A 230,686-nucleotide genomic window follows, 5' to 3' on the forward strand; every position below is an offset into this window, starting at 1 on the left:
TGTTTGCTTTCAACGGTATTCTTTTATTTTTCCTGCGTTTCAGAGTTCTGTATTACTTCGCCTTTTCAATCCATTTTTTCCACACTTCCGGGGCAACTCCCAATTGTGCTTCCTGCCCGAAGCGTGATATTGGTGTGCGCAGAAGCAACGGATCGGCAAGCAGTTCTTCCCAAATATCAAACACTTTGTATTCAAGCTGGCGTTGCTTGAATTGCTTGCCTTCTCTATCGATAAGTTCCTCGATAGGTATTTTGCGGGCAATGCTTTCGAGTTCCCCTTTGCTTGGTCCTTTTTCGGCAAGGTCAATAAATTGTATTTTCACGCCGCGTTCCTTGAAAAACCTGATTGCTTTAGCTGTTCCCCTGCACTTTTTTGTGCCGAAGATTTGAATAACGGTAGCCATTTTTCACTCAATAATATTCTGAATTAAAATAATAATTTAAGAATTTATCTTTGTTTTTTATTCAATAAATTTAATAGTCCGGTGTTTACAAAATCAAGATATGCTTGTATTAATGCGGATTTTTAATGTTTTTTCTGTTTTTATACTTACGGAGTTTCGCTCAATTCTTCATAAAATTTTATTTACTTGCTATTTTTAATTTCATCACTTTTTCGAAATCAACAAGTATTTCCTTTGTTCTTATCTCAAATATGCACGGTTTGGATTTACCGACATTTTTTGTATTAACGATTTTCTCTTTTGTATTGTCCGAAATATCAAGTGCCAGCACTGCATCTAAATATTTGAGCGGAAAATATACTGTTGCTTGCATATAGCCTTTACGAGCAGACATCCATACTATTGTCTTGTTCTTTTTCTGTACCTTGCACAACCACGCTTTGCCATCTTTGTAATATCGCCATTCATAATTCAACTGTTCTCTTTGAAACAGATTGAGCGCCTCTCGATATGCTTCGTATGATTGACCCAGCGCGTTTCTTAGCACCGTTTCGTCTGGAAAGACACTCTCATCTCTTAGTTCTATATTATTGATTGTATCCATATTATTTTCTCAAAAGTATCCTTTCGGGTATTCTTCCCAATGCTGATTTTCAGGTTACTTTCTCTCTAATTTTTTGCCGGGATTGCATTGCATAAACAGTCGGTCTAAAGTCAGATTTACCGAACTATTATGGCGTGCCGAATCGTCTGCTGTTGGTGGCAGGTAGCTTGTTTTTCCTTTATAGGATTTAAATATTCCAGTTGAATACCAGACAGTTTTGTCCAATTGTGAATAGCGGAAACGTATTTGGTCTGCAACAATCTCACGGTCGTTTGCAGAACCTTTGATTGTAAGATTTTTCTGCAAAACAAGCAAGCAATTGTTGTTGTTTGTATCCAACTCGGCAACAAAAAAACCTTCGAGTTGCGACAACCCGTTTATTTTTTCAAGAAAAACTATCGGTGGCAGTTCGCAACCAAAAGAACGCATTTGCGGTGCCCTTTCGTATATACTTTTGCAACCAAATGCTAACAAAAAGACAAGTACTATTGTAATTTTTTTCATACCTGAAAACCCATTTATTTGTTTTTCAAATTGTTCACAATATCGAATAATCTGATGAAATCCTTCAAGCTAAGTTGCTCGGCTCGCTTCGATAAATACTCTAAATTGCTTGCTTTCAATTCGTCTTCAAGTGCTTTCATAGGAATGTTGCAGGCTTTCAGATAATTTTCGAGCGAGTTGCGTAGCATTTTCCTGCGTTGCGAAAAAGCACTTCTCACAAGCTGCATTATTTCAGCAAAAGCGTCTGTGTATTTTTGCTCTTCGTAGAAATCAAGCACAAGAACCGACGAAGTTACTTTCGGAGCCGGGAAGAACGAACCCGCCGCAATATCAAATGCAATTTTTGGAGTGCAAACTAAATTGGCAGCAACCGAAGTTATCCCATATTGACGGCTTCCGTGCCCGCTGCTTACCCGCAAAGCAACTTCTTTCTGCACTGTCAGCACAGCTTTCGAGATATATTTTGCATTTTCAAACAGCAAAAAGAAAATTTCTGTCGAAATATTATAAGGTATATTCCCAATTACGAATAATTTTTCGTTGCACTCCTCGAAATGCCGCTTAATATCGAAATTTAATATATCTGAATGGATAATTTTCAAATTATTGCTGAATTTTTCGTGAAGGTAATCAATTGCCCTCGCGTCCAATTCAACAAGAGTAAGCAATGGCTTTTGCCCGACTAAAAATTCCGTCAGCACGCCCATTCCCGGACCAATTTCCAGAACAGGCTTGCCGGAAATATCCCCGAGCAAAGCAACAATCCGCGATGCTACGCTTTTGTTCTTCAGAAAGTTCTGACCTAATGATTTTCGTGGTGCAATGTCTTTCATTTTGAACTGAGAATTTTGCTCAAATCGTTGTAAGTCTCTTCGATGCCGATAGACACAACTTTTGTATCTGAAATTGTAGAAATAAAGCTTGTATCGCCAGACCAACGGGGCACAACGTGAAAATGCAGGTGGTCGGGCAATCCGGCGCCGGAAGTCCTGCCAAGGTTTGCGCCTAAATTAAATCCGTGCGGAGCGTATATTTCCTTCAATGCAGCAACACACTCCTGCATCAAAACACACATTTCGCTCAATTCCTCTTGCTTCAGCTCGGTCAAATCTCCTATATGTCTGTATGGAGCAATAAGCGTGTGTCCGTTGTTGTATGGATATAAATTCAGAACAGCGAAGCAATACTTGCGGCGAGCAACAACATAAGTTTCATTATCCGGCTTTTTGCCGCTTGCTGCAACACACAGAAAACACTCTTCCTTGCTTTTCTCCTGTTCGTCTTTGAATGTGCCTATATATTTGCTTCGCCAGGGTGACCAAAGAGTTTCCATAGTTTGAACCTTTTTAGTGCAAAAATATCTAAAATTTTGGAATAAAGAAAATAAAGAAACAACGGCAAATCAATATTCACAATTATTCTTTCCAGTCGTCCGAAACTATTTGCTATCGTTCTGCAATCTCAATTTCCGACTGAATTAATTCAAATAAAAAAAGCGGGCAACCGGTGCCCGCCAAATTATCCAAAACACAGATTATTTTTATATTTTTTCGGCTACCGATTTGCCTTGCAAGAACAAAGCTAAGTAGTCGCGGCTACCAGCCTTCGAATCGGTTCCGCTCATATTAAATCCGCCAAACGGGTGAACATCGACAATTGCACCGGTACATTTACGGTTCAGATAGAGATTTCCTACGTGGAATTCACGGGTTGCGCGATTGAGTTTTTCGCGGTTCATTGAATAAACTGCACCAGTGAGCCCGTAAATTGTGTTGTTTGCAATTTCCAAAGCGTTATCAAAATCGCGGGCTTTAATTACTGCAAGCACCGGACCGAAGATTTCTTCCTGCGAAATACGAGCCATTGGATCCACATCAATGATGATTGTCGGCTCGATGAAGAAACCGGGTCTGTCTAATTTATTCCCGCCATGTAGCAGTTTACCTTCTTTCTTGCCAATTTCTATATAGTTGAGAATTGATTTTTCTGCACTTGCACTGATAACCGGACCCATCTGGTAATTTTCTTCAGGCATTCCCTGCTTGATTTTTTCAACACCAGCCTTCAGTTTTTGAACAAATTCATCATACACTTTTTCATCTACAACTGCACGCGAGCAAGCCGAGCATTTTTGTCCCTGGAAGCCGAATGCAGAAGCAAGAACGCCTGCAACAGCATCATCAACATTCGCTTCGCTATCGACAACGATTGTGTCTTTGCCGCCCATTTCTGCAACAACGCGTTTTATCCAGATTTGTCCCGGGTTAGTCTTTGCTGCGCGTTCAATAATACGCAAACCAACTTCCATCGAACCTGTAAATGAAATGAAGCGTGTTTTTGGATGATCCACAAGATAATCACCGGCTTCTGCGCCCGAAGCGACAAAATAATTAAGCACGCCGGCAGGCAAACCAACTTTGTGCATAATATCCTGGAACAACCAAGCCATCATCGGTGTTTCGCTCGAAGGCTTCAAAATCACTGTATTGCCAGTTACAATTGCAGCGGATGTGATTCCAACCATTATTGCAAACGGGAAGTTCCATGGTGGGATGCAAATACCAACTCCAAGCGGAATGTAGAAGTATTTATTCATTTCGCCGGGATAAGGTGTTAATGGCTGGTCCTGCCCGTAGCGAAGAGCTTCGCGTCCGTAGAGTTCAAGAAAATCGATTGCTTCGCAGGTATCGGCATCGGCTTCGGCAAAGTTTTTGCCAGCTTCCAAAATCATCCACGCATTGATTTCAAAACGGCGCTGACGCACCACTTCGGCTGCTTTGAATAAATATGCCGCTCTTTCTTCCGGTGATGTATATTTCCAGGTTTCGAATGCTTTCAGAGCTGCTTGCATAGCGTCTTCGGCTTCTTTCTGTCCGGCTTTCTGGAATGTTCCTATCAGTTCTTCGTGATTTGCAGGATTAATCGATTTTGTTTTGCGTTCGGTGAATACTTCTTTTCCACCAACAATATTTGGATATTCTTTGCCTAATTGTTTACGAACATATTCAATTGCTTCTTTTTGCTTGCGAACGTTTTCTTCCAATGTGAAATCGAATGGAACTTGATTTGCAAAAGGCTTGATTACCATAGAAACTCCATAAATATTCATAAAAAAAAGAAATTACAATGCTAATCTACAAATATACAAAGTAATAAATTTATTAACAAACATAATAAAGTGAGTTTAACAAAATCGATGTTATTTTGCAAATTTCAGGAAATACTATTGCGAAAATAATTTAGTCCGGAATTCCCCGACCTGCAAGCAACGCGTCTTTAAACTTTTGTCATTTTACATACCATTCAAATGCATTAATATTTTTTAATCGTTTTATGTTTTTTAATTCACTATAAAACTAATATATTTACAATGTAAAATTTTCAAAAAGGGGAAAAATGGCATTTATTAACTGGAACGACAGCCTGAAAGTTAATGTCGATTCAATCGACTCGCAGCACCAGAAGCTTATCGATATTGTAAACACTCTCTTCGATGCAATGAGCGACGGCAAAGGCAACGAAGTGCTTAACGATGTGTTCAACGATCTGCTCAATTACACTGTCGAACATTTTTCGCACGAAGAAAAATTAATGGGACAGTATAATTATCCTAAAGCAGAATTCCATAAAGTTGAGCATTCAGACCTTACACGTCAGGCAAAAGACCTTTACGAAAAGTTCAAATCCGGTCAGGCAACAATTAGCGTTCCTACTCTCAACTTCCTACGTTCGTGGTTGAATAATCATATTCTCTCGTCAGACAGGCAATTCGGTGATTATTTAAACAGCGTTGGTGTAAAATAATTCCGGCTCAAGAAACAGAAAAGGCTGCCTCCGATGTTGTGGCAGCCTTTTTTGTTAGTGTAAGTTCTTTCTTATTACTCTACAACAACAGTTTTTATATTAACAAACTCTTTAATACCTTCTTCGGAAAGTTCTCTGCCGTAGCCAGATTCTTTGATACCGCCAAACGGCAAACGTGGGTCGCTTTTCACTTGCCCGTTTACATAAACTGTGCCGGCATTTAGCACATTTTTAGCTAAATACTCAGCTTTTTCCATATCTTCGGTAAATACAGCAGCTCCCAAACCAAAATTTGTAAAGTTGCATAGAGAAATAGCTAAATCTTCTCGTTCTGCACGCGTTACTGCCGCAACCGGTCCGAATGTTTCCTGGTCGAAAATTGGCATTCCCGGCATTGCACCTGTAACAATAGTTGCAGGATAATAGAAACCTTCGCCTTCTGGAATTTCGCCTCCAAGATGCAGCTTCGCCCCAAAATCAAGGGTTTTTGTTACCAAGGAATGCAATTCATCGCGTAAGTCTGCTCTTGCTTGCGGACCAATCTCTGTATCTTTGTCGAGCGGATTGCCCATTTTGTATGATTGCATTTCGCGGGTGAACTTCTCCAGAAATTCGTCGTAAACTTCTGCTTCGACGATAAATCTTTTTGCAGCGATACAGCTTTGCCCGCTATTTACAAGGCGAGCAGCAGCACAAATCTTTGCCGCTTTGTCGATATTTGCATCTTTTAGCACTAAATACGGGTCGCTACCGCCAAGTTCCATTACGCACTTTTTCATATATTTCCCGGCAACAGCCGTTACTCTCCGCCCAACTTCCGTGCTGCCTGTCAGCGATACTGCCGCAACATTAATATTGCCAATCAGTTCTTCTGCTTCGTCGCCGGAAATAACAAGCGATGTGAACACATTTTCCGGAATTCCTGCATCAAGCAACAGATACTCTATCGCAAGCGAACATCCCATCACATTGCTTGAATGTTTCAGAAGAACTGCATTGCCTGCCATCAAGGTCGGAACAGCAAATCTAAACACTTGCCAGAATGGAAAGTTCCACGGCATTATCCCCAATATTATCCCAAGTGGGTTATAAGTTACATATGATTTTTTTGCTTCTGTCTCGATTTTCTTGTCCGAAAGGAAGCGTTCGGAATTTTCTACGTAATATTTACACACTTTCGCACATTTTTCGATTTCAGCAAGCCCCTGCGAAATTGGCTTGCCCATTTCCTCAGCCATCAATTTAGCATATTGCTCCTTGCGTTTTAGCAATAAATCGGCAACAGCAAGAAACATTTCAGCACGTGCCGAAAACGGGCGGCGAGCCCATTCTATCTGACGCTTCGTCGCTGTAGAAATAATCCGCTCGATTTCATTACGTGTGTGCTTGCTGTAATCTTTGATGACTTCACCATTGTGAGGATTTACAGTTGTAATTTTGTCGCTGCTCATATTATTTCCTTATATTATTTTAATATATTTGTTTTAATTACGTTTTGCTTTTGTAATAATTTTATTTGTAAAATTATGAAAATAATCATTACAAAAATACTCGATTCAAAATTATTTTCATTAATTGCGGCACTCCTTATTATCTCTTTCGGCTTATATAAGTGGGGCAGCTTTTCCCGGAATGTCGATGAAATTGCAGCTAACGCCCTACGCAAAAAAACAGTTAAATCTGTTTCAATTCAGACTGATTTTTCTTCCAACGATTTTCAAAATTTTCAATCGAATTATTATAACGAAAATGTCTATGAATTCAAGAAATATCCGGGCTATTACCAGTCGCGGGAATTCGCCGAAACCGACAGCCTCTCCTATTTTTTCTCGGTTCCAGCCGACCAGAGCAAATTTGTTACTTTAAAAATTCATTATACAAAATTGCCCGACAGTTTCGATCTGAACCGTCATTCTGCAAATTGCCTGTCGGCTTTGGAAAAAATAATCTTCAACAAATAAAAACTGCTTGCAAAAGCTTGCAAGCAGTTAGCAACAAAATCTATCTGATAGTTTATTATTTTACTAACTTATGTTTTTTCAGAGCTTTTTGCAATAGTTTCTTGTTCTCGGGACGCATTGGAATTAACGGCAATCTGTAATATTCCTCTATCATTCCCATTAGCACAAGCGCGGCTTTCACCGGAATTGGATTTGTTTCGACAAAGTTCAAAGCAAACAAATCAAGCAAATCATAGTGTATATTCATCGCACTCTGATAGTCGCCATCGAGAGCTAAATTTACCATTTGCGAGAAAATTTTCGGTGCATAGTTCGAAATCACCGAAACAACGCCTTTCCCACCAAACAAAATTGTTGGCACTGCAAGCGAATCATCGCCGGCAAGCACTGTAAACTTGCCCGGTGCATATTTTATTATTTCAGAAATTTGGTCTAAATCGCCCGATGCTTCTTTTGTGGCAACTATGTTTTTGTAGCTTTTAGCAAGTTTAATTTGAGTTTCAGCAGAAATATTCACACCCGAACGCGACGGCACATTGTAGATAATCAAAGGCATATCGACATTTTCAGCAATTGCTGCATAATGTTGAAACAGTCCTTCCTGGCTTGGCTTGTTGTAGTATGGTGCAACAAGCAAGGCTGCATCGGCTCCTGATTCCTTAGCCAAAATCGTCAGGTCAATTGTCGCACGAGTATCATTGCTGCCGGTTCCAGCAATAATTGTTGCGTCTTTGCCAACGTGCTCAACTGCTGCAACAATCAAAGACAACTTTTCTTTTGCCGTCATTGTTGCAGATTCGCCCGTCGAACCGCAAACGCAAATGTTTTTCACCCCATTTTCCAACTGAAAATCGAGCAACCTCTTAAATCTGTCGTAATCAATCGATAAATCGCTTTTGAATGGAGTTACTATTGCCGTTGTTGTGCCAATTAGGAAATTTTTTTCCATACACTTTCCTTTATTTATTTGCTGGTTGTTTATATATTTGCTAACTTGTAATTATTAATAATACTTTGACTATTACAAAATAAAACATAAATTTTGAAAATAAAAAGCATTTTTTATGAAATACAAGCAAAATTTTGACGAACAGAAAAAAGAATACATCAGAAAAAGCAAAACTTTCAGAAAAACTCTTCTCAAAGATGCTCCTAAAAACGTTGATAATTTCCTGCAAGGGCGTGTCGTCGAGGTCAAACCCAAATACTACGTTGTCGAAGAACTTCACACTCAAACTCTTTATTCGTGTTTTGCTGCCGGACGAATTTCCTCGCCACATAAATTTTCTAACCTTATCGCTTGCGGCGATTATGTTAGTTTCACCATCGACGATAGCTCATCGAACGAGCAAAGCGGACTTATTTTTCAGGTTGAGGAGCGCAAAACAAAACTTTCCCGTCGCGACCCGGCAAACCCAAACCGTGAACACGTTATTTCCTCCAATAATTCACATCTGCTTATTTTTATGTCTATTGATGAACCATTAATTAATTTGCGTCTCATCGATAGAATTCTTGTAGCAGCCGAGCTTGGCAAATTAGAACCCATCATTTGCATAAACAAAATTGATTTAGTTGATTTCGACGAAGTAGCCGATATGTTCGACCCATACAGAGCATTGCAAATTCCATTGTTTCCGATTTCGGTTTCTGAAAATTTTGCATTGGACGAGCTCTATTCATTCATCAAAGGCAAAGACACTGTAATTGTTGGGATGAGCGGCGTCGGCAAATCTTCGTTAATCAATAATATTTTCGGTAGCGAGGTGCAACGCATCGCTGATGTTAGCGAATGGAGCGGCAAAGGTCGCCACACAACAAGTATTGTCCGACGATTTGAGCTTCCTTTCGGTGGCTACTTAACCGATACCCCCGGACTTCGGGAGTATGCATTGTGGGATGTTTCCAAAGATGAACTTTGTTTGCTCTTTCCGGACTTCCGCCAGTATATCAATGATTGCAAATTCGCCGCATGCACGCACACACACGAACCCGGCTGCAGTGTAAAATTGGCTGTCGATAAAAATAAAATTAGCTTTGAACGTTATCAAAGCTATCTGAATATTTACGATTCTTTGGATGATTAGCTGCCCCGCCAGGGCTCGAACCTGGACTTTTCTGATCCAGAGTCAGACGTGTTGCCAATTACACCACAGGGCAAATACTTTACAAAACTAATAATTAATTCTTGAACTTGCAAGTATTTTTTAAACAGATCGCATAATTCTTTTGACAACGCCAAAAATTTCGAATGTGTAGCCTTCGCTCACTTTTATTGGTTCGAACGCAGGATTGTCCGAATGCAACCAGACGCTTCCGTTTTCCTGCACGAAACGCTTCACAAGCAGATTCCCGTCAATATTGACAACCACAATTTTGTTGTTTGCCGGCTTTTCTGCCGTATCTACAAAGATTATATCGCCCGGCTCGATCACGCCTGTCATCGATGCGCCATCGACTGAACATATAATTAAGTTTTCGCTCGAAATTCCAACAATATCAAGCAATGTTCGCTTCTCAACAAGTTCATCCGAAACAACCGGCTGCTTGCGCGCTGCTCCGATTTTCTGAATTAGTTCATTGATTTCTTCGGCAGTCATCAAATCTATACGTTTGATGTCTGCTACAAACAATTCTCTCATACCGTATCTCACCGAATTAATTGTAAGCATTGCGTCTTTCAAAGCAAACGAAACAATTCGCTTGTCGCGTTCAGTAGCAGTGTCGATAATCAGGTCGCGGTTTTTGTATGGCTTCTTTTTAAAATATTCATAAACAGTGCATTTGCGAACAAGCAAATACAACTCGTAGTTGCTAAGTGCCTCTATTTTTGATTTTTCCTGCTGCAACTTTTAGCACCTTCACTTCTTTATGTTCTTCGAACTCAACTTTTGCCAATTCTTTGATTTCGCTCATGTCAATCCCGCGTTCTTTCATTAGCTTGCGTCTTTGTTTGCCCTGCAAGTTATTTGTAAACACATCACCATCGCCCGTAAGCACCCAAGTTGGATTAATACCTCGCTTGTACAGCTCGATTAGCACTCTTGCGGGAACAGACGCCCGGGCGTGTTCGTAGTTGGCAATATTGTCGCGGCTTTCCCCAAGCAAATGAGCAAACTGCTCAGTGCTAAGCTTCTTCCCTTCGTTGAAAATGCTTCTTACAAACCGAAGACGCTGTCCGATATTTTTCAGGTAATCGTTTTCCATCGAATTAATTTATAAAATTATACGCATTTTAGCAATTTCTTTTCGGCTCGCCTCTCTTCGGTTATCTTTTTTCGCATTCGCCGAACGTGAACTAACGAAACATTCAAATCCTTTGCCAGGCAACTGTTCGGTTTCTCCCAATTTTCCTTAATATATCTCTCTACGAACTTATCAAGATGAGAGATACGCGGAATATAGAACATTCCTCCATTGAGATTGAGCAGCATTTTTTGAACTGCATCGAGCCCGCAATATTCTGCAAGCATACTCAAATTATCCGGAAGTTCTTCCATGCGAATTTGTCGGACTACCTCTTCTTTCATTTTATCCTCCAAAAAAGACTAATCTTTGCAATCCAAAATAAGTAATATTTACATATTTTTCAAGTAAAATTTACATATTTTTTTAATTTTTATAAATCATTTTGATACCTGTTTGCACCTGATTTTGTGCAGATAATTATATTTCTTCTCTCATCTGAAAATGAAAAGCAATTCAGGAATTAGGCTCTTTCTATCCCCAAGATGCATTCACCGAAAAAGAAATAACTCTTAATAATTTCTTAACTTATTCGTTTCTGAAAATAAAACGGACTTTATTATGTTTGAATATTCTGAAAATAGATTTCAAATAAAACCTGCCAGAAAAAAACAAATTAAAAGCCTTGCATACGACGAACTCGTCGATTATCTCCAAGCCGCCGGCGAAGGAAAATATCGTGCCGACCAAATTCTCCACGAGATTTTCGTTAATCGGGCAGCGGATTTCAGCCAAATGACCCAGCTCCCGAAACATTTGCGAAAAATGCTTGCCGAAGTATTCGATATTTCTTCAATCTCGTTGGAAGAAAAACGCGTCTCAGCCGACGGTTCGGTTAAATTTCTGTTTTCGCTTGCCGACCGCCAATTTATCGAAGCCGTCTATATGCCCTGGGCAAACGACGAAGGAGAAGTAGAGCGATCCACATTGTGCATATCCACAATGTCCGGCTGCCCCGTAGGATGTGCCTTCTGTGCTACCGGAACGCTCGGCTTCAAGAAAAACCTGACGCCATCAGAAATAATTGACCAAATTTTTATTGTCGAGCAGGAATTAGGCACAAAAATCAACAACATTGTGCTAATGGGAATGGGCGAACCCTTGCTAAATTACGAAAACGTCGTCCGTGCTATATCTTTGCTTGCCGACGAAAAAACAAAAGTGATAAGCCGACGAAAAATTACTTTATCAACTTCGGGAATTGCTCCTCGCATTCGCGAACTTGCCCACAGCAAGTTCCCTCCGAAGCTTGCAATTTCTCTGCACGCAACAACCAACGGCACACGAAACAAGATTATGCCAATTGCTCAATCTTTCGATTTATCTTCGCTTATGGACGCAGTGGAATATTACTACCGCCACACAAAAATGAAAATTACTTACGAATACATTCCATTCGACGGAATAAACGACTCCATAGAAGATGCCGAACGCCTTCGCAAAATTGCTCAAAGAGTGCCATCCAGAGTGAATTTCATACCGTTCAACGATATATCGTTCACCAAGCCGCAGGGAGTTTCCTTCGAGTTGAAACCATCACCACCAGAACGAGTTGCAAGAATTGCCGATTATCTGCGTTCGCACAAAATTGCTGTAATCGTCCGGGATTCATTCGGTCGCGACATCGAAGCCGCTTGCGGGCAACTCGCACTATCGCGTGAGAAGTAAGATGCGGAAAATTTTTCTCCTCATTCTTGTTTTTCTTCTGCCTCAGATTTCTTTTGCCGATTTTGGCCGGCTGGCTTATGTGAAAACTAAGTTCGACAGCCTTTACTACGGCGAACTCATTGCCGTCCGTGATAGTCTGCTTGTCCTGGCAACCACTCCATTTGCTGACAACAGAGAACTTTCTCGCAAATTCGATAGCCTGCTGATCCTCCGATGCAACCAGATTGATTACGTAAAATTATTGGAACAACCTGCAAAGTTCACCGAACGCATAAAATTTTCTGCAATTGGAGCTCTGTTAGGTGGTGGGCTGCTGGCTGCGCAATACAAACAAAACAATAAAATTACCACTACTGATTGGCTGATTTTCCCGCTGTCTGTTGCATTAGGTTATCTCTTAGGTGCTTATTTTGATATTTCAAACTACAAGCAAGAAATTCTCATATTTCCTGAATGCTCCAACCGCTTTTATTCTACATTTTCGGAACATTCCCGCTTCAAAAATTCAGAACCCAAAAGTTTCGCCCGAAAGCTGAACCAATTCATCGAAAGAAATAATTAAAAGAAATACGACTTATTTCTGTTGCCAATACAATCGTAATTTGACTTTTCTCACACTATTTACGCCCAAGTCGCGATTTGTGTTTCGGAACGAATTGATTTAATGTAGTGTAATTTTTTTATACAATTATTTCGTCGTTTGTTACAACAGGAGTAATGTTTCTGGGAATTTTAATATAAAAAGTAGTGCCTTTGCCAACCTGACTTTCCACCCAAATATCTCCATTGTGCAGATTGATGAACTCTTTGCATAGGATAAGCCCAAGCCCGGTGCCTTTCTCCTGGTTTGTTCCTAAGGTCGTAACCTGCGAATCTATGCGAAAGATCTTTTCAATATTTTCCTGTGGAATTCCAACTCCTGTGTCGGAAACAAAGAATGTAACGTGTTCGCTTGTTTCCTCTTTTATACCAACAGAAACAGAGCCACCTTCGGGAGTGAATTTTATAGCATTGGACATTAAGTTTCGCACAACTGTTGTTACAAGATTTGGGTCCAATACAACATAGTAATTTTCAGGAATTTCACAATTTAATGAAATATTTTTTACTGCTGCCTGATGTTTCAGCACAAAGCAAGTCATCTCGATAAGTTGTTTCATATCTGTTTCGACGGGGATCAAATTGATTTTCCCACGCTGCGCACGCGACCATTCGAGCAGATTCTCAAGCAAACTGAACAGACTATCCGATGATTCTTTAAGCATACCTACCATTTCTTTCGCTTCTTCCTGAGTGAGATCTTCAAAAGAATCCCGCAATAAATTTGTCGTCATCCGGAAGCTCCCCACAGGGTTTTTCAAATCGTGGGCAACGATCGAAAAGAACTTGTCTTTCTCTGCATTTGCAATTTCTAATTGATCTTTCTGTTCCTTTACGATAATATTGTTTTCAATTAGTATGTTATTAAGCTTCGAAATTTCTCTGTTTCTCCGAGCCAATGCAATCAATGAGATTACGATAATAGAAAGTATCAAAATAAATGAAACGACAATAACTATTGTTATTTTCTTACTACTTCGTAGCTCCTGCTCTTTTCTGGCTAAGTTATGTTGATATTCAATAACACGCAAGCGAGCGTCTAATTGGTTGCTTGTATGTTTGCTAATATAACCTTGATATTCGTGCAGATAAGCAATTGCAGTTTTATAGTCGCCCATTAATGAATAAATTGAATAAAAAGAATTTGCCGCCATAGCTTTGTAAATCAGTATATTTGTTTTGTCGCTGATTTCTTTTTCTAATTTGGAGTATTCGAGAGCCTTGGCGTAGTCTTTTTCGTCAGTGTATGCAGCTGCAAGCGAAGCATAAAGCAAAGGCAGATACATTTTATAATCTTCCTTTTTCGCTACTTCCAGAGCTTTATTCAACAGTTCAATTGCCTGTCTCCGATTACCTATAATAACAAACAAAGCACTTTCGATTTGCGAAGTGTTTACAAATAATGCCTTTGATTTAGAAAATTTCGCATAATGATACGCCAGATCGATATATTTTATCAACGAATCATAAGCCATTTTCACTTCTTTGTCTTTCGCAATAGTTTTATAAAATTTATCCGGTGATCTTTCTCCTGTCCCGTCTCCTCTGAACAAACCGAATTTATGACTAGAATAACTGTATTTATTATTTAATTTTTCAAACATTATTGCAGCCAGACGGTTATACGTTTGCGCCAATCCTAATGTATCGTTTAGCTTCAAAAATATTTCTTCGGCTTTGAGAGCACTCTGCACAGCCAAATCATGAAAACTCAGCGAACGATATGTTTCAGCTATGGTTCGCATAGTTTCGGCATAATTCCGCTTATCGTTCAGCTCTTCGTAAATTTTCAGAGCCGAGAAAGAATACTCTAAGGACTTATTCGCATCGCTCCAGATTCGCCAGACTATTCCCCTGTAATATAATGCTTTTGCGTATAGATGTGGTATTTTAAGAGAATCTGCTAATTTATAAGCAATTTCAGTGTTCAGCAAAATGTCTGAATTCACTAAATCCATTTGCTCCTGAATCAACTTAAAATATTTTTCAAGTCGTACTTTTGGATTTTTCTCGTTTTTTATCTGCGAAATCAAACTTTCTAAATCATTGTTGCAAAAGAGCAACTGGTTTCCTGCAATTAGAATTACAAATGTAAAGAAAACTAATCGGAGTAATTTCATATATTTTTTTGAGAATATTCAACTGTAATAAACGAATTATATTAATTATTATGGAAATAATAAAATTAATTTTTATTAAGCAACGTAATTTCACATAGTTTCGCTTGTTATTGTAAACAAAAGAGTTTTCAAATTTATTTGTTGAATTAGTAAAATAATAGTAATTTAATAAATTGTTAAATGCTTGTAAAGTATAAATTAAATTAGATTTCTCTATTGGATGGAAACATTAACTCTCATAGAGCTAACGAAGTTACTAAAGAATGAAGCAATAAACTACTCGTTTGGCAAAAACACTATTTTACGTAAAGTTCTTGCTACTATATTGTTTCTGCTGTCCGATATTTCGATGCTAACGTTTTCAATTCTCGCTTCATTTGCAGTATCGGCTTTAGCCGTTGATGAGTTCACTATTTCCTGGAATCACATCTATCTGCTTTGCCTTTCGCTTCCCTTTTTCCCGATTGCTTATGCTTTGCGAGGGCTTTATCCCGGATTTGGTATCGACATAATCGAAGAGCTTCGCTCAATCACATATAGCACGACTATAGCGTATATTATTTTCTTCCTCTTGAGCTATCTTGCCGAAGGAATTGATAGTCAGTTTCGTATTTCTGTATTTGCCTCGTATTTTGTAGCGTTGGCATTAGTCCCCGTTGGTCGCTCGATTGTTCGGAAATTGGCATCGAAGCGTTCCTGGTGGGGCATCCCGGTTGTTGTGATTGGTGCCGGACGCGCCGGCGAACGCGTTATTGGCTCGCTTATCAAACAAAAGCAACTCGGTTTGCGCCCGATTGTTGCAGTCGATGACGACGTGGACCGCTGGGGTTATATTCACGGCGTCCCAGTTATAGGTGGGCTGGATATTATACCCGACCTTTCCCAACGCCTCTGCAACGAGCACGCAATTATCGCTATGCCGCGTGTTAATGTTGAACGGCAGAAAGAAATTATAAATAAATATTCGAAATTCTTTGCCCATACAACGATTATCCCGGATTTGTTCGGGCTATCGAGCCTGTGGGTGTCTGTCCGTGATTTCGGTGGATTTTTGGGGCTGGAATTGCAACAAAAATTGCTTTCGTCTTCTGCACGATTTATGAAACGTATGTTTGATATTGTGCTCGGCTCTCTGTTGCTTCTGCTTTCGGCTCCTTTGATGCTCGTTATTGCTTTGCTTGTAAAAATTGATTCGCGCGGCAAAGTGCTTTTCAAACAAGAAAGAATGGGTATAAACGACACCCGTTTTAACATTATTAAATTCCGCACTATGCACAATGATGCAGAAGAACGCCTTTCAACTATTCTCAGCTCCAATCCAAAACTGCAAAAAGAATACGAAATTTACCACAAGCTCAAAGACGACCCCCGACTTACCCGCGTCGGAAAATTTCTCCGTAAATATTCTCTCGACGAGCTTCCCCAATTCTGGAACGTAATAAAAGGCGATATGAGTTTAATCGGTCCGCGAGCCTATATTCCTTGGGAAAAAATCAAAATGAACGGACACGATGAAATGATTTTGAAGGTGAAACCCGGCATCTCCGGGCTCTGGCAGGTTACCGACCGTAATAATTCGAGTTTCGAGGAACGCAACCAGATGGACGTTTATTATATTCGGAACTGGTCTATGTTTTTAGATATTTATATCGTTGCAAGAACCATTGCTGTTGTTCTGACTGGTAGGAGCGGCTGCTGATGCACTATATCGCTGTTTACTGTGGCTCGTCGAAAGGGAACAATCCGATTTATGAAACAGAAGCGAGAAAATTCGCCCGAAAATTAGCTCAAACCGGCTTCGGCTTAGTTTATGGAGGTGGTGCCGTTGGTATAATGGGCGCTGTTGCCGACGAAATGCTCGACTGCGGTGCTGAAGTTGTTGGAGTTATCCCCAATAAATTGCTTGAAATGGAAGTCGGACACAACAATTTAACTAAGCTTCACGTTGTCGAAACAATGCACCAACGCAAAGCTTTAATGAGCGAATATGCCTCGGGGTTTGTTGCTTTGCCCGGAGCAGTCGGCACAATGGAAGAATTCTTTGAAATCATTGTGCTTAATCAATTGAACTTTATAAATAAGCCACTTGCTTTCTACAACATTAATAACTTTTATAATAAATTAATCGATTTCCTTCGCCATACTTTCGACGAAGGCTTTCTTTGGGAAAACACTTATCGCAGTCTTTTTTTCTCTGATAATTCTGACGAAATTGTTAATTTTCTGAAAGAAAGAATTTTTTGATTGCTCTTTCGTTTGTTCTTTATGTAATTTTTTTTGAACAGATTATGAAATCAATTCTCGGAAACGAATATTTCATCTTCATTGCTCGATTGATCGTAGGAGCAATGTTCATCGTAGTTGGCGTTGGTAAAATCACCGACCCCAATCTATTTGCAAAGGAAATTGCAAACTATCGTATGCTACCTGAAATATTAATAAATTCAGTTGCAATTGTGCTCCCCTGGATTGAGCTGATTTGCGGAGTATTGCTTATTCTTGGTGTGCGTTTGCGGGCAAATGCAACTGTAATTTTTGTATTGCTGCTGCTCTTCAATATTATGGTTGCCACTGCTTGGGCAAGAGGACTGGATATTAATTGCGGATGCTACTCGCAAATTGCCAAGCAAACAGTTGGACTTCCAAAATTACTTGAAAACACTGGACTTATGTTTCTGTCGATATTAATTTACTTGTTTCCTCAAAATAGTTTATCTTTGGAAAGTTTAGTGTTGCAGGAAGCAAAAGGAAGAGAATAAAAAAAGACGAACGGTATATTGCTCGGGGATGAGGATGCTAATTCAAGCATCTTACGACAATGGTTAAGTTTGCCAATATACCGTTCGTCGTAATAAAAAATCTTAAATATCTATAATTCTTTCATTACTTTGCGAATAACTTCAAGCCCTTCTTTAATTTGCTCGCTTGTTATGTTCAGCGGCGTTCTGAACCGAACAGATTTTTCGCCACACGGCAAAATAATCAAGCCTTCGTCGAAACATTTGCGAGTAAACCGTGTTCTATTCTCTGCATTGTCGAAATCAAACGCAGCGAACAATCCACGATGACGGACATTTGATATATATTCAGGAAACTCATTTTTCAAATCTTGTAATTTATCAAAAAGTTCTGCGCCCCGTTCAGCAGCATTCTGAACTAATTTTTCGTCGTGAATTATTTCAAGGTAGCGTGTTGCACGAACCATATCGACAAGATTGCCACCCCAGGTTGAATTAATTCTGCTCGATACTTTGAAAAGGTTCGTATCGATTTCGTCCACTCTGTCTGTTACGACAATACCGCACACCTGCATTTTCTTGCCGAACGCCATAATATCGGGTTTGGCTCCCAGTTGCTCGTGAGCCCACATAGTGCCGGTTAGCCCGACTCCTGTCTGCACTTCGTCGAAAATAAGCAAAGCTTCGTTTTCGTCGGCAAGCACCCGCAATTGCTGCAAGAATTCCGGACGGAAGTGATTATCTCCGCCTTCGCCTTGGATTGGTTCTATAATAATTGCAGCTATATCGTCCGGATTATCTTTGAATGCCTTCTTTATTTCGTCGATAGACTGACGTTCCAATGCTATCACTTTTTCTAAATTTTCATCGTTAAGCGGAAAAGTGATTTTCGGATTTGTTACTCTGGGCCAATCGAACTTAGGAAAATACTTTATCTTGACCGGGTCTGTATTCGTAAGCGACATTGTGTATCCATCGCGTCCGTGGAATGCTTCCTTGAAATGAAGAACCTTTGTTCCAACTTCCCTCTGATAACCTTTACGGAAATTTTTCTGCACTTTCCAGTCGAATGCAACTTTCAATGCGTTTGTTACCGCAAGAGCTCCGCCTTCGATAAAAAACGAATATTTGAAATAATCCGGAACCGCATATTCAAAGAATGTTTTGACAAAGGTTGCCATTGCGTCTGTATAAATATCTGAATTTGCGATTTTGTTTACAGCAATTCTGCCGATATAATTAATAAAGCCTTCCTCCATCATTTTTGGGTGGTTCATCCCAATCGGCATAGACGCAAAGCAAGTGAAAAAGTCAATAAATGGTTTGCCTGTGCGGGCTTCCAGAAGCAATGTGCCACGGCTTTTTTCCAAATCAAGTATAAAATCAAAACCGTCCGCTAAAATATAGTTTCTTAATTCTTCTAATGCCTTTGTAGGTTCAACGTAAATTTGTGGAAAATACCCCATATAAAAATACTCCTGAATATTAAAGAACACGTGATATAAGCAAAAATAATAAAAAATAAGAAATAATCTTATTTTTCTGTTGTTCTTTAATTATAAGGGTATTCCGGCGGAAAGTTTTATGGTGAGCATAAGGTCTCTTTTGAAGCGACAAAGAGAAAGGAAAGAACCTCCGCGAATTGTTCCGCGGCAGGTAATGTTTGCATTCGCTATTAATGTTGTCGCCCTCATAGTTCTAAAATTAATATATTCTCATTAATATTTCAAATATTTTTTTTCAGTAGCATTATTTAGCGATAAAAAAAAACCGTAAGTTCAGTTGAAACTCACGGCTTATGGACTCCTTCAAAAACCACTGTCCTATTTTTGTCTGCTATCTGAATATTAAAATTTGTTTAGTTTTTAAACTACCTTTGCTTGTTGCCACTCTCAAAGAATATACACCCGAAGGCAAATTCGAAACATCAACGGCTTTGTTTAGTTTCATTGCGTCTATTCCAATGAGTTTGTTCCCAAGCAAATCAATTATCTCTATGTTAGAGACATCCCCATCAGCACTAACATAAATATAGTTGCTTGCTGGGTTCGGATATACATCTAAGTTAATATTTTCGTCCACAACAGATGAATTAGAAACTCCTATCCCGCGTAAGTTTATTGTATAGTTGCCAAAATCAGCATTTGTTGTCAATACTAAGTTCCCGGCATAACTTGTAGCATATCTTGGTGTGAAATTAATCAATAATTCTGCTGAACTGCCAGCTTCCACAGTTATCGGAAGTTGAGTTGCAAGTTCGTATGATTGAGGCACAGTTGCAGCTGTAACAGTAAATGGCTTGCTCCCCAAATTATTCACATAGAGCGTCTTCTGAACTTTCACTCCGACAGGTGATTGGTCGAAATTTGCGTTCCCCGAAATTGTTATGATAGAACTATTGTCCTTGATTGGTTGCATTCCGTATAATATTTCCTGATTTTCATTGAATGTGCCCGAACCGCTTCCAATACCGCCTGTTCCGGGGCTTAATGCAGAAAGCAGATAATAGCCATTATATGCACCGCCCCAACCCCAGTTCATCGAGAAATAATTGTCTTCGCGATAGCCATCGCACACCCACGCGTGCCCGCCTTCCTGACCTGCACCGGTGTAAATAACCGGTCTGCCGCTATTAAGTTCTCTCTTTATTATATTAGTCCATTCAGCATCTGTCGTATCGCTTTTGCGAATTCCCACAATTAAATTTGGGTCGTATTTCCAGTAAGTTTTCATTGCGTATTCTGAACAATGCGTTTTTGGAGATGATTTCGAAATCACATACGCACCGCTTGCGTCAACTCCGTAACGCATTTCCACACTTACTCCAATCAAAAATATTGCATATGCCAGCTCTTCGTTCTTTGTATATACCTGATTTGGAAACGACTTCCAGTTAATTTCCATTTCATCGAAACTTGCCGAGATAGTCCCCAACTTATAGTGATTGTATGAATGCGAACCTCTTCCCGATGTAGGATAATCCCAGTATTTCATAACTTGTGCCATTGCAATCGCTACGCACCCAGCCACTGTTCGGGCTTGACGGCTATCGTCGTATGGGCAAAAATCATTATAAAACGGAGCCTGATTCCACTTTGTTCTTGTAAGCGAAGATACTGCATCCGGTGTGCCTGTTACAAAGTCGTAACCACCGGAAAGCACCTTTGCCCATTCTTTCGCAGTCGAAGCTGTCGTTTGTATGTTATTTTCGCGTGCGTATCTTATTTGCTCTTTGTAATAATTCAGCCAATACTCTACATTTGGTGGAATAAAATTTGGGTCAAACTCTGAATCTAACGAGAACCCCAACACCGGAAGTGCTGCATCATCGCCTGAAACAATTACAAATGAATTTTTTTTCGATGAATAAACATAATAATACGGTTCTGCTGACACATCTTTGGTCGCTGCCGCCTCGTCCTTTGCAACATATACCAACTGTATCTGGTTAGCAGATTGTGTCGAGAGTTCTGCCCGTAAGAAAAAGTTTTCTGCTACCTGATTTGCAGTGTTTATCGTGATTGGTTTAGCCTGAAGTTGAATTGCGAAAAGCGTCAGTACCAGCGTTAGCTTGATAAAATAATTTTTCATAAAAATTAAATACAAAAATTATTAAACATTGAATTTAATATAATTACACATTGATTTATTCAATAGTTACAGTACTTTGAAAATTAATGTAAATAATCAGACATTTCTCTAATTAAAATATAAATCACAGTAAATAGTTAATAATACAAGTTATTAAATTAACTAAAAATTTATTAATTTTGTATTCTGAATTTTGATTTGGTTGAAGAAATGGAAAGAATATTCTTAAAATCAAAGATACACAGAGCAAAAATCACTCAGGCTGAACTTCACTACGAAGGCAGCCTAACAGTGGATACCGAACTACTAAAAGCAGCCGATATTGCTCTATTCGAAAAAGTCTCCGTTGTCAATATCAACAACGGCGAACGCTTCGAAACATATGTGATACCCGGCGAACCCGGCAGCGGCACAATTTGCCTGAACGGTGCGGCTGCACGCAAAGGGCAGGTTGGCGACCTTATCATCATCATCAGCTACTGCCATCTGACCAACGAGGAAATTCCAAACCACAAGCCAACTGTTGTGCTTGTCGATGAAGATAATAACATCAAAAGTATTACTAACCCAGGTATTATGTAGATGCCGAAATTTTCAGTTATTATACTTGCTGCCGGCAAAGGCACCCGAATGAACAACCCCGACACCCCAAAAGTTTTAGCACAAGCAAACCAAAAACCGCTTATTGCTTATGTTTTGGATACGGCTCTGCAACTTCATCCAGAGCAAATTTATTTAATCATCGGCTACAAAAAAGAACTCGTAATTCATTACGTTTCTGAGCAATATCGCAATTATGCCGATATAATTAAATTTGTTCATCAGGACGAGCAATTGGGCACCGGACACGCTGTTAAGCAAGTTGAGCCTTTCATCGGTGAGCATACCGATGTTCTTATCCTTGCCGGCGACGCTCCCGTTATCAAACCCAACACATTGCACAAATTCATCTCCGAACATAGCGCCGCAAGTGCTGATTTGTCTGTCCTTTCGGCAATTGCTCCAAATCCGGCTGGCTACGGACGAATTGTTCGCTCCGCCGTCGGTGAATTCATCCGCATCAAAGAAGAAAAAGACGCAACTTCACAGGAAAAAGCTATAAATGAAATCAACAGTGGAATTTATTTTCTCAATACCGGACTGCTTTTTCCTGCTCTCGATAACATCAAGCAAAACAATGCACAAAAAGAGTACTATCTGACTGACATTATTGAAATAATCAAGCAACAAGGCAAAAAAGTTGTTGCTTGCAATTGTGCTTCATTCGAGGAAATTCAAGGCGTAAATACTCTTGGGCAACTTCAGGAAGTAGAAAAAATTCTCGCAAATCGCTAATCTTTTCTGAAATAGAAATCGCTCTGGTCGTCGAATTTAATATTTATTATTACCCAACCGTTTTCAGGTGAATTGTAAAAAGTGAAAATCCACCTCATTGGGTATAGTGTGTGCAATCCTAAATAACGGCATTTTATCATAGAGTTCGAGGCAACTTCGCTATCGACAGCCTCGAAGGCACGCATAGCTCCGTAAATTTGCGTCGCCTTCTCTGTCTGCTCAATCAGTCTATTGATCTCTTTTTCTTTTCGCATAAGCGGGCTGCCTTGCAGCAATTGCCGGTATGCATCTTCGTAGCGAGTTTGAATTATCAGCTTCAAAAATTCAGAAATCCTTGTGTGCAGCTCTTTGGGAACATTTGGCTCGTAGTATTTAACTGTTGTTGAGGATTTAGGCAGGCTTTCGTCCTGCGAATATGCCTGAACACCAACAAATAAGAACAACAATATAGTATAAATTATATATTTCATAATTTGCACCAAATATTCCTAATCAACTTATTTAAAATAAATGAAAAGTTAAATAATTCCAACAAGTTTTTTCAGGTAAAGTACTTCTTTGCGGGTAAGATGACGGTAGCGACCTTTTTCGAGCCCTTTGTATGTGATGCCGGCATAAGATTTCCTATCTAATTGCTTCACTTCGTAGCCAACAAACTCAAATATTCTCTTAACTTCGTGGTTTTTGCCTTCTGTAAGAGTAATAAATACTTTCGCCCTATCCTGCTGACTAATAATAATACTGCTGGGAGCCATTTTTTCGCCATCAATTTCAAGTCCGTCGGCAATTTTTTGAGCATCGGCTGGTTTCAGGGCTTTGTCTAACTTCACAGCATATTCGCGTGGTATTTCGTAGCTTGGATGAGTAAGCCTGTGGGCAAGTTCGCCGTCGTTTGTCAGCAACAAAACTCCTGTGGTGTTTCGGTCCAGTCGCCCAATCGGGAAAATTCGCGTTTGCTTTCGGACAATATCGAGAACCGTTTTACGGCTCTTTTCGTCCGAAGTCGTTGTTATTACATCCTTCGGCTTGTTTAGCACAATGTAAATATTATGCTCTTTGATGCTTACTGGATCGCCTTTGATGGTAACCAAATCAGATGGATGCACCTTTGCCCCAAGTTCGGTTACAACGGCACCGTTTACTTTGACCACACCGGACGAAATGAGTTCATCAGCCTTGCGGCGACTGCAATAGCCAGAGTCTGCAATATATTTATTAAGCCGGATTAACTCACTTTCGCTCGAACTTTTCTTGCGAGTAGTTTTTTTAGGTTTATTTTCGTTCATTGAATTTCCGTGATGTGTTTTTGTGGTCTTTGTCGGGGTAGAGGGATTTGAACCCCCGACCCCCTGGTCCCAAACCAGGTGCGCTAGCCGGACTGCGCTATACCCCGAAAAAGGAATACAAAATTAATAAGATTTTTTTATATAAACAAGTGTAATTTTTACTGAATTTTTATTTTTTTGCTTTTGATATATACCACCTCTCCGTGCATTTGTTGCTTATGTTGTATTTATATTATGATTATTGCGAAATTCGTCTGCTTTCAGATAACATAGAGATATTTATTAATCTTTGTTTAATTACTGCGGATACTTCTTTGCTAAATATTTTAATTATATAGTTCTATTTACTTCTTTCACCACAGGCAAATCATTTTCTGCTCTTTACAAAAATATTTTCTAAAAAAGCAAAAAATCAATTATATTTGTAAGATATATTGTTTTCAACAAATTAAAGGAGAAAGAATGAACATTCTGGTATGTGTCTCACGTGTTCCGGATACAGCCACAAGGATAATTGTCGGCAGCGACGGCAAATCCATCGACAAAAACGGAGTAAAGTATATAGTGAATCCTTATGATGAATTCGCTCTGGAAGAAGGTTTGCGTTTGCGTGAAAAAAATGGTGGCACTGTTACAGCTATTACAGTAGGAACCGATGCAGCTACTGACGTTCTTCGCACTGCTTTAGCTATGGGCGTCGATAAAGCCGTCCTTGTCAAAGGCGACGAACCAGCCGACTCCTACTATGTAGCTTATAATATCGCAAAAGTTGCAAAAGAAATTAACCCCGATTTAATTTTATTAGGTCGTCAAAGCATAGATTTCGACTCTTTCCAATTGCCTTCGATGCTTGCCGAAATGCTCGGTATGCCTTCGGTTTCGGTTGTTTCCGCTCTCAAAATCGAAAACAACCAAGTCGAAGCCGATCGCGACGTCGAAGGTGGCAAAGAAACAGTTTCGTGCTCGCTCCCTTGCGTAATTTCTGCTCAAAAGGGACTTAACGATCCTCGCTACCCGAAACTTCCCGACATTATGAAAGCTAAATCTAAACCAATCGGTACACGTGATGCCGAAAAAACTGCTCCACGCACATCCATTATCGGTATGGAAATCCCGTCAAAAGCCCGTGCAGCAAAAGTGCTCGAAGCTACCGACGCAAACATCGATGAAATTGTTCGCCTTTTGAAAGAAGAAGCAAAAGTTATCTAAGGAGGAAGCAAATGAAAAATATATTAGTATATCTCGAAGTTGCAAACAATAATTTAAAACGCGTTTCCACTGAAATCGCTACCGCAGCTTGCAAAATTGCCAACGGTGCAAAAGTTTCCGGTATTTTGATCAACTCAAACAAAGAAATTGCCGAACAAGCATCCAAATATGGAGTTTCGGAAGTAATTCTCGCTTCTGCTCCAAAAATTCAACTTCATTCTTCCACTGCCGTTGCAAAAATCGTTGCCGATGTTGCTAAAGAAATTGGTGCCGACTGCATCATTTTCCCGGCAAATTCCACTGGTCTCGAAGTTGCTCCACGCGTTGCTGTTAAATTAGACGCCGGCTATATTGCTGATTGCGTCGAGCTTGCTGCTGACGGCGACAACATAATTGCCAAAAAACCTGTTTATGCCGGCAAAGCAGTTGTTAAAACCAAGTGCGATACACCTATTGGCGTATTCTCGCTTCGTCCAAATGTTTTTGTTGCATCCGAAAACAAAACCAATATCGAAATTAAAGAAAAATCCTTCGAACTTAGCGATGCCGATTTGTCTGCAAAAGTTACAAATATTGCTAAAAACGAAGGAAAATTGGACGTACTCGAAGCTGATATTGTTGTTTCCGGCGGTCGTGGCATTAAAGGACCGGAAAATTATCACTTGATAGAAAATTTGGCAAAAACTCTTGGCGGTGCAGTTGGAGCTTCCCGCGCTGTTGTTGATGCCGGTTGGCGTCCTCACAGCGAGCAGGTCGGGCAAACCGGTAAAACTGTTTCCCCTACTCTGTATGTTGCCTGCGGTATTTCTGGTGCAATCCAGCACCTTGCCGGTATGAACGCTTCGAAATACATTTTAGCTATCAACAAAGACAAAGACGCACCTATTTTCAAAAATTGCGATTACGGTCTTGTCGGCGATATGTTCGATATTTTACCAAAATTGACCGAGAAAATCCAAAAAGCAAAAATGTAATCCGTCGCTTTCCTATATACAATTATGGGACACAATTCTGTGTCCCATTTTTTTATAAAAAAAAGTTGCCTGACTATTCAGACAACTTTTTTAAGAATGTATGCAGTGAGTTACTATCTCAATTTGAATCTGATCGGAATAGATACCCAGCAAGCAATTGGCTGACCATTCTGAATAGCAGGTGTAAAGCGTCCGTATTTGCGGATAGCATCTTCGGCAGCCTGATCGAGCAACTTATTGTCTGAATATTCAATAAGCATACGGCTAACAGTACCGTCTTTCGATACAAGCACGCGTACAATCACTGTTCCCTCGACACCTGCGCGGCGAGCCAACTCAGGATAAGAAACAAGCGATTGAAGTTTTGCTAAATCCACACCGGGTTCTTTTTCGACTGCAATAAATTCGTCTGGTTCTGGTTCTTTTTCTTTAATATCAACTTTCACAGGAGTTTTCGAAGCATCGAAATCAATATTAGCGGCAAAACCTCCCATATCCACACCATCGCCACCAGCAGCAGAAGCACGTGCAATATCCTTAACCGTTGCGAAATCTTTCAAATCAGGAGAGATTTGAGCATCAGGCACAGGCACAGGAGTTCCCGCACGAGCAGCCGGACCGGTATTCAACATAGTTTGTGTCGGCGGAGGAGGAGCATCCATAGCTGTCTCGTCCGACGGCGGAGGCAGGTTTTCGAGGTTTAGCTTCACCATCGGCGCCAACTTCGGAGCTTTGTTTCTTTGCTCTTCGATTTTCTGGAAAATAAAGAAAGTAATTAAGAATATAGCAAGCAGAGCTATAGATACCAACAATCCGCGAATTGTATAGCGACGGATAAACGCTTTGAGTTCCGCCGCACCATACGGACACGGAAGTGGTATTTCATCAATTGGAACATTTGCAACTTTCGCTTCCATAACTACAACTCCGCTAATTTTTTAATGTCTTCTTCAAGCATTGGAGCGATAGTAAATCTACGCTCACGTTTTTTAGGCTGCCCGTTCTCATCAAGTTCTTTTCCGATTTCTTCGGTAATTTTTACCTCTGCAAGATTTAATTCATCAAGAACTTTGATAACCATATCATAAGTAGCATCGTCGGAGATTTTCAATGAAGTAATAAGACGATTGCGAACATTCGGCATAAGGTTTTCGCGTTCGGCTAAGGCACGCAACTCTTTGAGTTCGATCGGTTGCGGATCGTCGCTACCTTTAGCATAGAACAATTTATCGTCGTCGCGAATAAAAATTTGCAGGAGTTCAGATTCGCGCACTTCTACTTGTTTGACAATCTCCGGTGGGATAGACATCTCCATTACTTGTGGAGCAGCCAAAGTGGTTGCAAACATAAAGAACGTCAAAAGAAGGAAGGTAATATCTACCAGAGGCGTCATATCGATATGAAAGCCTACGCGCTTCATCTTTTTTCTTTTAGACGCTTTTCCTCTTTTGGCACGTTCCGCTTTTAATTGACCACCACCACCAGCCATTTATTTTCTCCTTAGTATTCTAATTAATATAACAATTTGTTAGTTAAATTAGTTACTGTTTTTTATCAGTAACGTAATTGAACATTGTAGCACGGTTGCGACGAAGAATATCCATCGCATCGGCTATCCATTTAAATCTCAGTTTCTTATCAGCATCGATAGCAAACTTTGTCGCTGGGCGAACCACACGAGTTGCGAGCACCAGTTCGTTTAGCATATCTTTGTCCACTGGCAATTGGTGCTTAGAGAGCAATTCAGGTGTGAAATTTGGCATCTTCTGCCAGACAGCCTGACGGTCTGCCTCGTTGAGCACTTCGTAATAATACATTGTGTCGCTTGTTGCACTGTCAATGGCAACCTTGATTACTGCTAAATCTTTGTCTGGTATCGTTGCTGTATCGACAGGAGTCGAAGCTGGTCTTTTGATTACAAATTTCTGCTCGCTTTCTGCCTGTGTCTTGAACTTTGCTGTAAACATAAAGAAAGTTAGCAGAAGGAATGTAATATCGACCAGTGGGGTCATGTCTATTACAAAACCTACTCTTTTCTTTTTAACTTTAGCCACTTGCAGACTCCTTTTCTGCTAATTAGAAAAATTATTTTTTAGTTTTAATAGTGAAAATTTGTGTAATGTTCAAAATTGCTTCGTCTATCATATAAACGAAATTATCAACTTTTGTTGTGAAGAAGTTATATGCAACGATTGAAATAATAGCTGCTGCAAGCCCGCCAGCTGTATTATACAATGCTTCCGAGATACCAATCGACAACTGGATTGCCGAAACTGTTCCGCTTTGTGCAAGTGCTGCGAATGCACGAATCATACCGATTGTTGTTCCCAAAAGACCAACCATTGTTGCGATTGATGCAAGTGTGGAGAGAATTACAAGGTTCTTTTCAAGTAGTGGTGTTTCGAGGTTCATTGCTTCGTCGATTGAACGTTGAACTTCGGAGATTTTCTTTTCTGGACCGTAATTTTCGTCGTCTTTTACTTCTTTGAAGCGAGAAATTGCTGCACGAAGAACGTTAGCAATAGAGCCACGTTGTTTATCGCATTCAGCCAATGCTGCATCTAAATTGTCGTTTTCAAGATTTTTGATTACTGTGCGAATAAATGCAACAGGGTTGCCTTTGCCCTTTGCTTTGTTGATCGATAAGAAACGTTCTACTGTAAAAGTAACAGCCAAAATAAGGAATGAAATAAGTAATGCTACAAGTGGACCACCTGTGTAAACCATCCCAAGTACGTTTACTGGTTCATGTTTTGCAGCGTCCGCAAAGTTTGCTGGATTCCCCATTACAATAAAGTAAAATGCAAACGCAATTGCAATTGCTATCGAAATGGCAATTACATTAAACAGATTTTTCATAAAAAAACTCCATAATTTGTTAAAAGTTAATAAATATTATTACAACATTTTTATTGCTGATTGCAAATCATCTGCAACATTAAATACAGTTATCAGTTTTGTTATGATAAATATATTTTCGAGTGATTTATCTAAGTTGCATAAAATTATTTCGCCACCGCGTTTTGCAAAATTCGAGTGCGCAGCTATCAACACACCCAAAGCCGTTGAATTCAGATAAGTTGCTTTCTCAAAATCAATTATCAGTTTGTTTTTCTTCTCTTCGGCATATTTTTTCAATATATCGCGAAGCGCATCGGTTTCCTCGCCACCGATGAATTGCCCACGCAAATGGACTATCACTCCGCCTATCTGTTCTTCTACTTTTACCTGCGACATCTATTAACTCCTTTTATTATACGTAATTTCAAAAATAATAAAAAAAACATACTTATTATAATATTTTGTTTATCTTTGCTAATATTAAACAAAAATTAATCATTCATTATCGAATTTATTTATTCTTAATAATACCTTAATATTTATCTCACAATTAATGATACAACAATTTAACGCCTTATTTAGTTACTTGCCCAAGCAAAATTCTTGCGTGTCCGTTGAAATCTTTAATAAATTCTATCCTGAAAGCACCAAAAATCTCCCTCAGTTCCGTTTCCCTGTTCGCAGGAAGTTCGAGCAAAAAAGCCCCGCCACTACTTAATGCCGAAGGGAAAATTTCGGCAAAACGTCGGTAAAACGTAAGCCCATCGGCATCGTCTGTTAGTGCTTCTTTCGGTTCGTGGTAGAGCTCGCGTTCAAGCTGATTGTATTCCTCGAGCGAAACGTAGGGCGGATTTGACACTATCAGGTCGTATCTCTGTTTTGGTGCTACCTTCAGAATATCCGACTGGTAAAAAGTAATATTCCCTGCTTTGTTCAACTCAGCATTTTGCTTGGATGTTGCAATAGCCTTCGGGCTTTTATCTATTGCGACAATTTCAGCTTCGGGGAAGCATTTTGCCAGATAGATAGCAATACAACCCGAGCCAGTGCCAATATCCAATATCCTTTTGTAAGAACGCTGACGTATTAATTCTTCGGCTTTTTTTGCAAGAAGTTCGGTTTCCGGTCGCGGAATAAGCACCGAATTATTGAGCACCACTTCGATATTGAGAAATTGCTCTTTGTTTAGCAAATATTGCAAAGGTTCGCCAGACGCACGTTTTCGTAGCAATTGACGCATATGCTCGAGTTCGGTCTCTCCGAGCGGCATATCGTGCTTCAGATAAAGCTGCAACCTTTGTAAATTGAGAGTTTTCGATAGCAGTAGTTCTACATTTAATCTTGCACTTTCTACGTTGTGTTTTGTCAGATATTCCGAACCATTATTGATAATATCTAATATAGTTGTTCTTTTCATAACAGCTTGGATAGTAAAAGCGGAAAATGGAGTATAGACAGGTGGTGCACCTGCCTATACTGCAACGAATTTGGAAAGAAGCGACAGCAATGCCATACGAATAAAAACGCCGTGAGTAACCTGCGTTTGTATAAGGCAATTTGGATATGAACTAACTCTGTAATCAAGCTCAATTCCATAATTGACGGGTCCCGGATGCATTAGTACAAGGTCTGGCTTGCGAGAAAATTGCTCCAAAGAAACTCCATAATACTTGGAAAACTCGCGAATAGACGGAAGAATGCCACTTTCCATCCTTTCTCTTTGCAAACGAAGCATAAGCAGAACATCTGCCCACTCGATTGCGTCGTCAACGCTTTCAATTAATTTCACATCCCAGGGATTGAGGTATCTTGGCAGCAATGTGCCCGGCGAGCAAAGCGCCACCTCAGCCCCAAGAGTTTTCAATACGTTAATGTTCGAGCGTGCAACACGGCTGTGCAAAATATCACCTGCAATACACACCTTCAACCCTTCTACTCGCCCAAAATGACGCCACAAGGTGAAGCTATCGAGCAACGCCTGTGTGGGATGCTCGTGCTTGCCATCGCCGGCATTGAGGATTACACCGCGTGTGTTCTCCTGCAAAAATTTCGGAACGCCGCTATTCGAGTGGCGAACGACATACATCTGGACATCCATTGCTTCAATTGTCCGAAGCGTATCTATCAAAGATTCGCCTTTGGTCAGGCTCGACGACGACGATGCAAAAGAAATTGTGTCGGCAGAAAGTCTCTTCGCTGCAAGTTCGAACGAAAGTTTTGTGCGTGTCGATGGCTCGAAAAACGCAAGAGCAACAGTTATTCCTTTCAAATCTGTAAATTTTCTCTCTTTCGGATAATTTTCCAAAAAGAACTGTGCTTTCCCGAAAATTGCTGCGATATCTTCTGCGGTCAAATCTTCTGAGTTGATTAAGTATGGCTTGCTTAGTAAATAGTCATTATTCATAATTTTTTAAAAATTGAATAAAACAAATTAGGCAAAAATATAAAAAAAGCCGTTCATAATGAACGGCAATTTTTACAAACTTAAAAATTATTTTTTCTTCTTATTTTTAGCTGTCGAAGCAACTTCTTCTTTCAAAGTTTTGCCTGGCTTGAATCTTGCAACTTTTGTAGCAGGAATTTTAATTGTGTCGCCAGTACGTGGATTTTTGCCAGTGCGAGCTTTGCGGTCTGCAACTTCGAATGTGCCGAAGCCAACCAAAGTGAGTTTCTCGCCTTTTACGAGAATTCCTTTGATTGAATCAAATGTTGCATTGATAGCTTTTTCTGCATCAACCTTTGTCATACCAGCGGTTTCTGCTACTGCTTTGATTAAGTCTGTTTTGTTCATAAAACACCTTTAATTAATGAAAAAAAGAGAACTAATTAAAATTAGTTAAAAAAATGTTGCCTTTCTCTATAACGTTATTTTTCAAGGATTTCACGACACTTTGCAAATATCACGTTGTAAATATATAAAGTTTTTCAACAACTTACAACATTTTTTTTCTAAACAAGTAATTTTTTTTCATTTTTTATTTTTTTTGATTTTTCTGTGTAGAGACGCAATGCATTGCGTCTCTACCGTTGTTTCTTTTGCGTCTCTACATACGGTAATTGCATTGTGTCTCTCAGCATACAAAAAAAGGGCGAGAATTACTCTCGCCCCTTGCTTTTTGCTTTATTTATTCGCTATCTGACTGATATTTTTTGTCTCAATTTTCACAGGGAATTGCTTTCGTAGGCGGCTAAGCCATTCTTCGGTAAGTCTTTTCTGAATTAAATCCTGAATTTTTGGTGCAATATCCGGGATTGCCTCTTCGAACGACTTTTTGCGTGCATCCTCGATTGCATTCACTTTGATAATTGAATAGCCTTGCTCATAAGCTACTGGCTCGGACATATCGCCCGGGCGGAGTTTCTTTTCGGAAGCAAGTTTTGCAAGCTGGTTGCGGTCAAGCGGAAGAAGTCCGTGATGACCTTTTTTTGCACGCATTCCTATTCTCTGGGTGTGTTTGTTTGCAGCATCATCGAAACTAATTGCACCGGAACGTAGTTGCTTATAGACGCTATCGGCATCCGCTTTTTGCAAAAAGTAAATCTCGCTTATATCATACATAACCGGACGCGTCAAATCCATTGATGTTGTGTCGTAATAAACTTTTGCTAACGCAGAATCGAACTTCATTTTGTCCCATACTTCGAGAGCCTCGACTTTGAAAAGCAATATGCCATCGCGAAACTCTTTCACCAAATCGTGAAATTCCTCGTATTCCTTTTCTAAATTGCTTGTTGCATAATCAACGACACGCGATTCAACTATTTTCTTGATTGCATTGCTTAGCCCATCGCGATTGAGCGGAGTGCCACGAAGCTCTTTCGAAGTAGAAACCTCACCAATGAATCTGCCAACAGTTGTGTTTTCGCCACGCAAAGTAAACAAATTCTGTTTCCTGACCGGTTCAGTTACCGACGCCTCCCAACCTTGCTCAAGGCTTGTTTTGGTAGTGTCGAGCTGATTAACCAATGCATCAAGAGCCTGGTCGTTCTTTTTGAACCCGTATTCTTGTTCAAGCTTTTCTATGTATTTCATCTTATCTTCTGAAAAATAGAGACGTTTGTATGTAGCCCTGAGTTCATCGAGTTCGGCTGCAGTGTTTACTGGCAATATAGAATCAACTTTGAAAATATGGTAATAGTTTTGGGTAAAAACAGGGTCTGAAATTTCCCCGGCTTTTAGCTTATAAATTGCTTCTTCGATTTCCGGGATATAAGTTTCCTGCGTGTTGTTCAAACCGGTAGAACGGCTATAATATCCATCGACTGCCCCACCTTGCGGTGCAGTGCGTGTATCGATGCTATGCTCTTTTGCAATTGCGGCAAAAGAAGCTTTGCCCTGACGCATTAATTGAACTAAACTATCGGCTTTTTGCCTGAATTCTTCATCGCTGAACTTATTATTTTTGTTTTCGAGAACTATCGAACGCATTTTCAGATAGTTACGGGGCGATTCGTCCAAAGCCTTTATTAGAAAATATCCGAAATTAGTTCTTACTGGTTGCTTTGTATATTCGCCTTTTTTCAATTTATATATTTCTTCTTCCAGAATTCTATTGACACGCCCAACCGTTATATAGCTCCGCACAACACCACCGTTCCGGGATGTTTCCGGGTCGTCTGAATATTTTTTGGCAACTTCTTCGAACGGAACGCCTTGCTGCAATTCATTCAACGCATTTTTGATTTTTTCGTATGCTGCGGTAGTATCGTTGTTAGCCCCAACTATAGCAATAATAATCGCAACTTTGTATTCTTTTTCACGCATTTTTTGCCATCTCTCAAGAGTAGGTTCGGTTAGTTTCTTTTCGAAGAAGAAAGATTCGGCAAGCAACTTCCGGTTTTGGCTGATGTCTTCGACAACCGCAGAATCTTTGTCGAAACCACGAGCAATAGCGTCCTGAACTTTCAGTCTATAATTTACATAAAGATTAACAAAATCGATGATGCTATCTTTTGGCAAATCGGTTAGCTTTTGATGCTTGCGGTTCATATTTTTCTGGAATGCGCGCTCGACTTGCTTATAAGTAATGTTTTCCTTGCCAACTGTTGCCAGAACAATGTTTGAATTGTCAGTTGGTTTCTTCTTCTGGGCAAAAGAAACAAAACTAATTCCAAATAATAGAATCGCAACGATAATCCATTGCTTCATAATTCCTTACCTCTATGAGAATTAACAATTTGTATGCAAAATATTAAGTAAATTACCATTTTTTTTCCGAATTACAAAGAAATCGAACGGCTAAGTGTTGTATTTTCAATTGACCTGTTCATTGCCTTCTGCTTAATCGTAATTATTGGGAATTTGCATTCCGTGTAAAAAGAAAGGGCTACCTTCGGGGGTAGCCCTTCCTTGCTTGTCTAAACCAAGATTATTTCACAATAACGAGTTTCTCACGTGCCTGGAACGGACCGCTAACCATATTGATAAAGTAAACGCCCGAGCCAAGTTCGCTTGTGATGATTGTTGCTTTGTAGTCGCCAGCACGCATTTCGCCGTCCTGAAGCACCCGAACAACCTCACCTTGTGCATTTATAAGCTCGATACGGGTATATACGTTATCCAAACCAACACTGAAATCAAGCGTTACCGAACCACCGGAAACCGGATTTGGCTTAATCGGTATCATCTTGAACTGGTTCTTGTTAATGATAACGTTGCGTAAGTCTTGCACGCAATGTTGCAATGAAATACGTCCGGGAACATTCACCGAGCTTACACATTCGTCGCGGTCGTGGAATGTAATTTGCCCAAACGATGGAGTAAACGAACTGCTATCGGAAAGCAGAATTAAGAAGTTTGGATTGAAGAGTTTTCCATCCTTGTCGATTGGCAATCCACCTTTACCGTGAACAAACAACGAAGCAGATGTTTCGCTATGAAGCACTTCATTGGCAGTAAGAACCCAGTTTTTCAATACTTCGCCCGGAGTAACAGAGCCGTTGTATTTCATCCATTTTGGATTGTATTTTATTTCAACAGTAAACTCAGTAATTTGAACTTCAGCCCAAGTGCCCATATGTCCTGCATCAGGAACAAGCTTAATAGAAACAGGGAATTCTTTGTATTTACTGGTAGTAGTCATTCCAGCAGTCATCTGGTCAATGCGAGGCAGTGAAAGCTCAACATTGCTGAGAACGCTCATAGCTGAAAGTTCTGCTTCATAAGTGCCAATTGAAGTTTCAACGTATAATTTTGCTTTAATTTTGTTGCCATTGTCGTGAATTTGACCAGTGCGAGCATCCGGTTTGAAACGAACGTTGTAAACTTTGGTGCTTTGTGGGTCAACCTGGTCGCCCGGTGTAAATCCAAGCACTTCGAAAATATCAGAGTAAGCATCTTCCACTTGAATATTGTTAATCTCAAATGATCGGGTTGTGCCGGTATTACGAACCTCGAAGCTCAATTGAGGATCGTCGCAACGTGTTCTGCGTTGGAAATCTATGTTAGTAACTTCCAATCCGCGGTCAAATGCATTACCAACTACATTGATTGTTGTAATTTGCAAGCTATCGTAAGCAGGGAATGCATCGTTGTAAATATCCAATGCAATTTCTCTGCGAAGTGTGCGAGTTGGAGTGAATGTAACTGGTATTTCGAGTTCCTGACCACGAGCCAATACAAAGTCTGTCGGCAGTGGCTGCAAGAAATTGAAGTCCTGGTTCGAATTTGGAGTAACAGGGCGTATGCGAATTTCTTTGATAAACAGGTCTGCTGTATTGCTTAACGAGCGAATTTTAATGCTGCCTGTTACAGGATGAAGTTCGCCAACTTCCACTTCCGGAGTGAATTCAAAACCAATTGCTTCGATTTGCGGCAGATATGCTGAACCTTCAAGTACACCATAAAGACTACCACGAGGTATATTATCGCTCGAAGCAAATATTGGATATATTTTTACATTAGTTCTAACATTATCAGTAATCGGTTTAAATCTCAAAAGAACGCGAACGACTTTAGTTTTGTTCGGGTCAGTTTCGGTTTGAGGCCAGATTTCTATTTGGTTCTGTCCGGTTGCGATAAAGTTTGGCTCATAACCAACAACTTCGTAGCTACCATCGTTGTCGTTTTCATCAATTTCGGCACGAATGAATTTAAGTGGTGAAGTCCCGATATTAGATACTTCAACATAACCCTGATATGCATCTATCATCTTAACATTTGCATCTAATACACGGCGGGCTCCCCAATTGAAGCTGGTAATCTGTGGTCCTGGCTTAATACCAATACCACGGATATCCGACCAGTATTTACCGCTGGCTGCGTTGGAATTAAAGTCTATTCTTGCAGTATAATCGCCGTTGTCTGCTGGAGTAAAGCATATAGTTCTAAATAAAACGCTCTGTCCCGGTGTAATTATAACAGGGAATGCCGGCTCGATCGGATCTTCCAAAGTAAATGCCAGATTACCCGGATTCCAGGTAAATCCATCAATTACTAAATTCATACTTCCCGTGTTGCGAACGACTATGCCGCTTGTATGGCACTTCTTATCGCCAACAACTACCGCACCAAAGTTATAGTCTGTTACGTCAATCTTTGGAATTACACCGCGACCAGTAACCGGGAAGGAAAATTTTAAACACTCAGTTTCAATAAGCACAGAGTCAATATCCAAATTAAATTCATTCGGCGATTCATTAACCGGCGAATAACGAACGTTTATAGGTATTTCTGACTTCTTTGGAATTACTGTTGGGATTGCTGGCAAATCCACTAATTGATAATATTGCCCTCTATATAATTTTATTGACTTTATTGTTACGTCATTTCCGCCCTTGTTTTGTATGATATATGTCAAATCAGACGATTTGCCTACCTGAACAGCTCCGAATTGGAGTATATCTGGATTGCTTGCAATTTTGTCAGCGAAATATTCTATTTTAGTTTTGGATTCATTTCCTGCACGGTCAACTATCGATAAATAAGCAACAGCGTCTTTTGTTATATCATCAACTTGCAACTCGAACGTAAAGTCGGTCTTCGGTGGGAACGGTGTAAATGGTGTTGTAAATATCGGGTCTTTGAAATTCTCTGTTCCATCAAGTAGTCTTGGCTGGTCGGAGACACCTAAATCTTGTTGAAATGGGTCGTCCCCTTCTTTGCCATTGCGAATTTCAGTAAATCTAACGGTGTATTTGCCACAATTGCCTTCTACATACACTTCCGGAGCCAATGTATCAACTACATCGGTTACTTTAAACTGCATCGCAGCAGGCCACCCGTAGGAATCCACACTTGTAAATCCATACACATATCCACCAAATGGTGTTTCGCCTGTTACGTAGTGCGCCCCCGGTCCCACTCTTACTCTTGCAAAATATAAGTCAGTATCTGGTATTCTGTTCATCTTGAATTGCGGAACTGTCTGATAAATTGGTTTCCCGTCAAGTTTTATAGATTCAATTAATTGCACATGTCTCATTGGGTCTAATGTATCACCTATTGCAATAATATTGAACCAGTTGTCGTCAAATTGCCCTGATGGTGTCTGGAAAATTGTAAGGTTTGTAAATTGCTCCACAGCTGTTGTTACTATCATAAACGGGTCGTAGTCATTATTGCCGTCCCAACTCGATGAATATGAGTAGTGCAAAACTAATATTGGTTTATTTGCAGAGAAAATTGATACACCACGTATTGATTTAACTTCGGGACCAGGTGCCCCCAACACTTCACTAAATTCCACAAAATCACCCGAACGTTTTAATGTCCCGACTCGTCTTTCAATTAGTTCTTGTGTGTTTTCGTCATACCAGCGTACTTCATAATTAGTCATATTTTCCGCCGCTACTATCCGGAAAAGGTCTCCTTTAAACGGCGGTCTTTGCAACTGTATTGTAGCATACCTTTTGCCCCAGGCGCTTACAGGCGGCAGCATCTCTACCAAGTGGTCACGAGATGATGAAATAAGCGCCGGCAGGTCGGCTCTCTGGTGATACGAGAGCAGCCCTATTGGTTTGTCGCTCTTTATTCTTGAACCTGTTAAATCAAAATCACCATCCTGATTTGCCGCACCACGAACGCAATAGACCTGACCACGGTTCAGAGTTACAGACCATTTGTCACCGATCTTGCGTCCTCCCGTAGTTGCGTCGGACTGTGCCCCGCGTCCTTTGAGCTCTATGTTTACTGTTGTATTGTTCTCCGATGCCATAATTACAAAGCCGCTACCCATATATGGGAACCCCTGGTCGTTTGATCCTTCGTTATTATCATAGTAGCAGGCGTGTATGTAGTCAGTCCCCCACGAAGCAACCGGAATAGCCATATAGCCGTCCGATGTTGTTGATTTTGTGTTCAGGCAGTAAACAGAAATCGGGCTGGAACTCGATACTATTCGGAACGCTTTATTGTCCTGCGGAGTTTCGTATGGAACGCGTACTTCGTCGCGAGCCATATTCAGCTCCATCGGAGTTCTGAATTGAATTACGCTGTAAGGCTTTGAAATAGTTTTCCTTGCGATAGTTCCGTTTGTGCGGGCATTCTGAAGCTCTACCACTGTTGGCTTTGCAGACGAAACAAAGATGAACAAATCGCCACTTGTCCACGAAGCAACTTCATTTTGTGGAAAGGCAACAATAAATTCGTAGCCCTGAGAATTTGCACCCGCAGTTAGCACCTGATTGCTCAGGTTCTGCTTGATTTTTTCGATGCGTGTATTCTGGGCATTTGCAGCCATCGCTAAGGCTACTATGCACAGCATAAAAGTCAATGTGAACAGTTTTTTCATTTTAACCCCTTGTTTAATAACAATTTATATAAAATATTTCTATTCCTTATCTGTAATAACAAATAATATTAAAAAAAATCACAAAAATAATTGAATAATAATTAATATTATTCGCTATAACTTTCAAAATACAAAAAATCTTAATAAAAAACTAAATAATTGTTTTATTTGTATATTACATTGCTTAATTTAACTTTATTGAACCGAAATAATTGACTATGCGAATTTGTGTTACTATATTTTTATTCTTGCTATCATTAGAGTGTTCTCTCGCTCAAATCTTCCTGACCGACAAGGGCTCGTCGCCATCAAACTTCTTTCAATTCAGTAGCAACATCGAAAGAAACTCCCCACCTAACTTCTACAACACCAAAGGATACAAGCCTATCGAACGTCTTAGGCACAGACTTTCGGTGCGAACCGACTCTGCCGGACATCTTCCTGCCACTATCGGCATTTTTGATGAATACAAAAAACTGTTACGCAACAAAGCTCAACAGTTCAACCAAAATACAAACCTCTGGCAGGAACTTGGTCCGCGTCTTCCGCAAGAAGGCTCCGATAAACGCCTCTCGGGCAGTGGTCGTGTCAATGTAGTTGCCTTCGACCCGCTCGATAGCAATTTAATCTGGCTCGGCTCGGCTTCGGGCGGACTTTGGAAAAGCACAAACCGCGGTCGTAGCTGGGAAGTTGTGCCTTTTACTGAGTTCCTGTCTATGGGAGTTTCCGATATAGCCATTCCGGCGCAAAACCCCAACACAATTTACGTTGCAACCGGCGATGCCGATGGAAGCAGTTTCTTTGGTTGCTTCTCGCTCGGTATTATTAAATCCACCGACAAGGGAAACACTTGGGAAATATTACCAACAGGAATTGAATATAGCAGCGGTCAGTTTATTTCAAAATTGCTCGTTCATCCCGAAAATCCTCAAATCCTTTATGCTGCAACAAGCACTTCCATAATAAAATCTACCGACGCTGGCAAATCCTGGCAAACTCTCACCGATGGCTTCAATTTTCGCGACCTTTGCTTCAAAGAAGGCACGCCCGACGTCCTGTTTGCAACAACTTACAGTCTTGCCGATGGTGCTTTCCTGCTCATCTCCGAAGATGCCGGCGAAAACTGGTTCTTTGCTAATTACTGGCGCGATGCCTCCCGTGTGAAGCTTGCCACCACTCCGATTGATCCCTCGCGTCTGCTTGCTTTGTGCGTCTCGAAGCACACCAACTCGTTCGGCGGGCTTTATCTATCTGATAGTGACGGGTATTTCTGGCAAGCATTATTTCCCGATACTGCTAAATACTCCGAATTAGTTCAGGCACAAGGCTTTTTCAATCTTGTGCTTTCGTTTCTGCCAAATAGCAAAGATGAGTTCTATGTTGGTGGTGTGTGGCTCTATCGCGGTAGTCTTCGCTCAGACGAATTTACTCCAATCAGCAACGAAGTTCACGTTGATATGCACGACATTAAATATAACCGGTTTGACGGCAAAATCTATCTTGCAAACGACGGCGGAATTTACAGATTTAATCCCGATTTTTCCAAAATCGAAAATATCAGTTCCAATCTCGGTATTACTCAATTCTACCGTATCGGGCTAAGTCCGTATAATCCCCGGTTGTTCTATGGCGGTTCGCAGGACAATAACGTTTACGAATATTTTTATGATAAATGGAAGTTCTTCTGGGCTGGCGACGGTATGGAATGCTTTGTCGCTCCCGACAACCCTTCGCTTGTGTATTTCTCCACTCAGCGGGGCAATCTGTTCAATACCGAAACCGGCAAAATGGAAATTCCTTCAAACGAAAAACGCCCTTGGGTCGCTTCTTTTGGCTACCACTTCGCAAATCCCAAAATCGTCTATTGCGGATACGAAAATCTCTGGACTACTACCGATAAAGGTCTCACCTGGCAGAAAATTTCGGATTTTGCCGACAGTTCCACTATTAATGCAATTGCTTCTTCTTATTCAGATGAAAATGTGTTTGCCGTAGCCAAATCAAACAATTTGTATTATACCGCAAATTCCGGAAAGAACTGGACTGCTCTCTTGCAGCTAAAAAGCCCGATTTCAGCAATTCAGTTCGACATTTACAGTAACCTATGGATTGCTTGCGGCGGTTTTGCTACTTCGCTAAAACTCTTTCGATGGAATAATTCTAATTTAGAAAATCACTCGTATAATTTACCTAACATTCCTGTTAATTGTATCGTCATCGACAGCACGACCGACATCATCTACGTTGGAACCGATATTGGCGTATTCCGTAAACGGCTACGCGATACCGTCTGGCTTCCTGCCGGAGACGGCTTGCCAGCTGTTATTATTAACGAGTTGGAAATTCACTACGGAACCGGAACTCTATTTGCGGCAACTTTCGGGCGCGGAGTGTGGGCTTTGCAGCTCTGGGAGTGTCCGGCAGAAAAACCAATTGTTGCCGTTCCGGAACGCGTTGTCTTCTGCCCGGACGAGGAAGTAACTTTAGAGGTGCTCAATCCTGTTTCAGATTATACTTACATCTGGAATAACGGCAGCAGAGGCTCGTCGCTCAAAGTTTCGCAATCAGGCAATTACTACGTTTCGGCTGTACGGAATAATGGTTGCCTTGCCGTAAGCGACACAGTTTACCTATGGAAACCCGCAAGCCCCGAAATCAACTTGATTTTGCTCACCTCGAACCCAATTTGCGAAGGCGATACAGCTATGATACTTGCAAAAATCCAAAGCTCTCAGAAAGTGTTGCATAGTGGCTGGTCTAACGGCAGAATTGGCTTGATCGGACAATTTACTCAGGCAGGAAAATACTTCTTCTGGCTAACCGACGAATACAACTGCCGCTACACCTCTTCCCTCTTCGAAATCTTTGTAAATCCATTGCCACCCAAGCCAACTATACGCAAAAACGGCAATTGGCTCGAAACTGACGCAACAGGCACACTCTACTGGTATGCAAACGACACTTTGATTGCAGACGCTTCCGACAACCGTTGCTATGCTTTTGCTCCCGGTCGATATTACGTCATAGTGCAAGACGCAAACTACTGCAAAAACTCGTCCGACACATTAGAAATCCGGTTTGAAAGCTCTCCTGTTGCAAATATGCAGGTGCGGCTCGCCCCAAACCCAACAAACGAATTATTGACGCTCGAACTTAATCTGCTCGAAGAAAGCCAGTTCGAGATTACAATTTACAACACACTTGGGCAAGAAGTGTTCTTACGCCGCTACCCCTCGCGTCGAGGATACGTGTTCGAACAAATTGATTTGCGGCAGTTTGCCCCATCGGCGTATTTCGTAAGCATTCGCAACGAGTTTGGCAGTCTCTCCAAAACCTTCGTTGTTGTGCGGTAAAAGCTTTCTTTATAGTTTTTCCAAAGTAATTAGGAAGTAGATGGATTATATTAATTTTGCTTCTAAAATCATTTTTTTTGAATTCACTCAAAACGAGTTCAAAGAAAATTGCTTCAGCTCCGTAGAGTACGAAGATGAGATTAATCTATTGAAGATCACCTAAAATCAATCAAACAATAGATTTGCTCGCCTTGTGTCGAAAACTCTTCTTTGCACAATATTTTTTTCTTTCATATTTTTGCTAAAAAAACAGAGGATTTCAATGATAAAGCACAATTTTTGGTCTTCGGTTCTGCTGACTGTGGCTTTGATTGGTTTTGCAGCCTGGTTTGGAGGTAATCTATCCCGCACTGCAATTGGCTACGATATTTTCAAGCCCGAAGCAGTGCTTTCGCTCAAAGAGAACTACAACGATGCAATCAGAATGCAAAATATATATTTATTCGCCGATTTAGCTATTTATACCGACGTCGGTTACGGACTGTTCGCCATTTCTTTGATAATCTACGCTTTACGTAACAGAAAATCGTGGAAGCAAAACGGCTGGCTACTGATGTCGCTTATTCTGCTCTTGCTTGCTCTTCCGGTGCAAGCATATCTGTTCTATATGGACTGGCGACTGGCTAACTCGGTTGTTCTCCAAAACGTTCGCGATTTTTACGATTGGGAAGTGCAGGAATTTTTCTACAACAGATTTGTCGGCAACAACTGGACCGTTGCAAGCAGTCTCAGCTTTCTTACAACTTCGGCAGCAGCTGCCTGCTTTGCCTGGCTGCCACTTATAAGAAAGGAGAATGCCAATGACAACTAAGGAATTGCTTAAAGAACTCGAATATATCGCTCAAAATTCCGGCGTTGTTGTTCGCCGCGAAAAAGGAAACTTCAAAAGTGGTGCCGCTGTGCTAAAAGAGCGAAAACTCGTTTTAATAAATAAAAATGCTACCCCTGAAATTGCCGCCCGGGCTATCGCTCGCGGCTTGCCCGAGGACGTGCTTCAGCATAGCTTCATCAAGCCATACGTTCGCGAATTTATCGAATCGGAAGCCGCTCTCGAAAAACCCAAATTCGAAATTGTTGTAAAATACTGATTATTATCTGACACTGTCTTTGATTAATGGCTTTTTCTGTATTGGTTCCGAAGGCTGTATCAGTTTTATTTGCTCATCCTTCTTTTGATTGTAGCGTCGAATATTTTTCGGAACATTCTCAATCGCATCTACGCGGCTGGTGGGATCTTCTGCCCAGGGATTTGCGTTTAGCACTTCGCTGGCAGTTATTCTCACGTTCTTCACTACTGTGCCGCGTTTGCCGGGTATTTCCAGCAATTCATCATTTCGATAAAAGCGTATTGCCCCAAAGTTCCCCTGATGAACAATTGCAAATTCGCCCACATTCCAGCTGCGCTCCATTCCCGGATACATCAGCAATTCCTCGCTTCGGGCTCCGTCTATTTCTATTCGCATCCACGCAGTATCGCGGGCTACTGCTTTTATCACTATCGAATCGCTTTTATTGAAAAACTCTGTTAATTTGTTCTCTATGTTATTTTCCGTTTTCTCTGCGGCTGTGTCCTGCGCATATCGCTGTTCCTCGAAGAACTTTTTCGTATCGAAAAAGAAAACAAAATATATTACAAGCAACAGAAAAATCGCAATTGCTGAAATAATAATATAATTTATAAATACCGGATTTACGCTGAAACGCACTCTTCGCTTCCGGAATATTTCCGTATAGTCCTTGCTTTGCGAAACTTCTGTGGAAGTAACTATTTTTTTAGGTTTTTCCTTTTTCTTTTTGATGGGTTTTGTGGCAGGTTTTTCTACTTCCAAATCAGCATTTTCTGTCGTTGCTTCATCTGGTTCTGCAGTCGCAATCGGTTCCGCTGCCTCTTGCTTGCGCTCGGCTGGCGGCACTTCCTGCTGAGCACTTAAATCAGAAATTTCATATAAATTGCATAATTTCCTGATAAAAGACTTAATATACACTTCGGGCAAAACGTTGTATTCCCCATTTTCGATTGCTTCGATTATATGCGTCCGAATACTCGTCGCCTTGCTCACCTCTTCGATTGAAAGGTTGCGTCTCAGACGCTCCGATTTGAGTATTTTGCCCGTTTCATTCATAAATTTCTTTTCTCTAATTTAATATTTGTTTTGAATTTATGAAAATTTTTTTATTTAGAGTTATCAATTAATATGCCAAATAATTTAATAATTTATTCTGTTATCTTTCGTTTAATAAGTATTTACAAATAATCCGGAAATATATGGCATTTATAATATTAATAGCAACTGCTGCAATTTCGCTATATGCAATGTATCGCAACCAAAGCATATATTACCGCTGGATGTTTTCGCCCTGGCGGGTGCGTCGCGAAGGTGCGTGGTACACTTTCATCACAAGCGGTTTCCTGCACGCCGATCTTACTCATCTTGCTTTCAATATGATTACTTTCTACTTTTTTGCATTTAGATTTGAAGAAATTGTCGGGGCAACAAACTTTCTTATAATTTACTTCGGAAGTATGATTATCGCAGATTTGGGCTCGTTTTTCAAACACGCAAACAATCCCAATTTCCGTTCGCTCGGGGCTTCGGGAGCAGTCTCAGGTATCGTTTTCGGTTCGATTTTATACTTCCCCACAAGCAAAATGATAATTTTCCCGTTGCCAATCCCAATTCCCGCTTATATTTTTGGTGTGCTCTATCTTGCGTGGTGCTTCTATGCCGAACGTCAGGCACGCGACAACATCAATCATTCGGCTCATCTCTTCGGAGCAATTGCCGGAATTGTGCTGACCGTTCTGCTCGAACCCAATGTAGTTCAGCATTTTCTGAATCATTTTTGATTAATCTTGCTTTTTCCCGTAATCTATTAATTTATGGACGGCTTCGATAAATTGCTTCATCTCTTCTTCGGTTGTAAAATAGCCGGGGCTTACTCGTATTGTGCCGTGCGGTTCGCTTCCTAAATACTTATGAATAAGCGGGGCGCAATGCAACCCACCACGAACAAGTATTGAAAACGAATTTGCTAAAATAAAGGCTGCTTCTTCGGCTTCGATATTCTCTATGTTGAACGAAATCAAACTGAAACTGCTCTTTGTCTCGCTGTGATACAACTTTATTGTCGGGTTGCCTTTGAACTCATCAAGAAACATCGAAACAAGCTTCTTTTTGTGTTCCTGAATTTTTTCTAAAGTTTCTTTTTTGATAAAATCCACTCCTGCCGCCATAGATGCAATACCGGTATAGTTCTGGGTGCCTGCTTCGTAGATGTGTGGCTCTTCTCTCGGATATTCGAGTTCGCGGCTTTTGTAACCTGTTCCACCGGTTTTAAGCGGAATCACAGAAATATCTTCCTTTATATATATTCCGCCTGTGCCGGTTGTGCCAAACAAGGACTTATGCCCTGTGAAAGCGAGCATATCAATGCCATCTTTATCAATATTTATTTTCACATTTCCAACCGATTGCGAAGCATCCACCAGCAATTTCACGCCATATTCACGGGCAATTGCCGCAATTTCAGCTATATCCTGCACTGTGCCTGTAACATTCGAACAATGATTTACAACTATTAGAGCTGTCTGCGGCTGTATTGCTTTGCGGATGTCGTCGGGCGACACATATCCGGTTGCGTCGCAAGGAACAATTGTGGCATCGCTCATATGAATTCGCAATCGATGGTGAAGTGGTCGCAGCACTGAATTATGTTCCGTTGCCGTTGCAACTATATGCCGGCGACACAAATCGTAACCTTTCATTATCAGGTTTATTGCTTCGGTGCTCCCCGACGTAAAAAACAACCGCTTGTGGTTTCGCACTCCCAAAAATTTCGCAATGCTCTTGCGATAATCAACCATCTTATCCTGAAAAAATAGTCCTCCGCGGTGGACATTTTGCGGCATTTCTTTGATGCTTTTCAATACTGCCTGCTCAACAGCCTCTGGCTTTGGGTACGACGTTGCAGCATTGTTCAAATAAACATAACGTTTTTTCATTTTCAATTTAAATTTATAAACAAATTAATTAAAAAATTGTTAATTTAATTTTTTGTTTAACTTACTTGCTCTGATATGTTAAAAAGAATATCATTCATTATTATTTTATACATTTGTATTGCAGGCAATACTTTTTCGCAAGGATTGCTTGTTCCGTATAATTTAAACTTCGAACTTGGTGCCGTGGGCTACGAACCACCGCAATGGGATGCCAGCAACTCGGCACAAAAGCAAGGCTACGTTATTATTACAACCGATTCGCTCTCGCACTCGGGACGCAAATCGCTTGTGATTAATTCGCCCGACACTAAGGACACCTCTACTATCGCATTCGTCAGGCAATCGATTAACGCCCGTAATTATCGTGCCAACAAAGTTAATTTTGGTGCCTACCTGCTTGCTTTTTTGGACAATGAACAGTCTTTCGCATTTCTCTGGGCTAATGTGCGGGACAAAGACGGCAATATTATTGCTTCTTTCAGTTCGCAGGATAATCCTATCACCTCCGGCAACTGGTCCCGCTTCTCTATTATGCTCGATATTCCCCAGAACGCCGAAACGATTAATTACGGTTTCGCTCTCAAGGGCAGCGGCACTGTTTTCATCGACAACGCCAATTTCGATATAATCCAGTCAGACCCCAAATATTATGCAAAGCAATCAAATCTGTCCGCTTCCGAACTCGATAATTTAGTTGCTTTCGCTGAAATTTTCGGGCTTATAAAGTATTTTTACCCAAATTTCTATTCCGACAAAATTGATTGGAATAACTTCCTGATTGCCGGAATCGAAAAAGCCGAATCTGCAAAAAATTCTGATGAATTTGTGAAATTACTGAGCCCGCTTGTTAATTCTGTTGCTCCGGAAGCTAAATTTAATAATAAATTAAACCTCACGCCCAACGACAAATTACCCGCTTACGCCTGGTTGCACACCGGAGTGCCTTCTAACTACGCCAACGCTGTTTCGAACAGCAAAATGATTAATCTTGCCCTATCCCAACGCACAAGCACCGCTCTTGCAATGCAACGCACACCTATTAGCGTAGGCAAAATCCACCCGACAGGAATTGAACTTTCCGCTGAATGCTCACTCGCAGCTGAAAACAGTTCCGCTTTCGGCAATATTTTAGTTCGCTTCGAAGACGAAAACAACCGCATAATCAGCTTTACATCTTTCGAGCCACCCTTTGTAAAATCTACTGATCAAAACACTTACTCGCTCAAAACTAAAGTTCCCGACAATACAAAATTCATTCGTCTGGCTACAAATTTAGACGGCGAAGGCACTTTCTCGGTTCGTAAAATCGAGTTGAAAATTTATGCAAAAACTCTCAACAACCCACGCCGCATAATTATCGATTTCGAGAGCGAACCCTTGGTGAACTGGAATTTACTGGACGAATCCGCCCGCGCCGGCTACCAGTTTTCTGCTGAAAACGGCTTCCTGAAATTGTTCTCCACTCAGCACAATAAAATCTTACGCCCAAATAATACTTATTCTCTCACTTTGCAAAACTCAGTCGAGTATTCCCAACCACTCGTTCTCAATATTGATAGCGTTGCAAATGCAAATTATAACGTAAATTTCCGTACCCGGTTGCTAACAAAACCAGCGGACTTTGTCCCTGCCACAGCCGACCGCCACAGCAGAATTGCCCTTGTGATAGACCTTTGGAACTATCTTGTTCATTTCGCTGCTTCGGAAAATGATCGCCCCAAAATGCTGAACTTGCTTCGCTCGGCAATTACAAAGGTTGCGGCTCAATCGGATAGCCTTGAATTAGAAAAATCCCTGAACGAACTTCTGGCTTCCATAAAAGATAATAACGCATTAATAGAAAAATACAGCCCCGGCTTGTCCAAATACTTGCCCTTTTTGCTCAAATATTTTGACGGCAAACTAATTGTGGTGAAAAATCATAAATCTTCGGCTTTGCAGCCGGGCGATGAAATTACAGAAATTGAAGGCATTCCTGCCTCGCAGGCGTTGGAGCAAACCGAGCAACTTATTGCTGTTCCCAACCCTGCATTCAGAAGGATTATTGCAATAAACAAACTCACGAAAGGTGCACCCGATAGCAAAGTTCAAATAACTGCCCTTCGCAACGGCAAACCTGTTAAAGTGGTAGAAACCCGCACCCTGCTTGTTGGCGAACTTATCGAAGAACGTCCCGAACGCTACGAAATTTTTGGCGACAGCACAATTTATTGCGACCTTACTCGCACCACCGACAAGGAACTGAACGAAATAGCTAAATTTATGGAGAAATTTCCTTGCTTGATTTTTGATTTGCGCGGGAAATCTCAGGTTTCGGAGTATTTCTTAGGATTGCTTGCCGATAATGCTGTGCAATCCTTCCCAATCGTTACTTCAACCAATACAGAGCCTTACGGCAAAAGCCGTAATTCATATTCAATCTATACAAATATCAAACCATACCGTCGTCTTGCCAATAAGCAGATATTTTTCTTGTGCGACGAACGTTCTGTAGGTCTTTCGGAAGCTATTCTGGCAATTGCCAAGCACAACAAACTCGGCACAATTATCGGACGCCCCACTTCCGGCTCTGCTGGTGAAATTTGCACTATCGCTCTGCCCTGCGGGTACTACCTGACTGCAACTACTGCAAAAGTCGTCTCGCCCGATGGCGGAGAAATTTCCGGCAGCCCGATTTCGCCCATTATTACAGTCAATTATGATATAAGCTTTATCAAAAATAATATTGACGATATTTTATTCAAGACACTTGAAATTATTAAAAATTCAAGGAATAAATAAATGATTATCAAGAAAATTGAACTTTCCAACTTCAAAAGTTTCAAAGAACTTAAACTGGAACTTGGCAAGTTCAATGTGATGATTGGTCCGAACTCTGCCGGAAAATCGAACCTTATCTCTATTTTCCGCTTTCTTCGCGATATTGTGCAATCGGGGCTGGACAACGCTATCTCAATGCAAGGAGGAGTGGAATACTTACGCAATCTGAGCTTGGGCAACAGCGAAAAATTTATGTCTCTGAAAATTGAAGTCGAACCATTCAAAAAAATTCGCCCAATCAAAAATATGCCCCACGGTACTATCGGTATCAAGCCAAGCTGGTTCGAACACGAGTTTGTGCTCGAATTCTTCGACGACAACGAGCAGTATCGCGTTGTGCATAATGTGCTCAAACAAAATTTCGACTTCTATCTGATGCGCGATAGTTCCAACACAGAGCATATTATCGGGCATAGCGAACTTACCATCTCGAACAACAATGGAAATTTTGCAATCGACTACACCAAAGACGGCGAAATCCCATTGTCCAAAGAAGATTTGCTACCCTCGATTTATCTCGATATTAATTCATATTCCGAGCAATCAAAACTGAACGAAACTTTATTTATCGAAAACCAATATTATATGCCTCATCCCGATAGCGTCCGCAAAGCTATCGGCGATATTTCAATTTACGACTTAGACCCAAACCAACCCAAAAGCGTTACCTCTATCGCCGGCAAAGCCGAACTCGAAGAAAACGGCGAAAATCTCGCTATCGTGCTTAAGCGTATTCTCTCCAATCCCGATAAAGCCCGCACCCTCTTCAATTTGTTGCAATATCTCCTGCCTTTCATCGAAGAATTCGAAGTAGATAAATTTTTAGACAGATATTTGCAACTGAAGGTGAAAGAATCTTACGTCAAAGATAAATTTCTGCCTGCTTCTCTTATGTCCAGCGGCTCGCTTTTCATTATTGCAATTGTGATTGTTCTCTATTTCGAGCATAAAAAATTTGTAATTTTCGAGGAACCAGCCCGCCGCATTCACCCTTACCTTATTTCTAAAGTTATCGAAATGATGAAGGAATGCTCCCAACACAAGCAAATTTTGCTCAGCACTCACAATCCCGAAATTGTTAAATACGCCGGCATTGAAAACATTCACTTCGTTTCCCGCGACGAACACGGTTTTTCTTCCGTTATCAAACCACACGAACGAAACGAAATCAAAACTTTTCTGCAAAATGAAATCGGAATAGAGGAACTCTATATTCAAAATTTGCTTAAATAACTATGGCTCTGCGTAAATTATATATTTTTGTTGAAGGAACAGACGACGCCTTGTTTTTCAACAAGGTTTTCCTGCACCGTTTCAAAAAGCTTTACGACGATGTCGAAATTATTCAGTATGCCCAGATGAAAAAATCTAAAGTCGATTTGTTTATTCTCAGCATTAATACTTTGAATTTCGACTATATTATGCTTGCCGATATGGACGAAATCGAAACTGTTGCCGAAAAAAAACGAATAATTAAACATAAATTCGAACTGATTGATATTGAAAAAATTCTAATTGTAATCAAAGAAATTGAAAGCTGGTATCTGGCTGGTATGCCCGATGAATTCGCTCAATCGCTCGGGCTCGAACCAATTCCAACAACCAACACTATTACCAAAGAAGATTTCAATCTTTATTACATTCGCACTTATCGCTCGCGAATTGATTTTATGCAGGAAGTGCTAAAGCATTTTTCGGTGGAAATCGCCTGCCGCAAAAATCGCTCTTTCGATTATTTTTACAAAAAATTTTTTTTAAATAAACAGAATTAATATTTTTGGTATAATTTTTTCTATCTTCAATTGAACTTATAAAGTAATAAAATGAAAAATCGGCGACAATTTATAAAGCAATTTGCTTCAGGTGTTTTTGCTTTCGGTGCGGCAAGCAGTTTGATGGCTCGGACTCTTGACTTCGTTCCTTTCAAAGGTTCTGAACTTGAATTTAACAACATTGAGCAAACAAAAGATAAAATATTACCTCCGGCACTACAAAAAGGTTCACTTATCGCTATTGCTTCTCCTGCAAGTCCTGTGAGTGCGTGGAATATATCCGGCACTGTAAACTTGCTCAAAAATCAGGGATATTCAGTTGAAATCGGACGAATTGCAAAAAACCAGAAAAATGATAATAATTATTTTGCTGCAAGCGATCAGGAGCGTGCCGAAGAACTTATGAAGTTTTTCGAGCGTCCCGACGTTTCTGCTATTATGTGTGCCCGCGGCGGTTATGGAGTTATGCGTATTTTAGACAAACTCGATTACGACGTAATCAGGAAAAATCCAAAAATTGTCGTCGGATTCAGCGATATTACAGCCTTGCTCAATGCTATTTATGCAAAATCCTCTCTTGTTACTTTTCACGGTCCCGTTGCCGTTAGCAGCTGGCAGGATTTCACTTTGAACAGTTTCAAAAAAACTCTCTCGCTCGACGAACTTTTTTCTGCTAAAATTGACGATATGCAGGTGATAAACGATGGTGTTGCCGAAGGATTCGTTCAAGGTGGCAATCTGAGAATTATCTCGAGCACTCTTGGCACTCCGTACGAAATTCAAACCGACGACTCTGTTTTGTTTCTGGAAGATGTATCCGAACACGCCTACGAAATTGACAGAATGCTCACTCAACTTGTGCTTGCCGGAAAAATGAAGAACGTTAAAGGAATTGTTTTCGGAAAATTTAAGAACCTGCACGCACGCAAATCATTCTATCCTAACCGGGGCATAACTATTTTCGAGGTAATCAACGAAATTTGCAAGCCTCTCGGCGTTCCGCTTGTTTATGATTTTCCTTTCGGACATATAGTTAATAAAATCACTCTTCCCATTGGAATTAAAGCACGCATAGACACCAGAGCCAAAACTTTTTCCCTGCTGGAACCCGCAGTCTGCTAAATCATATTGCTAAGGCAACTGATTCCTACTGGCTCAACCGATAAATACGCTTCTGCATAGCGAACCCCGATTAAGCTCCCGAAATACTTTGCACGGGCTACTAGCTCTTCTTTGAATTCCGGACTTGATAGCTTTGTTTGCGGTTCGTTTGTATTTTCGTTGCCTGTAACATACACCTGCGAAGCAAATGCTTCAATTGCCTTCATCTTTATTTCCTGAAAATCAGAAATATCTATATAAAAGTCCGGCTTTCGTTCGAACTGGTAGCTTTGCATAAAACAGAAAATTTTTCGGGTTCGGTAAATTTCCTGCTCTTCTCCGTTCAGCTCGGTATGAATTTTTGTTAGTCCGCTTTTGAACAGAGCATTTCTCACAAGCCGATGAACAGCCTCGTGGTCCGGGTGGCGTTCAAACGGCGGATGTGTAAGAATAATTTTTGGCTTAAACCGACGAATTATGGAAATCACCCGATAGAGCGACTCCGGACTTTCGTCTATGAAGCCGTCCATCATTCCTAAATTTATTCTGTGCGACACTTTGAGTATTTTCGTTGCTACCAGCGATTCCTGCAAACGAAGGTCGGGATTGCCGCGAGTGCCCATTTCCCCGCGGGTGCAATCCACTATTGCAACTTTTTTTCCTGCTGCTGTAAGTTTTGCAATAGCTCCGCCAGATGATATTTCGGCATCGTCCGGATGGGCATCAATAACCAGCATATCAACTGTTTTTACTTCCGCATCCTCATAAATAATCCGCGTTTCCATTTAATTACCCGTGATAGAATGAATTTTTTCAATTCTTATCATATGGCGGCCGCCTTCGAATTCTGTAAAAAGAAACGTTTTCACAATTTCCTTTGCAAGCGACAAATCTGTAATTCTTGCCCCAAGAGTAAGCACATTTGCATTATTATGACGGCGTGCCATTTCTGCCATTTCTACTGATGTGCAGTTTGCCGCGCGAATTCCCACTATCTTGTTTGCAGTAATTGCCATTCCTATGCCTGTTCCGCAAATCAATATTCCAAAATCTGCTATGTTTCCTGCAACCGCTTCCGCAGCCGGAAAAGCAAAATCGGGATAATCTACTGATTCTTCCGAAAATGTTCCAAAATCCAGCACTTGCTGTTCCAACTCTTTCAGAAAAACTGACAACTCTCTTTTATAATTATACCCGGCGTGGTCCGATGCTATTGCTATTTTCATAAATTCCCTATTCCTTTACTATTATAATTTTTCTCACTTTTTTTAATAAAATTATCAACATTTTTTTAACAATCTACATTTTTTTATGTTAATAAAACGAACTTTTCCACCAATTTATTTAGTCCAAGTATTTTTTTTTCACACAACTATATTTTTTTGTGAATATTTTGTTAATAAGTTCGCAGGTTTTATACATTACCAACAATAATTTGCAAATTTCTAATTCTTATTATTTCAAAGTTTTAATCGCTTGTCAAGCATTTTTTTTTAACTTTTCCACACACATTATTATAATTATTAAAGATATACATAAATATATAATAATATTAATAGAAATCTTACCAACATTGTTTCTTTATAGTAAACAACAATTTCTGTCCGATTTGAATAATTAAAATTTCTGAAAATGAAGAGAGATTATAGTATCTATTTTTTTACAAATTCAACTTCGAAATAGCTGTTCCAATATTTACCTGTAAGAATAAATGTGCGGCTCGCCGGAATAAAAACTATTCCGTTAGATACTTCGGGCGAACCTCCACGAACAACTATTTCACGCAACGGAGAAATATCAATAATTCCCACAGCTTTGCCCGAAGCTGTGTCTATTTTTACGATTTTATCTTCCTGCCAGATATTTGCATAAAGGAAGCCCTGGTCGTCGAGCTCCAGCTCATTTATGTTATACACCTGACGCCCGTTCAAATAATGCACCTGTTTGGTGCTTATAGTCGAAAAATCTTGCGGATTAATGTATTTAAGCACGAAAGAACCGTCAGACATTATAAAACGTTCTCCATCGCAGGCAAGTCCCCAGCCCTCGCCGTTATATCGGTAAGCACGTTCTAATCTGAGAGACTTTGCGTCGTACACATAGCAAGTGTTTTCCTGCCAGGTAAGTTGATAAATTTTGTTTTTCCAGAGAGCAATTCCTTCCGCAAATTTATCATTTGGAACGGAAGTTTTGGCAATCACTTTTCCGCTCTGTGGGTCAATTTTGTAAAGTGCAGAATGTCCATACCCGCCTGTGCTTTCGTAGATAAAGCCATCGTAATAAAGAAGTCCTTGCGTGTAGAACTCCGGATTGTGAGGAAACTGACGAATAATTTTAACAGTGTAGTAAATTGTGCTGTCAGCTGTTTCTGCACTGTTTGCCTGATTAAGATATTGGAATTTCACATTTTCTTTAGTTTCTTGCTTGCAGGAAGCAAGAAATGCAATCATAATCAAAAAAAATGTATTAATTTTCATCGCCCGTTTTCATTTTATTAATAATATTTGTTGTAGATTTGCCTGCTACAAATTCAATAGTAGCAACACTCCCCCCGTAGCTTTCCACAAAGTCGGCTCCAACAATATTTTTACGCTCGTAGTCTGCCCCTTTCACAAGGAAATCCGGATGCACTTGCTTAATAAGTTCAATTGGTGTGTCCTCATCGAAAAGAACAACGTAATCAACAGGTTTCAAAGCATTTAGCACCACTGCCCTATCCTGCTCGCAGTTTATTGGTCGCGAATGTCCCTTCAGCCGACGCACCGAATCGTCTGTATTCAGCCCGACAATCAATACATCGCCTAATTTTTTAGCCTCTGTAAGATAATAAACGTGTCCGGCGTGAATAATATCGAAGCAACCATTAGTGAAAACAAGCTTTTTGCCTTCATTCCGCAATTGCTCGCAAAGCTCTGAAATTTGTTTTCTTTCAACTATCATATTATTCAGTAAAAATCTTTACAGCATTTATTAATTTATCAATTTGAACAGAAACAATTCCCGGCTCCTCGCACACAACACCAGCGGCAAAGTTTGCCATAGTGGCGGCTTCTTCAATAGTTGCCCCGGCAGAATAAGCAGCTGCAAGAGTTGCTATCACTGTATCGCCTGCACCAGAGACGTCGGCAACTTTCCGGGCACGCGTCGGAACTGATTTTATTTCGCCGTTACTTTTGAACAGCCGCATTCCCTCCGAGCCAAGAGTAATCAATAAGTTTTCTGCTTTTAGTTTTCCGAGCAAATAGTTTCCGGCTTCGTTGAGAGCCTCGTCGGACTTAATTTCGAGGTTTAGGGCTAATTCTGCTTCACGTTTGTTTGGCTTGAAAAGTGTAACTTCTTTATATTCAAAGAAGTTAGCGAATTTCGGGTCTACAAATACAGGTATTGATTTCGATTTTGCGAAGTTTATTACTGAATGAATAAGTTCAGCAGTTATAGCACCTTTGTTGTAGTCCTCGAATATGATTGCAGAAAAATCGTCTGTTTCTTCGAGTTTGTTAATTATGAAATTGATTGCAGATTTATCGATTGTAGAACGCTTTTCCAAATCCAAACGCAAAAGTTGCTGATTATTGCCTATGATACGGGTTTTGAGTGTGGTCGGGCGATCCTTGTCCTGAAATAGTCCCGAAGGATCAATACCGATTTTTTGGGAAATATCAATAAAGACATCAGCAAATTTGTCGCAACCAACTACACCAAATAGATAAGGCGACGCACCAAGCGACTTCAAGTTTGCAGCAACATTTGCGGCTCCTCCGAGATGATAGGTTTCGCTTTCCAGATCGACAACCGGAACAGGTGCTTCCGGCGAAATACGCGATACGCTTCCCCAGAAATATCTGTCGAGCATTACATCACCGATTACAGCTATTCTGCGGTTAGCTATATTTTGAATTATTTCCTTTGCTCTATCTACTGTTAAATTAAGCATATATTTTATATTCCAATATCAAATAGACATAATTCTGAAATTAGTATCCATATTGTATTTGATAACCAGCAAAGCATTTTCGTATTTTGTGAAATCAATTCTCAAATCAGTTTGTGCTTTGAGATTGATAAGCCCGAGTTTTTTAATTTCCGGTGCATTTTCTGCGTTAATATCGACGTCGCTTATTCCGAATACTTTGCTAATCAGGTTCACTTTATCTTCTTCTGTCAGGAAATCAGCACCACCTAAATTATATAATCCGAATTTTTTCCGCTCAAAAGCATTAATTACAGCTCGTGCAACATCATTATTCCAAACAGGGTTCGATAAAACCGTGTTTTGCACTTCCACATCAATTCCAGTTTGCAAATATACATAAATTTCGGATACTTCATCTAAATTATCATAACTTGAATAGCCGAATACTTTTGTAGTGCGAAAAAGTGTAATCTGGTTTAAGTCCTGCTTGCAGGAATTTTCTCTTGCCACAAGGCTTTTGGATAAATAATCGGTTGGGCAAACAAGGTCGTCCTCCGAATAAGGACCACGTTTGCCATCAAAGACAAGCTCGCTGGAAAATGTAATGTAGTGGATGTCTGCGATTTTTGCAGTAGTAATAAGAAAATCATTCAAATCTACATTAATATTCCAGATTTGCTCTTTTGTAAGATTGTCTTTGTTGTTAGTAATTATATATGGATTAATAATAATATCGGGCTTTTCCGAAAGTATTGTTTTCCGGAATAATTTTCTGTCAGAAAAATCAAGAGTGTATTCCCATTCTTCATTATAAGTAGGAGGCTGGGCAATATTTATACGGCACAGCTGAGCGTTTGTTTCGCGTGGGATTAGATTTTCGAGAGCCTCGCCGATTAAAGTGTCCGGTTGAATAAGAACAATTTTCATATATTTATCTTAAATAAATTGATAGAACTGAAACATCAGCAGCCGAAACACCAGCGATACGGGATGCCTGACCAAGCGAACGCGGACGAATTCGGCTGAGTTTTTCCTTTGCTTCGTTCGATAGCGAAGGAATTGAAAAATAATCAATGCTTTCAGGAATGTATTTGTTTTCGTTTTCCATAAAATATTCTATTTCGCGTTTTTGACGTTCAATATAGCCATCGTATTTAATTTCTGTGCGTAATTGCTCCAGCAATTTGTCTGATGAAAGCACTTTACGCACCACTGCGTCTTCGATTTTGGCAATTTGTGCTAATTGAACAATATCTGTGTTTTCTCTTTTTGCAAGTATAAATATAGATTGAGCATCATTTATTGGATTTTCTCCGTTCGAGATAAGATATTCATTCACTTCGTTAGGTTTCAGCTTGTTATTTTTGAAAAATTCAAAAGCATATTTCACCGCATTTTCCTGTCTCTGGAAACGTTCAAATGTTTCACGTGAAACAAGCCCGAACTGATAGCCGTATTTCATCAATCTGTATGCGGCATTATCCTGACGCAGAAGCAATCTGTATTCGGCAAGCGAAGTAAATAACCGATACGGCTCTTCTGTATTCTTGTTTATCAGGTCGTCTATAAGCACCCCGATATAGGCTTCTGAACGCCTCAAAATAAATTCGCCTTCTTCCCTTATTTTCAAAACAGCATTAATTCCGGCAACCAAGCCCTGTGCTGCTGCTTCCTCATAACCGGAAGTTCCGTTTATTTGCCCTGCAAAAAACAGCCCGTCAATTGCCTTTGTCTCTAAGGTGTATTTCAGCTGATAAGGATAGAAAAAGTCGTATTCTATGGCATAACCGTAGCGTAGTATTTCGCATTTTTCCAGACCGGGAATTGTTCGCAAACCTTTTTCCTGCACATCACGCGGCAAACTCGTAGAAAATCCGTTCACATACACACTCTCTGTCCGTAGCCCTTCGGGTTCAAGCAAAATTTTATGCGACAGACGTTCTGCGAAGCGGTCGATTTTATCCTCTATCGAGGGACAATATCGAGGTCCAACGCCTTCTATTCTGCCTGTAAACATAGGAGAACGCGAAAATCCCGTTCTAAGTATTTCGTGAGTGTGTTCATTTGTGGAAGTTGCGAAACACATCAGACGGTTTTTTACCTTATGAGTGCGATAAGAAAACGGTTCCGGAGGTTCGTCGCCACCGGCTAATTCAGTTTTGCTGAAATCAATTGATTTTGCGCGAACTCGTGGGGGTGTGCCTGTTTTTAATCGGCCTTTTTCTAATCCATACGCAGCCAGCAAATCAGACACACGGTCCGAAGCCGGTTCACCGTAGCGTCCGCCGTAAGTTACATCCAAACCGGTGAACATTTTGCCATTGAGAAATGTTCCGGCGCACAGAATAACGGCTTTTGCTCTGAGGTATTCATTAGATTTTGTTTTTATTCCGGCTATTTTATTATTCTCAACAATGATTTCATCAACAGTGTCTTTTATCAAAGTTAAATTCGGTTGCTTAATCAGCAATTCAAGAGCGTATTTTGGGTATAGGTCTTTGTCGATTTGAGTGCGGGGCGACCACACCGCCGGACCTTTCGAACGGTTCAGCATTTTAAAGAGAAGCCCGCCTCTGTCGGCAAGCACTCCCATTGCTCCGCCTAAGGCATCAATTTCCTTCACAAGGTGCCCTTTGGCAGTGCCACCGATGGACGGATTGCACGATGGGCGCCCGATTGTGTGCAGGTTCATTGTTACAAGTGCCACCGATGCACCCATATTGGCAGCAACAAACGAAGCCTCTATGCCTGCGTGCCCGCCACCAACTACGATTATATCAAATTTATTGTCTCTATGTTTCACGTGGAACATTATTTACCAATACAGAAATTAGAAAAAATTTGATTTAAAACGTCTTCGCTCCATTTCTTGCCTGTGATTTCGCCCAACTTTTCGGCTGCCTGACGAATATCAATTGCTATGGCAACGTTGTCGAAGCCGGATTTTATCGATTCGATTGAATTTTGCAGAATGCCTGCCGCTTCCGCAAGCAGTTTTGCTTGTCTTTGGTTTATCAAAGCGTCCTGCTCTCTCGGAAAAGATACTTTCGCCTTCCCGGCAATCAGTGATTTTAAATTTTCTATACCTAAATTGTGTTTTGCAGATATGCCCTCTACCCTGACACCCTCCAACAAATCAACTTTGTTCTGCACAACCACCACTTCTCTGTCGGGATGCTTCCGGCGTATTCCTTCGGCTAATTCATCAGAATGGTTTATGCCTTTCGTTGCGTCGTTTATCACCAGAATTAAATCCGACATCTGCAACACATTCTCTACAAGGCGAATACCTTCCACTTCAATTATATCATCGGAAGAACGAACTCCGGCTGTATCCACAAGCCTGACGTGAATATCGCCTATATAAAGCGATTCTTCAATATAGTCGCGCGTAGTGCCCGGTATTGGGCTCACAATCGCACGGTGCTTTTGCAATAATGTATTGAACAGAGTTGATTTCCCGGAATTCGGAAATCCGGCTATCCCAACATAAAATCCATTTCTCAATATTTCGGCACTCCGGTGGGACAATGCAAGCGAAGAGCAATATTGCACAACCTGCCCGATTCTTTCAATAATCTGGTGCTTTTCTACCAACTCTATTTCTTCTTCCGCAAAATCCAGTTCCAGTTCGAGCAAACCAGCAATATTCATCAGATTTTGAATAATTTCGTCAAGTCGCTTTTTGAAATTTCCAACGAGCTGCCGCGAGGCTGTTTGTGCCGCCAGCCGTGTAGTGGAATGAATAATATCGGCAACAGCCTCCACTTGCGATAGGTCTAACTTGCCGTTAATAAAAGCGCGTCTGGTGAATTCTCCCGGCTTTGCTATTTCGGCTCCGTTTTCTATGCATAGGTCGATTATTTCGTTTGCCACTATCATACCGCCGTGACAGCTGATTTCGGCTACATCTTCGCCCGTGTAGGAATTCGGCTTTCGAAAAACAGAAACGGTTACAGTATCCACGATTTCTTCGCCGCGGTAGATTTTGCCGTAATGTATCGTGTGGCTCCCGGCGTCCTGTGCCTTTGTGCGTCCGGAGAAAATTCTATCGACAATCTCAAATGATTTCTCACCTGAAATCCTGATTACAGCCAACCCGCCTATTCCCGGCGGTGTTGCAAGAGCTACAATTGTTGATGCCATTTCTCTTCTCAAATATAACTTTCTAAAGACGGTTAATTTCTTTATTTGTTTTATATTGATATACTTCTGTTCCTATATTGTTCTACACAACAAACAATATTATTTATCGGCTAAATCTATTATATTTCATTTAGATTTGAAAAAAATCGTTATTTTTGTTTTTTATATTTGTTAAATAAATAATATAATATTACTATGGCTGGTTATCCTTTTAAAGAAATTGAACAAAAATGGCAAAAATTCTGGCAGGAAAATAATGTAAATAAAGTTGTCGAAAACAAAAATAATCCCAAATACTATATCCTCGATATGTTCCCCTATCCGAGCGGTGCCGGGCTCCACATCGGGCACCCCGAAGGCTACACAGCCACCGACATTATCGCCCGCTACAAGCGTATGAAGGGATTTTCGGTGCTGCATCCGATGGGTTTCGATGCCTTTGGTTTGCCTACTGAACGCTATTCGATGACTACTGGCATCCACCCGGTTGTTGCAACTGAAAAAAACATAGAAAATTTCAAACGACAGCTTAATATGATTGGGCTCGGCTACGATTGGTCCAGATGTATCAATACTACCGACCCGAATTATTACAAATGGACGCAATGGATGTTTCTGCTTATCTACAACTCATACTTCGACAAAGAACTGAATAAAGCTCGCCCAATCTCTGAATTGCCTATTCCCGACAGCATCACCGACCCTCGCGAAATCGAAGAATACCGCGACCGTCATCGTCTTGCTTATATTGCAATGATTCCTGTTAATTGGTGTGCCGAGCTTGGCACTGTGCTTGCCAACGAAGAAGTGGACGAGTGGAAAGAAAAAGGCTACACTGTGGAACGCCGTCCTATGCGTCAATGGATGATTCGCATCACCGAATACGCCGAACGATTGCTTGCAGACTTAGAGCTTGTCGATTGGCCCCACTCAACAAAAGAAATGCAGAAAAACTGGATTGGCAAAAGCGAAGGTGCTTTGATTAACTTCAAAATAGATTCATCCGACAAACATATTACTGTGTTCACTACTCGTCCCGATACAATTTTCGGTGCTACCTATCTGGTGCTTGCTCCCGAACACGAGCTTGTCCCTGAGCTTACAACCGACGAATACCGCAACCAGGTCGAGCAATACATTAAGCAGGCCGCCGAGAAAAGCGACCTCGAACGCACTGAACTTTCCAAAGAAAAAACCGGCGTTCCAACCGGCGGCTATGCTGTTAATCCTGCCAACGGCAAACGTATTCCTATATGGATTGCTGATTATGTGCTTGCTCACTACGGAACCGGTGCAATAATGGCTGTGCCCGGACACGATACTCGCGACAACGAATTCGCCCGTCAATTCGGATTGCCTGTTGTTCAGGTAGTTGCCCCCGCTGATGGTTCACGAATCGATGTAGAAAAAGAAGCCTTTGTCTCTTACGATGGAATTGGGGTAAATTCCGAAAATCAGGAAGTATCGCTCAATGGCGTTCCGACTCGCGAAGCAATCGAACGAATAATAAATTGGATCGAAAATAAAGGAATCGGACAACGCAAAGTGCAATATAAATTGCGTGATTGGCTCTTCTCCCGGCAACGTTACTGGGGCGAACCTATCCCTATTATGTTTTTCGAAGATGGAACAAAGCGAGCCTTAGACCCCGACGAATTGCCATTGCTGCTGCCCGATGTAAAAGATTTCAAACCCGCCGGCACCGGCGAATCACCACTTGCCAACGTCCCCGAATGGGTTGATTTCGTGGACAAGAAAACCGGAAAACGCGCCCGCTACGAAACAAACACAATGCCTCAGTGGGCTGGCTCCTGCTGGTATTACCTGCGTTACATTGACCCAAACAACAATGAATTCTTCTGCTCGAAAGAAAAAGAACAATACTGGATGATGCCCGATGGAGTTGATCTTTATGTTGGTGGTGCCGAACACGCTGTGCTGCACTTGCTTTATGCACGGTTCTGGCACAAAGTCCTTTACGACTACGGCTATGTGTCCACTCCGGAACCATTCAAAAAGCTCTTCCACCAGGGATTAATCCTTGGCGAAGATGGTCGCAAAATGTCTAAATCGCTCGGCAACGTGATTAATCCGGATGAAGTAATTAACGAATACGGTGCCGATTCTCTCCGTTTGTTCGAAATGTTTCTCGGTCCGCTCGAAGCTTCCAAACCCTGGTCTTCCAAAGGTATCGAAGGTGTAAACCGCTTCCTTAATCGTGTCTGGAGAATGATTCTCGACGACGACGCCAACCTTTCGCCTAATGTGGTCGATGCTCCGCTCAACGACGAGCAGGAATACGTGCTGAACTACACTATCAAAAAAGTGCAGGAAGATATTGAAAACCTTAGTTTCAATACAGCTATCGCTCAAATGATGATATTTGTCAATGAATTCTACAAATACGAAACGAAACCAAAAGATGCTATGAAAAAATTCGTTCTTTGCCTTGCTCCGTTTGCTCCGCACATCTCCGAAGAATTATGGCAACGTCTGGGCGAAACCGAAAGCGTTGTCTTTGCCGGGTGGCCCGAGTTCGACGAAGCCAAAACCGTGCGTCAGACAATCGAGTTCGTTGTTCAGGTGTGCAGCAAAATTAGAGCTCGCCTGCAAATCAAACTCGACGCAACGGAAGAAGAAGTTAAGCAAATTGCTCTCGCAAACGAACAAGTGCAGAAATACGTTGATGGCAAGCCAATTCGTAAGGTTATTTTTGTTCCGAATAAGCTTATTAATATTATTGTCTAAGCTGCCGCTTAGCTTAACAAATATCTGATAAATAGTTGAAAATATGGGAAATTTGTGCAGGTTTAAACAAATTTCCCTTTTTAATTTTTAATAATTGAGAAATTTAAAAATATTAATTTTTAGGCTTTGCTAAATTAAAAGCATTTTTTAATTTTTCAAATGTATTTGAATTTTTTTCGAATTAAATATTGGAGAAAAGAATGAAAAAGATTGCTGTTCCTGTAACAAGCGATGACCAGATTGACGAACATTTTGGACATTGCGAGTTCTACAACGTTTACACTATTTCGGACAACAATGAAATTGTTGAAATTCAAAGAATTAAGTCAGAGCAAGTTTGCGGATGCAAATCAAACATTGCTGTTACATTAGCACAAAGCGGAGTTTCGGTTATGCTTGCCGGTGGAATTGGTAGCGGAGCAATTAACGTTCTCAATAGCGCCGGTATTGAAGTTGTTCGAGGTTGCTCCGGCAATTCATCGGAAATTGTTAAGCAATTTGTTGAAGGTCTGGTGCGTGATGATGGTTCGGTTTGTCAGAAACACGAACATCACCATAATGGCGGACATCATCACATTTGCAATAATTAATAATGCGATAATTAACAAAAAGGCTGCTCAGTGGAAAGCAGCCTCTTGTTTTTATGTATATTCGATAAATTTTAACTATCTTTTTTTCAATGGTTTAGGTTCAATCATATTTTCTGGGGAAAGAATTTCGTCGAGTTGCTCTTTTGTGAGTAAGTTTTTCTCTAAAACGAGTTCGTATATTCCCCGATTTGTTTCGAGTGCCTCTTTTGCAAGAGCAGAACTTGCCTCATACCCAATATAAGGATTAAGTGCGGTAACAAGTCCGATACTGTTTTCTACGTAAGCCCGGCATCTTTCCACATTTGCGGTAATGCCGTCAATACAACGTAATTTCAGTGTTTTTATACCATTTATAAGCATTTCCATTGATTCAAATATGCTCAAAGCAATTACAGGCTCCATAACGTTCAACTGCAACTGCCCGGCTTCGGCTGCCATAGTTACCGTCAGGTCGTTGCCTATCACTTTGAAGGCAATTTGATTGACAACTTCCGGAATAACAGGATTTACTTTGCCCGGCATAATTGACGAGCCCGGTTGCATTGGTGGCAGGTTGATTTCATTAAGTCCGGCACGTGGACCCGAGCTCAACAGACGCAAATCGTTGCAAATTTTCGATAATTTTATTGCAAGGCGTTTTACTGCTGAAGAGAAAATAACAAATGCACCGGTGTCCTGCGTTGCTTCTACTAAGTTTGATGCAGATTTCACCGGCAAACCTGTTATTTCCCACAGATATTGAATTACTGTCTCGCGGAATTTCGGGTCTGCATTTATACCTGTTCCAATTGCTGTTCCGCCCATATTCACTTCGAGTAGCAAACGGGCGTTTGCTTCGAGACGTTGAATTTCTTCTTCCAGAGTGTCAGCAAATGCTCCAAATTCTTGTCCGAGCGTCATTGGAACAGCATCCTGCAACTGAGTTCGTCCCATTTTGATTACTTGCGAAAACTCTTTCGACTTGTTTCGGAACGAAGCAATAAGCTCTTTGAGTGCTTCTACTAAATTTTGGCTTTCGTAAATAATAGCAATGTTCAATGCTGTTGGGTATGCGTCGTTTGTCGATTGCGAAAGATTAATATGGTTGTTCGGATGGCAATGCTCGTAGTCGCCTCGTTCATAGCCCATTATTTCAAGAGCACGGTTTGCAATTACTTCGTTGGCATTCATATTTGTTGAAGTTCCGGCACCACCCTGTATAACATCTACAATAAAATGAGTGTGCCATTTTCCATGAATAATTTCTTCGCAAGCTTCGAATATCGCTTCTGCCATACGTGGAGGGAGCAATCCAAGAGCAAAATTTGCTTTTGCAGCGGCAAGTTTCACTTGGGCAAGTGCCTTTATCAGCAATGGATAATGCGAAATAGCCACACCTGTAATATTGAAATTTTCGTATCCGCGAAGTGTTTGAATACCATAATAAAATTCATACGGCACTTCACGCCACCCAAGCAAGTCGTGTTCGCGGCGTGTGCGTCCGGAAATATACTGGGCAGCTGCATCTGCCACCTGGTTTGTAGTTTGACGCATACGGCGGGAAATCACTCTTGCTACTCGCGAGAGAATTTTCACTACTGCCTGAGCCTGCGACTGCATCAGCTCGTTTAGCTTCTCGCGGTGAAGCTGTATGATTACGCTATCCACCGAAGCTCTTGCCGATGTAGAATGCGGATAGTCGTCCATCAACGCTCCTTCGCCCAAAAAATCGTATTTTGTGAAAACTGTCAGGATTTTCTCACTTCCGAACGTTGTGCTTTTAACAAGCTCAATTTCTCCGTCGGCTATCATATACAAATGTGTGCGTGGTGCATTTTCCTCGAATAGCTTTTCGCCTTTTTTGATCTTTCTGATTTCGGCTTTTGCAGCTATCATTGATATTTCTTCGTCGCTGAGGTCTTTGAATAACTCTATGTCCTTGATATACTTCTGAATGTCTTCAACTTTCATAGCATTCTCCAATTAAACTGAAAATTTAGCAAATTTAAGTATTTATTGTTTTTTTTCAATAAATTTTCAATATATTTACGAAATTATTATTGATTGACGTTTATATTTATAATAATTTTTGATTATATTTGAATTTACCGATAAAAATTTATCGGATAAGAAATAGGTTTGAATTTTTACCAATAATTGTGTTGCCTGATTATGAATGAATTGACTAAAAGGGTTCTTGTCGCTGCAATTGGAATACCGTTTGCCTTATTTATCATTGTAACAGGAGGGTTCCCGTTTTTTATTACTATTTCGGTTGTTTCTTTGCTTTCGTTGTTAGAGTTCTATTCTCTTGCAGAAAAGAAAGGGTTTGCTCCACACAATATTAATGGTGCGATTTTCGGAATTATCATTCAGTCGGTGTTCTTTATTCAGTTTAGCCGTATTAGCAATCTCAGTCCGTTTATGTCGGCTATCTTGATTTACCTGATTTTTGTTATGATTACTCTGATTTGCGAAATGTATTCAAAGAACCCGAATAAAATTGCAAATGCAGCTGTAACAATTCTTGGAATGTCCTATATATCAATATTTTTTATAACATTCTACATTCTGCGGGAATTTAATTATTTCCTGTATTTGTTCGATACTCACGCAAAATCATACGCTTTTGGGCGTGATTTCACTCTTCTTTCGATGTTGCTGAAAATTCCGCCCGATAGATGGGCTTACCTTATTATTACTTTGCTCGGTTCTATCTGGGTGTGCGATAGTGCTGCATATTTTATTGGCAAAGCAATTGGCAAGCACAAACTTTTCGAGCGAATAAGCCCCAAAAAAACTATCGAGGGAGCTATCGCAGGTTTCGTGTTCGCAATTTTGTCGTTTATAGGACTTGGAAAATTGTTTTTGCCGGAAATCCCGGTAGTGCATTTTATTGCTGGGGGTGCTATTGTCGGGGTGTTAGGTCAGTATGGCGATTTAGCCGAATCTATGCTTAAACGCGACGCCGGAGTCAAGGATAGCTCAAACATTCTGCCCGGTCACGGTGGTGCGCTCGATAGGTTCGACAGTATTTTGTTTGTTTCTCCGTCTTACTTTATTTACTTGTGTTTTGTTATATTTTTTGATTTGGGAATATGAGTAGAACAGCATTAATAACTATAGCTCAGGGAACTGAAGAAATTGAAGCAATTGCCCCTGCAGATTTGTTGCGGCGTGCTAATTTCAACGTTAAAATTGCTGGTGAAAACGAGATTATTACTTGCTCGCGCGGTGTAAAAATTATTCCTGATTTACTGATAGAGCAACTCAATAGCGACGTAGAATTCGATATTATCATTCTTCCGGGCGGACGCACCGGCACTTTGAACCTGCTGAACAACGAAAAATTAGAAAAGCTCCTTCGCAAACATTATGAACGGGGCGGGTGGATTGGTGCTATTTGTGCCGCTCCTACCATACTAACCCAACACAAGCTGCTGCCAAAAGGTTCTCCTGTTGCTGCCCACCCTTCGGTGCGCGAAATGCTGGTCGAATATAATTACTCCCAGTCCGCGGTTGTTGTCCACGAGCGTTTCATCACAAGTCGCGGCGCCGGCACAAGTATTGACTTTGCTCTGAAAATAATCGAACTACTGCTCAGCAAGGATACCGCTGAACAAATAAAAAAAGATATTACCTACGATAATTAATTTGATTGTTTTTGAATAATCTGAATATTTAGAAACAAAATTTAATTAACAAGATTAATTTATGCGATTATGAATTTAGTAAATTGGAAAATCGTGAATAATATAAATAAAAAATATTCGATTCAACAACGCAATTTTTTTATAAAATTTTTTGCCTGGAATGCAAAAAAATCGACCTTCATATTTGCCCGCTATTGAATTTTTTCGGACGGTTTCGATGAATTTATCGTCCAGAGGGCAAAATTGCAATATAAACGATTTATGTGCGAAATTTGAATTTGACGGTTATGGATATTTCTGAAGCTTATAAATTTGGAACTGAACAACGGGTAAATAAAATTGCAGGCGTTCTAAGCCGCCGTCAGCTCGATTTGACTGTTGTTGCTGAAAATATTTCCGACCCCCACAATCTTTCGGCTATGATGCGCAGCTGCGATGCAGTCGGTATTGCGAGCGTATGCCTTGTGTATCATTCGGGACAGCCCTTTCCTACTCTCGGCGAAGCAAGCTCGGCAAGTGCCAGAAAATGGGTCGAAACACTTAAATTTCGCTCTATCGAGGAATGCTACAAATTCCTGCGTCAGCAAGGTTTTAAAATTTATACAACTCATCTTGCAAAAGATGCCGTTTCGCTCTACGAACTTGATTTGACGCAAAAGGTCGCTCTTGTATTTGGCAACGAGCACTCGGGCGTCTCCGACGAGGCTGTCGGGCTTGCCGACGGCAATTTTCTTATCCCGCAGGTTGGGATGATTCAGAGCCTCAATATTTCAGTTGCTTGTGCTGTGAGCATCTACGAAGCATTTCGCCAACGCTTGCTTGCCGGCAAATACGATCACTGCCAATTCGAAGAGCAGGCTTTCGTTGCGAAAATCAAAGAATGGTTGCTGCGTTAGGCAATACCATAGAAGTTCTCCGACGAGCTGAACTTTTGTTCAACCTGATTTTTCAAAAGGCTGTTTTCGCTTTTCGAAAGATTTGGGTCGTCCTCAATAATCTTTGCTGTAAAAGAACGAGCCGCTTCGAGTATCTCGCGGTCTTCGACTAAATCAGCATATTTAAATTCTGGCAATCCCGATTGCCGCTTGCCAAGAATATCGCCCGGACCACGCAGTTTCAAATCCACTTCCGCAATTTCAAAACCGTTGTTTGTCCTCTCCATTGTCCGCAAACGCACAAGCGCCGCAAGTCGCTCGTTTTCGTCTATATTTTTCATCTTACTTTTAAATTTATCTTTTGTTAGCAATATGCAGTAAGATTGCTCGCTACCGCGACCGACACGCCCACGCAACTGGTGCAATTGCGACAGTCCGAATCGCTCGGCATCCTCGATTAGCATAATAGTTGCGTTCGGAACATCAATTCCAACCTCGATTACTGTCGTTGCAACAAGTATCTGAAACTCCCCGCCAGCAAATTTTTGCATTGCTTCTTCCTTTTCATACCAGAACATCTGACCGTGAAGCAAACCACACGCGAATTCAGAAAAAACCTCTCTTTGGATAAATTCAAAATGTTCTGTTGCTGCCTTCAGTTCTAATTTCTCGGATTTCTCCACCAGTGGATAAACAATATACGCCTGACGTCCATTTTTGATTTCACTTCGGATGAATGAATAAATTTCATCCCGTGTGTCGTCGAAAGCAACTTTCGTTAAAATTGGTTTGCGATTCTTGGGCAGTTCGTTGATGATAGAAACATCAAGTTCTCCGTAGGCAGTCATAGTAAGAGTGCGAGGTATCGGAGTTGCCGACATAACAAGAATGTGCGGACTTAAGTTTTCGTCGCCAAGCGATTTTCTGGCAATTTCGATAAGTTCTGCTCGTTGGCTTACGCCAAATCGGTGCTGCTCGTCGATTATAACATACGCAAGTTTATTAAAAGGAATATCGTTCTGGAAAAGTGCGTGAGTGCCTACAATAATTTTTGCTCTCCCCGTAGCAATATCATCGAAAACTTTTCGCCGCAAAGACGCTTTCTGCCCGCTAACCACCTGAACTATTTCAATATCTAACTTAGCATTTTCAATAAATTTTTTGAACGAAAGAAAGTGCTGTTCTGCCAATATTTCAGTTGGTGCCATAATTGCCACCTGATAGCCGGCATCAATTGCAATAAGCATCGTAAGCAGTGCTACAATAGTTTTCCCCGAACCTACATCTCCCTGAAGCAAGCGATTCATCGGGCGAGCTGACCCGAAATCATCGCAAATCTCACGTATTACCCGCTTTTGTGCGTTTGTCAGACTAAACGGCAATGAGGCATAGAGCGTTCGCGCCAAATTGCTTTTCGCCGGAATTGTAACGCCTCGCTCCGTTGTTTGAATTTTCTTTTTGTTCAAAGTGAGCAGTAGCTGGTAGAAGAAAAATTCCTCGAATTTTATTCTGTAACGTGCAGCAGATAATTCATCTGGCGATTTTGGAAAATGCAAAGCCCGGATTGTGTCATATACCGAAGGGAATTTAAGCATATCTAAATACTTCTGTGGCAAACTTTCCTCAAACTCTTTGAAATTCGCAATTGCATTGCGTATAATTGAGCGTAACTGGTTCATCGTTATGCCTGCCCGCCGCATTGCATCCGATATTCTGTATTTTGGCAGTATTGCTCCTTTCTGAAAGTTTTCCATTTCGTCAGGTTCGATTATTTCAATCTCCGGGTGAGTAAACGTAAGCACAGAATAGTCGATTTCCGGAACTCCCGAAACCACAATATACTGTCCCGACTGATAAATTTTCTCGAAAAATTCTATTCTGTTCCAGAAATTTATTCTGCCATATCGGGAAGAACCGTCGTAGATTGTAAGTTGCAGGAGCTTTTTGCGGGAAAATTGCCGCACTTGCTTCATTGTTATTTTGCAAATCAAGGTGTATTCTTTTTGCAGGGTGAAATCGAAAATTTGTTGGGATTGGGAGTTCTGCGTTTCTGCAATTTCACGAAAAATCTGGTTTATCGTTTTCGCTTCGTCGCGTGCTATATACGAACGAGGGAAATAATAAACTAAATCCCTGATAGTTATTATTCCGCTTTCGTTTAGTGCTTTTGCCCGCTTCGGACCAACACCTTTGAGATATTGCAAATCTGAAATCTGCTCTTTTTTCATTTATAGCAAATGCTCAAACAAAATTTTAACTCCGAGCAAAATAAGAATAATTCCGCCAAAAATAAAGGCTTTTGTGTTGAATATTGAAGAAGTGCGTTCGCCAATCCTTATGCCAATCAGCGTCATTGCAGCAGCAACAATTCCGATAATCAGACTGACGAAAAATATATGCACATTCAGCAATGCAAGGCTGAAACCAATAGCGAGTGCATCCAAACTTGTTGCAATTGCAAGCGTAATTAAATAAAAACCTTTAGAAATATCTTTGCTGATTACTTCACTGCTTACCTTCCTGCCTTCCCAAATCATTTTAAGCCCAAGTGCAACGAGAATTGCACATACTACCCAATGGTCATATTTTTCGATAAATTTTAAAACGTTTATTCCGATTGCCCAGCCCACCAAAGGCATAATAAACTGGAAAAAACCGAAATGGAAAGAAAGGCGGAATTTTTGTCGCTTTGTGGCTTTGCGAAAAAACGCTCCCGCAGCAATAGCAACGCTAAACGCATCCAATCCCAGCACAAACGATAGAAAAAATATCTCGAGCAAAGTCATTGGCTACCACGGAAGATTGTCCAAATCAACATTTCCGCCAGAGAGAATAATCCCAATCCGAGAGCCGGCGAAGGGGTCTTTTTCTGCTATTACCGCCGCAAGAGCAGTAGCCGATGATGGTTCGACAATGATTTTCATCCTTTCCCAGATTAATCTCATCGAAGAAATAATTTTATCATCGTCTATAGTAATAATATCCTCCACGTTTTGCCTGATAATCGAAAACGTAAGTTCGGAAAGCGTTGTGCGAAGTCCGTCCGCAACAGTGTTTGGAACAATTTGCGTAACTCGCGCGCCTTCGCGCATCGAGCGAGCCGCGTCGTCGGCTCCCGAAGGCTCTGCACCATAAACCTTTGCCTTTGGCATCAGAGATTTCACAGCAATAGAAGTGCCCGATAGCAGTCCGCCACCTCCAACCGGGGCAATAACGGCATCGAGTGTCCCGACTTCGTCGATAAGCTCAAGTGCCGCAGTGCCTTGCCCGCAAATAATGTTGAAATTATCGTATGGATGCACAAAAAGTGCCCCGCTTTGGTTTACAAACTCCCGCAAGGTGCTCTCCCGGCTTTCGAGTGTGGGTTCACACAAAATAATGTCAGCACCGTAGCCCGCTACAGCATTTTTCTTTACGCTTGGGGAATTGTTCGGCATAATAATCGTCGCTTTTGTGCCGAGCATCTTAGCAGCCAGAGCCAGAGCCTGAGCGTGATTGCCGGACGAATGAGTAGCAACGCCGTTTCGGAGTTCCTCTGCCGTAGCCGAAAGCAAGGCATTGGTCGCCCCTCGGAATTTAAAGGCTCCAACCTTTTGAAAATTCTCGCACTTAAAGAATATTTCGCAACCAAGCAGCGTGTTCAAATAGCTTGAAGTTAGTACCGGCGTGCGGTGCACAAACGGCTTTATCCTTTCGTGTGCCTCTCTGATGTGATTTATTTGAGGAATTTCCATTTTTCACCTTTGTATTTTCTACAAATTTAAGAAAATTAAAGTGTTCAGATTAATATTTATTATCATACTATTTTGCTATTAATGATAATTTCAAAATAATCAACCGAAAGTGTGATTTCTTGGTATGGGCTTTCATCTGCAAATTTCTTTCTGTTTCGTAAGAAGCAACAAAACCTGTCTCCATATTCTCTCATTTTTTGTAAATTTGCATTTTTGCAAACTTAATTGTATATTAAAAGTTAATTTTTTTCAATAATTATTCAATTATTTTATTTAATATAGATATAGATTTTTATTTGGAGAGTTAATGGAATTAAATGAGATAAATCAAAATGGAAAAAACCACGCAAATAACGGAACAAATGGCGACAATAAAATCATCGAACATGTTCAGCATATTCAAGAAATTCTTGCAAATGAGGACATTGTAGAAGTTCTCTTCAAAGGCAACAGGCGTGGTTTTTATATTTCGACTAACTTCGATACTATTCAGCCCGACGACAAAGTGGTCGTGGAAGCCGAAAATGGTGTTGATTTAGGCATTGTTACTTATATTGGAGCTTCGGCTAAAGCACGCGTTAGATGCTGCCACAAAGCCCGCTCCATAAAGCATAAAGTGGTTCGCGAAGCAGACGACGAAGACCTCGAACGCTACTTTATCAATACTGCCGAAGAACCTTCCGTCGTGAAAAAAACCCGCGAACTTGTCGAGCAGTTCAAACTTGATATGAAGGTTACCGAAGCCGAATGGCAACTCGACCGCCAACGCTTAACTATTTATTTCACTGCACCGCAACGCATAGATTTTCGCGAGCTTGTCAAGGAACTTGCCCGTGTCTTCAAAACCCGAATTGAACTGCGACAGATTTCCACTCGCGAAGAAACTAAACGAATGGGTTCGGGCTTCGGTCCCTGTGGGCTGAACCTTTGTTGCACTTCTTTCTTAGCAGATTTCAATCACGTTACGCTCGAACACGCCCGTTTGCAGCAGCTTTCCAACAATGTTGCGAAGCTTAGCGGCTATTGCGGCAGATTAAAGTGCTGTCTCGTTTACGAAATTGATACTTACAGCGAAGCATTTAAGCACTATCCACAACTTCAATCACGAATCGAAACCGAAGAAGGTCTTGCAAAACTTATTAAAGTGGATATTTTCAAGCAGATTTCTACATTATATTTACCGGATGCCGGCAAATACAAGCAAATCACTTACGATGAACTGAAAAATTATATGAGTAGCAATAAAGTGCTACCACCAGCAGAAGAAGATTTACGCAACGCTCTTGGCGATGGCAATATTCAGGTGCGTCGCGACATTCACGGCGAAGAGTATATTGTAGAATAATGCTCATCGGGCATTTCGGATTCTTTGAGTTTTCTCTTTGTGATTATTTGTAGAAACATCGGGAATTATTATGGTGTCGTCTCAAATTAAATTTACTGTGTTCGGATTGGTGCAAGGCGTCGGGTTTCGCTATTTTGTGGCTCGGAACGCAATCTCGATGGGGTTGCGTGGTTATGTTCGCAATGAATACGATGGAACTGTCTCGGGTGTTGCCATTGGCAATCCCGCAAGTATAGATAAACTGAAATCTCTGCTGCAAGCCGGACCGTCGCGCAGCAAAGTTGAAAAAGTTATCTTCGAAGACTTTTCTGGTGAGGACAATTTTGTAACATTCGAAATTCACTAAGTGAACAACATTAAAAAAATATTCACGGCGTTTATTATCTTTCTGATTGCTCAATCAGGTGCTTTCGCAGAAATTACCAGAATAACATATCCATCCCTGAATGAAATCAGCCCGCGCGTTGCTTTGGTGCTTAGCGGCGGCGGAGCCCGCGGTGTGTCGCAGGTGGGTTCGCTCGAAGTGCTCGATGAGCATCGTATTCCTTATCATTGTATTGTCGGAACAAGTATTGGCTCAATCATTGGTGGGTTGCTTGCTTCGGGCTATTCTCCGTCCGAACTCGATTCCTTAATCAACTCAATCAATTGGAACGATATTTTTTCTCTCAAAGAGCAAAGTAGCCGCACAGACCTCTTCTTAGACCAAAAAATAATTGAAGACCGTTCGCTGATTACTTTTCGCTTCAAAAATTTTAAATTCATAGTTCCTGAGGCAATTTCCGCCGGCGACCAATTTAATATTACGCTCCAAAGAGTGTTCTGGAATAGCTTATATAAGCCTCACGGCAGCTTCGACAATCTGAAACTTCCTTTTCGTGCAGTTGCAACCGATATTATTTCCGGCGAATCCATTTCGCAAAAATCCGGGAATATTATTACTGCTATACGCGCAAGTGCAACTGTTCCTCTGCGATATACTCCAATCCGTTCCAATGGACTTATACTTGTCGATGGCGGCATCTTTGCAAACATTCCTGCCGAGCAGGCGCTTGAATTTTCTCCCGATTTGATTATTGCTATCAATACTGTTTCTCCAAAACTCAATTCGGAAGATTTGAACACACCCTGGAATATAGCCGACCAGGTGATTACTATTTCAATGGATAAATTTACCCGAAAGCAAAAAGAATTCGCCGATTTTATCATCACCCCAAATATCGGACGCCACAAAAACACCGACTTTTCTAATTTAGATACGCTTATCCGTGCCGGACGCTTTGCCACTAAACAATTAGTGCCTCAAATTCAGCAAAAATATCGTTCCAAATTCTATTCTAAAATCAACGAGTATCACAAAAATCTCTCAATTGAAATGCTAAAGGGCAAAGCAATCATCGCCGATGGCTTCGATAGCGACGAGCTTGCTTTTGTCCGGCAAACCTTGCCTTCAATTAACAGCATAGACCAATACAACGACTTGATTATTAAACTGCTCGAAACAAATAAATACAAGCAGATCTCGCTTAGCATATCGTCCGACTCTGTTGTGTTTTCCGCAACAAAGTTTCCGCTTCTTTCATCGATAAATTTAACCGGAGTTTCAAATCCGGCTGTGGCAGAGTTTGCTCAGGAGTATGTGCAAAATAATCCGTCAGTCCCATTATCACCACATGGTATAACCCGCATCAAAGAAGATTTGCTCCGAAAATACCGTTCCGAAGGATATTCGTATGCAATTATTACAAACGAAAGAGTGGATAATTTCGGCAATTTGTTCCTCACCATAGACGAAGGCACTATCGGCGAAATCGTTATTATCGGAAACGAGGAAACAAGCGATTTCCTTATCCAGCGCGAACTTAAATTCAAAGTCGGGCAAGTGCTTAATGCCGAAAAATTAGTTCGCGGATGGAATAATTTAGTTAAAACCGGGCTTTTCTCCAATGTTGAAATTGATGTAGAAGAAAATATTGAAAATGCAAAAAAAGTTGTCGTTGTAAAAGTTACTGAGGGTGGCACTCAAACCCTTCGCATTGGCGGGAAAGTCGATAGCGAACGCTACGGACAGGCTGCAATCGACGCAATCCAAGAAAACCTGTTCAATGCCGGAATTCGCCTTTCTGTACGTTCCACTATCGGTTCCCGCAACCAGGATTACACTTTACTGCTCGAAAATCCTCGCATTTTCAAAACAGACTTTTCGCTGTCGGCTTCAATGTATTATTCTAACCGCGATATAAATAATTATCTGTTTCAGAAAAAATCGCTCTACCACTTCGATTATCGCAAAATTGGCGAAAGCACTATCGAACGCTTCGGTGGAATTGCTAATTTCGGTCGCCAGTTAGACAAAAACGGCACGATTTCATTTGCTTACCGCTTAGAAAAACAACGCTATTTTGCTAAGAACATAAGCAAACCAAGCTTTTCCAACATTTCTACAGTCAAAGTGGCTGCTATCTTCGATAGTGAAGACCGTTCATTTCTTGCCCGAAGCGGGCAGCGAATTGAACTTTACCTCGAAACAGGTGCCGTGGCAATTGAACCATCAGTAAGTTTCTCAAAAGCATATTTTTATTATCACCATAATTTTACTATCGAGAATGTTACTTTTCGCCCGGCAGTTTCTTTCGGTGCCGCAGATAAATCGCTCCCGGCATCTGAATTTTTCTCGCTCGGCGGTCAGGCAAGCTTCTACGGTTTGCGTGAAGATGCCGAACGCGGACGACAAATTTTGCTCACATCGCTCGAAGCCCGCTATAAACTTCCTTTTCAAATATATTTCGATACTTATTTATCTGCAAGATACGATTTGGGAAATGTTTGGCTGCAGCCAGACGAAATTACTTTCAAAGATTTTCTGCACGGCGGCGGTATTGCCTTCGAACTCGACACACCTCTCGGTCCAGGTCGGTTTGCCGTAGGCAGAAGCTTTTATTTCAGAGAAAACGGGGAAATTGTATTTGGGCAACCTGCCTTGTATTTTAGCATCGGAATGAAACTGTAATTCGCTTACCCTATGCTTCGCCGGCAATTTCTGCTTTCTTCAATTGCCTTTTCTTGTAGATATAATTGACAAGCTCGCCCGAAAACAACAATATAAACGAGGAATAATAAATCCAGATAGCCATCGAAATTACAACTGCAAATGTTCCGTAGAACTTGCCATAATTGCTAATTCCGCTGATATACCAACCGAAAATATGTCGCGCAATTTCAATTAATACAACACATCCAACAGTGCTCCAGAATATCACGAAAAATGGCATCCTCTTAGTCGGTATAAATGTATAGATAAAGAAAAAAATCACAAACGAAGATACAAGCGAGATAAGCGTTACAAGCGCCCCGCTAATGATTTTATGAATAAAATCCGGGAAAAAACTTTCCAAAAACGAAATAACAAAATTGCCAATCGGCACCAGATAAGAATAAATCAGAATTAATATTGTAATGATTATAGTAAGCAAAATATCATACAAGCGGTAAATTATGAAAATTTTCTTCGCTGGTATGTGAAATATTGCATTCAGCCCCGACCGCAAGGACGACACAAGTATCGACGATATCCACAATAGCGAAACAAGCCCGATAATCCCGGCTGCGTTGCTGTGCAGGTTTATCTTCTTTACTTCTTCCAGAACTGTGTGGATAATTTCTTTTGATGATTTTGTCGGTGGCAGAAAATCCGAAAGCATTTTTTCTATTACTTCCGAGAGCTGATTAATATCTACAAAGGCATTTACAAGATAAATCGAGAGCAAAAATAGCGGAATTACATATAAGGCAATATTGAAGGCAATCCCGGCGGCAAGCATAAAAGTATGATTGTCGTCCAACTGGTCGGAAAAATCCATAACCTCTGTGTAAACAGTTTTTATTATATTTGATTTGCCTTTGCTCATCAATATTCTTGCTGGATAATTGCTGAATAACCTTTTTTCGAACTGCCGGCGAAAATTATTGTATATGTTTTGTTGTATGTTAAGAATAAATCATCAATTCGCGCTATTTGCTTCCCTGTTTCGGAATTCACAAAAGTTAAGCTGAATTTTCGTTCTTTGTATATTCGTTCGATTGGTGTGCGTTCGCCAAAACCAAGCCCGGGATAGATAAGCACATCATCGCCTATTTTTATATCAACTTTTGGTACGTCCGATACATTCACAAATCGCCTCACATAATGGTCTGCCGCAGCAAGAACGGGCTGTTCGATAAATGATACTAACTGTGGTGATTCCTTCGCACCGCAAGCAATTAGCAATGCCCGTAGCTCCGGGCTTGCCGAAAACGAAAACTGCTTGCCGGATATACTCAGATTGTCCTGCCCGTTCGGCAGAATAGTTGCGAGTGCTCCGCTATAATTTAGCCGTGCATCAGAAAATACTCCCGGCAGTGCGAAGCTTACAAAATCTGCATCCGCAATTGTATTTACAAGCTGTGCAAACACTCCTTCGCTTTCCGAAACTATTGGATTGGCTGACGCACTTTCTTCCACAAGCGAAATTTTTTGCTCACCCGATTGCGTTGAATAGACAACAATAAAATAAGATTTATTTGCTTCGAGCCATAATCGGGTTGTTGTTATCAGACGTGCTGGCTCTGTTGCTGTAAACACAGCTATTGGCAGTGTCCCCGCTTCCAGTAACTTCGGTTGCGATATTTCTCCAAACTTCAAGCCGCTTGCCAGATTGTCGCCCGAACGGAAGCCGCGGGATTTGTCTTCGCCGGTTGCGTTTGCGATTTCCCGAGCCCCTGCCGAAACAGAAATACCGCTTTGCAGATAATTGCCATTTACCACACGCACAACTGCCCTGTTTTTCAGTTCTTCTGTGAAATAGGCTGGTTCGGCAAACACTAATTTTTTTGCTTTCGATTGCGAGCTATCGAAAACAAATGCCGTATATTTTTGCAGAACATCAATTCCAACAACAAGTTTTGCCGTTGCCGAGCCATTCAGCTTGACGCTCAAAGTGTCCTTCGTGGTTGTGCCGCAGGCTTCTATTGTCTTTGCTCCATCGGCAAACATTGGAAAAACTGTTGCCACATCGCCCGAACCTTGCAAGTGAAGGCTTACCGTTTCGCTTGAAAAATTCGCTGTTTTCAAATATGCCTCGCGATTATTGATAGTCGCGGGTTCTCTAAGTGCCTGCACTGTCGATTGCTTTTCGTCCAATAGCAATACTTTTTCGGCATTTCCTTCGCGAATTATTACAATTGCATATTGTCCGAAATTTTCCAACGTTAAATCAAAAAGCCCGATAAGCTCGTCTCCGGAATGCTTATGCCGAACTATAGAAACTGCAAGTTCGCCCGAACGCACAACCGAATGGGATGTTGCCCGCCGGTATTGAATGTGGCTTGCAATTGCCTGACCGCTTGGGCAACCCAGCATCATCGAGTAGCTTACAGTTGAATCAGGATAGCCGTTAAAAAGCTTCAGATATGCTTCTTTCTGGCTTTGCGCAACTACCATCGAAGTCGAAAAAGTGATGATTGTATCAACATCGCGATAATGTGCCGCTCCGTCAGCCGATGGCAATACAACAAAAGTATAATTCATATTCCGTCCGAAGCGCACTTTGTTGCTCGGTTTAAGTTCGCTTGTGCCTTGCCGCCGGACTTCTAAAAATACGGAATCTGCTGGTGGACGCACAAACGCCGACACCATTCCATATGGCACATTTTCGATTTCAGTTTCTCCATTTAGCACTATCGTACGGCTTTGACCGTCCCCCGCAAGATTTAGCAGTCGCACATTTACTGTTTCGTATCGCGGCGGTGGATTAACAAGATATTCGTTTTCCGAAGCACACGACCCAAGCAGCAAAACGCTGATTATTATAAGTAACTTTTTCATTTTCTCATTTACATTTACAAGCATTAACAATATTAATAAAATTTACAATATAAATGAAATAATATAAACGATTGTAATATAAAAATGATATGCTTACAACTTGCAAAATCTGAACAAGTTAATACTGTGCGGGTATGGTATGCGGGAATTTCTGTATTGTTGCAATTAAATTCTTTTGGCAATAAGCAACACGATTAGCAATATTGCTTGCAGCAATATTATTACAGCTCCGCTCGGCAAATCCACGAAATATGATAATATTAGCCCTCCTATGCTGCTTATCACACCGAATATAATTGATAACATACTCATCTGAAAAAACGTTCGCGAAACTATTCGTGCAGTTGCTGCCGGAATTACTAAATATGCCCCAAGCAACAGCATTCCGACAACTTTTATCGAAACGACAATCAGCAACGAAATCAGCAAAGTCAGTATGTATTCATCTGTTTCCACAGGTAATTTGCTTGTGCGGGCAAGCTCCGTATCGAAAGTTGAATATGCCCAGCGTCCCCAATATATTTTGCCAATCACTGCAATAATCAACGAAAGAGCGGCAACTACCGCCAGATCAATTGCCGATACATTCAATATTGAACCGAACAGATAAGAATATGCATCTGCCGAATAATTTTCGTTCAGTGCTAAAAATATTATTCCAATTGCCATTGCTACCGAAAAAAGTATCCCAATTGATGTGTCTGCGGAAATATCGGCTTTCTTTTTCAGAAATACCATCAAAACTGCTATAAGCAATGTGAACGGAATTGCCAAAAACATTGGCTCGACACCTAAAAATATACCCATCGCAATTCCGCCAAATGCCGCGTGCGACAATCCGCTTCCCAAAAAACTTATCTTTCGCTGAACTACAAACACCCCAAGGAAACCACTCACTGCACCGAGCAAAATCCCTGCAATCATTGCCCGCTGCATAAATGCAAGGCTGAATATCTCACTCATAGCTTTTCAATCCAAAAGTAACTTTATGTTTGTGTCCAAGATGCGAGAACGTTTTCATTAAATTGAGTTCTGTAAATGCTTCGTTTTTATTGCCATAATATATTAATTGCTTGTTCAGGAGCATAACTTTATTTGTGTGGTGATAGGCGGCTGTCCAGTCGTGCGTTACCATAAGCACAGTAACGCCCCGCTTCTTGTTGAATTCTTCTATCAGTTCATTAATTGTAGCTTCGCAAACAAGATCTACGCCCGTTGCGGGCTCGTCTAAAAGAAGTAGTTTCGGGTTTGATGCAAAACATCTTGCTAAATACACTCGCTGAAGTTGTCCGCCCGATAGCTCCGAAATTTGCTTTTTTGCGTAATCTGCCGCTCCGACAAGTTCAAGTGCCTGAAGAGCCAATTTCTTATCTTCTCTGCTTTTTACTCCCAACCAACGATTTCTCACACCGCTCAGCACCAGCTCAATAGAATTTGCCGGAAACGAACGGTCTATTGTTTTAATTTGCGGGACATATCCAATCTCGCCGGGCTTGATTTTATCTAATTCCTTGCCGAAAATCTTTATTTCGCCTGATGTAGGCTTTACAATACTTAATAATGCTTTCAGGAATGTCGTTTTGCCGGAACCGTTCGGACCAACTATTGCGACAAAATCGCCATTTTCTATTTCAACATCGATATTATCCAGAATTATATTATTGCCAAACTCTACTGTCAGACCGCTTGTTTTAATCGCATAATCGGGCATCGTTAATCTCCTGCAAGTGCTTTCGCAAGAGTTCGTGCATTGAATAGAATTAAATCCTGATAGTTTTCTCTTCCGCTTGTGCCCCCCACCGGGTCGAGCAGGTAAACGCTCACTTTTGCTTCGTCTGCAATGCTTTTTACGGCTTTATCCGAAAGTTGCGGTTCGTTGAAAATGGCTTTTGCTCCGCTTTCTTTTATTTTCTGAATAAGCGAAGCAATATATTTCGGGCTTGGCTCTTTGCCCGGAGCTTCTTCAATAGAACCTCCGTAAAGCAACCCGTATCGTTGCAACATATACATAATAGAAGGATGATGCAGAAAAACTGTTTTTCCTTTCACATTGTGAAGGAGATTGTCCACCTGACGGTGCAACAAATCCAGTCTGTTCGAGAAAAGTTCGGCGTTTGTGCGGTATGTTGCCGCATTTTGCGGGTCGAGCTTCGCAAGTGTGTCTGCAATCGCCGGTAGCATTGCCTTAACTGTCAGTGGGTCCATCCAGAAATGAGTGTCGATATTCTTCGTTGTAATCGTTGTGTCGCTTGCCGAAACTCTTTCACCACGATAGTTTATCCAATATTCTCTGGGGATCAATTCCACTAACTGCAACAAACTTCTGCTGCCGGGAAGCTTTGCCGCCCAGCCATCGTTGTTGTCGGCTGCATATATTAGCACATTTGCCGCCTGCGATTTATATACATCCGAAGGCTTCGGCTGATATGTATGTGGTGATGCGCCCGGTGGTATAATATACCTTACATCTACTCTTGGACCGGCAATTTCTTTGATTATTGCGTATATTGGATTGCTTGTTGTAACGATGATTGTTTTAGTGTTCTGCGACCCGCAGCTTGCTATCGCAAATATTACCGAAAAAAATAATAATAACTTTTTCATATTAATTTCGAAAGATTGTTCGGTTTTTTGATAATAGACTATTTATTTCTCTATTTATTTGGAAAATTGATTAACTAATTTTTAGAATAATTCGTTTTAAATATAAATATATTCTTGGGGTAGGACTATGAAAAAAATCGGTCTGCTTTTCGGTATTGATACTAATTTCCCACTTGATGTTCAGCACTATATTAATTCAAAACAAAGTAGTCAATACGTTTGCGAAGAAATTAAAATTGGCATTCTGAAAAACAACGACTTCTACCAGTACGATGTGATTTTCGACCGCATCTCCGAATTTGTGCCATTTTACCGAACTTTTCTAAAAACGTTGAATTTGCAGGGGAAAAAAGTTATTTCAAATTGCCTTAATGCCTGCTATGATGATTATTTCTTTCAGGCTCATGTTGCTAACAATTTGGGACTTAAAACGCCAAAATCCTGCTTAATTCCTACTAAATGGCTACCGAAAAACACTACTCCCGAAGCTATGCGAAACTTGGAGTATCCTCTCGACTGGGACAAAATGTTCGACTACGTCGGGTTTCCTGCTGTGCTGAAATCCAATGCTTACGATGAAAAACGTTATGATTTCAAAGTTTATAACAAAACTGAGTTCTTCTCTGCTTACGAACTCACCGGCTCTAATCTGATGATTTTGCAGGAAGCCATCGAATATGATGAATACGTCCGTTGCTTTGTCGTCGGTGGTAAATATCTGAAAATTGTTAAATACAATCCTACCAATCCTCTGCATTTGCGATATTCACGAACCGCTCCGAGAATTGACGAAAAAACCGAGCAGAAAATCAACGATGCCTGCCTGAAACTGCTGAACAAAATAGAAAACCATTTCAATGCAGTCGAATTTGCTATCAAAGATGGCGAAATATACTGTATGGATTTCAACCGTCCGATTTCAAAACTTGAACGGTTTATCCTTGGCGACGAGCTCTACGACTGGCTTGTTGAAAAAATTGGCAACTACTTGATCGAGCTTGCATTAAGCAACTAACTTAGCGGTATTTTGAATTTAAAGGTTGTGCCTGTTCCTTTCTCGCTCTCAACGGAAATTTCACCGTTGTGAAGCAGAATTATGTGCTTTACAATGGATAGACCGAGACCTGTGCCCCCGCTTTTTTTCGAACGTGATTTGTCTGCAATATAGAACCGCTCAAAAATACGTTCGGCGTCTTCTTTGGATATGCCCATTCCGTTGTCTTTCACTGCAAAGTAGGCGTAACGTTCGTCGTATGAACAACTGATAAGAATTGTTCCGCCGTCTGAGTATTTTATTGCGTTATCTATAAGATTTATAAACACTTGTTCCATCCTGAACACATCAACGTTTATTTTGGGGAAATTCTCCTGATATTGCACTTCGATTGTCAGTCCTTTGTCTTTGAGCTTCGGTTCGAATATTTTCAATACGTTGTCGATGATAATCCGCCCGTCGAGCTGGCTTTTGATAAGCTTTGTGTTTGGGGCTTCCAGTTCGGATAGCATTAGCAAATCCTGCACTATGCTAATCAATCTGTTTGTGTTTCTCTTAATAATATCAATATAATGATGATATTGAGCATCGATTTCGTCTTCGAGTGTTTCTATAAATCCTTTTATCGCAGTAAGCGGTGTGCGGAGTTCGTGCGAGACGTTTGCAACAAAGTCTTTTTTCAACTGTTCCAGCTTTTTTATTTCTGTTATATCGTGGAAAAGCAGAACTACTTCCTTTTTTGCTTCGATAAAATTGGCACTGCAAAGATAGAATTTCTTCTCGTTAGATATTTCATTGATTGTGCTGCTCTTTTCATTCAATGTTTGATTGAAAAGATTTAAAATATCCTGATTTTGAGTTATTTCATTAATATTCTTATCTATTATGTCAGTATTAGAAATGATTTTGCAAAATCCGGCATTTGCTACCAGCACTTTCCCTGTTATATCGAGAGCAACAAGCCCGTCTTGTATTGCTTTGATAATAGTATTGAGTTCTTCTTTCTGCTTGGTAACTTCGGCAAATAGCGTTTTAATCTGGGCTGTCATATTATTGAAATTTGTTGCTAATTCGTAGATTTCGTCCCGTCCGCCGATATTAACTTTAATATCAAAATTGCCGGCAGCTACTTTGCGCGAAGCCTCCGAAATTTGATTTATCGGCTTGGTGAGCGACCTCACAAATATCAATGCCCCAATCAGAGTAATCAACACAACAATAGAAGCAATTTGCAGTATCTGCAGAATTAGCTGATTTATAAGCTCCTTTGCCTGATTTCTGAAAATACTTGTCCTAATCGCACCAAGAAACTGCCCGTTGCTACCTAAAAGTGCGTGAGCAATATAGAGCATTTCTTTATGCACTGTTGTGCTGAAACGTTCTGATTTCCCTACTTTTTCCCCTTTGAAAATTGGCTCGAGCTCGGGACGGCTCTTGTGGTTCTCCATTTTGGACGGGTCGCCTTCCGAATCGGCAAGCACCCGCCCGGTGCTATCTACAATGGTTAGCCTGATATGAATATCTTTCCCGGTCTTTTTTACGTAATTGTCTAATTCAGGAATTTGTCCGTTCTCTATAAAATGAATAATTTTAGCTTCGAGAATTGTATTGATTTTATTGAGGTTATCGGTAATTGTTATTACGTGTTGGTTGCTTACATTTCGATAGGTAAAAAACAGAATTAGCCCCGTAAGCAAAAAAATCACAAGGAAATATCCCGCAAAAATTTTCGATGATAAGCGTTTCATCAATGTTCTTCTATTTTGTAGCCAACGCCGCGAATGTTTTTAATAAATTTGCCGGCAATCCCTAATTTTTCACGCAAATTTTTAATATGAACATCTACTGTTCTATCGAGAACGCCTTTTTCCTGTGCCCCGAGATAATCAAGAATCTGCTCGCGGGAATACACCCAACCACGCCTGTCGCTTAACAACTTCAATATACGGAACTCAGTTGAAGTAAGTTCCACTTTTTCTCCATTAACTGTTACTTCGTATTTCTGATGGTCTATCTCCAGAATATCGCCAATGCGGGTTTTCTGCGTTTTCACAACCTTTTCGTCCCGACGAAGCACAGCTTTGACGCGCGCCACCAACTCACGCGTCGAAAACGGTTTGGTAACGTAATCGTCCGCCCCGAGCTCCAACCCTAACACTTTATCCATTTCTTCTGTGCGAGCTGTTAACATAATTACCGGAATGTGCGAAAACTTCTCGTCTTTTTTCAGATACTTGCAAATTTCGAAACCATCAGAATCCGGTAGCATCAAATCTAAAATTACAAGCTCCGGTGTGTTAGTTTTGAGATACTTAAACAGGCTTTCGCCATCCTCGAATGTTTTTACTTTGTAGCCTGCTTTTGTTAGTGCAAGCGATACAAGCTCGCAAATATCCGCTTCGTCGTCGACCACTACTATTGTTTTTGCGTTGCTGCTTTGCAGAGGGGGCAAATTTTCGCTGATTTGGCGATTTTCTTCTGACATTTTATTATGCCATTATACTGAAACAAAATATAAAAATACAAATTTTTTGTTAAGCAAATGTTAAATTTTGGCAAGGTATTGCTAAATATAGAAATATTTTTATTAATTTCCTATTAATGTTCGTTGCTTTACCAAAACAATTAAATGTTTTTCTAACCCATTGCTTCAACTTCGCTTATCCCGTCCATAGATTTAATAATCAATTTTTTGTTTGCAATTTCGTATTTTTGTAATTAAATAATTGAAAAAACACACTATGACAAACGAAGAATTAATTGCATATTGTCAGAATTCCATAGAACTGCGAAACTACATCCTTTTCGAAGAGCAGGTGTTTGCCGAAATTACTGCCGAGCAAGCCCAATTGCTTGCTAAACGTTATTCGAGCGACACTCTGATGATGCTTCCGAAATACGAAATAGACTTCTTCGAATGGCTTCGCTCCGAAGACGAAGCTATCTGGCTTGACCTCTGGGACGACGAACTTGTCGATCCATACCTTGTCGGAATGTATTTTCTGCCCCGACTGGTGGAACGCGACGGTCGCGGCTTTCCGATTTGCGACCTGCTCGATAACGACAACTATTTCTTTACTGCTGCCCAGATGCAGGACGAAGAAGGCAAAGCCTTTGTCGAATCTGCCCGCAATCGCTTCGAAAACAATGAACCTCTCACTGTGGCTCAACTGCTTGCTCTCGAAATCTCTGCTTCGCCTATCGACATCTGGCACTTTGCCTACAAGCACTCTATTCCTCTGCGGCAGGCAAAAGCTGCCGTCTCGCAGCTTGTCGACGACCACGCACTCGTCCATATCACCGATGCAGAACATTTAGCAAGGTTCATTAATGTATAAATTTCTGATTGTGTCGCTCCTTTTGCTTCCGATGAGTGTGTTTGCTCAGCCGCACAACTTACAAGTCGCTTCATCGCTTGCCGATAGCCTTGCTCTTAGGATGACTTTCCATAGCGACACAGCCCTCATAAGCACAAGTCCGACCGATGCTCAGATGATTATTTTGCAGGCAATTGCCCGCCGACTGCCGGTAAAAATTACTCCGCCGACTGCCGATGCTTCCGATTACTTACATCTTTCACCTGCAATCTTTACTGTTGATTATTCTCCAGTTTCTAAAAATGAGATAAAACGCACCGTTTCTGTTTCGCTTACCTTCCATAAATCTACCAGTCAGGTGCTTTCGCCGCCGGAAACTTTCTTGCTTTCCGCCTCCGATACTCTTTCTTATGCACAAGCCGAGCAGATAAATGCTTCGTCGCCCGACTTCCTGCGCAAGCAACTGCCAGCCCCGAAAGAAAGCTCGTGGGAGCAGTTCCTCCGTCCGGCAATTGTTGTTGCCACTCTTGCTGCTACTGTTTGGTTGTTCTTTTCGGTGCGTTCCCGATGAAAGATGTGTATATTTTCACAGATTTCGACGGCACAATCACTCTCGACGATCTCGGCGACAAACTTTTCGTCGATTTCGGGCAGTTCGAGCCATTCCATTCTCAGCTTCTTTCACACCAGTTGAATATTCGCCAATACTGGGAACTTCTTTTCGAAAGCTTGCCGGACTATATTGACGAGCAATTTATCAGAAACTGGACTGCCGCTCAGCAGGTGGATGCCTATTTCCCTGAATTTGCTGAATTTTGCAAAGGCAACAGCCTGCCTCTTGCAGTTGTTAGCGATGGATTTGACCTATATATTGAAACAGTTTTGTCTAATATTAACCAGAATCATCTCAAAGTTTATTCCAACAAAGCAAAAAAGACCAACGGCAGGTGGCAGCTTACCTACCCGCTCGCAACCGAAAGTTGCAGTTGCCTTGTTGCCTCGTGCAAACGCAATGCAATGCTCAAAGATGTGCCCGCAGACTCTTTCATCATCTACATTGGCGATGGATATTCGGATTTTTGTGCTGCTCAGTATGCCGATATAGTGTTTGCCAAAAAATCGCTTGCCCGATACTGCTTCGAACAGAAAATCCCACACCACAACTGGCGTTCATTCTTTGATGTGCTTGCTGTTCTGCGAAAAATTCTTCACTCAAAGACCGTTCGCCCTCGCCATCAGGCTCGCCTGCGGCGTATGGATGCCTTCAAATGTGAATAAGTTTGCCTATTACCCAAAACAATTTAACTTTGGTTAATATTAGTCATTTGATTAACCGAAATCTTACTTTATGATTAATTTATTTTCATTGGCATTATGTTTGTAAATATTTTGTCTGTTGAATATTTATGTCGAGCAATGAATATCTGGAATTTAGATTTTTTGATTGGTAGTTTGATAACAAAATTAAATCTAAAGTTTATTAGAAAACTGCCGAAAATGATAACTGAGTAAGTATACAAAATTAATAAAAGGTGTGTATGGTGTGGCTAAATTACGCTTCTAATTGCTAACTAAATATACAACTATTTAATTAACAAGTTAATATACATTATTTTTATGATTTATCTATGCCTTATGTAACACAATTTATGGAGAAACTTATGAGAAAAGGAATTTCTAATATCTCCGACACTTCTTAAATCGTCAGATGCAAGCATCCGCTTGCCCGATATTCGTTTTGCTATGCAGGAAATTCGACTCTAAACAAACTTAGTTTTATAAACTTTATAAAAGGTCAAAATATGAAAAAGAAAAACCGATTGCTAAGATTAAGTCTTATAGTCGCTATCTTAGCTTTTTTAAGCACGGGGCTGCTCCCCGCTGCTACCATAACATTTGTTGGAGGTACTAACGACTGGAATACAGCAAGCAACTGGTCTCCAGCAATAGTCCCAACAAGTGCGGATGATGCAATTATCCCAACCGGGTTCACAGTTACTACAAGCAGTGCAATTACTGCCCGCACTATAAGCATTTATGGTAACTCAACTTTAACAATTACACAAAATGCAGATATTGCAACAGCAAGCACAGGCGGCATTACTCTAAACGGCACTTCTTCGCTTGTTATCAATGCCGCAGTTGCCGTAAATATTGGTAATGCAACCTATCGTGGCGATATTGTCCAAAACGACACCTCAAATGTTACTTTCAGCACAGCTGCCGCAACAGTAGCACTAAGCGGTACCTGGACAAAATCATCCACCGCTACAATTACAAATACAACTCCTGCAAATTTATCATTAGTTGGTACAACTGCTGTTACTTTGCCCTCTACTTTGACTACTCTTAATTCATTAACCGTCAATAAACCCGGTTCAACCTGCACTTTATCAGATGATCTTACTACAACTACTACATTAGGTATTACAGCAGGTACATTAATTGTTGGTAATAATAACTTAACTGTTACAACTACTACTTCCATAGCTTTGGGCGCTACTCTCAACGCTGCCTCCACTGCAACAAATACACGCACATTCTCTGGTATAATCACTCTCAACGGTACTTTAATTTCTTCTGGTGGTAGTGTTACAAATATCTTTACGTCCGCTCTTAGCATTCCCGCAACTGGTGTTTTGACAATAAACAACTCAACTTCAGATTTTGGTGGAACAGTAGCCGGTGTTGCCTCAGGTGCAACAATTAATGCGTATGGCGCAACAGTTTCATTCACAGGTGCTGTAACATTCACAAACCTTACGCTCAACACAAACTCAAATACAAATTTAACATTTAATGCAGCACAAACTGCCGGCAATCAAATTCCCGCTCTCACAGTACACAACCTAACATTTGCCAACGACGCCGCTCTTGCAGGAAACGTTACTGTATATGGGAATTTCACTAATACTGCAACATACACTACAGATGTAAACGCTTTTACATTCACAGTTTACGGCACATTCAACAATCCTACTGGAGCTTTTTTTGATGCTGTTGGCTCCACAGTTAAACTGTATGGTCCAGTTACAAGCTGGGGTACAGACGAAACAGAATTTATTACCAATAATACAACAACATTAGAAATTCTCGGCAGCGGAAGTTTGCCTGCGAACTTCACTATTGCCGCAAATAATAACTTCGGTAATTTTACTTTGAACCGCCCCGGTGCTACTTTTACTGTATCAGGTAATTATGTTGTTGGATTTAACACTTTAACTATTACATCTGGCACAGTTGTATTGCCTGATGAAGCACATTCAGTTACAACTACAACAACAATAGGTGCTAATGGCGTATTAGATCTTTCAGCAGTTACAACTGCCAACAATGGTATCACTTTTACAACTGGCTTAGCAGGCAGTGGTCAAATCATCGCAAACGGTGGCAATGGTGCTGGTGAGCCTGTGATTACTATTGCAGCTGGTTGTAATTACACATTTACCGGCGATATTTTAACAAATCAATATACTATTCTAAGAATATCATCCACTCAAACATCAGATATAGAGCTTCCCTCAAGCATAACACAACTAAGTTCATTGATAATAAACCGAGGCAATGTTGCTCGCAAAGTTATTTTAAATAGCAACTTAACAATTACTGATAATATTTCAGCATTAGTATTTGCTTCGGGTAGATTTGAATTAAATGGTAAAACAATTACCTTCTCAGGTACTTACGTTCCTAATACGTCTGCAAACTTTATTATGGATGCAACTGAGGGATCTACTGTAGTATTTAACGGCGCTCCTACATTTGCTGCCAATGGTCTTATAACAGACGAAACAACAAACTTCCAAATGGGTGCAGCAGCAACAATACACTCAACTATTACAACACTGAATAACCTCACTATAACAACTGGAACAACTGCATTAGGTGGTGACCTCACTCTCTATGGCAATTTAAGTGTTGCAAGTGGTGCCACCTTAAATAAAGCAACATTTAATTTGACCGTTTATGGGGATGTATCGAACTTAGGAACATTAACATTAAGCGGTGCCAGTGGAACAATTACTCTATATGGTCAAATGATAGGAAGTGGAACATATACAACCGGAACATCAACTGTTCTCTCTATTCAAGGCACTTCCTCTCAGTTTATTTTGCCTGCTGGCATTACAACATTAGGTAGATTAACGCTAAATCGTCCCGCCGGTATGAAAATTATGGCTGGTTTAACTGTTGGCGATGGAGCTGGTGGTAACAACGACATAACTATTACTCTCGGCGATTTAGATCTCAATGGCTTCAATGTTACTCTTGCAAATGCTAATGCTCAAATTTCAGAAACAGCAGGCAACACCTTTATTAACACTGGTTTGAGCACTTCCGGAACTGGATATGTAACAACAGCCTCATCCACAGCTGCAGAAATTGCTTCTAGCGGTATTGGCGTTACATCTATAAGTGGTCCAACGGGTATTACCGTTCGCCGTTACCCAAGAACAGTTCCTATTGCCGGAGTAGGACTTGCTACTCATAGAATTTATTATATTACAGGAACCGGAAGCGTTACAGCCGTTACACTTGCATTCGACAACACTGAATTATACAGCAACGCTGCAGATTTGAAATTATATCATACAACTGACTATACCTTTGTAACCAGCCCGACAGAAGTTTCTGGAACTGTTACTGAAAATACTCCGGTTACTGGCGTAGGTCAATTAGCAGTAACAGGTGTAAGTATCGCTACTGCGAACTATTACGCACTTGCTGCTGCACCGGGTGCGGGTGGCGTCCTACGCACATTTGTTGGAACAAGTGGCAACTGGGGCGACCCAAATAGCTGGAGCCCGACTGGTGTACCAAGCAAAGTCGACCAAGTAGTAATCGGTCCAGCAACTGTTACTGTGAACGGTAATGGTGCTATTTATGAATGTAAAACTCTTGTTCTGAACCATCAAAATGCAACAGTTCAACCAGCCAACAATACAGTAAACGGCGACGTTGTTTCGTTGCGTGTTATGGGCAATATTACCCTTACAGCAGGTTCAGAAATTCTCGGTGCAAATGGCACAGGTCGCTTGAACTTAATCATTGGCGATGGCACAACCGCTGGCGTAAGCTCAACTATTTCGGTAAACAATGACTATACTACTGGCAGCGGTCTTTGGGTGCACAACCTTACTGTTAATGCAGCAGATGTTACCGGCTCGGCAAATAGAATCCGTGTCAGCGGCGATGTTGCTCTTCTTGCTAATAGTGCAGTGTCCGGTGTAAATGCAGAATTCTGGGGTGGCTACGACGCATTGCAAACAATCAGCGTTCCTGCTTCTGCATTCCTGAGCTTCTCTACAATTCGTACAGACAACAGTGCAAATGTTTCTACTCAAAGCAACATTACTGTTACAGATAAATTCGAAATCATCAGTGGTTCCACATTCAATGCAACTGGCGGAACAACTTATTTCACTACTCCTGTTTCAGGTAGTGGCGACCCATGGTCAGTTCAAGATGGTGGCACTTTGAAGCTCTTCAATGTCGAGTTGAATTCGTCTGGCGGTGCTCAAACATTTGTTCCATTAGGAACTGCTTATATTCAAGGTAACTTCTATCAATATGGAAGTGATGCCTTTGCACCTACCGAGGGTCGCGTGATATTCAGCAACCTCGGTCAGCGTGAAATAGTAAATACTCAAAATGATAACGATCTAGTGTTCTACGCACTCGAAGTTGCAAACTCATCTAAAGTTGTTACAAGCAGTAATTTCCAGGTTCAAAATGAAATAAATGTAGTAGGCAACGGCTCTTTGAAAGCAAACAACGGAACAATCACATTTACTGGCAATGGAAATATATATAATGCTTCTAACCAGACTCTTGAATTCAACGATTTGACAATTATCGGTTCGGTTAATACATCAGATAGCTGGAAGATAAAGGGTGATTTAGTTGTTTCCGGATCCTTGCTTGCAGACGGCGGAACAATCACATTCGAAAATATTCAGGAAAAATCAATCAACGCATCTGGTACTCTCCGCTTCTTTAAACTCAAAGTTGCAAATGGCTCTAAGCTCACAACTGCAACAAACCACAATTTCACAATCCGCAACAATGCAACAAATCCGCTTGGTGCTGGAATCGAAGTTGAAGGAAATGGTGAATTCTATGTTGGTTCAGCCGCTTCTGTAATCACATTCGACGTCGGAACTGGCGTTTCGGCTGGCAATCCAAAGACTATAGTTAAATCAGATGCAGGACGTCTGGAATTTGGCACTATTACAATCGCTGCAAATCCAAACAACGAAGTCGCTACTGCATCGGACTTCAAAATTACCGGAACTGGTGCAAGCACATTTGTGAACTCGGGCGCAGGTGGTAAATTCACTGCAACTGCCGGCACAATTACATTCACTGGTGCTGCACCACAAATTTCCAGCATTTCACCAGCCTCAACTCAGTTCTATAGCATCCGCACAGAAGGTGCAACTGCTCTTACTGTGCCAAACCAAGCACAAGAACTGTATGTAGCCGGCGATCTTTCTATCAACGGAACATCAAGTATGGACTTTACAGCTAATACTGCAAGCCGAATAATCTTCAACGGAAGCACTCTCCAAAAGATTACAGGCAATACAACCGCTATTACTCCAATTCAATTTGCAGATCTCACACTAAATAAATCTGGCAACTCCGAGCTACTGCTCGAATTAAATACAACAATAGCTTCAAATGCTGCCCACGAGCTCGTCCTTACAAACGGTATCTTGAACTTGGGTAGCCGCACATTTACAGTTGGCGCCGGTGCAATTAGCCGCCTCAATGGCGTTATCAACGGTGGAACAGGAACATATGTTGTTGCTACTAACCACGTATCTCCATTGCTCGAAGATACTTACTTCACTGTAAGCGGTGTGCCAACACTTTACAACTTAACAATAAATGCTGCTCATTCCACTGCAAACGACCTCACAGTAAACGGAACATTAGATCTTGCAACAGCAAACCTTACAATAGGTTCCGGTGCAAGTGCAGTCAATCCAATGAAGCTCATTTTGAATGGCAATTTAACAAGAACAACTGGTTTGCTTGGCGGTAGTTTAACTCTTTCCCGTCTTGTATTGCAAGGCTCTGGAACAGTTACAAATGGTTTGAGCAATTCATACTTTGTTGGTACTGCTGCAACAACAGCTCAACTTGAAGTAGCACGCCAAGAAACTCTCGGCGGCAACTTGAATATTGCCAATACTTCATATCTACGTATCAATACTGGTATTAATGATTTTGATCTTGGAACTTATACATTAACATTTAATACTACATTTAATGTTGTAATGATCTCTGGTGGAATAAAAGCAGGAACTGGCTCCACAGTTGTATTGCCAAGTATTGCAAACCTTACAATTCCTGCTACAATGTTCCGCAATAATGAAGTGGACAACTTAACAATTGTTAACTCTATTAACTTAGCAGGCGATTTGCGTATAAATGGAACATTATCTGGTGCCTACAGCATTACTACAAATGACAATGTATTGACATTTGGTCCAAATGCAACATTGCCGTCATTCTCATCAAGCGCTTATGTAATTGGCAATATGCGTCGCTATGTAACAAACACAAACACAAGATTCGATGTCGGAATAGGTGGTATATATATTCCTGTGGTAATGAGATTTGCTAAAGCATTAAGCCAGCAAGCTGTTGTCGTCAGACCAAACTATGTGAATCCAACAGTAGGCAAGGGTGGCGACCCAACTCGCGCATTGCTCGCATTGTGGAACATAACAGCAGAAGGCACTGCACTAAATGATAGTATCCGCGTAAACTTCGAATGGCCTAATACAATACATAACGGTTTGACTCCTGTAAATGGACAAACATTTGCTGCTAAGTGGCTTGGCTCGTCCTGGTCAGACTACCGCAACAATGCATCTTATAGCTCGCAATCACTAACTATGACAAGTTTCCCTGTAAAAGGCTCCTCAGCTTTAACAGGTGATTGGGCTATATTTGTTGCAACTGCCAACACCGATGCAGCAAAAGATGCAGCTATAAAAGTAACTGGCAATAAGCTTGTTATTACTAAGATAGAGCCACTACCAATTATTGTCAATCAGGCATTCAGCGTAACAGTTCAATTGCAAAACGAATACGGACAAGCAGTAACGGTTTCTACTCCGTTTAGTTTCGAAATCACTGAACAAATGGGTACTGGCGGTTTCACAACTGTATCTGGTGTTATCCCTGCTGGACAATCATACGTAACATTGAACGGTCTCTCGATAACCACTGCTGGTGGCAACTATCAGCTTCGTGTAGACTCTGCTGCTGCAAGTGCTGTGCTTTCGGGTGTAAGCCAACTCTTCGATGTTCTTCCAACTTTACCAACTTCGCAGGCAACAGCTCTTACATTTACAAATATAACTGCTACAACTGCTACTATTAGCTGGTCTAATGGTGGTGGTACAGCTCGAATTGTTCTTATTAAGCCAGATACATTGCTCAAACTTACTGAATATCCACAAAACGGCGAAACATACTACGGAAATTCAATCGTCGGCTTGGGTTCGAGCATTGGTGGTGCAACAGTTCTATACAATGGAACATCTAACAGTATAAATATAGTTGGTCTTGCACCAAACACTAAATATTACGTCTATGTATTTGAATACAACGGCACAGATGGCAACGAAAATTATCGCACAATAGCTGCTTCCGGCAATCCAAAATCATTCGAAACAACTGGTAGCTACGACGACGATGTAACATTCGGCACAAACAACACAAGAGCTCTCTCGAAAGGCATTGGCACAAACACACCAATCCGTGGAACTATCAAGAGCTCGACCGACGAAGACTGGTTCAACTTCAACGTTGCCAGCACAACCCCGAATGTAAGAGTAAAACTTACTAACCTCGCCGGCGACTATACATTAGAATTCTACGATACTACCGGACGCCGCATCAGACGTTCTACTTTGAGCGGAAAATCAAGTGAAGCGGCTGTAATAAACGGTCTGCCAGCTGGTACTTACACAGTTCGTATATTCAGCACCGATGGCACTTATTGGACTAAGTCTGGCGAAGAATATATACTGCAAGTATCAACTTATGGTAGCGAAATCTATTCGGTAACACCGTAAGGGCATTGGGTTTGTTTCCGGGAAGTGTGTCTCCCGCCTTTTGGGAGGCACACCCGAACCGGGAAAGAAAAGTTCTTTGTAATAACTAAATGGAATTACAATAAGTGCTTGGATGCTATGGCAACCCATAGCCCAAAGCCAAAGCAAAAAGAAATTGTGTTTATAAATATAAAAGGAACAAATTATGAAAAAAGTAAAATTCCTGAGTGCATTTTGGCTGGCGTTGTTACTCATTGCAGGAGCCGCCGAATCACTTGCTCAAACTTACAACTACCAGATGACGCTTACCCCCCGAAGAATGGGTAACCAACTGGGCGTTGAAATTTGGGTCCGCTCTCTGACGCCTAATGCGGGTCCGCTCGGAGCAATGAACATTGGTGTTTCTTATAATGGCTCTAAACTTCAAGCAGAAAACTTCTCGCTTGTTAATCAACCCTCATCGAAAACTGATGCTGTTCAGTTCGATGTTGATGCTCCAGAGCCTCTGCCATATTATATTATTGAATCTGAATTCCACAACAAGCCTGCTCGCGGTTTCGCAGCTCTCAGCGGAACAAGCATTTCAGGTTTGGTGGGCGGAACTATGCGTTATGTCGCTGTGCTCGATGTCAATCTTACAAGTTCTGCAGGTCCTGGTTTCACTCCTGCTTCCTCTGGGCGCGGGTCGTTTATCGGACTTCTTCGCTTCAATATTCTCAACGCAAACGCTTTAACTGACAGCGATTTAGCAGAATTTCAGTTCAATCCGTACACTTCGCTCAATACAACTGTTGTAATGAGTGGTGATGGTCTTACAAACGTTACAAACCAGGTTGAATTTGTAAACCCAGCTCCGTTTACAATTCGTGGTATTACGGTTCTCAATCCAAATCAACTTAATCAAACAGTAAACCGCTATCCCGAATCTCCATATCAATCAATGCGCACAAATCGCGGCTATCCGATTTACTTCGAACGTTCTGGTCTTGCTACTCCTTCGTTAGCAGAACCTTATGGAACACGCCGCTTCGCATATCGTCTTGAATATTCGCTCGATGGTGGTGCTACTTATACTGAATTTGGACGCGTTGCTGAAAGTCGCGACAAAGCTTCTCTTATCGCTGCTGCTGATTTGCCAACATACAGATTAGGCTGGATAGACTCTCTCGATGCAACAGACGACTACTTTGTTACAACCGGTACTGTTAAACCTTTACCAAATGATGTTGCTTCGAGTGCATTACAAGATGAACCCGATGGTCCAGGTCTCACTGGTTGGGGCTACGGTGGCGTTCTCCGTGTTATCTGGAAAGCAGACGACAACTTCCCGTTCAGAAGTGAAATTGCAAAAATTAGAATAACTCAACTTGAAGGCACAAGCGGCAGCCTCGCTGAAAGCAGCCGTCCTGCTTACACTAGTTCAACAAGAATGGACGAATCAGACCAAACTTTCATCCTTGGTCGTTTGTTCTTCGTTCAATTTGATGGTGCTTCCACTTATTTCCGCACAGTTAGAAACTTCTCCACTCCAAACTCATTTACTGTAGAAGCTTGGGTTAATCTGAACACTTCGAATGGTGCTGGCAGCACACCTGCTATAGTTGCTGCAAGCTCAGGTTCGGCATCGGATGCAGGTTTGGGCTGGATGCTTTATCTTCGCGATGGTATTTATCCGGCATTCCGTGTTTCTGCTGCTGATGGCAGTGTGCTTGGCGATGTTGTTTGCCCGGCTCCATTGCTTCCATACGGCAACAATCCTAATCTGACAGACCAGCATTCACTTTCCTGGACTCATCTTGCTGGCGTTGTTTCGAATAATACTGTTATATTATATGTTGATGGCGAAGAAGTTGCCCGCTACAAAAATACAAGCGCTCCGAATATTCGCCCGTTGAACGTTAAAATGCCTATCTGGGTTGGCGTCAATCCAAACAACGGTATGCGTTCGCAAGATTACTTCTATGGCGGTATCAAAGAAGTTAAAGTTTGGCGTCACGCTTTAGAACAAAGTCAATTGCGTCGCTATATCCCAGGCGTTTACGATCCAAATGGCACAATTACTCCTATCACTGATGGTCCAAACGATTGGCGCACCGGGCTCGAGCTCTACTTCCCATTGCAGGCTTCACGCCTTGATAAAGCTAACGAAAAAATCTATCAGCAAAGCAACAACGACTTGAACTTCTTTACTACTCCCGGATTGACTTCCACTCCAAACAATGATGCTATCCGCTACCGCCCGGACCGCTCTCACATCAAACTGACTTCTCCAAATGGTGGCGAAGGTGTAAGCAATTTGGTTGATAAAGTTTACGAAATTCGCTGGGTTTCCTATGGTATTGGCAGCTTAACTCCAAAACCAAGCGCAACTTACGGCGACGTTATGATCCAGATTAGCCGCGATGGTGGCAACACCTGGTTCGACGCTTTGGACAATCAAACTCCTGCTATGCCTATCGACAATGCAGAAGTTGAAGAATCTTATGCTTTGTGGGAACCTTACAACAACGTTACTTCTTCCGGTATGATGAACGACCTGCAAGGCGTTATCCCATTTGTTGGCAACTACGAAAAAGATGTCCTGATGAAAATAAGCGGTTCCGAAGCTCGCAATCAGCAAGATATTTATTATATTTCCCAACCTTTCAAAGTTGCTCCTTGGTTCGCTTACAAAAATGGTCAGAACTCCATTGTAAGCATTCCTCAGAATACTAAACTCAATATCACTGGCGAAACTTTCTTCCTTGAAACTTGGATCAAACCTTATAGCTTCCCTCAAAATACTGAAGGTAACTTCTATCCGATAGTTGCAAAGAAGAATCCAAACGCTGCAACAGAAGCTGCTGCACTCCACTATGCTTTGAGACTTCTCCCAACAGGTCAATTGCAGTTCGTTGTTTCATCACTCGACAACGGAACTCCAACTATTCGCACTGCTGTGAGCGATCCAATCTACAGAATACTCAATCCTAACAGAGTTGAATTCGATTCAGTTTGGGTTCACGTTGGTGTTTGGGTAAATATTCCATCAGTTGGTTCACAATCACAAATCCTGTTCTTTGTTGATGGTGTTCCTCAGCTTACCTGGACTCGTAACGATGCATTAGAAGCAACTAACCCGATTATGAGACAGCTCGGTTCTGGCATTACTGTTGATAAAACAAACACTTCACCTGTTTACATTGGCTACGAACCAACTATCGGAACAACTACCGGTCGTCGTTTCGATGGTGAATTCCGTGAATTACGCTTCTGGGGCGGCAATCCTGGTGGTGTACTCACTATCGACGATATGATTAAATTTGTTCAGGGTGCTGCTAACGTCCGCGCAAGTGAACTCGGTGTATTCGGCGGTGTTGACTACACTAAGAACCTCATTGCTGCTTACTCATTCAACGGTAATAGCTGGGTCAACTACGGCAAAGCTCGTGCATTCGAAATGACTCCTTACGATGCCGACCTTGTTGCTCGTATTAATCCAGACCCGACTGCAAACTACGAATCAACTACTCCATTTATTAAATTAGTTGAACCAGTTTATCTGCAATCAGTTAAAAACACTGAAACTGCTCTCAAAGTTCGTTGGATTGGTTTCGACTATAACCGTAATGATGGAACTACTTTCACTTATGGTTCTTCTTCGCAACAAGCTGACTTAGAATTCTCAACCGGCGGTGGCGCTGGCAACACTAACGTTCCTTATCAATTTGTTTCGAGCATTTACCAAAATGCTGGCTATACAAACGCACTTGCTCTTCCAACTGCTACTGCTGATTATGAATTTATGGGCGTTGCTTCAAAACCACAATATGCTGGTATCCTCAATTGCTCAATTGCAGATCCTGACGCTAACAAAGACGGTATCTACAACGACCAAAGCGTTATCGGCGCTGCAATGACTAACGGAAGATTAAGACTTCGCGCCCGCGCTAACATCAACACTCCTTATGCATTAGAATATGATAACGGCGCTGATGGCTTTATGCAAACTCTTATCAGCGAAAGTGCTCAATTCAACATTACTCCTCCGAGCAACTTCACTGTTCGCGTCCTTCTCGATGGCTACCACGGTGGATATGCTGGCGGTATTGTGAACAACATTGGTACTAACTTCTCCAACAAAGGTTTGAGAATTCGCCTGTTCGAAGATAATTCAGGCGTTCCTGGTGCCTATGTTCCTAATAGCACGGCTCTTTCAACTGATAGATACTACAACTTTACTCAATCGAAACTTATCACTAACAGAAATGCTGGCGCTAACAACTTCGCTAACGTTCCTTTCGTTCTTACAGAAGTTGCTGATGGTCGCTACTTCGTAGTTGTTGATCACCTGAACTACTTGCCTGTTATGTCGGCTTACGCTGCTCCGTTCTACTATGTTGGCGACGACCTCTCTACTTGGGGCGTTGAATCAGGTTGGGACTTCCAGGCTTGGGACGGTACCGACAATAACTTAATTACTTCAACAGAAGCTCGTCAGGAACCTCCTGCTTATGGCTCCCGCTATACTGCTTATGCCGATGAACAAAACTACACTCCTGACCGCTACAACTCGAAATGGGCTTCAACTGGCTTGAACTTCAACGATGGTGGTGCTGCAAACAACATTACTGGTCCTAACTCATTGCCAGCTATGGTTGGTGGCGACGTCTATCGCGATGGTCAAATCAATGCAGCTGACCGTGCTAAAGTTCGCGTCAATGCTCTTTCTACTGATCCTTCCAACGACGTAAACGGCGATAACGTTGCAAACGCTATCGATAGAACTATCGTTGATAACAATACAAACAAAGTTTCATCACTTCGCAACCTTGCTTTGAATACTGCTTACGTTTATCCACAAACTACTAATTCTATCGAAAGCAACCCATTTGCTTACATTTCCGATGCAGACCCAATGAGCGTTTACTATCCTCTTGCTCCTGAACTTTCGAAACGCCTCATTGCTGATGCTAAATCATATCTCAACGAAGGTGGCGAAATCCATCCTTCCACTACTATCAGCAAATACGACCAAACTCAGTCTGGTGGTTTGTCCTACCGTGTTATTGCAATGCCTCATCTTAACGGCAATTTCGTAGATGTTCCTATCTACATTCGCAATACCGGTGCTGATTTTGCTCTTGCAAATGCTACTTTTGCAATCAATTTCGACCCAACTGTTGTTCGTTTTGCTGAACTTGTTAAACTCAACGAAGTTATTTTCGACAACCGTTCTGATTTAGGCTACGGTCCGATCTACACTTCGCCAACTAATTTAACTGATATTCCGGTGCCAAACACACGTTCTATCGAAGTTGATTGGGATGCATATACACGTCGCCCGGGTCAAATTGTTCCAAGAGTTAATACTTATCTTGGCACTCTCAGATTTGAACTCTTACGCAAAGATCAGAGCATATTCTTCAACTGGAGCAATACTTGCGCTGTTCTCTCCACAGACGGCAAAATTATCACTGGCGTTGGCGTATTCGAAGACATTAAACCTATCATCATCACTAAGAACTTTGCTGTTGTTGCTCCTAACGGAGGCGAAGTTTGGGAAGGTGGTTCAATGTACACAATCAACTGGACTGCTCCGCTCGATGTAGAAGGCGTTTCATTGTATCTCGAATACTCAGCCGACAACGGTGCTTCCTGGGTTCGTATTAGTCAGGAACCTGTTGATGCTCTCAAATTAAGCTTCAACTGGGTTGCTCCTCGCCTCAATTCCGGCGAAATGCTTGTTCGCTTGCTCGACGCAGCTACTGGCAAAGAACTCGACAGAAGCGACGCTGTATTTACTATATTCTCTGTCCCAGCTGAAATTACTCGTCCTGCTTCCACTGATCCTATCTACACAAGCGGCAAGAAGGACTTTATCCGCTGGATTTCGAAAGACAACGCTAACGTTCGTTTCGAATTCTCCGCTAATGGCGTTGATGGCTGGACTGCTGTTACTGGATCGGTTAGCTCCAACAAAGAAGAAGTTGAATGGACTATCCCCGCTGCAAACACTAAGAACGCTGTTGTTCGTATGGTTGATGTTGCAACAGGTAAAGTGCTCGCAGTTTCCGAACCATTCAGAATTCTCTCTGGTACACTCGTTATTACTAATCCTCGTGCAAACGATAAACTTAACTTCGGCGAAAAACGTCCTGTTCGCTGGGTTCACGAAAACGTTAATACATTCACATTGCAATACTCTATCGATAACGGCGCTACTTGGAATACTCTTGCAAGCGAATTCAAAGCATCTCTCCGTTCATTCGACTGGATGGTGCCAAATGTTAATACTAAGAACGCTTGGATTCGTGCTATCTACGCTAACATTCCTGAACTCGAATACCACCGTTCAGGTCCGTTCGAAATCAAAGGTAGCGTAACTGGTATCGACGATCCAATCGCTCTTGGTTACAATGTTGAAGTTGTTCCTAACCCATTTGCAGACGAAGCAAAAGTTACATTCACTATCCCAACTGATGGTAATGTTTCTGTTAGCCTCTACAATACAATGGGTGTCAAGGTTGCTTCGCTTGTATCCGGCAAGTTCTATGCTGCTGGCAGCCATACTGTTAGCTTGAGCGGATTGAACCTCGCTTCCGGTATGTATATCGTTCGTATCGAAGCTGGTCCGTACGTAATCACTCGCGAAGTTGTAAGAGTTAAATAATACTCTACGTTCATAACAACACCGGAGCAGCCCCTTCCTCGAAGGGGCTGCTTTTTTTATGCGTAACCGCTGTTTCCGACACCTTGAAATAATTTATTTACTGCTATTCATTAATTTCTCTAATCTCTTCAATAATTAATCGTCTATATTTTTATATTAATTTTGAATCGCTACGAAATTTTCCGAAAGTATAAGAAGTGGAAATGAAAAAAATAATCATAAATATTTTGTTGCTACTGATTGCGATTCCGGCAAACGCTCAGGATGAAAAATTCGACCCTAAGCACGAGGCTTTGCTGCGAGGTGTTCGAATTTACGGCGACAACGAAACTATGCCACCTATCCTTGTTCTGAACAATAGTTCGGGCTATTCGACAAATATTGGTAGCGAAAAAATTACTGTGGAAATAGATATTTTTGCAAGCGTTCCTCCGAATTTATATGCCCGGTTTATCCATTGCACTGCTGACTGGAAAGAAACGGAAAATATTTTTTATCAGGAGCTCTACCACCGCCGGTTTAGCAACATTCGCTGGGATGCAGCCGGCTACACAAATCCGTATTTCTCGCACAGAGGCTATTTCTCGTTTCCTGATTTTAGCATCCCGATTAAATATTCGGGCAACTGGAAAGTGAAATTTTATAACTACGACAACGATAAAGAAGAATTTGCAGAAGCAAAATTCTTTGTGGTCGAGCCACGAGCCCAATCTGTAATGAGCATTTGGAATAGTATGTATTCGACTAAATACAATGTTTCATCAACAAGTTATAATCTCGACGTTCAGGTTTGGTCAAAATTGAACCTGCTGGATAATAATGTGCATACCTGCGTGCTTTATAAAAATAATCGCTGGGAAGAACCTCTCGTTGTTTCATCAAGAAACGATATAGATGACTATTCATATCTTTATAAATATCAATACCGCAGAAATGTTTCGGGTTTTATCGGAGCGCGAAAGTATTTTAGAATTGAAGGTGTTCCTGCCGAAAACGAATATAGGGTGCTGGATTTGAACAATCTTGGATATTTTCCCCGTGGAGTAACCGAGCAACGCCTTCCTCTTTCCGACTTACGCCGCAACGGCACTTTCAACGAATACGACAACGAAGGCGTTATGCTAACAAGCCGCGTTCCTAATTATGCAAACGACTATATCTATCTGGAATTTCTGCTTGAACCGGATGGAGTGATTACAAACGAAGATGTCTTTATTATCGGCTCTTTCAACAACTGGAAGCCCGACCACCGCTGGATTATGTATTTCGACGAAGCAGACCGCTACTACAAACTTCGGGCTTGGGTGCGTCGGGGTGTGCATAATTATTTATATGCTACCGGCGAATTCGACTTTTACCGAAACCGTGCGGTGCGGTATTCTACCGACCAATACGAAGGCAACACAAGCGTAAACGACCATTCATTCATCGCATTTGTCTATTATAAAGATGTTGCTTTCGGTGGCTACGACGCAATTATTGCGGCAACAAGGCAAAGTATTAGTAGAAGTTATTGAGGATAAAATGAAAAAGTTACTGTTTTTATTGATTATGCTTACTATTGTTGGATGTTCAGGCAAAGTTGAAAAACGAAAAATTATGCTTGGCAACTATATCGCGGGAAGAAACGTTGCAGTGGAGGATATTCCCGAAATAAAGGCAGACGCTGCTTTGTCGCTTGCGACAAGGCTTACTCTCAAATATGATTTCATCGAAAAGCCCGACCGCGACACAATCGCTCAAAATCTCTACAACGAAGGGAAAAAGCCTATCCTTCTCGATATTGCCAGAATAGCAGGTGCTGATGAAGTTGCTTTTATGCGTGCCGACAGATTTATCAATATGCTGCGGGTGGAATTGCTTCTGGTGGACGTTAGCGATACGACAAAACGTCAAAAAGGCGAAGGATTTGCCCATCTGAACTATCGTCAGGCAACCACCGAAAAAACTCTTTTCGACCCATCGTTGCTCACTGCCACCCAAAGAGCCTTTGCAGATGCCAAAAACAACAGCAAATTATATTCTAATCAAGTTGGGAATTTAAATGTGAAACCTGCACCAACGCTCGTTCTTACCGGAATTGGTTTTAGCCTGCCAATTGGGTTGCGACCCTGGAATTTATACGACGCAAGAATTACAACTTCCTTTGCTGCTCTCGAAGAAATTTTCGAAGTTGCAAAAAAATCCAAAGATTTCGTTGCTTACGACCTCGAAACACGGGATAGTTTGTACAGCTTGTTCAAGCTTTACGTAGTTGAAAATTATAACTTGCCTACTTTAAATGAGATAGACGCACTACGCAAATTCAACGTTGGATATTTTATTGCCGGAAGCTACGAGCAATTGCCCGAAGCCGCCGAAATTTCCCTTTCTCTTTATAAAATTAACGAAAAAGATGTTGAAAAAATCAAAACAGTTACCGATATATTATATGATGATAAATTAGAAGAAATGAACAAGCTTGTTGCAAAATTAGCAAAAAAATTGCTGAATGTGGACGAAAATTGATATTTCTGGCATATCAATTGCTTGTTATTTCGGGAATGAGAAAAATTATTTACATATTAACCTTATTTCTGGTAGCCTCGACTGCCTTGCACACGCAATCTCTCAACTTCGTGAGAAACGACGTCGATTCGTCCAGAAGCAAGTTCGTAACGGCTACTTATGTATTCAGCATAGATATTGTTGCCGAAAATATCCAAAAATGCACAAACGTGTCTTTCGAGCTTCGCTACAATAAAACTCAGTTTGTCCGCTTCTCCGAATGGAAACGCGGTGAATTTGGTTCCACTACCAAAACCCTTGTGCTTTCGCTGCCCGATGCCTCTAATGACATAGGCAGATTGGTCGTTAGCTCCGGTATGGACTACACCCGCGACACAAACGCACCCGACAATCCCAAAGTTGTTAATCTGAAATTTGTTGTGATACCAGCAGCTCCGCATTTCGACGTGGTTACTTTTAGTTTGATCAATCCGCGGATAACTGTTGTTGCCGACGGACAACTGAAACTTATTGATTTGCCAACATCAAGCATTAGCTACACAATCCATAGCTTCGTAAACGTATGGCCCGGCGATGCAAACAACGACGGAGTTGTTAACCACCTCGATTTTGCAACAGTTTCCTACTATTTAGGCTTCGGACCAAACACCAAGCAAATGCGTAGCTTCAAACGCGAGCCCGCAAGCACTCTTTGGGCTCCTCAGCCGGTGATTGCCTGGGACACCGCCTCTGCTACTTATGCTGATTGCGATGGCAACGGAGAAGTTAATATGATTGATAATTTAGTTATCTCTTACAACTACGACAAGCAGCATCCCACCGGCAGCATAATTAATAATACTAATCAGGAAATTGAACTGCCTGCAATAGTTGTTCAGAAGTCAAGCAGCAGCATCATTTATCCTATCTATGTAAGCACCTACCAGCCGTATCTGTCGCTTGCCGGAACAATTGAAATTCCTGATTTACAGGATTTTGAAGTTCAGGGAATTGAACCAACCGGACTTTTGGACGGAAACAAAGCTACTTTCTCTATGTGGAAATCAACCCAAAATTCAATTGAATTCTCTATCGGCACAGTCAGCAAAACAAACCTGATTAACAATTCAGGTGTAGTTGCTAATTTAGTTTTAGAGCCGAAAAATCCGAACTTCAAAACACCTGACGTTGCAATCAAAAATCTCAGAGGAATTTCATCTTTTGGGCATATTTTCGAACTATCTGCTTTCACTTCTGTTGCCGAAAAATCCGAAAATCAAGATATATTCTTTTCGAATAATACGTTTTATTTGAATAGTTGCTTCGGAAAATACGATAATTTAGAAATCTACAATCTATTGGGCGAACTTGTCTATAAAACAGATATTGGAAATTTATCCGCAATCGATCTTGCATCGAAAGTTCGGGTGAAAGGATTTCTTATCGCTAAATTTAGCAACTCAAATGAAACAAAAATACAAAAGATAATTCTTGAATAGGTTATTCTGCCGGATATTTATAATCTGTTACATACCACTGGCTATCAATTTTTGCAGCAACAAAGTTAATTTTCTCTAACCAGTTTAATTCCAAGCTCACAATTGAAATATCTTCTGCAACAGAATTTGCTTTATATTCTGTTACTTTTTTGTTTTGCAAAATACGGCGAACCCGCTGAATATCAGTAATTCTTTCGTAGCGTTGCTCAGCAAGATATTTTGTTTTTTCCGGCGACGCAATAAGCGACATTGCCCCAAAAACATTACTGCTGTCGAGTTCTGCTTTGAATAGCATCACAACGCTAAGCGGTGCCCGCTGGGATAGTTCCACACGTTGCTGGCGTTCCTTTGGTGGTGCTTTGATTACAATCAGCTCGCAGCTTGCAAGCAATATCAAAATCAGCAATATATACGGTTTTCCTCTCACTTCTCGTTAATGAAATTAACTACTTCAACAATAAGCTTCTCAAGCACCTGGTTTGTCCCATCAAATGGATGAGCCGAGTTGAAACCGTGTCCTGCCTTATCCAACAGCAGGAAGCGGAATTTTTCCTTGTTCTTCACGCTGTGGGCAAGCTCGTATGCTTCTTTCGGGGTAACAGTTAAATCCTGCTTGCCGTGAATAATCAAAATAGGTTGCTCAACATTGGCTATTGCCTTTGGCAAGTTGAATTTATCAGCATTGAGCAATATATCTTCAAGATATGAATAGTTGAGACGTAATTTCTGTTGCGAGTGAACAAGCTTGAACTCAACGTATCCGTTGCGTCGCCATAAATCTTTCTGACGGTCGGAATATCTGTCGAAAGTCGCAATAGGCGAAAGCAGAACAAGTTTTTTAATACGTTGCGATAGATTTGCTGTTAGAATTGCAATAGCTGCACCACGAGAATGCCCGCAAAGAACAATTTCCCCATTCCAGTTATTGTAGTCAATCGGTATTTCTTGCTTTTCCAAAGCTTCAAGAAAATCCTGAACATCCTGCACTTCTTTCGACACAGTGTTTTGTGCAAAAAGTTCGGAATTGTATATCAGGCGCTCACCATCGACAACAGCAGAAAGCGAGAAATCAAAGCGAACAGAAATTATATCGTTCTCGGCAACCTTTTCGCATAAATACGGATAAAAACCCCAGTTACGGAAAGCTTTGAACCCGTGAAGAAATAGAAACAGTGTCTTTTTCGTTCTATTGCTATTATCAACTATTTCTAAATTTATATCCAGCCCGACATTATTTTTGAACGAGCTAATAATTGTGCTCATTTTAACTAACAGTTTTTAAAATTCTATTCCAGCGAATATTCGATATTTTTTCAATTAAACTATATGGACGTTCATATGCATCTTTAATTTCCCACGACCAATAAATAATGAGTGGTTTGCCAAGCACATTGTCGTAAGGAATAAATCCCCAGTAGCGGCTATCAAGACTGAAATCGCGATTGTCGCCTATCCCAAAGCAGTAGTCCCGCTGAACAGTGTATTTATTAGCAGGCTTCCCGTTGATAATAATTTGATTGCCATCCACTTTCACGTCGTTTCCTTCGCGTTTGATGAAAATATCCCATTCTTCTAAATTATCGAGCGTCAGGTTTATAACATCGCCTTTCTTAGGTATGCGGATTGGTCCGTAATTGTCGTGTGTCCAGTTGCGTCCTTTGGGGAAAGTGCGGAGTGTTTCCATCGGGTCGCGAAAAGCGTTGTTTGCTATAACTGCATTTGGTGGCAGTTTTTGCTCAACCCGATTTACATAAAGCACATTGTTTATGATTTGCAAAGTATCGCCGGCGGTTGCAACGCATCGCTTCAAATAATACTGAAATTCAGATGCTTCCACTTCATCGCGATAACCGGGGAAAATGAACACAATTACATCGTTCTTTTCGGGTTTGCGAAGCCCGGGAAATTTATAGAAAGGCAAAGGTATATTCACAAACGGAATTATTTGTGGTGTCGAAGGTCCAAAAATCAATTTATTCACAAAGAGAAAATCGCCAGTGAGAACTGTCTTTTCCATCGAACCTGTTGGCACAACAAACGAAGCAATAAGCAACCCGTTGATTATCATCACAAAGATAATCGCTCCAACAATTGTTTTGATCCACGAAACAACATGTTCGGCAAAAGTTTGGGGCTTCTTTTTATTTGCTTTGTAGTCCTTGTATCTACGATAAGCAGAAACAATGAAGTTTTTCATAATTTATTCCAATTAATTATTCTTTATCAATACTTAGAACAGCAAGAAACGCTTCTTGCGGAATTTCTACATTCCCTACCTGTTTCATACGTTTTTTGCCTTCCTTTTGTTTCTCAAGTAGTTTGCGTTTACGCGAAATATCGCCTCCGTAACACTTTGCAAGAACGTTTTTGCGTAGTGCTTTGACATTCGTCCGGGCTATAACTTTCGAACCAATTGCTGCCTGAATCGCAACTTCGAACATTTGGCGAGGAATAAGGTCTTTCAGCTTTGTGCAAAGTTTTTTGCCCCATTCGTAAGCTTTCGAACGGTGAACAATCGAGGACAATGCATCCACCTGATCGCCATTTATTAATATATCGAGTTTTACAAGGTCGCCTGCCTTGTAATCGTGAAATTCGTAGTCGAGCGAAGCATAGCCACGCGAGGTTGATTTCAGTTTGTCGTAGAAATCGAAAACTACTTCCGCAAGCGGCAATTCCCAGCTCATATCAACTCTGTCGGCAGAAAGATAGTGTGTGTTGATAAGTGTGCCGCGTCTATCCATACACAGTTTCATTATGTTTCCGATATACTCGCTTGGAGTAATGATTTGTGCTTTGATGTATGGTTCCTGAATTTCTTCAATTTCTACCGGACTTGGCAATTGAGCAGGATTTTCTATAAATATCTCTTCGCAATTTGTCTTGATTACTTTGTAGCGAACGTTTGGAACAGTTGTAACAATGTTCTGATTGAACTCTCGCTCAAGCCGTTCCTGAACTATTTCCATATGCAGTAGCCCAAGGAAACCGCAACGGAAGCCAAATCCCAGAGCACTTGAAGTTTCCGGCTCGTATTGAATTGCTGAATCATTTAGCGACAATTTTGCCAGCGATTCGCGTAAATCTTCGAAATCATCCGAATCCGCCGGATAAATTCCACTAAACACCATTGGCTTCACATTTTTAAATCCGGCAATAGGCTCCGAACAGCGGTTTTTGAATAGTGTTACTGTGTCGCCTACTTTCGTATCGTGCAAATCGCGTATATTTGCAATAAAATATCCGACATTTCCCGCTGATAGTTCTCCTGTGCGGTGCCGTTTCATATATAGAATACCTACTTCTTCCACGTCGTAGGTCATATCGGTTGCCATAAAGTAGATTTTGTCGTTTTCGCGAAGCACACCATCAAATACACGAATATATACAATCACCCCGCGATAGGAATCAAACACCGAATCGAAAATCAGAGCCCGCAGCGGTGCCGTTGGGTCGCCTTTCGGTGCGGGAATGCGTTCGACTATCGCTTCCAGAATTTCGTCAATACCAATCGATTTCTTAGCCGAAGCGAGCAATATCTCTTCCTCTTTGCATCCGATAAGGTCAATTATCTGTTGCTTTACTTTGTCGATAGTAGTTTCGGCACTCGGCAGGTCAATTTTATTTATTACAGGAATAATTTCCAGATTGTGTTCAATTGCAAGATAAAGATTGCTGATTGTTTGTGCTTCGATGCCTTGAGTGGCATCAACCACCAATATAGCACCTTCGCAGGCTGCAAGCGAACGGGATACTTCGTAGGAAAAGTCCACGTGTCCCGGAGTATCGATTAAATTGAGAGTGTATTGTTTGCCATTGCGTGCAGTATAGTCCATTTGAATAGCGTGAAGTTTGATGGTAATACCGCGTTCCTGCTCGAGCGGATTGTCGTCGAGAATTTGATTTGTAACCATCTCACGCTCTGTTACTCTGCCGGTTCGCATCAAAAGGCAGTCGGCAAGAGTAGATTTTCCGTGATCTATATGAGCAATAATACAAAAGTTGCGAAAATTTTCCATTTTTCAAATTTAGCCATAATTACAAGCTACAAATATACTAAATTAACTTGTGAAATAATAATATATTATGGCTAATCAAAAATGGAACAGAAAAATACAAATATCTTTATTATTAACTAATTACGCTATTGTTGCATTTTGTGTTGAGATGCATCCCATCCCGACATAATAGACTGGCTGTTTCTGTTGAGTATGGAGAAATGGTGATTATGAAAAAAAGAAAAGAGGCACTTCAAGCGTGCCTCTTCCCTGATTTCGTAGCTTTATTGAAATGCTGATTTATTACATTTTGCCAAGTTTCAGAATCAAATCAACTATACGGCAGGAATAACCAAATTCATTGTCGTACCATCCAACTACTTTCACAAAATTGCCTTGCACATCAGTTAGCGATGAATCAAAAATACAGGAATGCGGATTGCCAACAATATCTGTGGAAACAAGCGGATCGGTTGAATATTCCATTATGCCTTTCAGGTAAGTTTCCGAAGCCTTTTTCATCGCTTCGTTTACTTCTTCGATAGTTACTTCACGCGAAAGCACTGCTGCAAAGTCAGTAATCGAACCATCTGGAACTGGCACTCTCACAGCGTACCCCTTCAATTTACCTTTCAGCTCCGGAATTACAAGCCCAACTGCTTTAGCTGCGCCGGTTGTTGTCGGGATAGAGTTTATTGCAGCGGAACGAGCGCGACGCAAATCTTTGTGAGGCAAGTCCAAAATTCTCTGGTCGTTTGTGTAAGCGTGAATTGTGCACATAAACCCGCTTTGAACACCGAAGTTGTCGTGTAGCACTTTTACCATCGGAGCAAGGCAGTTTGTTGTGCAGGAAGCATTGGAAATTGTCTTTTCATTGCCTGTCAGGATATTGTCGTTTACTCCTAATACAACTGTAGCATCGACATCGCCTTTGGCTGGTGCCGAAAGCACTACTTTCTTTGCACCACTTGCTGCAATATGGCGTTCAAGTGCTTCGCGGCTTGTATAAACACCTGTCGATTCGAGCACTATATCAACATCCTTCCAGGGGATGCTTTCTATTGTCTTTTCTGCCGAAATTAAAATACGTTTGCCGTTCACAATCAGTTCATTGCCTTCTACTGCAACTTCACCCTGAAAACGACCGTGAACTGAATCGTATTTAAGCAAATGAGCCAATGTTGCAGCGTCTGTCAAATCATTGATTCCAACAATTTCAACATCTGCATTTCTTTTTACAAACTCACGGAAAGCCAAACGGCCTATTCTTCCAAAACCATTAATTGCAAGTCTTAATGCCATTTTATTTTCCTTTTTTAATTTAAACACACTGTTAGTTTTCTAATAGACGCATTAATTTCTTATTATTTTCAAATATTTGTAATTTTTAATTATCGGACAATTATTATCTTTTTATAAATCACTTCATTTGATTGTGTTTGCAGAACTGCAAAATATGCTCCGCTCGTCAGGTTCGATAAATCCCAAATGTATTGATTCGTCCCGTTTTTTAGTGTAAATCTGTTTTCAGCAATTTTTTCGCCAATCGCCGAAATTACAGATATTTCTGCAGTTTGTTCGCCGAAATGCTCGTAATCAATTATTATTTCAGTTTTGCCGACATTCATCGAAATATTCTTTAAGTGCGGCAAATACTGGATAGTTGTGAAATTTCGGGCATTGCAATATCCGGAAATTGCCAGTGAACCGTCCTTTGTAACAGGTTTTGCTTGTTTGTCTGCTATTATTGATACATTTTCAAACTTAATGGGAGTTTCGGTCGGGGTTGCCAATAGTGCAATTCCTTTAATTTCAAACAAAGTGCCGGGCTTTTGGAAAATTTCCTGAGGCTGGCTCGCTTCGAAATTTAATACGTTATACTTATAGTCGAAGTTCAATTTCTGCTCGTCGCCGTATGTTGCTCTAAGTTCGAGTGGTTCAAACAAAAGTCGCGACAGACTAATCGCAAAATCCACTTTTTCGGGTCGCAATTTCAGTATCGCTGTATCAAGTCGGACGTTAATATTGAGAGTGTCGCCCGGTTTGGCAACGTAATCGTCTATTATTAACACTGGGAAATATTCTTCCGGAGGAACGCTTGCAATCAAATCAACACTCAGTGTGTCTAAACAATTTGTAATCTTTTCTATTAGCAAGCTCGCGGATTTGTTCCCAACTGCTTTTGCTGTAAATGTAATATCATTGCTGATTTTCTGATTCGGCTCTAACTTGTAAATCGTTGCGTCGTATGCAAATTCATCGCTCAGTGGAACAGTGCCAATTATTTTATAGTCCAATGGCTCGTCCGAAATATTTGTAGCTTCGAACGATAATATTTTGCTCTCGCCCATCCACACAGATGCAAAATCAAGCACCGCAGGGGCAATCGACAACTTAGGTTCGATTTTTCTGCATACCAGATTTATATCAAACGAAGTGTTGCAAGCTTTGCTTCTAATTGTAATGCTTGCCGAGTAAAATCCTTCATTCGGCATCGCAGAAATATCGAGCTCAATCGGTATCGTTGCCGTCGAGTTCGAAAGTATTGGCAATTCATTGGGCGACAACAACTTAATAAAGTTCGAAGTAGGCGGCGAAACAATGATTGTATCGTTAAGCAATCCATAGTTTGTTACAAGCAGAGTATCAAAAATATTCGAGAAGCACTTTTCGACCTTTCCGTAGTCAATAAATGCACGGTTTGATGTCAGAATGCTTTTGCGAAATTCAGCAATAAGCGGTATTTCTATAGTTTGCGGATTTATTCCTTTCGTAGTAATTAATAAAATATTTTCGAAACGCCCTTCCGCGGCTGGGAAGAAACCGATGTTCAACCTTAAAGTTTGATTTGGTGCTAATAGCAATGGCAAAGTTGGCGGGAAGATAATATAGAATGGTGTATTGACGCTTGCAAGCGAAATAGAAGCAATCGTGTCTATTATGGCAGCCTCATTTTTTAAGGAAATTTGCAGACGTTCTTCTCTCGGGTTGCAGGTCGTTAACCCAAAATTCAATGTGTCGGCATCAGTGGAAATAAAATTATAGAAGGACACAAACTCAACAGGAACACAAATATCAGTCGGGCACACTCCGTCGTTCGATAAGCAAACCGTGAAGTTCCATTTTCCTTCAATATCTGAACGAACCTTAATTGGCAGCGAAATTTCTTCGTTTTCTCCAATAACAAAGGGAACGCTCTGAGTAAATTCAACGTCTATTGGCAAATCCGGCGGAATAATTTGCACTCTGGTGATTTTTTCCGGTATGTTCGACAAAGATTTTATTGTAAAAATGCTTCCCGATTGCATTCCTACCAAGCTTGCCAAGCGAATTTCGTTCGGCGACACCTCAAATTGACTTTCAACTGCAAATCCTCTCACAATAAACGTAATTTCCTTTTCGCAAGGTTCGTATTTAACCGTAATTGTATCTGAGAAGTAGCCTTTTTGCTTTATGGTGGCATTGAGCACATAACTTTTCTGCTGCGATGGCAAAATTTCGAGAATTTCAGAAGATAAAGAAATATTCTTGCTCTCTATGGACATGCCTTCCAGTGTTGCCGGCAGATTGCCAAGATTATTCAACGTAAGAGCTTTTTGCAGAGAAACGCCAACGCAAACTGTATCGAAATCAATTTCAACAAAACCCGGAGCAATCAACGGGGAATTGTATCTCGCCCGCAAATCTATATAATATGGGCTCTTCTGCCCGAATTTACGTGTCCCGTCGTTGTTCAAAATTTCAATTCGGGCAGTGTTGCCTCCACCAGAATTTGCATCGTAAGCAACAAGCAAAGTGTCGCTCTGCCCAATAGATATTGTCGCAGGAATTGATTGACCGCTTGCAAATCCCTTGATTGAGAACGAAGGATTGTTCGCTGTCAGATTAACACTCGAAATCACAAGTTCAGAATTTCCGTTGTTCGAAATTGGTACCCGGAATAGAGTGCTTGTGGCACAATCGATAGACTGCACTGCTTCCAGCGGCGCATCAATTATTGGAGATACTGCATAAGCTCTTACGGTAACATATTTAATATTATCGCAAAGCTTCGTTCTAACCTCGAACGTTGCATTATACCAGCCTGTATCGGGCGGATTAATCAAAAAATTGGTAGCTACAGAAATTTGAGACAATCGAACCGGCAACTGCGTCGCGACTTGAATTGCCGGACTACCCGAAATTTGCTGTATTCGCTCTAATGTGTCGATTGAGGAACTTGTCCAGTAGAATGTCGCAATTGTCGGGTATCCGCAAGCAACCGGATTGAGCACGACTTCATACTTGTCTGCTTGCAATACGGATTCTACTGCATTGCCTTCCAAAGGAACAATAATGTTTTTACCATTAAGCTGTATGTTTAGCTGGGCGTACTTCATTCCCATTGAGCCCGGCTTGAATTGAATTATTATCGGCAATTTGTCGCAGCTGCTGAGCATCTCTTCTGTCGAATACGGCGATATTATTTCGAAATCAGTCGCATTAATACCAGAAATATAAAACTGAGCAACCGATGAATAAAATGATAGGTTTTTAACCCAAACAGTATCTAACGGAAAATGCCCTATGCAAACATTGCCAAACGAAATATTTTGAGGAGTGGCTTTTGCCGACGCAGGCGAGAGCTTATAAATTCCTTCGCCCACCACCCAGCCGTTAGTCGGTGAAATGAACCAGATATCATCAAGGTTTCCTTCGTCAATTCCGCAGTTGTATTCAGCCCACGTCAGCCCGCCATTGCTTGAATAATACACCTGACGGTCGTATCCGCAAGCCCAGCCGGTAGTTCCGGAAGTCAGAAAAGTGCCGAATAGCGGCGCACGAACAATTGTTCTGTTCCAGGAAGCTCCGTCATTGGTGGAAAAAAGTATTCCGCCTGTATTTCCTGCCCCCGAGCAGGTAGTGCCCGCCGCCGGAATAAGAAACGAGTTGCCCTCGCGGGTGATTTCTTCGTGCCACACTTTAGAACCTGTCCGTGAATGTATTTGCCAGGTTGTGCCCATATCGGTAGTTTTCCAGATTACCCCGCTACTTGCAGCGTATCCCGTGCCGTTGGGATAAACTATGAGGTCTGTCATACCCGAATTCGGTTCGTTTGCAAGGAATAGCGTCCAGGAAGCCCCGCCGTTTGTTGTTCTATAAAAACGCTGAAGGTCATCGGCGCAGCCTCCGCCCACCACCCAGCCGGTGTCTGCATTCATAAAGTAGCAACCCCAATACGACTGGAGTTGGTCCGGAGTAATATCATACCACGTAATCCCGCCATTTACAGTTTTGAAAATACCTTCCACACCCGAAGTGTAGCCAATTTGCAAGGTCGGAAAGTGTATATGTTCGAGATGATACGCCCAAGGCACAATCGAGCCGAGCCAGGTTGTCCCCCCATCAGTTGTCCGCACAACCATCCCATTAAAACCACAAGCCCAGCCGTATTGCGGATTATCGGGATGAAAATATATATCAAGCCAATAATTTGTGCTATACGGTGGTGGCAGATTCACCTTCTCCCAATATCCGAATGGAAGAATATCAGGAGTTGCCAAAATAAAAATTAATGCAAGTAATAGTTTTTTCATCGCAATCGAATAAATTATTAATTACTTTTAATATAGAAACATAAATCAAAAAAATATTTGATTTTTACCCGAATGTTAAATATATTTACAAATAAAAGCGTTTTTTGAAACGTCCTATTTAAACGCACACAAGCTAACTCAAAAATTTAAGCGAGGTCTTTATGAAAAAAGCAGTTATAATGGCAGGTGGTTTTGGCACAAGATTACGTCCCCTTACAATGAATATTCCAAAGCCGATGGTGCCAATTGTCAATATCCCGATGATGGAGCATATAATAAATCTACTAAAAAAGCACGGCATCAATAAAATCGTTTCGTTGCTGTATTTCCAGCCAGAGAAAATTACAAGCTACTTCGAAGATGGTAGCCGCTTCGATGTTGATATGGATTATGTCCAAGCCGCAGCTGACTATGGAACAGCCGGAAGTGTTAAAAACGCTTACGAATTTTTGGATGAGCGATTTATTATTATCAGTGGTGATGTCCTTACAGATTTTGATTTGACAAAAGCAATTGAATTTCACAAAAGCAAAAACGCAAAAGCTACAATTCTACTTACCCGCGTCGATACTCCACTTCAATTCGGAATTGTTATGACAGACGCCGAAGGGAAAATCACCCGCTTCCTTGAAAAACCTTCGTGGGGACAGGTCTTCTCCGATACTATCAATACCGGCATTTACATTTTGGAACCCGATGTGCTCGATATGATTCCATATCGCGAGGAATTCGATTTCAGCAAAGACCTCTTCCCGAAAATGCTCGAACTCGGTATGCCTCTCTATGGCTATATTGCCGATGGATACTGGCGCGATGTCGGCAATCTCGATGAATACATTATCGGGCAGTACGACGCTCTTACCGGCATAATCAAAGTTGAGAAAAAAGGTATCGAGCACGGCAACCTGATTCGCGGCAACAACTGCAACATTGCTCCTACTGCTAAATTTGGCGGCAAGGTGCTCGTCGGCGACAACGTTACCATCGGCGAATACTCCGAATTGATTGACTGCACTATCGGAGACAACTGCGTAATTGGCAACGGTGTTAAATTAATCAGGGCAACTCTCTGGAATAATTGCAAACTCGGCGATTTCGTCAAAATGACTGATGATGTAGTTTGCTCTAACGTCGAAATCGGCAACTCCGTTGTAGTCGGCGAGAATGTTTTTATATCTGATAATTGCAAAATCGAAGACAATGCAATTTTGAAATCCAACATAAAACTGTGGCCCGACAAACACGTTGAGGAAGGTGCTTCGGTTTCGTTCTCGTTAATTCAGGAAGAAAAATGGCAACGCGAGATTTTTACTGATGCTCGCATTTCTGGTGTCTCGAATATTGAAATACACCCCGATTTTGGAACGAAATTAGGTGCAGCGCTTGGGCTTGCTTTTGGTACAAAGGCTCGATTGCTTGCTTCCCGCGACCCGTCGAACATCTCGCGAATTATGAAACGCTCTATTACAGCCGGACTTGCATCTGTTGGAGTAAACATCAGCGACCTGCAGACCACTTCTATTCCCCAAACCCGTCAGGAATTGCGAACAGGACGCTACGATGGCGGACTTCACGTCAGGCGTTCGCCTCGCGACCCCGACCAAACTGATATTATCATCTTCAACAAAGATGGCAGAGACATCTCTATTAATATGGCAAAAAAGATAGAGCGTTTCTTCTTTGGCGAGGATATTAAACGCGTCCATTATTCGCAAATTGGCAAAATCTCTTATCCCGAAAGAACCAACGAAATTTATATTAATCGTTTCCTTGATTCGCTCGATGTCGATTTAATCAAAAATCGTAAATATAAATTATTGGTAGATTATTCCTACGGGCTTGCTTCTACTATTCTTCCGAGCTTGTTGGGCAAGCTTCGGGTGGAAGCTATTTCATTAAATAATTACGTAGATTCTACAATGTTTCATCCCGACCCGCTTTCCCAGCATTCCACTACAGACGAAACAGGCAAAATTATGCGTTCGCTCGGCTATGAACTCGGTTTTAGAATTGAATCCGGCGCAGAAAAAATCTCTATAATTGACGAAAGAGGAACCTGGTACCACCCGATGCGACTGCTTTCGATTGTTACCAAGCTCTTTCTCGAAACAAACCGTCACCGCGAACCTTACAAAATTGCTGTTTCTATTGTTGCCCCGCAGGAAATCGAACTAATTGCTAAAGATTACGATGTTGAGGTTATTCGCATCAAAAATTCACACTCAGCAATGATGGATGCTACTTTGGACGACGACTTATTGTTTGTAGGTGGCGTATGGGGTGGATTTATTTTCCGCGATTTCCTCTTTGCTTCCGATGGAATGTATTCGCTTGGAAAAATTCTCGAAATGCTTGCCCAAACTAATTGCAAAATATCCACTCTCGACGAAAAAATACCTCAACGGTTTGTCTATAGCAAAGATGTAAGCGTTCCCTGGAATGCCAAAGGCACTGTGATGCGGCACGCTATGGAACATTCAGAAGGAATGCAACGCCAGTTGGTTGAAGGTGTGAAAATTTTCGACGGAAATACCTGCGCTTTGCTCCTTCCATCGAAAGAGAGACCTGTTTTCACTGTTTACGGCGAAGCCGACGACTACGAAAATGCCGTCTCTTTGTGCAACAAATACGCTAATCTTGTAGAAAAATGGAAGGAAGAATAAATTCAGACTTTACACGGCTTGCACTGTGAAATATTTACTCAGAGCATTTCTCACAAAAATTAGGGGCGTCGAGCAATACGCCCCTAATTCGTATAATTTTTCGCCTGCTTTCCCTTGAAGCCATTTCCCAAAAATCAATCAATTCGTTGCTTGCAAAAATAATGGCTGCCCTTAGAATTATTGGGGCAGCCATTCAGTTTGTTTATGCTTTATGCCTGTTATTTGGAGTATATCATCTTGCCTTCTAATTTTTTGCCATCATCAAAAGATACAATGTAAAGATAGGTCCCCGGTTTCAGATTTTTCACTGAGCTTGACGAAAACGGAATTTCATTTTTGCCCTTATTCAATTTTCCTTTGTAGATTTCTCCTACAAACTCACCATTAATATCATATAGATTTATGTGAGCATTTTGTTCTTTTAAGCAGTTGATTGCAATTGTTGTTTGGTTCGAAAATGGATTTGGATAGTTCGAAACAGTGCCCAAATTAGCGTCCTGACGGAATTTTTCAGCTTGTTCAAAGAAGTTGCTTCCATCCCAAAGCATAAATCTTTCAATATCAAATCCTCTGTGCATTCTCATCCCATCTGGATTTGGTCCAAAGTCTGGAGCATTAGGACGGCGTTGCTTATTATTTTTGAAATTTGGTGGTTCTGGCTGTATTTTTTCTAATTTTGGTTCAATGTCCTGCAAAATCCAATTGTTGTTTTTGATGATTTTATCTACTTCATCGAATATTGCTTGCATTTTCTGGCGGTGTTCTTCCATTTCGGCACGGAATTTCTGGCGTTCTTCGTAGCTTGGTCTGCTATCGCGGTTTGCTTGAGGTCTTTCGGCACGTTTTTTCATTCCTTCCTCGCGAAGTTCAGCTGCACGCTTGCGAAGATTGTTGAGCTTTTCGAGTTCAGTTTTATTCAGGCGGCTGTCGAGATCTTTTTTGAGTTCTTCAAGTTTTGGGAGCATTTCATTTTGGCAATACTCACGCATTTGTTTGCGTTGCTCTGGATTTGGGCAGTTTGCTCCGCAGTTACCACCTTTGCCACGTCCGCCAAAACCACCGCGTTGAGCAAGCAAGTCCTGCATTGGGAAAATTACCGCTAATAATATTGCTGCCGCGATAATCAATGTTTTTGATTTCATTTTTTCTCCATTCTGTGTTTGTGAAACAAATTACATACATTTGACTTTAAATTTTTAAAAAGGTTTAATCAAAAAATTATTTTCTTAGTCCATCCTAATAATTCTTTATTTTGCAATAACTTAAATTTACTTTATTTTTGCTTTTTATGTTTTTGTCTAAAAAATTATTGTGAGAAGTATGGAGTTTGGTTTAAAAAATTTAATCTTTATTCTAATCTTTTTAGCAGCATTTGGTTTTTTCGCCAAAAATGTTGTTCGCCTGATAGGCTACCTCAGGCTCGGGCAACCGGAAAATAGAACAGACAACATTGCCAAACGTATTTGGCTTACTCTGAAAGTGGCTATTTTTCAGACTAAGATTTTGCGTGAATCAAGTGGTGGAACAATTCACGCTTGGATATTCTGGGGATTCCTTATTTTGCTGTTTGCCGCTTCGAATTCGGTTTTCACCGGATTTGGGATTCACCATTTCTACAATTTTCTCGGTCCGGTTTTTTCTGCAATTACATTCTTCATTGACTTGTTCTGTGTGCTGATAATTATTGCTGTGGTGTGGGCTTTGCTCCGCCGATATGTGATGAAAGTAAAGCGTTTACAGGTTGAAGGCGAGCAACTCGAAGCTGGCTTTATCCTGATGATGATTTTTGTTATCGTAAGCTCCCTGTTGATTGAAAATGCAACTGCAATACTTACAAGCACAGACGCAAGCAATGCTTTCCGTCCGATTTCTGCAGCTATTGCACCGCTTTTTTCACCAAATTCTGCTTCGACAATTCACGAAATTGCATTCTGGGTGCATATTCTTTTCATCTTTGCTTTTATGAATTATCTGCCCTATTCCAAGCATCTTCACGTTTTGACGTCAGTTCCGAACGTGTTTTTGGGTTCGCTCTCGCCTGTCAATAAACTAAAACCAATAAATTTTGAAGCCGAAGGTGTTGAAAAATTCGGTGTTGTCGATATTGAAGACCTTACCTGGAAACAGTTGTTAGACGGATATACCTGCACACACTGCGGGCGTTGCACAAGCGTTTGCCCTGCAAACACAACCGGCAAGAAATTAGACCCGCGCGAAATTATTATGCAAATACGTCATCGCACTTTCGATGTTGCTCCGATTTTGCTGAAAAAACAAAAAGAAAATGCAGAAATTTCGCCCGAAGAGCAAGCCGTTCTCGATAAAAAATTTGTTGGTGATTACGAAGACGTCGAAGCACTTTGGCAATGCACTTCTTGCGGTGCCTGCATGCAGGAATGCCCTGTGATGATCGAACACGTTCCCGCAATTATCGATATGCGTCGCTCGCTCGTTATGATGGAAGCTAATTTCCCATCTCTTCTCCAAAATGCTTTCGGCAACTTAGAAACTAATGCTACTCCCTGGGCATTCTCGCAATCCGAAAGAGCTCGCTGGGCAGAAGATCTTGGCATCCGTCAGGCAGCCGAACACCCCGAATTCGACATCCTTTTCTGGGTTGGTTGCGCCGGTAGCTACGACGACCGCGCTATTAAAATCTCCCGTGCTTTTGCTACTCTTATGCAAAAAGCCGGGATTAACTTTGCAATTTTAGGAACCGAAGAGCAGTGCACCGGCGATGTCGCTCGCCGCGCCGGCAATGAATATTTAGCCGATATGCTTGTAAAAGCTAATATCGAAACTTTGAACCGTTACAACGTTAAAAAGATTGTTACCATTTGCCCTCACTGCTTCAATACTTTGAAAAACGAATATCCTGATTTCGGTGGCAAATACGAAGTTGTTCATCATACCGAATTCTTACTGAATTTGATTAACGAAGGTAAATTGAAACTGAAACCAAACGGCAATGCAATACAAATTGCTTATCACGATTCTTGTTACTTGGGCAGGTACAACGAAATTTACGACAAACCCCGAACACTGCTCCAAAAAGCCGGATACGAAATCAGCGAAGTTGCTCGCAGTGGCGATCGTGGATTCTGTTGTGGTGCTGGCGGTGCTCAAATGTTTATGGAAGAAACCGAAGGCAAACGCGTAAATATCGAACGCACCGAAGAACTGCTCTCGACCGGTTGCTCGCAAATTGCTGTTAATTGCCCGTTCTGCACAACTATGATCACCGACGGAACTAAAGCCAAAGACGCAGAAAACGTTGCCGTTCGCGATATTGCAGAAATTTTGCTTGACTGCGTTGAATAATTCTTCTGAATATAAACTATAAAGGCTGGCATTTTTGCCAGCCTTTGTTATTTTAACAAGTTTAATTCTAAATTTATTTTGTTACTTCTACAAATTTCTTGCCGATTTCCCCGGTCTTTAAATCAAGTGTAAAATTATAATCGTCTGGATCAAGATCCTGAAACATTCCTTCCATAAGCATAAGCAACCCGGCAAGTTGCGGATTGGAACCCATAGCTGCTTTTGCCTGAGCGATTCTCATTTGAATATCTTGAGTATAAAATTGGTCTTCGTTCCCGTGTGAATACGCTTTGTATGCTTCTAAAACTATTGGCAGAAGCATTGAAACCGCCTCGTCTGGCAACCCCATTTGTTTCAAATACGATTGGATAATCATAGAAAGCCCGTCTGTAAAATTATGAAGTGCATATTCCTGAAAAGAACGTCCTTTCGTATCATAATTGATGCTTGTAATTTTCTCAGACGAAACCTGCATCACCCGATTATTATCTATGCTTACTCTTCGAATAGCACAGGGCCATGTAACTGATGAACTTGTTTGCAAATCAACCATAAAATTCCCTCCTGAACGGTAAATTCTGGCATCCTGTGCGTGATGATGTCCCGAAAAAATTACGCTTAATCCGTTCTCTGCAAATGTTTTTGCAACCTGTTCCCAGTTATCTATTACGTATTCGCCGAAAAGCATTTTCTGTCCGACAAAGTGCTCGACGACGTTATGGTGTATTGCACCTATCATTAATTTTTTCTTTTCTTTCCTTCCGTTAGCTTTTCCTTTATCCAGTTAAATGTTGCTGCGCTGAACACTCCGCCGGTAACCGAATGGGGCTTTCCAGCATTGTCTTTCCAGCGGCAAGCGTCTAAGCAAAACAGCCATACTCCATCAACCGGTTCAGCAATGTAGGAGAGCGAACCGTTTGGGTCTGTGGCAATTGCGTTCTTGTATCCATAATCGGCATATATGGATTTATACTGTTCTGCACTTACATTCGGCACTTTTACCGGTGCAGAACCAGTATAAGAATATGAGGCTGGATTTTCAATATCGTGGTTGCCCGGAACGACAAATATTTTTTTACCTTTGTCTTTCAGTTGTTTCAGATACGAAACGAAAAGTTGGTGACTTTTCAGCTCGCCATCTTTTGTCAGATCGCCCGTTACAATTACAATTTTAGAATCGTCCTTCGAAATCATATTGACAATTGATTTCATAATTGCTTCGCTCTCGGCAATCATTTTTCTGTCTGATGCTAAATAGTTTTCGAATGCCTCGCCGCTGGTTCCAAGCGAGTTGTCGTAGAAATGCGGGTCAGAAAATATTGAGATTTTAATTAGGTGTTCGTCTGTTGGTTCAGTTGTAGATTTTGCTTCGGTGCAGGAATTTAGGATAAAAGCGAATAATGCTAATGTAAGCATAAAATTGCGTTTAATAAATGTTCTCACACTCTCTTCCTCTAAAATTGAACAAATAGATATAGCAAAAATATTGTATATATATTAAGTTAATAGAAATTTGAAATGAATAATAAATAAAAATAGGCAGTTGCTGAAAAACATTGAACTAAGACGATAGCAACAGATTTTATGCTCCTTTTGTTAAAATAATTTTAATAATTTTAAACGCACTTTATTATATTTGTTTGATTTAAAACAATAAACTCTTTAATTTATCATTATTTTTTATTTCAGATGAAAAATTATGGCTAAGAAAAAACTTGTTATTGTTGAATCGGCTACCAAATCGAAAACTATAAATAAGTATTTGGGCAAAGACTTCATTGTCGAAGCATCAGTTGGTCATATCAAAGATTTGAGCAAATTTAATCTTGGAATTGACATTAAACAAGGCTTTGCTCCCAAATATGTTGTTATTTCCGGAAAGTCGAAAGTTATTAATAAAATAAAAGCTACTGCCGAAAAAGCTTCGGAAGTGCTTATTGCTACCGACCCCGACCGCGAAGGCGAAGCAATTGCCTGGCATATAGCCGAGGAAATCAAGCCCATAAATAATAATATTAAGCGTATTGTGTTTAATGAAATTACAAAATCCGGTATCGAAAAAGGTATTTCCCAGCCTCGCCAAATAGATGAACGTATGGTCGATTCGCAACAGGCTCGCCGTGTGATGGATAGGCTCATTGGTTTTCAGGTGTCGCCGTTTGTTTCCAAAGCGATGATTTCGAAAACTACCGATCCTTTGTCGGCTGGTCGTGTGCAATCGGTTGCACTACGCCTGATTTGCGAACGCGAGCAGGAAATCCAGTCTTTCAAGCCAATTGAATATTGGAATATTTTCGGCGATTTCTCTTTCGAAGGCTCTTCGCCATTTCAGGCAAAGCTTATTGCATTTCACAATAAATCAATCAAAAATCCTGAGGGCTCTGCCGAAGGCAAAACCGACGAAGAAACGAAAAAAATTCAGGCAAAGCTTTCCAAACTTCATTTTATTCGAAACAAAGAGCAAGCCGAACAACTAATTGCAGAAATAAAACAAAATCAGTTCGTTATTTCTGATATTAAGACAACTCAGGTTAGGAAAAAATCTTCTGCTCCGTTTACTACAAGCACACTGCAACAAGAAGCCTCACGCAAACTCGGTTTTGCCAACAAGAAAACAATGCAAATCGCTCAACAACTCTACGAAGGCGTTTCTTTCGGCGACGAAGGGCAAATCGGTTTGATTACCTATATGCGTACAGACTCCGTTCGGATAAGTCCTGAAGCAATTGCCTCGGTTCGTCAGTTCATCGAAAAATCTTACGGAAAACAATATTTGCCCGCTTCGCCAAATATTTTTTCGACTAAATCTGCAAATGTTCAGGATGCCCACGAAGCAATACGTCCGACCTCTGTCGAGATTACTCCTCAAATTGCCGAAAAACACCTGAGCAAAGACCAGGCAAAACTTTACAGATTAATATATAATAGGTTTATTGCGTCGCAGATGGAATCTGCTCTTTTGGAACAAACTGTTGTCTCGATCGAAGGTGGTAGTTTCCTCTTCCGTGCAACCGGCACAATAGTGAAATTCGATGGATTTATGACTGTATATCAGGATACTCAGGACAACTCAGACAAAGACGAAGAAAACGATGCCCTGCTTCCGAAAAATATTGCAAAAAATAAAAATGTGGAACTTCTTGAAACTGAAGCAAAGCAATCGTTTACTAAACCGCCCGCAAGATACAACGAAGCAAGTCTGGTGAAAGAACTCGACGAATTAGGCATAGGTCGTCCAAGCACTTATGCTCAAATTGTCTCGACTCTGCTCGAACGCAAGTATGTTGAAAAATCGGGTAAAGCTTTTTCTCCAACCGAATTGGGCAAAGATGTTAACGAAATATTAGTAAGCAATTTCCCCGATATTTTTAACGTAGAATTCACTGCAAAAATGGAAGAAGAGCTCGACACAATCGCCGAAGGCAAAAGCACTTACGTTCAGGTTCTGACCGAATTCTACGAACCATTTAGCAAAGCTCTCGCAGAGGCTGATCGTAACGAAACTGACGTCCTTTGCGATGAGTGCGGTGCCCCGATGGTGATAAAAGTTAGCAGACGTGGTCGCTTTTTGGCTTGCTCACGCTATCCCGATTGCACTTTCACCAAGTCCTTGAAGAAAGAAACAAAACCCGTTATTGCCGAAGGAGTTACTTGCGATAAATGTGGCAGTCCTATGGCAATCAGAAAAGGCAGGTATGGTAGTTTCTACGGTTGCACAAATTACCCGAAATGCGACGGAACAAAACCAATAAGCTCCAGCGTTGCTTGCCCCGCTTGCAAAGAAGGACATCTTGTTGAAAAATACAGCCCTAAATCTAAGAAAAAATTCTGGGGTTGCTCGACTTATCCCAAATGCAATTATATTACAAATTACGAACCGGTTGCCAAAGAATGCCCCGAGTGCGGCAACTACTATCTTGAAGTGCGTTACAAAAAAGTTGCTTCCGGCTTCGAAAAATACCTGCATTGCCCACATTGCAAGGCAAAGTTCGAAGAAAATGCAGATTAGCAATATTTTAGCTGCTTAATAGTCTTCAAAATTCAATAAAGTGAGTTGGGTATGGAAAATCAAGAAGTAAATGAATTAGAACTTACACAAGAAAAGTTAGAAAGCAAAATCGAGTCCAGCTGGTATCGCGCCGGCCGGAAACTTGTCGAAACTGCTCTTCAGCTTTTCTTTTCATTTCGTGATGGCGAAACTCCGAACTGGGCAAAAGCAGTAATTTTAGGTGCACTCGGTTATTTTATTACTCCTGTTGATGCAATACCAGACTTTGCTCCTATGCTCGGTTTTTCGGACGACCTTGCTATGATGCTCAGTGCTCTTGCTGTTGTTGCCATTCACGTAAAGGAAGAACACCGTCAGAAAGCTCGCGATATTGCTTCCAGAATTTTTAGGAGTTAGCACTGCGTTCTTTACTTGGTATATGCTTTTGGGGAAAAATGAAAAATAAATTTCTTTTGTTGCTGATTGCTGTCTCGATTGTTTCGGCGTGTCGCTCGTATCGCCCGACAGATTTCGATTTTATTAAATCTATAGACGACCCGCTCGATACAGCTCAAAAACCTATTTATATTACTTCCACTATCCCAATTGATTCGGCAAACTCCAACCAGATTATCTACGATATTTTCCGTATAGAAATTGATAAATATCCCGATACGGTGAAGCTCTATACCCGCGTCTATGATTCACTTGGACGGTTTATTACTCAGATGGCTAAGCCATACAAAAAGTCTGAGGAAAACTATTTTGTCCGTTTACGCGAAACTCTCGGCAAAGTCTATAATACAAGAGATGTTGAAGTCCCCGATTTTAACGTCCGTGAGTTCGGGGCACTCGATTCCATACCTTACAACATTGTTCTTACTGTTGATTATAGCGGTTCGATGGACCCGATTATGGGGGCAATTCATCAAGGTGCAGAAATATTTGTGAAACTTAAATTCCCGTTCGACCAAATTGCAATTGCTACTTTCAATAAAGATTTCGACGTAAAAGTGCCTTTCAGCCGTGATACCTCTACAATTTTGAACTTGTTCCGTGCTAAACGCAAGCAAGGCTTTGGTTTGTTTAGCGGCATTCGCGAAGCTGTATTCAATAGCATCGAGCTATTCGATGGCACAGACCGAACAACTCCGCGTGTGCTTGTCCTGTTCACCGATGGCGACGAAAACTACTCCAAAAAAGAAGTCGGCGAAATCATTAAAGCTGCAAAAGAACGCAACGTTAATATCTTTTGCGTTGCTTTCGGCTACACAAAAGATGAAGAAATGAAAATGCTCGCAGGCTACACCGGCGGAAAATTCTATAAAGTGTATTCCAGGGAACAAATGATTAATGTTTTCCGCGATATCTACAACAGCCTTCGCTATTATTACTTAGTTACATACAAGCCACCAAAATATTGGGGCTGGCACACTGTATTTAGCTACCTGAACCTGCCAAATCGCTCCGATAGCCTTATTGCTATGGGTGAATACGACACTTCTGATTTGTGGAAGGATGTCGGAGATGAATTCGTTCGCCCTATTCTGTTCGATTTCAATAAATGGGATTTAAAGCAGGACGCAATTCCTATCATCGAAGAAATAGTTGATGCAATGCTAACCCGTCCCCGATTGCGTCTGGAAATTCAGGGGCACACCGATAACGTCGGCACTCAGGAATATAATTTGCAACTTTCGGAAAACAGAGCAAAAGCCGTATATGATGCAATTGTTGCCCGTGGTGTGGAACCCAGCCGATTGCGTTATCGTGGATTTGGTTTTGCTAAGCCTGTTGCTTCCAATGCAACAGAAGAAGGACGTGCAAAAAACCGCAGAACACAATTTGTTGTATTAGCCCGGTAGTATTATGCAAACTGCACCAAAGGCTCTTCGCCTTCACATCGGAATTTTTGGCCGCACTAATGTCGGCAAATCAAGCGTGCTCAATATGCTCGCAAATCAAGATGTCGCAATCACTTCATCGGTTCCCGGCACAACCACCGACGTTGTCGAAAAATCAATGGAACTTCTGCCAATAGGTCCGGTTAATTTGCTCGATACTGCTGGCATCGATGATGTTTCGCTTCTGTCCGAGCAACGTATTGAACGCACTAAACGGGCTTTGGACCGCTCCGATGTCGTTCTGATTGTTATCGAACCAAACAATTTCACTCACTACGAAGAAGAATTAATCGATTTTGTCCATAATAGAAAATTGCCTTATATTGTAATAATCAACAAAACAGATAAAACCCCGATTTCAGATGAAGTTCTGGAAAAACTGCAGAATTACAAATCCACTTATGTTGCTGTTTCTTCGGTTGATTTAGCAAACCGCGACAAATACATTACAGATATTAAGCACGCAATTGTTGAAAAATTACCTGATGATTTCATCACTCCTCCACCACTGATTGGCGACCTTATCCCGCAGCAGGGACTGTGTGTTCTGATTGTTCCTATCGACCTGCAAGCTCCGAAAGGCAGACTTATTCTCCCACAAGTTCAGGCTGTTCGCGATATTCTCGATGCAAGCGGTATTTGCGTTGTAGTCAAAGAAAGCGAATATCCACTTGCGCTTGCTACTTTAAAGCGAGACCCTGACCTTGTTGTTTGCGACTCGCAGGTTGTGCACAAAATGATGGCAGACACTCCGCCACATATCAAAACAACTACCTTTTCGATACTTTTCTCCCGCTACAAAGGTGATTTGCTCGAAGAAGTCCGTGGCGCTGCTTCAATCAAACATATTAAGCCCGGCGACAAAATCCTCATCGCAGAAGCTTGCACACACCATCCGACTATCGACGATATTGGTCGCATAAAAATTCCTCGCTGGCTGAAAAACTATCTCGGGTTCGATCCCGATATCACTATCGTTGCAGGACGGGATTTTCCCGAAAACATAAAGGAGTATAAATTAATTATTCATTGCGGAAGCTGTATGCTCACTCGCAATGAAAAAATTGTTCGCATAATGAAAGCAAAAGAGGCTGGGGTTCCGATTACTAACTATGGCGTCGCTATTTCTATGACCCAAGGTGTATTGGAGCGAGCTCTTTCGCCATTTCCCGAAGCTTTGAAAATTTATTGTGAAATTGTGAACAATATTTCGTAAGTTATTTTCAAATCCTGTGCTTTTTTTATCTAATTTACTAATCTATTAATTATCATCTGGAGAAAAGATGAAAAAGTTTTTATTTTACTCGTTTATTATTGCCATCTTTTCAGCAGTTTTTGTAGTTAATTCCAATGCCGTTACCTTCTACGGCTGGGGCAATAATACTAATAACCAGTGCGGACAAATTGGGGTGTCCCAGTCTAATTTTCCTTTGCAGGCTGATAACGACAACATCTGGACAAAGCTTTCTGCTGGCAAAAATTATGCTCTCGGGATTAAAAGCGATGGTTCGCTCTGGGCTTGGGGATTGAACTGGTATGGACAATTGGGGTTCGGTAATACAAACCCGTATTCTACTCCTACCAAGCTTTCGGGCGCTACAAACTGGATCGATGTTTCAACAAAGTTTGATCATACCTTAGGTATTCGTTCCAACAAAACTTTATGGGCTTGGGGAAACAATGATAACGGACAGTTGGGCGATGGTGGTAACACTATGCGGAGACTTCCTTATGCTATAGGTTATGATATGGATTGGGAGCAGGTGTTTGCAGGTAAGGGCTTTTCTTACGCGATTAAAGAAAACGGAACACTTTGGGCTTGGGGCGACAACTGGTCCTACCAACTTGGCTTGGCAGACAAAGCCGATAGAAACGTCCCTACTCAGGTTGGGAATGCTAACGATTGGCTCACTATTTCTGCAGGCGATTATCACGTATTAGGTCTGAAGAAAGATGGTTCATTGTGGGTTTGGGGTGGAAATTCCTATGGCGAACTTGGCATCGGAGAAATTGAGCCGGTTGCCGTTCCGCGTTTGCTTAGCAATGATGAATGGGTTTCGATTGCTGCTGGTGCCTATCACAGCCTTGCAGTTAATATAGATGGAACACTTTGGGCTTGGGGATATAATTACTACGGTCAGTTAGGTACTGGTGATGAAGAAGACAAACTTGCACCTACAAAAATTGGTAACGATACCAACTGGGCAAAGGTTTTTGCCGGCAAAGATTTTTCTTTTGCTATCAAAAAAGATGGTTCGCTCTGGGCTTGGGGACTTAACGAAGATGGACAGCTCGGGCTTGGCGACAATGAAAACAGAAACACACCTCAAAGAATTAATCTCTTTTCCGATTGGGTGATGGTTTCCGGCGGAGATGCTTTTGCCATTGCGTTGAGAGGTCCTATTCTTGGCATCGATAATAGTATCCTTGCTTCTTCTGTCAATTTTGCTCCAAACCCTGCTTCTGATTTCTTAAACATTACTTCTCAAACTGAACTCGGCACTTGCACCATCCAGATTTTCGACTACCTTGGGCAGTTAGTTTATTCGGAAACTGCGAATATTGGCAATGCTCATTCCTGCGACATTACAAAACTTCCGGTTTCTACTTATTATTTAATTATTACTTCACAAAATGGATTTTCTTACAGAGAAACGTTTGTCAAAAGATAATAACTCTCGTTAATAGATAAAAAAAGCAGGGACACCATCAGTCCCTGCTCTTTTTTTGTATCCGCACTTCTACTTTTTCCTGAAAATAAATTTGCCGTCGCTTGTGCAATCAATTATAATTGTATCTCCTGCAGAAAATTCTCCCGAAAGCAATTTTACAGCAAGTGGGTCGGTTAGATGCTTCTGAATTGCTCGTTTCAACGGACGAGCTCCATATTGAATATCAAATCCAAGAGCAGCCAGCCAGTCAATTGCAGCATCAGTAATTTCAGCATTTATTCCGTTCTTATTTAATTTTCCTGTAAGCGATTTAAGTTGCAATTTCGCAATATTCTTTATATCGTCTCTTGTGAGCGGATTGAACATTACAATTTCATCAACGCGATTTAGAAACTCAGGACGAAGCGTTCGTTTCAGCAACTCAATAATCTTGATTTTAAGTTCTGCAGTAATTGCCTCGCGGTTGCCGTTTTCGAATTCACCAAGCTTGCTCTGAATAATTTCCGTTCCAAGGTTAGATGTCATAATAATAATAGTGTTTTTGAAATTGACTGTTCTGCCCTTGCTATCGGTTAGCCGTCCATCGTCGAGCACCTGCAGCAAAACATTGAATACGTCGCTGTGCGCCTTTTCGATTTCGTCAAGCAAAATTACCGAATACGGTCTCCGACGAACCGCTTCGGTAAGCTGTCCGCCTTCTTCGTATCCAACATAACCCGGAGGAGCACCAATCAATCGCGAAACGGAAAATTTTTCCATATATTCGCTCATATCAATCCGTATCATAGCGTTTTCATCATCAAAGAGAAACTCTGCCAATGCCCGTGCTGTTTCTGTTTTGCCAACACCGGTTGTCCCCAGAAAAATAAATGAACCAATTGGACGATTCGCATCTGCCAAACCCGAACGAGAACGCCGTATTGCATTTGCTATTGCTGTGATTGCCTCATCCTGACTAACAACGCGCTGCTTAATGCGTTCCTCCATCTTTATTAGCTTCGTTTTCTCAGTTTCAAGCATTTTTTGAACAGGTATGCCAGTAGATTTCGAAATTACTTCCGCAATGTCTTCCGAAGTAACTTCTTCTTTGAGTAGTTTTTTGTCTTTTTGCAGCTCGGCAAGCCTTTGGTTCGCATCATCAAGCTTTCGGCTAAGTTCATAGAGCTTGCCATAGCGGAGCTCTGCTACTTTCGATAGTTCGCCTTTGCGTTCGAGTTCTTCGGCTTGGTGCTTGACGTTCTCGATTTCTACTTTTATCGCCCTGATTTCAGAAATTAAAGTTTTCTCTGCTCTCCACCTTTCTTCAAGGTCGGCTTTCTGTTTTTTCAAAAGTTCGAGTTCTTGCTCAATTTCTTCGAGCCGTTTTTTCGTAACTTCTTTTGAATCCATAAAATAAATACCTCCATTTTTTTATATTGAGACGAAAATGGAGGTGAATTATTTAAAAAAATTCATTTTTTATTTCTGATTAAATGCCTATTTCTGTGTTAAATCTAAATAGCCAGTTTTTGGAAATTACAGACGTTTGCTTGTTTTCAAGTGTGTTGTGTGTGATTTCTAATTGAAATTTTGCGCGATGAGAATGCAAATAATAAGTTGAATTTAATGTAATATTTCTATTCCATTCAGCATCTTTCAGACCATAGATTTTGTCTTGCGGGGCGACAATTGCCAGTCGTGCCGCAAGTTCAATATGGTTGTGAAAAAGATATGACGCTTGCAAAAGATATCCGTCCCCAACATAAACATACTGAATGTTTCCGTTCTGGTCTCGAGTGATTGGGTCTTTTGAACGGCGGTTGGCATATTCTCCGTATAGTGCAAATCCTTTGTATTTAAATACAAAATCGGCAAAAGCACCTGTCATATCCCGAGGCTCATAGAGTTTTTTGCCGAGTTGTCCACGAGTGCGGCTTGATTTCTTATTGTCGGAATATGCAGCGGCAAGCGACAGTTTTGGAGTTTGTTCGTAAGCTAAATCCCCTTCGTAATAGTCACCGCCGTCAGTGAATTTACCAAAAGGAAGCAACTCAATTCTACCTGTGTAAGCAAAATTTGCTCCGTCCATTTTTGGTGCATAGCGGCCATCGCCGGTGGAAACAGCCGCCCGCAAATTGTAATTCATCCCTAATAACGTGTTTGAATAATTTGTCTGTATTCCAAAGTCCCTATCCAGAGTAAATCTTGAGTTTACTATCGAGCGTTCAGCAAATTGCAGGTCGCCGGAAGAAACAATACGCTGACGGTTGCCGGGCAGCTTTGTTTGTCCAACCCCAATTTGGAAATTCTTCGAGAATGCCCAGAAAGCCATTGCATCGCGAATGATATTGGGATATTGCGTATCCTCGTAGTCGAGGTCGCCTCGTGCAAACGAGAGTTGCAAATTGAACGTCAGTCGCGGGTCGTATAGAAATCCGCCAAAACGCAGACGCAATCGGCGAACACCCAGATCCGAACTTGCTATATCGAAATCTTCTTCCGATTTTGTAGTCAAAGTAATAGAATTTTGAATTCGAAATCGCATCATTACTTTCGTAGAGGTATCAGGAGCAATAAACTGCATGCCTTTCTCATCAAAATCGAAGCTTGCAGGCGAGCGGCGCGTTTCCTGCGAACTTAACCTGCAAGTAACCAATCCGATTAACACAAAACAAATGGTAATTAATTTAATTTTCATAAACCATACGAAAAATTAATTTTACAACTACAAAAAAATCAAAAATAATAAATTAAGCGAATTTTTTATCAATTATTATAGTTTAGAGATGCTCCGAGCATCAAAAAATGCAATTGATATGAATAGTTATGGAATAAAAAATTGCGTCTCAACCAAGATGTTCGCACGTGAACTATTGAGACGCAATTCGTTGCTGTTCCCCGACGATAAAATGTTTTATATTTTAATCAGCGGAACGGTAAAGTAAAATGTAGTGCCTTCGCCTTCGATGCTTTCCAACCAGAGATTGCCGCCGTTTTTCTCGACAAACTCTTTGCATAAGATTAGCCCCAGCCCGCTGCTTGGTTCGTCTTCTGTTCCTTTGCGTGAAGTTTTTACTCCTATATCGAATAGTTTATCAACTAAATCCTCTGGTATGCCAATCCCGTTGTCTTTTATTGATACTATAGCATTATTGCAGTCGGTCTTTGCACTTATGCATATTGAGCCCCCACGCGGAGTGAATTTCGACGCATTCGAAAGTAAATTTCGCACTACAGTATCTAACATCGGTCTATCTGCATAAACAAAAATATTGTCGGGAATGTCTATACTCAATTCTTGTTCTTTTTGTTCAATTGGTCCTTTTAGCATATAGGCGCAAATATCAACTACTTCTTTTAAGTATAGCTCCTCTGGCTTGAAATTAATTACACCTCGCTTCAGACGCGACCACGAAAGAAGGTTTTCGAGCAACTTAAATAAGTTCTCTGCCGAACTATTTAAATCTTTTGCATATTGCTGAACTTCCGACATCTTTATTTTGTTGAACTGCTCAGATAGAATTTTCGTAATCGACAAAAATGAATTAAACGGTGAACGCAAATCGTGCGAAATAATCGAAAAGAACTTGTCTTTCTCGCTGTTGGCTCTTTCGAGTTCTGCGTTTGTTCGGATAAGCTCTTGTTCCGCGCGTTTGCGTTCGGATATGTCGCGGGCAGAAACGATTATTCTGTCCTTGCCGAAATACTTCCCTTTGTTGATTGAAATTTCTTTTGGAAATATTTCACCGTTTTTGCGAATTCCCCAGAATTCTATGTGTTTTGGTTCTCCGGTTGTGAGCACTTCTAACCCGATTTTCTGTATAAGTTCCAAATCATTCATTCCGGGAGCCGACACCTCAAAATAGTTTTTGCCTAAGAGCTCTTCTCTTGTATATCCATACATTTTTTCGGCGCCAAGGTTCACGTCCACGAAATTACCGTTTTCATCAATAACATATATAGCTTCGGAAACAGAGTTGTAAATACTCATATATGTGTTTTTGGTGTCTTGAAGTAGTTTTTCGGCTTGCTTGCGTTCGGAAATATCGCGGGCAATGGCAATTATGCAGTCTTTGCCGAAATATTTCCCTTTGTTCATTGAAACATCTTTAGGGAATATTTCTCCATTTTTCCGTACGCCCCAGAATTCAAAGCTTCTCGAAACTCCATCTTTTTGCACTTGTTCGAAAATTCTTTGAACCTTTTCTAAATCGTTCATACCCGGCGCCGAAACATCAGCAGGACCTTTTCCAATTAGCTCATTTCGAGAGTAACCATACATTAATTGCGCGCCCAAATTCACTTCTATAAATGTACCGTTTTCATCCTGAATATATATCGCCTCTGCAACTGAATTGAAAATACTTTCATATGTTTCTTTTGCCATCAATAGTTCTTGTTCGGCTTGCTTGCGTTGAGTAATATCAGTATGCGACCCAGCCATACGAATAGCTTTGTTGTTGGCGTCCCGAATCGCTACTCCACGTGCTAAAACCCACCTCAAAGAACCGTCTTTATGCTTCATTCTGAACTCAATTTCGTAATCTTTTGTCCGTCCCTCCAAATAATCATTCAAATGCTTGGTAACTCGTGGCAAATCGCCTTCGTAAATCAAATTATGGAATGTCTCCTCATCGTCCGGTAACTCATTTTCAGCGTAGCCCAGCATAGCTTTCCATCTCGGCGAGCGATAATGTTTGTTTGCAACTATGTCCCAGTCCCAAATACCATCGTTTGTTCCTTTTATAGCAAGGTCGAACCTTTCATAAGATACTCTCAGCTCTTCCTCAATTTTTTTGCGTCGAGTAATATCACGAACAGATACGACAAAATGGTTTTTATCACCAACTGAAATGTAATGAGAACTTACCTCTACCCAGAATAGACTGCCATCTTTCCTCTTTGCTATCCATTCGAATGTTTGTGGACCTTCTTGCCGTGTTTTGGTAAGCCATCTAATTGCGTCTTCCTGCGAATAAGGTGGTTCACCGAGACTTAGATTTCCTATAGGAGTTTTAAGAAGCTCTTCGTAAGAATAGCCATATATTTCGCAAGTTGCTTTGTTGACGTCAATTATTTCTCCTGTGTCCGCGTCATCGACAAATATTGCATCAGTAATAGAATTGAAAATAGCGGTCAAATATTTTTTGCTTTCTCTTAGTTCTTCTTCAATGCGTTTTCTTTCTGTAATATCTATAATATATCCTTCGAGAGCTTCAAGCTCACCATTTTCATTAAATACTCCTTGTCCTTGTTCCCAAACCCATTTTTTTGTGCCATCTTTACAAGTGATTTGATATTCGAGAGTCATTTTTTCTTTTCTGCTTAGTTTGTCTTGCCAACCTTCCCAAATCCAGTCTCTATCTTCAGTATTAATCAAATCATTGAAGCTAATTACATTATTATTCAATAGTTCCTCTGGTTTATATCCGCAAAGTTCCTCGCACCCATCGCTCACAAATTCCATCGTCCAGTTCCTGTCGTTTTTGCATCGGTAAACCATACCCGGCAGGTTGTTCATCAATGTTTGCAGGCGGCGTTCGCTTTCTCTCAGTTCCTCCTCAATGCGTTTCCTTTCGGTAATATCTCTTAGAAAATTAATTGTAGTCGGTTTTTCGTCCCATTCAACAAGCGAAACATTTATCTCTACATTTCTAATTTCTCCATTGCTTCGCACAATTCTAAACTCATATGTCTCTTTTTCATCGATAAGTCTGTTTAAGCGTTTAATATGGCGTTCCAACACCATTTGTCTGTCGTCCGGATGAATAAATTCAATAAAAGGAGTATTTTGTATATGTTCCATCGAGTAACCGAGGAAATCAAGGACTTTTGGATTAGCCATTATTATTTTGCCGTCTCTTGCAAGAAATATCATCTCGCTAACATTTTCCATTATCAGGCGATACTGTTGCTCGCTTTTGCGAAGCGATTGCTCTAATCGCTTACGTTCAGTTAAATCAAGCATCGAGACGACACTGTGTTTTGTGTTTGGAATAACATTTGCAAAAAGCAGTACGTCTCGAACTTCACCTTTTTTGTTGATTAATTTCACCTCATATTTGTTAGGAACCAATTTTGGGTCGATCCGACGAAGTGTATGATATTTTAGCATCAAATCAAGCGATTCTTTTGCCACATAATTAGTCCATTTTGTGCCGACAAGTTCTTCGGGGCAATATCCAGTATCTTGAAGACATTGTAAATTTGCTTCAAGAATTGTACCGTGCTCATCTACTATTATTGTGGCTGTTCCAGTTGCTTCGAATACAGATTTATACATTGCCCGGCTATTCTGAACTTCCTGTTCGGTTTCTTTTCGTTCAGAAATATCGCGTATTGTAACAAGTGTTCCAAAAAATGAACAGGTTTGATATACTACACCATTAAGCTCACCATAAAATGTAGAACCATCCTTTCGCTTCATCAGCAATTCGAGGTTTTTCGTCCTGCCAAGAAATTCTATTGCTGCACGGAATTCACCAAGAGCCAGAGGAATAGATGAAGTATCAAGAAAATTAGTGAATTTTTTCCCAATCATTTCATTTGGCTCATATCCAAAAACTGCTTTGGAGGCAGGTGAAATATAAGTAATAATGCCCTGATTATCTGTTAGGGCAATCACATCGGTAGAGTTTTCAGCAATAGAGCGAAATCTTTCTTCGCTTTCTTTGATAAGCGCTTCTGCTTGCTTCCGTTCAGTAATATCTCGCACAGTTGCTTGAAAAGAAATCAGGTTCCCTTTCTCATCAAAATTCCTGCTAATTAGCTGTTCAACCCAGATTATAGAGCCGTCTTTTTTTCTCCATCTCTCTTCTATTTTCGATGGCAGGTATTGATTTTTTAAGACTGAGGCAAAATACTTGATGTTTTCCTTGTCAGCTGCTAATTTCAAGTAAAAATCTGGTTCTCTGTAAACCTCTTCTGGTTCATATCCTGTTAGCAACTTACACGATGGTGATAAATACTCAAAATGAGGTTCAGGCACAAAACTATAAACATAAATTAAATCTGTTGAATTTTCAGTTATCAATTTGTATTTCTTTTCGCTTTCTATTAATTCAATATTTAATTTCTTGAATTCCTGGAAAAATAATATCTGACGAAGCAATATTAATACAACAATCGCAATTATTGAAGTTCCTATAATATCAGGATTTAAGTATGTTTCTTTTCGGGCTACATAATAGAAAGCAAAAATCGATATTAATAGAAAAATGTAAGGACTATATGCCATCCATTGAATGTTTTCTGTTGCCTTTTCATCTGAGGCTTCTTTTTGCGTGTTTTCAACAAAAGCGACAGCTGAAAGTCCACAAAATACATATGCAATAAAATATGTAATATCCGATATGTGTCCAGTATAGTATAGATTATCTGCATTGAGAAACGAATAAATAATATCAGCAAAAACAAACATCAATAAACCAAGTGCAAGAAGAAATATTATCCTAGTATCATCTTTGCTGATTTTGCTGAAAAGTATGTAAATTACTGCCCATAGAACAAGAAAATCTCCTGCCGGATAAAATATTGATAATACTTTTTCCAAAAGGCTTTCATTATTATTAAGTATCGGACCAAACAAGAATTCAGTAAAAATCATTAGTGATGAAAGCAGTACTACAAGCATTTCAATAATAATAATGTATTTTCGATGTGTGCTATGTTTGCCCGATGGAAAAAGAAACATTGCAATAAGTATTATCGGGTAAAAAGCTAAATAAAAAGGATCTGCTATGGATGGAAAAGGCGTTTGGTGAGAAATAATTTCAAGATAATTATAAATTGCTTCCCCTGCTAAATTGAAAAGAAAAGCAAAAACAAGCAAAAGCCAGAACCTGTAATGATCAAATTTCTTTGCTGATGCTTTTAAAGCAAACAATATCATAAATATTGCAAAAATACTGCCACCAATTGTAGCTATGTTCGAGGATATTATTCTGGCAGTATGACTTGTAGAAAAAAGCAACAATAACAACTCAATTATTGTTGCTATTCCCGCCAAAATACTGATGTTTTTTAACGAGATTTTTTTTATGAATTCACCCATAGCTTTTTGCCAGATGATTATTTAAAATATGAAATTTTGAAAACTATATAGTTTTTCTTTAAATGTTGATTATAAATTTCGTCCAGTCCAAATTGCAAAGCAAAGTCCTCTGTAAAATTAACTGCTCGGGAAACCGAAATACCTGCGTTTGTTAATTAAAATTTATCCGTATTCACTCCATAATAAAAACTTTTTCCTTTCGCTGTCCCGACAAAAGCATTGAAAGATAGAGTGAGCAACTCAAACGGATAGCTTGCCTCGATGTATAATGAATTATCATTTGGAATATCATTCCACAGATTATTTGCAAGCAATAGCTTTATTGGGAATTCCTGCGTCGGCACATACGAAAACGCCGCTTCTATAGTGTGCGAGCCTTCTCCGTCGCCCTTAAAATCAAAAAACTTCTTCTTGGTATATGGGAAATGATAATCTGCAAAGGCAATTCCAAATTCGCCAAAATCAGTTGAAATGTTGTAAGACAAAGAAAAGTCAGTTTCAATATAGTTCTTTTTTAGTCCAAACGACGACCAAATCCCAAAGCTAAAAGAGCCAGCATTTTCAGTAGAATAAGTTAAATTAACTGCTGGTTGAAACTGTAGGTTGTTCTTACCAGCGAGTTCTCCACCACGCCAGATATAACGACTAACTAAATCAGCACCATAAGTAAATTCTAAACCTGTTGATTCTTCTTCCTGGGCTTTAATTATTGTGGTAGAAAAAATAATAATTGCCCAAAAGAAACTAAAAGCAATTAGTTTGTGAATAAGTTTCATGAATACCTCAAATTTTTTAACACAAAAAGACAACGATTTTTTTTAATTTAGTTAAGTTGAATACAATTAAAATCTTCCTGATTAACAATATTGGAAAATATGAAATATTAATAAAAATTCAAATTAATTTTGACTAATAATTCCGTTAAGATTTGTTAATATTCTTCGATTTTTTAGTTGCTTTAAAAAAATTGTATAATTACAGTAACATTATACAGCAATAAAAATAATGTTTCTCAATAATAACTCAAATTTTGTTTTTTCATATCGAAAATTTACATAAATTGCGTTACTATAATAAACAAATTTGTTAATTTATAATTAATAAACGGGATTACCCGATTATTTTAAAAAATTGTGAGGAATTTATGGCTACTGGTTCATTCAATCCGTTTCAAATGGCTCAGCAACAATTTGACCAAGTTGCAGAAAAATTAGGTTTAGATCAAGCAACTCGTGATTTGTTAAGAAATTCTAACCGCGAAATTCATTTCAATATCCCTGTTCGTATGGATGATGGTTCTTACAAAGTGTTCCGTGGTTTCCGTTGCCAGCACAACGATGCTCGCGGACCAGCAAAAGGCGGAATTCGCTTCCATCCACACGAAACAATTGATACAGTCCGCGCTCTTGCTATGTGGATGACTTGGAAAACAGCTGTTGTAGATATTCCTCTCGGTGGTGGAAAAGGTGGCGTTATCTGCGACCCACACAATTTATCAATGAGAGAACAAGAGCAAATTTGCCGCGGTTGGGTGCGTGCGGTTGCTCCACTTGTTGGTCCACTCCAGGATGTTCCTGCTCCTGACGTGATGACTACTGGTCAGCATATGATTTGGATGCTCGATGAATACGAAAAAATTACTGGCATCAAAGCTCCTGGCTTTATCACTGGCAAACCTCTCGGTGCTGGTGGTTCGCTCGGCAGAACAGAAGCTACTGGATTTGGCGTTATCTACACTGTTCGTGAAGCATTGAAAGAAATGAATATAGATATTACAAAAACTACAGCTGCTTTCCAGGGGTTCGGCAATGTTAGCCAATACGCATTGAAACTCTATACTGAACTCGGTGGCACTGCTATCTGCGTTTCCTGCTGGAACCATCACGAACAAAAATCATTCACTTACAAAAAAGCAAGCGGTATTAAATTCGATGAATTGATTTCTATTACTGACCGCTTCGGTGAAATCGACGTAAACAAAGCTCGCGAACTCGGCTACGAAATTCTTCCAGGCGAAGCTTGGATTGAACAAGAAGTTGATATTTTAGTCCCAGCTGCAATCGAAAACCAAATCAATGCTACTACTGCTCCTAAGATGGCTAAATCTGTTAAAATTATTGCAGAAGGTGCTAACGGTCCTACTACTCCTGAAGCAGACGCAATTATTAAAGAACGTAATATTTGGGTTATCCCAGACTTCTTGGCTAACGCTGGTGGCGTTACTTGCTCATATTTCGAACAAGTTCAATGCAATATGAACTACTTCTGGTCCAAAGAAGAAGTTCTTGAAAAATTAGACCGCAAGATGACCGAAGCTTACCACGCTGTTTCTAATCTTGCTCGCACTCGCAACATTTATATGCGTGATGCTGCTTATATGATTGCAATTTCTCGCGTTGCTGAAGCTTGCAAACTCCGTGGCTGGGTATAATAGATTAGTCTTTTAATAAAAAACCTGCGAAGCTCACTACTTCGCAGGTTTTCTTTTTTTATTGTAATGATTTATAGCAAAATTGTATCTTCATTCATGTTTTCGAGTATTCTGATTGCTTCGGCAAGCCACATACCTGCAAGCATCCCGTCAATTACCCGATGGTCGTATGTTATCGAAACATAAGCCATATCTCTTACTACTATTAAGTGCTCTCCGTCGAATTCTTTCACAACCGGACGCTTCTTAATAGCACCAATTCCCATTATTGCTACTTGCGGCTGATTTATCACGGGCGTTCCGAATAATGTTCCGAAAGTGCCGACATTTGTTATTGTTATGGTTCCGCCTTCTATTTCATTAGGAAGTAGTTTTTTGGTACGAGCCCGGGTTGATAAATCAGTTATCGCTTTCTGAAGCCCTGTTAAATTCAAACCTTCGGCATTTTTGATTACCGGAACAATCAAATTTCCGTCGTCGAGTGCTGTTGCAAAACTCAAATTAATTCGCTTGTGTCGAATAATATTTTTCCCATCTACCGAAACATTCACCATTGGGAATTTCTTTGTGGCTTCTATTGCCGCGAGTGCAAAGAAAGGAGTGTATGTAAGTTTTATACCTTCACGCTTTTCGAATTCCTGCTTAAATTTCTCACGGAAACGAACAATTCCGGTTACATCTGCTTCGCCTACACTTGTTACGTGTGCCGAAGTATGCTTCGAATGCACCATATGCTCTGCTATAAGCTGACGAACACGATCCATTGGGATAATTTCTACATCAGCATCATTATAGACAATCGGTTTTGCTGGTTGCTTGCTTTCTGTAATGGTAACAGTTTCGCGAACAGCTGGCGTAGCTGGTGCTTTCGGCTGTACTGCAACAGACGGCGCCGTTTGCGGTGCTGCCGGAGCTTTGCCTCTGTTTTCTATATATTTCAGTAAATCGTCTTTGGTAATTCTGCCTTCGCTACCAGTACCTTTGATAGTAAGCAATTCTTCGAGCGATACTTTGTTTTGCTTGGCGATCTCACGAACAAGCGGCGAAAAGAACTTTTCACCGTAGCGAGCCGGTATTTCAAAAGTTTTTGCCTCAACTGACGGAACGCTTGTTGTTGGCTGCGAAACAGTTTGCTGAACAACAGGAGTTTGCTCTGGTTTCGGTTCCGGAGCTTTAGCTACTGTGGCACTTGGAATTACTGCTCCGCTCGTTGCTATTCGAGCTATCACAGTTCCGACTTCAACAGTTGTTCCTTCGGGGACAACCACTTCGGCAAGCACACCGCCGACCGGTGCAGGAACTTCGGTATCAACTTTATCAGTAGAAATTTCTAAAATCATTTCATCCCGTTCAATTGCATCGCCTACTTTCTTGAACCAACGAATAATTGTGCCTTCCTGGAGCGATTCGCCCATCTTTGGCATTACAACATCAACAAGATTGCCACTTGCAGTTTGTCCCGACGCAGGTGCAGGTGCTGGTGCAGGGGAAGCCGGTGCAGGCGTCTCAGCCGCAGGCTTTGCTTCGGCAACTTGTTCCGGAATTGCTGAACCTTCTGTTTCTATCCGTGCTATCACAGTTCCGACTTCAACAGTTGTTCCTTCGGGGACAACCACTTCGGCAAGCACACCGCCGACCGGTGCAGGAACTTCGGTATCAACTTTATCAGTAGAAATTTCTAAAATCATTTCATCCCTTTCAATAGCGTCGCCAACTTTCTTGAACCAACGAATAATTGTGCCTTCTTGGAGCGATTCGCCCATCTTTGGCATTACAACATCAACTTTCATTTTATGATCCTTGAATTATTTGAGAATTTGTTTAATTGTAACTAATTATGATTTTTGACGAAACAAACACATAATTAATTTGAGCAAAATAAAAAATTTAAATTTTTTCATAATTCTTTTCGTCTATATAGAAAAATAATAGGAGGTATATATGAATTTACAAAAATTAACTTTAAAGGCGCAGGAAGCTGTTCAGGCGGCTCGCGAAATTGCCGAAAGCAATGGCAATCAAGCAATCGAGCCAATTCATCTGTTTGCTGCAATGGTGCAGGATGCAAGCGGAATTATTCCCGATATTCTTGCAAAGCTGGGTGTTAATCTCACTTTTCTGAAAGTAAAAATTACTGAATTGCTGGATAAAACCCCAAAAGTAAGCGGTGCGACAGGTAGCAACCAGTATGTTTCTCCGCAACTTAATCAAACTTTCGATATTGCCTTCAAAGTCGCAAATGAATTGAAAGACGAATACGTAAGCACAGAGCATATTCTGATTGCTTTGTCCGAGCAAAAGAACGAACTCGGTAGTCTGCTGAATCAGCAAGGCGTTTCAAGAGAAAATGTGCTTAAAGTGCTTCGCGAAGTGCGTGGCAACCAGCGTGTTACCGACCAAAACCCGGAAGACAAGTATCAAGCCCTGAAGCGATACGGACGACTGCTTAACGAAGAGGCAATGAAAGGCAAGCTCGACCCCGTTATCGGGCGCGAGGACGAAATACGGCGCGTTCTGCAGGTGCTCTCGCGTCGCACAAAAAATAATCCAGTGCTGATTGGCGACCCCGGCGTTGGCAAAACAGCTATTGTCGAGGGAATTGCTCAGCGTATCGTTGCCGGAGACGTCCCTGAAAACCTGAAAACAAAGCAAATTGTAGCCCTTGATATGGGTGCTTTGATTGCAGGAACAAGCTTCCGTGGACAATTCGAGGAGCGTCTCAAAGCCGTTATTCGCGAGGTAACAGCAAGCGAAGGCGAAATTATACTGTTTATCGATGAATTACACACTTTGATTGGTGCAGGAGCAACTTCCGGCGGAAGTATGGACGCAGCGAATATTTTAAAGCCAGCGCTTGCGCGTGGCGAATTGCACTGCATTGGTGCTACTACTTTGGATGAATATCAAAAATACATTGAAAAAGACGCTGCTTTGGAACGCCGTTTCCAGAAAGTGTTCGTCGATGAACCAGATGTCGAGGATACTATCTCTATTTTGCGCGGATTGAAAGAAAAATACGAAGTTCACCACGGAGTTCGTATTACAGACGGAGCAATTGTTGCTGCTGCAGAACTATCGAACCGCTACATCACCGATAGATTCTTGCCCGACAAAGCAATTGACCTTATCGACGAAGCTGCAAGCAAGCTGCGTCTGGAAATTGATTCTTTGCCAGAGGAACTCGATAATATTGATAGAAAAATCCGTCAGTTAGAAATTGAACGCCAAGCCCTTCTTCGTGAACTAAACGTATAAAAGAAAAGACGCATTATGAGCGTCTCAATTAAATTTGCCGAAGTTTTGTAGAGATGCAAGAAATTGCATCTCTACAAAATAACTTCCTATATCCTCTAATTCTTTGAAATATCTTGTATTGGAAGGGTGAAATAGAAAGTTGTTCCTTTGCCAATTTCACTTTCAGCCCAGATTTCTCCACCGTGCTTGTTTATGAATTCCTTGCAAACAATAAGCCCAAGCCCTGTGCTCATTTCGCCTTCCGTTCCGGGACGCGAAATCTTTTTATCTAAACTGAATAGTTTCGGTAAATTGTCCTCATCTATTCCAATGCCTGTGTCTTTCACAAACAAGCATATCTGCGATTTCTTTGCTGGCTTGCTTCCCAAAAGCACCCGTCCGCCACGATGCGTGAATTTTATCGCATTCGTTACAAGATTCCGATAAACAGTCCCAAGCATATTTTCGTCGGCAAACACCATTACGTCGTCTGGCACTTCAATATCAATTTCTATGTTCTTTGCAGTTGCCTGCGGCTGTGAAATCAACTTTACTTCTAAAAGTAAATTTTTCAGATTAAATTCGTACGGGGCAAATTCAATTGTGCCCATCTGCGAACGAGACCAAACAAGCAGGTTGTCCAGCAGGTGATAAGTGTTTTTAGAAGCATTCTTCAAGTTGTGAATAGCTTTTTTTCGTTCACTATCACTCATTTTTTCGTAGAATCTATCCAGAAGCTCTGCATTGTTGATTAAAGTAACAAACGGATTTCTCAAATCATGTGCAATTATTGAAAAGAACATATCTTTGGTTTCATTTGCATATCGTAATTTTTGCTCTGAGTCCATTAATTTTTCATTCAATTCAACCAATTTTTTCGATTCATTCGATAAATTTTCGTTCAGCATTTTGAGTTCATAATTAGATTCTTCGAGCTGCTGCAATGTATCATTCAGTTCTTTTGTCCGTTCTTTGATTATTTGTTCAAGATTTTTGTTGATTTCCTGAAGTTGTTGCTCCGCAATTTTTCTGCTGTGAATATCGCGGATTGTGCCAATAAAACCTATAACCTCTTTATCCTCATCATACAGCAATGAAATATTGAGCGAAACCCATATCTTTTCACCATCAGCCTTGAAATGCTCCACTTCAATAAATCTGTTCTTTCCGTTTCGCTCTTTCATCAACTCTTCGAACGCTTTCTCTATTTTCTGACAAGAATATTCAGTGAATAAATTACTAAATGATTTGCTTTTATACTCGCTGATTGTAAAGCCAAATGATTTAAAAACCGAAGGACTTACGTATGTAATTTGTTTATCTAAGTTTATTGTAATTACTACATCATTTATATTATTAGCTAAACGCCGGTATTTTTCCTCGTTTTCTTTAATTAAATTGGTGATTTTTGCCTGATTTTTCATGTTTCTGTAAAGGAACACAATAACGAAAATAAATACGACCGCTATTGGCAATGCACTGCTGCTGATTACATCAAAATACCAAGTGCTTGCGTCTATATCAACTCCAATTGCTCCGTCAATTTCGCCTGTATTGGGATTTACAATTGGCACCACCGCACTAACAAATGTTCCCCACTCATCGCTGTATGGTCCAACCACTACTGGTCTTTGCTCATCTAACACAGCAAAGAAACCTTCCGGGGCATCTTTATAGATGTCGCCCGGGGTTGCCTCTTTTTTGCGTAGTTTAAGATTGTTTCCGCAATCGAAATAAAAATAAATCTGACCTTCTTCGTTCCTGTTGAATCCGTAAATATATCGGTATTTTTTGTTTATCTTGAAAATTTCGTAAGCACGCGATTTGATTTGTCTGTAATAAGGATTATTTATATCGTCCTTTGTTCCGGAAAGTAAAAATTGGTCGCCATTTTGTATTATCTTAGAGATGAATAAGGCATTTGTAAGATGATTTTGCCGAAGCTTACTATCCTCGTATTTTAATAATTTATATACTGCAAATATTCCGATTATCGCAACTAAAATTATTGCAAAGTACCAAACAATAGACTCTTTCTTCTTTTTCATTTCAAGTCGTAATAGTTGAAAATTTAGATTATACGACTTCATAGAAAATATTGTGCCAAAAAAAATTACAATTGAATACTATTGTTGCTTCCTTTTTTGGGAAGCGTGAAATATATTACTGTGCCATTGTTTGGCTCGCTTTCAGCCCAAATTTGCCCGCCAGACATATCCACAAATTCTTTGCAAAGCAAAAGCCCTAATCCCGAACCTCGTTCGCCCGATGTTCCTTGTGTAGAACGAGCCATCGACATCTCAAAAAGCTTATCTAACCGCTCTTTGCTTATCCCAACACCACTGTCTTTCACAAACACAACAATATAGTTCTCGTCAAAATTTTCGTCTGCACCAATTAAAACTGTCCCATATTGCGGAGTGAATTTTATCGCATTGCTCAATAGATTTCTTATTACTGTATCAACCAAATTTGTATCAAAATACGCTAAGAGTTCGTTTGGAACTAAATTGTTTATTTGTATTTCTTTGTTTTTTGCTGTTTGCAGAAAAAGCTTTACATTTCTTTCAATCACTCCAAAAAGTGGTTGCATAAATGGTGTGAATTCAATCTTTCTCATCTGCGCTCTTGCCCATGAAAGCAAGTTTTCCAGCATGTCGTAGGTACGTTTAGAAGTATCATACATAACATTCAGCATATTTTTCAGTTCGTCGGGTTTCAGCTCATCATAATATAATAACAATGTCTCTAATATACTTCTCAACGAACCAATCGGATTGCGCAAGTCGTGGGCAACAATGGAAAAGAATTTATCCTTCGTGTCATTGATCTTTTTTAATTCTTCCTCTGAACGCAAAAGTTTATCGTTAAGTTCAGATAAACGCATTCCTTCGCGTGCAATTTCTTCGTTCAATGTCTTCAATTCATAATTCGATACTTCTAAACTTTCTAATGCTTGTTTTAATTCTAAAGTTCTTTGCTGCACCTTCTCTTCAAGGGTACGGTTTAGTTCAAGGATTTCCTCTTCTGCTTTTTTCCTATCAGTAATATCTTTGCAAATACCTTCGTGGAAAATAATATTGCCATTCTCATCTTTGATATATCGTGGATGGTCTTCTACCCAAATTATTGTCCCATCTTTCTTTCTTAATCGGTATACATCTACTGAACTGCTGAACATTGCGCCTCGTTGTATTATTGCTTCTCTTTCTTCTGGTGATACATACAACGCTTCTGGTATATATACTGATTTGAGTTCTTCTAGGCTATCGTATCCAAGCATCTTAATAAATGCTGGGTTTGCATCTATAAACCGTCCATCTGGGGTAGAACGGTAATACCCATTGGGCATTGTTTCAAACAAGTTGCGATATTTAGCTTCGCTTTTCATTATTTCCAAATTCAATTGCTTTTGCACTCTGTGGCTTCGTATAAGAATTGAAATTATTATCAGCAAAAGCAAAATCACTATAAACAAAAACCACACAATGGCTTTATTCATTTCGTAAAATGACTTCGGACTATTTATTATTATGCTATTGGGTGGCAACTCATTAAGATTAATATCATACTTCTCCAAATAATTATAATCGAACATATATCGGTTTAACCCATTGTGCCGAACAGGAAGTTTCTCGATTTTTTCACCTTCCAGTATTTTTATTGCCATTTCTCCTACAATCTGCCCTTGATAATATCCACTTGTCAAACACCCGCCAACTATTCCTTTCCCAAGATAAAAATCCCATACTCCGTAAATTGGCACAATCGTAGCTGCTGCAATTAACTCAACACTTTCATCGTATGATATTGCTTTGCCTGCCGCATCACGATTAAACGTCATTAAGAAAATCAAATCCTCATCAGAACGTATTTGCGATACTTCATACAGCAAGTCTTCTATTGTTAAATTATCTAAAAATCTAAATTCAACCTTGTTCGAATACTGCGGTATTACTTCGTTCAAGGCTCTTCTGTTCCCTTTGCCAGTAGCCGACATAGTGTCGTTTATTATGTATATTCGTTTAGTTTTGGGATGAAGTTTGAGCATTAAATCAAATGTTTTGCCAATATCAAAAGCTTCGGAAATGCCTGTAGCAATTCCTTTGATTTTTTCTAAAGTCTCTTTCTTTAAATGATTTACTCCGCAAAATACTATTGGCGAGCTCTTGAATATTGTGTCTTTGTAGTTCAATGCAAAATTAAATGCATCATCGTCGGTAGTTATTACTACATCAAATTTATCATCGGCAAGCTTATATAATAATTCCTTCTTTTTTATCTCTAAATACTCATCGCTAAAATGTCTTTTTGTATCTAAATATTCTGTGAATATTTCGGTGTATTTTAGTGATTTAAGCGCATAGCGAATGCCCCGGTCTTCTTCGTCTGTCCATTTCAATCCTCTGTGATACGAATGCAATATTAATATTTTTTTATTTTGGGAATAACCTACGTAAGCCTGACAAAATAAAGAAAATACTATAATTGCTATAGCAACTAACAACTTGTAATATGTACTAATCTGTTTGAGCATACACTTTTCAAAACGCAATCTATATGCCTATATTGTGTTAATTATTATAAATTAATATTTATTAACTTATAATTCATTTATTAATTATATTTTCTTAATAACTGATTTATTATTCTTAACTTGTTATTTATTAATTAAGTAATTTAGAATAATACTTTTGTTATATCGTTAATTTACATTAATCAAAGATGAATTTATGAAACAACTTAATGCTGAATTTATTATCGGTGCGAGCAACGTTGCTCAATTTCCGAAGCTTGCTCTTCCGGAGGTAGCTTTCTGCGGGCGTTCCAACGTTGGGAAATCGTCCCTGCTAAATAGCATTGTTCTGAATAATCGGCTTGCTAAAACAAGCTCCACACCCGGAAAAACAAAAGAAATCAACTTTTTCCTTGTTGATGAAAAATGGGTTTTCGCTGATTTGCCCGGCTTTGGCTATGCTGCTGTTGGCAAAGATTTGCGGCTTAAATGGACTGCTTTGAACTGGCACTATCTCGAAAATAGAGACAATCTTAAACTTGTTTGCGTCCTTGTCGATTCCAGACACGACCCAATGGAGCAAGATTTAGAAACAATTGAGCGACTCGAATTTGCTGGACGTAATTATCTTATCATCCTGACTAAGTGCGACAAAATCAGCAAAAAAGCCGTCGAAGAACGCAAACAGCAACTCGAACATCTTGTCTCGCAGTGCCACTTCGCTGTTGAAGTGCTTCCCTATTCCTCTGTGAAAATGCAAGGTAGGGATGAATTACTCGCAATCTTGAAACGTTATTTAGCTTAAAGGAGTTCCCTATGCTTGATTTCGAAAAAAAATTATTCCATAGCTTAAAAGAAACAATAGAAACAAAACAAAAAACTGCCGAATTATGTAGTTCTGAAATCGAGAAATCCGCTAATCTGCTCGTCGAAACATTACGCAACGGTGGCAAAATTCTAATCTGTGGCAATGGTGGCAGTGCCGCCGATAGCCAGCACATCGCAGCCGAGCTTGTTGTCCGACTGCGCAGTCATATCAATCGTCCTGCTCTTGCAGCAATTGCTCTTACTGTTGATTCTTCCATCCTCACCGCAGGCGGCAACGATATTGGTTTTGATAATATTTTTGCCCGGCAGGTGGAAGCTCTATCTCGCCCGGGCGACTGCCTTATCGCAATCTCTACAAGTGGCAATAGCGAAAATGTGCTTCGTGCTGCAATCGCTGCTCGCAAAATGGGCGTTCGCACTATTGGTCTGCTCGGCAAAGACGGCGGAACAATTAAAAATGAATGCGATTTATCAGTAATTGTCCCTTCTTCCAATACTGCAAGAATTCAGGAAACTCACATATTTATTGCACACTTGTGGTGCGAAGCTATCGAAGAACTTCTTTTTCCCGATTTTTTCCAAACAAAATAAAGGTGTCCTATGCCCATCACTCAAACTGACGAATGGAAAGCCCTTGAAAAACACTATGCTTCAATCAGCAAGCATCATATGCGGGACTTTTTCGCTTCCGATGGCAACCGCTTCGATAAGTATTCAATCAGGCTCAAAGACTTGCTTTTCGACTACTCAAAGAACATTATTACAGATGAAACTATTGAGCTATTGCTCAACCTTGCTTCAGGTGCAAAACTGAAAGACAAAATCGATGCAATGTTTCGCGGCGAAAAAATCAACTTTACTGAAAACCGGGCGGTTTTGCACGTTGCTTTGAGAAACTTCTCCGACGAACCTGTTTATGTTGATGGGCAGGACGTTATGCCGGGCGTCCGAAGTGTGCTTCACCACATTAAAGAATTTTCCGATGCGGTTCGCTCTGGCTCCTGGCTTGGGCTCACAGGAAAACGAATTTCCGACGTCGTCAATATTGGAATAGGTGGCTCAGACTTGGGTCCGGCTATGGTTTCAAATGCACTGAAACCATTCTCGGGAGACGTTCTTCGCGTTCATTATGTTTCTAATGTCGATAGCACCGATATTGTCGAAACATTAAAAAAATTAGATCCTGAAACTACTTTGTTTATTATTGCTTCTAAAACTTTTACAACTCAGGAGACTCTTACAAACGCCAATACAGCAAAAAATTGGTTCTTAAAGCATTGTGGTGCAAAAGAAAAAGACATCGAAAAGCACTTCGTTGCTCTCTCTACAAACGAAAAAGCCTGTGTCGAATTCGGGATTAATCCGAACAATATGTTCCACTTCTGGGACTGGGTTGGCGGTCGCTACTCTCTTTGGTCTGCCATCGGGCTTTCTTGTGCTCTATACGTCGGCTACGACAATTTCGAAAAACTACTTCGCGGAGCATACGAAATCGATTGTCATTTCCGCAACGAACCATTTGAAAAAAACATTCCTGTTTTGATGGCTTTGCTCGGCATCTGGTACAATAACTTTTTCGGTTCCGAAAGCTACGCAATTATTCCTTACGACCAGTATTTGGTTCGCTTCCCCGAATTTTTGCAGCAACTCGATATGGAAAGCAACGGCAAATATATCAATAGTAACGGGCAAAAAGTTTCTTATAAAACAGGTCCGATTATCTGGGGAACAATTGGCACAAACTCACAGCATTCGTTTTTCCAACTCCTGCATCAAGGCACTCGGATGGTGCCGGCAGATTTCATCGCCTCAGTTAATAGCCCAAACGAAATTGGCGAACACCGCCCGATTTTGCTTGCTAATTTCTTCGCTCAAACCGAAGCTTTGATGAAAGGAAAAACCAAAGATGAAGCACTGCTCGAACTACGTCAGCAATTCAATGATGAAAACTTAATTCAAATGCTTCTGCCCCACAAAGTATTCGAAGGTAACCGCCCGACTAACACTATTTTGCTCGATGAACTTAACCCTAATACTCTGGGCAAACTGATTGCTCTCTACGAACATAAAGTTTTTGTTCAAGGTGTTATCTGGAACATCAATTCTTTCGACCAGTGGGGTGTGGAACTCGGCAAGCAGCTTGCTAAAAGAATTTTGCCTGAACTTGCCGGCGATGGCTATGTTTCTTCTCACGATAGTTCCACAAACGGTCTGATAAACCATTATAAAAAAGTTCGCCGATAAATTTGGACGATTTGAAACATTACATAAAAAAACTTGCTAACGATTTCGGTTTCGGACATTGCGGGTTTGCTGCTGCTCGCCCGCTCGATATTGAATTTCAACACTATCTCCATTGGCTCGAGCTTGACTTCGAGGCTGATATGCATTATTTGACCAAGTATCTGGAAAAAAGGAAAAACCCGCTTGAAATTCTGCCAACTGCCAAAACCATAATTGTGCTTGCCCATAGCTACAAAACACCATTCGAATATCCGGCAGCAAGCGAACCTGTTGGATACATTGCCCGATATGCCTGGGGCGACGACTATCACGACGTCTTAAAGGAAAAAGCGTCCTTAATTATGCAAAAATTAAGCGAAAAAGAGGATTTCGAGTATAAAATTTATGTTGATACAGGTCCAGTTCTCGAACGTGCCTGGGCTGTCCGTAGCGGAGTTGGTTGGCAAGGGAAAAACGGCAATATCATTAATTCAGAATTAGGCTCTTATATTTTTCTGTGCGTTGTGCTTGTTTCGCTCGAACTTGAACCCGACACCCCAGCCAAAGACTATTGTGGAACTTGTCAGAGATGCCTGCTTGCCTGCCCAACCGGTGCTATTGTCCAACCTAAAGTTGTTGATGCTCGACGCTGTCTTGCATATTGGAATATCGAAGCAAAACCGGAAGTCACGCCTCCACAGGAAATTTCAGGCAAATTCGGTTCACGCCTTTTCGGTTGCGATATTTGTCAGGAAGTGTGCCCATACAATAAAAAGAATAATTACACACAAGAGACACGATTTTATCCCCGCAATGGAGAAACTGCCCTCAACCTGATTGAAATATTGAGTATGACGCAACAACAATTCTCCGAACGATTTCGCCGTAGCCCAATTAAAAGAAAAAAACTTCAAGGTTTGAAAAAAAATGCCGAAATTTTATTTAAGAATGTTTGATATTTTTGTAAATTTATTTCTCAATTATTCATTAACATTATTTTTTATATGAACAAAACAATCTCGGTTTTTTATAATATTGACAGGACTTACGTTACATTAGTCGAAATGAAAGACGACGGTCTCGAACTTGTCTATTTGAACGCAACCGATAATAGAATCGATTTGGAAAACATCGAATCAGATGAATCGATGCTCGGTATTCAGGAATTGTCCTCGATATTATATGAAATCGGCGATGATTATAACCGCGTCTCAATTACCTTGCCTGCCGATAACGTTTTTGTTAGCAAAATCCCCGGCGACGATGATTTATCTGTGCAGGACATAAAAAAACTCGTGAATTTTGAAATAAGGCAGAATTTCCCACAATTTACTTTCGACGACTTCGCTACTACTGTTGTTCCGCTTGCCCCGATGCTTAACGGAAAAAAAATGCTTCTCTGTGTTATCGTCCCGAACGATATTTTAAGCGCTGCCACTCAACTTCTTAAAGATTTAAATCTTCCGTTTGCCAATAGTATCGATATTAGTCAGATTAATGCTCACAACGCTTTCCGATATAATTATCCTGAACTGTGGGACAAAAACGTTGTGCTTGCAAGCATTCAGAATAAATTTATTGATATTAGTTTAAGCAAAAATGGTATTCCCGGCTACTACAACCTTGCTTCTTTTGCGAGCACCGACCAAATCAGTGAAATTATCGAGAAAGAACTGCAAAAAATCTTAACCGAGGCTGCTGCAACTATTGACGCTGTCTTTTTCTTCGGTGCTAACCTGACAAAAGACAATTTTATGATGTGCTGGGAAACTGCTATGATTTTAGGGCTCGAAGCTAAACGTTTGAACCCATTCCGTATGATGCGCACTCAGCTTTCCGAGCGCGATCGTCAGTATTGCTCCCGCACCTTCCAGATTTACCCGCCTTGCGTTGGCGGAGCGTTGCCTGTTTACCACCAAAGAGTTAAATTGTTCTGATGCGGATTATCAGCGGTATTTACAAAGGTAGAAATATTCCGGGAAAAGTTCCCCAAAATGTGCGTCCCACGCAAGACGCTATGCGCGAAACTATTTTCAACATTATTTCTAATTTTATTGGTTTCGAAGACCTTGTTGTGTGCGATTTGTGTTGTGGCACAGGAGCTATGGCTATCGAAGCATTGAGCCGTGGCGCTTCATTTGCTTATTTTGTAGATATTTCCAAGCAATCGCTCGATTTTGTAAAAAATGTTGTCGAAGCATTCAAAATTGAACGTCAAAAATACCAGATTTCACTTCACCGAGCCGAAAAATTCCTGCTTTCAGACAAAGTCAGTCAAAATATTGATTTGATTTTTGTCGATCCTCCATACAAAAATAATGTGATTAATGATATTGTTTCGAGCGTATCTACGAGCCGGTTTGTTCCTGTTGATGCAATTGTTTCTATCGAATACGGTATTGCAAACACCTTGATTATTCCGGATAATCTCGAAATTATTGCCGAACGACAATATTCCATAAGCAAAGTTACTTTGCTTAAAAAGTCCGCCCGAACGTAATTATGTCTAAAAAACGAATAGAATTATTATTTGTTTGACCTAAATTATTTTTACTAAACAGCAAAAAGTGTTTTTGAAAATAAAAAACGCAGGGTTCCCAATCATTCAAACCCTGCGTTTTAACAAAATCAATTTAATTTCTACCGCTTACTCTCGTATTTCATCAATGTTCCTTGTCTTTCTTTAGCTATTCTATCCCATTCCGGAACAACTGTTCGCAGAAAGTTTTCTTTGTCTTTCCGAGCCTTGTCCATATCGAGCCCAATATATTTCTGAGCTAATTCTTTTGTCGATACATCCGGCAGCTTCACCGGAATTGGCACATTATGCCGGACAAACACAACCTGCAACATTCCGCGGGCTTGTTCAGCACGCTGTATAGACGTACCAAGTATTCTCAAAGCTTCAACCGGGGCGTGAAATCCAACTCCGTTGGCTGCAGCCACCCAATCCCATCTCCATTGAGCACTACGAATTAATTTCAGGATTGGTTCCATTTCTTGCTCTGTCGCACCTGCTTCCCAAGCCTTTTGAGCTTCAATATGAGCTGCTGCAATAGACTTCTCAGCGAGCCGTCGCAACTCCATCACTTTATTTTGCCGCGAAACGACGTCCTCCATCAATTGCTTCTCGCTTTCTCTGTGGCACACCTGGCACGAATTAGCAATATTGGCAAGCGGGCTGCGAACGTGATGGTCTGTGAATTTCGAACCGCCTTCTACCTTGTATGGCATATGGCAGTCTGCACAAGCAACTCCGCGCTGTGCGTGAATACCTGTCATATAAAGTTCGTAATCAGGATGTTGAGCTTTGAGCATTTTTGCTTTGCTCAGCGGATGTATCCAGTCATAATAATTCATCTCGTCGTAATATGCTTCCATCTCTTCTGCCGAAAATCCCTTGTCCCAAGGGAAAGTAAGATAGTTCGTCGGTTTTTGGAAATAATACTCAACGTGGCATTGTGCACAAACAAGCGAACGCATCTCCTGATGTGTAGCATTCTTAATGTCGAATCCTCTGCGGGATAGTGCCTCTGTAAGTGCCGGACGCGTTATCCTTAAATTCATCGTTTTGGGGTCGTGGCAATCTTGGCATCCTATTGGATTTACTACTTCACTCCCGAAATCGGTGAACTTTTTGCTATAAAACTCAGCAACTCCTACTTTCTTCATTAGCCGCGGCACATCTGTGCTTTTGCAAGTCCAGCAAGTTGCCGGCTGCGGGCTCCATTCTATCCCGCCTGTTCTCAATATATTCCGAACGTCAGTTACTGCGTAAGCGTGCCCTCGCCCTTGATTATATTCGCGAGAAAAAGCATATCCCGCCCACATTACCACAAGTTCAGGATACTCTTCTAAGTAGTCTATGTGTGCCGACCCCATATACGGACTTCTGAATGATGTGTCGAGTGTTTTTAAATATGATTCATACTGTCTTGGAAAATTTTCTCCCCACACTTCGTTTCTTGGTTCGTATTCCGGTAGATTTCTTACTAAATCCACCCGTGCAACAGTCTCTGTTCGTCTTTCCATTATCGATGCTGTTAGCATTCCAATAATGAATACAACAATGAATGTGATTGCAAAAAGCAACCAATACACCCAAGGCTTCATTTTTTTTGTAGAATTTTCGCTCATTTGTTCCTCATCTATATTGTGAATTATTCTATTAGTTGCATTAACCAATCAGGTGCAGGTTTCGGCAACGATGGGACAATAGCATTAGGAGTCGATGCCTGGCTTGATACTCGCCCGTGCGGCACTTCCCTGTGGCAATCCCAACATAAATGCCCTTTTCCTTCTTTGTAATTTTTCCCGGTTACCTGCACAGCTGTAACGTGATTTATCTGATTTAAATGGCAACGTATGCAGTTCTCTTGAACAACAGCCTTGCCCGGCTCGTTAATTCTAATAACCTGCGGTTCCATTCTTAGTGTGAAAATCGTTGCGTGACGCCTTCCGTCCGATGCTTTGAAATAATACTTTCGAAGAAAATTATCGTGTGGCACATGGCAATCGTTACAATTTGCCCTTTCGCGATGACTGCTATGCTGCCAGGACGCATACTGCGGATACATTACATGGCAGTTTATACAGGCTCGCGGGTCGTCCGATAAATACGACGTTGCATTCGATATATGAAAAGCAGTTGCCGATAGTCCGGCAAGCACACCCAGACTTATTGCAACTGTAAGTTTCCAGCCTTTTGGAGGCATTAATCTCTTTATCAACTCGAAAAATTTATTCATACCTCACCTTAAATCAGACTTCAAATTCTTATTCCAAGTCTATATAAAAAATTTTTTCCAAAAAAACAAATTATTTTTACACGATTCGTTGACTTTTTTCTCTATATTTAATAATTATAATATTTTATTTTTTCAATTAGATTTTTTTCTGTAACTTTGTATTTTGTAATTGTTGCGGACGTGGCGGAATTGGCAGACGCACTAGACTTAGGATCTAGCGGGGCGACCCGTGAGAGTTCGAGTCTCTCCGTCCGCACTGTTTTTTATTAATAAATAAGGTTGCACAAATTGGAAACTAAATTCAACAAATTGAGCGATACCCTCTTCTCGTTCGAAGTGAGTTTTCCTAAAAGTGAAGTCGATGACAAAATTGAGCAAGAGCTGACCAATCTTCAACGTAACTATCAGATTGAAGGTTTTCGCAAAGGCAAAGTCCCGATGAATCTCATCAAACAACGCTTCGGAAACGAAGTCCTCTATAATATTTGCCTCGACCATACTCAGGACGTTTTCAGCAAATATGTCGAACAGGAAAAACTCGAACTTGTTTCCTCGCCTGTTCTGAAAGATTTCAAAATTGATGAGGAAAACGTTAGTGCTATCCTCGAATTTGAACAACATCCTAAACTCGATTTGATAGATTTCAAAGAATTGACCGTCGATCAGATCGTTTATGTTCCGGATGAACAAGATATTGACTACGTTTTGCATAAGCTTGAACTCGAACTCGGCAAAAAATCAGAAACCGATACAGTTGAAAACTACGATGTCATTATCTATGGCGATTTCCAGTCTGTTGAAAAAGAAACCGGAAAAGTGCTCCAAGATATGCCTAATAACGTGATTTATCTGTTCTCGTATGATTTCCCGGAACAATTCAAACAATTCTTTTTAAATAAAAAAGTTGGCGACCAATTCGAAATTGACTTTGCAGAAGTAGATCCACTTCGCCAAAATGAAATTTTCAAAATTAAAATTAACAAAATTGATAAAATTGAACCTGCTGAACTTACCGAAGATAAAATTGCTGAAATCAGCAACAACAGATTTAATTCTATTGAAGATCTACGCGAAGATATTTCTCTTTTCATTCAAAACCATCTCGACCATTACGAAAATGTAGATTTTGAAAATAACGTTTATAAAAAAATTGTCGAGCAATACAAAGATATTTCAATTCCTCAAAGTCTGCTCAACGAAAGTGTAAAAAATGCTATCGAAATGCACGCTAAAAAACACAACCTGAATCCGGACGAGCTTGCCCAGAACGAGGAATTTCTAACTCCACTCAAGGAAGAAATTCGTCGTCAATATGTCTTCGAAATTGTTTCAGCCGAAATAATCAAGAAAGAGCAGCTTAATTTGGAAGACGAAGACGTTGCCGATTACTTCGAGCAGGTTGGCTTGCCCCGCGAAATGGGTTCACTCGAAGTGCTCAAAAATCTTGATGAAAAACAACGCACTAACCTAATTAATAAGCTTCTTACCGATAAAGTCATCGGATACCTGAAATCAGTTGTTACCACCAACAACGTTGATGCCGACGAAAAAGTGAAGAAAATGATTGTTACTAACCTTTCTTATTATCAGGCTGTTGCTCATAATTTAGCTCATAAGCACGATCATCACCACGATCACGACCACGACCACGAGCACGACCACGAGCATACCGACGAAAAATAATGCAAGTTGAAAAATAAAAAAAGAGGCTGACACACTCAGCCTCTTTTTTATTTCGACCTATTCTTTCCCAAGTTTGCTTTCATAATCGTACGCAGCTTTTCGCAATCTTTCCATTATCGCTATCCCTATTCCCGTTTCGGGAACAGGTTCTGCCACAATGCACTCGACATCGCTTTCTTCTAAAAAGTGCATACCATAGAACAGGTTGACCGCACACTCTTTGAGCGATTTGCTTTCTGTTAATCTAAATACAACTTTATATTCATTATCGTATTGCCCGCTAAACGACAGCAGTCCGGCATTCGATTTGTCTATTGTCTTGCTCACTTTTTCTGATAAAATATAAATTGGCTTCGCAGGACTATAGTGCGATTTTAGCATTCCCGGTGCCGCCAATTTATTTTCGGCATATGTTTCGTCGTATGGTAATATTGATTCAAGGTCTTCGCGGGTAATAAATCCATTTCGCAAAATTACAAAACCTTTTTCGGTGAGCGTAATTATTGTTGATTCAATACCGACTTTCGTTTTCCCGCCGTCGAGAATAAAATCAACCTCGGGAAGATATTTCCTTACGTGCTGTGCAGTCGTGGGGCTGATACGTCCGAACTTGTTTGCACTTGGTGCTGCTATTGGGCAACCCGATTGCCTGATTAGTTCGAGTGCAATTTCTTCTTTGGGCATACGCAGCCCAACTGTGGTTAGCCCCGAAGTAACTATATCAGGAATAATTGATTGCTTCTTCAATACGATTGTAAGCGGTCCAGGCCAAAATTTATCAATAATTTTAAATATTCGTTCATCATCTGCATAAGCATATTTTGCAATATCCTGCTTATCGGCAATATGAACAATCAAAGGGTCGAATGTTGGTCTTTCTTTCAGCTCGAAAATTCGGGCAACAGCCATCGGATTCAAAGCATTCGCCCCAAGCCCATAAACTGTTTCGGTAGGGAAGGCTACAACTTTCCCCTCCCTTATAAATCTCGCCGCTATTTCAATTTCGTCGATTTTCATATCATTTAATCATTTTCAGTAATAACAGATTTATAATTAACGTATTAAAACACTTCTTTGTTTTCTTAAAACATAGTAAAGGCACGTCAATCCGTGCCTCTACAAAAAACAACTTTCTAATTTATCTAAATTTATACTTTTCCTAAGAAAATCACAATTACAGATTAACGGTTGCGTGTATATGACGTTTTGCCGTAGCGTACTCGCGGAGGCAAAATGTGGCGAAGCCAAAGCCGGTACTCCGGCGCAGCATATATACGCAGTGTTAGGTGATGTTGCCCCCCCATTTTATTTTGATATTTTCAATATCTTGATTGCACCTCTTAAAACAAAAATAAATACAAATAATCCGACTACTAAATCTGGAATTTTTGAATTTAGAAATAAGACTAAAACCCCAGCAATTATAACACCAATATTGGCTATTACATCATTTGATGTAAATATCTGACTTGATTTAATGTGTACTTCTTTACTTTTTGATTTATTTAGTATAATTAATGAAGTGGTGTTTGCAATCAAGGCAAGAAACGAAATTGATATCATTATTGTTGGATTGGGAATTTCTTCAAAACCGATGAACCTTCTTAGAACTTCAACAAAGCCCATTATTGCTAATGCTAATTGAAATAAACCACTAATCCGTGCAACTCTTTTTTTAATTAATATTGTACCTGAAATAGCATATAAGCTAAGTCCATAAACAAAAGCATCGGCAAGCATATCTAGTGAATCAGCTACTAATCCGATTGAATTTGCAATTAAGCCAAACAATATTTCTAAAATAAAAAATGATAAATTGATAATCAAAACTATCCATAATAATTTATTATCAACAGTATTGTTGTTCTGGAGTATTTCCCCATTGTATTTTGTTGTTTCAATAATACTTGCCCCAAAATTTAGTGAATCAATAGCAATTTTAATTTCAGTTAATTCACCATCATGTAATATTGTGAGATTCTTATTTGCAAGATCGAATGATAATTGTTTTATTGACAGATTATCTGCTAATTTCATTCTTATTATTTGCTCTTCTGATGGACAATCCATCTCTTTAATATGAAATATTGTTTTATACATAGTATTTTCTCCTTTCTTTTGTCTTTTGGGGGGGCAATTTCACCTAACGGTTTGCGGCTATGCGCCGTTTTAATGGCGTATAGCCGCTGTTAGCGGTAGTGTTATTTATTATTAATCTGCTGCCCATCTATACTCAAAGTCTTCCTGTCCAATTTGTAAGGTTTCATTGAGTTTATTTTTAATCTCTTGTCCACCTGGTATCATTGGTAGCATATTAAAATAATTCCTAATCGCAAAATTAATGCCTGCTAAACATGTCTTTGCTTTAATCCAGTTTTGCGGTGAAAAAACTCTATTTTGTGGTTGTGGCTCATTTGCAGCTGCTTCAAGTGCCATATTTAAACTTATCCCACTTATTTTTACAATCTCGTTTACCATATTAGTTTGACAAGCTTTTTCCCAGCATTTATTCGGATTTGGTACTCTATCAGCAAGATTATTTGCAATTGCAAAACACATTGAAACAGCATATAAATGGTGAAAAGGTGCATAAGCTTTCATTGCAAGCAAAGTTTCATTTAACCCAAGAGGATTTTCTTTACCCCATGTTTTGTTTATTTCTTGCATCCAAAAATTTAGTGCTTGAGCATTTTCTGGTTTATATTCCCTTTTAAATAATTGTTCAAAATATTTATCAAAAATCTTAGTCTCACTATATGAGATATTTGGACGCTGAGAATGCCAAGCGATTAAGTATTTACCTAAATCAGACAAATCCAAAATATATCTTTTGTCTTTATCCGCTGGTGCAGTTTCACCACGCTTAGTTAAGAAATATCCATTTGGATATTTTTGTTCAAATGATTTTTTAAGATTTAGAACGCGCTTGTCATTGCTTCTCAAATCTCTTGGTTTTACAGCACTTTGAGAGTTAGTATTGATACTAATTCTATCTGCTCGCTCTCGCTGAGGAATTTCATAGAATCTGAAAAGAACAAATGTATCTTTTAACTCTTTAACTCTTTCACTACAACTCAATATAGTATTAAGAGATTGACAACCATTCACTACACTTAATCCGTGTATTTCTAAATGATTGTTGTTTAAATCAAATTTATTACAAATTGCAGTAATTCCATTGTGGAAAAAGAAAAAATCACGATGCTTATCACTATAAATTGTTTGACGAATACCTTTGTTCACAGTATTGTTTAATCCTAAACTTTGGCGAACATTTTTTTGAAATAGAGTCCCATCCTTTATTCCTGGAATTGTAATACATTCTTTAAGGGGAATAGCGGCTAACAAAACTTGTGTGCCAGCAATAGTAAGTGGCATAAAATGACTACCAGTTAAATCAATTGTATGGTTTATGGTTGGATTTTCTTGCTCTAATGCAATATCATATCTTCGCCTTATCTCATCTTGGTCAATAACTGAAATAGAACAAACAATGTCATCTTTTTCCGATAATTCGGCCAATTGTTTTTGAAATGTAGCTAAATCTTTTTGAGCTGAACTCGTAAGTTCTGAAGTGGTTATTAATTCAAATGCAATTTCATAATCATCTTCAAGAGCCTTTGCGACTTCTGATAATTTTCGTTTTAATTTTGTGTTGCCAACTTCCTGTAACCTAACTAAATCACGCAATTGAATCCACGATGATAAAACTTCGCGTAATGGCTCGGCGTCAACATATCCATTTCCAATAAACTTACCTTGTATAATAAAAACTGTTGATTTATAGTCATCTATTACAATTGCATCTATTTGCTTGTCATCAGTTCCATCAGTAATATCATCTTTGGTTTCATTTCTATCCCGAAGATGAATATTTCTTAAATACCATGCGACAAATCGCTGACCATCGTTTGGAAAATTTTGTTGATAATAATCTTGTTTGATTTCGTCTTTAATCTTTTCAAATATATTCATAATTATTCCTTATTTGAAATGCGTCTTTCTAACATTACCGCTAACGGTTGCGTGTATATGACGTTTTGCCGTAGCGTACTCGCGGAGGCAAAATGTGGCGAAGCCAAAGCCGGTACTCCGGCGCAGCATATATACGCAGTGTTAGGTGATGTTGCCCCCCCATTTTATTTTGATATTTTCAATATCTTGATTGCACCTCTTAAAACAAAAATAAATACAAATAATCCGACTACTAAATCTGGAATTTTTGAATTTAGAAATAAGACTAAAACCCCAGCAATTATAACACCAATATTGGCTATTACATCATTTGATGTAAATATCTGACTTGATTTAATGTGTACTTCTTTACTTTTTGATTTATTTAGTATAATTAATGAAGTGGTGTTTGCAATCAAGGCAAGAAACGAAATTGATATCATTATTGTTGGATTGGGAATTTCTTCAAAACCGATGAACCTTCTTAGAACTTCAACAAAGCCCATTATTGCTAATGCTAATTGAAATAAACCACTAATCCGTGCAACTCTTTTTTTAATTAATATTGTACCTGAAATAGCATATAAGCTAAGTCCATAAACAAAAGCATCGGCAAGCATATCTAGTGAATCAGCTACTAATCCGATTGAATTTGCAATTAAGCCAAACAATATTTCTAAAATAAAAAATGATAAATTGATAATCAAAACTATCCATAATAATTTATTATCAACAGTATTGTTGTTCTGGAGTATTTCCCCATTGTATTTTGTTGTTTCAATAATACTTGCCCCAAAATTTAGTGAATCAATAGCAATTTTAATTTCAGTTAATTCACCATCATGTAATATTGTGAGATTCTTATTTGCAAGATCGAATGATAATTGTTTTATTGACAGATTATCTGCTAATTTCATTCTTATTATTTGCTCTTCTGATGGACAATCCATCTCTTTAATATGAAATATTGTTTTATACATAGTATTTTCTCCTTTCTTTTGTCTTTTGGGGGGGCAATTTCACCTAACCCAAATATGAACGCAACGACTTCGAGCGCGAAGCGTGGCGCAATCTTCTGATAGCCTTTTCCTTTATCTGACGAACGCGTTCGCGTGTTAGATTGAACTTTTCGCCTATTTCTTCGAGCGTAAGCTGATTGCCGTCCAGCCCGAAATAAAGTTTAATTACTTCGGCTTCGCGTGGGGAAAGTGTTGCCAGCACCTGCTGCACTTCCACCCGTAGCGATTCACGCATAAGCTCCTGATCAGGCGAAGGTTGCGTTTCGTTCGGAAGCACATCCAGCAAGCGATTGTCTTCTCCCTGCACAAACGGAGCATCAACCGACAAATGTCGCCCGGAAATCTTTATCGTTTCGGCAATCTCTGCTACCGACATATTAAGTTCTTCGGCTAACTCTGCCGCAGTCGGCTCGCGCTCAAATTCCTGCTCCAACTCGCTGAATTTTTTCCCGATTTTGTTTAACGCGCCAACACGATTAAGTGGAAGTCTAACGATTCTTGATTGCTCTGCCAATGCCTGCAATATTGATTGCCTTATCCACCAAACAGCATACGAAATAAACTTAAATCCGCGGGTTTCATCGAATCTCTTTGCAGCCTTAATCAACCCTAAATTCCCTTCGTTTATCAAGTCGCCCAGCGACAATCCCTGATTTTGATATTGCTTCGCCACAGACACAACAAATCTCAAATTTGCTTTAACTAACCTTTCCATAGCTAAGTTTGCTTCGGGACCACCTTTTTTTATTATCCTTGCCAGTTCTATTTCTTGCTCAGCAGACAATAGCTCCACTTTCCCGATTTCCTGCAAATACTTATCAAGCGACTGACTTTCTCTGTTTGTGTATTGTTTTGTTATTCTCATAACTATTTGTATTTATTAATAAAGTTTAATATTTTAAATTCAAATAATACTATATAAAAACGAAATAAATTAATAAATATTTTTACTAAATATTTGATTAACAAATATTAATTTACTGTGCTACAAAATTAACATTTCTTATGATGAAAATGAAACGAAAGTTTGCGATACACCTAATGAATTAAAAAAAAGTAATGGAATTAGAAAATTAATTTTATTGAATTTTTTGAATTTACAAATATTTTAGTCGTGGCTAAACGATTAAAGTTTAAAAATATTTTAGTAAATAATTTTTTTATTTTTTCTCAATTAATTAAATTGCACACAAAGAAATCTACAAAATAGACAGGTAGTATATGGTAACAGAATTTGGGATTATTCTTTTATTTCTTATTATAGGTGCTCTTTTTGTTGGTATCAGTATCTTTGCAGCAGCTCTAATCAGACCCCATAATCCAACACCAGAAAAATTAACTACATACGAATCTGGCGAAGAACCTATCGGTAGCCCTTGGGTGCAGTTTAATATACGTTTCTACATTATTGCTCTTGCATTTCTTATCTTCGAAGTTGAATTGGTGTTCTTGTTTCCTTGGGCAGTTGTATTTAAGACTCTGGGCTGGTATGCGTTTATTGCAATGGCGGTCTTTGTGCTTATTCTTATCTTAGGTCTTGCCTACGACTGGGCAAAAGGCTATCTCGAATGGGATAAACCTAAACCATATATTCCAAGATTGAAAGACTTAATTATTACTCGTGAAGATTTGAAGAAACAAAAATAGGTGCTAAAATGGGACTTTTGAATAGATTAGACAATCCTTATGATATTTCTCCGGGCATAGTGCTCGGAACAATGGAAGACCTGCTCAACTGGGGACGTGCTCGCTCGGACTGGTATCTGCAATTCGGGCTTGCTTGCTGCGCTATTGAGTTTATGGCTCTAAATGCTTCGCACTACGACCTTATGCGTTTCGGGTGTATTCCCCGCACTTCTCCACGTCAGGCTGATTTTATTATCATCAGCGGAACTGTTACTCTTAAAATGGCTGAACGTATCAAAAGGCTCTATGAACAAATGGCTGAACCTAAATATGTTCTTGCTATGGGTTCTTGCTCCATTTGTGGTGGTCCCTACTGGAAAGAAGGCTATCACGTGCTCAAAGGAGTTGATAGAATTATTCCGGTTGATGTATATGTTCCGGGATGCCCGCCACGTCCGGAAGCATTTTTCGATGGAATGATTAAACTTCAGGAAAAAATAAATAAACAGAAAATTTTCGAAAAACGAGCCCGCATTGCCGAAGAAGATGCTAAAAATGGTAACAGCAGCAATATTCATCTTCCTCACGGCTGGGAAGAAGTTAAATAATTTTGTAAAAATTTAGCTGATAATAAAATGAACCCAAAAGAAATCTTCGAACTGCTTAAAAAAGAAATTGGCGACGGCGTCTCAGAACTCGTCGAAAAAGAACATCACGACCCGTTTATCGTCGTTTCGGCCGACTCGATTGTCGAAACTTGCCTTGTGCTTCGGGACGACCTAAACACTCTTTTCGATTACCTTGTTAATCTCTCCGGTGTCGATGACAAAGATAAATTTGTTGTTGTCTATCACCTCTACTCTCTGAAGTACAAACACAGAATCGTGCTGAAAGTCTATCTCGATAGAGAAAATCCTCACATTCCGACAGTCGAACGCGTCTGGCGAAGCGCCAATTGGCACGAACGCGAAGCATACGATATGTTCGGGATTGTGTTTGATGGACATTCAGATTTGCGTCGTATCCTCTGCCCTTATGATTGGGAAGGACACCCGCTGAGAAAAGATTACAAAACTCCTGATTATTACAAAGATATTAAAGTTCCATTATAAGATAATTAATTATAATATAAAGGTCCGACTGTGAGCGAGACAAAAACATTTGAAATTGATTTTGGGAAAGTATATTCAGAAAGGATGCGGCTGAATGTTGGTCCGCAGCACCCTTCCACTCACGGCGTTCTTCGCTTGGAAGTTGAACTCGAAGGTGAAGTTGTTACCGAGGTTGTCCCACACATCGGATACCTTCACCGTTGCTTCGAAAAGCACGCTGAAAATGTTACATACCCACAGGTTATTCCATACATAGACCGTATGGACTATATCTCTTCTATGAATAATGAATTCCCATACGTTCTCGGTATGGAAAAACTTCTTGGTATCGAAGTGCCCGAAAAAGTTCAATATATCAGAGTTATTTGTGCCGAACTCAACCGTATTGCTAACCACCAAATTGCAATTGCAACCTTTGGTCTGGATTCCGGTGCATTTACTCCGTTCCTCTATTATTTCCGCGACCGCGAAATGATTATTACTCTCTTCGAGAAACTTAGCGGCGGTCGCTTGCTTTATAACTATTTCTGGATTGGCGGGCTTATGCACGATGTGCATCCGACTTTTGTCGAAGACTGCCTCGAAATAGTTAAACAAGTTCGCAAAACTAACGATGAAGCATTAGACCTTCTGATGTATAACAAGATTTTCATCGAAAGAACTGCCAATATTGGCATTCTCCCCGCAGACGTTGCAATTAATTACGGTTGCTCCGGTCCTGTCCTTCGCGGTTCGGGTGTTCCTTACGACCTGCGAAAAGTGGAACCTTACTCTATCTACGATAAATTCGATTTCGATGTTGTCGTCGGCAAAGGAGAAATGGGCACCGTTGGCGACTGCTGGGACAGAAATATTGTCCGTGTCCGCGAAATCTACGAAAGCTGTAAAATTATAGAGCAAGCAATCCAACAAATGCCAAAAGAACCTTGCGATGTTCGTCAGGCGGTTCCTAAACGTATTAAACCACCAGTTGGGGAATTCTATTGCCGTGCCGAAAATCCAAAAGGCGAACTTGGCTTCTACATTATTAGCGATGGTAGCCCAAAGCCAACGCGCGTGCGTGCTCGTGCTACAAGCTTTGTTAATCTTAGTGTTTTACCCGAAATTTCCAAAGGCTATATGATTGCCGACCTTATCATGATTTTGGGGTCGCTCGATATAGTACTTGGAGAAATTGATAGATAATGAATATTATTAACTAAATATAAAAGTATAATGGAATCGTTAAATTTTGTTTACGATTTACTTGGAAAAAATATTGTAGCTTATATCCTCCTTGCACTGCTTCCAATGGCGTTTCTGCTTCCTTATGCATTGGTTGCAATTCTCGGCGAGTTGAAAATTTCTGCGTGGATTCAAGAACGCTTGGGTCCTATGCGCACCGGCTGGAAAGGTGTTTTGCAACCTATTGCAGAAGTTGTTAAACTTCTGCAGAAAGAGGATATTACTCCCGCGGCTGTCAATAAACCTTTGTTTAATTTAGCTCCTTTTGTAATGTTTGCCGGAGCTTATGCTGCTTATGCAGTTATTCCGTTCAGTTCGAAATTCGTTCCGGTCAATATCAATATCGGATTGTTCTACGTTTTTGCAATTAGTGCCTTCGGTGTAATTGCAATAGTTATGGGCGGCTGGGCTTCGAACAATAAATATTCGTTGCTTGGTGCTATGCGTGCTGCTGCTCAGATGATTAGCTACGAAATTCCTATCGCTGTTGCTATTCTGGCTATTGCTACTCTCGCTGGTTCGCTCGATATGCAGGAAATTATATACCAGCAAGGTGGCGGTTTTTGGAACTGGAACATTTTCGGTGGTCCTGGCGCTATTACTAAAATTTGGGTTATTCCCTTTACTGTTACACTTTTCCTGATTTACTTTATTGGTTCGCTTGCCGAAACTAATCGCGTTCCTTTCGATATTCCCGAAGGTGAATCAGAAATCGTTGCCGGCTACCATACTGAATATAGCGGTATGAAATTCGCTATGTTCTTCTTTGCTGAATACTCAAATATGTTCATAGTTTCTGCTATCATTACTATTCTGTTCCTTGGCGGCTGGCAATCTCCTTTCGGCGACTTCCTGAATGGTCCTGTTTGGCAGGCTTTCTGGTTTGTTAGCAAAGCTATGCTATTTGTGTTCTTGCAAATCTGGCTTCGCTGGACTCTCCCACGCCTGCGCGTAGACCAACTGATGTATGTTACGTGGAAAGTTATGTTGCCTATCGCTTTTGTCGCATTTTTTGCAGTTGCTCTCTGGGCAATGATAAAATAGATTGTTTTCTTTTACTGAGGTAAAAAATGGAATATTTCAAAAATATATTTCACGCTCTCTATACGATTTTTGTCGGTATGAAAATAACTGGGTTGCACCTTTTCGAAAAAAAGGTTACTATGCAATATCCCGATTTGGTTCATCCTATTCGCGATGGGCTTCTTCCTCCTACTGAACGAAATCGTATAGCAGTTGATATGGATAGATGCAACGGGTGTGGTTCGTGTGCTCGCGCCTGCCCTGTTGATGCTATCGATGTCGAAATGGTTCGCGTTGTACCGGGCGACGAAGTGCCTCTGTTCTACGATGGCACTCCTATTAAAACCTGGGTTACCAAATACACAATAGATTTTGCGAAATGCTGTTTCTGCGGGCTGTGCATCGAAGCTTGCCCAACCGAGGCTAATAGAATGACTGCAGAATTTGAATATTCTGAATATCAACGCGATAAATTAATCTACCATTTCGAGCGGCTCACTCCCGAAGAAGCTGAGGAAAAGAAACGCAAGTGGGATGCGTATCAGGCTGAAAAGAAAAAAGCTGATGCCGCTGCTAAAAGTCAGAAAAATGAAACTGGTAATTAATCACAATTAAGATAAATTAATATGCTATTTGATTTTGTATTCTATATGTTCGCCGTTATTGTGATTGTTTCAGCAATGGGTGTTGTTTTCTCGAAGAAAATGATGTATTCGGCTTTCTCATTGCTGTTTACTTTCTTCGGTATGGCGGGTTTGTATGTTCTGCTCAGTGCAGACTTCGTTGCCGTTACCCAGATTATGGTTTATGTCGGTGGTATCCTCGTTCTCATCGTTTTTGGTGTGATGCTCACAAGCAAAATCACCGGCGTGGACATCAAAACCGGAACTATCGGGAAAATTCAACTTACTGTCGGTGCAATTACTTCTGTGATTGTTGCCATTATTTTGCTCTTCACTTATTTGAATGTTGAATGGATGACCTCGCAGTTCCAGATTGAAGTATCGACAACTACACACTTTATTGGTTTTGGATTATTCACTGAATATTTGTTGCCATTCTTTGTTGCAGCGATTTTGCTATTGGTCGCTTTCATCGGTGCAGCAAAAATTGCCAGAAGAAAATAGGAGGCTTGCGATGGAAATTGGACTAACTCACTACCTGGTTGTAAGTGCTTTGCTTTTCTCGCTCGGCGTTTTTGGTATCGTAACCCGAAAAAATTCCATCCTTGTCCTGATGGGATTAGAACTAATTCTAAATTCTGCTAACCTGAACTTTATTGCTTTCTCTAAGTTCAAAGGATTAAACATCGAAGGGCATATCGCTACTTTGTTTGTTATTGTATTGGCTGCTGCCGAAGTTGCCGTTGCACTTGCAATTATTCTCAATATTTATCAAAATTACCATCACATTGATGTTGATGAGATAAATAAACTTAAAGAGTAGTTTCAGTATTGAAGTTAAATAATAGTATATAATTATGACACACGAAACATTGCTACAAATATCATCAATAATCTTGCTGCTACCGCTCGCAGGATTCACCGGAATCATATTTTTTCAGAAAAAATTAGGTAGAGCAGCGGGATACATCGGTTCGTCAATCTTGGGAATTAATTTGCTCCTGTCCTTGCTTGTTGCATACCAGAAATTGGCTTTCTTTGGCGATGCCGGTATGCTCCAATGGAAATTCGATTGGCTCAATCTTGGCTCCCACTCGATTACCATTGGAATTGGATTAGACAACCTTGCAGCAATTATGCTGATTGTTGTTAATTTAATTAGCTTCCTTGTTCACGTGTTCTCGCTCGAATATATGCGCGAGGATATCCGTTTCCCGAGATTTTACGCGTATTTAGGGCTATTTACTTTTTCAATGCTCGGAATTGTAATCGCCAATAACTTCTTAAATATGTATATTTTTTGGGAACTCGTTGGAATTAGTTCCTACTTGTTGATTGGCTTCTGGTACGAAAAAGATAGTGCTGCCAACGCAAGCAAAAAAGCATTTATTACAAATCGCGTTGGTGATTTTGGCTTTTTTGCCGGTATAATGATTCTTTTCTTCACCTACGGAAGCTTTATGTTCGACGATATATTTTCCCATATCGGCGAAGGACACATCCCGTTCGATAGCGGAACAATGCTCACTCTTGCCGGCATTCTGCTCTTTATGGGTGCTATCGGCAAGTCTGCTCAATTCCCATTACACGTCTGGTTGCCCGACGCTATGGAGGGTCCAACACCGGTTTCTGCATTGATTCACGCTGCAACTATGGTTGCCGCCGGTGTTTATCTTACTGCTCGTATTTTCCCAATGCTAACAGCCGACGCTTTGCTTTTTGTTGCATATATTGGTGCTATTACCGCTTTCATCGCTGCAACAATTGCTATTACTCAAACAGACTTCAAGCGTATTCTCGCTTATTCAACTGTTAGTCAGCTCGGCTATATGATTATGGCTATCGGTGTTGGTGCTTATTCCTATGGTTTCTTCCATCTGGTTACTCACGCTTGGTTCAAAGCTTGCTTGTTCCTTGCAAGTGGTTCGGTTATTCACGCTATGCACCACTCTATGCACCATGCTGGCGAACATCATATGGACCCACAGGATATTCGAAATATGGGCGGTCTGCGTAAAACTATGCCTATTACCTACTTTACTTTCTTGTTCTCGACTATCGCAATTGCTGGGGTGCCTTTTACCTCTGGTTTTTTAAGCAAAGACGGTATCCTGGCAGGGACTATGGCATTCGGTCAACTCTCAGGTCATTGGTTTATTGCTTTCTCGGGCTTTGCCTCCGCTGCTATGACTGCTTTCTATATGTTCCGTCTGCTTATTTCAGCTTTCCACGGACAACCCAAAACTCATATCGCCGCTCATACTCACGAAAACAATAGACTTATCACCGTTCCTTTGATTGTTCTCTCAATACTTACTTTCTGGTTCTTCTATTCCTTCAATCCTTTCGATGGTGGTAGCGGCTGGTTCTACCAAAAAATAAAAACACCTGCAACAGTTGTCCAAGCTGAACATCAATGGGGATTTTTCGTCCCTTACGAAAGCAGCCATTCTCATTCAACTGCTTGCTGTGGCGAACCTACCGCAACTTCTGGAAATGAACTACACCATAATCATCAGAAAGATGCCCATCACGCTTTAAATAAATACGAAGAAGCTCTCCATCACGCTCACCTCCCCGCAATGATAATTTCACTTATTGTTGCCGGACTTGGTATCTTTCTTTCATTCTCTTTCTACCAATTCAAAATATTCAATCCTGACGGAGTAGCTGAATTAATTAAACCTTTTTATCTGCTTTCCTACAACAAATGGTACTTCGACGAAATTTATGATGCTTCTGTTGTTTGGGGAACAACTACATTTGCTAAAATACTTGCTCTATTCGATTTATATATTATCGATGGAATTGTCAATTTGGTTGGCTGGTTCACTAAACTTGTTGGTCACTTCATCGGTTGGTTCGATTTGTATGTTATTGACGGATTTGTAAATCTCACAGCTAATGTTACTGCTTTCTTTGGATTGGTATTTAGAAAATTCCAAACTGGAAGAATTCAAGCATATATCGTTATGACAATTATTTTTGCTATGGTATTGCTTTATTATGTTTTATAATTTGAATAGTATGTAAAAAATAAATTTAATCCGGAGGATTAATGTTCACTATTTTCGGAATAGGTCCGCTTACATTTATTACATTTCTACCTTTGCTTGGAATGTTGATTCTTCTTGCTATTCCATCAGGCAAAGACGAAAAATCAAAAGAAACATCTATTAATCTGTTACGCTGGGTTACTGTTGGAATTACCTTTATCCAATTAGTTGTTGCTCTGCTGATTTATGCTAATTTCCGAACAGATTTAGTCGGAGTAAACGACCCGAACAGTTTCCAGTTCGTCGAAAAAGTTAAGTGGATTAGCGTGAAAGGTTTGCCACTTTTCGGAGACTTGAATATCGAATACTTTATCGGCATCGATGGCTTGAGCGCTCCGATGGTGTTGCTTACTGCACTTATTTGCTTTGTTGCAACTTTCTCCTCCTGGAGCATCAAGAAAGCCCATAAAGGTTACTTTATGATGTATCTTCTGCTCGATTTGGGTATGATGGGCGTTTTCGTTGCTCTGGATTTCTTCCTTTTCTACGTTTTCTGGGAACTTATGCTCCTGCCGATGTATTTCTTAATCGGTATCTGGGGTGGTCCACGCAAAGAATATGCAGCCATTAAGTTCTTTATCTATACTTTGTTTGGCTCGGTCTTTATGCTTTTGGTAATGATTGGGCTGTATTTCTCGGTTGGTTCGTTCAACCTGCTTGATATGATGAACCCGGCAAACTTCAAGCCCGGTGAAATTTTCTCTGGTTTCCAGACTACCTGGAGGCTTGTTGCTTTTGTTGCATTATTCGTAGGTTTTGCTATCAAAGTGCCTACCGTTCCGTTCCACACTTGGTTGCCGGATGCTCACGTTGAAGCACCAACGCCTATTTCAGTTATTCTGGCTGGAGTGTTGCTGAAAATGGGAACTTATGGTATGCTTCGCATCGCTTGGCCTATTTTCCCCGAAGCAGTTGCTTATTTCAATAACTATATTGCATTCATCGGTATGGTGAGCATCATTTATGGTGCATTGTGTGCTTTGGGACAACATAAAGTTGGAAAACGCGACTTGAAAAAACTTATCGCTTATTCCTCCGTTTCTCATATGGGTTACGTTATGCTCGGTATCTCCGCTCTCAACTCTAATGGGCTTACGGGCGCAATATTCCAGATGTTCAACCACGGCACCATCACTGCTATGCTCTTTATGATTGTGGGCGTCATTTACGACCGTGCCCACACCCGTGGCCTCGACGAATTCGGTGGGCTTGCTAACAAAATGCCTGTTTACACCGGAATTATGGCGATTGCTTTCTTTGCCGCTATTGGTTTGCCCGGACTAAGCGGATTTATCAGCGAAGCTCTCGTTTTCCTCGGTGCTTTTGCTACTTATCCGGTTCTTACAGTTATTTCCGCTCTCGGTGTTGTCCTTGGCGCTGCTTATATGCTCTGGGCTCTCCAAAGAATGTTCTTCGGCAAATTGCCTGAACGTTGGAGCGGACCTTGGGACCCAACCGGCAAAGAATACAAGCACGACGACATCAAAGGTATAGAGCTTGCCGCTCTTGTTCCTCTTGCTATCGTTGTGATCTATCTCGGTGTGTTCCCCGGCGCTGTTGTTAATTTGATGACTTCATCGGTTAATCACCTTGTTGAAATTGTTAAAATCGGTGGTCAGTTCGCCGGTATGTAATTTTTCGTTTGAGTAATAATAATTAAGACAAATATATGGACAGCTTACTTTCTTTATTTATCGGACAATACGTAGCAGACCTCAAGCGTAGCCTTATCCTGTTCGCTCCCGAACTTATTTTAGCTATTGCTTTTGTCTTGCTTGTTATTGTTGATCTGATTTTTCAGAAGTCAAAATACATTACCGGTGTTGTTGCTTTGCTCGGATTTGCTGCCGCTGCAATCTTTATGATTCTTAGCCCGGCAAATACTTCATTTGGCTTCTGGCAAATGTATGTGTTCGACCCATTCAGCACTTTCTTTAAATATATTTTCCTCATCTCTGGATTTGCGGTTGTGCTCATTTCGTTCTTCTCGAACGAACTGAATAAATCCGACCGCACTATGGGCGAATATTATACGCTCATTCTTGGAATGACTCTCGGTATGTTCGTTATTTCGAGTGCTGGCAATTTAATTTTGATCTATCTGGCTTTGGAAACAATGTCGCTAAGCTCTTATGTGCTTGCTGGCTACACCAAAGAAATTAAACGTGCAAGCGAAGCATCCCTGAAATATGTTATCTATGGTGCTTTGGCTTCTGGTTTGATGATTTACGGTATTTCTATCTTATACGGACTTACCGGAACTATGAGTCTTTTCCAGATTAATTCTTTCCTTGCTCAGTACCAAGGACCAGTTTTGCCTCTTGCCGTTGCATCGCTTTTGGTATTAGTCGGTTTTGGATATAAAATTTCTGCTGTTCCTTTCCATTTCTGGACTCCGGATGTTTACGAAGGGGCGCCTGTTGCGATTACAGCCTACTTGTCCGTTGCTTCCAAAGCTGCCGGCTTTGCAGTATTTATGCGTTTTCTTAAAGCCGGATTTATCGATCCTGCAACTGCCGGCTCGCAAGTGTGGGCAGTAGTTTCATCTATTGATTGGAAGTTTATCGTTGCCGTTCTCTCGGTGCTTTCGATGACTATCGGCAATCTTGTGGCTCTCTGGCAAACTAACGTTAAGCGTATGCTTGCCTATTCGAGTATTGCTCACGCTGGCTATATGCTTATGGGCGTTACCGTAATGACAGAAGGCGGATACCTCGCTGTGATGATCTATTTCTTTACTTATCTTTTAATGAATTTCGGCGCTTTCTACGTTATTCAGCTTATTGCTAACGAAATCGGAAGCGAAGAACTCGAAGATTATAACGGGCTCGGCTACCGTTCTCCATTGCTCGGAACAGCAATGGCAATTTTCCTTGTTTCGCTGACAGGCTTGCCACCAACTGCCGGATTTGTTGGCAAATTATATATTTTTCAGGCAGTGGTTAATTCCAACTTGATATGGCTTGCTGTCATCGGCGTTCTCAACTCTGTTGTGTCGCTGGCATATTATGCAAAAGTTTTCAGAAATATGTGGTTGCGTGGAGTCGATAGCAATTCAGCACCGTTGAAATACTCTATCTACGCTCAATTGCTCGTTTATGCTTTTGCAATCCCTACTCTCTATTATGGTATATTCTGGTCGCCGTTAGTATTCTGGGCAAAAAGTTCAGTTCTGATGTTCATCGGAAAATAATTCAAATTATAATAGCATTATTGATAATTCAAAGAGGCGAATGTTTGTTCGCCTCTTTTTGTATATTTCAAGTCTTCAGATATAATAAATATATCTCATGAACTTGTTATTTCACGGTAATAATTAAATTCAACTTTAGATTCAAATAAATTTTCTTCCAATAGTTCTAATTTTTTAAGAGATATTTTAATTGCTTCCTCAGAATTATCTATGCCTATCCAATTCCTACCATTTAAATGAGCAGCTTTTAAAGTTGTTCCTGAACCTGCAAAGCAATCTAAAACAATGCTATCCGGATTTGAAGAAGTTTTAATAATTAAATCTAACATATCAAAGTTCTTCTCAGTTGGATAAACAGGATATTGTGGATCCTTAAAATCCCATATATCCTGCATTCTTTTGCCCTGCATTTCATCAAGATAGATGATTTTTCTTGGATTACCACGCTCGCTCCATTCTATTAATCCAGACTCGTCCCATTTCTCTAATGTAAGAATGTCGCTTCTCCAGTGACGACCAGGTGGTGGTAATATTCCCTTAAAAGGTAAAGCAGTATTGCCATTTTTTGTCTCACCAGGTGCGTGAAGTGGAATAGTAGTGTATCGTCTCCCATTTTTATCAATTTTAGAGAATAATTTGATTTTATCTGTTTCTGAATAAGGAATTCTCGGTTCGTTCCAGATTAATTTATCACTTTTTGAATAAAACAAAATTAAGTCTTTTATATTGCCATAAGCTTTTCTGTAAAAGTTTTTGGGATTACACTTAATACGTGTAATATCGTTACGAAAATTATCGATACCAAATATTTCATCCATAATTACTTTAACGTAAGGACCAATTTTATAATCAGTATGAAGATAAATCGACCCCTGATCTGATAGTAGCATTTTTAGCAGAATTAGTCTCTCTCGCAGGAATTCGATAAAATCAGAACCTAATAATTTATCTTTATATGCTATTTTCCCATTTGTTGAGTTACTTATAGAGTTAGCTCTTTCGTCAGTCAAAGTAAAAATATTGTTTGTTGAAAATGGTGGATCTATGTAAATAAGATCAATTTTACCACTTAAATTAGCCTTTGTAATTAAATATTTTAGTGCTTTTAAATTATCAGATAAAAAAAGCATATTTTTTTTGCTACACGAATTTACTATTTCATATTCAACATCAGGTATTCTGTTAAATATTTCTTTATCTGATTTCTTATTTTTATATTCTAAAATCATAATTGATATAAAAAATCCCTTAATACTAAACAACTCATAATATTTAGATTATTATATTTTGTTGAAATATCACGATACATTTTATTTTTACCTTTTATGTAAACAACTCCATCAAGAATTGCTACTTTTATTGCCTTAACTGCTGGTGTTTGCAACATACTAATTGCATCATTAAATTGTGCATTTTGATGACCACCAAAATCAGTTAAGAATTTTGCTTCTCCGATTACATATTTACCATTGAAGCGACAAACCAAATCCAAACCTTTTGTATGATTATAGTTTAAATGCTTACTCGCAAATTCCATTAGTTGATTGTCGCTTCCAGATAAGATTGCATCTTCATCGTTTTCAATAAATTTATCGATAGGAACAGGTTCTAAACCTAATGCTTTTGAATTAAGCCACCGTCTGAAAAATGGTCCAATTTGTCGATTTGTTTCTTTTGGTTCACTACAACGTTCATAAATCCTGTCTAATCCCATTTCATATAAACGTCCGCATAGCCTGTTGATAGTTTTAGGATTTCGTTCAATTGCCGAAGGGTCTCTTCTCAAATATGAAACATAACTATCTTTAATTGGAAATAGGTTAAGTTTTAAAAGATCTTTTATTAATGAAATATTATCTTTATTATTAAAGGATATCTCAATTGAATTCCATACAGAATTATCAATTTTCCTTATTCCTTCGGGAATCGTTGGATAAACTGCAAATAACTCATCAAGATATGCTTTTTGATTAGCTAATTCAATACTTATTTCAGTCCAGTAATTCATAAAATATTATTACAAAAAGGATATATGAACATCTTAAAAAATACTAATAAATAATTACACAAATTAATGATTTTATAACTCTTCAACAAATATCAAATAATGATCCGAATTCGACATTCATCATTCATCATATAAATTATTTATAAAAATTAATTTTCAAAAACAATTTAATTTATTATTTAAAAATCAAGTTCCTTTTTCGAAAAAAATAATTCCTGTAAAAAATTACTAAAAAATTTATAAATAATTCGCATAAATTTAAAAAAATCAAAAATTTATTTGGAAAGAAATATTTTTTTTTATAGTTTTGTCAGCTCTATGAGAGTAAATTGTTAAAAAGTAATAAAAAAATGGAGACTTTTGAGTGCCAACAATAAGTCAGTTAATACGAAAAGGGCGTAAAAAGGTAGTTTACAAGAGTAAATCGCCCGCTTTGCAATCTTGCCCGCAAAGACGCGGTGTATGCACTCGCGTTTATACAACTACGCCTAAAAAACCTAATTCAGCATTAAGAAAAGTGGCACGTGTTAGGCTGTCTAATCAAATCGAAGTTACTGCTTATATCCCGGGCGAAGGTCATAACCTTCAGGAACACTCCATCGTTTATGTTCGCGGTGGCAGAGTAAAGGACTTGCCCGGTGTTCGTTATCACATAATTCGTGGTACAGCCGATACACAAGGTGTTGATGGTCGCAAGCAAGGTCGCTCTAAATACGGTGCTAAGAGACCGAAAGCAAAAGGACCCGCTGCTGCAGGTAAAAAATAATAATGGATATGTTTATTAAGAGTTTGATATGAGAAAAAGAAGAGCAGAAAAACGTCCAATGATACCGGATCCAAAATTCGGGGATCCTGTCGTTTCTAAGTTTATCAATTGCATAATGCTCCAGGGCAAGAAAAGCACGGCTCGTAGCATCGTTTATGATGCTTTCAGTATTATCGAAGAACGAGCTAAGCAAAATCCACTCGAAGTGTTCCACAAAGCTATGCAAAATGTGGCTCCTTTGGTGGAAGTGCGTTCCCGTCGTGTCGGCGGTGCAACTTATCAGGTGCCCGTAGATGTTCGCGAAGAACGTCGTATCGCTTTGGCTATCCGCTGGCTCAAAACCTATGCCAAAGCTCGCCGCGATCACTCTATGGCTCAACGCCTTGCCGCTGAAATTATGGCAGCTTCTCGTGGAGAAGGCTCCGCTGTGAAAAAACGTGAAGATACTCATAGAATGGCTGAAGCTAATAAAGCTTTCGCTCACTTTAAATGGTAATCCTATTTTCGTTCTTTGTCAATTTGTTAGCCTGATTGCGTGTAACTATGCCGACTGAAACCGACAAATCAAAAATAAGAAACATTGGAATAATGGCTCACATCGATGCAGGTAAAACTACTACCACCGAAAGAATTCTCTTCTATTCCGGTTACCTGCATAAACTCGGTGAAGTCGACGAAGGCACTGCCTTTATGGACTATATGGAGCAGGAAAAAGAACGCGGCATCACTATTATGTCCGCTTGCACTCCTGTCTTCTGGAAAGATTATGTTATCAACATAATCGATACTCCCGGCCACGTTGATTTTACTGCCGAAGTCCAACGTTCTCTCCGTGTTTTAGACGGTGCTGTTGCCATTTTCTGTGCTGTCGGCGGCGTAGAACCACAAAGCGAAACTGTCTGGCACCAAGCTGATGAATATCGCGTCCCACGTATTGCGTTCGTTAATAAAATGGACCGTATGGGCGCCGATTTCTACCGCGTCCTCGATATGATGCGGCAACGCTTGGGCGCTAACCCCATTGCAGTTGAAATCCCAATCGGCTCCGAAGATGGCTTCTCGGGTGTTATCGACCTAATGAAAATGAAAGCTGTCTTCTTCGACTATGAATCTCACGGCTCTGTTTTCTCCGAAGGTGATATTCCTGAAGATTACAAACAAAAAGCCGAAGAAATGAGACAAATTATGGTCGAAAAAATTGCCGAACTGGATGATGTGCTTGTGGAAAAATATCTTAACGGCGATGATATTTCGGAAGATGAACTTAAAGCCGCTCTCAAAAAAGGCGTTCTCGAACTGAAAGCTATCCCGGTTCTGGTAGGTGCGTCGCTCAAAAATGTTGGTGTGCAACCACTGATTGAAGCCATTATCGATTACCTGCCTTCTCCTGATGAAATTGAACCGGCAAGCGGCTTCGATATTAAAGATGCAGAAAAGAAAATTGTTCGCCTTCCGAAAGATGATGAACCTTTCTCGGCTCTTGCGTTCAAAGTGTTGGTCGATCCTTACGTCGGACGCGTCTGTATCGTGAGAATTTACTCCGGCGTTCTGAAAGTTGGTGAAGCTAAATATAATCCCGGAGCCGACAAAAAAGAAAAAATTCTGAAAATTCTCAAACTTTATGCTAATCGCCGCGAAGAAATCCAGCAAGCATCAGCAGGTGATATCGTAGCTATACCGGGACTTCGGTTTACAAAAACAGGTGATACGCTTTGCGATCAGCAAAAGCCAATTCTTTTTGAAAAAATTCGCTTTTCTGAACCTGTTATTAACCAGTCCATCGAAGCTAAAACACTTGCTGACCAGGATAAACTGCTCGAAGCGCTCGAAAAACTTGCCGACGAAGACCCAACGTTCCGTTATAAATTCGACGAGGAAAGCGGGCAAATTATCATCAGCGGTGTAGGTGAGCTTCATCTGGAAATTATAGTCGATCGGTTGCTGCGTGAGTTTAACGTTGCTGCCCGTGTCGGCAAACCAATGGTTGCTTATCGCGAAACTATTTCCAGAGAAGTTGAGCAGGAAGGGCTTTTCGATAAATCTACAGGTGGCAAAAATCAGTTTGGTTATGTTAAATTGATTGTTGCCCCAGGTGCCCAGGGTTCTGGTATTGTAGTCAAAAACGAAATCCCGAAGAAAGCTCTCGACGAATTATACGCAATCGCACTTCAACAAGGCGCCCGTGAGGCACTTAATATTGGTCCGAACGGGTACCCGATGGTTGATGTTGAAGTAAGGCTAATCGATTCAAGATACGTGGAAGGCGAATCGACCGATGTTGCATACAAAATTGCTGCTTCTATCGCAGTCAAAGATGCAGTTCGTCAAGCCAACCCCGTATTGCTCGAACCGGTGTTCAAAGTTGAAGTAGTGTCGCCCGAAGAATATGTAGGCGATATTATTTCAGATATGAACTCAAGGCGAGGACGAATCGAAGGCATTTCGCAAAGAGGGACGATGCAAGTGGTCAATTGCTTAGCTCCGCTCTCTGAAATGTTCGGTTATGTAACCAAACTGCGTTCGCTCAGCCAAGGTCGCGCAGTTTATTCGATGACGTTTTCGCACTACGAACCGGCATTGCAAAAAAATGGAAACTATTGATTTTTTTATAAATTTATTAACTAATGTAGTTCAAAATTTTAGGAGCTAAAAATGGCTAAAGAAAAATTTGATCGTTCCAAACCACACGTTAACGTTGGAACAATCGGCCACGTTGACCACGGTAAGACTACTCTTACTGCTGCTATCACAATGGCACTCTACAAAAAATTAAACAAAGGCGAAGTTCGTACCTTCGATTCGATCGACAACGCACCAGAAGAAAGAGCACGCGGGATCACGATCGCTACTGCTCACGTTGAATACGAAACTGAAAAACGTCACTACGCTCACGTTGACTGCCCTGGTCACGCTGACTACGTTAAAAACATGATTACTGGTGCTGCTCAGATGGACGGTGCAATCCTTGTTTGCGCTGCTACTGACGGTCCTATGCCTCAAACTCGTGAACACATCTTGCTTGCTCGCCAAGTTGGCGTTCCAAGAATAGTTGTTTTCCTTAACAAAGTTGATATTGCTGACCCAGAACTTTTAGACCTCGTCGAAATGGAACTTCGCGAACTTCTTTCGCAATATGAATTCCCTGGCGACGAAATTCCTATTATTCGCGGTTCTGCATTGAAAGCATTGGATGCTGGCTCAGACTCAAGTGTCGGCGCCGACGACCCACGTCTGCAATGCATCTACGAACTTATGGATGCTGTTGATAGCTACATCCCAACTCCTCAACGTGATGTTGATAAACCTTTCTTGATGCCTGTCGAAGACGTGTTCTCAATTACTGGCCGTGGTACTGTTGCTACTGGTCGTATCGACCGCGGCGTTATCAAAGTTTCCGAAGAAGTTGAAATCGTTGGCTTCGGCTTGCATAAGAAAACTACTTGTACTGGCGTTGAAATGTTCCGCAAACTTCTTGATGAAGGCGTTGCTGGTGATAACGTTGGTCTTCTCCTCCGCGGTATCGAAAAGAAAGAAATCGAACGCGGTATGGTTATTGCAAAACCAGGTTCAATCACTCCTCACCACAAATTCAACGCTCAGGTTTACGTATTGAAGAAGGAAGAAGGCGGTCGTCATACTCCATTCTTCAACGGTTACCGCCCACAATTCTATTTCCGTACAACTGACGTAACTGGTTCGCTCCATCTGCCAGCTGGTGTTGAAATGGTTATGCCTGGCGATAACTTAGACAACTTAGAAATCGAACTCATTACTCCAATCGCTATGGAAGAAGGTCTTCGTTTCGCTATCCGCGAAGGCGGCCGTACAGTTGGTGCTGGCGTTGTAACTAAAATTATTGAATAATTTGTTCCTAATTTAGGATAGTTTGAGGAATAGTAAAGTGGCAACACAAAGAATAAGAATAAAACTAAAATCATTTGACCACAATCTGATTGATAAATCAACTGAAAGAATTGTTCGCACAGTTAAACAGACCGGTGCAGTGGTATCAGGTCCGATACCACTGCCTACCCGTCGCACTGTCTATACAGTTAATCGTTCCCCTCACGTTGATAAAAAATCCCGTGAGCAATTCGAAACAAGAATTCATAAGAGACTTATCGATATTTTTAGCTCTACTCAAAAAACTATCGATGCTCTTATGAAACTTGAAATACCTGCTGGTGTAGATGTTGAAGTTAAGGTTTAATGTAGGAGTTAAGGATGAAATCAGCAATTTTAGGAATGAAACTCGGAATGACATCTGTATTGACAGAGGACGGAAAATCAATACCGGTTACTGTTATCGAAGCTGGACCTTGCCCTGTGGTGCTTGTTCGCACTCCTGAACGCGACGGCTACAAAGCTGTCCAGGTGGGCTTCGTTGATAAAAAAGAAAATAGAACTAATAAACCTTTGCTCGGTCATTTTAAGAAAGCCGGCGTCGAACCTAAAAGATTTTTGAAAGAATTTCGCGAATTTCAACGCGAACTCAACGTTGGCGATGTGCTTACTGTCGAGCAATTCGCAAAAGGTGATAAAATCCGTATCAGCGGAACAAGCAAAGGTCGTGGCTTCCAGGGTGTTGTAAAACGCCATCATTTCGGTGGTGTCGGTATGACAACACACGGTCAATCAGATAGAGTTCGCCACCCAGGTTCAATCGGCTCGTCGTCCTATCCATCACGCGTATTCCGCGGACTGAGAATGGCTGGTCGTATGGGTGGTAAGCGTGCTACGGTTCGCAACTTAGAAGTAATTGATGTTATCCCGGAAAAAAATCTGCTACTTGTCAAAGGTAGTGTTCCGGGCGCTCCAAAAACTTTATTAGAAATTATAAAGCAATAAGGCTAAAGTAAAATGCTTGTAGATGTATATACAAAAGATGGTCAAAAATCTGGGCAGATTGAACTCCCCGATGATGTATTCGCTGTCGAACCAAATGAACATGCAATGCATCTTGCTGTTGTTCAATATCTTGCAAACCATCGTCAAGGCACAAGAAAAACTAAGCTTCGCTCAGAAGTGTCCGGCGGCGGCAAAAAACCTTGGAGACAAAAAGGTCGTGGTACCGCTCGTGCTGGATCGACCCGCTCTCCTCTCTGGGTTGGTGGTGGCACTATTCACGGTCCTAAACCAACAGTTTTCGAAATGAAACTGCCCAAGAAAATTAAACGCCTTGCAAGGAAATCTGCTCTATCCTTGCGCGCAAAAGAAAATAATCTTATGGTCGTCGAAGACTTCTCGTTCGACGAAATTAAGACTAAATCAATGGCTCAAATTCTCAAAAATTTGCAATTAGACGGTGCTTCGACTTTGCTCCTTCTTCCTCAGCCAGACTATAAATTGTATATGTCCGCCCGGAATATACCTAAAGTCGAAGTTGCACCTGCTGACAAAATATCTACTTACGATATTTTAAAGCATAAAAAGATTGTTCTTTTTAAAGGCGCTGTTGAGCCAATTCAAAAGACATTCAATAATTAATGGAAACGATTAACTATGTTGCAGATAATAAAAAGACCGGTTATCACGGAAAAAGCTATGAAGCTTGCGAGCGCTCGCCAATACGTGTTCGCCGTGGACCCAAAAGCTAATAAAATCGAAATTAAAAAAGCTATCGAAGAAATGTTCGAAGTCGATGTTATTAGCGTTCGCACCGTGAATATTAAAGGAAAGAATAAAATTCGTCTAACTCGTCGCGGTCTTATGCGTGGTCGTACGCCTAATATCAAAAAGGCTTACGTTACATTGAAAGAGGGACAATCAATTGAATTAGTCTCCGGACCGGTTGAAGAATAATATTATTAAATTAATGATGAAACTAAAATGGGAATTAGAGTATTAAAACCAATAACACCCGGAACAAGGTTCTACTCGGTTTCTGATTTCGCCGAAATCACTACCGATAAACCTTATAAACCACTTACTACAACTCTCAAAAAAACTGGTGGTAGAAATAATACCGGTAGAATTACTTCTCGTCATCGTGGCGGTGGGCATAAACGCAGATACAGAATTATCGATTTCAAAAGAAATAAAATCGGTATCAATGCCGTTGTCGAAACTATCGAATACGACCCAAACCGCACTGCAAGAATTGCTTTAGTCCGCTACGAAGATGGTGAACGCCGTTATATTATCGCTCCCGACAAACTTAAAGTCGGCGACGTTATCCAAACCGGACCAGACGCTGAATTCAAAGATGGAAACGCTCTTCCATTATACAAGATTCCTGTCGGTCTGTTCGTTCATAACGTCGAACTTAAACCAGGCAAAGGCGGTCAAATCGCTCGCAGCGCTGGCTCTAGCGTTCAATTGCTTGCTATCGACGGCAAATTTGCTCACCTGAAAATGCCATCCGGCGAAATTCGTATGGTGCCAAGCAAATGCTATGCTACTTTGGGTGTTGTAAGCAACTCAGACCACGAAAATATTCTGCTCGGCAAAGCCGGTAGAAGCCGTTGGTTAGGTATCAGACCTCAAACTCGCGGTATGGCTATGAACCCAATCGACCACCCAATGGGCGGTGGCGAAGGGCGTTCAAAATCCGGCGGCGGTCGCCAACATCCTCGCTCGCCTTGGGGTCAAATTGCAAAAGGGCTTAAAACCCGTAAAAAACGCAAGCATTCATCGAAATATATTGTTCGTTCTCGTAATAAGAAATAGTAAGGACTAATGTAATATGGCTCGTTCATTAAAAAAAGGTGTTTTCGTTCATTTTAAATTACTTAAAAAAATTAATGATTTGAACGAAACCAAAAAAAAGCAAGTAGTTAAAACGTGGTCGCGAGCTTCTACTATAACACCAGATTTTGTTGGGCACACTGTTGCTGTCCATAACGGAAAAAATTTCGTCCCCGTTTATGTTACCGAAAATATGGTCGGTCATAAACTCGGCGAATTCGCTCCTACGCGTATTTTCCGCGGACACGCAGGCAACCGTAAAGAAGCTAAGAAGAAATAGTTGGAGATAAATGATGGAAGCAAGAGCACAAAAAAAATATATTCACTCATCACCACGCAAAATGAGATTGCTTATTGACCTCATTCGTGGCAAAAAAGCAATGGAAGCTCTGACGATTTTGCGTTTCAACAAAAAGCTCGCAAGCCGCGACGCTGAAATGGTTCTCCGTTCAGCACTTGCTAACCTGAACCAAAAAGCAAAAGAAGAAGGTATTAACGTCTCGGACGAAAATATCGTTGTCAGCCGTGCTTACGTTGATTGCGGACCAACAATGAAAAGAATTCTGCCCGCCCCTATGGGACGTGCTTACAGAATGCGTAAACGCTCTAATCATCTTACAATTGTTGTCGAAGCAAAAGAATAGTATTAATTAAGGAGTATAAATTGGGACAGAAAACTAATCCAATAGGCCTTAGGCTCGGTATTATAAGAAGTTGGGACGCTAATTGGTTCGACGAAAAAAATGTCGCTGAAAAACTTACAGAAGACATTAACGTTCGTAACTATATCCGCAACCGCAAAAAGAAAGCCGGCGTCTCCCGCATCCTTGTTGAACGCACTGCGAAACAACTTCGTATTACGATATTTACTTCTCGTCCGGGTCAAATTATAGGCCGTTCGGGTAAAGATATTACTCAATTAGAAGAAGAACTCAAGAAAATTACGGGCAAAGACGTTAAAATTCTTATACACGAAATTAAACGCCCAGAACTTGATGCTCTTCTCGTTGCTGAAAATATTGCACAACAACTCGAAGGCAGAATCTCATTCCGTCGCGCTATGAAACAAGCTGTTTCTTCCTCGATGAGAATGGGCGCCCAAGGTATTCGTGTGATGTGTTCCGGCCGCTTGGGCGGCGCTGAAATGGCTCGCACCGAGCAATACAAAGAAGGACGTATTCCATTGCACACTCTTCGTGCGGATATCGACTACGGTACTGCTACTGCACACACTATCTACGGTGCTATCGGTATTAAAGTCTGGATATTCCGCGGAGAAATAATCGGCAAACAATCATAGTTAATTATTAAGTGAGTTAGATAAAATGTTATCACCAAAGAGAATAAGATATCGTAAAGCGCAACGCGGCGTTATGCGTGGTAACTCCAACCGTGGACATCTGGTCGCTTTCGGAGCATACGGCTTGAAAGCATTAGAAGAACACTGGATTACCAACCGCCAAATCGAAGCCGCTCGTATTGCTATCAATAGATATCTAAAACGCGACGGTAAAGTGTGGATTAGAATCTTTCCAGATAAACCTTACACCAAAAAACCTGCCGAAACTCGTCAAGGTAGCGGTAAAGGTAGCCCGGAAGGTTGGGTAGCAGCTGTTCGCCCTGGCAGAATCCTCTTCGAAGTCGATGGCGTCTCCCGCGAAGCTGCCCAGGAAGCACTCAGACTCGCGTCGCATAAGTTACCAATAAAAACGAAATTTGTAACACGTATAGATTTGGCTTATAATGAAACCACGTAAAGCAAAAGACCTAAGGGAGCTAACCGATAGCGAACTTGTGCGTTTGCTCCAAGAGTCGCAGGAAACTCTTGTTAAACAAAGATTCCAGCACTCTCTTAAGCAGTTGCAAGATACGGCTTATCTCAAAATTCTTCGCAAAGATATCGCCCGTATCAATACTATTTTAACTGAACGTCGTAATGCCAAAATTTAAAGGATAAGCAATGGAAATTCAGACTGTTGAACAAGAAGTTAAATCGCGTAAGAGAATTCTTACCGGCAAAGTAGTCTCCGATAAACCGGAAAAATCTATCGTTGTGATGGTTGAACGCCAGGTTGCTCATCCAATTTATAAAAAGTATTTTAAACGCTCCAAAAAATATATGGCACACGACGAAAATAACGAAGCGCACGTAGGCGATACTGTCCGCATTATCGAAGAGCGCCCACTAAGCGCTCGCAAAAGATGGAGATTACTTAAAATTGTTGAGCGTGCTAAGTAATTAAAGGGTTATAAACTATGATTCAAGAAGAAACAAATTTGACGGTAGCTGATAACTCCGGTGCTAAAAAAATTCGCTGCATTAGAGTGCTCGGCGGTCACGGCAAAAAATACGCAACTGTTGGCGACCTCGTTGTCGTCTCCGTCAAAGCCGCTATTCCCGGTGCTCCCGTCAAAAAAGGTAGCGTTCATAAAGCTGTTATCGTTCGTACCGCTAAAGAAATTCGTCGCAAAGATGGCTCCTGCATCAGATTCGATGATAATGCAGCCGTTATCCTGAACGATAAAGGCGAACCTCGTGGAACTCGTATTTTCGGTCCTGTTGCCCGCGAGCTTCGTGAAAAAAATTATATGAAAATTGTTTCACTCGCTCCGGAAGTATTATAAGGTGACTACTATGGCTAAACTTAAAATTAAAAAAGGCGACACCGTTCAAGTTATTGCTGGCGACGACAAAGGTAAAATCGGCAGAGTATTGGAAGTTTACCCAAAAACTATGAAAATCTTAGTCGAACAAGTTAATGTTCATAAAAAACATACTCGCCCCAATCAGCAATACCCTAACGGTGGTGTTATATCGAAAGAATTGCCTATTCATTACTCCAACGTAATGATCGTCGATTCTGATAAAAAGCCAACTCGTATCGGTATCCGCCACGAAATTAAAGGCGGTCGCAAAGAAACTATTCGCTTTGCTCGTACTAATAATAAAGATTTATAATATTAGGCAGTAATAGATATTATGGCAACTAAAACAACTAAAAAACCAGCAGCACCTGCAAAACCCGGCGTAAGCAAACGCGGAGACTTCCCCTTCGAAGGTAAACGCCTCGAAGAGGTACAGGACAAACAAATCCCAACTCCTCGTCTGTTTACCTTCTACAAGGAACAAGTTGTGCCTGCATTGATGAAAAAATTTAACTATAAGTCAATTATGCAGGTGCCTCGCCTCGAAAAAATTTGCCTCAATATGGGCATCGGCGACGCTGTTCAGGATTTGAAACTTTTGCAAAGTGCTATGAACGAACTCGAACTTATCTCAGGACAACGTCCTGTGGTAAGAAGAGCTAAAAAAGCTATTTCGAACTTTAAACTACGCGCCGGTATGCCAATCGGTGTTTCCGTTACGCTAAGAAGAGCAAGAATGTTTGAATTCCTCGACAGATTCATCAATATTGCTGCTCCACGTATTCGCGACTTCCGTGGATTTAGCGAAAAAGGTTTCGACGGACGCGGAAATTATTCGCTCGGTATCAAAGAGCAAATTATCTTCCCAGAAATCGACGTAGATAAAGTTTCGAAAATCGGTGGGCTCGATATTACTTTCGTAATGAGTTCCCACTCAGACGAAGAGTCGTATGCATTACTACAAGAATTTGGTTTTCCATTCCGTAAAAAAGATTGAGAATGAACTATGTCTAAAGTAAGTGTAAAAATGCGCAACGAAAAAAGACGCAGACTGGTAGAAAAATACCAAGCTAAACGCGAGGCTCTCAAAGCAGCCGGCGATTGGGAAGGCTTGCAAAAATTGCCCCGTAATAGCTCGCCTACACGTCTGCGCAACCGTTGTTCTATCAGCGGACGTGGTCGCGGCGTCTACCGTAAATTCGGTCTCTGCCGCAATATGTTCCGTCAATTAGCTCTGGAAGGAAAAATTCCAGGTATTCGTAAGGCCAGTTGGTGATATTAATATGGTAGGAATTATGCCAGTAACAGATCAAATATCTGATTTTTTAACACGCATTCGTAATGCCGGCCGTGCTGGTCATAAAACTGTTACAGCACCGGCTTCGAAGCTGAAAATCGCTATAGCCCGTATCCTCAAAGATCAAGGCTTTATAGCAGACTATGCAATTATCGAAGACAAAGTACAAAATCAAATAAAAGTTACTTTGAAGTATTATAACCGCGAACCTGCTATTCGCGAAATGAAACGTATCAGCAAACCCGGACGCCGTATTTACGTGTCGGTCGATAATTTGCCACGCATTAAAAACGGTCTCGGTATCGCTATTATTTCGACTTCCAAAGGTGTTCTCACCGATAAAGATGCGAAAAAATTTAACGTTGGCGGCGAATTTATTTGTTCAATTTGGTAATCTAATTTAAGGAGAGCCTGTCGTGTCCAGAATTGGTAAAAAACCTATACAAATACCTGACAAAGTTCAGGTCAAAATCGAAGATAGACTTCTTACAGCTAAAGGTCCAAAAGGCGAGCTTTCTTTTAGATTGCCCGAAGGTATTGACTATTCTCTCGAAAATAATACCCTTACTTTCAGCCGCCAAAACGACCTCAAACACATCCGTGCACTCCACGGACTTACCCGTGCAGAAGTCTATAACCGCATTGTCGGTGTTACAGAAGGATTTACCCGCACCCTGCTTATCGAAGGCGTCGGCTACAAAGTTGAAATGAGAGGCAAAAACCTGCTCCTCTCTATGGGCTACTCTCATCCAATTTTGTTCATACCGCCCGATAACGTTACTATTGAAGCTCCAAACCCGACTACTATCAAAATTTCGAGTATCGACAAAAATACTCTGGGGCTCGTTGCTGCGAAAATTCGCTCTATTCGTCCACCTGAGCCATACAAAGGCAAAGGTATCCGCTACGAAGGCGAATATATCCGCCGCAAAGCTGGTAAAGCTTCTGCTAAATAATGTTGTGTAATGTAACAATGTTTGTTTTAAGAGTTTAAAATGAGAAAACAAAGAATAAAGCAAGAAAGAAAAATCCGTCGTAAATTGCGCATCCGTAAAAAGGTTCACGGAACCGCCGAACGCCCACGCCTAAGCGTCTTCCGTAGCCTTACTCATATCTATGCGCAACTTATTAACGACGACGAAGGTAAAACTCTGGTTTCTGCATCCTCGATTGATAAAGAAATTGCTCCCAAAATCAAACCCGAGATGAAGAAATCAGAAGTTGCAAAATTTGTTGGTTCAGAATTAGCCAAACGCGCTCTTGCTGCCGGTATCACCAAAGTTACTTTCGACCGCAATGGTTTCATCTACCACGGTCGTGTAAAGGCACTCGCAGACGGAGCTCGCGACGGCGGTCTTATTTTTTAAGATAAGTTCTAATAGAACTGAGGAGTAGAAGTGTCAAAGATTAAAGCATCAGAATTAGAATTAAGAGACAAATTAGTTTACGTCGGCAGAACCGCTAAGGTTGTTAAAGGCGGACGTCGTTTTAACTTCTCGGCAATTGTAGTTGTCGGCGATGGTAACGGTCATGTCGGCTATGGCTTGGGTAAAGCAAGCGAAGTAGTAGATGCAGTTACGAAAGCTACCGAAGCCGCTAAAAAGAATATTCATAAAGTTCAATTACAGGGAACTACCGTTCCTCACGAAGTAATTGGTAAATTCGGAGCGGCTAAGGTGCTCATCCGCCCAGCTACACCCGGTACAGGCGTTATCGCCGCCGGCGGTGTACGTGCTATTTTGGAACTTGCTGGAGTTCAAGACGTATTAACTAAAAGTCTCGGTTCGTCTAACCCTCACAACTCTATCAAAGCTACTCTCCAAGGCTTGCTCGCTATGGAAAGTGCTGAATCGGTCGCCGCTCGCCGCGGTATCCCGGTCGAAAAAGTTGTGCGCGGTTAGTTCGCTTTTTGCATTGGTTTAATATTAGCGCGTATTTTAAAGGTAGTTAATATGAAAAAATTAAAAATTACTCAAACTCGTAGCATTATTAAGTGCTTGGAAAACCAAAAACGCACTATTAAGGCGCTCGGGTTGGGTCGTCCAAATTATTGTAACATACTCCCCGATAACCCTCAAACTCGTGGGATGATTAATGTTGTTAAGCATTTAGTTAAAGTTGAAGAAGTTTCAGAATAAGAAGTAATAAAATGAAACACATTGGTAACCTAAAAGTAGCCGAAGGCGCTAAACATAAAAAGAAACGTATTGGTCGCGGTCCTGGCTCCGGGCACGGTGGCACTGCTACACGTGGTCATAAAGGACAAAAATCAAGAAGCGGCGCTGTTATCCCTCGTTTCTTCGAAGGCGGGCAAATGCCTCTCAACAGACGCCTACCTAAATTCGGCTTTACAAACAGATTCCGTGTAGAATATCAAGTCGTTAATGTTGGAACGCTCCAAAAATTAATCGATGATAATAAAATTTCGGGCTCTGTCAATTTCGATACCCTTCTGGAATTAGGCATTATCTCGAAAAGCCGCGTTCCACTTAAAATATTAGGTAGTGGAGAACTTCACTCCTCTATCGAAGTCCACGCTCATGCTTTTTCTCAGTCTGCTAAAAATAAGATTGAAAATGCTGGAGGCAAGGCGGTAATCAATGGCTAACTTTGTTAAAACTATACAGAATATTTTCAAAATCGAAGAACTTCGTCAGCGAATTCTTTACACTTTGGGTATTTTAATTGTTATCCGGTTGGGTGCTCACATCACCCTTCCGGGTATCGATGTTCACGCTCTTGCAATTTCTAACCAAGACGCTGCATCAAATACCCTTTTCGGTCTCTTCGATTTGTTTGTCGGTGGTGCGTTCTCGAACGCTGCAATTTTTGCTTTAGGTATTATGCCCTACATCACTTCTTCGATTATCTTCCAGCTTGCCGGGGTGGTTATCCCTGAAATTCAAAAAATGCAAAAGGAAGGCGAAGAAGGACGACGTAAGATTAATCAATATACTCGACTTGGCACTGTCGTTATTTCAGCACTCCAAGGCTGGAGTTTAAGTATTAAACTTGCTTACCAGCAAACTGCTGGCGGTGTGCCTGTCGTTCCTGATAGTGGATTTCTCTTTACTATCTCTACTATCTTCTTACTTACTGCTGGCACTGTCTTTATGATGTGGCTCGGCGAACAAATTACCGAACGCGGTATCGGTAACGGTATCTCGCTTATCATCTTTATCGGTATTATTGCTCGTCTGCCTGCCTCTCTATGGCAAGAATGGCTGCTTATTCAAGCAGGTTCCAGACATTGGCTCGTTGAGATTGTTGTGATTACTATGCTTGTATTTATTATCGCAGCTGTTGTCCTCGTTACTCAAGGTGCCCGCAGAATACCCGTTCAATATGCTAAACGTCAGGTGGGACGCAAAGTTTACGGTGGCACTACCCAGTATATTCCACTTCGTGTAAATACTGCCGGTGTGATGCCGATTATCTTTGCGCAAGCTCTTATGTTTATCCCAAATACTATTCTTAGCTTTTTCCCTGAAAGTAAATTTATCATAACATTAGCTCAACTTTTCCACTATGATTCGTTTGTTTATGCTATACTTTATTTTACTTTGATTGTTCTCTTTACTTATTTCTATACCGCGATTATCTTCAACCCGAAAGATATCGCAGACAATATGAAAAAACAAGGTGGATTTATCCCCGGTATTCGTCCCGGTCAGCATACTGTTGAATATATTGATTCTATTCTTACAAGAATCACTCTTCCCGGCTCGATTTTCCTGGGGTTAATTGCAATTTTGCCAACATTTGTTACAAACATATTTAATCTAAGTATGGGATTTGCTCAGTTCTTCGGCGGCACTTCCCTGCTTATCGTTGTTGGCGTTGCTCTCGACACCTTGCAGCAAATCGAATCTCACTTGCTTATGCGTCATTACGACGGATTTATGAAAAGCGGTAGAATCAGAGGAAGAGTTGGAGCAGGTGGTTTCTAATAATGAATAAAAAAATCAGCAACAATTATCAGGTGAGAGTAAAAATTAACTCCAAAGACGAAATTAGCAAAATTGAAAAAGCTTGCAGAGTTGTTGCTGATACTCTTAGTACTTTGAAAAATTATGTGAAAGTCGGGGTTACTACAAAAGAATTGGATGAAATTGCAGAAGATTGCATCCGCTCTCGTAACGCTCGCCCCGCTTTCAAAGGTTATCAGCCGGATAAAAGCCTGATACCATTTCCCGGCACTATCTGCGCCTCCGTTAATGAAGTAGTTGTTCACGGTATTCCGGGCGACTACAAATTGAAGGAAGGCGATATTATCTCGATAGATTGCGGTGCCGAACTCGATGGTTTCTACGGCGATAGTGCTGTTACTTATCCGGTTGGTAAAATAGAGACTTCGGTTGAACGTCTATTATTAGTTACCGAAGAAGCTCTGTTCCTCGGTATCGATAACGCTATCGAAGGGCAAAAGGTCTATGACATATCAAATGCTGTCCAGCAGCATTGCGAGAAAAACGGATATTCGCTCACTCGCGAGCTCGTTGGTCACGGAATTGGTCGCCGTCTGCACGAAGAGCCTCCAATCCCGAATTTTGTGCCCCCTTTGCTCTATCGTAGCCGGTACCCAAATGTTAAACTTATGAGCGGTATGGCTCTGGCTATTGAACCGATGGTTCATATGGGACGAAAAGAAATAATAACTGCAAGCGACGGATGGACGATTATGACAGCCGACAAAATGCCAGCAGCTCATTTTGAACATACTGTTATTGTTGATAAAAATAAAGCAATTATTCTAACTTTGAGAGATTAACAGGAATATGGGTAAACAAGATTTAATTAAAGTTGATGGTATTATCGAGGAAACATTGCCTAATACTCAATTTATTGTCCGCCTCGAAAACGGACATAAAGTGCTCGCTCATATTTCTGGTAAAATGAGAATGAACTTTATTAAAATTTTGCAAGGCGACAAAGTTACTGTTGAAATTTCTCCTTATGATTTGTCAAAAGGTAGAATTATTTACAGATATAAATAACAAAATATAGAGAGATACAAAATGAAGGTTACTGCATCAGTTAAAAAAAGAAATCCCGACGATAAAATTGTTAAAAGAAAGGGTCGGGTCTATATTATTAACAAAAAAAATCCACGTTTTAAACAAAGACAAGGTTAATAGGAGGGAGACGTGGCACGTATTGCAGGTATTGACTTACCAAAAAACAAAAGAGGCTTTATAGGTTTAACCTATATCTATGGTATTGGTCGCACAACCGCTGAAAAAATTCTTCAGGAAGCGAACGTTGAACCAACTAAAAAAGTTAGCGAGTGGACAGACGACGAAGTTGCACGTCTTCGCCAGGTAATTGATAATTACAAAGTTGAAGGTGCGCTCCGCAGCGAAATCCAAATGAATATTAAACGTTTGATGGATATTGGCTGCTATCGCGGTCTTCGCCATCGTCGTGGCTTGCCTGTTCGCGGTCAACGCACACGCACTAATGCTCGCACTCGCAAAGGTCGCAAAAAGACTGTTGCCGGCAAGAAAAAGGCAACTAAGAAATAATTTGTTTTTGTTAACTATTGTTGAAATAAATACAGGTAGAATCTGTGGCTAAGAAAAGAATTAAGAAAAAGACCGTAACCGATATTCACGGCAAAGCTTTCATCCGCGCTACCTTTAACAACGTTCAGGTAACTATCGCGGATATGTATGGTAACTCGCTTTGCTGGTCATCAGCTGGTAAAAACGGTTTCCGTGGCAGTAAGAAAAATACTCCTTATGCCGCGCAAGTTTCTGCTGAAAAAGCTGCTAAAGAAGCTTACGATATGGGGTTACGCAAAGTTGACGTTGTCGTCAAAGGTCCCGGCTCGGGTCGTGAAGCCGCAATCAGAGCTCTTACTCAGGCTGGATTGGAAATTCATTCTATTATCGATAAAACTCCAATCCCCCATAATGGCTGCCGTCCACCTAAAAGAAGAAGAGTTTAATTTTGTATTTTTATTTTGATTAACTAAATCTGGCGCTAAATTTATGAATATTCAAATGCAAATGCCCGATAGAATTCAGATTGAAGAAACATCCGACTTCCACGGCCGGTTCATTCTTCAACCTCTTGAAATTGGTTATGGTGTTACTCTCGGAAATTCTCTCCGTAGAGTGCTTCTATCTTCCATCCCAGGTTCGGCTATTATTGGTGTTAAAATTAGCGATGTGCTTCACGAATTCCAAACCATTCCCGGCATTAACGAAGACGTCTCTGAAATTATTCTGAACCTTAAAGAAGTTCGTTTCAAACTTCTTGATAAAAAATTAAACAGAATTTATTTCCAGGTTAATGGTCCAGGCGAATGGACTGCTAAAAATATCCAGGACGCTAACCCTCAAATCGAAGTCCTCAACCCCGAACATCATATCGCTACTCTTGCGGATGATGCTTCTTTCGATGTCGAACTTCGTTTGGGTCGCGGCAAAGGTTATGTCCCTGCCGAAGAACATCAAATTGTTGATTTCCCTGTCGGTATGCTTCCTATTGACGCTATTTTTACACCTATTAAAAATGTTATCTTTAGCGTCGAACCTTACCGCGTCGGGCAAAGAACAGACTACGAAAGACTTGTCCTTGATGTTCGTACCGACGGCACAATCTCGGCTCGCGACGCAGTTCACTTCGCTGCTAAAATCATAAGCGACCATATGAAATACTTTATTAACTTCAGCGCTATCGAAGAAGAAATTCCACAGGTCGAAACTGCAGAAGAAGAAGTTAAACTTGCTGAAAAGAACAAACTTCGCAAAATTCTGCTTACCCCTGTCGATGAACTCGAACTCTCTGTTCGTGCTCACAACTGCCTCAAAGCTGCTAATATCAAAACTTTGGGCGAACTTGTGCAACTTCAGGAATCTGAACTCCTCAAGTTCCGTAACTTCGGCAGAAAATCTCTCTCCGAACTTGCAGAAGTTGTTCGCCTCTGTGGTTTAGAATTCGGTATGAATGTTGAAGAATATCTTAAAGAAGAACCTAAAAACGCTATTGATTAATTTTGATTATTGATTAATTTGAGATAGAAAAATGAGACACCTTGTTAAAGGAAGAAAACTAAAGAGAACTGCAAGCCATCGCAAAGCCTTGCTTGCAAATCTTGCTACTTCACTTTTTGAACACAAAAAAATTACCACCACTCTGGCTAAGGCTAAAGAATTGCGTCCTTATGCTGAACACTTAATTACTAAAGCCCGCACTGCTCTTATGCGCGAACGTCAGGGATTGCTTCCCGAAGGGCATACAGTCGATGTTCATAATCGCCGTATTGTTGGTCGCGTTATTCGCAAAAAAGCTGTGCTTCAGGAACTTTTCGACGCTATCGCTCCTGTTGTTGAAAGCCGCAATGGTGGTTATACCCGCATTATCAAACTTGGCACTCGCCGTGGTGATGCTGCTCGGCTTGCGGTGATTGAACTTGTTGATTGGTCTGCTCCGCAGGATGGTGCTTTCAGCACTAAATCAAAGAAAAAGGCTGCTAAAAAAGCTTCTAAACCAGCTTCCAAAAAAGCAGATGAAGCTAAATCTGCTCCTAAAGAAGTTGTTGAAGAAAAACCTGTTGAAACTCTGGTTGCTGAAACTGAAGTTGTCGAAAAAACCGAAGCTCCGGAAGAAATCGCAAATGAAGTTGCTGAAACTTCCGCAAGCGAAGAACCAACTGCAACTGCAGTAGAAACCAACAACGAAGAGCAAGCTTCTGAAAATCCGGAAGCACCTCAAAAAATCTCTTTCGACGATACCGCCGAGCAAGAAGAACAAAAATAATATATCTTCAACGCATTATTTTGCAATAAAGCGTCCCTGTTCTTTAGGACGCTTTTTTTGTTTTATCTGAAATTAAATGAAAAGCAAAAAAAGAAATATTGAAAAAGAACAATTCTTTCAATAATACCACTTATAAAAATAAGAGTGTGGAATTGCTTTACTTCAAACATCTGCAATCAAGCAATAATTTGTTAATGTGCTTACAAATAATAGGATGATAAATAATTAGCGAGCATACTTTGTATGAAAAATTCGGCACGCGAAAACAAAATATCAATCCTTGAAGATACAATCGCAACAATCGATACAATTATTTGCCAATATAGATTTTTCTCAATAGCATAACATTCAATCGAAATGCAAGACGGATACAATTTATTATGCTATCAATTAAATCAAAATAGTTCCGAATTGAGAATGATAAAAAAAAGTAATAAAAAAATGTAATTTTATTCTTTATTAAATGTTATTATTTTTGTAGTAGAATCTAAGCATTTAATTTAACATCTCTTAACATATTTCTAAAAGGAGGATGCTATGTAGTCAATTACAAGTAAATGTTGCCTTTAGCTTTATTTCTTATGTTGTTTGTTCTAAGTTTTTTGTTTACTTAAAAGGAGAAAGTGATTGCCATTTTTTACCTACTTCAAATGACGAATACAGTGATACTACTAATGTAATAAACATTATTCAATGTCAATTCAACTTAAAAAGAAATAACAAAATTAGTCCTATTTCAGTACCAGTTGGAGCAATTAATGTTTCTGAATGTATGCGTTTGTGCGATATCATAAATGAAACAGACTTTCAAGACTTAGAAGAATAATTTATAAGGAGAAACAATATGAAAAGTATGTTGTTGATAAAAAATGCGATTTGTATTTTTCTGCTATTTCTGGGCTTAATCGTTATCAATCAATTCAATGCTTATGCTGTAAAGGAAGCATATGCATATGTCTCTGATAGAGATAATATATATCCAAATGGGAATGGTGTCGATTTCACTGTAAAAAATGGTTATCTTTATGTTCTTCTCGACACAGGAAATGTAGGTGTTCTAAAGTTGTTTAAAATCATCAATGGGTTTAATAACCATAAAGGCAGAGACTATAGGGATGATTTCATAGAGTGGAATGTGTATTTTGGAGATAATAACAACTACTATTTACCTAAAGGTCATTTGCTGTTCAACAAGGGCGAAAATCTAAGATTAGTTCTTCAACAAAGAGAAGACGATTACCATAACAGAATCAGAATAATAGACGTAAATACAGAAGGGCAGGTGATTTTCGAAAAAGAGTTAGGAATAACGTTCGGCAAAGATTTGATAATAGCAGAAAATATGGATATGACGGCAGAGAATTATGGGGAAGTATTTACAGGTATCTACACGGAGAAGTTCGATGGTGAAAAGTCATATGTAAAAGTTGTTCAATTTACTGCTAACGGAGAAATTATTCATAGCACAAATATTAAAGACGATAATTATTCACTTGAAGCTAAACAAATTCAAATCGCTGAAAATGGTGAAATCGCTGTTGTAAGTATTTATAATAAATATAATTGTTTCTGGAATTTTATAGTCAGCACTTTTGATAATAGCTTAAATCCATTAGGAAAATACCATCATCCGAGTATTGATTTAGTCAATAAGATGGTATATATGTGGAGAAGTGTTGATAATTATCAATGGCTGTTTGCAATATATCGCCTGAGGACAGATAATAAGTTAGAATATATGATTTTAAAATTATTTAATGAATTAGGTTCTTTTGAAATCATTGAAGTAGGCGGGTCTTTTAGTTTTGATGTAAGATATGATTATGTTCATTTTACTACAATAATCGAACCTTATCCCAAATATCGTTTTTACTATTATCAGTTAATTCGAAAGAAAAGTTCAGAAACTATTTGTGATATTGATTCCACTTTTTGGATTACTGCGTCCAAATTTATTACTCCAACTGGAAATGAGATTTATTCATCTGAGCCTTCAAATGACTTAACAATTCGTAATATAAAAGCTAAGCAACGTTCAAGAGATAGTGTGTATAATTGTTGTCTGATAAGAAACAAACTCTGTATAGATATTAATTATTTTACATTACCAACTTCTATAGAAAATGATATTAGTTTTCATAACGAAGAACATAGATTTTATTTTTATAATAATGAATTTGCTGACATAAGTTTACCCGATAATTATTATACCGAAGTTACATTATGCTTATATAATGTAATTGGGAATAAAGTAAGTGAATATAAATTAAAAACAGATGATAATTCGATATTGGTTCCTATTAGTAACTTACAGAACGGCATATACTTTTACTATATTCCTGAATTGAATATAAAAGGGAAGTTTGGTGTATCAAGGTAATGTCCACAATATTGACAATGATTTTTGCTTATAATAAAAAAGGGATTATTATGAAAAAGAGTGTTTTTTTATTCATATCTCTATTAATAAATTATTTCTGTTATGCAGATAGTATATTTGAGCCGGTTAGAATAACAAATATTTTTAAATCAGATAGTTATAATTTTAAAAATTCATATGTATCAAATTTATTGGTTAAAGATGAATATTTTTACTTATTAATTGATTCTTCGGAGAATGGAAATTTAAGTTTATACAAAATTGAGAAAAATGCTTATAGTAATTCATATTTAGACGATTATATAAAATGGAAACTAAATATTAATTCGAACCAAATGGGTTTCTTAAAAGAAAATACAAAAATGAAATACTTAGAAGGCGATATTATTAGATTAGCAATAAAAGAAAAAATAAATGATGAAAAATGTAACATAAAAATTTATGATATAAATACAAATGGTCAAATAATAAAACAAAAATTGATAAATGTTGATTTCGGTATAGATTTGATATTCGATTTTGCCGGTCAAGATACATTAATTGGTGCTTACACAGTTTTCAATGAGAATAATTCATATATAAAAATTGATAAATTTACTATCGACGATCAGATTATAATTGAAAGAAACATTACTTTCAATAGTACCAATCCATCTCTTCATCAACTAATTTTAAATAAGAAAAATGAAGTAGGTATATCAGTTGCTACAGAGAATAATAAATGCTATTGGAATTTTGAATCTGTTTTATTAGATACTAATTTGAATACTATCTATTCTTACACATTTAAAAGTGTTCTCCATAAAAATCTACTAATTGTATATGGATATTTTGATTTATTTGGTTATTTACGTACAGCCGGTTCCGACTATGGAGCAGCAAGAGATAATGGTTTCATTGTAATTGATTCATTAACCCGTCCCATGTTTATTAATAAAGGTTATTATGGACAATTTTATTTCAACAAGTTTATGTTTTTAAATGAAGACTTTTTTGTTAAATTTTCTGAAAGAAAAATATTCGACTATTTTAAAGACTGGTGTTCAATCGAATCATCTATTAACCAGATTTTTGTTGATATTGGGACAGTTTTACAAACGGTTGATGAGAGCAGAACTTACGAAATAAAAGGCAGTAATTCAACGCAATTCAATAGAATTGATTTCGTATATGAGTATGACAAATATCTTTATTATTTGGCTGGATATTTTGGTAACAATCTTGAAATATATGAGATAAGTTTGCAAGATACTTTGACAAGCATTAATGATGATAACATTGTTGAAAATAACAATCAATATTTCTTCTTTCAAGATAATGCCTTAATAAATATAAAAGTAAATAAATTGCCCGCACCGAATGAAACAATATATTGCGAAATTTTCAACGTAAATAGCATAAAAGTTAAGAGTTCACATTTCAATATCATTGATAGTAAGATTAGCATCGATATTACCGATTTGCAGAGTGGTATTTATTTCTACTATATCCCCAAATTAAATATTAGAGGTAAATTTGGAATATTAAGATGATTTTTGTTGTTTTTTACATTTGAAATTATTACATTCAAAATAGATCCGCTACATCAATTTATGTTAATATTTTGTTTCACATCAATGTGTTACAAATATTAGCGATTGTAAGAGATTTTGCGAAATTGACATTAAATATCCTCAAGATTAATCTAAAGGGAGGAAATATGAAAACCGGTATTCTTAAATCAATTATTATAATTATATTTTTTTGTTTTAACTTTAATTTATTAGTATCTGATGACTATCTGTTAAAATACACTCGCGATCCTTTTGAGGAAAATTTCTGGATAAAGTGGCCATACAAAAATGCCTATGTAACCGATAGAGATAATTATTTGCCAAATGGTTATGCTTCAAACTTCACAGTTAAGGATGGTTATCTTTATATTTTGATAGATACTGGTAATGTCGGTATACTTAAACTATTTAAAATTATTGATGGAACTGAAAACCATAAAGGCAGAGACTATAGGGATGATTTCATAGAGTGGAATGTGTGTTTTGGAGATAATAACAACTACTATTTACCTAAAGGTCATTTGCTGTTCAACAAGGGCGAAAATCTAAGATTAGTTCTTCAACAAAGAGAAGACGATTACCATAACAGAATCAGAATAATAGACGTAAATACAGAAGGGCAGGTGATTTTCGAAAAAGAGTTAGGAATAACGTTCGGCAAAGATTTGATAATAGCAGAAAATATGGATATGACGGCAGAGAATTATGGGGAAGTATTTACAGGTATCTACACAGAGAAGTTCGATGGTGAAAAGTCATATGTAAAAGTTGTTCAATTTACTGCTAACGGAGAAATCATTCATAGCACAAATATTAAAGACGATAATTATTCACTTGAAGCTAAACAAATTCAAATCGCTGAAAATGGTGAAATCGCTGTATTAACCTTGTATAATAAAATAGATTGCCATTATAATTTTATAATTAGTGTGTTTGATTCAAATCTTCATGAAATATGCAGATTATCTGATTCTGTTAATAAATTACTTCAGGATGCTGTTCATATGTGGCGAAGTGCTGAAAATTTTTGGACTATTGTAGCAAAATTGAAAAATAGTTCACCGGAACGTCTTTACAAGGTGAACATTGAACTTAATCAATTAGAGATATTACCAACGCACACAGCACAATGGGGAGAAGTACCTGATTGGAGAAAATACAGTTTTATTTATGAACCACGACCATCATTTAGAATTTATTTTTATCGAAATATGTTTTTGGGCGATAATCTGTGTGAAAACAACAACAATTTTTTTAATTCTGCCGTAACTCATTTAGAACCTATTAGAGGAAGTTCAACAATTAAATGTTTGGATTGCGATGAATTGTTTCTGAAACAAAAGCTTATGCCTAATGAAATGTTTTATAATCTAACATTAATGTGCAATCAAAATAACAGACTTACTCTACAAAAGTATATAATAAACCTTCCGACATCAGTTAGAGAGAACAACACAGTATTAAATACAAATATCTCAAAATATTTCAGTGGTGATTATTCAACTATAAGTTTACCCGATAATTATTATACCGATGTTACATTATGCTTATATAATGTAATTGGGAATAAAGTAAGTGAATATAAATTAAAAACAGATGATAATTCAATATTGGTTCCTATTAGTAACTTGCAGAACGGCATATACTTTTACTATATTCCTGAATTGAATATAAAAGGGAAGTTTGGTGTATCAAGGTAAATTCCTCAATCTTCACATTAATTATTATTATTAAAAAATCAATGTTTTTGTGTGAACCTTCGGAAGGCTGTTTATTCATCCGATGACTTGAAGTCATCGGATGAGTTTTTTAAATGGGCTCCACCTCATAGGTGGAACCCATTTATTGCTTTTGCTATTCAAATTTTGTGCTAATCAACTATGTTATAAATACACAACTTCCACATCATCGTGCTGATATCTGTTATTTAGTCCATATTCTGCTTTAAAATTCCCGGCATTGATTTCTTTCTTTAATTCATTAGCTATGTTCTTATTTACTCGCTCACCATTATTATGAAATGGTTCGTGATACAAATGTATTGGAAATTCAAACAGTCCTGTGTTGGCACCGTTTAGTCCCTTCATATATAATCGCTTGCCGAGATTGTCATCTTCGTTTCCCCAACCAATAAACCGCTCATCATATCCATTCACTTCAAAATAATCCTTTCTTAATATAGCGCTAAACCCACCTCGTAATTTTGGTGCTTTTCTTTTGCTTCTCTTCCTCAGCCTGTTTGTAGCGGAATAAAATTTATCCTCAATATATTGTCTGATTATTTTGAACCTTTGCTTAAAAGTAATTATTCTAAAATCAAAAGTCTCTACCTCGTTTAATGTCAGTAGATTTGTTTGCTCTTTAGTTAGTCTTACCGGATAATTGCTAATAAAATAATTATTATTTTTCAGTAAAAAATCAACTGTTGTTTTCAAATAATTTTTTGTTACAATAACATCTGAATCAAAAAAAACAAGAATATCTCCCTCGCTTATAGCCACTCCGTTATTTCTGCTGCGTCCGGCACGAAAACCTTTGTGCTCTTGCCTTACATATTTAATCTTTATTTCAGTATTCTTTGAAATACTTTTCAGAAAGCCTAAAATGTCCTCACTTGAACCATCATCGCATATTATTATTTCATCAGGTTTCAGGCTCTGATTAAAAATGCTCGATAGGCATTTTTCCAGATATGCCAATCTATTGAAGACTGTTACTATTATCGATATTTTCATAGTCTCTCTATTATTAGTTAATTACAAATATACAATCTTTATACAAAATAATCATAAAGATTGAGCTAAACCAAATACTTCAATAAAATACAATAATCATGCTTAATATTATTTATCTATATTTTTATTAATTTTGATGCAAATAAATAGATAAATTCTTATGAAAATACTTCTTGTCGAAGACGAAAAAGATTTAGCAAAATCTATTGTGCAGTATATTGCAAAAGAAAATTACAAAATAGATGTTGCTTTTGATTATAGTGAAGCTGAAGATCTGATTCTTACTCATAGCTACGAATGTGCTCTGATTGATTTAATGCTACCGGACGGTTCAGGATTTGAACTTCTCAAAATACTAAAAAAGGTGCAACCAGAATGTGGTATAATTATTATCACTGCCAAAAACACACTCGATGATAAAATTCTTGGCTTCGATATCGGAGCTGATGATTATCTTACAAAACCTTTTCACCTTGCTGAACTCAACGCACGACTTAAATCGCTTATCAGACGAAAAAATTTTAAAGGCACTAACGAAATAATCATTAATGAAATTACTATCGATCCTAACAAAAGAGAAGTCAAAATAAACGATAAAATAATCGACCTTACCAAAAGAGAATACGATATTTTGTTGTTTTTAGTAACTAACAAAGAACGGGTTCTAACGAAAGAAACAATTGTAGAGCACGTCTGGGGCGAAGATTCTAATATTTTCAATAATTTTGATTTCGTCTATACTCATATTAAAAATTTGCGAAAAAAATTAATTGAAAATGGGTGCTCCGATTATATTCATTCTGTTTATGGTATTGGTTATAAATTTTCCTTAAATATAAAAAATGAATCTTTTAAGTAAAATAAACAAGTATTTTATAATTAATTCTATTCTGTTATTTGTTTTCATTTATCTTATTTTGTTTTTCATAATCGATAGGTCGATTAGAAAAGAAGCAGACCAACAATTAAAAAACATCTCAAAGAAAGTTGTTAATGAATTGAAACAGGGTGGAGCCGTCGATTATCCTCCATTTATTGTTATCAACAAAGCCGACACAATTCCAAACAGAATTCCTTTTTACGAGGACGTTTATATAAAATTTTACGATACCGAAGAAGATGAACCTTTTCGCCAGCTAACCACCTACGCCAATATTAAAGGTCAGGAATACGAAATCATAGCCCGCACTTCTATGCAGGAAAAAAATGAATTGTTCTTAGATATAGCACTTGTCATTTTTATTGGAATTCTTTTGCTTCTATTTACTTTTTATTTAATTAACAAAAGAGTTTCGCGATACGTCCTTTCAGATTTTTATGATACAATCAACAAAATTGAACAGTTCTCTATTTCTGACCCAAAAAACCTGAATCTGAAAAAATCAGATATAATAGAGTTCGAAAAGCTTAACAATGCTCTTTCGTTTCTTGCCGAAAAAGCTAAAAAAGAATACCGGATTTTACGGGAATTCACTGAAGAACTAAACCACGAAATTCAAACTCCAATTTCTGTCATCAAATCAAAAATCGAGTTACTTCTTCAAAGCACCCAGCTTACAGCCGATAATTATTATTTTCTGGACGCTATTCTCAAAAATCTGAACAAATTAGAAAAAATCAATAAATCTATTCTGCTACTAAATAAACTTGAAAACACAGACGTTTTCGAAGTTTCAGAAGTCGATATGAATATTGAAATAAATAATGTTATAAAAAACTTCGAAAGTTTCGGTCAATTTAGAAATTTAAGTATAGAGTTTATTAACGATTCTCCAAATAACTGCAACATTGAAATTAATCAGTCGCTATTTGGTATTCTGATTAGTAACCTTATCAGCAATGCCATTAAGTATAGTTATGAAAACTCTTCAATCAAGATATATTTTGCCAGAAAGGAGCAATACTTGGTTCTCTCTATTAGTAATTATTGCGATAAACCCAAAAGTTTAGATAAATTTTTCGATAGATTTTACAAAGAATCAGATACTTACGAATCTATTGGGTTGGGGCTTGCAATTGTTAAGAAAATTTGCACCATCTACAATATTAAAATCAAAAATTACTATGATAATAATATCTACACTGTTGAATTATCCTTTATTCCCAAAAATAGTTGATATCTTCAGAAAATCTTCAGAATTTGACCGTAATTTTGTATTGTAATTAATTGCATCATAATTATCAGCAGTTAATTACATAATTAATTAAATTGTATGTTTATTATTTTTTAGGTGTATTATGAAAATCAAAGTGATGTTGCTTGCTCTGCTTGCATTCACTTTCACTGCAGTTGCTCAAAACGCTCAGCCACAACCAAAGCAAGAAGTAAAACCTGCTCAAAAGACTGAAAAAGCTGTTGAAAAGAAAGAAGTAAAAGCTCCGGCTGCAACTGAAAAAGCTGCTACTAAACCAGAAACCAAACAAGAAGTAAAAGCTGCTAAGACAACTACTACACCTGCTACACCAGCAACTCCAGCTACTGAAAAACCAAAAACTGTAAAAGAAGTAAAGAAAGTTAAAGAAGAAAACAAAGAACAAAAAGAAAAGAAATAATATATCTTTAAAGATAAAAGGCTGCTTCTTTCGGGAAGCAGCCTTTTTTATTTTTTTATTTCTGAAATAATCTGTTACTTTTTTTGCATTGCCTTAATGCAACTGAATTTTTATACTTCTTTTATTAATTGTTCGATTATGTCTGCTGCAGAAACATTGTCTGCCTCAGCATTGAAACTTGTAACTATTCTGTGGCGAAGCACCGGCAATGCAACTGCTCGCACATCATCAATATCGGGTGTGAATCGTCCCTGAAGAGCCGCACGAGATTTTGCACCTAATATCAGATATTGCGAAGCTCTCGGTCCAGCTCCATAATTGATAAATTCCTTGATGAATTTACTACTCGATTGCTTCGGACGCGACGCTCGCACCAGCCCGACAGCATATTCTACGACATTATCCGCTACAGGCACCCGACGGATTAAATCCTGAAACTCAACGATTGATTTTCCGTCCAACACTTTATCAACTTCGGGACGCCATTCAGCAGTTGTTGTTTTTACTATTCGCACTTCTTCTTCGAAACTCGGGTAATCAAGCCAGATATTGAACATAAAACGGTCTAACTGTGCTTCGGGCAATGGATATGTTCCTTCCTGCTCAATTGGGTTTTGCGTTGCAAGCACAAAAAATGGCAACTCGAGCTTGTGAGTTTTGCCCCCGGCGGTAACCTCGTATTCTTCCATTGCTTGTAGCAATGCTGATTGTGTCTTTGGTGGTGTTCGGTTAATTTCGTCAGCAAGCACTATGTTTGCAAAAATCGGTCCACGAATAAAACGGAATTCCTTCTGACCGGTTGAGATATTTTCTTCTATTACTTCGCTACCGCTAATATCTCCGGGCATAAGGTCGGGTGTGAACTGAATTCGGTTGAATTTCAGCTCCAAAGCTTTTGCCAGAGTTCTTATTAACAAGGTTTTTGCAAGACCGGGCACCCCAATAAGCAACACATGCCCACGTGCAAACAAGGATACTATCAGTTGCTCAATTATTTCATCCTGACCAATTATTACTTTTGAAATTTCATTTTTCACCATTTTAATTGCTTTTGCAAGCTCCGCAATCTTTTCCTTATCGCTTATTCTTTCGCTCATACTTATTCATTTAAAAATTAACAAATTTTTATTGACGTTATTATAATTATGTAATTGTTACAATTTGCAAATTAATCGATTTTTTTAATATTAAAAAAAATTAACTAATATAAATAGAAATTTTTCGTCTTACTTAAAAAATTAAACTTAAAAATGGATTTTTTAAATATTCTAATACAGATTTTTGTTGAAATGTCGCCCTATATTATGTTGGGGTTGATATTTGTCGGATTGCTTAATCTATTGATAAAAAAAGAGACTATTTCAAAACATTTGGGGAAAAACAACAGTTCGTCGATAATAAAAGCCTCATTGTTTGGCGTGCCGCTTCCTTTGTGTTCTTGTGGTGTGATTCCAACTTCTGTATATTTTGCAAAAAGCGGAGCAAGCAAAGGTGCTGTGATTTCATTTCTTACATCAACACCACAGACAGGCGTCGATTCAATTATCGCAACTTATGGAATGATGGGACCAATTTTTGCTGTTTTTCGTCCCTTTGCAGCACTGTTTATGGGCATAATAAACGGCTCGCTGATTAACAGGATGTTTATTAAAGAGCAGCCGGGCAACGCATTGTTTATCGATGAGTATTCCCCGAATGAAAAACAAACTTCAATTAAAAGCAAACTTTCCGCATTTTATAAATATTCGTTCGTTGAATTTTTAGATGATATTGCCCCACAATTTGCTTTGGGACTTTTGATTGCTGCTGCCATAACGTATTTTATTCCGGACAACTTTTTCAGCGGTAGCATTATTCAGGACGGTTTGCCGGGTATGCTCGCTGTTATTCTAATTGGGGCGCCAATGTATATTTGCGCTACTTCGTCTATTCCGATTGCAATGAGCCTGATTGCTAAAGGCTTTTCGCCGGGTGTAGCATTCGTCTTTTTGGCTGTCGGACCTGCAACAAATGCCGCTTCTTTCGTAATTTTGATGAAAGTCTTAGGCAGGAAAGTTGCTTTTTCTTATTTGCTATTATTAATTATTACCGCTATACTTTTTGGCTACCTGCTGGATTATATCTTCCTTGTTTCGGGTGTGAACCCATTGTCGCAGTTGTCCTCTACGCAACACCACCACACCTCAGAAATAAACAGTTTCTATGTTGTGGTTTCGGTTGTTTTTCTTGTATTTCTTGCTATGTCTTTTTATAGAATATATATCAGGAAGTATTTCCAAAAAACAAAGGAAATTGATATGATAACTCTCAAAGTGAAAGGAATGAACTGCAATCATTGCGTCAGCAATGTTACAAAAATTATTCAATCTGTTCCCGGTACCTCAAAAGTGGAAGTTAATCTTGCAACAGAAACTGCAATAATTGAAGGTAATCCCGATTTAGCCCAAATCAAAAAATTAATCGAAGAAGCGGGCTATAGCGTTGAAATAAATAAATAGTTATTTCCTCACTTTTTTCATTCTGTTGGTGAATAATTAAGTTTATTCATCCTACCTTTATTAACTTGCTTATTTTTTAAATTCTTGTTAATTTTCAGTTTATTTTCTTTGCACATTTGAAAAATGGATGACGAAATTGTATCGAAACGCAAAAAGAGTGTAATTATTCTCCCGGCGTTTGTGTTGTTGATTATTCTTGGGGCTTATCTCGGCTATCAGCATTTTTCTTCCAATACTGATGATTCAACTATTGCCGATACTACCAGCACAGATTCAATTAATGACGACAGAGAATTTATCGAAGCGGTTATTCCAATCGTAGATTCTACTGAACAATATGTAATAGTTAGTTCGCCCGACGACCTGTCTGTTGCAATCGACAATTCTGCCGGAAAAGGAGTTAAGCAAATCTATAACGGTCGCCGTATTAATATCGCTGTTACTGGTGTGGATAGTCGCTTGGGAACGAACACACGGCACGCAGATGCAAACCACATTATTTCTTTACTTATTGATAGCGGCAAAGTCGAGCTATTTGCCATTCCAAGAGATACCTATGTGGACTGCGGCTACGACGATAGTACCGGACTTAACAAACTAACCGTGTTGCGCGCTGGCGCCGGACGTGAACGCTATCTGTGCGAACTTGCCAGAATTGCCCGACTTGACAAAATTCACTACTGGGTAGAATTCGGTTTTTCTCAGGCTATGGGATTAATTGAACTGCTCGGGTATAGCAATCCTAAAGCTACTTTGCGAGTGCTTCGCTCTCGTAAAGGGCTCGGCGGAGACGACTACCAACGCGTCTACAACCAATCGCAATTTATTCGCCAATCTATTCTCCGCCATTTTGCAAAACTCGATGGACAACTCGGGGCTTTGCTCATTCGTGCCGGGCTTGCTCTTGTCGAGACAAATCTATCTTTCGATGTTGTGAACGATCTTTATAAACAGATGAAAGATAAAGGTTTTCCTCATTCAGCATCTGATATTAAAGTGTTTGTGCGTCCTCCGGTTCCTATTGACTATAAAGTTTATGATTTTACTGATGAAGAAACAATTGCCGAACTCCGAAATAAAATCGATCGGTTCTATCGCTACAACGAAGCAAACGCCGATAGCAATGATCGCAATTTTGTTGTAAATCCACTTCGTGTTTTGCAAAAAGCAATCGCTTCTGCTGCTGCAGATACTGCCCGCAATCCTCAAGCCTCTATCAACAAACTTCAAACTTACTTTGACCAGCGTTCCTGGTACCAAATTGACGATTTGGATGAACGCACCAGAGTGCGTAACGAAATGGCTGAAATTTTAATTGCGGCTTATCACAAAAGAAAGAAAACTGATGAAGCAAATAAAATTAGAAATATTATTGAAATTGAAAATAAATTATTGAAAAACAAGCAAATCTCTGATAAATATGAAGAAAGTGATAATAGCCCGACACGCTAAATCCAGTTGGGACAATCCAGATTGGAACGACTTTGAACGTCCGCTAAATAATCGCGGACTGCGGGATGCTCCTTTTATGGCACAAATTGTAGCTAAATTAATCGATAAACCCGATTTAATTATCAGTTCCCCGGCTGTCCGGGCTGCTACCACTTGCCGCTTTTTTGCCGATGCTCTGAAATACGACGAAAGTAAAATTCTTTACGATGAAAACATTTATTCTAATGGCGTTCGCTATATTTTAAATCTTCTTTCATCACTCGATGAAAATATTGCTTCAGTTATGATTTTTGGACATAATCCCGATATTACTTCGCTATTCTCCCGGCTTACCGGCGAATATATCGACAATGTTCCTACTTGTGGTGTGTTCGGTGTTGCCTTTGATATTGATAGCTGGAAAAAAATTGATGATGAAAACGGTAAATTGCTTTTCTATGAATACCCTAAAAAGCATTTCAAAGGTGATAAGTCAATCATCGATTAATCAATGCTTTTGCGTGCAATTGCCACAAGTATACGCAAAACGGCATAATCAATTTCCTCTGCTAAATTATCCCGAAGCTTGCTGAGTGTGATAGCAGGCTTTTTGTATATTATTTGCTTTATTCTGTTAAAAGTATTGCTATTTGTTAGGAGTTGCCAATCGAATGAAATTTGGTCGTTCATTATTCCATCCTGTACAAGTCTTGCAATCGTTCCTTTATCAGTGTTATAAATTTTAGCAATTTCCTCAATTCTCAATTTTTCTTTGAACAACTTTACAATCTTAATTAGTTCTTCGTCAATAATCTGCTCTTCCTCGCTTTGCTCGAAATCTTGATTTATCGCTCTGTAAAAATCCTGCCCATATTTTTCCATAATGTAACGGCTAATGCCGGGCACCTGGCAAAACTCTTTGTAGCTAATATGCGGTTTGAGGGCTATTTCTCTAAGTGCTTTGTCGCTTGCAACCGAACGTTCAGTAATTCCTTCGCTTTTTGCTATTTGATGTCTGATAGCCTTTAGTTTTTCCATAAAATCATTGTTTGATATTGGCTCATCCAAAGCTTTTCCTATGTAATGCAAACCTTCAGGAGTAATACTCAATATAGGATACATTCCGGCAGATACTTGAAGCAGTCGTCTCGAAATTGCATTCTCTATCGCGTATTTTATGTCGTATTCGGAAAAATCGCTCAAAGCACCAAATAGCTCAACTTCATCCAACTGATATTTTCTTAATTTCGCGTTGCTTTTGCCTTGTAGCAATTGAATAAATACCGTTTTCCCAAATTTATTGTTAATCTGGCAAACTGCATTAAGCAAAGTCTTTAAAATAAACTCACGTTTCTGCAAAGTAGCCTTCGTATGGCTTTTGCTTGTGCAGGATGAACAACGCCCGCAAGTTGAACTGTAGCTGTCATCCCGAAAATAGTCAAGTATGTAATTTCTTTTGCAATTTGTTGTATATGCATAGTTGATAACATTATTCAATTTCGAAAAAGCAATTTTGCGTCTTTCCAGAAGTTCATTGTAATTGATTTTGTTTGCTAATACTGCTTTCGAAGTCTCTAACAATTTTATTTCTCCGGCAAGCGAGCCGTTATCGAATTCAATAAAACGTAGAACAGACAAAGTTTTCAATGTATCTTCGAGTGTTTTCTGATGGACATTGAATTTCATAATAGTTTGAGCAATGTCTAATTCCACAGGGCGACGAAATGCCTCAGCAGAAACTTGCTTTAATATTGCAGTCAGAGCTGTGCGGCGTTCTTCAGTTGTGTTTTGCAGAAAATTTCTTACCTCATCCATTGTCGCAAGAAATTGTATCTGGGCTGAAGCGTTTCGGCGCGATAATTCAATTATTTCTGCTCTTTCAAGAATTTCAAGCGACGACGCAAAGCGTCCTTCGCTAATTGCTGCCTGATTTGCCAGTTCTGCCACTGGCAAAGCAATTCGCTTGCTTTGGTCGGCACAACTGATTAGCGTAATAAAAACTTTTTCTATATCCTCTTGCTCGGGATAGCGATTTGCAATAAAAAATTCCTGCAAAGCGACATCCTGATTATTGTGTAGCAAATAACAATTTGCTGGACGACCGTCCCTGCCGGCTCGCCCAGCTTCTTGATAATATGCCTCGAGTGTGCCCGTATAGTCGCAATGAATAACGTTTCTGACGTCTGGCTTATCTATTCCCATTCCAAATGCGTTTGTTGCTACAATTATCGGTATTTCGCCAGATAAAAACAAATTTTGAGAAAGTGTTCTTTGCTCTGCTGGCATTCCAGCGTGATATGCAACACACTGAAAACGCAAATTTCCCAATTGTTTTGCTACTTCTTCCACTCTGTTTCGTGAACCGCAATATATAATTGTCGAACCTTTTGGGGTCGATTTTAGTATTTCCTTTATTTTTTCAATTTTCTGGGTTGTTTCCACTGTGTGATAAGATAAATTCGGTCGGTCGAACCCTTTTACAAATTTTTTCACATTTTTCATTCGCAGATAACGAACTATGTCTTCCTGCACTTCTGCGCCAGCAGTTGCAGTAAAAGCCGAAATCGGGCGTATGTCCAAATTCTCCAGAGATTTATAAATGTTCAGGTATGCAGGACGGAAGTCGTGTCCCCATTCGGATATGCAATGAGCTTCGTCCACTGCAAGAAATGAAATATTAATATGAACGAGCAATTTCTTGAAAAAGTCATTTTCCAATCGTTCTGGTGCTATATATACTATCTTGTATTGCCCTGACAAGATATTTCGCATTCTTTCCTGCAACTGCTCGAATGGAAGCGAACTATTGATGTAGGTTGCAGGTATTCCACGCCCGACTAATGCATCCACCTGATCTTTCATCAATGCAATTAATGGAGAAATTACGATTGCTGTGCCATCGAGCATAAGTGAAGGTATTTGATAGCAAATGGATTTTCCTCCACCGGTTGGCATAATTGCAAGTGTATCATTCCCGGCAAGAATAGACCTGATTATTTCCTCTTGCCCCGAGCGAAATGATTTATATCCAAAATATTTTTCTAAAACTTCAATAGGTTCCATTCTTAAAAATAATCATTATTTTTCTTTTTTATTGCATAACTCATCGAATATATCAATTGATTAATTTTCATAGATTTATTAATTTGCACTTCTTTTAAATTGCTATTTTTGAATTAATTACGGAATGGATAATGAGCGTTAGAGTAAGATTTGCTCCTTCCCCAACTGGATATCTTCACGTTGGTGGGCTACGAACAGCACTTTACAACTACCTTTTTGCTCGTCATCACGGTGGGCAATGCGTTCTGAGAATAGAAGATACCGATAGAACTCGTTTCGTCGAAAATGCACAAGAAAACTTGATTAAGTCTCTTCGCTGGGCTGGGATTGAATTCGACGAAAGCCCCGAAGTCGGTGGTCCTTATGGTCCTTATGTGCAATCTGAAAGATTTGATTTATATCGCAAATATGCCACTGAACTATTAGACCGTGGCGCGGCATACTATGCTTTCGACACGCCCGAAGAGCTGGACGCTATGCGCGAGCGTCAGCAAAAAGCTGGAATTGCTCCCAAATACGACCGTTCAACTATGCGAAATCAATTCACACTCGGTCAGGAAGAAACTCAACGCCTGATCGATAGCGGTGCTCCTTACGTTATTAGAATGAAGGTGCCGATTACCGGGGAAATTCGTTTCAGCGATTTAATCCGTGGCGAGGTGGTTGTTTCGGGTAAGGACGTGGACGACCAGATTTTACTGAAATCAGATGGCTTCCCTACCTATCACCTTGCTAATGTTGTGGACGACCATTTGATGAAAATCACACACGTTATTCGTGGTGAAGAATGGCTACCCTCGACCCCGAAGCACGTTCTGCTTTACGATGCTTTCGGTTGGGAACGCCCGCAATTTGCTCATCTGCCATTGCTATTGAACAAGGACAAAACCAAACTTAGCAAGCGTCAAGGTTCTGTTGCTGTGGAAGATTTTGTGGAACGTGGCTATTTCAAAGAAGCTTTCGTTAATTTTATTGCTCTGCTTGGGTGGAATCCTACTGCCGACCGCGAAATTTTCTCTATGGATGAACTTATAGCAACATTCTCCCTCGAAAAAGTAAATAAAGCCGGTGCTGTTTTCGACACACAGAAGCTTGATTGGATGAATTCGCAGTATTTGCGTGCCTTCGAGCCTGCTGAACTTGTTCAACGTCTCAAACCTTATATGTCCGAAGAGATACTTGGTAAATTCAATGATGAATATATAGAAAAAGTTATTGTTCTCTTGCGTGAAAGAATCGACATACTTCGCGACGTGCTTACTTTCGGCGACTATATGTTTGATAAACCAAAGAGCTACGACCCGGATTATTTGCAAAAGCACTGGAAAGACACTACTCTTGAACTTATAAAACCACTGATTGACGTTTTTCGTTCCGTCGATATCTGGGAGCACAAGCAGCTACACGACGAAACAATGAAATACGTTGAAAGTCGTTCTGTTAAGCTAAAAGATGTTATTCATCCTATCCGTGTGATGATTACCGGTAAATCTGTTGGTGCTGGTATGTTCGAAACAATGGAAGTGCTCGGAAAACAGGAATGTATAGAACGCTTCGACCTCTTTGTGGAACAGAAAGAAAAAGGGTTGCTCTGATTTATGTTTTTGCGCAATTTCATAGCAAAAATTCAGACTCTTACAAATATGACCCAAAATGAAATTTTGGCGGTTCTGTTCATCTTTGGTTCAGGATTGGCTGGTTTTGGCTTGAAATTGCTTGATGCAAACAAGTTGTTGATTTCTACTGATACATACAATTCAGCAATTGATAGTGCTATGAAGGTGGAGCGTTCCACCTTCGTTAGCACTGATTTCCAGAATAACCCAAATCCTGCACTTGTTCCTGCCGACACTTTAAAGCCAAAGGAAACGTTTTTTCCAGCTTCGGGCACATCTTCAAAAAAATCTGAATTCACCGGAATTGTTAATATCAACACAGCCTCGAAAGTTCAGCTTATGAAACTTCCCGGTATTGGCGAAAAAACTGCTCTTGCAATTATTGAATACCGAAGCAAACAAAAATTTAACTCAACTGAAGCAATCATGAATGTTAAAGGCATTGGACCGAAAAAGTTCGAAAAAATTAAAAACAACATTACGGTTCAATGAAGTGCCACCACTTGGCGTATATATTCACTTCCCTTTTTGCAAAAGAAAATGCCATTACTGCGATTTTTATTCAATTACTAATCTTCAGGAAATTCCAAATTACATTAATTTCTTGCTGTTGGAAATACATCGTCGTTCCCAATCAATTGCTGAACAATTTTCGGTAAAAAACAGAGCAATCAACTCAATCTTTATTGGTGGCGGCACTCCATCGTTGATTAATCCGCAAAATATCGAAAAAATACTTTCATCAATAAATAAATATTTCGTTATTTCTTCGGATGCCGAAATTACTCTCGAATGCAATCCTGCCGCAAGCGATGCAAAATTCTTTGCTGAATATGCTACGCTTGGAATAAATAGAATTAGCATAGGTGTGCAATCATTCATTGATGACGAACTTCGTTTTTTGCAGCGACTGCACTCAGCTGCTGAAGCAAGGACAACTATCGAAACAGCACAAAAATATTTCAACAATATTTCTATAGACTTGATTTTCGGGCTACCCGGACAAACTTTCGCTGATCTCCAAAAGTCGCTTTCGCAAGCAATAGCGTTTGAATTGCCACATATTTCATACTATGCTTTAATCTATGAACAAGGCACACCGTTGCACAATGATTTGCTTTCGGGCAAAGTTCTGCCAATCTCCGACGAAGAGAGTGCCGATTTTTATTTACAAATCAGCAACACTCTACGATCCTGTGGTTACGAACATTACGAAATTTCAAATTTTGCTCGTCTGGGTTTCCGTTGCCGCCACAACATAAAATACTGGACTTGCTCGGACACTCTTGCTTTCGGAGCCTCTGCTGTTGGTATGCTCGACGGTTTTCGCTATAAAAATGTGCCCGATGTATCAAAGTATTTCACTTTGTTGAATGAAGGAAATCTTCCGGATGAATTTTGCGAGAAACTAACGTTTGATGAACGCTTAACCGAAAGTATCTTTCTTTCACTTCGTTCTCTTGGCTTGAATTTTCAGGATTTTCACGAACAATTCGGTATTGATTTATCAACAATTTTGAATAAGGAAATTGAAATTTTAGTTGCTTCAAATTTAGCAGAATTTGAAAATAAAACACTAAAACTAACGCCAAAAGGTTATTATATTTGCGATGAAATAACTTTGCGTTTATTGAAAATAATCGAGAAAGCAAATGTTCAAAATATTCGATAGATATTTATTAAGAGCCCATATTGCCCCGTTTCTCTTTGGTTTCTGCACAGTGATTTTTCTGTTTCTTATGCAGTTTTTGATGAAGTATCTGGATAAGCTCGTTGGCAAAGGAATAGACGTTTGGGTTATTCTGCAACTTATCGCTTATAATATTGCCTGGATGGTGGTGCTTGCTGCACCTATGGGAGTGCTGTTTTCAACTTTGATGGCTTTCGGCAATTTGTCCTCCAACCACGAAATAACTATTATAAAAGCAAGTGGCGGTAGCCTTATCAGAATGATGTTTCCGATTGTTATTGTTTCTGCATTTTTAACGGTTGCTTTGTTTTGGTTCAATGATAAAATTCTTCCGGAGACCAACCTCCGCGCTAAAACTCTTATGGGCGATATTACTCGCACAAAACCAACTTTCATTTTAGAGTCGGGGCAGTTTTCCACCGAAATCGAGGGTTATACAATTATTGCTCGCAACGTCGATTCATTAACCGGGCTACTTCGCGGGGTTACTATCTACGATCTGACCGGAATGGCTTCTCGCAATATTATTTCTGCCGATACCGGAACTTTGAATTTTACGCCGGACTATAGCAAACTTATTCTGAAGCTTCGCAATGGCGAAATTCATCAACTTCAATCAGGCAGAGCCAGCAACTATAAGATTGTCGAATTTGTTGATTATCAAATAATGATGAACGCAAGCGGTTTTTCCTTCCAGCGTTCAGATATTGACGGCACTGCACGTGGCGACCGCGAAATGCGAATAAGCGATATGCAGCAAATTGTTAATGAATCTATGAAATACGTTGAAATTGCCCGAAATAACAAATCAAAAACTATTAACGCGCACCTTGATTACATTCTTCATAGCAAAGCACCATTGGAAACCGACGAGTCTCGTGTTGTTTCCAGCAATTTTGCTTATGTTGATACAGCGTGGCAGGCTCGCACCAGCCGAATTTCTCAAAGATTGAGTTTTCTGGAAACAACTGTTCGCTCTAATTCCTTTGCCGAAAGGGACTACACTTTACGTGCAAATCAATATTTGGTCGAGATTTACAAAAAATATGCTATTCCGTTTGCTTGTTTTGTTTTCGTTTTTGTTGGTTGTCCGCTGGGAATTATCACTCGTCGAGGAAATTTCGGAATTAGTGCTTCCATTAGTCTCGGTTTCTACATATTCTACTGGGCTTGCCTTATTGGCGGGGAAAAATTAGCCGATCGCGGTTACATTGATCCTTGGCTTGCTATGTGGGCTGGGAATATTATTATTGGTATTATAGGAATTATTCTAACTCTTCGCACAAGCTACGAAACTCTTGAATTTCTCAAAATATCGAATTATATAAAACGCAAATTTGCTTCTAACTAACTTTTTCGTATTCTGCTTTCATCAACGCTATTTCAAATTTGTTGAGTGATTTTCCGCGCCTCTTCATCATTGCCTGTGCTGTTTCGATGGCTTGCTCGAAATTGTGAATCCTGCTTCCTTCGCCGCCGCCCCACGTAAACGACGGTATTTGGCTTGGGAAAAATCCTGAATGAAACAAATTGCAATGTATGCCGCAAGTCGTTCCGGTAGTGAATTGCGAGTTGATAGCTGTTTTGGTGTGGTCGCCCGCCATCAGTCCAATGAACATCTTGTCCGTAGGGACTCGCTTGCCGGGCAATCTCATAACTATATTGGAATATGTGTTTTTTAAATCGGAATTGTTTGTGTCTGCTCCGAAATTCACCCATTCACCTACGAACGAATGACCTAAAAATCCTTCGTGTTGCTTATTGGAATATCCTTGGAATACTACTGCTTCCACTTCGCCGCCCACTTTGCAATATTCACCGAATGAGCAATTTTCATATATTTTTGCTATTGCTTTAATGAGAGTTTTCTTTCCGATGTATGCAGGACCAATAATTACACTGTTTGCCATAATTTTTGCTTCGTCGTCTATGATGATTGCCCCTTTGCTTGCGTCAAGCACTGCGCCCGGCATAATTTCAACATCCCGACCAACGTAAATTTCATTTCCTATCAGATGAGTGCCAAAAAATGGGTTTGTAATGTTCTTTATTTGTTGAAGTCGCTCTCTGATCAGTAGCAAATCATAATTAATTTGCTTGCCGTTTAAGTCAATTATTTCCCAGATATAATTAACAGTTTTTATTTCAATCTCGACATTGATTTTTTCGCTTTCTTTATCAGAAAACTGCTTGAATTCTGCAACTATTTTGTTTTTGCAACTGAACGAAATATCTTTTGAGTGATTTGCCGAAATGATAAATTTAATTTCTTCTATAAGCGAAAAGTCTGGAATAATGTTTCCATCAATAAATAAAACGTTTTTCCTGAACGAAGGATTTTTGATGTCATTTCGCTCTAAAAACGAGGACTTCAGCAATTCTTCACTTTCGTAAGCAAACGAAATATCAGGAAGGAGCAATTTCCAGCGTTCATAATTCTTCAAACAACCGCACAAAAATTCATACGAAGGATGAAGAACAGAAAACGGGTATAAGTTTTCCAACTCCTTTGGGTCGCGCAGAACAATTGTATTAATCATAATATTGCTCCAATTACCAGGGAAGTATTTTATTTAAGGCAGTATCAGTGAGCCGAACAATTCCTCGACGCGACGACATAGCAAAGATTATGCTTCCATCGCCCGTTACCGCAGGCACAGTATAAAATGTATCAATTTCGTTCAGTGAACGGTCTTCAATCAACTTTCCGTTGTCGTTGTCCAAGAAAAATATTGCAGCTCCGTTTGGATTTGTTCCGACAATTGCTGATTTTGATTTGCCGATAAGTAGTGGAGAAGTAGCAGACATCGAAAGAAAAATCCTCCAGTTTTGCTTGCCTGTTCTGCTGAACGAGAAAATGCCGCTCATTGTTTCGCCCACTCCGGTATTATAGCCAATTACGTAAGCATTTTGTTCGCTTGCTGATAAATATCTTGGGAAAACAGGCAATTCCTGACGCCATTTCTCAAAACCTCGCTTGTCGTAACAAATAAGAAGTGAGCCGCTTTTGCCCGCATTTTGCATAACACCAATAAGATAAATATTGTCGCCGCTTACCACCGGATTTCTGATTATTCTTACAAAATCAATCGGCTTGTTATATTTCTCTTTCCCGTTTTTGTCTATCATTACTAAATTATCTGTATCTCCAAATGTATTCTTTGTCAGGACAAAATATACATTCCCGTTTTCGTCCGCGGCAAAGGACCTCGAAATTGAAGTATTATATTGCTTTTGAAATATCAATTTCCCATCGAACGATACTTTCAGCAGTTTGCCGGTTGTTGTTCCTATGAGCACTCCATCTTTGGTAACCAACACATCAGAAAACATTTCGAACGGGTCGAAATCATCAGAAAATTCATATTCCCAGCGTTTTTCTCCCCGATTATTGAATGAATAAAGTATTGGCTTTAGCGAAACAAAATATATGTTCTGTTCGTGGTCTGCTGCTGGTCTGGTCGAAACTGGTGTGCTATCGGGCACAATAAATGTTGATTTGAGAATATCTTTCGAAATAAATGCAATTGTTCCGTCTGCACTTATCAAGTAATAATCGTTGTTTCCAACTACGAGCGGTTCAATCTGGCTTCCTGCATACAAAGCTGTGTCGGATTTGCCATTGAAGTTTTTGGCTTCTAAAACGTTTGTGGAAAACCTTTTGTATCCGGAATAATCATTCGAGCGCGTGAAACTGCCGCTTACATTGAAAACACCTTCTTTGAACGGATTGCCGCAAGATGAAAGAATTACTGAAATCACTAATATTAAAATTATGCTTTTTTTCATTTTAGACTTTCTCGTATGTAATTTAAAGTATAAAAATATAAATGAATTTGCTCAAATGCAAGAAAAAATAAGTAGGAATGCAATTATCTCAGTATATAAAAAAAGAGACGCAAATAATAGCGTCTCCTTTCCAAAAATATAATTTCAATTATTAGAGTTTGTGAATTGCATCAACAGGGCAAACAGAAACGCATTGTGGTTCGTCGAAATGACCAACGCATTCAACGCACTTATCTGGATCAATCATTGTATGCTCGTCGCCGTCATATATGGCTTGAACTGGGCATTCAGGTTCGCAAGCACCACAGGAGATGCATTCATCGTTAATGAACATTGCCATTTTAATATCCTCCTAAACAACTTTAATTAGTTTTACAAAATTTCGTATTTAGTTTAAACTAAATAACTTACGTTATTTCGTTTATATTTACAAATTTAAGTAAAAAAATTATTCTACCAAAAAATATATGAAAAATCAATAAAATAGATTTCACGAGTTTATTATCTCAATTTTTTAAAATAAGGCAAATGCAAATAAAAAAGTCAGGACTGAATTTGCCCTGACTTGGTTATAAATTAGATGTTCAATTATTTTTCTTCTTCCGTTTGCTCGCTGTCTTTGTTTGGCATCAAAATTTTATCAATAATACCGTATTCAAGAGCTTCTTCGGGTGTCATATAATAGTCGCGGTCAGCGTCTTTGCGGATTTTATCGACATCCTTGCCTGTATGTTTTGCAATAATGCTGTATAAATTATCACGCATTCTGATAATTTCGCGAGTGTAAATTTCAATATCAACTGATTGTCCTTGCGTTCCGCCCGATGGCTGATGCATAAGAATACGGGAATTTGGCAACGCATACCGCTTGCCTTTGGTTCCGGCACACAGCAAAACCTGAGCCATAGAAGCACACATCCCAATAGCAATAGTTGTAATATCTGGCTTTATGTATTGCATTGTGTCGTATATTGCAAGTCCGGCGCTCACACTTCCACCCGGAGAATTAATATATAAGTGTATGTCTTTTTTAGGGTCTTCGCTCGCTAAGAAAAGCAACTGGGCTATGACAAGCTCCGAAATATGGTCATCAATTGGTCCGCCAAGAAAAATAATCCGGTCTTTGAGCAACCGTGAATAAATATCATAAGAACGTTCGCCACGACTTGTTTGTTCGATTACAATTGGCACTAATTGGTCATTCATATTCTTCCTATTAATAAATTATACAGTAATAAAACGAGAAGACGAACAAAGAGCGAAACAATTTCATTCTGCTTTGTCTAATTCTACAAAAAATATTGAGCCTTCGTTAGGTTTGCTTTCCACCCAGATTCGTCCCTTGTGGTAGTCGATAAACTCTTTGCAAAGCAGCAGTCCCAGTCCGGTGCTTGATTCGTCTTCGGTTCCGGTGCGGGAAACTTTTTCGGCAGGGTTGAACAACTTGCGTTTGAGCTCGTCATCCATTCCGATACCATAATCTTTGATGGAAATAACATATTTATTCCCACTTTCAGTAATTCTTATCTCAACTTTTGCACCTCGAAACGAAAATTTGAGTGCATTCGAAAGCAAATTGCGGAAAATTGTATTCAGCATTTGCAAATCGCCAAACACATAAGCATCGTTTTCTATTCCAAGATATAAAGTTACTTCCTTTAATTTGAAACTATTTATAAGTAAATCAGTAACATTTTTTAATACCAATCGAATATTAAGCCTTTCAGGGTTAAATTGTTTTTTTCCTCTTTGCACTCTTGACCATTCGAGCAGATTTTCGAGCAATTCGAGAATATTCGAAGCAGATTTGTGCATATTCTCGGTATATTCCTGCAATTCTGTTAGCGTAAGTTCTTTAAGATTCTCGGAAAACAATTTGGACATACCGACAAATGAAGAAATTGGTCCTTTTAGGTCGTGAGCAATAATCGAAAATAGCCTATCCTTCTGGTCAATATTTTCTTTCAATTTTTCACGACTTTCAATTAACTCATTTTCATATTGCTTTTTCTCTGTTATGTCTGTTACTGCCCCAATTTGATAGATTACACCAGGCTCGTCCGGCTTTGTAAATGGTTTGATGTGGTCTAAAATCCAGCGTATTTCGCCAGAATTTCTCAATATTCTATATTCAGCTTTTATTTCTTCTAAGTTATTTAAACGAGGAATAATTTCATCCCTAAATTTCTTTAAATCTTCTTGATGTATTATTTTTAAGATTGTTCTATAAGCATCCTTGTAATCACTTAATTTGTAGCCCGTTATTTTTTCGAAACCACCCAGCAGCCATAATACATCTATCTCTCCATCGGGCATTACTTTCACCAGATAAACATAATCGGTAATCATCTCCGAAATCATTTTATAGCGTTCGTTAGTTTCGCTAAGCATTCTCTCAAATGCTTTCTTATCTGTTATGTCGCGCCCGACAACAACTAAGCCTTTGCGTTCACCATTTTCAATAATGGGTATTTTAATTACGTCAAAAATTCTGCTTTCGCCATCCGGAGTTGGTATTATTTCATCACCGCGAATTGGCTTGGCTGCTTTCCACGCTTTTTCATCAGAGAAAATACAATATTCGAGTGCATCTTTATAAAATGGTGCGTATTTAGCAAGTTCTGCATCAGTCTTTCCGCGATAATCAACATTTTCTAATCCAAAAAGCTTCAAGTTGAAATCATTGGTAATTATCCATCGACCTTCACCATCTTTAAAAGTAATTATATCTGGAATTGTATTTATCAAAGTTCGCAGTCTCAACTCGCTTTCCTGCAAAGCACTCTCAATGAGCATTTTTTCGGTAACATCTTCGATTAGCGTTGCGAACTGAAGCTTACGTGGTGAAAAAGCAATTACTTTGAAGTATTTATCTAATTCTTGCGAATATTTCGTAAACTTTTCGACTGTCGAATTTAGTGCGACATCTCCGTATTTCTCGATCCAGTAAAACTCAGTTTCCGGGAGCACTTCTTTTACTCTCTTGCCAATAATATTCTCCCTTTTCAAACCTGTTAATTTTTCAAAAGCTGAATTGACATCAAGAAACATATAATCAACCGGATTTCCATCATCGTCGAGAATAATTTCGTGAAGAGCCAGTCCCTGATCCATTTTCTCTATTAGTTCCCGGTATTTTTCTTCACTTTCGCGAAGCCGCATTTCGGCAATCTTTCTCTCCGTTATGTCCTCTATTGTCCCTTCGTAATACAAATCTCCATCTTCATCAACTACTTTCTTGCCTATATCTCTTACCCAGATAATTGACCCGTCTTTGCGAACAAATCTATATTCTTCCGCAATCATATCAGTTGTCCCGAATTGTGCAGTTTGCACAACCCGTAATTCAGGCACAGCATAAAGGCTAAAAGCATTAACTTTTTTGAGCTCTTCAAACGATTCATAACCTGATAGATTAATTAATGCTTTGTTTGCATAAACGATTGTTCCGTCTGGCTTAGACTTGTATATTCCTACTGGCAAATCATCTAATGAAAAATGAATCTCAGCTGAAATCTCTGAATTAGACATATTCGCTTCTTCTCCTTCAATATTTGTTTGAAGGTTTTTATTAGATTTTTTTGTATGCCCTTTGTGATTTTTCATTTTAGGACTGAAAATATTTATGCTTCAATATAATTATTAATAAATTAATACATAATTAATAGAAAGTTAATAATTGTTAATGATGAATAAATGGAAAAATTACGAAGTACTAATCGGTTTTATCGAATAATTGAGTTAAATTGATTGAACTTACTACAAGGGATTCAATTTGATTATCTTCCCGTCTTACTGGATCTATGAAATAGATGAATTTTTCAAAATGTCCATCTGTTGCCGGTATTTCCAATTCAACCTGCGAACTTTCACCGCCAAAAGCCTTTAATAATTTCTCGAAAAGCAAATCTTTAAGATGTGCAGGAAATATTTCGTATATTCTTTTTGTGTTATCTAACTCGATACCAAAAAATTTCTTTACATCTTTTTCAAAACTCTTGTTGAAAGCAATAATGTTATAATTAGTATTAAGCAGGACAAAAGACTGACGCGTGTTGTTCAAAATTGCGTTCAACTTTCGTTCAGATTCTGCAAGTGCTTGCTGTTGTTGGAGTAAGGCTCTATCGACTTCCTTTCGATTTGTAATGTTAATTAGTGAGCATATAATGAAATTTTCGTTATTGAGTTTGAGTTTCTTTGAAAAAAGTTCTAAAATAAACTCCTCTCCGTTCTTCTTTCTTTCACTGGATTCAACAAAAAACTCATAATTTAGAACATTCGAGTAGTAATTATCAAATAGCTTTTTCAGTAAATCCGAACTTAAAAACAATTCAGCTTTTTTACCAATTAGCTCACCCTTTTTGTATCCAAACATTTTGCAAGCACTTTGATTAATTGCAACTACAGTAGCGTTTGTGTCAATTATTACAATTCCTTCGACCACTGATTCAAAAATCATCTGATACTGCTGCATACTTATTTCGGTTTGCATCTGAGCCTGCTTCAAATCAGTAATGTCGCGGGCAATTCCGTCAATTTGATATATTCTTCCGTTCTTGTCAATTTTTCTTGTTAATTTATCTAAAATATATCTAATCTGTCCATCTAATCTGTTTATCCTGTAAACAACTTCGAGTTGAGGTGTGTCCTCCAGCCTCGCTATAGCATTATAAAAAATATTCAAGTCGTCCGGGTGAATTAATCCAAACCATAAATTGTTCATTTTAGAAAGATTTTCAATTTCAATTCCATATACTTTTTCGACAGCTTTGTTAACATATAACAGCTTCATTATCGGATATGAAACTGACCACACAATATCGTCGATGAAATATAAAATTTCGTTGAGATGTTCTTCCTTGGCGCGGAGTTCTCTCTCGATCTGTTCTAATTTAGATTCTTTTTCATACAACTCCTGAGTAATTTGATTTATCTTTTCTTGTGTTTTATCAATAGTTTCATTAAGAATTGCAATACTTTCGAAATACGAATAATCACTTTCATAAATAAGAGAGGATTTTTCAACTCTATACATAAGAGCAGAAATAATTTTCTCCGCTTGCTTCAATTTTTTCTGTAATTCAGCAATAGGATTGGGGATTTCATTATTTTGATTTTGATGCATCGATTGCTTAATCCTCTGCCGGAATATCTACAAAAAAAGTTGTTCCTTCATTCAATTTACTTTCAACTGCAATTTTCCCACCCATCTTTTCAATAAAATCACGACAAATTACAATGCCCAGACCAGTTCCTTTCTCTTTTTCTGTTCCGGGTGTCGATTGCACCTTTTCAAGCGAAAAAAGTTGCAATATTTTCGCTTCATCCATTCCAACTCCTGTATCAGAAACAGATAAGCGAACAAACGGCTTCCCATCGATTGAAACTTTCTCAGCATTAAGTGTTACTTTCCCGCCCTTGTGAGTGAATTTTATTGCATTAGAAACAAGATTCCTTACAATTGTAGCCATCATATTATTGTCGAAGAGTGCATAAGTGCTAACTGGAACGTTATTTTCAATAGTAATGTTTTTCAATTCTGCCTGCTGGTTTAGTGTTAATAGTGTTCCACCTATAATAGATGCCAGATCTTCATTTGTGATGTTCATCTGAAGTCGTCCCATTTGCGAACGCGACCACTCAAGCAAATCTTCAAGAAATTTATATGTTTGCTGTGCAGTGTTATTTAATGAACGAACCATATCTGCTAACTCGTCCTTGCTAAATTCATCTAAGTGGTGATTAATAATATCTGTCATTGTCAATATCCCGGCAAAAGGACTCTTTAGATCGTGCGAAACAATCGAAAAGAATTTATCTTTCATTTCATTTAGTTTTTTCAATTCTTCATTGCTTTTCCGCAGAAATGTTTCATTTTGAATAAGTTGTAAATATAATTTATTCAAATGTTGCGACTGAGTTTCTAAATCTTTATATGCTTTGGTAATCTGTTCGTTTTTTTGAAGTAGTTCAGTGTTTTGCTCTTTTATCAAATCTTTTGAGTTTTTCAGATCAAGATGCGTCTTAATTCTTGCCATTACTTCAAGAGCATTGAAAGGCTTAGTAACGTAATCCACCCCACCAATTTCAAAGGCTTTAAGAATATCTTCTGTTTCAGTTTTTGCTGTAAGAAAAATAATTGGTATTTCACGGGTTAGCTCATCATTTTTCAATATTTCGCACACTTCGAAACCAGACATATCGGGCATCATAATATCGAGTAGTATTAAATCGGGTGTTTTACCACGAGCTGTTTCTATTGCTTTCGGTCCGTTGTCAGCTATTAACAGATTGTAATGCTCACGCAACAAAGTGCCTATCAAACGAATGTTTTGTGGCTGGTCGTCCACAACAAGAATAGTATTTTTTCTTGTAGTGTGCGGAATATTATTCATAAATTCACCAATTTATTTTAATTTATGATAAATCTCACTGAATGCTTTCGACAGATTTTCAATTTCGAAGTTATCAAAATAATTATTTAGAATGCTTACCAAACTAATTAATTTTTCATTATTATTTGTTTCTGCAAATTCTCTTAATCTGTTGATAAATTCCTCCGCTTCCTGCAAATCTGTATATTTAACCAAATTTTCAACTTGATTTGCAAATAATATAGAAAATTGTTTGAAAATATCCGAATTAATTGAATTTAATAATTCATTAATGTCGCTTTCAGCAATTCTCTCTTCTTGCACCGATTCTTTTTCGCTTGCAGAGAAATCAAGATGCCTTACAAGTTCAGAAATTATCTCATTGCGATTAGCCGGCTTTCGGAGAAATCCATTGAAAAGTGCCCCAATCCTTTCTTCATCTTCTTTCATCGACGAGGCTGTGAAGGCAATAATCGGTAAGTTCTTGAGCCCAAGCTCATCACGAATAACCTTGAGTGTCTGGTATCCGCTCATTTCCGGCATTCGTAAGTCCATCATAATTAGATCTGGCTGAGTTGTGCGAAGCAATTCAATTGCTTTTCGACCACTGTTTGCTTCCAGAATAATGATATTTGTATCTTCAAGGTATGCCCGAACAATATCTATATTTTGCTGTATATCATCTACTATCAGCAGCTTTGCTCCTTTGAAGTCTATTGTTTTATTCGACCAATCTATCTGCTCGGTTGTTTTTTTGAACTCATCGAGTCGCTGAACGTTATAAAGCCGGACAGTGAAAGTAGAGCCTTTCCCAAGCTCGCTTTCAACTGTGATTTCTCCACCCATCATCTTAACCAATCGGCTCGATATTGCAAGCCCAAGTCCGGTTCCTCCAAAATGCTTTACGCTAACAGTGCTTGCCTGACGAAAAGATTCAAATATTAAATCTTTGTCCTCTGGTGCGATGCCAATTCCTGTATCTTTTACATCAATTTTCAAGTTGTAGTGCTGATTATCTACTTTATTGTGCGAAAGTGAGATGAACACGCCACCTTCTTTTGTAAATTTAATAGCATTTCCGACTAAATTGATAAGTACCTGACGAATTCTAACTTCATCAAGAAATAGATTATCTGGCGGATTTTCCTGTATATTGAGTTCAAACTTTAATTTTCTTTGGTTTGCCTGCTCGAAGAAAATCTGGTATATATCATTTAATGTTTCTGAAATATTTACCGGCTCGGGTTGAAGTTCTATCCGCCCCGCTTCAATCTTAGATAAATCAAGAATATCGTTGATTAATGCAAGTAGTGTTCTTCCACTTTTCTGAATCGTTTCAAGGTATCCTCTGAAAGGTTGTTCTCGTATTGATTTAATCATTATATCAGAAAATCCCAGAATAGCGTTCATCGGAGTACGTATTTCGTGGCTCATATTTGCCAAAAATTCAGACTTTGCCCGGTTTGCATGGTCCGCTATTTGCTTTTGCTTTATGATTTCAAGTTCGAATTGATTTCGGGCTAATGCTCCTGCAATAATTTCAGCTGCAAGCCTGAATAATGACACTGTGTCGAAATCCCAGCTTTTCTCTTCTTGCAACGTATCGAACACTATGAAGCCAATCAATTCATTCCCGTAATACATCGGAACGCTGAGTAAAGAAACAATTCCGATCTCAAGAAGAGTTGCTTTTTCCTCGAATTCATCGGGGAGTTTATTAACGTTTTGTATCTGAACAAAATCATTGTTCTTGAAAATTTCAATCCATCGCTGAACTGTTCTATAGCGTATCAAACTAATTTTTTCAATTACTTTTGACACATTTTCCGACATCCAGCTGTATGTATTTTCTATATGCTGACTTGATTCGTATATCGAAAAGATATATACTCTGTCTGCTTCGGAGAAGCGACCCAATATTTCAAGTGAAAATACTATACCGCTATGCAAATCCTTTGCTGTAGATTGAATTAATACTGAGGAAAGTTCATTAATTATTGAGTTTAATCTATACATTCTTTCTAATTTCTTCTCGGATAGCTTGTTTTCTGTAATATCCCTGACCAAAGCCATTACTAAATTGTTTCCAAACGAACTAATCCGCACTTCATAGTATTTATATTTATTTCTGTAAGTTATATCGAATTCGTATCGTTGAAGCTTTCCTGTTTCCAAAGATTTTTCGAAATAATATAAAAGATTTTTAGCAATATCTTCCGGAAGTGTTTCATTTAATTTTTTACCGATAAAAAATCTTGGAGGGATTAGCAATTGCTCAGGATTTGATGTATGATAATCAATAAATCTACCATCTCGCGTCAGAATAAATACAAGGTCTGGAGATGAATCGAGAAGTGCACGGTTTCGCGCCTCACTTTCACGTAAAGCTTCGTGTGCCAGTTTGCCTTCTGTCATATCTAATCCCAGACCGAGCACGCCGATGATTTTCCCCTCTTCGTCTGTCATTCGGGACTTCACTATTTGGAGGTAGTGTTTTTGCCCATCATTGAAAGTTACTTCCTCGATAAATTCGATAGGTGTTTGCGATTGAATTGCCTGCCGGTCCGTCTCTTGCAACCGTTTTACTTCATCTTCTGTAAAGGATAATTCACCACCCTGTCTTGTGCTTATTCGCATAAGCATATTTTCGAAAATAGTATTGCTTTCCGGATCGTTAAGCCAGATAAAAATTGGTGCATTGTCTAATATTGATTCTATTAATTTCTTTTGCTGGTTTAAACTGATTTCTGCGAGTTTTTTTTCTGTAATATCACGGTTAGAAATTCTTCGTCCTAAAAAATTACCTTGTCCATCAAAAATTGGTCTGTTAATATGCTGAATATATCTTATTTCGCCGTCCTTACGCTTTATTCGGAATTCGAGTTCAAGTGTTCTGTTTTCTGCACCAACATCAGCTGTTTCAGAAAATAAATCATAATCATCTGGGTGAACTATATTAAATATTAAATCAGGATTTGTGATGAATTCATCAGGGAGGTACCCGGTAATGCGTTCGCAGGATGGAGAGATATACACATATTTGTTTTCCGGGTCTATCCAGTATTCCCAGTCGTAAGTGTAATCAGCAAGTGTTCTGAATTTTCGCTCGCTGCTAAGTAGCTTTAATTCGGCTTCTCTCTGATAAGTAATATCTGATGCAATCCCGTCTAACCTACATTTGTTTAGCATTTCGTCTTTTGTCATCCGGAAGCGGTTTCTTATCCAGCATATTTTACCGCTTGGAAGAAACACCCTGTATGTTGTTTCTTGAAGTTCACCGCCTTTCGCAAGTTCAATTTTTCGTTCAAAATCACCTCTATCTTCGGGATGAATAATATCCAGCCACAGCTGAGGATATTTCCTGAAATCTTCCGCCGGAAACTCAAATATTTTTTCTATACTTTGGTTTGTAAATAATAGATCTAACTCTGGATAAGATGCCGACCAAACTATATCATCAAGCGAATTAATTACAGCATAAAGTCTTTCTTCTCTGGCTTTCAGTGTATTTTCATACGTTTTTTTTTCTTCTGCAAAATGCAATAATTCGGAATAAATGGATTGAAATTCAATATTCTTCTTCTCTAAAATTTCATTCAGCAACGCATTTGTTTCGAACAGCCCGAATTCGTTTTCATCAATTGACTGACTTCTCTCAATTCTTTCAATTAACGCTTTCTGTATTTTCTTAGCTTTGCTTAGTTCCCTTTCGAGATTCCTTATTCTTAGAATAAGTTCGTCGATATTGCTGTTGTTGTTATGCATAAGTTCATTGGAAATCAAGAATTTTTAACAATAGGAAGAGTGAAGAAAAATGTTGTTCCTTCATTTTCCTTACTGTTAAAATACATAATTCCGCCGTGTTTTTCAACAAATTCTTTGCATAAGATTAGTCCAAGTCCCGAGCCCGTTTCCTGTTCTGTTCCTTTGGTTGAAACTTGCGAATCTATCCTGAATAATTTATCTTTAATTTCTTCAGGGATACCTACTCCATTATCTTCGACAGCAATTTCAGCAAAGTCTCCTTCCACTTTATTTACGAATATCTTGATTCTACCACCACGGTGAGTGAATTTTATACCGTTCGTTACGAGGTTCCGGATTACTCCGGTTATCATATTTCTGTCGCAATAAACTGCAAAATCATCAGGCACATCAATAGATAGATTTATCTCTTTATTATTGGCAAGTTCTCTTAATGTATATAGAGAATTATTAACGATTTCCTTTAATGTAATTGTTTCAGGATTGTATGGTATTTTCCCAAGTTGCAAACGGGACCATTGCAATAAATCATCAAGTAGTTTATATACTGAATTTGCTTATTTGTATATAGCTTGCGACATTTTTCTAAGTTCTCTCAACGACAAATCTTCCAGATCTTTTGCCATCATATCTGTAAGCCCCAGGAAGCCACTGAACGGACCACGCAAATCGTGAGAGATAATCGAGAAGAACTTATCCTTTGCCGATATTGTATCTTGAAGTCTTTTTTGAGTTTCTTCAAGCTCTTTAATCAGATTGTCTTTTTCTTGCAAAGTTTGCTCTATCTTTTGGTTCGAAAGTCTTAATGCGTCTAACAATGCTCGTTGCTCCTCTTCGGATCGCTTTTTGGCGTCAATATCTTCAATGAAGCATAAAATTTCATCATCTTTTAGCAATACTGTGGAAATATTTGCCCAGAATATCTTTTCATCTGCATCTTGCATTATTACTTCTATTTTTTGATTTTCACCGTTTAAATGAGCAATTGTATCTATAAACAAATCTTGCTTCTGGAAAATATAGTAAACAATATTGCTCCCGAGCAAATTTTCTTCCGATGTTTTGAGTAGTTCCTGAAATGCCCGGTTGCATCCACGTATTTTGCCATCTCTCCCAAGAGATACAATGCCCATAGGTGCAGATTGGATATAAGTTTTGAATGTTTTATAGCTTTGTTCAAGCAATTTCTCATTTGTTTTCTTTTGCGTAATATCAAGTAAGTTTAATAATACATATTGACTACTACCGGATTGAATAAAAGAGGTTGTAGCCAGAAATGTATATTCTCTAAGAACTCCGTTAACCATCAATTTGGCTTCGTGTTCTATTCCGGTAACGCTTTGTTTTGTTTCAAGTGTTTTTTGAATTGCTTTATTCAGATGGCATTCGGCGCAATTTGGTCCGAATCCACATCCAAGCTCCGAATCATCCTCGTGAATGCAACCAAAACAACCACAAGCTCGCTTGTTGATTAGTTCCTCAAGTGGTATTCCCAAAAAGTCAGTTGTTGTTTTGTTGGCGTAAACAATTCTCGAACTTGTGTCTAACAAACTTATCAGAACCGGAGAACTATCATAAATAGCCTGTAATTCAGAATTTATTTTGTTAAGTTCTTTTATTAACTCTCGTTCGTATGTAATATCACGCTTTATTGCAACATAATTTATAATTTTCCCATTATCATTTTTAACTGGTGTTATTGTTAAAAACTCGACGTATTTAGAACCATCTTTTCGTCTGTTTATTATTTCTCCTTTCCAGGTTTTGCCGTTTGCTATGGTTCTCCACATTGTTTTGTAGAATTCTTTATCCTGCTCGCCGGAATTAACGAGATCTCTCGGATTTTTTCCTATTGCTTCATCCAGAGAATAGCCTGTGAGCTCAATAAATGCAGGATTTGCATATTGTATGTTGCCTCGGACGTCTGTAATTACAACACTTTCCGAAGTTGCACCGATAGCAGAACTAAGAAGCAGTAGTTTCTCTTCTTGCAGGCGTTTTTCTCTATCAATATCTATATGGGCAGCAATTATTTTTGTTGGGTTGCCATTTTTGTCCCATTCGGTTATTTTACCGTTGCATTTCACCCATTTCCAACTCCCGTCTTTTGTCTTCATCCGATACTCGTGGCTAAACTTTCCGCTTTTATCAGATATTAATTCCTGAATTGACGTTGATACTTTTTCTCTGTCTTGTGGATGAATATGTTCAATCATATTTTCTACGCTGTTTTCAAATTCATCGGGCGTATATCCCAGCATTTGATAGAACTTATTATTAA

At 39.8% G+C, this 230,686-nt stretch carries 197 protein-coding genes and 3 tRNA genes (1 of these 200 only partly in view); 112 read left to right on the forward strand and 88 right to left on the reverse strand.

All coding sequences use genetic code 11. From position 1 onward, the window contains the following. Window positions 1-52: 52 nt before the first annotated feature. The 6 genes from ACY2LT_RS07450 to pruA form a co-directional block, all read right to left on the reverse strand. Window positions 53-403 (reverse strand): arsenate reductase family protein, encoded by a 351-nt coding sequence (locus tag ACY2LT_RS07450; RefSeq protein ID WP_491814879.1) that lies wholly within the window; start codon window positions 401-403, stop codon window positions 53-55. 178 nt (window positions 404-581) lie between these two features. Next, window positions 582-1,007: a DUF3788 family protein gene (locus tag ACY2LT_RS07455; RefSeq protein ID WP_491814881.1), complete on the reverse strand. Its 426-nt coding sequence runs from the start codon at window positions 1,005-1,007 to the stop codon at window positions 582-584. 54 nt (window positions 1,008-1,061) lie between these two features. Then, window positions 1,062-1,511: a hypothetical protein gene (locus tag ACY2LT_RS07460; protein ID WP_491814883.1), complete on the reverse strand. Its 450-nt coding sequence runs from the start codon at window positions 1,509-1,511 to the stop codon at window positions 1,062-1,064. A 14-nt stretch (window positions 1,512-1,525) separates the two neighbouring features. Further along, entirely contained in the window at window positions 1,526-2,344 is an 819-nt protein-coding gene (gene rsmA, locus ACY2LT_RS07465; protein ID WP_491814885.1) for a 16S rRNA (adenine(1518)-N(6)/adenine(1519)-N(6))-dimethyltransferase RsmA, read from the reverse strand. After that, a complete protein-coding gene (locus ACY2LT_RS07470) occupies window positions 2,341-2,844 on the reverse strand; it encodes an HIT family protein (RefSeq protein ID WP_491814886.1) in 504 nt (167 codons plus the stop codon). The genes rsmA and ACY2LT_RS07470 overlap by 4 nt, the downstream gene beginning before the upstream one ends. Window positions 2,845-3,051: 207 nt before the next feature. Continuing rightward, the gene (gene pruA / locus ACY2LT_RS07475; RefSeq protein WP_491814887.1) at window positions 3,052-4,599 is read right to left on the reverse strand and encodes an L-glutamate gamma-semialdehyde dehydrogenase; all 1,548 of its coding nucleotides are present in this window, start codon (window positions 4,597-4,599) and stop codon (window positions 3,052-3,054) included. Between the two features lie 308 nt (window positions 4,600-4,907). Here pruA and ACY2LT_RS07480 point away from each other — a divergent pair, with 308 nt between their 5' ends. Continuing rightward, entirely contained in the window at window positions 4,908-5,315 is a 408-nt protein-coding gene (locus ACY2LT_RS07480) for a bacteriohemerythrin (RefSeq protein WP_491814889.1), read from the forward strand. 74 nt (window positions 5,316-5,389) lie between these two features. On the opposite strand, the gene ACY2LT_RS07485 is transcribed toward ACY2LT_RS07480, so the two are convergent. Then, window positions 5,390-6,766 carry an NAD-dependent succinate-semialdehyde dehydrogenase gene (locus tag ACY2LT_RS07485; RefSeq protein ID WP_491814891.1) on the reverse strand — a complete coding sequence of 459 codons (1,377 nt, stop codon included), beginning with the start codon at window positions 6,764-6,766 and terminating at the stop codon, window positions 5,390-5,392. Window positions 6,767-6,841: 75 nt separating this feature from the next. On the opposite strand from ACY2LT_RS07485, the gene ACY2LT_RS07490 reads away from it, so the two are divergent. Continuing rightward, entirely contained in the window at window positions 6,842-7,276 is a 435-nt protein-coding gene (locus tag ACY2LT_RS07490) for a hypothetical protein (protein ID WP_491814892.1), read from the forward strand. A gap of 55 nt (window positions 7,277-7,331) precedes the next feature. On the opposite strand, the gene dapA is transcribed toward ACY2LT_RS07490, so the two are convergent. Continuing rightward, on the reverse strand, window positions 7,332-8,225 hold the full coding sequence (gene dapA, locus ACY2LT_RS07495) for a 4-hydroxy-tetrahydrodipicolinate synthase (protein WP_491814894.1): 894 nt from the start codon (window positions 8,223-8,225) through the stop codon (window positions 7,332-7,334). Window positions 8,226-8,340: 115 nt separating this feature from the next. Here dapA and rsgA point away from each other — a divergent pair, with 115 nt between their 5' ends. Next, window positions 8,341-9,363 (forward strand): ribosome small subunit-dependent GTPase A, encoded by a 1,023-nt coding sequence (gene rsgA / locus ACY2LT_RS07500; RefSeq protein ID WP_491814895.1) that lies wholly within the window; start codon window positions 8,341-8,343, stop codon window positions 9,361-9,363. On the opposite strand, the gene ACY2LT_RS07505 is transcribed toward rsgA, so the two are convergent. The 4 genes from ACY2LT_RS07505 to ACY2LT_RS07520 all read right to left on the reverse strand — a co-directional run bounded on the left by ACY2LT_RS07505 (window position 9,364) and on the right by ACY2LT_RS07520 (window position 10,806). After that, a tRNA-Gln gene (locus tag ACY2LT_RS07505) sits at window positions 9,364-9,436 on the reverse strand. 47 nt (window positions 9,437-9,483) lie between these two features. Beyond that, window positions 9,484-10,125, reverse strand: coding sequence for a S24 family peptidase (locus tag ACY2LT_RS07510; protein ID WP_491814897.1), 642 nt, complete (start codon window positions 10,123-10,125; stop codon window positions 9,484-9,486). Beyond that, window positions 10,091-10,483: a helix-turn-helix domain-containing protein gene (locus ACY2LT_RS07515; RefSeq protein ID WP_491814898.1), complete on the reverse strand. Its 393-nt coding sequence runs from the start codon at window positions 10,481-10,483 to the stop codon at window positions 10,091-10,093. Before ACY2LT_RS07515 ends, ACY2LT_RS07510 begins: the two co-directional genes overlap by 35 nt. A 17-nt stretch (window positions 10,484-10,500) precedes the next feature. Beyond that, window positions 10,501-10,806, reverse strand: coding sequence for a hypothetical protein (locus ACY2LT_RS07520; protein ID WP_491814900.1), 306 nt, complete (start codon window positions 10,804-10,806; stop codon window positions 10,501-10,503). A 277-nt stretch (window positions 10,807-11,083) separates the two neighbouring features. On the opposite strand from ACY2LT_RS07520, the gene rlmN reads away from it, so the two are divergent. Together rlmN and ACY2LT_RS07530 are read left to right on the forward strand one after the other, a co-directional pair. Further along, the gene (rlmN, locus tag ACY2LT_RS07525; protein ID WP_491814902.1) at window positions 11,084-12,190 is read left to right on the forward strand and encodes a dual-specificity RNA methyltransferase RlmN; all 1,107 of its coding nucleotides are present in this window, start codon (window positions 11,084-11,086) and stop codon (window positions 12,188-12,190) included. A gap of 1 nt (window position 12,191) precedes the next feature. After that, window positions 12,192-12,752, forward strand: a complete 561-nt coding sequence (locus ACY2LT_RS07530; protein ID WP_491814903.1) for a hypothetical protein — start codon at window positions 12,192-12,194, stop codon at window positions 12,750-12,752. 118 nt (window positions 12,753-12,870) lie between these two features. Here the strand turns inward: ACY2LT_RS07530 and ACY2LT_RS07535 are convergent, their stop codons facing one another. Beyond that, window positions 12,871-14,910: an ATP-binding protein gene (locus ACY2LT_RS07535; RefSeq protein WP_491814904.1), complete on the reverse strand. Its 2,040-nt coding sequence runs from the start codon at window positions 14,908-14,910 to the stop codon at window positions 12,871-12,873. 220 nt (window positions 14,911-15,130) lie between these two features. On the opposite strand from ACY2LT_RS07535, the gene wbaP reads away from it, so the two are divergent. Genes wbaP through ACY2LT_RS07550 form a run of 3 tightly spaced genes read left to right on the forward strand, consistent with a single transcriptional unit; the run spans window position 15,131 to window position 17,669 of the window. Next, window positions 15,131-16,609 carry an undecaprenyl-phosphate galactose phosphotransferase WbaP gene (gene wbaP, locus ACY2LT_RS07540; RefSeq protein WP_491814905.1) on the forward strand — a complete coding sequence of 493 codons (1,479 nt, stop codon included), beginning with the start codon at window positions 15,131-15,133 and terminating at the stop codon, window positions 16,607-16,609. Then, on the forward strand, window positions 16,609-17,154 hold the full coding sequence (locus tag ACY2LT_RS07545) for an LOG family protein (RefSeq protein WP_491814906.1): 546 nt from the start codon (window positions 16,609-16,611) through the stop codon (window positions 17,152-17,154). The genes wbaP and ACY2LT_RS07545 overlap by 1 nt, the downstream gene beginning before the upstream one ends. 44 nt (window positions 17,155-17,198) lie before the next feature. Then, complete coding sequence (locus ACY2LT_RS07550; protein ID WP_491814908.1) at window positions 17,199-17,669, forward strand: MauE/DoxX family redox-associated membrane protein; 471 nt, start codon at window positions 17,199-17,201, stop codon at window positions 17,667-17,669. Between the two features lie 110 nt (window positions 17,670-17,779). Here the strand turns inward: ACY2LT_RS07550 and lat are convergent, their stop codons facing one another. The 3 genes from lat to ACY2LT_RS07565 form a co-directional block, all read right to left on the reverse strand. Then, window positions 17,780-19,114 (reverse strand): L-lysine 6-transaminase, encoded by a 1,335-nt coding sequence (lat, locus tag ACY2LT_RS07555; protein WP_491814909.1) that lies wholly within the window; start codon window positions 19,112-19,114, stop codon window positions 17,780-17,782. Window positions 19,115-19,204: 90 nt separating this feature from the next. Further along, complete coding sequence (locus ACY2LT_RS07560; protein ID WP_491814911.1) at window positions 19,205-19,342, reverse strand: hypothetical protein; 138 nt, start codon at window positions 19,340-19,342, stop codon at window positions 19,205-19,207. Between the two features lie 142 nt (window positions 19,343-19,484). Then, window positions 19,485-21,239 (reverse strand): C10 family peptidase, encoded by a 1,755-nt coding sequence (locus tag ACY2LT_RS07565; protein ID WP_491814912.1) that lies wholly within the window; start codon window positions 21,237-21,239, stop codon window positions 19,485-19,487. Window positions 21,240-21,449: 210 nt separating this feature from the next. Here ACY2LT_RS07565 and panD point away from each other — a divergent pair, with 210 nt between their 5' ends. Together panD and ACY2LT_RS07575 are read left to right on the forward strand one after the other, a co-directional pair. Next, window positions 21,450-21,821, forward strand: coding sequence for an aspartate 1-decarboxylase (panD, locus tag ACY2LT_RS07570; RefSeq protein WP_491814913.1), 372 nt, complete (start codon window positions 21,450-21,452; stop codon window positions 21,819-21,821). Then, window positions 21,822-22,574 (forward strand): sugar phosphate nucleotidyltransferase, encoded by a 753-nt coding sequence (locus tag ACY2LT_RS07575; RefSeq protein WP_491814914.1) that lies wholly within the window; start codon window positions 21,822-21,824, stop codon window positions 22,572-22,574. On the opposite strand, the gene ACY2LT_RS07580 is transcribed toward ACY2LT_RS07575, so the two are convergent. The 3 genes from ACY2LT_RS07580 to ACY2LT_RS07590 form a co-directional block, all read right to left on the reverse strand. After that, window positions 22,571-23,044 (reverse strand): hypothetical protein, encoded by a 474-nt coding sequence (locus ACY2LT_RS07580; protein WP_491814915.1) that lies wholly within the window; start codon window positions 23,042-23,044, stop codon window positions 22,571-22,573. The genes ACY2LT_RS07575 and ACY2LT_RS07580 overlap by 4 nt on opposite strands. Before the next feature lie 48 nt (window positions 23,045-23,092). Continuing rightward, entirely contained in the window at window positions 23,093-23,860 is a 768-nt protein-coding gene (locus tag ACY2LT_RS07585; RefSeq protein WP_491814916.1) for a pseudouridine synthase, read from the reverse strand. Window positions 23,861-23,892: 32 nt separating this feature from the next. Beyond that, a tRNA-Pro gene (locus tag ACY2LT_RS07590) sits at window positions 23,893-23,967 on the reverse strand. 355 nt (window positions 23,968-24,322) lie between these two features. On the opposite strand from ACY2LT_RS07590, the gene ACY2LT_RS07595 reads away from it, so the two are divergent. Beyond that, window positions 24,323-25,069, forward strand: coding sequence for an electron transfer flavoprotein subunit beta/FixA family protein (locus ACY2LT_RS07595; RefSeq protein ID WP_491814918.1), 747 nt, complete (start codon window positions 24,323-24,325; stop codon window positions 25,067-25,069). An 11-nt stretch (window positions 25,070-25,080) separates the two neighbouring features. Then, the gene (locus ACY2LT_RS07600; RefSeq protein WP_491814919.1) at window positions 25,081-26,043 is read left to right on the forward strand and encodes an electron transfer flavoprotein subunit alpha/FixB family protein; all 963 of its coding nucleotides are present in this window, start codon (window positions 25,081-25,083) and stop codon (window positions 26,041-26,043) included. A 113-nt stretch (window positions 26,044-26,156) separates the two neighbouring features. Here the strand turns inward: ACY2LT_RS07600 and ACY2LT_RS07605 are convergent, their stop codons facing one another. The 10 genes from ACY2LT_RS07605 to ACY2LT_RS07650 all read right to left on the reverse strand — a co-directional run bounded on the left by ACY2LT_RS07605 (window position 26,157) and on the right by ACY2LT_RS07650 (window position 38,615). Continuing rightward, window positions 26,157-26,960 (reverse strand): energy transducer TonB, encoded by an 804-nt coding sequence (locus tag ACY2LT_RS07605; RefSeq protein WP_491814920.1) that lies wholly within the window; start codon window positions 26,958-26,960, stop codon window positions 26,157-26,159. Between the two features lie 2 nt (window positions 26,961-26,962). Beyond that, window positions 26,963-27,532, reverse strand: coding sequence for an ExbD/TolR family protein (locus ACY2LT_RS07610; protein ID WP_491814921.1), 570 nt, complete (start codon window positions 27,530-27,532; stop codon window positions 26,963-26,965). A 52-nt stretch (window positions 27,533-27,584) separates the two neighbouring features. Then, window positions 27,585-28,097, reverse strand: coding sequence for an ExbD/TolR family protein (locus ACY2LT_RS07615; protein ID WP_491814922.1), 513 nt, complete (start codon window positions 28,095-28,097; stop codon window positions 27,585-27,587). Between the two features lie 31 nt (window positions 28,098-28,128). Beyond that, window positions 28,129-28,902 carry a MotA/TolQ/ExbB proton channel family protein gene (locus ACY2LT_RS07620; protein ID WP_491814923.1) on the reverse strand — a complete coding sequence of 258 codons (774 nt, stop codon included), beginning with the start codon at window positions 28,900-28,902 and terminating at the stop codon, window positions 28,129-28,131. Between the two features lie 39 nt (window positions 28,903-28,941). Beyond that, window positions 28,942-29,280, reverse strand: a complete 339-nt coding sequence (locus tag ACY2LT_RS07625) for an STAS domain-containing protein (RefSeq protein ID WP_491814924.1) — start codon at window positions 29,278-29,280, stop codon at window positions 28,942-28,944. Window positions 29,281-29,458: 178 nt separating this feature from the next. Beyond that, the gene (gene prmC, locus ACY2LT_RS07630) at window positions 29,459-30,301 is read right to left on the reverse strand and encodes a peptide chain release factor N(5)-glutamine methyltransferase (RefSeq protein WP_491814925.1); all 843 of its coding nucleotides are present in this window, start codon (window positions 30,299-30,301) and stop codon (window positions 29,459-29,461) included. 54 nt (window positions 30,302-30,355) lie between these two features. Further along, window positions 30,356-31,288 carry an aspartate carbamoyltransferase catalytic subunit gene (locus ACY2LT_RS07635; protein WP_491814927.1) on the reverse strand — a complete coding sequence of 311 codons (933 nt, stop codon included), beginning with the start codon at window positions 31,286-31,288 and terminating at the stop codon, window positions 30,356-30,358. Window positions 31,289-31,375: 87 nt separating this feature from the next. Next, complete coding sequence (locus ACY2LT_RS07640) at window positions 31,376-31,675, reverse strand: HU family DNA-binding protein (protein ID WP_491814928.1); 300 nt, start codon at window positions 31,673-31,675, stop codon at window positions 31,376-31,378. Window positions 31,676-32,005: 330 nt separating this feature from the next. Next, window positions 32,006-34,033: a peptidylprolyl isomerase gene (locus tag ACY2LT_RS07645; RefSeq protein WP_491814929.1), complete on the reverse strand. Its 2,028-nt coding sequence runs from the start codon at window positions 34,031-34,033 to the stop codon at window positions 32,006-32,008. A 220-nt stretch (window positions 34,034-34,253) separates the two neighbouring features. After that, window positions 34,254-38,615 (reverse strand): choice-of-anchor D domain-containing protein, encoded by a 4,362-nt coding sequence (locus tag ACY2LT_RS07650; protein WP_491814930.1) that lies wholly within the window; start codon window positions 38,613-38,615, stop codon window positions 34,254-34,256. Between the two features lie 218 nt (window positions 38,616-38,833). Between ACY2LT_RS07650 and ACY2LT_RS07655 the strand changes: the two genes are divergently transcribed. The 3 genes from ACY2LT_RS07655 (at window position 38,834) to ACY2LT_RS07665 (ending at window position 43,056) form a co-directional block, all read left to right on the forward strand. Next, window positions 38,834-41,968 carry a T9SS type A sorting domain-containing protein gene (locus ACY2LT_RS07655; protein ID WP_491814931.1) on the forward strand — a complete coding sequence of 1,045 codons (3,135 nt, stop codon included), beginning with the start codon at window positions 38,834-38,836 and terminating at the stop codon, window positions 41,966-41,968. 262 nt (window positions 41,969-42,230) lie between these two features. Beyond that, the gene (locus ACY2LT_RS07660) at window positions 42,231-42,779 is read left to right on the forward strand and encodes a hypothetical protein (protein WP_491814933.1); all 549 of its coding nucleotides are present in this window, start codon (window positions 42,231-42,233) and stop codon (window positions 42,777-42,779) included. Next, the gene (locus ACY2LT_RS07665; RefSeq protein WP_491814935.1) at window positions 42,769-43,056 is read left to right on the forward strand and encodes a hypothetical protein; all 288 of its coding nucleotides are present in this window, start codon (window positions 42,769-42,771) and stop codon (window positions 43,054-43,056) included. Before ACY2LT_RS07660 ends, ACY2LT_RS07665 begins: the two co-directional genes overlap by 11 nt. A 3-nt stretch (window positions 43,057-43,059) precedes the next feature. On the opposite strand, the gene ACY2LT_RS07670 is transcribed toward ACY2LT_RS07665, so the two are convergent. Then, window positions 43,060-44,091, reverse strand: a complete 1,032-nt coding sequence (locus ACY2LT_RS07670; protein WP_491814937.1) for a helix-turn-helix domain-containing protein — start codon at window positions 44,089-44,091, stop codon at window positions 43,060-43,062. A gap of 143 nt (window positions 44,092-44,234) precedes the next feature. Here ACY2LT_RS07670 and ACY2LT_RS07675 point away from each other — a divergent pair, with 143 nt between their 5' ends. Beyond that, window positions 44,235-44,816 (forward strand): rhomboid family intramembrane serine protease, encoded by a 582-nt coding sequence (locus tag ACY2LT_RS07675; protein WP_491814938.1) that lies wholly within the window; start codon window positions 44,235-44,237, stop codon window positions 44,814-44,816. On the opposite strand, the gene ACY2LT_RS07680 is transcribed toward ACY2LT_RS07675, so the two are convergent. Next, complete coding sequence (locus ACY2LT_RS07680) at window positions 44,817-45,971, reverse strand: aminotransferase class V-fold PLP-dependent enzyme (protein WP_491814939.1); 1,155 nt, start codon at window positions 45,969-45,971, stop codon at window positions 44,817-44,819. Between the two features lie 75 nt (window positions 45,972-46,046). On the opposite strand from ACY2LT_RS07680, the gene ACY2LT_RS07685 reads away from it, so the two are divergent. From ACY2LT_RS07685 to ACY2LT_RS07700, 4 genes are read left to right on the forward strand one after another with little or no spacing between them, the layout of a single operon-like run. Then, a complete protein-coding gene (locus ACY2LT_RS07685; protein WP_491814941.1) occupies window positions 46,047-48,752 on the forward strand; it encodes a S41 family peptidase in 2,706 nt (901 codons plus the stop codon). Continuing rightward, window positions 48,753-50,024: an AAA family ATPase gene (locus tag ACY2LT_RS07690; RefSeq protein WP_491814942.1), complete on the forward strand. Its 1,272-nt coding sequence runs from the start codon at window positions 48,753-48,755 to the stop codon at window positions 50,022-50,024. 2 nt (window positions 50,025-50,026) lie between these two features. Continuing rightward, on the forward strand, window positions 50,027-50,563 hold the full coding sequence (locus ACY2LT_RS07695; protein ID WP_491814944.1) for a hypothetical protein: 537 nt from the start codon (window positions 50,027-50,029) through the stop codon (window positions 50,561-50,563). Between the two features lie 51 nt (window positions 50,564-50,614). Further along, window positions 50,615-51,685: a S66 peptidase family protein gene (locus ACY2LT_RS07700; RefSeq protein ID WP_491814945.1), complete on the forward strand. Its 1,071-nt coding sequence runs from the start codon at window positions 50,615-50,617 to the stop codon at window positions 51,683-51,685. Here the strand turns inward: ACY2LT_RS07700 and bshB1 are convergent. The 8 genes from bshB1 to mnmE form a co-directional block, all read right to left on the reverse strand. Beyond that, window positions 51,682-52,449: a bacillithiol biosynthesis deacetylase BshB1 gene (bshB1, locus tag ACY2LT_RS07705; protein WP_491814946.1), complete on the reverse strand. Its 768-nt coding sequence runs from the start codon at window positions 52,447-52,449 to the stop codon at window positions 51,682-51,684. The genes ACY2LT_RS07700 and bshB1 overlap by 4 nt on opposite strands. Next, window positions 52,450-52,890: a ribose 5-phosphate isomerase B gene (gene rpiB / locus ACY2LT_RS07710; protein ID WP_491814948.1), complete on the reverse strand. Its 441-nt coding sequence runs from the start codon at window positions 52,888-52,890 to the stop codon at window positions 52,450-52,452. Between the two features lie 426 nt (window positions 52,891-53,316). Beyond that, window positions 53,317-54,141: a glutaminyl-peptide cyclotransferase gene (locus ACY2LT_RS07715; RefSeq protein WP_491814949.1), complete on the reverse strand. Its 825-nt coding sequence runs from the start codon at window positions 54,139-54,141 to the stop codon at window positions 53,317-53,319. Beyond that, on the reverse strand, window positions 54,131-54,604 hold the full coding sequence (rfaE2, locus tag ACY2LT_RS07720) for a D-glycero-beta-D-manno-heptose 1-phosphate adenylyltransferase (RefSeq protein ID WP_491814951.1): 474 nt from the start codon (window positions 54,602-54,604) through the stop codon (window positions 54,131-54,133). The genes ACY2LT_RS07715 and rfaE2 overlap by 11 nt, the downstream gene beginning before the upstream one ends. 1 nt (window position 54,605) lies before the next feature. Next, window positions 54,606-55,598, reverse strand: coding sequence for a D-glycero-beta-D-manno-heptose-7-phosphate kinase (gene rfaE1 / locus ACY2LT_RS07725; RefSeq protein ID WP_491814952.1), 993 nt, complete (start codon window positions 55,596-55,598; stop codon window positions 54,606-54,608). Window positions 55,599-55,616: 18 nt separating this feature from the next. Beyond that, window positions 55,617-56,504, reverse strand: coding sequence for a sugar nucleotide-binding protein (locus ACY2LT_RS07730; protein WP_491814953.1), 888 nt, complete (start codon window positions 56,502-56,504; stop codon window positions 55,617-55,619). A 4-nt stretch (window positions 56,505-56,508) separates the two neighbouring features. Beyond that, entirely contained in the window at window positions 56,509-58,389 is a 1,881-nt protein-coding gene (mnmG, locus tag ACY2LT_RS07735) for a tRNA uridine-5-carboxymethylaminomethyl(34) synthesis enzyme MnmG (RefSeq protein WP_491814954.1), read from the reverse strand. Further along, entirely contained in the window at window positions 58,389-59,723 is a 1,335-nt protein-coding gene (gene mnmE, locus ACY2LT_RS07740; protein WP_491814955.1) for a tRNA uridine-5-carboxymethylaminomethyl(34) synthesis GTPase MnmE, read from the reverse strand. The genes mnmG and mnmE overlap by 1 nt, the downstream gene beginning before the upstream one ends. A gap of 195 nt (window positions 59,724-59,918) precedes the next feature. Here mnmE and leuS point away from each other — a divergent pair, with 195 nt between their 5' ends. Further along, window positions 59,919-62,471: a leucine--tRNA ligase gene (leuS, locus tag ACY2LT_RS07745; RefSeq protein WP_491814956.1), complete on the forward strand. Its 2,553-nt coding sequence runs from the start codon at window positions 59,919-59,921 to the stop codon at window positions 62,469-62,471. A 200-nt stretch (window positions 62,472-62,671) separates the two neighbouring features. After that, window positions 62,672-63,061 carry a NifB/NifX family molybdenum-iron cluster-binding protein gene (locus tag ACY2LT_RS07750; protein ID WP_491814957.1) on the forward strand — a complete coding sequence of 130 codons (390 nt, stop codon included), beginning with the start codon at window positions 62,672-62,674 and terminating at the stop codon, window positions 63,059-63,061. A 75-nt stretch (window positions 63,062-63,136) separates the two neighbouring features. Here the strand turns inward: ACY2LT_RS07750 and aspA are convergent, their stop codons facing one another. Next, window positions 63,137-65,011 (reverse strand): aspartate ammonia-lyase, encoded by a 1,875-nt coding sequence (aspA, locus tag ACY2LT_RS07755; protein ID WP_491814958.1) that lies wholly within the window; start codon window positions 65,009-65,011, stop codon window positions 63,137-63,139. Window positions 65,012-65,212: 201 nt separating this feature from the next. Here aspA and ACY2LT_RS07760 point away from each other — a divergent pair, with 201 nt between their 5' ends. From ACY2LT_RS07760 to ACY2LT_RS07770, 3 genes are all read left to right on the forward strand, one after another. Beyond that, on the forward strand, window positions 65,213-66,142 hold the full coding sequence (locus tag ACY2LT_RS07760; RefSeq protein WP_491814959.1) for a phosphatidate cytidylyltransferase: 930 nt from the start codon (window positions 65,213-65,215) through the stop codon (window positions 66,140-66,142). Continuing rightward, entirely contained in the window at window positions 66,139-66,693 is a 555-nt protein-coding gene (locus ACY2LT_RS07765) for a DJ-1 family glyoxalase III (RefSeq protein WP_491814960.1), read from the forward strand. The genes ACY2LT_RS07760 and ACY2LT_RS07765 overlap by 4 nt, the downstream gene beginning before the upstream one ends. 287 nt (window positions 66,694-66,980) lie before the next feature. Beyond that, window positions 66,981-67,589 carry a TrmH family RNA methyltransferase gene (locus tag ACY2LT_RS07770; RefSeq protein ID WP_491814961.1) on the forward strand — a complete coding sequence of 203 codons (609 nt, stop codon included), beginning with the start codon at window positions 66,981-66,983 and terminating at the stop codon, window positions 67,587-67,589. Here ACY2LT_RS07770 and recG read toward each other — a convergent pair. Genes recG through ACY2LT_RS07785 form a run of 3 tightly spaced genes read right to left on the reverse strand, consistent with a single transcriptional unit; the run spans window position 67,586 to window position 71,302 of the window. Further along, entirely contained in the window at window positions 67,586-69,796 is a 2,211-nt protein-coding gene (gene recG, locus ACY2LT_RS07775) for an ATP-dependent DNA helicase RecG (protein ID WP_491814962.1), read from the reverse strand. The two genes, ACY2LT_RS07770 and recG, sit on opposite strands and share 4 nt — an antisense overlap. Further along, the gene (locus ACY2LT_RS07780) at window positions 69,797-70,354 is read right to left on the reverse strand and encodes a manganese efflux pump MntP (RefSeq protein ID WP_491814963.1); all 558 of its coding nucleotides are present in this window, start codon (window positions 70,352-70,354) and stop codon (window positions 69,797-69,799) included. It lies immediately after the preceding gene. 3 nt (window positions 70,355-70,357) lie between these two features. Beyond that, complete coding sequence (locus tag ACY2LT_RS07785; protein ID WP_491814964.1) at window positions 70,358-71,302, reverse strand: pyridoxal-phosphate dependent enzyme; 945 nt, start codon at window positions 71,300-71,302, stop codon at window positions 70,358-70,360. 307 nt (window positions 71,303-71,609) lie between these two features. Here ACY2LT_RS07785 and ACY2LT_RS07790 point away from each other — a divergent pair, with 307 nt between their 5' ends. The 3 genes from ACY2LT_RS07790 to ACY2LT_RS07800 all read left to right on the forward strand — a co-directional run bounded on the left by ACY2LT_RS07790 (window position 71,610) and on the right by ACY2LT_RS07800 (window position 75,657). Next, complete coding sequence (locus tag ACY2LT_RS07790) at window positions 71,610-72,647, forward strand: PSP1 domain-containing protein (RefSeq protein WP_491814965.1); 1,038 nt, start codon at window positions 71,610-71,612, stop codon at window positions 72,645-72,647. 70 nt (window positions 72,648-72,717) lie between these two features. Beyond that, window positions 72,718-72,993, forward strand: a complete 276-nt coding sequence (locus tag ACY2LT_RS07795; RefSeq protein WP_491814966.1) for an acylphosphatase — start codon at window positions 72,718-72,720, stop codon at window positions 72,991-72,993. Next, window positions 72,994-75,657, forward strand: coding sequence for a patatin-like phospholipase family protein (locus tag ACY2LT_RS07800; protein WP_491814967.1), 2,664 nt, complete (start codon window positions 72,994-72,996; stop codon window positions 75,655-75,657). 10 nt (window positions 75,658-75,667) lie between these two features. Here the strand turns inward: ACY2LT_RS07800 and ACY2LT_RS07805 are convergent, their stop codons facing one another. The 5 genes from ACY2LT_RS07805 to ACY2LT_RS07825 all read right to left on the reverse strand — a co-directional run bounded on the left by ACY2LT_RS07805 (window position 75,668) and on the right by ACY2LT_RS07825 (window position 81,114). Further along, a complete protein-coding gene (locus ACY2LT_RS07805) occupies window positions 75,668-76,555 on the reverse strand; it encodes a YihY/virulence factor BrkB family protein (RefSeq protein WP_491814968.1) in 888 nt (295 codons plus the stop codon). Continuing rightward, the gene (locus ACY2LT_RS07810; protein ID WP_491814969.1) at window positions 76,555-78,510 is read right to left on the reverse strand and encodes a hypothetical protein; all 1,956 of its coding nucleotides are present in this window, start codon (window positions 78,508-78,510) and stop codon (window positions 76,555-76,557) included. Before ACY2LT_RS07810 ends, ACY2LT_RS07805 begins: the two co-directional genes overlap by 1 nt. 165 nt (window positions 78,511-78,675) lie before the next feature. Beyond that, window positions 78,676-79,473: a metal ABC transporter permease gene (locus tag ACY2LT_RS07815; RefSeq protein ID WP_491814970.1), complete on the reverse strand. Its 798-nt coding sequence runs from the start codon at window positions 79,471-79,473 to the stop codon at window positions 78,676-78,678. Continuing rightward, complete coding sequence (locus ACY2LT_RS07820) at window positions 79,466-80,221, reverse strand: metal ABC transporter ATP-binding protein (RefSeq protein WP_491814971.1); 756 nt, start codon at window positions 80,219-80,221, stop codon at window positions 79,466-79,468. The genes ACY2LT_RS07815 and ACY2LT_RS07820 overlap by 8 nt, the downstream gene beginning before the upstream one ends. Before the next feature lie 2 nt (window positions 80,222-80,223). Next, complete coding sequence (locus tag ACY2LT_RS07825) at window positions 80,224-81,114, reverse strand: metal ABC transporter substrate-binding protein (protein ID WP_491814972.1); 891 nt, start codon at window positions 81,112-81,114, stop codon at window positions 80,224-80,226. A 127-nt stretch (window positions 81,115-81,241) separates the two neighbouring features. Here ACY2LT_RS07825 and ACY2LT_RS07830 point away from each other — a divergent pair, with 127 nt between their 5' ends. Beyond that, the gene (locus ACY2LT_RS07830) at window positions 81,242-82,129 is read left to right on the forward strand and encodes an ATP-grasp domain-containing protein (protein ID WP_491814973.1); all 888 of its coding nucleotides are present in this window, start codon (window positions 81,242-81,244) and stop codon (window positions 82,127-82,129) included. Here the strand turns inward: ACY2LT_RS07830 and ACY2LT_RS07835 are convergent. Together ACY2LT_RS07835 and ACY2LT_RS07840 are read right to left on the reverse strand one after the other, a co-directional pair. Then, window positions 82,126-83,856: a sensor histidine kinase gene (locus ACY2LT_RS07835; RefSeq protein WP_491814975.1), complete on the reverse strand. Its 1,731-nt coding sequence runs from the start codon at window positions 83,854-83,856 to the stop codon at window positions 82,126-82,128. The two genes, ACY2LT_RS07830 and ACY2LT_RS07835, sit on opposite strands and share 4 nt — an antisense overlap. Further along, a complete protein-coding gene (locus ACY2LT_RS07840; RefSeq protein WP_491814976.1) occupies window positions 83,856-84,593 on the reverse strand; it encodes a response regulator transcription factor in 738 nt (245 codons plus the stop codon). Before ACY2LT_RS07840 ends, ACY2LT_RS07835 begins: the two co-directional genes overlap by 1 nt. Window positions 84,594-84,849: 256 nt before the next feature. Here ACY2LT_RS07840 and ACY2LT_RS07845 point away from each other — a divergent pair, with 256 nt between their 5' ends. The 8 genes from ACY2LT_RS07845 (at window position 84,850) to ACY2LT_RS07880 (ending at window position 105,140) form a co-directional block, all read left to right on the forward strand. Next, window positions 84,850-85,446, forward strand: a complete 597-nt coding sequence (locus tag ACY2LT_RS07845; protein WP_491814977.1) for a hypothetical protein — start codon at window positions 84,850-84,852, stop codon at window positions 85,444-85,446. Next, window positions 85,439-85,996 (forward strand): hypothetical protein, encoded by a 558-nt coding sequence (locus ACY2LT_RS07850; RefSeq protein ID WP_491814978.1) that lies wholly within the window; start codon window positions 85,439-85,441, stop codon window positions 85,994-85,996. Before ACY2LT_RS07845 ends, ACY2LT_RS07850 begins: the two co-directional genes overlap by 8 nt. Continuing rightward, a complete protein-coding gene (locus ACY2LT_RS07855; protein WP_491814979.1) occupies window positions 85,966-86,703 on the forward strand; it encodes an MtnX-like HAD-IB family phosphatase in 738 nt (245 codons plus the stop codon). Before ACY2LT_RS07850 ends, ACY2LT_RS07855 begins: the two co-directional genes overlap by 31 nt. A gap of 524 nt (window positions 86,704-87,227) precedes the next feature. Then, a complete protein-coding gene (locus tag ACY2LT_RS07860; RefSeq protein WP_491814980.1) occupies window positions 87,228-94,523 on the forward strand; it encodes a beta strand repeat-containing protein in 7,296 nt (2,431 codons plus the stop codon). 184 nt (window positions 94,524-94,707) lie between these two features. Further along, window positions 94,708-101,154: a LamG-like jellyroll fold domain-containing protein gene (locus tag ACY2LT_RS07865; protein WP_491814981.1), complete on the forward strand. Its 6,447-nt coding sequence runs from the start codon at window positions 94,708-94,710 to the stop codon at window positions 101,152-101,154. Window positions 101,155-101,357: 203 nt separating this feature from the next. Further along, a complete protein-coding gene (locus tag ACY2LT_RS07870; protein ID WP_491814982.1) occupies window positions 101,358-102,671 on the forward strand; it encodes a type IX secretion system plug protein domain-containing protein in 1,314 nt (437 codons plus the stop codon). A gap of 7 nt (window positions 102,672-102,678) precedes the next feature. Then, a complete protein-coding gene (locus tag ACY2LT_RS07875) occupies window positions 102,679-103,662 on the forward strand; it encodes a hypothetical protein (RefSeq protein WP_491814984.1) in 984 nt (327 codons plus the stop codon). A 35-nt stretch (window positions 103,663-103,697) separates the two neighbouring features. Then, window positions 103,698-105,140, forward strand: a complete 1,443-nt coding sequence (locus ACY2LT_RS07880; RefSeq protein ID WP_491814985.1) for a dockerin type I domain-containing protein — start codon at window positions 103,698-103,700, stop codon at window positions 105,138-105,140. 1 nt (window position 105,141) lies between these two features. Here ACY2LT_RS07880 and ACY2LT_RS07885 read toward each other — a convergent pair whose 3' ends face one another. The 6 genes from ACY2LT_RS07885 to ACY2LT_RS07910 form a co-directional block, all read right to left on the reverse strand. Next, the gene (locus ACY2LT_RS07885; RefSeq protein ID WP_491814986.1) at window positions 105,142-105,567 is read right to left on the reverse strand and encodes a hypothetical protein; all 426 of its coding nucleotides are present in this window, start codon (window positions 105,565-105,567) and stop codon (window positions 105,142-105,144) included. After that, window positions 105,564-106,403 carry an alpha/beta hydrolase family protein gene (locus ACY2LT_RS07890; RefSeq protein ID WP_491814987.1) on the reverse strand — a complete coding sequence of 280 codons (840 nt, stop codon included), beginning with the start codon at window positions 106,401-106,403 and terminating at the stop codon, window positions 105,564-105,566. Before ACY2LT_RS07890 ends, ACY2LT_RS07885 begins: the two co-directional genes overlap by 4 nt. A 1-nt stretch (window position 106,404) precedes the next feature. Further along, window positions 106,405-107,337, reverse strand: a complete 933-nt coding sequence (gene lepB, locus ACY2LT_RS07895; protein WP_491814988.1) for a signal peptidase I — start codon at window positions 107,335-107,337, stop codon at window positions 106,405-106,407. Window positions 107,338-107,353: 16 nt separating this feature from the next. Further along, window positions 107,354-109,159: a translation elongation factor 4 gene (gene lepA / locus ACY2LT_RS07900; RefSeq protein WP_491814989.1), complete on the reverse strand. Its 1,806-nt coding sequence runs from the start codon at window positions 109,157-109,159 to the stop codon at window positions 107,354-107,356. 282 nt (window positions 109,160-109,441) lie between these two features. Then, a complete protein-coding gene (gene gap, locus ACY2LT_RS07905; RefSeq protein ID WP_491814990.1) occupies window positions 109,442-110,440 on the reverse strand; it encodes a type I glyceraldehyde-3-phosphate dehydrogenase in 999 nt (332 codons plus the stop codon). Window positions 110,441-110,529: 89 nt separating this feature from the next. Beyond that, window positions 110,530-114,714 carry a YCF48-related protein gene (locus tag ACY2LT_RS07910; protein WP_491814991.1) on the reverse strand — a complete coding sequence of 1,395 codons (4,185 nt, stop codon included), beginning with the start codon at window positions 114,712-114,714 and terminating at the stop codon, window positions 110,530-110,532. A gap of 161 nt (window positions 114,715-114,875) precedes the next feature. On the opposite strand from ACY2LT_RS07910, the gene ACY2LT_RS07915 reads away from it, so the two are divergent. Then, window positions 114,876-117,377: a sugar phosphate nucleotidyltransferase gene (locus ACY2LT_RS07915; protein ID WP_491814992.1), complete on the forward strand. Its 2,502-nt coding sequence runs from the start codon at window positions 114,876-114,878 to the stop codon at window positions 117,375-117,377. 218 nt (window positions 117,378-117,595) lie between these two features. On the opposite strand, the gene ACY2LT_RS07920 is transcribed toward ACY2LT_RS07915, so the two are convergent. Next, window positions 117,596-118,519, reverse strand: a complete 924-nt coding sequence (locus tag ACY2LT_RS07920) for a T9SS type A sorting domain-containing protein (RefSeq protein WP_491814993.1) — start codon at window positions 118,517-118,519, stop codon at window positions 117,596-117,598. Window positions 118,520-118,697: 178 nt separating this feature from the next. On the opposite strand from ACY2LT_RS07920, the gene ACY2LT_RS07925 reads away from it, so the two are divergent. Beyond that, window positions 118,698-120,698 (forward strand): (Fe-S)-binding protein, encoded by a 2,001-nt coding sequence (locus tag ACY2LT_RS07925; protein WP_491814994.1) that lies wholly within the window; start codon window positions 118,698-118,700, stop codon window positions 120,696-120,698. A gap of 73 nt (window positions 120,699-120,771) precedes the next feature. On the opposite strand, the gene ACY2LT_RS07930 is transcribed toward ACY2LT_RS07925, so the two are convergent. After that, on the reverse strand, window positions 120,772-121,437 hold the full coding sequence (locus tag ACY2LT_RS07930) for a hypothetical protein (RefSeq protein ID WP_491814995.1): 666 nt from the start codon (window positions 121,435-121,437) through the stop codon (window positions 120,772-120,774). Next, entirely contained in the window at window positions 121,437-122,141 is a 705-nt protein-coding gene (locus ACY2LT_RS07935; RefSeq protein WP_491814996.1) for a metallophosphoesterase family protein, read from the reverse strand. Before ACY2LT_RS07935 ends, ACY2LT_RS07930 begins: the two co-directional genes overlap by 1 nt. Before the next feature lie 256 nt (window positions 122,142-122,397). On the opposite strand from ACY2LT_RS07935, the gene topA reads away from it, so the two are divergent. The 5 genes from topA (at window position 122,398) to ACY2LT_RS07960 (ending at window position 129,262) form a co-directional block, all read left to right on the forward strand. Continuing rightward, window positions 122,398-124,707: a type I DNA topoisomerase gene (topA, locus tag ACY2LT_RS07940; protein ID WP_491814997.1), complete on the forward strand. Its 2,310-nt coding sequence runs from the start codon at window positions 122,398-122,400 to the stop codon at window positions 124,705-124,707. A 51-nt stretch (window positions 124,708-124,758) separates the two neighbouring features. After that, window positions 124,759-125,103 carry a YkvA family protein gene (locus ACY2LT_RS07945; RefSeq protein ID WP_491814998.1) on the forward strand — a complete coding sequence of 115 codons (345 nt, stop codon included), beginning with the start codon at window positions 124,759-124,761 and terminating at the stop codon, window positions 125,101-125,103. Window positions 125,104-125,141: 38 nt separating this feature from the next. After that, window positions 125,142-126,551: an OmpA family protein gene (locus ACY2LT_RS07950; protein WP_491814999.1), complete on the forward strand. Its 1,410-nt coding sequence runs from the start codon at window positions 125,142-125,144 to the stop codon at window positions 126,549-126,551. A gap of 4 nt (window positions 126,552-126,555) precedes the next feature. Then, complete coding sequence (gene hydF, locus ACY2LT_RS07955) at window positions 126,556-127,806, forward strand: [FeFe] hydrogenase H-cluster maturation GTPase HydF (protein ID WP_491815000.1); 1,251 nt, start codon at window positions 126,556-126,558, stop codon at window positions 127,804-127,806. 67 nt (window positions 127,807-127,873) lie between these two features. Next, window positions 127,874-129,262, forward strand: a complete 1,389-nt coding sequence (locus ACY2LT_RS07960; protein WP_491815002.1) for an RCC1 domain-containing protein — start codon at window positions 127,874-127,876, stop codon at window positions 129,260-129,262. A 69-nt stretch (window positions 129,263-129,331) separates the two neighbouring features. Here ACY2LT_RS07960 and ACY2LT_RS07965 read toward each other — a convergent pair whose 3' ends face one another. From ACY2LT_RS07965 to ACY2LT_RS07980, 4 genes are all read right to left on the reverse strand, one after another. Further along, entirely contained in the window at window positions 129,332-130,651 is a 1,320-nt protein-coding gene (locus ACY2LT_RS07965) for an AAA family ATPase (protein ID WP_491815004.1), read from the reverse strand. A gap of 79 nt (window positions 130,652-130,730) precedes the next feature. Next, window positions 130,731-131,939 carry a porin gene (locus tag ACY2LT_RS07970; RefSeq protein ID WP_491815005.1) on the reverse strand — a complete coding sequence of 403 codons (1,209 nt, stop codon included), beginning with the start codon at window positions 131,937-131,939 and terminating at the stop codon, window positions 130,731-130,733. A gap of 216 nt (window positions 131,940-132,155) precedes the next feature. Beyond that, the gene (locus ACY2LT_RS07975; protein WP_491815007.1) at window positions 132,156-137,294 is read right to left on the reverse strand and encodes a PAS domain S-box protein; all 5,139 of its coding nucleotides are present in this window, start codon (window positions 137,292-137,294) and stop codon (window positions 132,156-132,158) included. 155 nt (window positions 137,295-137,449) lie between these two features. Beyond that, the gene (locus tag ACY2LT_RS07980; protein WP_491815009.1) at window positions 137,450-138,070 is read right to left on the reverse strand and encodes a TorF family putative porin; all 621 of its coding nucleotides are present in this window, start codon (window positions 138,068-138,070) and stop codon (window positions 137,450-137,452) included. 368 nt (window positions 138,071-138,438) lie between these two features. Between ACY2LT_RS07980 and ACY2LT_RS07985 the strand changes: the two genes are divergently transcribed. Beyond that, window positions 138,439-139,725 (forward strand): Glu/Leu/Phe/Val family dehydrogenase, encoded by a 1,287-nt coding sequence (locus ACY2LT_RS07985; RefSeq protein ID WP_491815010.1) that lies wholly within the window; start codon window positions 138,439-138,441, stop codon window positions 139,723-139,725. A gap of 71 nt (window positions 139,726-139,796) precedes the next feature. On the opposite strand, the gene sucB is transcribed toward ACY2LT_RS07985, so the two are convergent. After that, complete coding sequence (sucB, locus tag ACY2LT_RS07990; protein ID WP_491815011.1) at window positions 139,797-141,515, reverse strand: 2-oxoglutarate dehydrogenase, E2 component, dihydrolipoamide succinyltransferase; 1,719 nt, start codon at window positions 141,513-141,515, stop codon at window positions 139,797-139,799. A 151-nt stretch (window positions 141,516-141,666) separates the two neighbouring features. On the opposite strand from sucB, the gene ACY2LT_RS07995 reads away from it, so the two are divergent. Next, window positions 141,667-142,980, forward strand: coding sequence for a Clp protease N-terminal domain-containing protein (locus ACY2LT_RS07995; RefSeq protein WP_491815012.1), 1,314 nt, complete (start codon window positions 141,667-141,669; stop codon window positions 142,978-142,980). Between the two features lie 95 nt (window positions 142,981-143,075). Here the strand turns inward: ACY2LT_RS07995 and ACY2LT_RS08000 are convergent, their stop codons facing one another. Beyond that, complete coding sequence (locus ACY2LT_RS08000; protein WP_491815013.1) at window positions 143,076-145,007, reverse strand: ATP-binding protein; 1,932 nt, start codon at window positions 145,005-145,007, stop codon at window positions 143,076-143,078. A 65-nt stretch (window positions 145,008-145,072) separates the two neighbouring features. Then, window positions 145,073-147,496, reverse strand: a complete 2,424-nt coding sequence (locus ACY2LT_RS08005) for an ABC transporter substrate binding protein (RefSeq protein WP_491815015.1) — start codon at window positions 147,494-147,496, stop codon at window positions 145,073-145,075. Between the two features lie 196 nt (window positions 147,497-147,692). Here ACY2LT_RS08005 and yihA point away from each other — a divergent pair, with 196 nt between their 5' ends. From yihA to rsmD, 6 genes are read left to right on the forward strand one after another with little or no spacing between them, the layout of a single operon-like run. Then, a complete protein-coding gene (gene yihA, locus ACY2LT_RS08010; protein WP_491815016.1) occupies window positions 147,693-148,280 on the forward strand; it encodes a ribosome biogenesis GTP-binding protein YihA/YsxC in 588 nt (195 codons plus the stop codon). A gap of 11 nt (window positions 148,281-148,291) precedes the next feature. Continuing rightward, a complete protein-coding gene (locus ACY2LT_RS08015; RefSeq protein WP_491815017.1) occupies window positions 148,292-148,894 on the forward strand; it encodes a D-sedoheptulose-7-phosphate isomerase in 603 nt (200 codons plus the stop codon). A 9-nt stretch (window positions 148,895-148,903) separates the two neighbouring features. Then, window positions 148,904-150,547 (forward strand): glucose-6-phosphate isomerase, encoded by a 1,644-nt coding sequence (pgi, locus tag ACY2LT_RS08020; RefSeq protein ID WP_491815019.1) that lies wholly within the window; start codon window positions 148,904-148,906, stop codon window positions 150,545-150,547. Between the two features lie 2 nt (window positions 150,548-150,549). Next, window positions 150,550-151,482, forward strand: coding sequence for a tRNA epoxyqueuosine(34) reductase QueG (queG, locus tag ACY2LT_RS08025; protein WP_491815020.1), 933 nt, complete (start codon window positions 150,550-150,552; stop codon window positions 151,480-151,482). Between the two features lie 48 nt (window positions 151,483-151,530). After that, window positions 151,531-152,463, forward strand: coding sequence for a hypothetical protein (locus tag ACY2LT_RS08030; RefSeq protein WP_491815022.1), 933 nt, complete (start codon window positions 151,531-151,533; stop codon window positions 152,461-152,463). Beyond that, the gene (rsmD, locus tag ACY2LT_RS08035) at window positions 152,463-153,026 is read left to right on the forward strand and encodes a 16S rRNA (guanine(966)-N(2))-methyltransferase RsmD (protein ID WP_491815023.1); all 564 of its coding nucleotides are present in this window, start codon (window positions 152,463-152,465) and stop codon (window positions 153,024-153,026) included. Before ACY2LT_RS08030 ends, rsmD begins: the two co-directional genes overlap by 1 nt. Before the next feature lie 140 nt (window positions 153,027-153,166). On the opposite strand, the gene nrfA is transcribed toward rsmD, so the two are convergent. Further along, window positions 153,167-154,663 carry an ammonia-forming cytochrome c nitrite reductase gene (nrfA, locus tag ACY2LT_RS08040; protein WP_491815024.1) on the reverse strand — a complete coding sequence of 499 codons (1,497 nt, stop codon included), beginning with the start codon at window positions 154,661-154,663 and terminating at the stop codon, window positions 153,167-153,169. A gap of 23 nt (window positions 154,664-154,686) precedes the next feature. Beyond that, complete coding sequence (gene nrfH / locus ACY2LT_RS08045; protein WP_491815025.1) at window positions 154,687-155,274, reverse strand: cytochrome c nitrite reductase small subunit; 588 nt, start codon at window positions 155,272-155,274, stop codon at window positions 154,687-154,689. Window positions 155,275-155,448: 174 nt separating this feature from the next. Here nrfH and ACY2LT_RS08050 point away from each other — a divergent pair. Continuing rightward, a tRNA-Leu gene (locus ACY2LT_RS08050) sits at window positions 155,449-155,530 on the forward strand. Window positions 155,531-155,562: 32 nt separating this feature from the next. Continuing rightward, a complete protein-coding gene (gene tig / locus ACY2LT_RS08055) occupies window positions 155,563-156,957 on the forward strand; it encodes a trigger factor (protein WP_491815026.1) in 1,395 nt (464 codons plus the stop codon). Window positions 156,958-157,014: 57 nt separating this feature from the next. Here tig and ACY2LT_RS08060 read toward each other — a convergent pair whose 3' ends face one another. From ACY2LT_RS08060 to ACY2LT_RS08080, 5 genes are all read right to left on the reverse strand, one after another. Beyond that, window positions 157,015-157,974 (reverse strand): L-threonylcarbamoyladenylate synthase, encoded by a 960-nt coding sequence (locus tag ACY2LT_RS08060; RefSeq protein ID WP_491815027.1) that lies wholly within the window; start codon window positions 157,972-157,974, stop codon window positions 157,015-157,017. Between the two features lie 288 nt (window positions 157,975-158,262). Continuing rightward, window positions 158,263-159,057 (reverse strand): cation efflux transmembrane domain-containing protein, encoded by a 795-nt coding sequence (locus ACY2LT_RS08065; RefSeq protein ID WP_491815028.1) that lies wholly within the window; start codon window positions 159,055-159,057, stop codon window positions 158,263-158,265. Window positions 159,058-159,168: 111 nt separating this feature from the next. Next, complete coding sequence (locus ACY2LT_RS08070) at window positions 159,169-160,932, reverse strand: AIPR family protein (RefSeq protein WP_491815030.1); 1,764 nt, start codon at window positions 160,930-160,932, stop codon at window positions 159,169-159,171. A 164-nt stretch (window positions 160,933-161,096) separates the two neighbouring features. After that, window positions 161,097-161,891 (reverse strand): cation efflux transmembrane domain-containing protein, encoded by a 795-nt coding sequence (locus ACY2LT_RS08075; protein ID WP_491815028.1) that lies wholly within the window; start codon window positions 161,889-161,891, stop codon window positions 161,097-161,099. A gap of 43 nt (window positions 161,892-161,934) precedes the next feature. Next, entirely contained in the window at window positions 161,935-162,795 is an 861-nt protein-coding gene (locus ACY2LT_RS08080; protein WP_491815032.1) for a sigma-70 family RNA polymerase sigma factor, read from the reverse strand. A gap of 356 nt (window positions 162,796-163,151) precedes the next feature. On the opposite strand from ACY2LT_RS08080, the gene ACY2LT_RS08085 reads away from it, so the two are divergent. Genes ACY2LT_RS08085 through ACY2LT_RS08135 form a run of 11 tightly spaced genes read left to right on the forward strand, consistent with a single transcriptional unit; the run spans window position 163,152 to window position 173,787 of the window. Next, complete coding sequence (locus ACY2LT_RS08085; RefSeq protein WP_491815033.1) at window positions 163,152-163,577, forward strand: NADH-quinone oxidoreductase subunit A; 426 nt, start codon at window positions 163,152-163,154, stop codon at window positions 163,575-163,577. An 8-nt stretch (window positions 163,578-163,585) separates the two neighbouring features. Beyond that, window positions 163,586-164,164 (forward strand): NADH-quinone oxidoreductase subunit B, encoded by a 579-nt coding sequence (locus ACY2LT_RS08090; RefSeq protein WP_491815034.1) that lies wholly within the window; start codon window positions 163,586-163,588, stop codon window positions 164,162-164,164. A 27-nt stretch (window positions 164,165-164,191) separates the two neighbouring features. Next, window positions 164,192-164,668, forward strand: coding sequence for an NADH-quinone oxidoreductase subunit C (locus ACY2LT_RS08095; protein WP_491815035.1), 477 nt, complete (start codon window positions 164,192-164,194; stop codon window positions 164,666-164,668). 30 nt (window positions 164,669-164,698) lie between these two features. Further along, complete coding sequence (locus tag ACY2LT_RS08100; RefSeq protein WP_491815036.1) at window positions 164,699-165,853, forward strand: NADH-quinone oxidoreductase subunit D; 1,155 nt, start codon at window positions 164,699-164,701, stop codon at window positions 165,851-165,853. Window positions 165,854-165,883: 30 nt separating this feature from the next. Further along, window positions 165,884-166,936, forward strand: coding sequence for an NADH-quinone oxidoreductase subunit NuoH (gene nuoH, locus ACY2LT_RS08105; protein ID WP_491815037.1), 1,053 nt, complete (start codon window positions 165,884-165,886; stop codon window positions 166,934-166,936). A 26-nt stretch (window positions 166,937-166,962) separates the two neighbouring features. Continuing rightward, the gene (locus ACY2LT_RS08110) at window positions 166,963-167,520 is read left to right on the forward strand and encodes a NuoI/complex I 23 kDa subunit family protein (RefSeq protein WP_491815038.1); all 558 of its coding nucleotides are present in this window, start codon (window positions 166,963-166,965) and stop codon (window positions 167,518-167,520) included. A 45-nt stretch (window positions 167,521-167,565) separates the two neighbouring features. Continuing rightward, window positions 167,566-168,042, forward strand: coding sequence for an NADH-quinone oxidoreductase subunit J family protein (locus tag ACY2LT_RS08115; protein ID WP_491815040.1), 477 nt, complete (start codon window positions 167,566-167,568; stop codon window positions 168,040-168,042). A 10-nt stretch (window positions 168,043-168,052) separates the two neighbouring features. Continuing rightward, window positions 168,053-168,361 carry an NADH-quinone oxidoreductase subunit NuoK gene (gene nuoK, locus ACY2LT_RS08120; RefSeq protein WP_491815041.1) on the forward strand — a complete coding sequence of 103 codons (309 nt, stop codon included), beginning with the start codon at window positions 168,053-168,055 and terminating at the stop codon, window positions 168,359-168,361. A 34-nt stretch (window positions 168,362-168,395) separates the two neighbouring features. Then, window positions 168,396-170,555 carry an NADH-quinone oxidoreductase subunit L gene (gene nuoL / locus ACY2LT_RS08125; protein ID WP_491815042.1) on the forward strand — a complete coding sequence of 720 codons (2,160 nt, stop codon included), beginning with the start codon at window positions 168,396-168,398 and terminating at the stop codon, window positions 170,553-170,555. 41 nt (window positions 170,556-170,596) lie between these two features. Beyond that, window positions 170,597-172,228: a complex I subunit 4 family protein gene (locus ACY2LT_RS08130; RefSeq protein WP_491815043.1), complete on the forward strand. Its 1,632-nt coding sequence runs from the start codon at window positions 170,597-170,599 to the stop codon at window positions 172,226-172,228. A 35-nt stretch (window positions 172,229-172,263) separates the two neighbouring features. Further along, window positions 172,264-173,787, forward strand: a complete 1,524-nt coding sequence (locus ACY2LT_RS08135) for an NADH-quinone oxidoreductase subunit N (RefSeq protein WP_491815045.1) — start codon at window positions 172,264-172,266, stop codon at window positions 173,785-173,787. A gap of 95 nt (window positions 173,788-173,882) precedes the next feature. On the opposite strand, the gene ACY2LT_RS08140 is transcribed toward ACY2LT_RS08135, so the two are convergent. Beyond that, window positions 173,883-174,917 (reverse strand): site-specific DNA-methyltransferase, encoded by a 1,035-nt coding sequence (locus ACY2LT_RS08140; RefSeq protein ID WP_491816787.1) that lies wholly within the window; start codon window positions 174,915-174,917, stop codon window positions 173,883-173,885. Window positions 174,918-175,012: 95 nt separating this feature from the next. Further along, window positions 175,013-175,795: a restriction endonuclease gene (locus ACY2LT_RS08145; protein WP_491815046.1), complete on the reverse strand. Its 783-nt coding sequence runs from the start codon at window positions 175,793-175,795 to the stop codon at window positions 175,013-175,015. A gap of 364 nt (window positions 175,796-176,159) precedes the next feature. On the opposite strand from ACY2LT_RS08145, the gene rpsL reads away from it, so the two are divergent. The 37 genes from rpsL to ACY2LT_RS08330 all read left to right on the forward strand — a co-directional run bounded on the left by rpsL (window position 176,160) and on the right by ACY2LT_RS08330 (window position 200,591). After that, entirely contained in the window at window positions 176,160-176,561 is a 402-nt protein-coding gene (gene rpsL, locus ACY2LT_RS08150; protein WP_491815047.1) for a 30S ribosomal protein S12, read from the forward strand. Window positions 176,562-176,589: 28 nt separating this feature from the next. Continuing rightward, window positions 176,590-177,057, forward strand: a complete 468-nt coding sequence (gene rpsG / locus ACY2LT_RS08155) for a 30S ribosomal protein S7 (RefSeq protein ID WP_491815048.1) — start codon at window positions 176,590-176,592, stop codon at window positions 177,055-177,057. A gap of 47 nt (window positions 177,058-177,104) precedes the next feature. Further along, window positions 177,105-179,162, forward strand: a complete 2,058-nt coding sequence (gene fusA / locus ACY2LT_RS08160) for an elongation factor G (RefSeq protein WP_491815049.1) — start codon at window positions 177,105-177,107, stop codon at window positions 179,160-179,162. Between the two features lie 51 nt (window positions 179,163-179,213). Next, window positions 179,214-180,425, forward strand: a complete 1,212-nt coding sequence (tuf, locus tag ACY2LT_RS08165; RefSeq protein WP_491815050.1) for an elongation factor Tu — start codon at window positions 179,214-179,216, stop codon at window positions 180,423-180,425. A 37-nt stretch (window positions 180,426-180,462) separates the two neighbouring features. Continuing rightward, window positions 180,463-180,771: a 30S ribosomal protein S10 gene (rpsJ, locus tag ACY2LT_RS08170; RefSeq protein WP_491815051.1), complete on the forward strand. Its 309-nt coding sequence runs from the start codon at window positions 180,463-180,465 to the stop codon at window positions 180,769-180,771. A 14-nt stretch (window positions 180,772-180,785) separates the two neighbouring features. Continuing rightward, a complete protein-coding gene (gene rplC / locus ACY2LT_RS08175; RefSeq protein WP_491815052.1) occupies window positions 180,786-181,409 on the forward strand; it encodes a 50S ribosomal protein L3 in 624 nt (207 codons plus the stop codon). Between the two features lie 12 nt (window positions 181,410-181,421). Next, the gene (gene rplD, locus ACY2LT_RS08180) at window positions 181,422-182,048 is read left to right on the forward strand and encodes a 50S ribosomal protein L4 (protein ID WP_491815053.1); all 627 of its coding nucleotides are present in this window, start codon (window positions 181,422-181,424) and stop codon (window positions 182,046-182,048) included. Between the two features lie 15 nt (window positions 182,049-182,063). After that, a complete protein-coding gene (gene rplW, locus ACY2LT_RS08185) occupies window positions 182,064-182,363 on the forward strand; it encodes a 50S ribosomal protein L23 (protein WP_491815054.1) in 300 nt (99 codons plus the stop codon). Between the two features lie 27 nt (window positions 182,364-182,390). Further along, window positions 182,391-183,230: a 50S ribosomal protein L2 gene (gene rplB, locus ACY2LT_RS08190; protein ID WP_491815056.1), complete on the forward strand. Its 840-nt coding sequence runs from the start codon at window positions 182,391-182,393 to the stop codon at window positions 183,228-183,230. 16 nt (window positions 183,231-183,246) lie between these two features. Beyond that, complete coding sequence (rpsS, locus tag ACY2LT_RS08195; RefSeq protein WP_491815057.1) at window positions 183,247-183,528, forward strand: 30S ribosomal protein S19; 282 nt, start codon at window positions 183,247-183,249, stop codon at window positions 183,526-183,528. A 10-nt stretch (window positions 183,529-183,538) separates the two neighbouring features. Further along, window positions 183,539-183,892 carry a 50S ribosomal protein L22 gene (rplV, locus tag ACY2LT_RS08200; protein ID WP_491815059.1) on the forward strand — a complete coding sequence of 118 codons (354 nt, stop codon included), beginning with the start codon at window positions 183,539-183,541 and terminating at the stop codon, window positions 183,890-183,892. A 20-nt stretch (window positions 183,893-183,912) separates the two neighbouring features. Next, window positions 183,913-184,548 (forward strand): 30S ribosomal protein S3, encoded by a 636-nt coding sequence (rpsC, locus tag ACY2LT_RS08205; protein WP_491815060.1) that lies wholly within the window; start codon window positions 183,913-183,915, stop codon window positions 184,546-184,548. A 25-nt stretch (window positions 184,549-184,573) separates the two neighbouring features. Next, window positions 184,574-185,005: a 50S ribosomal protein L16 gene (rplP, locus tag ACY2LT_RS08210; RefSeq protein ID WP_491815061.1), complete on the forward strand. Its 432-nt coding sequence runs from the start codon at window positions 184,574-184,576 to the stop codon at window positions 185,003-185,005. Continuing rightward, window positions 184,992-185,198, forward strand: coding sequence for a 50S ribosomal protein L29 (gene rpmC / locus ACY2LT_RS08215; protein ID WP_491815062.1), 207 nt, complete (start codon window positions 184,992-184,994; stop codon window positions 185,196-185,198). Before rplP ends, rpmC begins: the two co-directional genes overlap by 14 nt. 10 nt (window positions 185,199-185,208) lie before the next feature. Then, window positions 185,209-185,487, forward strand: a complete 279-nt coding sequence (rpsQ, locus tag ACY2LT_RS08220; RefSeq protein ID WP_491815064.1) for a 30S ribosomal protein S17 — start codon at window positions 185,209-185,211, stop codon at window positions 185,485-185,487. 17 nt (window positions 185,488-185,504) lie between these two features. Further along, window positions 185,505-185,873 (forward strand): 50S ribosomal protein L14, encoded by a 369-nt coding sequence (rplN, locus tag ACY2LT_RS08225; RefSeq protein WP_491815065.1) that lies wholly within the window; start codon window positions 185,505-185,507, stop codon window positions 185,871-185,873. A 10-nt stretch (window positions 185,874-185,883) separates the two neighbouring features. Beyond that, a complete protein-coding gene (gene rplX / locus ACY2LT_RS08230) occupies window positions 185,884-186,207 on the forward strand; it encodes a 50S ribosomal protein L24 (protein WP_491815066.1) in 324 nt (107 codons plus the stop codon). A gap of 21 nt (window positions 186,208-186,228) precedes the next feature. Continuing rightward, the gene (gene rplE / locus ACY2LT_RS08235) at window positions 186,229-186,891 is read left to right on the forward strand and encodes a 50S ribosomal protein L5 (protein WP_491815067.1); all 663 of its coding nucleotides are present in this window, start codon (window positions 186,229-186,231) and stop codon (window positions 186,889-186,891) included. Between the two features lie 9 nt (window positions 186,892-186,900). Further along, window positions 186,901-187,170: a 30S ribosomal protein S14 gene (gene rpsN / locus ACY2LT_RS08240; protein ID WP_491815068.1), complete on the forward strand. Its 270-nt coding sequence runs from the start codon at window positions 186,901-186,903 to the stop codon at window positions 187,168-187,170. 19 nt (window positions 187,171-187,189) lie between these two features. Continuing rightward, a complete protein-coding gene (rpsH, locus tag ACY2LT_RS08245) occupies window positions 187,190-187,585 on the forward strand; it encodes a 30S ribosomal protein S8 (RefSeq protein WP_491815069.1) in 396 nt (131 codons plus the stop codon). A 22-nt stretch (window positions 187,586-187,607) separates the two neighbouring features. Beyond that, on the forward strand, window positions 187,608-188,147 hold the full coding sequence (rplF, locus tag ACY2LT_RS08250; RefSeq protein ID WP_491815071.1) for a 50S ribosomal protein L6: 540 nt from the start codon (window positions 187,608-187,610) through the stop codon (window positions 188,145-188,147). A 39-nt stretch (window positions 188,148-188,186) separates the two neighbouring features. After that, a complete protein-coding gene (gene rplR / locus ACY2LT_RS08255) occupies window positions 188,187-188,558 on the forward strand; it encodes a 50S ribosomal protein L18 (RefSeq protein WP_491815073.1) in 372 nt (123 codons plus the stop codon). Between the two features lie 30 nt (window positions 188,559-188,588). After that, the gene (gene rpsE, locus ACY2LT_RS08260) at window positions 188,589-189,092 is read left to right on the forward strand and encodes a 30S ribosomal protein S5 (RefSeq protein ID WP_491815074.1); all 504 of its coding nucleotides are present in this window, start codon (window positions 188,589-188,591) and stop codon (window positions 189,090-189,092) included. A 51-nt stretch (window positions 189,093-189,143) separates the two neighbouring features. Beyond that, entirely contained in the window at window positions 189,144-189,329 is a 186-nt protein-coding gene (rpmD, locus tag ACY2LT_RS08265; RefSeq protein WP_491815076.1) for a 50S ribosomal protein L30, read from the forward strand. A gap of 11 nt (window positions 189,330-189,340) precedes the next feature. Beyond that, window positions 189,341-189,799 (forward strand): 50S ribosomal protein L15, encoded by a 459-nt coding sequence (rplO, locus tag ACY2LT_RS08270; protein ID WP_491815077.1) that lies wholly within the window; start codon window positions 189,341-189,343, stop codon window positions 189,797-189,799. Continuing rightward, complete coding sequence (gene secY, locus ACY2LT_RS08275; protein WP_491815078.1) at window positions 189,792-191,141, forward strand: preprotein translocase subunit SecY; 1,350 nt, start codon at window positions 189,792-189,794, stop codon at window positions 191,139-191,141. The genes rplO and secY overlap by 8 nt, the downstream gene beginning before the upstream one ends. A 2-nt stretch (window positions 191,142-191,143) precedes the next feature. After that, complete coding sequence (gene map, locus ACY2LT_RS08280) at window positions 191,144-191,962, forward strand: type I methionyl aminopeptidase (protein ID WP_491815080.1); 819 nt, start codon at window positions 191,144-191,146, stop codon at window positions 191,960-191,962. Between the two features lie 7 nt (window positions 191,963-191,969). Continuing rightward, a complete protein-coding gene (gene infA / locus ACY2LT_RS08285) occupies window positions 191,970-192,188 on the forward strand; it encodes a translation initiation factor IF-1 (RefSeq protein ID WP_491815081.1) in 219 nt (72 codons plus the stop codon). Between the two features lie 21 nt (window positions 192,189-192,209). Then, the gene (gene ykgO / locus ACY2LT_RS08290; protein WP_491815082.1) at window positions 192,210-192,326 is read left to right on the forward strand and encodes a type B 50S ribosomal protein L36; all 117 of its coding nucleotides are present in this window, start codon (window positions 192,210-192,212) and stop codon (window positions 192,324-192,326) included. 12 nt (window positions 192,327-192,338) lie between these two features. Beyond that, the gene (gene rpsM, locus ACY2LT_RS08295; RefSeq protein WP_491815083.1) at window positions 192,339-192,716 is read left to right on the forward strand and encodes a 30S ribosomal protein S13; all 378 of its coding nucleotides are present in this window, start codon (window positions 192,339-192,341) and stop codon (window positions 192,714-192,716) included. 44 nt (window positions 192,717-192,760) lie between these two features. Then, entirely contained in the window at window positions 192,761-193,141 is a 381-nt protein-coding gene (gene rpsK / locus ACY2LT_RS08300) for a 30S ribosomal protein S11 (RefSeq protein WP_491815084.1), read from the forward strand. A gap of 43 nt (window positions 193,142-193,184) precedes the next feature. Next, complete coding sequence (locus ACY2LT_RS08305) at window positions 193,185-194,192, forward strand: DNA-directed RNA polymerase subunit alpha (RefSeq protein WP_491815085.1); 1,008 nt, start codon at window positions 193,185-193,187, stop codon at window positions 194,190-194,192. Between the two features lie 31 nt (window positions 194,193-194,223). Beyond that, entirely contained in the window at window positions 194,224-194,958 is a 735-nt protein-coding gene (rplQ, locus tag ACY2LT_RS08310; RefSeq protein WP_491815086.1) for a 50S ribosomal protein L17, read from the forward strand. Window positions 194,959-195,490: 532 nt separating this feature from the next. Beyond that, on the forward strand, window positions 195,491-195,784 hold the full coding sequence (locus tag ACY2LT_RS08315; RefSeq protein WP_491815087.1) for a hypothetical protein: 294 nt from the start codon (window positions 195,491-195,493) through the stop codon (window positions 195,782-195,784). 18 nt (window positions 195,785-195,802) lie between these two features. Then, the gene (locus ACY2LT_RS08320; protein ID WP_491815088.1) at window positions 195,803-197,338 is read left to right on the forward strand and encodes a T9SS type A sorting domain-containing protein; all 1,536 of its coding nucleotides are present in this window, start codon (window positions 195,803-195,805) and stop codon (window positions 197,336-197,338) included. Window positions 197,339-197,388: 50 nt separating this feature from the next. Then, window positions 197,389-198,870, forward strand: coding sequence for a T9SS type A sorting domain-containing protein (locus ACY2LT_RS08325; protein WP_491815089.1), 1,482 nt, complete (start codon window positions 197,389-197,391; stop codon window positions 198,868-198,870). 167 nt (window positions 198,871-199,037) lie between these two features. Next, complete coding sequence (locus ACY2LT_RS08330; protein WP_491815090.1) at window positions 199,038-200,591, forward strand: T9SS type A sorting domain-containing protein; 1,554 nt, start codon at window positions 199,038-199,040, stop codon at window positions 200,589-200,591. Window positions 200,592-200,774: 183 nt separating this feature from the next. Here the strand turns inward: ACY2LT_RS08330 and ACY2LT_RS08335 are convergent, their stop codons facing one another. After that, window positions 200,775-201,626 carry a glycosyltransferase gene (locus ACY2LT_RS08335; protein ID WP_491815091.1) on the reverse strand — a complete coding sequence of 284 codons (852 nt, stop codon included), beginning with the start codon at window positions 201,624-201,626 and terminating at the stop codon, window positions 200,775-200,777. A 160-nt stretch (window positions 201,627-201,786) separates the two neighbouring features. Between ACY2LT_RS08335 and ACY2LT_RS08340 the strand changes: the two genes are divergently transcribed. The 3 genes from ACY2LT_RS08340 to ACY2LT_RS08350 all read left to right on the forward strand — a co-directional run bounded on the left by ACY2LT_RS08340 (window position 201,787) and on the right by ACY2LT_RS08350 (window position 204,179). After that, window positions 201,787-202,485, forward strand: coding sequence for a response regulator transcription factor (locus ACY2LT_RS08340; RefSeq protein ID WP_491815092.1), 699 nt, complete (start codon window positions 201,787-201,789; stop codon window positions 202,483-202,485). Further along, the gene (locus ACY2LT_RS08345; protein ID WP_491815093.1) at window positions 202,469-203,743 is read left to right on the forward strand and encodes a sensor histidine kinase; all 1,275 of its coding nucleotides are present in this window, start codon (window positions 202,469-202,471) and stop codon (window positions 203,741-203,743) included. Before ACY2LT_RS08340 ends, ACY2LT_RS08345 begins: the two co-directional genes overlap by 17 nt. Before the next feature lie 121 nt (window positions 203,744-203,864). Further along, entirely contained in the window at window positions 203,865-204,179 is a 315-nt protein-coding gene (locus ACY2LT_RS08350; RefSeq protein ID WP_491815094.1) for a hypothetical protein, read from the forward strand. A gap of 110 nt (window positions 204,180-204,289) precedes the next feature. Here ACY2LT_RS08350 and ACY2LT_RS08355 read toward each other — a convergent pair whose 3' ends face one another. Then, window positions 204,290-205,276, reverse strand: coding sequence for an AAA family ATPase (locus ACY2LT_RS08355; RefSeq protein ID WP_491815095.1), 987 nt, complete (start codon window positions 205,274-205,276; stop codon window positions 204,290-204,292). Window positions 205,277-205,429: 153 nt separating this feature from the next. Here ACY2LT_RS08355 and ACY2LT_RS08360 point away from each other — a divergent pair, with 153 nt between their 5' ends. The 3 genes from ACY2LT_RS08360 to ACY2LT_RS08370 all read left to right on the forward strand — a co-directional run bounded on the left by ACY2LT_RS08360 (window position 205,430) and on the right by ACY2LT_RS08370 (window position 208,616). Beyond that, on the forward strand, window positions 205,430-206,677 hold the full coding sequence (locus ACY2LT_RS08360; protein WP_491815096.1) for an SO_0444 family Cu/Zn efflux transporter: 1,248 nt from the start codon (window positions 205,430-205,432) through the stop codon (window positions 206,675-206,677). A 123-nt stretch (window positions 206,678-206,800) separates the two neighbouring features. Next, window positions 206,801-208,129 carry an LCP family protein gene (locus tag ACY2LT_RS08365; protein ID WP_491815097.1) on the forward strand — a complete coding sequence of 443 codons (1,329 nt, stop codon included), beginning with the start codon at window positions 206,801-206,803 and terminating at the stop codon, window positions 208,127-208,129. Further along, window positions 208,098-208,616: a SixA phosphatase family protein gene (locus ACY2LT_RS08370; protein WP_491815098.1), complete on the forward strand. Its 519-nt coding sequence runs from the start codon at window positions 208,098-208,100 to the stop codon at window positions 208,614-208,616. The genes ACY2LT_RS08365 and ACY2LT_RS08370 overlap by 32 nt, the downstream gene beginning before the upstream one ends. On the opposite strand, the gene ACY2LT_RS08375 is transcribed toward ACY2LT_RS08370, so the two are convergent. Continuing rightward, complete coding sequence (locus ACY2LT_RS08375) at window positions 208,613-211,171, reverse strand: RecQ family ATP-dependent DNA helicase (protein WP_491815099.1); 2,559 nt, start codon at window positions 211,169-211,171, stop codon at window positions 208,613-208,615. The genes ACY2LT_RS08370 and ACY2LT_RS08375 overlap by 4 nt on opposite strands. Before the next feature lie 131 nt (window positions 211,172-211,302). On the opposite strand from ACY2LT_RS08375, the gene gltX reads away from it, so the two are divergent. The 4 genes from gltX to ACY2LT_RS08395 are packed head-to-tail and all read left to right on the forward strand — an operon-like array spanning window position 211,303 to window position 215,828. Next, complete coding sequence (gene gltX / locus ACY2LT_RS08380) at window positions 211,303-212,766, forward strand: glutamate--tRNA ligase (RefSeq protein WP_491815100.1); 1,464 nt, start codon at window positions 211,303-211,305, stop codon at window positions 212,764-212,766. Between the two features lie 3 nt (window positions 212,767-212,769). Next, window positions 212,770-213,279, forward strand: coding sequence for a ComEA family DNA-binding protein (locus ACY2LT_RS08385; RefSeq protein WP_491815101.1), 510 nt, complete (start codon window positions 212,770-212,772; stop codon window positions 213,277-213,279). Continuing rightward, window positions 213,218-214,459 carry a radical SAM family heme chaperone HemW gene (gene hemW, locus ACY2LT_RS08390; protein ID WP_491815103.1) on the forward strand — a complete coding sequence of 414 codons (1,242 nt, stop codon included), beginning with the start codon at window positions 213,218-213,220 and terminating at the stop codon, window positions 214,457-214,459. The genes ACY2LT_RS08385 and hemW overlap by 62 nt, the downstream gene beginning before the upstream one ends. Further along, window positions 214,440-215,828, forward strand: a complete 1,389-nt coding sequence (locus ACY2LT_RS08395) for an LptF/LptG family permease (RefSeq protein ID WP_491815105.1) — start codon at window positions 214,440-214,442, stop codon at window positions 215,826-215,828. The genes hemW and ACY2LT_RS08395 overlap by 20 nt, the downstream gene beginning before the upstream one ends. On the opposite strand, the gene ACY2LT_RS08400 is transcribed toward ACY2LT_RS08395, so the two are convergent. The 10 genes from ACY2LT_RS08400 to ACY2LT_RS08445 all read right to left on the reverse strand — a co-directional run. After that, window positions 215,821-217,017 (reverse strand): putative sugar nucleotidyl transferase, encoded by a 1,197-nt coding sequence (locus tag ACY2LT_RS08400; protein WP_491815107.1) that lies wholly within the window; start codon window positions 217,015-217,017, stop codon window positions 215,821-215,823. The two genes, ACY2LT_RS08395 and ACY2LT_RS08400, sit on opposite strands and share 8 nt — an antisense overlap. A 13-nt stretch (window positions 217,018-217,030) precedes the next feature. Beyond that, window positions 217,031-218,266: a hypothetical protein gene (locus ACY2LT_RS08405; RefSeq protein ID WP_491815109.1), complete on the reverse strand. Its 1,236-nt coding sequence runs from the start codon at window positions 218,264-218,266 to the stop codon at window positions 217,031-217,033. Between the two features lie 151 nt (window positions 218,267-218,417). Beyond that, window positions 218,418-218,606, reverse strand: coding sequence for a YfhL family 4Fe-4S dicluster ferredoxin (locus ACY2LT_RS08410; RefSeq protein ID WP_491815110.1), 189 nt, complete (start codon window positions 218,604-218,606; stop codon window positions 218,418-218,420). A 248-nt stretch (window positions 218,607-218,854) separates the two neighbouring features. After that, window positions 218,855-219,472 (reverse strand): ATP-dependent Clp endopeptidase proteolytic subunit ClpP, encoded by a 618-nt coding sequence (gene clpP / locus ACY2LT_RS08415; RefSeq protein WP_491815111.1) that lies wholly within the window; start codon window positions 219,470-219,472, stop codon window positions 218,855-218,857. A gap of 63 nt (window positions 219,473-219,535) precedes the next feature. Beyond that, window positions 219,536-221,872 carry a PAS domain-containing sensor histidine kinase gene (locus ACY2LT_RS08420; RefSeq protein ID WP_491815113.1) on the reverse strand — a complete coding sequence of 779 codons (2,337 nt, stop codon included), beginning with the start codon at window positions 221,870-221,872 and terminating at the stop codon, window positions 219,536-219,538. Between the two features lie 109 nt (window positions 221,873-221,981). Continuing rightward, on the reverse strand, window positions 221,982-223,391 hold the full coding sequence (locus tag ACY2LT_RS08425; RefSeq protein ID WP_491815114.1) for a PAS domain-containing protein: 1,410 nt from the start codon (window positions 223,389-223,391) through the stop codon (window positions 221,982-221,984). 7 nt (window positions 223,392-223,398) lie between these two features. Further along, window positions 223,399-224,661, reverse strand: coding sequence for a hybrid sensor histidine kinase/response regulator (locus ACY2LT_RS08430; protein WP_491815116.1), 1,263 nt, complete (start codon window positions 224,659-224,661; stop codon window positions 223,399-223,401). Between the two features lie 12 nt (window positions 224,662-224,673). Next, window positions 224,674-228,405: a PAS domain S-box protein gene (locus ACY2LT_RS08435; RefSeq protein WP_491815117.1), complete on the reverse strand. Its 3,732-nt coding sequence runs from the start codon at window positions 228,403-228,405 to the stop codon at window positions 224,674-224,676. Between the two features lie 14 nt (window positions 228,406-228,419). Continuing rightward, entirely contained in the window at window positions 228,420-228,929 is a 510-nt protein-coding gene (locus ACY2LT_RS08440) for a sensor histidine kinase (RefSeq protein ID WP_491815118.1), read from the reverse strand. Window positions 228,930-228,962: 33 nt separating this feature from the next. Further along, window positions 228,963-230,686: the 3' portion of a PAS domain S-box protein gene (locus ACY2LT_RS08445; RefSeq protein ID WP_491815119.1), read on the reverse strand. The gene runs 841 nt beyond the window's last position; only the last 1,724 of its 2,565 coding nucleotides appear in the window; its start codon lies beyond the right edge, outside the window; the stop codon is at window positions 228,963-228,965.

The sequence above is a fragment of the Eximiradius proteiniborus genome, from assembly GCF_058546985.1.

What these genes read in the sequence shown, in the direction of transcription:
- ACY2LT_RS07450 (WP_491814879.1), bottom strand. Translation starts at nt 403, where the DNA reads ATGGCTACCGTTATTCAAATCTTCGGCACAAAAAAGTGCAGGGGAACA.
- ACY2LT_RS07455 (WP_491814881.1), bottom strand. Translation starts at nt 1,007, where the DNA reads ATGGATACAATCAATAATATAGAACTAAGAGATGAGAGTGTCTTTCCA.
- ACY2LT_RS07460 (WP_491814883.1), bottom strand. Translation starts at nt 1,511, where the DNA reads ATGAAAAAAATTACAATAGTACTTGTCTTTTTGTTAGCATTTGGTTGC.
- rsmA (WP_491814885.1), bottom strand. Translation starts at nt 2,344, where the DNA reads ATGAAAGACATTGCACCACGAAAATCATTAGGTCAGAACTTTCTGAAG.
- ACY2LT_RS07470 (WP_491814886.1), bottom strand. Translation starts at nt 2,844, where the DNA reads ATGGAAACTCTTTGGTCACCCTGGCGAAGCAAATATATAGGCACATTC.
- pruA (WP_491814887.1), bottom strand. Translation starts at nt 4,599, where the DNA reads ATGGTAATCAAGCCTTTTGCAAATCAAGTTCCATTCGATTTCACATTG.
- ACY2LT_RS07480 (WP_491814889.1), top strand. Translation starts at nt 4,908, where the DNA reads ATGGCATTTATTAACTGGAACGACAGCCTGAAAGTTAATGTCGATTCA.
- ACY2LT_RS07485 (WP_491814891.1), bottom strand. Translation starts at nt 6,766, where the DNA reads ATGAGCAGCGACAAAATTACAACTGTAAATCCTCACAATGGTGAAGTC.
- ACY2LT_RS07490 (WP_491814892.1), top strand. Translation starts at nt 6,842, where the DNA reads ATGAAAATAATCATTACAAAAATACTCGATTCAAAATTATTTTCATTA.
- dapA (WP_491814894.1), bottom strand. Translation starts at nt 8,225, where the DNA reads ATGGAAAAAAATTTCCTAATTGGCACAACAACGGCAATAGTAACTCCA.
- rsgA (WP_491814895.1), top strand. Translation starts at nt 8,341, where the DNA reads ATGAAATACAAGCAAAATTTTGACGAACAGAAAAAAGAATACATCAGA.
- ACY2LT_RS07515 (WP_491814898.1), bottom strand. Translation starts at nt 10,483, where the DNA reads ATGGAAAACGATTACCTGAAAAATATCGGACAGCGTCTTCGGTTTGTA.
- ACY2LT_RS07520 (WP_491814900.1), bottom strand. Translation starts at nt 10,806, where the DNA reads ATGAAAGAAGAGGTAGTCCGACAAATTCGCATGGAAGAACTTCCGGAT.
- rlmN (WP_491814902.1), top strand. Translation starts at nt 11,084, where the DNA reads ATGTTTGAATATTCTGAAAATAGATTTCAAATAAAACCTGCCAGAAAA.
- ACY2LT_RS07530 (WP_491814903.1), top strand. Translation starts at nt 12,192, where the DNA reads ATGCGGAAAATTTTTCTCCTCATTCTTGTTTTTCTTCTGCCTCAGATT.
- ACY2LT_RS07535 (WP_491814904.1), bottom strand. Translation starts at nt 14,910, where the DNA reads ATGAAATTACTCCGATTAGTTTTCTTTACATTTGTAATTCTAATTGCA.
- wbaP (WP_491814905.1), top strand. Translation starts at nt 15,131, where the DNA reads ATGGAAACATTAACTCTCATAGAGCTAACGAAGTTACTAAAGAATGAA.
- ACY2LT_RS07545 (WP_491814906.1), top strand. Translation starts at nt 16,609, where the DNA reads ATGCACTATATCGCTGTTTACTGTGGCTCGTCGAAAGGGAACAATCCG.
- ACY2LT_RS07550 (WP_491814908.1), top strand. Translation starts at nt 17,199, where the DNA reads ATGAAATCAATTCTCGGAAACGAATATTTCATCTTCATTGCTCGATTG.
- lat (WP_491814909.1), bottom strand. Translation starts at nt 19,114, where the DNA reads ATGGGGTATTTTCCACAAATTTACGTTGAACCTACAAAGGCATTAGAA.
- ACY2LT_RS07560 (WP_491814911.1), bottom strand. Translation starts at nt 19,342, where the DNA reads ATGAGGGCGACAACATTAATAGCGAATGCAAACATTACCTGCCGCGGA.
- ACY2LT_RS07565 (WP_491814912.1), bottom strand. Translation starts at nt 21,239, where the DNA reads ATGAAAAATTATTTTATCAAGCTAACGCTGGTACTGACGCTTTTCGCA.
- panD (WP_491814913.1), top strand. Translation starts at nt 21,450, where the DNA reads ATGGAAAGAATATTCTTAAAATCAAAGATACACAGAGCAAAAATCACT.
- ACY2LT_RS07575 (WP_491814914.1), top strand. Translation starts at nt 21,822, where the DNA reads ATGCCGAAATTTTCAGTTATTATACTTGCTGCCGGCAAAGGCACCCGA.
- ACY2LT_RS07580 (WP_491814915.1), bottom strand. Translation starts at nt 23,044, where the DNA reads ATGAAATATATAATTTATACTATATTGTTGTTCTTATTTGTTGGTGTT.
- ACY2LT_RS07585 (WP_491814916.1), bottom strand. Translation starts at nt 23,860, where the DNA reads ATGAACGAAAATAAACCTAAAAAAACTACTCGCAAGAAAAGTTCGAGC.
- ACY2LT_RS07595 (WP_491814918.1), top strand. Translation starts at nt 24,323, where the DNA reads ATGAACATTCTGGTATGTGTCTCACGTGTTCCGGATACAGCCACAAGG.
- ACY2LT_RS07600 (WP_491814919.1), top strand. Translation starts at nt 25,081, where the DNA reads ATGAAAAATATATTAGTATATCTCGAAGTTGCAAACAATAATTTAAAA.
- ACY2LT_RS07605 (WP_491814920.1), bottom strand. Translation starts at nt 26,960, where the DNA reads ATGGAAGCGAAAGTTGCAAATGTTCCAATTGATGAAATACCACTTCCG.
- ACY2LT_RS07610 (WP_491814921.1), bottom strand. Translation starts at nt 27,532, where the DNA reads ATGGCTGGTGGTGGTGGTCAATTAAAAGCGGAACGTGCCAAAAGAGGA.
- ACY2LT_RS07620 (WP_491814923.1), bottom strand. Translation starts at nt 28,902, where the DNA reads ATGAAAAATCTGTTTAATGTAATTGCCATTTCGATAGCAATTGCAATT.
- ACY2LT_RS07625 (WP_491814924.1), bottom strand. Translation starts at nt 29,280, where the DNA reads ATGTCGCAGGTAAAAGTAGAAGAACAGATAGGCGGAGTGATAGTCCAT.
- prmC (WP_491814925.1), bottom strand. Translation starts at nt 30,301, where the DNA reads ATGAAAAGAACAACTATATTAGATATTATCAATAATGGTTCGGAATAT.
- ACY2LT_RS07635 (WP_491814927.1), bottom strand. Translation starts at nt 31,288, where the DNA reads ATGAATAATGACTATTTACTAAGCAAGCCATACTTAATCAACTCAGAA.
- ACY2LT_RS07640 (WP_491814928.1), bottom strand. Translation starts at nt 31,675, where the DNA reads ATGAACAAAACAGACTTAATCAAAGCAGTAGCAGAAACCGCTGGTATG.
- ACY2LT_RS07645 (WP_491814929.1), bottom strand. Translation starts at nt 34,033, where the DNA reads ATGAAGCAATGGATTATCGTTGCGATTCTATTATTTGGAATTAGTTTT.
- ACY2LT_RS07650 (WP_491814930.1), bottom strand. Translation starts at nt 38,615, where the DNA reads ATGAAAAAACTGTTCACATTGACTTTTATGCTGTGCATAGTAGCCTTA.
- ACY2LT_RS07655 (WP_491814931.1), top strand. Translation starts at nt 38,834, where the DNA reads ATGCGAATTTGTGTTACTATATTTTTATTCTTGCTATCATTAGAGTGT.
- ACY2LT_RS07660 (WP_491814933.1), top strand. Translation starts at nt 42,231, where the DNA reads ATGATAAAGCACAATTTTTGGTCTTCGGTTCTGCTGACTGTGGCTTTG.
- ACY2LT_RS07665 (WP_491814935.1), top strand. Translation starts at nt 42,769, where the DNA reads ATGACAACTAAGGAATTGCTTAAAGAACTCGAATATATCGCTCAAAAT.
- ACY2LT_RS07670 (WP_491814937.1), bottom strand. Translation starts at nt 44,091, where the DNA reads ATGAATGAAACGGGCAAAATACTCAAATCGGAGCGTCTGAGACGCAAC.
- ACY2LT_RS07675 (WP_491814938.1), top strand. Translation starts at nt 44,235, where the DNA reads ATGGCATTTATAATATTAATAGCAACTGCTGCAATTTCGCTATATGCA.
- ACY2LT_RS07680 (WP_491814939.1), bottom strand. Translation starts at nt 45,971, where the DNA reads ATGAAAAAACGTTATGTTTATTTGAACAATGCTGCAACGTCGTACCCA.
- ACY2LT_RS07685 (WP_491814941.1), top strand. Translation starts at nt 46,047, where the DNA reads ATGTTAAAAAGAATATCATTCATTATTATTTTATACATTTGTATTGCA.
- ACY2LT_RS07690 (WP_491814942.1), top strand. Translation starts at nt 48,753, where the DNA reads ATGATTATCAAGAAAATTGAACTTTCCAACTTCAAAAGTTTCAAAGAA.
- ACY2LT_RS07695 (WP_491814944.1), top strand. Translation starts at nt 50,027, where the DNA reads ATGGCTCTGCGTAAATTATATATTTTTGTTGAAGGAACAGACGACGCC.
- ACY2LT_RS07700 (WP_491814945.1), top strand. Translation starts at nt 50,615, where the DNA reads ATGAAAAATCGGCGACAATTTATAAAGCAATTTGCTTCAGGTGTTTTT.
- bshB1 (WP_491814946.1), bottom strand. Translation starts at nt 52,449, where the DNA reads ATGGAAACGCGGATTATTTATGAGGATGCGGAAGTAAAAACAGTTGAT.
- rpiB (WP_491814948.1), bottom strand. Translation starts at nt 52,890, where the DNA reads ATGAAAATAGCAATAGCATCGGACCACGCCGGGTATAATTATAAAAGA.
- ACY2LT_RS07715 (WP_491814949.1), bottom strand. Translation starts at nt 54,141, where the DNA reads ATGAAAATTAATACATTTTTTTTGATTATGATTGCATTTCTTGCTTCC.
- rfaE2 (WP_491814951.1), bottom strand. Translation starts at nt 54,604, where the DNA reads ATGATAGTTGAAAGAAAACAAATTTCAGAGCTTTGCGAGCAATTGCGG.
- rfaE1 (WP_491814952.1), bottom strand. Translation starts at nt 55,598, where the DNA reads ATGCTTAATTTAACAGTAGATAGAGCAAAGGAAATAATTCAAAATATA.
- ACY2LT_RS07730 (WP_491814953.1), bottom strand. Translation starts at nt 56,504, where the DNA reads ATGAAAATTGTTCTTATTCAACCGGACACTTTAATCGGCGAGGCTCTC.
- mnmG (WP_491814954.1), bottom strand. Translation starts at nt 58,389, where the DNA reads ATGTTCCACGTGAAACATAGAGACAATAAATTTGATATAATCGTAGTT.
- mnmE (WP_491814955.1), bottom strand. Translation starts at nt 59,723, where the DNA reads ATGGCATCAACAATTGTAGCTCTTGCAACACCGCCGGGAATAGGCGGG.
- leuS (WP_491814956.1), top strand. Translation starts at nt 59,919, where the DNA reads ATGGCTGGTTATCCTTTTAAAGAAATTGAACAAAAATGGCAAAAATTC.
- ACY2LT_RS07750 (WP_491814957.1), top strand. Translation starts at nt 62,672, where the DNA reads ATGAAAAAGATTGCTGTTCCTGTAACAAGCGATGACCAGATTGACGAA.
- aspA (WP_491814958.1), bottom strand. Translation starts at nt 65,011, where the DNA reads ATGAAAGTTGAAGACATTCAGAAGTATATCAAGGACATAGAGTTATTC.
- ACY2LT_RS07760 (WP_491814959.1), top strand. Translation starts at nt 65,213, where the DNA reads ATGAATGAATTGACTAAAAGGGTTCTTGTCGCTGCAATTGGAATACCG.
- ACY2LT_RS07765 (WP_491814960.1), top strand. Translation starts at nt 66,139, where the DNA reads ATGAGTAGAACAGCATTAATAACTATAGCTCAGGGAACTGAAGAAATT.
- ACY2LT_RS07770 (WP_491814961.1), top strand. Translation starts at nt 66,981, where the DNA reads ATGGATATTTCTGAAGCTTATAAATTTGGAACTGAACAACGGGTAAAT.
- recG (WP_491814962.1), bottom strand. Translation starts at nt 69,796, where the DNA reads ATGAAAAAAGAGCAGATTTCAGATTTGCAATATCTCAAAGGTGTTGGT.
- ACY2LT_RS07780 (WP_491814963.1), bottom strand. Translation starts at nt 70,354, where the DNA reads ATGACTTTGCTCGAGATATTTTTTCTATCGTTTGTGCTGGGATTGGAT.
- ACY2LT_RS07785 (WP_491814964.1), bottom strand. Translation starts at nt 71,302, where the DNA reads ATGGAAATTCCTCAAATAAATCACATCAGAGAGGCACACGAAAGGATA.
- ACY2LT_RS07790 (WP_491814965.1), top strand. Translation starts at nt 71,610, where the DNA reads ATGGAATTAAATGAGATAAATCAAAATGGAAAAAACCACGCAAATAAC.
- ACY2LT_RS07795 (WP_491814966.1), top strand. Translation starts at nt 72,718, where the DNA reads ATGGTGTCGTCTCAAATTAAATTTACTGTGTTCGGATTGGTGCAAGGC.
- ACY2LT_RS07805 (WP_491814968.1), bottom strand. Translation starts at nt 76,555, where the DNA reads ATGAGCAAAGGCAAATCAAATATAATAAAAACTGTTTACACAGAGGTT.
- ACY2LT_RS07810 (WP_491814969.1), bottom strand. Translation starts at nt 78,510, where the DNA reads ATGAAAAAGTTACTTATAATAATCAGCGTTTTGCTGCTTGGGTCGTGT.
- ACY2LT_RS07815 (WP_491814970.1), bottom strand. Translation starts at nt 79,473, where the DNA reads ATGAGTGAGATATTCAGCCTTGCATTTATGCAGCGGGCAATGATTGCA.
- ACY2LT_RS07820 (WP_491814971.1), bottom strand. Translation starts at nt 80,221, where the DNA reads ATGCCCGATTATGCGATTAAAACAAGCGGTCTGACAGTAGAGTTTGGC.
- ACY2LT_RS07825 (WP_491814972.1), bottom strand. Translation starts at nt 81,114, where the DNA reads ATGAAAAAGTTATTATTATTTTTTTCGGTAATATTTGCGATAGCAAGC.
- ACY2LT_RS07830 (WP_491814973.1), top strand. Translation starts at nt 81,242, where the DNA reads ATGAAAAAAATCGGTCTGCTTTTCGGTATTGATACTAATTTCCCACTT.
- ACY2LT_RS07835 (WP_491814975.1), bottom strand. Translation starts at nt 83,856, where the DNA reads ATGAAACGCTTATCATCGAAAATTTTTGCGGGATATTTCCTTGTGATT.
- ACY2LT_RS07840 (WP_491814976.1), bottom strand. Translation starts at nt 84,593, where the DNA reads ATGTCAGAAGAAAATCGCCAAATCAGCGAAAATTTGCCCCCTCTGCAA.
- ACY2LT_RS07845 (WP_491814977.1), top strand. Translation starts at nt 84,850, where the DNA reads ATGACAAACGAAGAATTAATTGCATATTGTCAGAATTCCATAGAACTG.
- ACY2LT_RS07850 (WP_491814978.1), top strand. Translation starts at nt 85,439, where the DNA reads ATGTATAAATTTCTGATTGTGTCGCTCCTTTTGCTTCCGATGAGTGTG.
- ACY2LT_RS07860 (WP_491814980.1), top strand. Translation starts at nt 87,228, where the DNA reads ATGAAAAAGAAAAACCGATTGCTAAGATTAAGTCTTATAGTCGCTATC.
- ACY2LT_RS07865 (WP_491814981.1), top strand. Translation starts at nt 94,708, where the DNA reads ATGAAAAAAGTAAAATTCCTGAGTGCATTTTGGCTGGCGTTGTTACTC.
- ACY2LT_RS07870 (WP_491814982.1), top strand. Translation starts at nt 101,358, where the DNA reads ATGAAAAAAATAATCATAAATATTTTGTTGCTACTGATTGCGATTCCG.
- ACY2LT_RS07875 (WP_491814984.1), top strand. Translation starts at nt 102,679, where the DNA reads ATGAAAAAGTTACTGTTTTTATTGATTATGCTTACTATTGTTGGATGT.
- ACY2LT_RS07880 (WP_491814985.1), top strand. Translation starts at nt 103,698, where the DNA reads ATGAGAAAAATTATTTACATATTAACCTTATTTCTGGTAGCCTCGACT.
- ACY2LT_RS07890 (WP_491814987.1), bottom strand. Translation starts at nt 106,403, where the DNA reads ATGAGCACAATTATTAGCTCGTTCAAAAATAATGTCGGGCTGGATATA.
- lepB (WP_491814988.1), bottom strand. Translation starts at nt 107,337, where the DNA reads ATGAAAAACTTCATTGTTTCTGCTTATCGTAGATACAAGGACTACAAA.
- lepA (WP_491814989.1), bottom strand. Translation starts at nt 109,159, where the DNA reads ATGGAAAATTTTCGCAACTTTTGTATTATTGCTCATATAGATCACGGA.
- gap (WP_491814990.1), bottom strand. Translation starts at nt 110,440, where the DNA reads ATGGCATTAAGACTTGCAATTAATGGTTTTGGAAGAATAGGCCGTTTG.
- ACY2LT_RS07910 (WP_491814991.1), bottom strand. Translation starts at nt 114,714, where the DNA reads ATGAAAAAACTATTACTTGCATTAATTTTTATTTTGGCAACTCCTGAT.
- ACY2LT_RS07915 (WP_491814992.1), top strand. Translation starts at nt 114,876, where the DNA reads ATGAAAAAAGCAGTTATAATGGCAGGTGGTTTTGGCACAAGATTACGT.
- ACY2LT_RS07920 (WP_491814993.1), bottom strand. Translation starts at nt 118,519, where the DNA reads ATGAAATCAAAAACATTGATTATCGCGGCAGCAATATTATTAGCGGTA.
- ACY2LT_RS07925 (WP_491814994.1), top strand. Translation starts at nt 118,698, where the DNA reads ATGGAGTTTGGTTTAAAAAATTTAATCTTTATTCTAATCTTTTTAGCA.
- ACY2LT_RS07930 (WP_491814995.1), bottom strand. Translation starts at nt 121,437, where the DNA reads ATGATAGGTGCAATACACCATAACGTCGTCGAGCACTTTGTCGGACAG.
- topA (WP_491814997.1), top strand. Translation starts at nt 122,398, where the DNA reads ATGGCTAAGAAAAAACTTGTTATTGTTGAATCGGCTACCAAATCGAAA.
- ACY2LT_RS07945 (WP_491814998.1), top strand. Translation starts at nt 124,759, where the DNA reads ATGGAAAATCAAGAAGTAAATGAATTAGAACTTACACAAGAAAAGTTA.
- ACY2LT_RS07950 (WP_491814999.1), top strand. Translation starts at nt 125,142, where the DNA reads ATGAAAAATAAATTTCTTTTGTTGCTGATTGCTGTCTCGATTGTTTCG.
- hydF (WP_491815000.1), top strand. Translation starts at nt 126,556, where the DNA reads ATGCAAACTGCACCAAAGGCTCTTCGCCTTCACATCGGAATTTTTGGC.
- ACY2LT_RS07960 (WP_491815002.1), top strand. Translation starts at nt 127,874, where the DNA reads ATGAAAAAGTTTTTATTTTACTCGTTTATTATTGCCATCTTTTCAGCA.
- ACY2LT_RS07965 (WP_491815004.1), bottom strand. Translation starts at nt 130,651, where the DNA reads ATGGATTCAAAAGAAGTTACGAAAAAACGGCTCGAAGAAATTGAGCAA.
- ACY2LT_RS07970 (WP_491815005.1), bottom strand. Translation starts at nt 131,939, where the DNA reads ATGAAAATTAAATTAATTACCATTTGTTTTGTGTTAATCGGATTGGTT.
- ACY2LT_RS07975 (WP_491815007.1), bottom strand. Translation starts at nt 137,294, where the DNA reads ATGGGTGAATTCATAAAAAAAATCTCGTTAAAAAACATCAGTATTTTG.
- ACY2LT_RS07980 (WP_491815009.1), bottom strand. Translation starts at nt 138,070, where the DNA reads ATGAAACTTATTCACAAACTAATTGCTTTTAGTTTCTTTTGGGCAATT.
- ACY2LT_RS07985 (WP_491815010.1), top strand. Translation starts at nt 138,439, where the DNA reads ATGGCTACTGGTTCATTCAATCCGTTTCAAATGGCTCAGCAACAATTT.
- sucB (WP_491815011.1), bottom strand. Translation starts at nt 141,515, where the DNA reads ATGAAAGTTGATGTTGTAATGCCAAAGATGGGCGAATCGCTCCAAGAA.
- ACY2LT_RS07995 (WP_491815012.1), top strand. Translation starts at nt 141,667, where the DNA reads ATGAATTTACAAAAATTAACTTTAAAGGCGCAGGAAGCTGTTCAGGCG.
- ACY2LT_RS08000 (WP_491815013.1), bottom strand. Translation starts at nt 145,007, where the DNA reads ATGAAAAAGAAGAAAGAGTCTATTGTTTGGTACTTTGCAATAATTTTA.
- ACY2LT_RS08005 (WP_491815015.1), bottom strand. Translation starts at nt 147,496, where the DNA reads ATGCTCAAACAGATTAGTACATATTACAAGTTGTTAGTTGCTATAGCA.
- yihA (WP_491815016.1), top strand. Translation starts at nt 147,693, where the DNA reads ATGAAACAACTTAATGCTGAATTTATTATCGGTGCGAGCAACGTTGCT.
- ACY2LT_RS08015 (WP_491815017.1), top strand. Translation starts at nt 148,292, where the DNA reads ATGCTTGATTTCGAAAAAAAATTATTCCATAGCTTAAAAGAAACAATA.
- pgi (WP_491815019.1), top strand. Translation starts at nt 148,904, where the DNA reads ATGCCCATCACTCAAACTGACGAATGGAAAGCCCTTGAAAAACACTAT.
- ACY2LT_RS08030 (WP_491815022.1), top strand. Translation starts at nt 151,531, where the DNA reads ATGAACAAAACAATCTCGGTTTTTTATAATATTGACAGGACTTACGTT.
- rsmD (WP_491815023.1), top strand. Translation starts at nt 152,463, where the DNA reads ATGCGGATTATCAGCGGTATTTACAAAGGTAGAAATATTCCGGGAAAA.
- nrfA (WP_491815024.1), bottom strand. Translation starts at nt 154,663, where the DNA reads ATGAGCGAAAATTCTACAAAAAAAATGAAGCCTTGGGTGTATTGGTTG.
- nrfH (WP_491815025.1), bottom strand. Translation starts at nt 155,274, where the DNA reads ATGAATAAATTTTTCGAGTTGATAAAGAGATTAATGCCTCCAAAAGGC.
- ACY2LT_RS08060 (WP_491815027.1), bottom strand. Translation starts at nt 157,974, where the DNA reads ATGAAAATCGACGAAATTGAAATAGCGGCGAGATTTATAAGGGAGGGG.
- ACY2LT_RS08065 (WP_491815028.1), bottom strand. Translation starts at nt 159,057, where the DNA reads ATGTATAAAACAATATTTCATATTAAAGAGATGGATTGTCCATCAGAA.
- ACY2LT_RS08070 (WP_491815030.1), bottom strand. Translation starts at nt 160,932, where the DNA reads ATGAATATATTTGAAAAGATTAAAGACGAAATCAAACAAGATTATTAT.
- ACY2LT_RS08075 (WP_491815028.1), bottom strand. Translation starts at nt 161,891, where the DNA reads ATGTATAAAACAATATTTCATATTAAAGAGATGGATTGTCCATCAGAA.
- ACY2LT_RS08080 (WP_491815032.1), bottom strand. Translation starts at nt 162,795, where the DNA reads ATGAGAATAACAAAACAATACACAAACAGAGAAAGTCAGTCGCTTGAT.
- ACY2LT_RS08085 (WP_491815033.1), top strand. Translation starts at nt 163,152, where the DNA reads ATGGTAACAGAATTTGGGATTATTCTTTTATTTCTTATTATAGGTGCT.
- ACY2LT_RS08090 (WP_491815034.1), top strand. Translation starts at nt 163,586, where the DNA reads ATGGGACTTTTGAATAGATTAGACAATCCTTATGATATTTCTCCGGGC.
- ACY2LT_RS08095 (WP_491815035.1), top strand. Translation starts at nt 164,192, where the DNA reads ATGAACCCAAAAGAAATCTTCGAACTGCTTAAAAAAGAAATTGGCGAC.
- nuoH (WP_491815037.1), top strand. Translation starts at nt 165,884, where the DNA reads ATGGAATCGTTAAATTTTGTTTACGATTTACTTGGAAAAAATATTGTA.
- ACY2LT_RS08110 (WP_491815038.1), top strand. Translation starts at nt 166,963, where the DNA reads ATGGAATATTTCAAAAATATATTTCACGCTCTCTATACGATTTTTGTC.
- ACY2LT_RS08115 (WP_491815040.1), top strand. Translation starts at nt 167,566, where the DNA reads ATGTTCGCCGTTATTGTGATTGTTTCAGCAATGGGTGTTGTTTTCTCG.
- nuoK (WP_491815041.1), top strand. Translation starts at nt 168,053, where the DNA reads ATGGAAATTGGACTAACTCACTACCTGGTTGTAAGTGCTTTGCTTTTC.
- nuoL (WP_491815042.1), top strand. Translation starts at nt 168,396, where the DNA reads ATGACACACGAAACATTGCTACAAATATCATCAATAATCTTGCTGCTA.
- ACY2LT_RS08130 (WP_491815043.1), top strand. Translation starts at nt 170,597, where the DNA reads ATGTTCACTATTTTCGGAATAGGTCCGCTTACATTTATTACATTTCTA.
- ACY2LT_RS08135 (WP_491815045.1), top strand. Translation starts at nt 172,264, where the DNA reads ATGGACAGCTTACTTTCTTTATTTATCGGACAATACGTAGCAGACCTC.
- ACY2LT_RS08140 (WP_491816787.1), bottom strand. Translation starts at nt 174,917, where the DNA reads ATGCTTTTTTTATCTGATAATTTAAAAGCACTAAAATATTTAATTACA.
- ACY2LT_RS08145 (WP_491815046.1), bottom strand. Translation starts at nt 175,795, where the DNA reads ATGAATTACTGGACTGAAATAAGTATTGAATTAGCTAATCAAAAAGCA.
- rpsG (WP_491815048.1), top strand. Translation starts at nt 176,590, where the DNA reads ATGAGAAAAAGAAGAGCAGAAAAACGTCCAATGATACCGGATCCAAAA.
- fusA (WP_491815049.1), top strand. Translation starts at nt 177,105, where the DNA reads ATGCCGACTGAAACCGACAAATCAAAAATAAGAAACATTGGAATAATG.
- tuf (WP_491815050.1), top strand. Translation starts at nt 179,214, where the DNA reads ATGGCTAAAGAAAAATTTGATCGTTCCAAACCACACGTTAACGTTGGA.
- rplC (WP_491815052.1), top strand. Translation starts at nt 180,786, where the DNA reads ATGAAATCAGCAATTTTAGGAATGAAACTCGGAATGACATCTGTATTG.
- rplD (WP_491815053.1), top strand. Translation starts at nt 181,422, where the DNA reads ATGCTTGTAGATGTATATACAAAAGATGGTCAAAAATCTGGGCAGATT.
- rplW (WP_491815054.1), top strand. Translation starts at nt 182,064, where the DNA reads ATGTTGCAGATAATAAAAAGACCGGTTATCACGGAAAAAGCTATGAAG.
- rplB (WP_491815056.1), top strand. Translation starts at nt 182,391, where the DNA reads ATGGGAATTAGAGTATTAAAACCAATAACACCCGGAACAAGGTTCTAC.
- rpsS (WP_491815057.1), top strand. Translation starts at nt 183,247, where the DNA reads ATGGCTCGTTCATTAAAAAAAGGTGTTTTCGTTCATTTTAAATTACTT.
- rplV (WP_491815059.1), top strand. Translation starts at nt 183,539, where the DNA reads ATGATGGAAGCAAGAGCACAAAAAAAATATATTCACTCATCACCACGC.
- rplP (WP_491815061.1), top strand. Translation starts at nt 184,574, where the DNA reads ATGTTATCACCAAAGAGAATAAGATATCGTAAAGCGCAACGCGGCGTT.
- rpmC (WP_491815062.1), top strand. Translation starts at nt 184,992, where the DNA reads ATGAAACCACGTAAAGCAAAAGACCTAAGGGAGCTAACCGATAGCGAA.
- rpsQ (WP_491815064.1), top strand. Translation starts at nt 185,209, where the DNA reads ATGGAAATTCAGACTGTTGAACAAGAAGTTAAATCGCGTAAGAGAATT.
- rplN (WP_491815065.1), top strand. Translation starts at nt 185,505, where the DNA reads ATGATTCAAGAAGAAACAAATTTGACGGTAGCTGATAACTCCGGTGCT.
- rplX (WP_491815066.1), top strand. Translation starts at nt 185,884, where the DNA reads ATGGCTAAACTTAAAATTAAAAAAGGCGACACCGTTCAAGTTATTGCT.
- rplE (WP_491815067.1), top strand. Translation starts at nt 186,229, where the DNA reads ATGGCAACTAAAACAACTAAAAAACCAGCAGCACCTGCAAAACCCGGC.
- rpsN (WP_491815068.1), top strand. Translation starts at nt 186,901, where the DNA reads ATGTCTAAAGTAAGTGTAAAAATGCGCAACGAAAAAAGACGCAGACTG.
- rpsH (WP_491815069.1), top strand. Translation starts at nt 187,190, where the DNA reads ATGCCAGTAACAGATCAAATATCTGATTTTTTAACACGCATTCGTAAT.
- rplR (WP_491815073.1), top strand. Translation starts at nt 188,187, where the DNA reads ATGAGAAAACAAAGAATAAAGCAAGAAAGAAAAATCCGTCGTAAATTG.
- rpmD (WP_491815076.1), top strand. Translation starts at nt 189,144, where the DNA reads ATGAAAAAATTAAAAATTACTCAAACTCGTAGCATTATTAAGTGCTTG.
- rplO (WP_491815077.1), top strand. Translation starts at nt 189,341, where the DNA reads ATGAAACACATTGGTAACCTAAAAGTAGCCGAAGGCGCTAAACATAAA.
- secY (WP_491815078.1), top strand. Translation starts at nt 189,792, where the DNA reads ATGGCTAACTTTGTTAAAACTATACAGAATATTTTCAAAATCGAAGAA.
- map (WP_491815080.1), top strand. Translation starts at nt 191,144, where the DNA reads ATGAATAAAAAAATCAGCAACAATTATCAGGTGAGAGTAAAAATTAAC.
- infA (WP_491815081.1), top strand. Translation starts at nt 191,970, where the DNA reads ATGGGTAAACAAGATTTAATTAAAGTTGATGGTATTATCGAGGAAACA.
- ykgO (WP_491815082.1), top strand. Translation starts at nt 192,210, where the DNA reads ATGAAGGTTACTGCATCAGTTAAAAAAAGAAATCCCGACGATAAAATT.
- ACY2LT_RS08305 (WP_491815085.1), top strand. Translation starts at nt 193,185, where the DNA reads ATGAATATTCAAATGCAAATGCCCGATAGAATTCAGATTGAAGAAACA.
- rplQ (WP_491815086.1), top strand. Translation starts at nt 194,224, where the DNA reads ATGAGACACCTTGTTAAAGGAAGAAAACTAAAGAGAACTGCAAGCCAT.
- ACY2LT_RS08315 (WP_491815087.1), top strand. Translation starts at nt 195,491, where the DNA reads ATGCTATGTAGTCAATTACAAGTAAATGTTGCCTTTAGCTTTATTTCT.
- ACY2LT_RS08320 (WP_491815088.1), top strand. Translation starts at nt 195,803, where the DNA reads ATGAAAAGTATGTTGTTGATAAAAAATGCGATTTGTATTTTTCTGCTA.
- ACY2LT_RS08325 (WP_491815089.1), top strand. Translation starts at nt 197,389, where the DNA reads ATGAAAAAGAGTGTTTTTTTATTCATATCTCTATTAATAAATTATTTC.
- ACY2LT_RS08330 (WP_491815090.1), top strand. Translation starts at nt 199,038, where the DNA reads ATGAAAACCGGTATTCTTAAATCAATTATTATAATTATATTTTTTTGT.
- ACY2LT_RS08335 (WP_491815091.1), bottom strand. Translation starts at nt 201,626, where the DNA reads ATGAAAATATCGATAATAGTAACAGTCTTCAATAGATTGGCATATCTG.
- ACY2LT_RS08340 (WP_491815092.1), top strand. Translation starts at nt 201,787, where the DNA reads ATGAAAATACTTCTTGTCGAAGACGAAAAAGATTTAGCAAAATCTATT.
- ACY2LT_RS08345 (WP_491815093.1), top strand. Translation starts at nt 202,469, where the DNA reads ATGAATCTTTTAAGTAAAATAAACAAGTATTTTATAATTAATTCTATT.
- ACY2LT_RS08350 (WP_491815094.1), top strand. Translation starts at nt 203,865, where the DNA reads ATGAAAATCAAAGTGATGTTGCTTGCTCTGCTTGCATTCACTTTCACT.
- ACY2LT_RS08355 (WP_491815095.1), bottom strand. Translation starts at nt 205,276, where the DNA reads ATGAGCGAAAGAATAAGCGATAAGGAAAAGATTGCGGAGCTTGCAAAA.
- ACY2LT_RS08360 (WP_491815096.1), top strand. Translation starts at nt 205,430, where the DNA reads ATGGATTTTTTAAATATTCTAATACAGATTTTTGTTGAAATGTCGCCC.
- ACY2LT_RS08365 (WP_491815097.1), top strand. Translation starts at nt 206,801, where the DNA reads ATGGATGACGAAATTGTATCGAAACGCAAAAAGAGTGTAATTATTCTC.
- ACY2LT_RS08370 (WP_491815098.1), top strand. Translation starts at nt 208,098, where the DNA reads ATGAAGAAAGTGATAATAGCCCGACACGCTAAATCCAGTTGGGACAAT.
- ACY2LT_RS08375 (WP_491815099.1), bottom strand. Translation starts at nt 211,171, where the DNA reads ATGGAACCTATTGAAGTTTTAGAAAAATATTTTGGATATAAATCATTT.
- gltX (WP_491815100.1), top strand. Translation starts at nt 211,303, where the DNA reads ATGAGCGTTAGAGTAAGATTTGCTCCTTCCCCAACTGGATATCTTCAC.
- ACY2LT_RS08385 (WP_491815101.1), top strand. Translation starts at nt 212,770, where the DNA reads ATGTTTTTGCGCAATTTCATAGCAAAAATTCAGACTCTTACAAATATG.
- hemW (WP_491815103.1), top strand. Translation starts at nt 213,218, where the DNA reads ATGTTAAAGGCATTGGACCGAAAAAGTTCGAAAAAATTAAAAACAACA.
- ACY2LT_RS08395 (WP_491815105.1), top strand. Translation starts at nt 214,440, where the DNA reads ATGTTCAAAATATTCGATAGATATTTATTAAGAGCCCATATTGCCCCG.
- ACY2LT_RS08400 (WP_491815107.1), bottom strand. Translation starts at nt 217,017, where the DNA reads ATGATTAATACAATTGTTCTGCGCGACCCAAAGGAGTTGGAAAACTTA.
- ACY2LT_RS08405 (WP_491815109.1), bottom strand. Translation starts at nt 218,266, where the DNA reads ATGAAAAAAAGCATAATTTTAATATTAGTGATTTCAGTAATTCTTTCA.
- ACY2LT_RS08410 (WP_491815110.1), bottom strand. Translation starts at nt 218,606, where the DNA reads ATGGCAATGTTCATTAACGATGAATGCATCTCCTGTGGTGCTTGCGAA.
- clpP (WP_491815111.1), bottom strand. Translation starts at nt 219,472, where the DNA reads ATGAATGACCAATTAGTGCCAATTGTAATCGAACAAACAAGTCGTGGC.
- ACY2LT_RS08420 (WP_491815113.1), bottom strand. Translation starts at nt 221,872, where the DNA reads ATGAAAAATCACAAAGGGCATACAAAAAAATCTAATAAAAACCTTCAA.
- ACY2LT_RS08425 (WP_491815114.1), bottom strand. Translation starts at nt 223,391, where the DNA reads ATGCATCAAAATCAAAATAATGAAATCCCCAATCCTATTGCTGAATTA.
- ACY2LT_RS08430 (WP_491815116.1), bottom strand. Translation starts at nt 224,661, where the DNA reads ATGAATAATATTCCGCACACTACAAGAAAAAATACTATTCTTGTTGTG.
- ACY2LT_RS08435 (WP_491815117.1), bottom strand. Translation starts at nt 228,405, where the DNA reads ATGCATAACAACAACAGCAATATCGACGAACTTATTCTAAGAATAAGG.